We start from the raw sequence: 224,210 nt of genomic DNA on the forward strand, positions 1-224,210 counted from the left end.
GCGAGTCTGAACTCGCACGACTAGCATGGCTAAATCGGACTCCGATAGCAATGACCTCCGGCAGGATCAACCGGAATGTTCCCGGCCCAGAGGGCCGGGGGGTGGCGGGATTTCGCTCTCAGAGAGAGCGGAATCACCAATATTGCTTGGTCCGTTGTGGTATTCGACGACACCGAACGGGTGTCACCGAACTACCAAGGCTAACATCAGATTCCATCTGTACGGCGGACCGCAGGGGTGGAATCCTCATGTCTTTCGGACTTCAGGGTAGGACGTTCGAGGCCTTAAGGGCCTCGGTTCGTCCTGGGTTCCCGGCCGAAGCCGGGAGGGTGGTGAAGTCCGATTGCGGACGGGGTTGAACCGCCCGCGATCGCGGTGTGTCGTTCGCATTATTCCGAAATGCCTTCGACCACTTAAGGCCGTCGTCTCGGATTGTCCGTGAGTGCGAGTCGCACTCGGGAGGCCCGAGTTGGGGCCGTGGTGGGTTGGGCGTTCGGACGGTGGCGGCCCGGGGGCGTCCCGGGCTGCCTCTGCGTATTTCTACGAATGCCCCGGTTACATAAAAGGTCGTTGATTTCGGACGGATTTCGAAAAATCATCCGAGAGAGGTGGGAACTTCTGACAAAGAGGCTGTATCTCGAAACGAGTTGAATATTCGCCCAATATACGTACGACTCCGGAGACGGCTATATCGATAACTCTCGCGTGCGCGCGCAAACAAGAAAGAAATAATTGAGGATGTCACGGCCATCCGGATATAAACACCCCTCCGTCGGTCGGTACCAATTTATAACGGGGCGCTTTATAAGGCAGGAGAGAGGAATTCTGACCGAACTATGAGTGGGCCGGCAGACTCCATCGAAATTCAGAACGTGGTCGCATCGACGGGTATCGGGCAGGAGCTTGATCTCGAAGCACTCGCGGACGACTTGCCCGGTGCGGACTTCAACCCGGACAACTTCCCCGGGTTGGTCTACCGAACGCAGGACCCGAAGGCAGCGGCGCTCATCTTCCGTTCGGGGAAGATAGTCTGCACGGGGGCCAAGAGCATCGACGATGTGCACGAAGCGCTCGGCATCATCTTCGACAAGCTCCGGGGACTCAGCATCCCGGTGGACGAAGCGCCCGAAATCACCGTCCAGAACATCGTCTCCAGCGCCGACTTGGGGCACAACCTCAACCTCAACGCGTTGGCCATCGGACTCGGTCTCGAAGACGTCGAGTACGAGCCCGAACAGTTCCCCGGACTCGTCTACCGGATGGACGAACCGAAGGTCGTCATCCTCCTGTTCGGGTCGGGGAAGATAGTCATCACGGGCGGAAAGCGCACCGACGACGCAGAGACGGCGGTCGAAGAGATCGTAAAGCGCATCGACAATCTCGGTCTCCTGGACTGAGAACCGACGCTCGTTCGACCGGGAGTCGTTCGGTACGAGACGACGCCGTGCGGTCCGTCTCCGAGACCAGAACGGTGATACCGCTTCCGGAAGTAGTGTGCGTCCATGACCGTTCGTGAGGACGTAGCGTTTCTCGTCGGCTCTGAGAGCAGGGTAGCGATACTCCGCTCCCTCCGCGATGCATCGCGACGCCCCACGGAGTTGGCGGACTCCTGTTCCTGCGCGCGAGAGACGGCACAGCGGACCGTCTCGGCGTTCGTCGAGCGAGGGTGGGCCGAGAAGGTGACCGACGACGGCGAGTACGGACTCACGCCCGCGGGGACGATGGTCGCAAACGGCTACGACGACTTCGAGTCCACGGTGGCCGTCGCCGGCGACCTCTCTGTCTTTCTCTCCCACGTCGGCGACGTGGCCGTCGATTTAGGCCCCGACGTACTGCGAGGGCTGAACGCGACGACGGCGACGAAGGGTGACCCCCACGCCGCGGTGAACCGACTGCTGGAGGTGATGGGGACGGAGCCTCCGGAGTCGTTCTACGGCATCGCGCCGATAGTCAGCGGCATCATCAACGAGGGGGCCGAGCGGATAATCGGTCCGGAGTCGACGGTCGAACTGATAATCGACGAGTCGGTTCTCGAGGTTTCGGCGTCGGAGTACCCCGAAGCCCTCGAGGCGGCGTACGAACTGGACCAGTTCGAGTTGTACGTCTCTCCGGAGGAACTCGACTTCGGACTACTCATGGTGGACAACCACGTCATCTTCGGTGCCTACGACGAGATGGGGAACCTCGTCGCCTGCGTCGACGGTACGGACGAACGGTTCGTCTCGTGGGCCGAAGACGTCTACGCTCGCTACCGCGCGGAATCGCGGCGGGCCGCCGAAGAGACGTCCGTGTCCGACTCCGCCGCCGGCGACGACGCCTAATCCGCGAGCGGAGTGATTGACCCGCTCACCAGTGATCGTTTCAGTCACCACCTGGTGGAAAAAAGTATAACCTCCGGTCGCCAACGGAGAGGTGCGGCGGTAACGCCCGAGCGTCGGAGTTCGCGGACGTGTATTTCGACGGTTGGTCCCTCTACCTTCGGCCCCGGGGAGGGGGAACTCGCGGCGGGCCGGGTCGGGACGCGAAGGTGGGTGCCTCGCTCCGTCCCGCCGTTCGCCCGCGGTTCTTCCGCCTCGTACTACGATTCGACCGAGTTCCGCTCGACGTTCTCGGTGAGGACGTCCTTCACGACGGAGGGGTCCTCCAGCAGTTGGTGTTTCGTGTAACTCCCCTCGGCGCTACCGCCGCTGTGTTTCGACTGTTCGATGATGTCGAGGAAGGCGTGCTCCTTCAGGAGATCCCTCACGCGCCGGAGCGACAGGCTATCGGATCCCTGTCCCGCGCAGATGTTCTCGTACACCTCGTAGACGCGACTCGTGCGGAAGCCGTCCTTCCGTTCGTTCGACAGCGAGAGGATAGCCAACGCCTGCAGGACGTATCGGGAGTGCGGCGTGGACCCGCGGATGAGTTCGCGGAAGCGGTCGGTCTCGGCCCGTTGGCGCGCCTGCGTGACGAACTCCTCGCGGACGATGGACGCGCCGGTCGACTGCGCTATCTCGCCGGCGTACCGGAGGATGTCGATGGCCTTCCGGGCGTCCCCGTGTTCGCGGGCGGCGAGTGCGGCGGCCCGCGGGATGGTCGAGGCGTCGAGAACGTCGTCGCGGAAGGCGTCGCTTCGGGCCTCCATGATGTCGCGGAGTTGGTTCGCGTCGTACGGCGGGAAGACGAACTCGCGTTCGCAGAGGCTCGATTTCACGCGTTCGTCCATCCGGTCTTTGTACTGTATCTTGTTGCTGATGCCGATGACGCCGAGTTTACACTTGTCAATCTTCCCCGCCTCTCCGGCGCGGGACAGTTGCATCAGGATGTCGTCGTCGCTCAGCTTGTCTATCTCGTCGAGGATGATGAGGACCACGTCGTACCGCGCGTCGAGGATGCGCCAGAGGCGCTTGTAATACGTCGAAGTGCTGAGTCCCTTGTCGGGCACCTTGATGCCAGTCACTTCGGGTTGGTTCACGCTGTCGGCGATAGTCTGGACGGCCTGCGTCTCGGTGGTGTCCTGTGCGCAGTCGACGTAGGCGAACGTCGCCTTCACATCTTCTTCGCTCGCCGTCTCGACGAGGCGTTGGGAGACGTACTTCGCACAGAGGGACTTCCCGGTCCCGGTCTTCCCGTAGATGAGGACGTTGCTCGGACTCTGTCCGAAGATGGCCGGGTTGACCGCGGTGGCGAGGTCTGATATCTCGTCGTCGCGCCCGACGATTCGGCCCTCGCCCGGGAGGTGGTTGATTTCGAGGAGTTCCTTGTTGGCGAAGATGGGGTCCTCCCGAGTGAAGAGGTCGTCGCTGGCGTTCGGCATAGTACAGCACACCGGGTTTCCGGTGAAATGGCTTGTCATTTGGCTCTCGACACACACACCGCATTTCCGGTGAACCCCCGTTTCGGCGGGGGTCTCGTCCACCCGAAACGGGGGTTCGAGTTCACCGGAAACACGGTGTCCGGGCGTCTGAACGACGCACCGAACCGGTCGGCCGTTCCCGATAGTACCGATTTCGAGACTCGGATTCGGACGAACGAAATCGGGCACAGAGGAGTGAACGGCCTCGAAACGGTCGGTGTCGGAGTACACCCTCGCTCGACTCCTCTGACCCCGCCGAACGTATCGCTCGCGAGAACGACGGATCGTGCGCGGAGAACGTCGAGAGAGGGAGAAGTCGATTTTCCCGGGAGGAACGGTCGGTTTCCCGTCCGACCAGTCCGAGCGTCGGACTACCACTAGCGTGCGAGTGTATCGGTGAACGGTTAAACAGTACCACCGTTTAAATGTTGTTGTTCGGTTCGACGTTGGGCCGCGGTTCGTCCGTCGTCGGTTGGAGTACTCCCGAGTTCGCGGGGCGCAGTGGAACTCGAACGACCCTCGAATCGCGGCCGGAACCGAAACGACCGACAGCTTCGACGGGTATCCGTACCGTTTTCACCGGAAACGTGGTGTGTCTAGGGAACCGTTCGCACGGTACGTCTAACCCCGTGGTGAGGACAGAGACGGGCGAACGAGACGCTCTCTCACCTCACCGACGCGTCGGACGTTCACCGGAAACGCGGTGTGTGGGCCGCAACGCGTCTGCCTCCGGGACTCCCCCGTCTCACCGGAAACGTGGTGTGTCTCAGCGCGCGGAGTCGCCCGGCGTTCGCCCGCGGAGTGGGGGGAGGAACCGACAGCTATCGACGCCGACATTTCACCGGAAACCCGGTGTGATTCGCTCTCTTTCCCGCGTTCGGAAGTACAGTCCCACGCGACGTCGCCACGGAGAACCGGGCGTTTCACCGGAAATCCGGTGTGAAGGGCGTCTCGGGACGAACGCGCGGGAATCGGCGAGAGGGAGGAAAGAACGGATGGTGAATTGGGTGGTGTGACGACTCCTACCGAGATCGAGTCACCCCCGCCGCGGACGTTCGGTCGGGGGGTGCGTTTCGAGCCCGTTCACCGGAAACGTGGTGTGAGCGGGCCTCTCCGTCCCGCCTCGATTCGTCAGACGTCTCGTCGTGCGTTGCGAACGACGCGCACGCCGTCAGTTCAATAACGTCTGCCTGCGAACGGCCGACGATGACGTCCTCGGTGGCCGAACGAGCTGTCCGCGGGGGGAAGAAAATCGCGCGACGCGGACTTGCCCCGGTCGAACGAGCGTTCGCGGCGTCGCGGCGCGCCCTGAAATCCCTCCGGCGGGGCGTGTCGGCGTGGGCGACGGAGTCGGACGACTCCGAGGCGGAGTGGACGCTGGAGCACTCCCGGCGCACCGAGTCGAAGTGGGTACGCGACGACGAGACGGTCCGGTGTTTCCGGTTCGACGACGGGTACGTCTCGACGGTGGAGTACGAGTCGCGGGACGTGACGTGGCAGTTGACGCCCGGGCAGGTGCCGTTGGCGAACGCTCTCGCCATGGCGACGCTGTTTCTCCAACACGAGGTCACCCCGCAGATAGACCCCGAGGGCCGTCCGTTCGTCGGCGTGAGCAACTCGGGCCCGCGACACGTGTTCGAGGAGATCGCGGACGAACCGGTCGAGTACGTCTACCTCGACGAACATCGGACGCTGGAGGAGTTCCCCTCGTTTCTCGACGCGACGGACCAACTCCGACTCGTCTACGACCGGATGTCGCCCGAACGGTACCGGACCCTCGACGACGAACAGGGGTCGGTCGGGTGACCGGCGGAGTCGAAGCCCGCGCCGGGGCCGAGACACCTACCTGACGACGCTCGCCGCCGGGCCGAGTAGTCGGGGCGACCCCTCCCCGCCGTCCGCGTGGCCCTCGTCGGCGACGAGAATCGCCCACTCCCGACGGGCCGACCCCGCCCCCGCGAAGAGGTGTTCGGGGACGAGAGGCATCGGAACGGGGACGTACGCGTCGCGCCGCATCGCGGCGAATCCGGAGTACGCGCCCGCCTCTCGCCCGTCCGCGGTGCGAACGCGGATTCGCTTGTCCGCCTCGCGCGCGTAGGAGTACCGGAACGTCCCGGCGTCCGGCGCGCGGAGTGCATCCACGTTCGGCAGGACGGCGACCACCTCGTCGTCGCCGCCTTCTCCGTCGCCCGTGTCCCCGCCATCTTCTCCGTCGCCGCCGTCCCCGCCGCTTCCTCCCCGGCCCGAATCACGGAGGACGAGACGCTTCTCGTCGTCGGTCCCCTCCTCGGTCCACCGGAGGTTCGGGTCGTCGCTGCGGTGGAGGGCGTACCGCCCGCCGTCGAGTGCGACTCGCCCGGGGCCGTCGTAGAACGTCCGCCGCCCCAGTTCGTCTTCGTCGCGGACGAACGGCGGCGACTCCAAGACGTCCGTGCACGCGCGTGCGCCCGCGTCGTCTTCCACGACGAACAGCGTGAACCGCCCGTTCGAGGCGTCGTTCGACAGGCGCGAGAGGACGAACGTCGGGTCGGCGTCGGCCGTCGGTAACGGTTCGACGCCGACGCGCAGGCCCGTGTCCCCGTCTCCGTTGCCGTCGCCGCCGCCGCCATCGTCACCGTCGCCGCCGCCGCCATCATCACCGTCACCGTTGCTGCCACCCTCGCCACCGTTGCTGCCGCCGCCGTCTCCGTCGCAAACGCCGATTGCGTCCGGGAGCGCACCGCTCATCGGTCGTTCAACCCTGTACCCGGCCCGTTCCAGCGCGGAGACTCCGGATTCGAGGAGTCGCCGCTCGGTTTCTGTGTCCGTCGCCATCCGTGTGGTGTACGGTCCCGAGGACCAATACCGTTGTGCGCCGGTCGGACAGTCGCAACCCGTTTCCGCGGCGGGTTCGTATCGCGCCCAATGACCGAAGACGATGGTCGCGACGCGCCGCCGGCCGACCGCGACGCCGACGGACCCTGTCCGTTGGACCGCCGAGGGAACCTCGGCGACGCCGGTCACGACGCCGCCGAGGACGACCGACCGACCGCGGAGGACCGCGAGGAGTCCGGCGAGGTTCCGACGCCGACGGACGCCGTTCCCAACACCGTCCGCGACGTCCGCGACCGAGACGGTGCCGCCTCGGACGACGAGGAGGACGCCGACGCCGCCGAAAACGCGGACTCTGACCCTTCTGACGACGCTAACGCCGACACCGACGCTGACGCCGACACCGACGACTCTACCGACGAGGACGACATCTCTCTGGACTCCTTCTACGACGCCCTCGAAGCGGAGGGTCGCCCGGTGGTCACCGCCCAACAGGTCGCGCGCCGCCTCCAAACAACGCAGGCCGCGGCGTCCGAGGCCTTAGACGCCCTCGCGGACGCCGGGTCGGTCCAACGGGTGAACGTCGAGACGGACCCGGTCGTCTGGTACCCGACCGAGTGGGGGAAACTGGCGACGCGCGAACGCGTCGTCCTGTTCCCCGAACGGCGCGAAATCGTCGTGGACAGTCCGACGCAGTACACCCGCGCGCGCCTCTCGCAGTTCGCCCACCTCGTGGACACGACCGGTCAGAGGCAGTCGGGCACGCGCGGCTACCTCTACAAGATACGGCAGGAGGACGTCTGGCAGGCCCCGTTCGACGAACTCGGGAACCTCATCGCGATGCTGCGGTCCGTCCTCCCCACCCGGTCGCCACACCTCGAAGAGTGGATAGCGTCCCAGTGGAAGCGCGCCAACCAGTTCCGCCTCTACACCCACGAGGACGGCTACGTCGTCCTCGAAGGCGCGTCCGAGAGCCTCATGGGCAACGTCGCCCGGCAGAAACTCGACGACGAGCAACTCGTCGCGCCCATCTCCGACACGGAGAGTTGGGTGCGCGACGGGGCCGAGGCGCAGATAAAGCGCGTGCTCTACGAGGCGGGCTACCCGGTGAAGGACGACCGGGAGTTAGACGCCGGCGACCCCCTCGACGTGGACCTGCGCGTCGAACTCCGAGACTACCAACGCGATTGGGTCGAGAAGTTCCTAGACCAGAACTCGGGCGTCCTCGTCGGGCCGTCCGGCGCGGGCAAGACCGTCACCGGAATCGGCGCTCTCGCGGAAGTCGGCGGCGAGACGCTGATTCTCGTCCCGAGTCGGGAACTCGCCGCGCAGTGGCGCGAGGAACTCCTGCGGCACACCACCCTCTCGGAGGAACAGATCGGCGAGTACCACGGCGGGCGGAAGGAGGTTCGCCCGGTCACCATCGCCACGTACCAGACGGCGGGGATGGACCGCCACCGGTCGCTGTTCGACTCCCGCGCGTGGGGACTCATCATCTACGACGAGGTCCACCACATCCCCTCGCGCATCTACCGCCGGAGCGCCGACTTGCAGGCCAAGCACCGCCTCGGCCTCTCTGCGACGCCGGTGCGCGAGGACGACAAGGAGAAGGAGATCTTCACGCTCATCGGCCCGCCCATCGGCACCGACTGGTCGAAACTGTTCGACGCCGGCTACGTGCAGGAACCGGAGGTGGAGATTCGGTACGTCCCGTGGGGCGACGACACCGCGCGCAACGAGTGGGCCAGCGCCGACGGGCGCGAACGACACAAACTCGCCGGGATGAACCCCGGCAAGGACGAGGAGGTGCGCCGCCTCCTCCGGGAGCATCCGACCGCGAAAGCCCTCGTGTTCGTCGATTGGTTGGACCAGGGCGAACGCCTCGCCGCGGAACTCGACGCGCCGTTCGTCAGCGGCGAGATGCCGCACTACCGCCGCGAACGCCTGTTCGAGGACTTCCGCGAGGGCGACTTACGGACGCTCGTCATCTCGCGCGTCGGCGACGAGGGAATCGACCTGCCGAACGCCGAGTTGGCCGTCGTCGCGTCCGGTCTCGGCGGGTCCAGACGGCAGGGCGCCCAACGCGCCGGGCGGACGATGCGCCCCGCGGGGAGCGCCCTCGTCTACGTCCTCGCCACCCGCGGCACGAGCGAGGAGGACTTCGCGCAGCGACAGATGCGCCACCTCGCCGAGAAGGGCGTCCGCGTCCGCGAGAATGACCTCGTCTGAGACGCGCCGGGTCGGGCCCGCGCCTCCGTCCCCGTCCGGCCCGTTCTCGCTCCGACCCCGCGAACGGGTACCGTTAAGTCGTTCGTGGCGAATGTCTGTGTCGTATCTCCGTCGTCCCGCCGAGGGACGACTTCGTTCGACTCACTACCATGACAGACGCCGCACGGACGCTCCTCGCCGAGAACGCGGTCCAGCAGTACCGCGCGGCGCTCTCGGACCGCGTTCGGGCGGGCGAGGAGACGGTCGAGGCGACGGCGGCCGACTGGCGGCGGTTCGTCCGGCGGCGGCACGGCGACCTTTTTTCGGCCATCGACGACGAACGACCGGAGGCGGCGGCGCGCGACCTGTTCGTCCAGACGCTCGCCCTCGATTTCCTCCTCGCGGAACTCCTCGACGCCGCCGAACGGACCTTCGACGCGTCCGTGCCGACCCGTCCCGGCGACGGCGCGGCCGTCGAGTTCGACGCCGACTTCGACGCCGTCCACCGCGCCGTCGCCGCCGACCTCTCGGCGACGGACCGCGACCGGTTCCGCGACGCCGCGGAGCGATTCGTGCGGACGGCGGCGTCCGAAGACGTCGCCGCCCTCCACCGGGAGTCGGTCTCGCGTCTCGGTCGGCGGGCGTTCGGCCGGTACGACACCCCGCCGGGACTCGCCGAACTCGCCGTCGAGACCGTTCGCGAGGGCGGTGCGGGCGGGTCCGGCCCGTTCGCGTTCGCCGACGCGACGGTGCTCGACCCCGGGTGCGGCGCGGGGGCGTTCCTCGCCGCGGCGGCCGACCGCAAGCGCGCGGCCATCGCGGACTCCGACTCGGACCGTGACCCCGCGTCGGCGGCGACGCGGATCGCCGAGAGCGTCCGCGGGTTCGACCTCAACCCGGTCGCCGTCCGCGCCTCGCGCCTCTCGGTCCTCCTCGCACTCCGACCGCTTCTGGACGCCGCGGCGGAACCCCTCGATCTGGACCTCCCTATCGTCCTCGGCGACGCACTCGACGCGACGGCCGCGGACCCACCGCTCGCGGGCGCGCGCGCCGACGTCCTCCTCGGGAACCCCCCGTGGCTCACGTGGGACTCGCTCACGGAGCGACTGAAAGACCGGTGGCGCGACGGGCCGATGGCCGACCCGAACCTCGACCTGTTCTGCCACGACGGCCGGAACGCCCGCCTCGGGCACGCCAACGACGACGTGTCCGTCCCGTTCGCGTGGACGTGCCTCCACCGCCTCCTGCGCGACGGCGGCCGCGCGGCGTTCGTCCTCAAGCGCGACCTGTTGACCGGCCCCGCGGGGGAACTCCTCCGCCGCCGCCGCGTCGGCGACCGGCCGATTTCGATGCGTGAAATCCACGACTTCGGAACGCTCGCGCCGTTCGGCGACGAGGTGGACGCCGGGACGGCCCTCTACCGACTCGACGCGGGCGTCGCCGGGGGCGAACCGCCTGCCGTCGATGTGGCCGACGACGACGGTTCGGAGGGCGTCCCGACGACCCGGTGGACGCGGGGAGGAGGCGTGGATGAACGCCCGGCGTTCGACTCCCTCGCGGCGATGCGCCGAACGCTCGACCGCGCGGAGACGACGTACCTCCCGGCGAACCCCGACTCGCCCGCCGGGCCGTGGGTCCACGCCGACGCGGAACGCCGGGCGCTCGGCCCCGCGGACTACCGCATCCGCCACGGCGTGAAAGACGACGCCAAGGCGGTGTACGGACTCGACAGGGACACCGTCGAGTCGCGGAACCTCGAACCCGACCACGTCTACCCGTATCTGAAGTCCAAACACGTCGTGAAGTACGGCCTGTTCGGGTACGACCTCCACCTCGTCCCGCAACGGCGCGCCGGGGAGGAGAACGAGTCGGCCGTCCGCGAGGGGACGCCGAACACGTACGCGTACCTCAACGACCACCGCGAACGCCTCGACGACCGCGGGTCGTCGTGGTTCGACGACGGCCCGTTCTACGGCCTGTTCGGCCTCGGCCCGTACACGTGGGCCGACTACAAGGTGGTCTGGTGCCGCCTCGGGTTCAAGCCGCACTTCGCCGTCGTCTCGACCGTCGAGGACCCGATGCTCGGCGAGAAACCCGTCGTGCCGGGGGACCACTGCATGTTCGTCGCCACCGACGACGGGGCGGAGGCGCACTACCTCTGTGCCCTCCTGAACTCCGCGCCGTACCAGCGGTGTCTCCGGGACGTCTCCTCGGGCGGGAAGTCCAGTCTGTCGAAATCGACCGTCTCGGAGCTCGCACTGCCCGAGTGGGAGGCGACGCCGTACCAGACGGAACTCGCGGAGGCGTCGATGCGGGCGCACGAAATCGTCCCGAACCACGTCGACTGCTCGAAGCGCGCGTACAACGCGAAGACGATTCCCGAACTCGACGCGGTGCAGGCCGGTATCGACCGCGCGGTCGAGCGATTTCTCGCAGACGGCGGCCCCGACGCGAACGCCCGATGAGTAATTCTTAAGTCGGGTGACGGCGGTAGGTGTAACTGGACCGCCCTTAGCTCAGCCTGGTAGAGCAGCCGACTGTAGATCGGCTTGCCCCCCGTTCAAATCGGGGAGGGCGGACTTTTCCTGCGAACGAAGCGAGTAGTGAACAGTCCGTCTCGACTCGATTTTGAGCAGCGAGCGAACGGAGTGAGCGAGTGAGTTCAAATCGGGGAGGGCGGACTCGCTTTCGCGCCGACTGCGACCGAGTGAGTCAGCGGCGAATCTCGATTCATACCCGAGAGTAGCGTCAAAAAAGGCGATACGGCCCGGAACGGCGGATAAAATAGGCGATTCGGGAACGTCCGTTACAGGTTCGTTCTGACCGTGTCGGTCAGGTCGAACGACCCGCCCTGCGTCGTCGACCCAAGTACGGTGACGGCGACCTGATTTCCTTCGATGTCGACGACGTCGCTGATGGAAATCTTGACGACGTTGTCGTTGAGGATGTTCACGTCGCCCACGTCCACGTCGAGGACATCGCCGCCGATGGACACCGTGATGTCGTTCAGCGCCGTGAGGTTGACGTTCTGGACCACCACGGTAATCAACCCGCTCGCCAGAACGCCGCCGCTCTGGCGGGTGAAGTTGAGAGCGTCCCCGATGACTCTCGAACCCTGCCTCTCGCTCCGTTGCGCCGCCGCACCGCCGGCGAACGCCGTCGCACCCGTCGCCGCCGCCCCTACGGCTACAGTCTTTTTCAGCACGTTGCGCCGTGTCTCCTCTGTTTGGTGTTCCCTGGTGACGCACGTCACTAGTGAGAGAGTGTATCACTAAGTGTGCTCCTTGCATTTCCAGCGGGGGAGTTCAGTCACCGTCGTCTGCCCCGAGTCACCCGTCAGAGCGGCGGTCTGAGAGATAGACACCTTTCTCCGAAAGTCACGATACCGGCCGTTTCAGACCATCTGCCCCGAAGCCCTATTCCGTTGTTGTTCGTACGTCCCCTGTGCGACGTATCCAGGTGCTCGTCTCTGACGACCAGTTAGCGGACGTCACCGACGTCTTGGACGACGAGGAGATCGATTACGTTCGGTACCGGGCGCAGATGGGCGACGACGAACAGGAGTGGTTGCTCGAAGTTCCCGTTCCCACCGACGCCATCGGGTACGTGATGGGTCGCCTCGAAGAGGCGGGCCTCGACAGCGACCAGTACACGACCGTCGAGAGCCTCGAAAGCGCGATGTCGCCGCGGTCCGAGCAACTGCAGCAACGCTTCGCGGGCGACTTCGACCCGTTGACGGAGGCGGAACTCCGCTCGAAGGTCCGCGACATGAGCTACGACCCGAAGTCGTTCGTGGCGATGATCTCCCTGAGTGCGGTCATCGCCGCCGGGGGGTTGCTCATCGACTCGCCGGCGGTCATCGTCGGGTCGATGGTCATCGCGCCCATCGTCGGCCCCGTGTTGACGGCGTCCGTCGGCGGGGTGACCGGCGACCGACAGATGCTCGCCAACAGCGTCTGGCTTCAGTCCGCCGGCCTCGTGACCGCCGTCGTCGCGGCGGGCGCGTTCAGCTTCCTCCTCCAGTTTCTCGGGTTCTTTCCGACGACGCTCGACGTCTCGTCCATCGAACTCATCAGCCTCCGCATCTCGCCGGGGTTCGTCACGCTGGTCGTCGGGTTGGCCGCCGGCGCGGCCGGCGCGTTCGGCGTCACGACCAAGGGACCGACGTCGCTCATCGGCGTGATGATAGCGGCCGCCCTCATCCCCGCGGCGGCCACCGTCGGCATCGCCCTCGCGTGGAGCGAGTACCGCGTCGCCGTCGGGGCGGCGCTTCTGCTCCTCGCGACTATCGTCCTCATCAACCTCGGCGCGTTCGTCGTCCTCGTGCAGTTCTACAGTCCCGGCGAGGAGGGCTGGCTCTTCTCCGAGCCTACCAAGCGTGCCGCACTCGTCGCCACGGCAGTCGCCGTCGTCGTCGTCGTCGGCGTCGTCGGCGTCGCCGCCGGCCAGCAGATACTGTTCGAGCGAACGGTCAACGAGGTGGTCGAAGGAACCCTCGCCCAGTCCGAGTACGGGGACGTAAAGCCGGTGTCCGTCACAGTCGAGTACAGCGACGGATTCCTGTCCCGTTCCCCGGAGACGGTGACGGTCGTCGCGAGTCGGACGGCGAACGGGGGTGACCCGCCCTCAGTGGCCGACGAACTCGACGGGCGAATCACCGAGGTGACCGGTCGGCAGGTCCACGTCCGGGTCCGCTTCCAGGAGTACCAACGCTCCGACGCCGGCAACTCCTCGTCGCTCTCGGCCCCCTCGGCCCCGTCGCCGGCGACCCCTCGACCGGCCTGAGGCGTCGGACCGCCGCGAAAGTCCCCCCGACCGTCGAAACTTAACCGCTCGCGGGAGATGGCTCCCCCATGAGCGAACTGCCCTACCGGGCCGAAGTCGACGTTCGGTTTCAGGACTTAGACGCCGTCGGACACGTGAACAACGCCGTCTACGCCACCTACTGCGAACAGGCGCGCGTCGACTTCTTCGAGGACGTCATCGGCCTCCGGAGCACCGACCTCAACATCGTCCTCGCTTCCCTCGAACTCCAGTACCGCCGCCCGATTGAGGGCACCGGCACCGTCTCCGTCGAACTCGACGTGCCCGAGGTGGGCAACTCCTCGTTCACGATGGCGTACGAACTCACGTACGAGGGCGAGGTGGTCGCCACCGGCGAGTCCGTCCAGGTCGTCGTGGACCCCGAGACGCGCGAGTCCGTCCGCGTCCCCGACGCGTGGCGCGAAGCCGTCGGAGCCGAGACGGGTTCCGAGGACTGAACCCTCTCAGGGCTGTTCTCCGCCGCCCGACTCGATGAGTGCCTTTTTCTCTCCCCGACAGGTAATACCGCGAGATGACTGGAAGAACACCCCCGTCTTCTCGGAGCGATACTCGCGGCGGTGACGGAGGCGACGCCGACTCGCCGGTCGCCCGCGCGGGCGAACGCGTCCTCCGCATCGGTTCGGATCGCCCCGTCCGGATCAGCGCGGGTCACAGGCTCCTCCACCACGACGGCAAGTGCAGTCGGCCGCACGGCCACAACTACGAGATTTCGGTCGAACTGGTCGGCGAACTCACCGACGAGGGGTGGGTCGCGGACAAGGGCGACGTGACCGACGTGATAGACGAGTGGGACCACATGTTCCTGTTGGAGTCGGGCGACCCCCTCGTCGAGGCGTTCGACGAGAGCGGCGACGCCGACGCCGCCGTCGTCCTCGACGCGCCCCCGACGGCCGAGGTAATGGCCGTCGTGTTGGAGGGGAAACTCGCCGACGACCTCCCCGACACCGTCTCCGAGGTGTCGGTCGAGGTGCGCGAGACGGGCGAACTCTGCGCGGGGTTCCGCTGATGCCCGTCACCTCGACCGTCGAACGGCCCGACGACGCCCCCGAAGGGCCCGCCCTCCCCGTGAACGAACTGTTCGCCTCCCTGCAGGGCGAGGGGAAACTTGCGGGCGTCCCGAGCACGTTCGTCCGAACCAGCGGCTGTAACCTCCGCTGTTGGTTCTGCGACTCCTACCACACTTCGTGGGACCCGACGCACGCGTGGATGAGCGTCGAGCGAATCGTCGAGGAAGTCGAGGCCCGCGACCCGACCCACGTCGTCCTCACGGGCGGGGAACCCCTGCTCCACGACGCGTCGGCGACGCTCCTCGAACGACTCGCCGACGAGGGCTACCACCTCACCGTGGAGACGAACGGAACGCTCGCGCCCGACGCGCCCATCGACCTCGCCAGCGTCAGCCCGAAACTCTCCACCTCCACCCCGACCCCCGATAACGCGCCGGACGGTACCCCCGGCGAGTGGGAGGCCCGCCACGAGGAGCGACGGATCGACTTCGACGCACTGACGACGCTCCTCGAACGCCACGAGGTGCAACTGAAGTTCGTCGTCACCGGTCCCGACGACATGGACGAGATAGAGTCGCTGGTCGCCGACGTGCGCGAACGCGCCGACGCCGACCTGAACGACGAGGACGTCCTCCTCATGCCGGAGGGGCGGACCCGCGAGGAACTCGACGCGACGCGGAACGTCGTCGCCGACCTTGCCGCGGAGTACGGCTACCGCTACACGCCCCGCCTGCACGTGGACCTGTGGAACGACGCCCCCGAGACGTGACCATCGGTACACCGCTTCCCACGATACCATGACCGGACACGATACCCGAGACTCCGACGGAACCGAATCGACCGCGAACGACTCCCCCGCCGCGGACGACTCCCCCGCCACGGACGAGAGCGACGGCAAGCGCGCCGTCGTCCTCCTCTCCGGCGGGATGGACAGTGCGACGACGGCCTACGAGGCGGCGGCGCGGGGGTACGATCTCTACGTCCTGCACACCTCCTACGGCCAGAATACCGAGACCAAGGAGTACGACTGCGCGACGACGCTCGCCGAGGAACTCGGCGCGGCGGAGTTCCTCCGCGTCGAGACGGACCACCTCTCCCGCATCGGCGCGTCGAGCCTCACGGACGACTCGATGGCCGTCGAGGACGCCGACCCCGAGAGCGAGGAGATACCGACCTCCTACGTCCCGTTCCGGAACGCGAACCTGCTCTCAATGGCCGTCTCCTACGCCGAGGCCAACGACTGCGACGCCGTCTTCGTCGGCGCGCACTCGGAGGATTACGCCGGCTACCCCGACTGCCGTCCCGAGTTCTTCGAGGCGTTCGAGGCAATGGTCGAGACGGGGACGAAACCGGAGACGGACATCGCCATCGAGGTGCCGTTCGTCACCGACTCGAAGACGGACATCGTCCGCCGCGGCGTCGAACTCGGCGTCCCCTTCGAGTCCACGTGGTCCTGCTACCGCGCCGAGGAACCCGCCTGCGGGACGTGCGACTCCTGCGCCTATCGTCTGGAGGCGTTCCGAAACGTCGGCCGCGAAGACCCCCTCCCCTACGCCGAACGACCGACCCGAGCCGACTGACTCTCCCGCTCTTCGAGTACCCGCCGCGGGAGTGGGCGCTGTTTCTCGGCATGGCCGTCGGCCCGGGCGTCGTCGGCCACACCGTCATCAACTGGGCGCTGGCGCACATCGAGTCCAGCGTCGTCTCCGTCTCCCTGCTCGGGGAACCGATCGGGAGCACGCTGTTGGCGCTGATTCTCCTCGGCGAGATCCCGACGCCCGCAACCGTCGCAGGCGGCGCCGTCGTCCTCGGCGGAATCTACGTCGCGGCGGCGCGCCGCCCCGGCGCCGAACCGGAATCCGCCTCCGACGACCGACCCCGTTCGGCGGGCGAGTGACGGGCGAACGGGCGTATCATCTGTGATAACTGGGAGACAACGCTGATAGTCCGCACGCGGCGTGTCGGTGTATGGTCGGCCTCCGCGACGGGGTGACGGTGCTGCACGTGGACGATGAGCCCGGACTCTCGTCGCTCGTGGCGACGTACCTCGAACGCGAGGCCGCGGACGCCGAACTGACGGTCGAGACGACCGAACGCGGTCGGACCCGCCGGAACGAACTAACTACTCCAACACCGCCCTCGCCCGCCGGTGTCGCTCCCGGAACATCGGCTCGAAGCCGACGGAGGCGAACGGCGTCGCGGCGCGTCCGAGAGGCCCGCAGGGGAGTTCGTACTCCACTTCGTCTTCGAGAATCGTCCCCCCGCCGTCGGCGAAGAAGCGGTGGGTGTGGACCCACGACTCGAACGGCCCGCCGACCATGTCGTCGCGGAACATCGCGCTCCCGTCTCCCTCCTCGCGCGCGACGATGCGGGAGGTCCACCGCCGTCTCGGGCCGACGCCGAACGGCCGCGCCGACATCCGAATCTGCGACCCCTGCTCCAGTATCTCCGGGTCGGACTCCCCCTCCGGGCCGCGCACCGCCTCGATTCGGAGGTTCGTCCACTCGGGCGTGAGCGTTTTCAGACCAGAGACTCGCGAGTGAAAGTCCCATACCTCCGAGAGCGGTGCGTCGATGCGCGTTCGACGGGAGTACGTCGCCATGCGCGGGCGTAGGGGCGACCGAAAGAAAAGCCACGCGGGCGGGCCGACGGACGTACGCCGTCGGCGACGCTCTCGGCGATCAGTGTCGAAAGAGAGAGCCGTCCCGGGTGAACGCGCACGCGGACAGGGGTTGGGGTGGCTACGTCGCGCGGAACACCAACTGCGGACGCGACGCGACTGCGCGGGGGGACACCCGGGCGGGCGGCGGCTCGTCCGGCGCTGAACGCGCCGGTCGGGTGTCCACGGCGATCAGAGGGGGGGCTTCTCGCCGCGGGCGGTCTACACGACGGCCGGATGACACTTACGTCTTGTGCCAAATCGGTACCGAACCGCACGACGGGGACCCGCCGTCCGGCCTCAGAGGGTGAACCGGGTGACGTTCGTTCCCGCCGCAGTCAGGTCGCGGTGCGTCGCCGCCGCGACGGTTATCTGGTTCTCGCCGTACTCGATGTCGGGTCGCACCTCGAACCGCCCCTCCTCGGGTTCGAGAAGCACCGTCTCGCTCGGCGTCTTCACCGCGACGACTTCGCCGTCGGTCTGTCCGGAGACGACGAGTTTGTCGCCCATGAATCGGGTGCTGACCTGCAGTTTCGGCGGTTTCGGCCGGTCGGAGTCGAGGTACCGACGGCGGACGAACGCGGGCATCTCGACGGGTTCGCCCGCCTCGACGCCGTGCGCGAGGCGGACGAACTGCGCCATCGACCACGCCAACGGCGTCGCCGCGCCGGTGCCCTCGCCGAACTCCCAGTTGTAGTCGGTCGCGTGTTCGCGGTCCCACACCTGTTCGGCCAACATCCGGCCGGAGTTCGCGAACCCGGCCATCGTCCGGAGGAGGTTCTCGGGGGCCAGCGGTCCGTCCTCGGTCCCGGCGATGAGTTCGTACTCGCCGCGTTCGCCCGTGAAGATGGGCCACAATCTGCCTTTCCCCTTCGACTCGATGGACCACGGCGCGCCCTCGTCGCCGCGTTCGCGTTCGCCGTAGCCGTCGCCGTTGTAGCGGTAGAACGCCGGGCCGTACGGCGTATCGACGCGAATCGTGTCGTCCATCTCGCGGACGGAGTTCTCTATCACCTCGTCGTCCGGGGGCTTGATGCCGAGGCGGGTGAGTTCGAGGAACCCGCCGTCGATAATCTCGCGTTCGTCGAGCGTCGGCCCGTTGTTCGCCAGCGTCCGGAGGTGCCCAGCGTCCGGGTCGCCGTCGCGGGTGACGCGGACGTAGTACGGCGTGTGCTCGTGCCGGTCCGTTCCGGTCGTCGTCGCGCACCACTCCTCGACGCGTTCGGTCCAGTCGTCGGCCAGCGCCAACCAGATGAGGGCGTCGGCGTCGTGCCCCTCGTCGATGGCGATGGAGGCGGCGCAGGCGAGGCCGGCTATCTCCGCGGCGATGGACGAGGGCGAGTAGCCCGCCTCCTCCTCCCAGCGCTCTTGGGCCGTCGGCGGTCCGTTCCGCGCCACGTAGTCGGCGGAGCGCTTGACGTTCACGTAGTCGTAGCCCACGTCGTCCAACTCGACGCCGTTCTCCGCGAGCATGTACGCCATCACCGACGGGAAGGAGATGTTGTCCATCTGCTCGCCGCCCCACCGGGTCCGCCCGTTCAGATAGGTGTTCTGCGGGATGAACCCGCGTTCGTCCTGCTGGAACTCGTAGATGTACTCGAGGGCGTCGACGGCCGTCTGCACGTCGCCGACGGCCTCGAAGACGGTGAACACCTGGTACAGGTCGCGCGACCAGACGAAGTTGTAGCCGTACCCCTTCGCCTCCTCGGCGGTGACCGCCTCGCCCCACGGCACGGACGGCGAGGCGATGCCCGCCCCGAGGAACGTCTTGTCCTCGACGGCGCGGAGCGTCATGAGGCAGGCGCGGTACTGGTTCGCCAACTCCTCGTCGTCGGCGACGGCGGCCGGCAGTTCCTTGTCCGCGAGGAAGTCGGCCCACGAGTCGCAGTACGCCCGGTAGGCCGTCTCGTACCCGCGGGTGAGTGCGCCCGCCGCCTCGCCGAGTGCGGCGGCGGTGTCGGCGTTCTCGGCGAACCCGAGAGCCAGCGTCTCCGACAGTCGGCTTCCGATACCGACGCGGCCGACGAGGACGACGTTCTCGTTGTTCACGCCGTCCTGCGGCGTCGGCAGTTCGCCCTCCCCGAACAGTCCCGTGAGGTGGTCGGACCCGGCGACGCCGACGGTGGCCCAGTCGAACCGGCCGGCGGAGGTCATCGCCACGGCGACGCTGTACTCCTCGCCCTCCCCGTCGATGAGGAGCGGTTCCGTCTCGCCTCGCTGGTCGTACGCGCCGGCGTCGCGGGCGACGAGGTGGTACGTCCCCATCTGGCCGAGGCGGAGTGCGCGGTCGGTCGCGCCCGTGTTCACGAGTGCGGTGTCGGCGACGGAGTACAGTTCGTACTCGTTGTCGTCGCCGGACTCGAAGTTCACGTCCACCAACAGCGCGTCGTGCTCGGGGTCGGTGACGTACTCGACGGTCAGCGTCCACTCGTGGCCGCGCCCGTCGCCCGTCTCGGTGACGGTGTGTCGGAAGCAGAGCGCCTCGTCCTCGACCATCTCGGCGGTGCGTTCGATGGTGTCGGCGTCGTCGTCGCGGCGCGTCTCGTTGTGCGTCCGCGCGGTGTACGTCGAATCCTCGTCGGCGTCCACGACGAGGAAGTCCAGCGTCCGCAGGTTCATCAGGTCGACCCGGGGGAAGCGCACCTCCGTCAACGCCCCCTCGGTCAGCGTGAACCACAGGCGCGAGGGGTCCTCGGACGTGTGGTCCGCGACGGTGCCGACGCCGTACTTCTCGCCGGTCGTCCACCGCGGCCGGTGCTCCGGCCCCGAGGGCGCGGGCTTCGGCGCGGGAAGTGCGTCGTACTCGTGGAGCAACGCCGTCGCGTGCAGGCGGAGGGCGTGCGACCACCCCAACGGTGTCGCGCTATCGAACGTCCCGTCGTCGAACACCTGTTCGGCGAGGTAGCCCGCGGGCGTCGTGAACGGGCCGTCCTCGCGCAGGAGTTCGTACAGGTGGGCGGCCCGTTCGAAGAACTCCCCGGCCGCCGCCTCCCGGTCGTACTCGTCGAGGAGCACTCCGAGGTCGGCGGCGGCGTTCGCCCCCCACGCGGTGGAGACGGACCACAGCTTCTCGTCGTCCTGTTCGGCGCTCCGCCAGTAGTCCTCCTCGAAGCGAATCAGTCCGCGAACCTCGCCGTCGTCGGACTCGCGGTAGAGGTCCTCCAGCGCGATTTCGACGTGCGACGCCAGCCGGTCCAGCGCCTCCTCGGGCACCTCGGCGATTTCGCCGTACTCCGCGACGGCGTCGACCAGCGCGAACGACCCCGAGTCGAGGCGGGAGTCGAGTTCGCCGCCGCGCAGGCGGAGTCCGTACACCCCGTAGCCCTCGTCCCATAGGAGGTCCAGTCCCTCGAACACCGCGTCGGCCTGTTCTCGCGCGTGGGCGGCCAGGTCGTCGTCGACCGGCGCGCGAGCGACGGACGCGTACGCCTGCAGGAAGGTCGCCGCCGTGTGACTGAAGCGGCCGACCATGTTCTCCCACGCGTTCTGGCACTCCTCCGGGAGGCCGTCGTCTTCGAGGGAGTCGTCGAGTCCCTCGACGCCGCGCGCTATCGCCCGTTCCACGTCGCCGGCGAGACTCGCGCCGAGTTCCTCGCGCCGGGAGCGAAGCAGGGAGGCGAGGAAGGCGACGACGCTGGCAGTCTGGTCGGCCTGATACTCCGGCTTCTCGGAGCCTTCGACGCGGGCGTGCGCCCACCCCGGGGCGATGGAGCCATCGACCGCCCACGCCCGCTGGGGCCACGTCCCGTCGTCGAGTTGCGTCTCGCAGAAGAAGCGCGCCGTCGTCGCCAGACTCCCGGTCAGGTCGAGGTCCAACAGGTCGTCCGCGCCGAGGAGGTACCGCGACAGTTCGGCGTCGTCGCGGAACCACGTGTAGCCGTACCCGCCGGTGTGCGAGTAGAAAGGATCGAACTCGGGGGCGGCGATGTGCGACCCCGAGGGAGCCGTCAGGAGCGACAGGGCGCGGAGGTCGGAGCGCACTATCCCCTCGCGCGGGACGTGTTCGGGGACAGACACCTCGGCCCGTTCGCGCGCCGCCGCGCGGATGTCGTCGGCGGTGGAGTGCTGGAGCGCGCAGTTCCGAAGGTCCTCCAACGCCTGTTCGCGCGACAGTTCCCGGTGGTTCGACAGTTGGGTGACGAGCGTGGTCTGTGCGCCCCGCCCGGCCCGTTCGAGGGGGGCGGAGACGACGATGTCGCCGCTCAGGTGGGTGTCCTCGTACTGTTCGAGGACGGCCTCGCGGGGGAACTCGAACACCTCCTCGGAGAGCACCTCCTCGAACCGTTCGGGAACCTGCCCGCGAACGTCGTCGAGACCCGTCGAGGCGGTGACATAGTCGTGTTCGTCGCGGTGGAACACCTCGACTGCCTGCTTGCCCTCCGGACCGCCCCGTTCGTGGATGAGGCGACCGACGCGCGTCTCCCGGCCCTCGGGCGCGAACGTGAGGAACGCCGTCAGGTGGGCGTCGGTCGGAATCGCGCCGCGGAGTTCGACGTGGGTGACGTGCGCCCGTCCGAGCGTCAGGTCGTACTGGTGGACGGTGAACTCGCCGGCGTCGTACTCCGTCTCCACGAGGGTGGACTCACGGTAGTAGTGCTGACGAACCGGTTCGAGGTCGTCGAACCAGCGCGTCTCGCCGTCAGCTTCGATGCCGAACCGAGACCGATCGATGCCGTACAGACCAGAGAGGGAAGACGAGTAGTCGCGGAGGGACCCGTCGTCGCCGACGTAGACGAGTCTGTCCCCGTGACCGGAGAACGCGCCATCGGCGGTGGGACACTCCTCGGGGAAGCGCCGGTCGCCGCGGTCGCGCTTATAATCGTTGAGCGCGGTCCGAAGTCTCATATGATGTGCAGGCGTCCGCCCCGGACATAAGTATTGGCTGGTACTGTACGTTCGGCGAGAGTTTTCGGCGACCCCTCCGACGCCCCCGAAAAATCGGACGGTAACGTTCCGTCACTCTGGCTGTGCAACAATTCTTCGAACGGGAGTAAAGACAAAGGGCCGACGTGTCGTTGGTACTGCTATGCACCACCCAGGTCCGCCGCGGTTCATGGCCGTGGGCGAGACGGTACAACTCGCGCCGCGGGACCCCGACCCGGACGCGTCGTACCGTTGGCGAGTACAGAGCGCGCCGGTCGGCAGCCGACTCGAACTCGGCGACGAACCGGTCCTCGATTTCACCCCCGACGCCGCCGGGAAGTACGTCGTCGAACTCGACGCCCCCGACGGGGCGCACGAACTCACGCTCCGCGTCTTCCAAGGCGACAAAGTCCCCGTCGGCGGCGGCACCGGGTCCTCGGGGATGAGCGGTTCGAGCGGGTTCCAGAGCGGTTCGGCCGCGCCGCCGAACCGAAGCGGCGGCGTCTCGGGGTCCGGTTCGACCGGCGGGTCCGACGGCGGCGGTGGCGGCGGCCGCCCGCGCGTCCAACTCCACGGGTCGGTCGAGGGCGACCACCTCGTCGTCAACGCGGACCCGCAACCGAACCCCGAGAGCGACACCGACCGCGAGGACTTGGTCGTGGAGTTCCTCGTCGACGACAGAGACGACGTGGACGAGTCGGACGTGGAGATATCCGGGTGGGAACTCCGCGTCCCCCTCTCCGCCGTCGGCGACCGCCTCCGCGTCCACGCCGTCGCACTCGCGGACTCCTACAGCGTCCCCGACAGCGTGGAGTTCACGCGCGATGCGATGTCTGACGGGGGTGAGCGCGCAAGCGCGCGAACCTCGTCAGAACTCGCTTCCGACGGCGGTTCCGACTCGGTAGAGTCGGAAGCAGGCCGGGCGAAGCCCGACGGTGGAAGCGAAGTCGAGTCCGTGTCGGCCCCCGACGAGGACGCCGTCACCGTTTCCCGGCCGAACGACCCGCCGGAGTGGGCAAAGGAGGTGACGCTGTACGAGATCTACGTCCGCGGGTTCGCCTCCGACGACGACGAGGCGGAGACCACGTTCGAGGCGTTGGAGAAGCGCCTCGACTACCTCGCCGAACTCGGCGTGGACTGCCTGTGGTTGACGCCCGTCCTCCAGAACGACCACGCGCCGCACGGCTACAACATCGTCGACTTCTACGAGATAGCGGCTGACCTCGGGTCGCGCGAGGACTACGAGGCGTTCGTCGAGGCCGCCCACGACCGGGGGATGAAGGTGCTGTTCGACCTCGTGTTGAACCACTCCGCGCGGGACCACCCGTTCTTCCGGGACGCGTACGAGAACCCCGACTCCGAGTACTACGGCTGGTACGACTGGCAGGAGAACGGCGAACCGGAGACGTACTTCGACTGGGAGTTCATCGCCAACTTCGACTACACCACCTTGGAGGTCCGCCGCCACCTACTGGACGCCGTGGACCGGTGGTTCGAGATCGCGGACGGCTTCCGGTGCGACATGGCGTGGGCCGTCCCCGACACGTTCTGGCAGGAGGTCCGCGACCGGGTGAAGTCCCGGGACCCGGAGTTCCTCCTCCTGGACGAGACCATCCCGTACGTCGCGGACTTCCACAACGGGATGTTCGACATGCACTTCGACACGACGCTGTACTTCACGATGCGGCAGGTCGGCCGGGGCCACGAACCCGCCGAGGCCGTCTTGGACGCCGTGGACCAACGCGCCGAGGTGGGCTTCCCGCCGCACGCGGCGTTCATGCTGTACGTCGAGAACCACGACGAGACGCGCTACATCGTCGAGTGCGGCGACGACGCGGCGATGGCCGCCGCGGGCGCGTTGTTCACCCTCCCGGGCGTCCCGATGCTGTACGGCGGGCAGGAACTCGGCCAACGCGGCCGACGGGACGCCCTCGCGTGGGACCACGCCCGCGAGGACATCCGCGAGCACTACGAACGACTCATCGACGTTCGCAACGAGACGCCCGCCCTCGGGTACGACGGGGCGTTCCGCCGAATCGACTACGACGCCGACACCGAGAAGGCCGTCGCGTTCGCCCGCGAGGGTCCCGAGGAGACGTACGTCTGCGCACTCAACTTCGGCGAGGAGGCGGCCACGGTCACCGTGGACGGCCTCTCGGTCGATTCGACCGACGTCGTCACCGGCGAGGACGTCGCCGCCGCCGACGGCCTGCGCGTCGAGAGCGTCGCCGTCCTCCGCGTGGAATGACCGCCGAACCGCGATCGCCGAACCGCAATCGCCGAACCAAACCCGTCTCCGTCACCGTCGCCGACTCGTTCTCGCCCCGCCCGCGACGCCGTTCGGTCGTAAACGTCGTGTACGTGCGCGTCCCAATACCCTCGTAGTGACCGATACGTACGTGTGCCCGTACTGCGGCGCGACCGAACACCGCGAGTACCGCGTTCGACTCATCCTCCTGACCTGCCCGGAGTGCGGCGAGAACGGGCGGTTCCTCAACGAGGAACTCGTCGAAGTCCTCGACGAGATTCCGGAGGAGGAGGTACCCGAGGAGTGGTCCGAACTCCCCGCCGACCAGCGACTCCACCGCGCGATGGAGCGAGGGTTGGTCGATTCGGACCGCCTCCGACTGCTGTAACTCGCGGCGAGGCGGCGTACGCGACTCCTCGCGGGGACGGCTCAGTCCCCCGTGAGCGCGGCGAGTAACCGCACCGCCTCCGCCTTCGAGAGCGGGTCGTTGGCGTTGCCGCAGTGCGGCGACTGCACGCAGGCGGGACAGCCGTCCTCGCAGTCGCAGTCGGCTATCATCTCCCTCGTCCGCCGCATCAGCGTCTCCACCTCGCCGTACCCGCTCTCAGTCAGGCCGACGCCGCCGGGGTAGCCGTCGTAGACGAATATCGTCGATCGGTCCGTGTGCGGGTGGTGCGGCGTCGAGAGGCCGCCGATGTCCCCCCTATCGCAGAGGAACGACAGCGGAAACAGCGAAATCATCCCGTGTTCCGCGGCGTGGATGCCGCCGTTGAAGCCGTACTCCCCGCCCGATTCGCGCATTTCGATCTCGACGTCCCGCGGGACGGTGAAGTAGAGCGCTTTCGTCCGGAGCGTCGTCTCCGGCAGGTCCAGCGACTCCCGGCCGATGGCCTCGCCGCGCTTGGGGTCTCTGCGCTCGAACCCGGTAATCTGCTTGCGCATCGTCACCTCGGCGAACCGGACTTCGGTGTCGGGCCGGGCGGGCAGTTCCTTCCGGCGTAAATCCTCCTCGACGGTGATGGTCTTGTCGTGGAGGACGCGCGTGTAGTAGTCCGCCCACGTCGGCTGCAGTATCGCCGTGTCGCGGTCCAAATCCAGTTTCGTCACCTCGTAGGACTGTCCCTGGTGGTGGTATATCGCGCCGCGGTGGGCGTCGCGCAGGGCGTCCTCGAACGACAGGGAGGCGATGACCTCGTTCGACCGGCCGTCGAGTAAGTCCACCTCCCGACTCTCGATGGTCCGCAGGCTCATCTCGTGTTGCGGGCTTCCGTCGCCGGAGTGCGTCCAGCGCATCCCCTTCTCCGTCTCCCGCCGGGCGAGTTCGCCCGCCGACTCCAGCGAGGAAACCACGTCGGGGAACGTCTCACCGAAGTGCGCCTCGTCCGCCCGCGAGAGCCAGTTCTCCGCGGCGGCGCTCTTCACGTGGTCCGGCAGGAGTTCCTCGTTCTCGGGGTTCGAAATCGCGCGCTCGGGGTCGCCCTCCCAGAACTCCTCGGGGTGGTTCATCAGGTACTGGTCGAGTTGGTCCTCGCCGCCGACGAGGACGACGAGGGCGTCGTCGTCGCCGCGCCCGGCCCGGCCCGCTTGCTGGAACGCGGACATGCGCGTGCCGGGGTAGCCGTCGACGAGCACGGCGTCCAACCCGCCGACGTCCACGCCGAGTTCGAGTGCGTTCGTGGACCAGACGCCGGTGACGCTCCCGTCGTGGAGGCCGGCCTCTATCTCCCGGCGTTTCTCGTGTTTGAGGGCGGCTTGGTACGCCGAGACGCCGGCGGCGGCCGCGCGTTCACCGCGTTCGCGCAGGTCGTTCGCGCTCTCGGTGGCGTAGCGTTCGGCCGCCTGTCGGGCGCGGGTGAACGCCAGCGTCTGGTGGCCGCGCGAGAGGAGGTCCACGAACAGGTTCTTCGTCTCGACGTGACTGGAGCGCCGCCGTCCGCTTCCGCGGTTCTCGTCGCGGTACTCCGGCGGGTTCCACAGCACCCAGTGCGTCGCGCCCGTTCCGCTGGTGTCCTCGTCCACGAGGCGGAACGACGACTCCTCCTTGCCGGTGACGCGCGCGGCGTGTTCGACGGGGTTGCCGATGGTGGCCGAACAGCAGACGTACTGCGGGTCGCTCCCGAAGCGTTCGCAGACGCGGTTCAACCGCCGGAGCGTGAGGGCGACGTGGCTACCGAAGACGCCGCGGTAGCCGTGCACCTCGTCTATCACCACGGTCTCAAGCGAGGAGAAGAACCACTCCCAGAGGCGGTGGGCGTGCGGCAGAAGCGCGTAGTGGAGCATGTCGGGGTTCGAAAGCACCACCGTCGGGCGGCGCTTCCGAACGTCGCGCTTCTCGGACTTCGAGAGGCGACCGGTGTACTGTTCGACGGAGACGCGACTGCCGAAGCCCAACGCGCGGGCTAAGTCCGAGAGGGTCTCGGCTTGGTCGGCGACGAGGGCGTTCTGCGGGCCGAGATACAGCGTCCGGCCGCCACGGTCCATCGCGCGTTCGAACGCCGGGACGGTGTACGCGAGGCTCTTTCCGCTGGCCGTCTGCGTCGCCAACACGACGTTCTGGCCGTCGCGGACCGCCTCGATAGCCTCGGCTTGGTGGCGGTACAGGCGGTCGATGCCGTCGGCTTCCAGCGCCGACGCGAGGCGCGGTTCGAGGTCGATGTCGGCGAACTCCGGGTCGCGCGCCTCGACCCGTCGGTGGTCGCGTATCTGCCCCTCGTAGTACGGTCGGCCGCGGAGCCACTCGACTAGGTCGTCCACACGCCTCCTCGGACCGAGGCCGCCCTGACGCTTTCGGTCGCGGGGGGCGGAATCGACCGCCTCCGTCGGTCCAGCACGGTTTTGTCCGCGCGGGCCGAACGCGGCCCATGGACGAGTACGACGCCGTGCTGATATACGACGGCGAGTGCGCCTACTGTTCCATCGCGGCGAAGGCGCTCCGACGACTGGACCGCGTCGGCGCGATTTCGTGGTACGACGATGCGTCGCAGGCGTTCTTGGAGGCGCAGTTCGGTGAGACGCCGTTCGCCATGTTCCTCGTGGACCGAAACGAGGGGCAGGTGTACGCCGGCGGGGCCGCAGCGCAGGAACTGGCCGACCGCGCCGGGACGCCGGGCATCGTCGGCGCTCTCGTCCGCGACAACTACGACCGCATCGCCGGCGCGGTCGGCGCGGTCAGCGGTCGGAACCGCGACCCCGACGACTACCACGAGACGTATCCGCTGGAGGAAGAGGCGGAGGACCTGTTCGAGGAACTCGTCGAAGAGGCTGAGGAACGCCCGGAAGCCCTCTCGGGATGACCGGCGCGGCGGACGGGCCGGTCGTCCTCAACCCGGCGGCGATACGCGCGGGCGAGGACGGACTCGGAATCGGCGACGGCGACGCGCCGCCGGGAACCTACTCGCTCGTGTACGAACTGAGAGAAGACGCGCGCGTCGAAGTCGGCGCGTTGGGCGAGTACGAGTTCCCAGCGGGCGCGTACGCCTACGTCGGTAGCGCGCACGGGTCGAACGGACTCGGGCGGGTCGAACGCCACTGCCGCGTCGCGGCGGGCAACCACGGGATCCGTCACTGGCACGTCGATTATCTCGGCGGCCACCCCGGCACCGACCTCGCGGCCGTCGTCGCGTCGCCGGACGACGAACTCCGTTCGTTGGGCCGCCGAGGAAACCTCGGCGATAGCGAATGCCGTCTCGCGCGTCACCTCGGCGGTTCGTCCGACGCCTCCTCGCCTGCGGCCGAACGTCCCCTGTCGACCCCCGTCTCCGGATTCGGGTCGTCGGACTGCGACTGCGACGCCCACCTCGTCTCCGGAGCGGACGTACAGACGATTCTCTCGGTGGTCGTCGAGTTCTTCGAAGGGAAAGAGTAGAGAGTCCCTTCAAACCGACGCCTCAGTCCGGGCAGGCTGAGAGCGTCGGCGTTGCCGGTTGAGTCAGAGGCACCCCGGCACCCGGTATTTACGTTCCGACCGTATTTAATTCATCTGTCGGCGTTATTCGTCAGTATCTGGTTATAGCATATAAAAACTTCGGCCGTTTATATGCTGTATTACCTTCGAACGTTTTTATAAACTCGCTGTCGAATTCGGCCAGTATGCGGTCGGAGGATATCTCGGAGACGCTCAGGTTGCTCTGTCGCCGCGAGGGCGTCCTTCGGCGCGTCGATTCCGAGGGGAGTCGCAAGCGTGACCTCATCGAGGAGCTCGCCGTCTCGCGGTCCACCGTCGACCGTTCGCTCCGCGAACTGGTCGACGCCGGCCTCGTCTCCCGGTCCGGCGGCGTCTACCGCCGAACGCTGGCGGGCGAGTTGGCGTTAGAGGAGTACGACCGCATCTCACGCCGACTCGACGGCCTGATGGGGTCGCCCTCCTTCCTCGACGGACTCCCCGCCGAGAGCGACGCGGACCCCGTTCTGTTCGACGGCGCGACGGTCTCGGAGGCGGAGCGACAGTCGCCGTCCGCGCCGATCCACAGCTTCACCGAGCTCTTGGAGCGGTCGTCGTACGTCGTCGGATTCGCCTCGGCCGTCTTCCCCGCGGAGGTGGAGACGTACCGCGAACAGCTCCGGCGCGGCGAGTTGGTCTCGCGGATGGTCGTCACCGACTCCGTCTGCGAACGACTCGTCTCCCAGTACGGGGACGCGGTCCAGGAGGGACTGGAAACCGGTCGAATCGACGTCAGGCGCGCGCCGGACCTGCCGTCGTACACCCTGGTCGTCGGTTCGACGACCGACTGCGCGGAGGTGGGACTCGTCTCTCACACGTCGAACGGAGTCCGGGGGGTCCTCCGAAACGACGACCCGGAGGCCGTCGAGTGGGCGCGGCGGCGAATCGCGACGTACTGGCGCACCTCGGAAGTGGTCTGCCCGCCCGCTCGCGGCGACGACTGACTGCGCTACCCGAACACCTTACTCCCCCGACGGGGAAGTTCGCCCGATGTTCCCGACGCTCCCCTACCTCGAGTGGATCGACGGCCGCACGGAGGCCGCCGAACACGACTTCGGGTCGAGCGACCTCCGGTCGTCCGCCGACGACGGGGCCGTCGTCCCCGACCCCCTCCGCGGTCGTTCCGCGCCCGACGACGCGTCCCTCCGCGCACAACTGGCCGCCGAGTACGACGTGGACGAGGAGAACGTGCTCGTGACCGCGGGCGCGACGCAGGCGAACTTCCTCGTCGCCGCGGCCGCGATAGACCTCGCGACGACTTCGGAGACGGGCCGCAAGCCGCAGGTCCTCGCCGAGAAGCCGGGCTATCAACCGTTGGTCGTCACGCCGGAGGCGTTGGGCGCGCGCGTTGACCGCTTCCTGCGTCCGGACGAAGAGGGGTTTCGGCTGGAACCGAAGCGCATCTCGAACGCCGTCTCCGACGCCTTCGCACTCGCGGTGGCGGCGAACCGCCACAATCCAAGCGGGAACCTCTCGGACCGCGAAACGCTCGCCGAGGCGGCGCAGGCGTGCGCCGACGCCGACGGCTACCTCCTCGTGGACGAGGTGTACGCGCCGTACGTGCGCGACGCCGACGAGGGGGAGTCGCCCGTCCGCGCGTTCGGCGGACCGACCGCCGCGGGACTGCCGAACACCGTCGTCACGGGGTCGCTGACGAAGTTCTACGGCCTCGGCGGCCTCCGAATCGGGTGGCTGATAGGGCCGACGGAGGTGGTCGAACGCGCCCGCGAGGTGGCGCGCCACCTCGCGTCCGTCGCGGAACCGAGTCGCCGCCTCGCCCGCCGCGCGGTCCACGACGCCGCCGAGTTGACCGCCTCGGCGCGGGATCGCCTCGCGCGGAACCACGAACTCCTCGAATCGTTCGTCGCGGAACGCGACGCCCTCTCCGGGAGCGTCCACCCCGGGGGCTCGTTCGCACTCCTGTCGCACGCGGGGGCCACCGGCGACGCCTTCGCGGAGGCGGCGTGGGACGAGGGCGTCCTCGTCGTCCCCGGCCGCTTCTTCAACCGGCCGGACCACTTCCGACTCGCACTCGGCCGACCGCCCGAGGAGATGGCCGCCGGACTCGACGCCCTCTCCGAGGTGGTGGCGTCGGTTCCGGAGTCCGGAGCGTAGGGGACGCCGGCTCAGACCAACGCGTCGGCCAGCATCTCGACCGGATGCGGCGGGTCCTCGTTCTCGCCGTCGAACTCGCCTATCTGCGACCGGCAGGACGCGCCGGGCGCGACGACCGTATCGCCGTCCGACGCCGCCACCTGCTCCGAGAGCAGTTCGCCGATGGCCTTCGACATCGAGTAGTGCTCGGCCTCGTAGCCGAAACTCCCGGCCATGCCGCAGCACGTCGAGTCCAGCGGGTCCACCCGGTAGCCCGCCTCGTCGAGGACGGCCACCGCGTGGTGGTCCTTCTTCGTTGATTTCTGGTGGCAGTGGCCGTGGTACGTGAGCGTCAGCGAGGGGGCGTTCGGCTCGACGGGGGCGTCCGCCAGGAGGTCGAACGTATCGAAGTACTCCATCACGCCGTAGGTGCTCACCGCCACCCGTTCGACGCTCTCGCCGGAGAGTAGATCGAGGTAGTCGTGCTGGAACATCACGGCGTCGGACGGTTCGACCACGACCACGTCCCACCCCTCGGCGACGAGGGGCGCGAGTGCCTCCACGTTCCGTTCGGCGGCGCGGCGCGCCTTGTCGACGAAGCCCTTCGAGTGGGCCGGGCGGCCGGAGTCGGCGACGCCGTCGGGAATCCGGACGTGGACGCCGACGGCTTCGAGGGCGCGAACCGCCGCCTTGCCCGCATCGGGGTGGTTGTAGTTCGTGTACGTGTCGGGGAACAACAGCACCTTGCGGTCGGCCTGCGCCTCGGAGACGTCCGACCGGCCCCGCTCTGCCCGCGCCTTCCGCGCTCGCTTTTCCGAGGCGGCCGCGCCGCCTCGCTTCTCGAACCACTCGACGAACGTCGCGCGGTGGAACGTCGGCAACTCGCGTTCCTCGGCGATGCCGAGCGTCTTCTCCATCACCGTCCGCGCGCCGGGCACCTTCGAGGCGACGTTCGAGAGGGGCGCGAGGGCGCTTCCCACCTTCGAGAGCGTCTCGATGTTGGCGAACATCCTGTCGCGGAGCGACGCCCCGTTTCGCCGGTGGTGCTCGTGGAGCACCTCCGTCCGCATCTTCGCCATGTCGACTTCGCTCGGGCAGTCCTTCGTACAGCCCTTACAGCCGATACAGAGGTCCAACACCTCGTGGACGAACTCGTCTTCGAACATCTCCTCTTCGGGCAGGCCGCCGCTCATCGCCTGCCGGAGCATGTTCGCCCGGCCGCGCGTGGAGAGAATCTCCTCCTCCTCCGCGCGGAACGTCGGGCACATCACGCCGCCCGTCGTCTCCTGCGGGCCGCGGCACCCGGCGCACCCGTGGCAGAGTTCCGCCATGCCCTGAAAGCCGTTCTCGTTCTCCCAGTTCAGCGAGGGGTCGAACCCCGCGTCGAACTCGTAGTCGGGCGAGAACCGCAGGTTCTCGGTCATGTCGTGGTCGCCGCAGACGTTCCCCGGATTCAGTATCCAGTCGGGGTCGAACGCCGACTTCAGGTCGCGGAACGTCCGCCAGAGGTCGTCGCCGTACAGTTTGCGGTTCCACTGGGTGCGGGCGCGGCCGTCGCCGTGTTCGCCCGAGACCGACCCGCCGTACTTCACCACGAGGTCCGTCATCTCGTCGGCGATGGCCTCGAACTCCGCCAGTCCCTCGACCGTCTTGGTGTTCACGAGGGGGCGGATGTGGAGGACGCCCGGCCCGGCGTGCGCGTAGTAACTGGCGAACGTGTCGTACTCGTCGAGGATGTCCTGCACGTCGGAGACGTACGCCGGGAGGTTCTCCGCCGGGATGGCGGTGTCCTCGATGTACGCGACGTGTTTCTCGTCCGTCGTCCGCGAGAGGAGGATGGGGAGGCCGGACTTGCGCATCTTCCAGAACTTCGCGCGCGTCTCGGCGTCGTGCGCCTCCATCGCCGTCAGCGCCGTCGGCGGCTTCCGCGTCGTCTCCGCCGCGCCCTCCGCGGGGTCCGCGACGGAGTCCGCCGCCGGCGCGCGGTCGGCGACGAGGTTCGCCACCTTCTCCCTCCCGTCGGCGTCGTCCTCGGCGTAGAACTCCACGAGGAGGACGGCGTTCGTCCCGTCGGGGAGCATCCCGACCACGTCTTTGAACTCCGCGGTGTTCCGCGCGAGGTCCAAGAGCACGTCGTCCATCACCTCCACCGCCGCGGGGCCGTGTTCGAGGATGGGTTCGACGTCCTCCATCGCGCTCACGACGTCGGGGTACGTCAGAAGCGCCACCGACGCGGTGTTCGGGATGGGTTCCAGCGACACCGTCGCCTCCGTGACTATCGCGAGGGTGCCCTCGGACCCGGCGAGCAAGCGCGCGAGGTTCACCGTCCCCGGTTCGCTGTCGGGGTCCACGCCGGAGTCGTCCGGCAGTCGTCGTTCGCCCCGCATCTCGTCCACCAGCATGTCGAGGTTGTACCCCGAGACGTTCCGCTTCAGGTCGGGGTACGCCTCCGCTATCTCCTCGGCCTCCTCGTCCAAGACGCGCGCGACTTCGGCGTAGATGCGCGCCTCCAAGTCGCCCTCCGGGTCGCCCTCCTCGTGGAGCGTTTCGACCGACACCTCGCCGAAGGTGGTGACGGTGCCGTCCGCGAGGACGACTTCCGCCTCCTCGAGGTAGTAGTCCGTCTTGCCGTACTTCAGCGAGTGCGACCCAGTGGAGTTGTTCCCGATAGCGCCGCCGAGGGCGGACTTGTCGCCCCACGCGGGGTCGGGCGCAAACTTCAGTCCGTGCGGCTTCAGTTCCGCGTTCAGGTCGCCGAGTCGGACCCCCACCTGCGCCCGCGCCGTCCCGGCGTCGGGGTCTATCGACCGAACCTCGTCCATGTGCTTCATCAGGTCCAGCACCACCGCCTCGTTGACCGTCTGCCCGGCGAGACTCGTGCCGCCGCCGCGCGGGAGGACGGGAATCTCCCGCCTCGCGCAGTACTCCACGACGGCGACCACGTCCTCGGTGGACCTCGGCATCACCACCCCGATGGGCGTCTTCTCGTACGCCGAGGCGTCGGTGGCGTACTGCTGTCGGGTGTAGGAGTCGAACCGGACGTCGCCCGCCACCAGTTCTTCGAGGTCCGAGACGAGGCCCGACCGGTCCACGTCGTCGCTCACGTAGTCGTAGTTCGCCCTCTCGTCGGCCGACGGGTCACCGACGGCGTCGCGCGTGTTCGATGCCATCTCTCTCTACCGGCGTGTTAGTCGGTGTCGTATAAAAACCCGAAGCCGCGCCGCCGGGGCGGACGCCCCGCGACGTTCCCAATTTCCGACGGGTCGATCCCGTCAGAACACGCCCGGGAAGAGGACGTAACTGAACAGCAACGCCAGCAGTCCCGTGAACGTCGCGTAGTACACCAACGGGATGAGTTCCAGTCGGATGACCCGACCCTCGTGGCCGACGAGTCCGACGACGGCGAGGGCCGCGACGACGTTGTGGACGGCGATGAGGTTACCGATGGCGCCGCCGACGGCCTGCGCGCCAAGCATGACCGTCTTCGGCGTGCCGATGCTGTCGGCGACGCCGTACTGGAACGTGCCGAACAGGATGTCGGAGACGGTGTTGGACCCGGCGAGGAACGCGCCGAGTGCGCCCACCCACGGCGCGAGGAACGGGTACAACGCGCCGGTGAAGTCGGCCATCGTGTTCGACAGGACGATGAGCATCCCGTCGGAACCGGTCGCCGTGCCGGACTGCAGCATTATCTGCACCGTGGCGACGGCGAACAGCAACGCGACGACGGCGGGAGCCATCTTCTCGAACGTCTCCATCCACGCGTCCTTGATTCCCTCCCCGTCCATGTCGTGGAGCGGAATCGTCACGAGGTGGACGGCGAGGAACATCGCGCCCGGCAGGTACAGCAGTTGGATGTTGTCGCCGAGACTCGTCCCGAGGATGTCGCCCCACTCCAAGACGAGCGTCGTGGTGAGGAAGCTCGTCAGCGGCTCCCACACCCGCGTGAGGACGAGAAGCGCGGCCAGTAGCGCGTACGGCGTCCACGCCTTCACGAGCGACATCCGCTCTCCGTGGCCGCCCCGAACGACGCCGCCGTCGGCGGCGACGCCGACGTCTCGGTCCTCCTGCGTCTCTCCCGGTTCGATGTCGCCGACCCAGTGGTCGGGCCACGTGTCGCGGGAGCCGAAGTCCCAGTCGTCGTTCGGGTGGAAGTAGCCGGCCTTCAGAGCGCCGACGGTCACCACGAGTCCGACCATCGACCCGAGGAGCCCGGGGAACTCCGGTCCGAGGAAGTAGGCCGTCAACCAGTACGGCACGGCGAACGACGCCCACGCGAACAGCGTCAGCGGAACGACTTCGAGCGCCGGTCGAATCGACCGTTCCTCGCCGAAGAAGCGCGTCATCATCGCCACGCCGATGAACGGGACGGCGATGCCGACGATGACGTGGTAGGTTGCGGCGAAGACGGCGATGTTGCCGACCCACTCGGCGACGGTCATCCCCTGCGCCTGAACCGCCTCGTTGACGAAGCTGACGTCCCCGAAGACGTCTATCATCCCGATGATGAGGGGCGTCCCGACCGCGCCGAACGTGATGGCCATCAGGTTCCCCGTCAACGCGACGACGACGGCGGCCAACGGCGGGAAGCCGAGGCCGACGAGGAGGGGGCCGACGATGGCCGCGGGCGTCCCGAACCCGGCGGCCGCCTCGATGAACGACCCCATCAGGAACACCAGAAGGACGACCTGCACGCGCCTGTCGTCGCTGATGGAGGCGAAGCCGCGGTTGATGGCGTCGAACGCGCCCGTCTGCTTCAGCGTGTACAGGAGCAGTATGGCCCCGAAGACGATGTAGAGGATGTTCGCGGCGGTGATGAAGCCGAGGATGCTCGACGCGGCGATCCACGTCGGCGACATCCCCCACCCGACGAACCCCGCCGCGATGGCGACTATCCACGCCACGGGCATCGCCCGCGTCGCCGGCCAGTAGAACCCGACCATCAGGATGGCGATGGTCGCGAGGGGGAGCACCGCGAGCAGCAACTGCGTCGCCGTCGCCATCAGCGCCCACCTCCGCCGTCTCCTTCGACCGGTTCGGTCGCGCCAACCGAGGTCGGTTCCACTCCGTTCGTGAGTCTAGGTAACATCGATCTATGTAACTGTCGTTAATGATAAATCTCTGTCGTTAACGGTCGCTAATTTGATTGGTAAGCAATGAGAACGAAAGTCGCTCCGGCGACGGCGCTTCTCCCCGAACCGGGGCGTCCGAAGGCGTCCCGTTTTCGAGCCGACCCGAGGAAACGATTATCCGGGTTTGCAAGCCACTCTCACGGTAACAGGCACGGTTGCGACGTTCGAGGAATCGCTCGAACGTCTGGAAGTCGGCTGGACGCGCGCCGCCGCCGGCGGAGAGGGGGTCGCCTACCAGAGTCACTGCCAGCACCGGACGCTCGGACTGGAGGGGTACACGGAGGCGGTGCTCGAACGCCTCGGCTACGACGTGCTCACGTCCGACACCGAGTGCTGCGGGATGGCCGGGTCGTTCGGCTACAAGTCCCAGTACTACGACCTCAGCGTGGACGTGGGCGCGGAACTGAAGCGGCAGTTCCGGACCGAGGAGGCGCGTGACCGGACCGTCGTCGCCTCCGGCCGTCCCGTCTCGACCAACTGGACTCCCTGCTAGGGCGACCCAGCGGACACCCCGTCGAGTTGGTCGCGCCGGACCGCCCGTAACGCCGTCCCGGTGCGACCGACCCTCGTCGGCTTCGTCCCCCGGTCGCCCTCGTCAGGAGTGCGCGTCGCCGTTTGCGGGCGTTCGAGGGTTTCTGAGGGCATTCGGACGGTGTCTGACGAGCGTCTGCCGCAAGTCGTCGCGTCGTCGGCTGACGCGGTCGAAGGCTACGAACTATTAAGTCGGATGACTTCAAGAGAATGCACATGGACGGGACCCCCGAAGAGATAACGACGCTTGTCGGCCGCGAGGTCTACTCCAACAACGGGGTGTTCGTCGGGGAAGTCGAAGACATCCGACTCGACCTCGACCGACAGTCTGTCACGGGACTCGCACTCACGGCACTCAACGACGAACTGTTCAGAAACCGCATCGACCCCGGGAAGGGCGTGCTCATCCCGTATCGCTGGGTGCGCGCCGTCGGCGACGTCATCCTCATCAACGACGTGGTCGAACGCCTGAAGGACCCCGAAGAGGAAGAAGAGAGCTCGGTCGTCGCCTGATTCGGTCTCAGCTTCCGTTACTGCTCTCGGAACTCTCGACGCCCATCGCCTCGAAGAGCTTTCTGCGGACGGCCTCCTCGGTCAGCTTCAGCAGGGTGCCGCGGTTGTCCTCGTTCGTCTCGATGCCGGTGAAGATGCCGAGCGGAATCTCGACGGACCCCTGCGTCGAGTGGCCGCCCGCGTCGCCGATGTCCTCGAAGGCGTCCTGCAGGACCTTCCCGATGTTCATCCGGATGTCCTTCGACCGAGCGGAGAGGTAGATTTTCTCGTCGGCGATGCCGAACACCGCCGTCGTCGTGATGCCTTCGAGCTTCAGGAGGTGTTGGGCGGCCTGCCCCAACGCGTCCCTGTCGCGGATGAACCCCGCGTTCGAGACGAGGTGGCTCCCCTGCACCTCGCGGTTCTGAATCGCCTCCGCCAGCACGTCCAGCGTCTCGGCGGACATCGAGGGCGACTCCACCTGTTCGAGGGTGTCGTGGTTGGCGAACGGGTAGAGGTACGCCGCCGCGGTGAGGTCCGCGGGCGTCGTCTCGCGCTTGAAGTCGAGCGTCTCCGAACGGATGCCGTACAGGAGGGCCGTGGCGACCGCTTCGCTCGGGCTGAGGTCGAACTCCTGGATGTACTTCGTGAGGATGGTCGAGGTGGAGGAGACGTTCGGCCGCACGTCCATGAACGCCGCGCCGATGTCCTCGTCGGGTTCGAAGTGGTCGATGAAGACGTCTATCTCGGCCGTGACCTCCGGTTCGGAGGACTTCATGTGGTCTACGAGGGCCACCGCGCCGTACTTCGAGAGGGGCGGCGCGTCCGCGAGTCGGACGAGTTCGATGCCGAGGAGGTTGACGAAGGCGCGGTTCTCCTGGTGGCCTATCTCGCCGTCGTAGAGGATGTCCGATTCGAGGTTGTACTCCGCCGCGATCGCTTGCAAGGCCACGGCGCTGGCGATGGAGTCGGGGTCGGGGTTGTCGTGTGTGAGGATCGCCAGTCCGTCGTCCGTCCCGTCGAGGAGGTCGGCCAACTGCCGCGCCTTGTACTCCAGTTCGCCCGATTCGAGCGACCGGAGCGCCGAGTCGGCGATGACCTCCGAGGGGTTGATGACGACGTCCGCCCCGAGCCCGGAGAGCTCGTCCTCCGAGACGGGGTCGGAGGCGCGGACGACGATGAACTGCTCGCCGCCGTTCTCCCGAATCGCGGAGACGGCGGCCTTGTTCGCCTCCACGTCCGAGGAGAGGATGAGGACCACGTCGCGGTCCGTGACCACCTCCGCGACCGCGGGGTCGGCGATGTCGGTGGTCTGTGCGTTCAGGTCTTGGTCGCGGAGCGCCTCGACCCGGCTCTCGTCCTTGTCGAGGATGAGCACGCTCTTGCCCTCCTCCGCTAACTCCTCGGCCACCGCGTGCCCCACGCTCCCGCATCCCAAAATGGCGTAGGTGGACATCGAGGAGATAGTGACCCCAGCACTCATGTTACTTGCAATTCTGTCGGACGACACTTAACAGCACTCGTTTCGGCGAGTGCCGTCCGCGCCGTCGGCCGCTCTCGGCGGGCCGAATCGCCGTCCGCGCCGGACCGAAAGGAAACACATTTAGTTACCCCTCCGTTACGAGAAATTGCGAGGGCCGGTAGCTCAGTTAGGTAGAGCGTCTGACTCTTAATCAGACGGTCGGGGGTTCAACTCCCTCCCGGCCCGTTCCAGATCGTTCGCGAGCGAAGCGAGCCGACGGTCGAACCACGAGGGAGGAGCTGAATCGGGGAGCGAACGGAGTTCGCGACCGAGGTTCAACTCCCTCCCAGCCCGTTCCCATCGTTCGCAGGTGACGCCGCGCTCTTCACCTCCTCTCGGTCGGTCGCACGCCGAGCGTCCGCCCCGCGCGATGCACACCGCGTTTCCAGTAAAAATCGCAAGACTGCGGCGCGTACGGAACGACATACCCCGCCGTCGAATCTCCCGCGGGCGGTGCGACTCTCACGCTTCCCGATACCTTCGACTGATCTAGGTGTCCGTCCGGACGATAGGCGGGTAATACCGCCAGAGGATAGAACGGGAGTCGTCCTTCTCGCCGTCGCGGCCGCACTCGTCGCCGTACTCGGCGCGGTAAAGGGCGTCAACGAACGCCTCGTCTCCGCCGCGGCGGCGGAGGCGTCACTCACCCCGTCTCTGAGCGCGGTTCCGTCAGGCTTGGGCAGCTTCGCGCTGCTCGTTTACCTCGTCGTCGGGAGCGTACTTCTGCTCCGCGCGGTACTCCGTCCGTGACGACGCGTCCGTCGTCCGACGGTCGTCTACGAGCTCCACCGCGCGCCACGCGTTGCCGCGCATGCCGACGGACTCCATCTTCAGCGGAAGCGTCGTGCCCGCGGGCAACCGTTCGAGCGTCTTCCGTACCTCCGCAGACTCGCACTCGACCACCTGCCGCACCTCGTTCTCCGACTCGACTCTGACCGTCATCGCGCCGTGGTCGTTCATCGGCCAGACGATGCGAACCGCGCGCACGTCTCCTGTCGCCGGGGTGATGTTTTGGCTCATACTAGTCTCTGTCGGCAGCTACCGCCATAAGCTCTCTTTTGGCCATCGCGGGTTTATTCGAAGAAATTAATAATCGCTGTAACGATCATCATGAAATCTGAGCAACAACTCAGAAAACCGAGAGACGGACGGCGCTACCCCTCATCGTCCAGTAGTTCGTCCAGGAGCGTCTCCAAACTGTAGTTCTGTAGCACCCGGTGACTGTCCCGGAGCGTCGAGATGACGAACGTGGAGTTCGTCCGTTGGACCTCCTCTATCGTCTCGAAGTCGGTGATGAGTCGTTCGACCATCTCCCGCCCCGAGAGGTGCGCGACGACGATGAAGTCCGTCTCCCCCATGGTGAAGTACGCCTGCGTCACGCCCTCGACGTCCAGTATCTTCTCCTCGAAGTCGTGGTGGGACCCGCTGTAGTCGGCGAGAATCTCGACGAGGACGGTCACGCCGAGTCCCACCTCCTCGACGTCGATGTCGTAGAGGTCGTTCTCGATGATACCCGCCTCGCGGAGGTTGTTCAGTCGATAGTGGATGGTCGAGACGGGGATGTCCGTCTCCTCGTGGAGTCTCTCTGGACTCCCCGTCTCCAAGTCGGCGATAGCCTTCAGCAGGCGGATGTCGCGTTCGTCCATAACCGGGTACGCGACGATTCGTCTCCGGTCGCTTAACACCCACCGCTCTGGAACGGCCGACACTCGATTGCGGGTTTCTCTCACGCACGACTATTGTATCGATTTTTCAGTAACCATCTCGGGTTTGATTGTATTCAGATTCAATTCAAAGCAATCTGTTGTAGTCAGGTTTAACAATCGCCGTCTCAGATGGAGAAATAACTCGATGAATCCGCTCTCCCGATTCGGTTCTGCAGGACGCGACGCGGCGTTGTTTCTCACGCTCGCGTGCTTCTGGGGCACCTCGTTCGTCGCTATCGAAGTCGGACTACCGTACTTCCCGCCGATGCTGTTCGCGGGCGTTCGCTACGCGGCGGCGGGGGCGATTATCCTCGCGTACGCCGCCGTCACCGCGGATCGGTTGCTCCCGCGCGGGCGTGACGAGTGGACGAGCGTTCTCGTCGCGGGCGGCCTCATCATCGGCGCGTACCACGGCCTCCTCTATCTCGGACAGATGCACGTTCCGGGTGCCGTCTCGTCGGTGGTCGTCAGTCTCTCTCCCGTGTTGACCGCCGTCTTCGCCGCCGTCGTCCTCAGCGAGTCAATGGACCGCTTCGGCGTCCTCGGCTTTCTCCTCGGCATCGCGGGCGTCGTCGTCGTCGCAGACCCCGACCCGGCGAACCTCCTCTCGGCGGACATCCTCGGCGTCGGTCTCGTCTTCCTCGGGTGCGTGACGTTCGCCCTCGGCGCGGTTCTCACCCGTCCTCTCCGCGTCACTCTCCCGACGGAGTCGATGCAGGGGTGGGCGATGCTCCTCGGAGCGGGCATCCTCTTCGTGGCGTCGTTCGCCCGCGGCGAGTCGCCCGCGAGCATCGAGTGGACGCTCCCCGCCGTCGCCTCACTGGCGTACCTGACGCTCGTCTCCGGCGTCGTCGCCTTCCTCATCTACTTCACGCTGTTGGACCGCGTCGGAGCCACGGAGGTGAATCTCATCGGCTACCTCGAACCGGTCGTCGCCGCGACGGTGAGTTGGGCGGTCCTCGACCACGTCGTCGGCGCGCAGACCCTCGTCGGGTTCGTCGCCGTCTTCGCCGGGTTCGCACTCGTCAAGCGCGACGCACTCCGCGCGCGCCTCGGACTCGGCGACCCCGCCGCCCCCGCGTCGCACGGGTACGACGCCGACTGAGGGGCGAACGGTCGCCGTCTCTTGTCTTCGAACTGTTCTCGAAATGACGATTTCAGCCGTTACCGGGCCTGAATTAGCCGGTTGACCGAGACCACGTCCGGACCGTTCTCACCGTTCGGCGGTAGCGAGTAGTAGACCGTCGCGCCCGATGGCACCGATGTAACTCGGTCGTCTCTGCGCTCGCTAACGTATATGGAACTCACGACCGAAGACCGAGTGTGAAGGTGTAACCGGCAGTGCGGACGCCCTCGCGCATCGTCGGACGACTATCGACGACCCCCACTAACACGATGAACGTACTACTACTCGGTGCAAGCGGACGAATCGGCCAACGAATCGCGAACGAACTCCTCGAACGCGACCACGGGGTCACCGGGGTCTCCCGAAGCGGTGACGTCGGCGGAATCGACGACCCCGACTTCGAGGCGGCCGCCGGCGACGCGACCGACTCCGACGACATCGCCGACCTCGCAGAGGGTCACGACGCCGTCGCGTCCGCCCTCGGTCCGAGCGAGGGTCAGGACCCGGACGTACTCGTGACGATGGCGAAGGCCGTCGTCGAGGGGATGCGGGACGCGGGCGTCGACCGACTCGTCTGGACGGGCGGCGCCGGCGGTCTGAAGGTCGGCCCCGACACGCGACTCGTAGAGACCGAGGACTTCCCCGAGGAGTGGGAGCCGGTGGCTCGCGCCGCTATCGACGCCTACGAGGTGATTCGGGACGCCGACGACCTCGAGTGGACGTACCTCGCGCCCGCCGCACTCATCGAACCCGGCGAACGGACCGGCGAGTACCGGACCGCCGACGGTGAACTCGTCACCGACGAGGGCGGCGATAGCTACATCTCGATGGAGGACTTCGCGGTCGCGTTCGTCGACGAACTCGAATCCGGCGACGCCGTCCACACCTACCTCGGAACCGGTTACTGAGCCGCGCTGACCGCCCACCGCCCGCGGTCTCTCGGAGTTCAGACGGGTCCTTCGAACCGAAACTAACTTTCTCGGGTCGGGTGCATCTCCGGCGTGAACCGGGATACGCTGCAGTTTTACTCGCTCTACCTCACGCGGTTCGCCGGCGGGTTCGGCTTCATCACGCTCGTAACCCTGCTGGGAAAGTACATCAACGTCCTCGACCCCTCGGCGGTGACGATTATGGGAGTCACGCTCGGCGCGGGGTTCGTCATCGGGATGTTCACGACGGGGTTCACACTGGCGCAGACGGTCACCGTCGTGCCCCTCGCGTGGGCGGGCGACCGCTTCGACAAGCGGACCGTCCTCCTCGGAACGCTCCTCCTCGGCGCCGTCGCGTACGGCCTCTTTCCGCTGGTCGATTCGAGCCTCTCTTTCGTCCTCGCGCGGGCGTTGCAGGGCGTCGCCGTCACGGGTGCGAGCCTCATGTCTCTGGCCCTCGTCGGTGAACTCGCGGCGACCGGGACGCGGGCGAACCGCATCGGGAAGGCCAACGCCGCCGCCTTCGCCGCCTCCATCGTCGGCAGCATCTCCGCCGGCCTCCTGTACGACGCCCTCGGCTTCTCGCCCGTCTTCTCGATAATCGTCGCTCTCCTCTCCGTGGCCACGGTCGGCGTCTGGTTCCTCCTCGACCCCGACGAGACGACCATCCGCGGTTTCCCCTTCTCGGACCTCGCCCTCAACCGGCGCATACTCACGATAGCGACGTTCCGGACGCAGTACGCCGTCGCGGTCACCCTCGTCCGGACGTGGGTGCCCATCTACGCGGGCGTCGCCGCCGCAAGCGGCGGACTTGCCTACGGCGGTCTCGCCGTCTCCGTGACCGTCGTCGCCGAGAAGTTCACCAACATGCTGTTCCAACCGACGATGGGCCGATACTCCGACGAGTACGGCCGCGCGGCGTTCGTCTTCGTCGGCGGCGGCTTCTACGGACTCGTCGCCCTCTGCGTCCCGTTCTCGCCCGCCATCGGCGCCCTCGGCCTGCCGGACGCGCTCCCGGTTCTCGGTCCCCTCTCGCCCGCGTTCCTCCCCCTCGTCGGCCTCTCCGGACTCCTCGGCGTCGCCGACAGCCTGCGCGAACCCGCGAGCATGGCGCTGTTCGCCGACGAGGGAACCGAGGACGGCGGCGTCGCCTCCTCGTTCGGCATCCGCGACCTGCTCTGGCGGCCGGGAAGCGTCGCCGCGCCCTTGCTCGGCGGCTACCTCATGGCCGACGTAGGCATGGAGTGGGTGTTCTACGTCGGCGGTCTGTTCGCCCTCACCGGCGTCCTCACCTTCCTCGCCGTCCTCGTCCGCGACTTCGGCGCGGGCGCACTCACCGAGTGGTGACGGTCGGGAGGGTCGCTCCGCCCGCCCCCTCTCGGGCCTAGTGTCAATACGCTCTCAGCCGTAGCGGACGTATGGACCGACTCAGCACTCCCGCGAGGCAGCGACTCCTCGCGTCGCCCCTCGGTGCGGCGGCGGCGACTCGGCCGTTCGAGTCGTTGAAGACCCGTTCGCTCCCCCGCAAGTTCTCCGGGTACCGCGCGCGGGCGGCGGCGGACGTGGCCCTCGGGTCGGGTCCGGCGGCGTACCTCCGCGAGGCGGACGCGCCGCCGGCCCCCCACCTCCACGACAGAATCGAGACGGCCCTCGCGCGGTACGCCGACGTCCGCGAGGCGTACGAGGAACTGCTCGAACGCTGGGAGGCCGTCTTCTGGGGCGACGTGACCGCCGGCCCGGACCAACGGGTCGAACTCGAACGCGAGCGACGGCGAATCTCGGAGGCGCACGCCCGCCCGGACGACGTGTTCGGGTTCCTCGCGCGGGACCACTACGTCCCGCCGGTGAAGTACGACGTGCCGGACCCGGACGCCGCCGCGGAGAAGTGGGCGCGCGAACTCGCCGAACCCGAACGCCTCTACGGCTTCTCCGACGCCACGGTGACGGAGGCGCTTCCGCGCGTCACCCGGTCGGCGACGGTCACCGGCCCGGGGACGACGGAGTTCAGACTGCGCTTCGAGACGCCGGCGCTCCACGTCGGCGACACTGCCACCGCCCGCGTCTACGAACCCGACGACGCCGAGGGCGCACTGCCGACGTTCGTCTTCTACTCCGAACTCGCGTCGCTCGGCGACCTGCTCCGCTACTGGCCCGAGGAGGAGGCCGTCGGCCGCCGCCTCGCCCGCGAGGGGTACCGCGTCGTCCTCCCCGACGCGCCGTGGCACGCCCACCGCGAACCGCGCGGGGGGTACAGCGGCGAACCGTTCCTCGCCCGCGCGCCCGTCGGGATGTTCGAACTCTACGCCGCGGCGTCGAAGGAGGCGGGCGTCCTCGTCGATTGGGCACGGACGGAGGGCGCGCCCCGCGTCGGCGTCGGCGGTATCGGACTCGGTGGCACCGTCGCCCTCCACGTCGCCGGTCGGTGCGACCTGTGGCTCGAGTCGATGCGCCCGGAGTTCGTCGCGCCCGTCGGCGCGCCGGGCGCGGTGGACCAGACCATCACGTCGAGCGATCTATTCGAGGCCCTCGACGTGGGCGATGCCCTCTCGGCCGCCGGGTGGACAGGCCGCCGCCTGCGCGAGTTCGCGCCCCTCCTCAACCCGCCCGCGGAGCCGGCGTTGGACCCCGAGCGGATTCTCGCCTTCTACGGTGCGGCGGACGAAACCGCCCCCGCGGAGACGACGGAGGCCCTCGTCCGACGGTGGCGACTCCCCCGACGGAACGTCACCGAGTGGGACTGCGGCCACGTCGGCGTCCGCACGCGCCTGATCCGAGGCGACTCCTACCGACGAGCGGTGACGCGCGAACTCGACCGACAGACGATGCAGACGGAGACGGGCGCGACGGCCTGAGAGTCGCTGAGAGCGACGGCTACGACCCGATCCGCCCCCCGCTAAGTTCTCCCTTTGAAACTGTTTCACCAGCTAGCGCCGGCGTAATCGCAGGATGGGGGCGGGGACGCCCCGGGCGGGTGACCCCTGCGTTTCGACCGTTTCAATCGTCCAACCGTCGGCGACGTTTATCCGGCTTCTCTCCCATGTGAGGAGTACACAGCCCCGGTACGGATCCGGGAGGTGCCCCGAATGCAAGAACACGAACGACCCACGGAACGTCGGACGGTGACCATGGTCTCGGAAATCAAACGCCACCTCCGGCGAGCGCTCGCGAAGGCGTGCGTCGCGTTGACCGGGTTGACGCTCGCCTTCCTGCTTGCGCCGGTCTGGTGAACGACGCCGGAACGGACCACTCGTCCCTCCGGGTGGGACGAGACGAACGGAGCGACGGGCGGCACGCCTCGAACTGAGGGTGCGGTCCCGTCGAAACGACTTCCGCGGCGAACCGCCGCAAGGACGGTAGCGAACGAGGCGAATCCGACCGCTCGACGGGGTTACTCGTCGAGGAAGTCGGGTTCGATGCGCTTCTCCTCGTACTCCGATTCGAGGTGGCTACGGAACTCCTCGACGGAGACGTCCTGTTCCTCTCGCTCCTTCCGGTCGCGCACGGAGACGGTTCCGGCCTCCTCCTCGTCGCCGCCGACGATTATCATGTAGGGGACGCGGTCCTCCTGCGCCTCGCGAATCTTCCGTCCGAGCGTCCACGACCGGTCCTCGACTTCGACGCGGAAGTCGCCGAGTTCGTTCTTCACGCGGTGGGCGTAGCCGAGTTGGTCGTCGCTGATGGGGAGGATGCGCACCTGTTCGGGCGCGAGCCAGTACGGGAACTTCCCGTTGAAGTGCTCTACCAGCACCATGAAGAAGCGCTCGTAACTGCCGTAGAGCGCGCGGTGGATCATCACCGGGCGGTGTTCCTCGTTGTCCTCGCCCGTGTAGGTGAGGTCGAACCGCTCGGGCATGTTGAAGTCCACCTGCACCGTCGGGCCGTCCCAGTGGCGGCCGAGGGCGTCCTCGAACGAGAAGTCTATCTTCGGCCCGTAGAACGCGCCGTCGCCGGGTTCGAGGTCGTAGTCGATGTTCTGGTTCTCCAGCACCGAGCGCAGTTGCGTCTCCGCCTGCCCCCATATCTCGTCGCTGCCGACGGACTTCTCGGGGCGCGTCGCGAGTGCGACGTGCGCGTCGAGTCCGAACGTCTCCAGCACCTCGAAGATGGAGTCCATCACCTGCCGGATCTCCTGTTCTATCTGCTCGGGGCGGCAGAACAGGTGGCCGTCGTCGATGGTGAACGACCAGACGCGGGAGAGGCCGGAGAGTTCGCCGCGTTGCTCCTTCCGGTACACCTTCCCGTCCTCGAAGTAGCGCACCGGCAGGTCGCGGTACGACCACGAGTGCTGGTCGAAGATGGTCGCGTGGCCCGGGCAGTTCATCGGTTTCAACCCGTACTCCTCGTCGTTGACGTCGAGGAGGAACATGTCGTCCACGTAGTTGTCGTAGTGGCCCGACTGCTTCCACAGTTCCGTCCGGAACAGATGCGGCGTCTCGACCGGTTCGTAGTCGGCGTCGAGGTTCAGCGACTCGGCGTAGTCGGACAGTTCGTTGAGGATGCGCTTGCCGTTCGGGTGGTAGAGCGGAAGCCCCGGCCCCGTCACCTCGGGGATGGAGAAGAGGTCCATCTCGCTCCCTATCTTCCGGTGGTCGCGCTCTTTGGCCTCCTCGCGCCGTTCGAGGAACCGATCGAGGTCCGATTCGGACTCGAACGCCGTCCCGTAGACGCGCGTCAGCGTCTCGTTGTCCTCGTCGCCGCGCCAGTACGCCGAGGAGATGTTGAGCAGTTCGACCGCGCCGATTTCGCCCGTCGATTCGACGTGCGGGCCCTTACAGAGGTCCTCGAACTCGCCCTGCACGAAGAAGGAGACGGGGTCCTCGTCGGCCGCCTCGTTCTCCAAGATGTCGCGCTTGTACGGGTTGTCCTCGTACTTCTCCAGGGCCTCCTCGCGAGAGAGCAGTTCGCGCTCGATTTCGAGGTCCTCCTCCACGATGCTCTCCATCTCGTCTTCTATCTCCGCGAGGTCCTCCTGGTCCAACTCGACGCCCGTCACGTCGTAGTAGAAGCCCTCGTCCGTCGGCGGGCCGATGGCGAGTTTCGCCTCCGGGTACAGTCGCTGAAGCGCCTGCGCGAAGACGTGGGCGGCGGAGTGGCGGAGGACGTCGAGATACTCGTCGCTCTGGTCCGTGACGATGACGACGGTGGCCCCGTCGCGGACCGGCGACGCCTTGTCCACGAGTTCGCCGTCCACGACGCCCGCCACGGTGTCGGCCCCGAGGCCGGGTCCGATCTCGTACGCGACGTCTTCGACCGTCGCCCCCTCCTCGACGGGTAACTCCGTGCCGTCGGGGAGCGTCACAACGATTTCACTCATACCCGGTGGGAGTCGGAGCGGACGAATAAGTGTTTTTGAGTGCCGCTACGGGTTCCCACGGCGCGACCGAGACGCGGACGATGCGGTTCCCGTCGGTCAGTCCTGTCCGGTTTCTATCTCGACTCCCTCGAACGTCGTCTCCACCGTCTCGCCGTACCGGTTCCCGTTCGTCTCGTCGTGGCGCTTGAACGTCGGCGGCGCTATCTCGACGTGGAGGTCGTACGTCCCGTCGCCCGGCAGTTCGACGTTCGCCCCGTAGTGGTGGACGCCGGGGTGCCACAGGAACGGCGTCTCGACCGGTCCGACCGTCTCCCCCTCGCCTTCGAGCGTCACCGTCACGTCGAGGTGGGGGACGAACCGCTTGTCCGCGCCGTCGGTGACGACGATTTCGACGTGGCAGTTCTCCTCGTCGGGTTCGACGAACTCGAACTCGCCCTCGTCGCGGAGTTCCCACATGCCCTCGGCCTCCTCCTGCGCGAACCCGACGTAGTAGTCGCCGACCCGCGTCACGTCGCCCGTATTTGCGACGCTCGTCATCATGTAGGTGGCCGACGAGTGGTACGCCTCGCCCTCGGTGCGGGCCATCTGCAGTTGGTTCCTGTCCACCTCGTCGCTCGGCTCTTTCTCGGGTTTCTGCGGCATCGTGAAATCGCGTCCAAAGTGGTGCGGAACGCGCGTAAGCGTGCTGGCCTCCCGCCGGTTCGAGGCACCGTTCGGTCCGTCGAACCGGTACCCTCGGTCGAAGGTGTGACCCTCCGTACCATCTCCCCGGACTGAGATACTCGCACTCAGCGAGAAGACTTTAGACGGTGAAAAGACACGAACAATCGTTATGGATGTCGAACGAATGTCACGACGCGAAACGCTCGTCGGAGCCGGTGTCGCTGTGGGTGCAGTCGGCGTGCCGGGCCTCGTCGGGAGCGTCTCGGCCGAGGAGACGACGACCGAGGAGGCGGCAGACGAGGAAACGACGGAGTACGAGCAACCGGACGAGGAGGGAACGCTCGCGGCCTGTTCGTTCAACGTTCGGTACGACAACCCGGAGGACGACTATCCGTGGGAGGCGCGCCTGCCGCGAGTCGTCGAGGTGGTGGACCAACTCGACCCCGAACTCCTCGGTATCCAAGAGGCGCAACCGAACCAGTTCGCCGACCTGCGAGAGACGGTCACCGACTACGAGTGGTACGGCGTCGGCCGCGAGGGCGGCGACGAGAGCGAAGCCGTCCCCATCGCATGGGTGTCGGACCAGTTCGAGGAACGGGACAGAGGGGTGTTCTGGCTCTCGCCGACGCCCGATGAACCGAGCATCGGGTGGGGTGCCGAGAACCCGCGAATCTCGACGTGGGCGAGTCTGACCCACGGCGAGACGGGCACCGACCTCTGGTTCTGCAATACGCACTTCTCCCACGTCGACCCTGAGGCCCGCCGCGAATCGGCCAACATCATCCGGGAACGGGCGATGGAACGTTCGGAGAACGGCGAGATGGTCGTCATCACGGGCGATCTCAACTCCATCCCGACGGAACCGCCGTACCACATCATCGCGGGTCGGACGGGCGCCGGTCCGAGTCCCGTCGTCGACGGCCGTCGCGAGGCCGGAACGAATTCGGTGTACGGTCCGTGGGGCACGTTCCACGGCTTCACCGACGAGTTGAAGGACCGAATCGACTACGTCTTCACCCCCGAGGAGGCCAAGGTACTCCAGTACCGGACCCTCGGAATCCGTGAGGGGGCGTACCGGTCGGACCACCTACCGGTCATCGCGCACTTCGAACCCTGACGGGACGGGCGGTCGTCCCCGCGGTCGGGTCTCCGCCGAGTGGCCCGACCACACGCTTAACTGTCGCGCCGCGGAGATTCGGATATGCGATTCGACAGACAGAGCGGCGTCTTCATGCATCTGACATCGCTCCCCGGGCCGCACGGCATCGGCGACTTGGGGGACGGTGCCCGGACGTTCGTCGATTGGCTCGACTCGGCGGAGCAGTCGCTGTGGCAGTTCTGTCCGCTCGGTCCCACGGCGTCGGTCCTCGGCAACTCGCCGTACCAGTCGTACTCGGCGTTCGCCGGGAACCCCCTGTTGGTCAGCCTCGAACGACTCCGAGAGCGGGGGTACCTGACGGACGACGAGTTGGAACCTGTCCCCGACTTCTCCGACCACGAGGTGGAGTACGACCGCGTCGGCGACTACAAGCGCGAGAAACTCCGCGCGGCGTACGACCGATTCGAGGAGGCGGCGACGGGCGACGAACGCGAGGCGTTCGAGGCGTTCCGCGAGCGAGAGTCCGCGTGGTTGGACGGGTACGCCCTGTTCATGTCGCTCCGGACGAAGTACGACGGCGCGTGGGTGGAGTGGCCCGAGGAGATACGCACCCACGACGAGGACGCCATCGAACGCCACCGAGAGGAACTGAGCGAGGAGATACGCTACCGCGAGTTCGTCCAGTTCGTCTTCGACAGGCAGTGGCGCGACCTGAAGGAGTACGCCAACGAACGCGGCGTGCGGTTGGTCGGCGACCTCCCCATCTACGTCGCCCTCGACAGCGCCGACGTGTGGGCCGCCCCCGAGGCGTTCGACCTGACCGAGGAGAACGAACCCGCCGTCGTCGCGGGCGTCCCGCCGAACCCCGGCGACGACGGCCAGTCGTGGGGGAACCCGCTGTACGACTGGGAGTACCTCCGCGAGAACGACTACGACTGGTGGATGGATCGACTGAAACGCCTCTTCGAACTCGTCGATATCACCCGCATCGACCACTTCAAAGGGTTCGACGAGTACTGGGCCATCCCTGCGGGCGAACCGCCGTCCGCGGGCGAGTGGCGGGACGGGCCGGGCGCGGACTTCTTCGAGGCCGTCGAACGCGAACTCGGCGACCTGCCGTTCGTCGTCGAGGACCTCGGCTTCCTCGACCACGGCGTCGTCTCCCTCCGCGACCGGTTCGACTTTCCCGGCATGCGCGTCCCGCAGTACGCGGCGTGGTGCGAACAGGGCCACATGTACCAACCGATGCACTACCCCGAGAACTGCGCGGCGTACACTTCGACGCACGACACGGACACCCTCGCGGGCTACCACGAGGACCTGCCGGACGACCAGCGAGACTGCCTCCACTACAACATCGGCGCGGACGGGTCGGAGATTCACTGGTCGATAATCGACGCCATCTGGCGGTCGAACGCCGTCCTCGCGTTCACGACGATGCAGGACGTCCTCGGACTCGGGTCCGACGCCCGGTTCAACGTCCCCGGCACCGCCGAGGGGAACTGGCGGTGGCGGTGCACCGAGGAGGGGTTCGACGCCGACTGCGCGAACCGCCTCGCCGGTCTGACCGACGAACACATCCGCGACTGACCGCCGAAGCCGTCGGATCTTCGGACGATGCGCGGGATTATCTGACAGACCGCCGTAGGCCGCGGCAGTGACTCGACGTGACCGACCGACGGTGAACGTCGTCCAGACGGAGTCGTGGGTCGAACTCCACCTGCGCTTCCTCTCGCACCCACGCCGCGTGACGAAGACCAGAAACGCCCTCTACGAGCGCATCTTCGAGGAGTTCAACGAGCATCCGGAACGGGTGAAGTTCCCCCTCGGGCGCAACCGCTGAGGCGTCGGCCGCCGCGCCCCCGACTTGCGCATCGAAACCCCGAAACGGGCCGCGGCCCTCTCGCGGCACGATGGAGTTGGAGACAGGTGCCCTCCCCTTGGCGGACGTGGACGGCCCCTTCGACCTGCAGGCGACGGTAGAGAGCGGCCAATCGTACCTCTGGGACCGCGCGGACGGTCGGATGTACGACTCGATAGACGTCCACGGCGGCGACGCGTGGTACGAGACGGTCGTCCCGCCGATAGACGGCGTCTGCGACGAGCGAACGGTCGTCCGCGTCCGACAACTCGGCGACAGGCTGGAGTGGGAGGCGACGGGCGACGCCGTCCCGATTCTCGGACACCTCCTCCGTCTGGACGACGACTTGGACGCGATTCTCGACGCGACGTCCGACGACCCGCTGCTCGAACGGGCTTACGACGCCTACGAGGGGATGCGCATCGTCCGCGACCCGCCGTTTCCCTGCCTGATCTCGTTCATCTGCTCCGCGCAGATGCGCGTCTCCCGCATCCACGGGATGCAGATGGCCCTCGCGGAGGCGTACGGCGACGAAATCGAAGTCGGGGGGCGGACGTTCGACGCGTTCCCCGCGCCGGACCGCCTCGCGGAACGGACGGAGGCGGAACTGCGCGGGTTGGGCCTCGGGTACCGCGCGCCGTACGTCCAGCGAACCGCCGAGATGGTCGCAAGCGGCGAGGACCCCCTCGACGCGACGGAACTGGGGTACGAGGCGGCCCGCGACAGACTCACCCGGTTCGTCGGCGTCGGCGACAAGGTGTCCGACTGCGTCCTCCTGTTCTCGCTCGGGTTCCTCGAAGCCGTCCCACTCGACACGTGGATCAAGTCGGCGATAGCCGACCACTACCCCGACTGCGGCCGGGGAACGTACGCCGAAACCTCGCGGGCGATTCGGCGGCGACTCGGCGGCGAGTACGCCGGATACGCGCAGACGTACCTCTTTCATTACCTCCGCGGAGGCGGCGAGTGAGAGGTCGAGAGCGAGGCGGACGGAGCGAAGCGGACGACCCTCGCGGTGGGTGTGAGCGGCGGAGTTCGCGACGTCTCTCCCCGGCGGTGTCCGGTCGTCCCGCCGTGGATCTCTCACTCTGTACCGGACTCTCTCGGCGTCTAGAGACTCATTTCGCGTGAAGCGCGGGCGAAGTTTCTTGCCGCAGGCAACGCTACGTTCTACTGTCATGGATTGCAGAGTCGTCGTCGAGGCCGCAGTTCCGGTGTACGACGTCGAGACGCCCGACGAAGCCATCCGCATCGGCATCTCGAAGACGGGCGAGATGCTCAATCCGGACCTCAACTACGTCGAGATAAACATGGGGTCGCGGACCTCCCCGTCGGGCGAGGAACTACCGCCCGCGTTCATCGCCGCAGACGAGGCGCTGGTCGCCCTCGAACTGGAGATGACCGTCTTCAACGTCGAACAGGAGGAACACGCCTCTCGAATCGCGCGGAAGGAGATCGGCCAACTCCTCGAGAACGTCCCGTTGAAGATTCTCCGAGTCGAAGAGCTGCCGGACGAGGAGGACGATCACGAGGAGTCCGACACCGCGGACGACGGTGACGACGACCTCATCCCCGAGTTCGAGGACCTCGTAGACGACTCCTGACGCGCCTCCGCGGCGACTCCCTCATCCGCTCTTCTCCCGAACGTGCCGTTAAGAAGGGTATAACGAAGCGCGCTCCGCTCTGCTATCGTATCGGTGCGGCACCGTGCGACTCTCGACGCACGGTCTTTCCGCGCGCCGATAGTAGTCACTCGTAGGTGTAACTGACTGGGAGTAACTGCGTTGGTTGTTCTCTCAGTCGGCCTTCGGAGCAACGGGTTCCTGCGTTGTCTCCTCAAGCGACGAGGTGATTCCTTTCGCCAGTTTGAACACGGCCGCTTTGTGGTCTGTCTTGGACTTGTGGATGGACGTCGGTCGGACCCCAAGTTCGTTATACGCAGTAAGTGGAACGTCGTCTTCTTCCCACTGTTCTACGTGACTGTGGACTTCTGCGAGCAGGCCGTGCAGGTGGATGAGCTCCTGCTTCTTCATGAGCAGCAGTTTGTTACAACCGGAGGATTATATTACTATCTTGACTCGCGTTAACACACGCCTTTCAAAATCGGGTGGATTACCCGGTCAATTCAGGCGTTTTTAACGTCTTCAATAGTGAAGGTTATCATCTGTTATCAGCCACATAACGGCGTGTCGAGCGATTGGCGTGAACGTTTTAGGGACCGCGTCCCCTCACGTCAGGTATGGACTACGAGGATACTCTCGACCGGGCGCTCGAGGAGACGCCGGACGTCGCGGAGGGCGAACACCGCTTCGAAGTCCCCGACCCGACGATTCGGCAGGAGGGTAACGCGACGGTGTACGAGAACTTCGAGGACACGTACGACCGCCTCGCGCGCGACCCGGACCACCTGCTGAAGTTCCTGCAGACGGAACTCGGGACGAGTGCGAACGTCGACGCTCGGGACCGCGCCCGGTTTACGGGGTCGTTCAAACAGCGTCGGGTCGCCGACGCGATAGACGAGTACGTCGATTCGTTCGTTCTCTGTAGCGAGTGCGGGTCGCCGGACACGCGACTCGTCGAAGAACAGGGCGCGACGGTGCTGAAGTGCGACGCCTGCGGGGCGCTCTCGCCGGTCCCCGACCAGTAACGCCGGTCGCGACACGCCGACTCCTTCTCGCCGCATCGCGCGCTACCGAACTCGATAGCGGTCGCTCCGTTACCGAGCGTCTGATTCCCCCGTTTCACCGAGTAACGAGGCTACTGAAACTGTTTCACCGTTTCTAGGTCGCGTTCGGTCCGCATGAACTCCGACAGTCGCCGGGTCGCCCCGCACCCTTCGCACGTAAAGTTCTCCTTCGGGTCGAACAGATCAGTCGGCGCAGACTCCCAGTCCTTCCGACATTCGGGACACAACAGACGGACAAAGGCTTCGACCATGTGGTCAGGTGACATTTGGCACGTCAATAAATGTTTCCGCGAATATAATACGCGCCGGCGGACGGCGACGGTCGGCACGTCTTCGGCCGAAATACGGCGATAAACCGCCGGTTATCGGCTCTCGGCGTTCGAAAAAAGCCCGGAAAGGGAGGTGTGGATAGAGTTACGGGACGCGTCGGAGACGCAGAGACGAGAGGAGAACACGGAGAGAAGACGGAAAGAGAGAGAAGAGAACCGTGGGCGGTTGTCGTCGGCGTCACCAGAGTCCCCGCACCGCTGAGCGATTTACGCGAAGATTCCTCGGTCGTCCGCTTCGAGGAGTTCCTTGTAGCGGTTGCGGATGGTGACCTCCGAGATGCTCGCCACGTCGCTCACCTGACTCTGCGTCACCTTCTCGTTGGTGAGCAGGGCGGCGGCGTAGACGGCGGCGGCCGCGAGGCCGACCGGCGACTTCCCGGAGTGGATGCCGGACTCCTTCGCGTTGCGCAGCAGTCGACGCGCCTCTCTCTCGGCCTCGTCGGAGAGGTCGAGGTCCGAGGCGAACCGCGGGACGTACTGCTCGGGGTCCGCGGGCTCGATTTCGAGCTTCAGTTCGCGGACGACGTAGCGGTACGTCCGGGTCAGTTCCATCTTGTCGACGCGGGAGACGCGCTCTAACTCGTCGAGCGAGCGGGGGGTGCCCGCCTGCCGCGCCGCCGCGTACAGCGACGCCGTCGCGACGCCCTCGATGGAGCGTCCCGGCAGCAGATCGTCGCTGAGCGCGCGGCGGTAGATGACCGAGGCCGTCTCGCGGACGTTCTCCGGCAGACCGAGCGCCGAGGCCATCCGGTCTATCTCGCCGAGCGCCTGCTTCAGGTTGCGCTCCTTCGAGTCGCGGGTGCGGAACCGCTCGTTCCACGTGCGGAGGCGCTGCATCTGTTCGCGCTGGCGCGCGGACAGGGACTTCCCGTAGGCGTCCTTGTTCTGCCACCCGATGTTGGTCGAGAGACCCTTGTCGTGCATCATGTGGGTCGTCGGCGCGCCGACGCGGGACTTCGAGTCGCGCTCGGAGGAGTTGAACGCGCGCCATTCCGGGCCGCGGTCCACGGAGTCCTCCTCGACGACGAGTCCGCAGTCCGTACAGACGGTCTCGCCGTGTTCCTCGTCGGCGACGAGGTCGCCGCCGCACTCGGGACAGGTCTCTTCTCGTTCGGTCTCGTTCGTTCGTTCTTCCGTCTGCTCGTCGGTCGTTCGCTGGCGGTTCGTGCTGACGTACTCTCGGATTGTTGTATCGCTCATGGTGTTGGGTGTTGACGCAGACTCGCCCAGGCCGGTGGAAGAGGGGAGAAAGAAGATGCCCGGACCGGCTGAGTCCTTACCCTTAGTAAGGCGGGAGACTACTTAAACCTTTGCTCGATTTCGGAGCGGCAAAACCGACTCACCACGCCTCAATAATCGTGAAATCAAGCGATTAGGTGAGTCTGGCGTTCGGGCAGAAGGGTGTCTTATACCTTTCGACACGATTATTCGTTACATCCAGCCCTCGCGCTGGAAGTGCACGAGGAGGATGAACGAGACGAGGGCCATCCCGACCATCACCGCGGGGTACCCGAACGCCCACTCCAGTTCGGGCATGTTGTACGGACTGTTCGCGAAGTTCATGCCGTACACGCCGACGACGAACGTGAGGGGGATGAATATCGTCGCCACGACGGTGAGGCGCTTCATCACCTCGTTCGTGGACTGCGAGAGTGCGTTGAGGTAGATGTCGCGGGCCCCGCGCGCCAGGTCGCGGTACGTCTCCGTCAGGTCCACCACCTCCACGAGGTGGTCGTACACGTCGCGGTAGTAGCGTTCTGTCTGTTCGCGGACGTGGACGGCGTCGCCGCGCGAGAGGACGCCGATGGCCTCCCGCGTCGGCCAGACGACCTTCCGGAACGAGAGGAGGTCGCGTCTGACCGCGTTCAACGACTCCAACACGTCGTCGTCCGGGCCGTCGAGGACGCCCTCCTCGACGTCTTCGATGGTGTCCTCCACGTCGTCTAAGAGGTCGAAGTAGTCGTCCACCACGCGGTCGACGACCCGGTAGGCGGCGAAGTCCGGGCCGTACCGGAGCGTCCGCCCGTCGCGGTTCTCCACCGACTGCCACACCTGCGACACCGCGCTGACCGGTCCCTCCTCGTCGGTTATCGTGACCAACCACTCCGGACCGAGGAACAGTCCGACCGGCCGCGTGCGAACCTCCTCGTCGAACGTCGTCTCCCCCCGTCGAAGCATCGCCGTCTTCACGAGGACGAACGTGTGCGCGGGGTACTCCTCGGTCTTCGGCCGCACGTCGTTTTGGATGTCCTCGACCGCGAGGGGGTGGACGCCGAACACGTCGATTATCTGCTCCAGTTCCGCGTCCGTCGGGTCGGCGACGCGCACCCACGTCGTACCGGGCGCGTCGCGCGCCTCCCGGAGGTCCGTCTCCGACTCGACTCTGACCTCGTTGACGTCGCCGGCGTCGTAGACGAGCGACGAAATCATTCCGCGACGTCCCCCTCGATGCTCCGGCCGATAGAGTAGAGCGTAACCCCGACCATCACGCCGATGACCGACGCGGAGCGACCAGGATACGCCTCGACGGTTCCGAGGACGTACCCGACCACTCCCAAGACGGTCAGGGCGATACCCGCGGCCCGCAACCTGTTCATGTCCGATTCTTTCCCGCAGGGGAGAAAAGCGTTGTTCGGTCGGCGGCGGTCCGATTTCCGGACGGAGCGTTCGCGTCCGGGCGTCGTCCGCCGGCTACGCGGGGTGCTGGATGGCCCGCATCATCGAGAGGACGTTCTGCTGTTCGCCGTTCAGCGGTTGCGGGTAGATGCCGATGGCGACCACGAAATCGTCGCCGTCGCGGTACTTCGTGACGTGGACGTACACGTCCACCTGCCGTCCCCGGACGTTCGCCTTTCCGGCGAACTTCGTCACTTCGGTCTCCGTCCCTTGGACGGTGATGGTTCGCGAACTCACCTCTCGAACGTCGGAGAGGCCGCTGTATCGGTTCTGCACGAGTTCAACGAGGCGCGCGTTCGAGTAGTCGCCGATGGGGTTGAGCGTCTGTCCGGCGACTTCGACGGCGGGCGTCGAGACGACGGTGAAGACGCCCACCTTCGCTTCGACGACCGCGAGGTCCAGCGACTTCTCGTACGTCGTCATCTTGTTCTCGGCGACGACCGTTCGCTCCTGCCCGGCGACGCTGAACGTGCGGTTCACCTCGACGGTTCGAGTCCCGTTCGAGGTGTAACCGGCGTTCGACGCCACGGACTCCTCGACGACGGCCGGGTCGGCGGAGACGGTGAGCGGTTTCTCACCGGTGAGGACGCCCACGCATCCGCTCGTCGAGACGAGCATCGCGACTGCGAGAAGGACGGCTACTGTACGGCGGATTTTCATAGTGTGCGACCGTTTCGCGCCGACAGAAATAAACTACGTGGACCGCGCCGGACGGTCGTCGGACGCGCCTCGTCCGTCGTCGGCGTCGTCTGCGTCGCCCACGCCGCGGGACTCGTTCGCCCGCCGGACGACGCGCCCGCTGTACCAGTAGTAGGCGAGTGCGACGAACGGGAGGGTGAAGGCCGCCCCGAACCAGAGGTGCCGGGAGTGCCCCCAATCGACGCCCTGCCGCCGGAGCGACTTGATGTCGGCGCGAATCAACCCGGCGAAGAAGAGGTGGGTGACGAGGACGACGGCCAACGCCCCCCGCAGGTCGAACCAGCCGACGACGAGGAACAGGACCGCGCCGATTCCCCAGATGACCGGGAGGATCGGCCGGTAGACGCCGCTCACCGACGGATCGTCCCGCTCTCGTTCGACGTCGCGTCCCCGCCTGTAGCCGTCGCCGCTCGAACCGCGACTCATCTCGTCCGTTCTACTCGGCGCACACGGTAAAAGGTCGTCGCGGTCAGCCGAGGTACCGAACCTCGACGGTGTGGGGTTCGCCGTCGAGCGAAATCGTAACCGCGTCCGCGAGTGAGTCTCGGACCGACGCGCGCCACCGTTCGACGGCCTCGGCGTGCCGCGCCCTGTGTCGCTCCCGCGTGTACGCCTCCTCGGACGCCCGCAGTTCGTCCCCCGTCCGGTCTACGGTCGGATACGGCAGGTCCTCGGCGAGAAACGCCTCGGGGCCGACGTGAAGCGGCGTCACCTCGCCGTCGTACTCGCCCTCCCCGCCTTCGACGTGCAACCGCGCGCGCATCCGCCCGGCGAACGGCGGCGTCACGCGGAGGACGGCGTCCGTCCCGCGCCGTTCGTTCGCCTCCAACGCCGTCACCACGTCGTCCGTCGTCACCGCGAGCGAACGGACGACGCGGGGGTCGGCGGACCCTCCGGCGTCGGCACTCTCGGACGCATCTCCCGACACGTCGCCGGGCGAATCGCCGGACGCGTCGCTCTCCGCCGCGCCGTCACCGCCCGACCGAGAGCGTTCGCCGTCCGCGCCCATCGGTCAGTCGCCCGCCGTCACCCGCGGTTCGGCGTCCGGCCCGAGTTCGCCGCCGCAGTCCGGACAGTTCGCCCGGAACGAGCCCGGAGAAACCCGTGCGCCACACTCTCGACAGACGAATGACACCCGTTCACTCATTTGTACGACGCCACGTTAGTCGTTCGCATTGTTAAGACTTGCCGTGGTATCGGGGACGGCCGATATCTGCGGCCGGCGAGTCAGAGGGCGGGAAGGAGGGTGCGCCACCCCGATGAACCGCACCTCGCAAGGTCCGCACTGACCCCTACCGAGACCGCGGTACGGCGCGGAGGTCCTCCGCCGGCGACGGTACGACGAGTTCGCTCCCGACCGGTCGCCCGCCACCGTTGCCGGTTTCGACTCCTCCGGGCCTGCATGCGGTGCTCCGTAGACCGGGAGACGGCCGAGGGGCGCGTCGGAACGGAGCGATGCGACGAATGTAGCACCGATTACAATTTCCGGCTACCGTATCACTCAAACTTCCTAAAACTCGGCGAGATGCCGTCTAATGCAACCAAATGGTCTACGGACGTAATGACAATGTAATTATGTGGGCCGCGATGGTCCGAGACCTACTATGGATGGAAACGAGACAGACGGTAGCGGTGATTCGCGCAGAGACTTCATGAAGAAGGGTGCACTGGCCTCGGGGGCGGTCGCGCTCGGCCTCGGAAGCTCCGGGAGCGCTGTCGCGCAGGAAGACGGTGGGGACGACGACGACATCCTCCTGAACGACGAGAAGATGGACTGCATAATGTACCAGAACGACTTCCGCCCGGAGGCGGAGTTCATCATCACGACGCCCGTCGTCGACTGGACGCCGAACGCGCCCGCGAACCTCGGAAGTCCTTTCGAGGGGTACAACACTCGGATGATAAGTTACCGTAACACGGGTGATAAGGTGCTGTTCTTCCAGGCACAGGACGCCCAGATTCCGAACTACAGCGAAGAGGCGGGCTACGTCGTCGACGACGACGAGTCGTTCGGCGAGAACGAGTTCACCCAGCCGGAAGTGTACTCCCTCTGGAACGAGGCGAGCTTCTACGAGGGGACGAACCGGCTCGTGAAGGCCAACTTCAGCCCGGTCGAAGAGGACTACGAGAACAGCCTTTTCGAGGGCGAAGGCTTCGACGAGAACGACGGCTGGCTCTGGTAACGCACCGCGGTCAGCACCGTCAGTCTCCCTTTTTTCGGCCAGTCCAGACGAGAGCCGCTTCGACCGCCGCCCACCCGACGACGACGAGGAGTTGGAACAGCATCCCGACGGCTTCGGCCGCCGAAACCCACCCGGGAAGCGCGAAGAGCGCGCCGTTGAGGATGACGCTCGGGACCAGCGAGGTGACGCGGACGGTCAGCCACGACGCCGGCCCGTCCGCGAGGGTGACTCGGCGGTCGGCGTAGTCGAGTCGCGCGGCGCTCTCGCCGCCGGTGCTCTCGTCGCCCGTCGGAAGCACCTCCGCGTCGTACACCCCGTCGGGAACGTCCGCCCGCCAGACGACGCTCCCCGTCTCGTTCACCGCGAAGATGCGGTTCCCGTGCGAATCGACGAGGACCGTGTTCCCGTTCGGAAGTCTGTCCGCGTCGCGCGGCCAGCGGAGTCGCGCGTCCCGCCACCGCCACGTCCGCGTCCACGTCCCGTTCTCTCGTTGGTACTCCACGATGCGGTTGTTCTCCGAGTCCGCGACGACGACGGCGGGGCCGCCTCGCTCCCTCGGGATGTAGTCGGGGTTGTGCTGTTCGTAGAGGATGCTCCGGTTATCATCCTCGCCGAGCGTCCAGTTGTGGAGCATCCCCTCTCCGGGCTCTATGAACACGACTTCGTCCATGTTCCGGAGGCTTGCCATCACGCGGCCGTCGTCGAGGTACTCCACGTCGTTGAGGTGCGACCAGTCTCCGGGGTACTTCCCGCCGCTCTCCTTCGCGTACGCCTCTCGGACTCGCCACTCCCAGATGACCTCGTCCGTCGTCGTGTTCACCATGTACACCCCGTCTCTGCCCGTCCTGATGTCAGCGACGAGCAGCACCGACTCGTTGACTCGGTCCACGTCGTGAATCTGCGATGACCCGACGCGGGGACTGACGACCGAGTACAGTCGCTCGGACTCGCCCGTGGTGAGGTTCACCCGCCGCACGACGTTCCTGATGCACTCCTCGGCCGCACACCGCGACGGGTCGACGCCCTCGCTGGCGACGTACGTGACCGTCCGCGCCCCCTCGGAACTCGGGTCGACGTCGTGGTAGATGTCGAACGTCCGTTCCCGGTAGATTCGCTCTCCGTCGGGACCGTACGCGACGAGTTGGCTCGGCCCCGTCGCGTCGATGGTGTACGCCGTCACCGCCCCGGGCCCCGACTCCATCGAGGGGTCCGTCGTCCGGTCGGCCTCCGCGGCGGTCGCCGTCAGAACTGGAACCGCACCGACGAGTAGTAACGAGAGCACGACCACCCTGAACCGACGCCGATTCCGTCTCACCGGTCCTAACATCTTCTGTGGTCTCGACCTGATGTCGTAGGTCGGCTCTGAACCTGTTGACTATTGTGGCTAGGGAACCGGTACCGGCGTCACCGCCGACGAAAAACGGGGAGTCTACGGAGGCGGTGCGCCGAGGCGCGGGGCCGACGGCGGTGCGACCGCATCGAGAACGCATATACAAGGCCGACGTGAAGGAGTGCGTATGACCGACGGAACCCCCGCGGAGGCGGGATGGTTCGAAAACGCGGACGCCGGCGACGGCGCGGCGGCGACGGCGATTCGGGAGGGCCGCGCGGAGACGCCCGCCGACTGGCCGACGCGGGCCGTAGACGCCGGGTTCGCCGCCGACGAGGCGGACTACTACGAGAAACTCCGCGCCGCGGCTATCGACGCGGCGCGCAACTCCGCCGCCGAACGCGAACGCGCCGACGACAAGCAACTGGTCCACGCTGTCCGGGCGATGGACGACGCCGAACGCACGGCGAACGAACTCGCCGAACGCCTCGCGGAGTGGGCCGGGACGCTGTACGACGACGCGGGCGTCGGCGTCGACGGCGCGCGCGACATCGCCGAGAGGGAGGCCGAGACGCCGGTCGAGGAGCGAGTCGTCTCCCTCGCGGAACGCGTCGCGGACCTCGCGGACGAACGCGACGACCTGCGGGCGTTCATCGAGACGCGCGCGCCCACCGTCGCGCCGAACCTCTCGGAGATGGCCGGGCCGGTCCTCGCGGCGCGACTCGTCGCCCTTGCGGGCGGCCTCGAATCGCTCGCGAAGAAGCCCTCCGGGACCGTGCAGGTCCTCGGCGCGGAGGACGCCCTCTTCGCGCACCTCCGCGGCCGCGGGTCCTCGCCCAAGCACGGCGTCATCTTCACCCACGAGTACGTCCGCGGGACGCACCCCGAGAATCGGGGATCCGCCGCCCGCGCGTTCGCCGGGAAACTCGCCATCGCCGCCCGAATCGACCACTACGCCGGCGACTTCCGGCCGGAACTCCACGAGGAACTGCGGGAGCGAATCGAGACCATCCGGGCGCGGGAGGCGGGCGAGTGAGCGACTCCCTGCCCGCGGGCGTCGAACGCCGCACGTTCGACGGCCGAGAGAGACTGGCGACGCGGGGGGCGACCGTCTACGGCGAACCGACCGACGAGGGGTGGCGCGCGTGGGACGCGGGCCGGTCGAAACTCGGCGCGATGCTCGAACTCGGCGTCGAGACGCGGTTGGAGGGCGGCGAGACGGTCCTCTACCTTGGCGCGGCCTCCGGAACGACCGTCTCGCACGTCGCGGACTTCGCCGGGCCGACGTACGCCGTCGAGTTCGCGCCGCGCCCCGTCCGCGACTTGGTCGGCGTCGCCGAGGACCGCGAGAACCTCTTCCCCCTGCTGAAGGACGCGCGGAAGCCCGAGACGTACGCGCACGTCGTTGAGGCGAACGTGGACTGCATTGTCCAAGACGTGGCGACGCGGGGGCAGGCGACCGTCGCCCTCCGGAACAGGCGGTTCCTCGCCGAGGGCGGCCACCTCCTCGCGGCGGTCAAGGCCAGAAGCGAGGACGTCCTCGAAGACCCCGATGACGTGTTCGAACGGGTCACCGACGAACTGCGCGAGGGGTACGAGATTCTGGAGACGGTGCGCCTCGACCGGTACCACGACGACCACCTCGGCGTCGTCGCGAAACCGCGTTTTGCGGACCGTAGCATGTAACGCTGCGACGTCGCCCGCCCGAAGTGAGGTCGGACGGCCGCGCGCGTTCGATCGTCCCCCTCGCCGGGGTCCACGACATATTTAATCGACCGTCTCGAACGACGGAGCGATGGAGCTAGGGTCCGCGGACGCGTTCGACCGGATGGGTACGCTCGGCGTCGAAGAGGAGTTCTACATCGTGGACGCCGAGGGCTACCCCACCTCGGGCATCGCGGACTTGATATACGACCACGAACCCTCGGGGATACTCGAAGGCCGTTTGGACCACGAACTGTTTCAGTTCACCATCGAGACGCAGACGCCCCTCATCGAACACCCCGACGAGGCCGAAGAGAACGTCCGCGCCGTCCGCGAGGCACTCGTCGAACACGCCGCCGAGTACGGCTACCGCATCGCCGGGGCGGGTCTGCACCCCGCCGCGAAGTGGCGGGAACTCGACCACGCGACGAAACCGCGGTACAAGGCGCAACTCGACCGCATCCAGTACCCGCAGCACCGAAACACGACCGCCGGCCTCCACGTCCACGTCGGCGTGGACGACGCGGACAAGGCGACGTGGGTGGCGAACGAACTCCGGTGGTACCTCCCGCCGGTGTTGGCCCTCTCCGTGAACTCGCCGTTCTGGAACGGGTTCGACACCGGCCTCTCGTCGGCCCGCGCGAAGGTGTTCGAGAACCTCCCGAACACGGGCATGCCGACGCACTTCGAGGACTTCGAGGCGTACCGGCGGTTCGAACGCCGGATGGTCGAGTCGGGGTCGATAAACGACCGCGGCGAACTGTGGTACGACGTGCGCCCCCACACGGGCCACGGCACCGTCGAGGTCCGGACCCCCGACGGGCAGGCGGACCCCGAAATCACGATGGCGTTCGTCGAGTACGTCCACGCACTCGTCCTCGATTTGGCGGACCGCTACGAGGACGGCGAGTCGGGCGCGGACGTCCGCCGGGAACTCCTCGACGAGAACAAGTGGCGCGCGATGCGCTACGGCCACGACGCGGAGTTCATCACCCGAGACGGCGAAGGGACCGTCTCCCTCGAATCGTTCATCGCCGAGGAGTGCGACAGACTCGGCGTCACCGGCCTCCGCGAGGTGTACGGTCGAGAAAGCGGCGCGGAGAGACAGCGACGAATCCACGAGTCGGAGGGGTTGGACGCCCTCTGTCTCGACCTATGTCTCGACTGACGCCACGGAAAACTTTTCAAGGTCCGGTTTTGTCCCTGTTGATAGAACAGTATGTCTGCGGACGATATCGACGACGACGCCACGGATGCGGGGACTGCCGACATTGACGAGGCGCAGAGCGTCTCGTCAGACAACCAGAACGCTTCGCGTTCTGATGACACCGACGAGGTAGCCGCCGCCGAATCGACCACGGAACGCTCGCCGCGAACGCGTCTCGAAGCGGAGGCCGACCGCGCCGTAGAGGAGTTCGACGAGGGAATCGTCGACCTCTTGGCGTGGCTTCTCGACACGGAGACGCGCGCTCGAATCTACGTGTTCCTCCGACAGCACCCTCACTCGACCAGCGAGGAAGTCGCCGACGGGACGGGACTGTACCCGAGCACGGTGCGCGAGGCGTTGGCGGAACTCCACGAGGAGGAGACGGTCGTCCGCCGGAAGCGGCAGAACTCCGGCGCGGGCAACAACCCCTACGAGTACACGGCCATCCCGCCGAGCGAACTCGTCCACGGGGTCGTCGGGCAGGTGCAGTCGCAGTTGAACACGGTGTTCAACCTCGACCGGCGTCTCGGCGGCGCGGACGCCGCCGGCGACGCGGAACCGGTCACCATCACCGTCGAGCAAGCGACCGAGGAGTGACCGGTTCGCCGCCGAGGCTGCCGACGCGGCGCGGTCTCTCTCTTCCGAGCCGACCTGTTTAAGTCGCGGCGGGCCGACGCCCGGATATGAACGTCGCGCTGGGGGGGACCTTCGACCCGGTCCACGACGGCCACGTCGCACTCTTCGAGCGGGCTTTCGAACTCGGCGACGTGACCGTCGGTCTCACGAGCGACGAACTCGCGCCCGAGACCCGCCACGTGGACCGCTACGTCCGGTCGTTCGAGGAGCGACGCCGCCGCCTGGTCGAGGAACTCGAACCCCTCGCGGAGGAGCACGACCGCTCCTTCGAGGTTCGAGAACTCACCGAACCCACCGGCATCGCCACCGAACCGCAGTTCGACGCCCTCATCGTCTCCCCGGAGACGACCGACGGCGCGGAGCGAGTCAACGAGATTCGAAAGGAGCGCGGTCTGGACCCCCTCGACGTGGAGGTGGTGGACCACGTCGTCGCCGAGGACGGCGAGCGCATCTCCTCGACGCGGATCGTCCAAGGCGAAATCGACCGCCACGGGAACGTGACGCCCGAACGCGAGGGGCGCGACGCGATGGAACCGGTAGACGACGACGGTGACGGCGACGCGGACTCCTAATTCACCACGACGGCGGGCGGAACCCGGCGTCTTCGAGGATGTCTTTCCACCGCTGTTGGATGCTCAGCCGAGTGACGTCGGCGGCGTCCGCGACGTCCGTCTGTGAGCGTTCTTCGCCCGCGATGAGAGCCCCGGCGTAGAGGCTGGCGGCGGCGATGGCCTTCTTCGATCGGTCGGACGCCGGTATCTGCGAGAGGAACATATCCGATGCGTAGGACCGCGCTTCGGAGCCGAGTTCGAGTCTGTCCGCCGCCGTTTCGATGTGCGTCAGCCACTCCTCGTTCTCGACTCGGTCCCTGGCGCTGTACATGCCAGTTCGTTGCGCGCCATCGTACATGAACCCTCCGCGCGGAACGACAGTTTGATTGTCTCGATGGGGCTAGCAGGGAGTGCGCGCGGGTAGCCAAGCCTGGCCAACGGCGCAGCGCTTAGGACGCTGTCCCATAGGGGTCCGCCGGTTCGAATCCGGTCCCGCGCATACGCGGCTCCGCCGCGTCTTGCGATTTTCACTTCGGCAGGAGACCCACAATGGAAGACCTGCCAATCACGCTCTCGCGCTGTAACGTTTTCACCAACAGGAAGTTGGACATCGAACGCCCCATCCCCGTAGTGCCGAAATCGCACGACCGGGCGCTGAACGAGAAGCAACTTGTAGACTACAAAGACAGGAGAGTCCGGTTCCTGTCATGGCTGTTGAAGGTTGGGAAGACCCCCGAGAAGGCCGAAGGGTACTCTCCGTACACCGTTTACTCCACGGCGTACCGAACTGCGCGCTTCGACCTGTGGCTATGGGAGCAGAAGAACGAGTACAGATACCCGCCTCAATCCGATGACGCCGCCGCCTACATGGACTGGTTGGCGTTCTCCGACAAGAGTCAGGTGATGAAGGGTAAGGCGCAGGAAGGACTCCAGCACCTCTCGAAGTGGCTCCACCACGAGTACGGGTACGACGAGTGGGAGTTCGAGTACTCGTTCGACGGGTCCGGCGGCAACCACCAGCCACAGGACTTCCTCACACGCGAAGAACGCCGCGCTATCCGGCAGGCGGCCCTCAACGAGGGAAACATCCCTGCTTACGATTCCCTCTCCGCAGAGGAGTGCAACAGGTGGAAACTCTACATCTCGAACGCACTCGGTAAGCCCTACGACGAGGTGACACGCGATGACTGGGGCGAGGTGAACGGCTGGGAAATCACGTCCCTCGTCTGGACCAGCCTTGATGCCGGTCTTCGGCCCAACGAGGTTCGCAACGCTCGGACGGAGTGGGTAGATACGAAGAACGGGATTCTCCGTATCCCGAAAGACGAGTCCTCGAAGAACGAGGGCAACTGGACCGTCAGCCTCACGGAGCGAACTGCAACTGCGCTATCTCGGCTACTTTTATCATAGCCTATTGAGTTGAGGCCGTTAATGGCAGACGCCTCGGCTCTACATAACTCGCTCCAAGCTATCGCCGGACAGGTCAATGGCGACATGAGCGAGCGTGACGTTGAAAATCTATTCTTAGAACACGAGTTCTATGACGCACTTGACTATGAGGGAACCGGGACAGACATTCGTAGCGAGTTCACGCTTCCGGACGACAGGCGGCCCGATTACATCACTCTCGATTCAAGCGAGGCGGTTACAGCAGTCTACGAGTTCAAGACAACCGGTCGTGACCTGCCGCCTCACGAGTCGCAACTGTTCCACTATATGGACTACCTCCGCGCCGAGTTCGGCGTGTTGACCAACGGAGAACAATTGAGGCTCTATCGTCGTGGAGAATCTTCTCCTATCCTGATTATCCCCCTCGACTCGGCAACCGAAAGCGACGCTCGTGACCTCGTCAGTTCGCTCCGAAAACGGAACTTCGACCTCACGAACCCGGACCACGTGAACCGATTTCTGTCTAACCTCGACCCCATCCCATTAGACGAGCAAGCCGAACTCGGACAGGCTCACTTCTTTGACACCTTCCGACTCGAAGAAGACAGCCCCTTCGCGGACCTCGTCACGGGAATGATGGACCTTCTCTATGAACTCCGTGACGAAGAGGAAGAGAAGTTCGTGAAGGGGGCGTACGACTTTTGGGAAGCAACTTACGCAAGCGAACCAGACGAAGTCCCCGACTCTTGGGACCCGTTCATCGACGGAAAGCAATCACTGCGTGATTTCATGTTCTGCTTGGAGAGCGCTCACGCCATGCTCGCGCGGTTGCTTCTGACGAAGGCGACCGAGGACCACGAATTCTTCGAAGGAACCGGGTACAATGGGATGGAGGACTATTTCCATGGACTTCAGGGCTTTAGTGACTCTATCAACCTTGACGCTTTCCCGGTCGCAGCGGATAACCTCATTGACGATATGCAGGAACAGTTAGTCGAAGGTCTGTTCCAAGACGACATTTTTGTCTGGTGGACCGACGGGTACGTGGAACAACTTTCCCGACAACACGCGACTGGCGCGAATCAGTTCGCTGCTGTCGCAGAGGGTACAGGCAGTGTTGAACGGATTAGTGCGGCTACCCGAGACCGGTTCAGTCGAGCTGTTGCAGAGGTGTTTTTCAATATCCTTCGGTTCGATTTTTCTAACGTCGAAGGCGACCTGCTTGGGGACCTTTACCAACGGTACTTCGACCCGGAGACGCGAAAGGCACTCGGAGAGTTCTACACACCGCAACCAGTCATCGACTACATCATGGATGGCGTCGGCTACGAGCGCGGTGTCTCTAACAAGCGACTCATTGACCCTGCTTGTGGGTCAGGGACGTTCCTCGTGGAGGCTGTAGAGCGGTATATTGAGGACATATATCGCTACGAAGAGAATCCTGATTGGGAGGAGCGTCTCCGTGACCTCTGTACCCGTCCTCGTATCGTCGGCCTCGACATCCATCCGTTCGCCGTCCTCATGGCACAGATTCGCTTCGTCGTCGCAGTGTTACCCGCCTACCGAGAAGCGAAACGAAGTAATCCCAATTTCACCCTGCGTCGGCTGCCCATCTACCGAACTGATTCGCTCCGAAACGAGCGGAAACTCTCCGGGGTGAACTTGGGGACCGGAGACGCCGAGAGTTGGCAGTCGCCGCTCGATGCGTGGGATGAAGACGAGAAGGAGGTCATGGTCCCCGTTCCGCTCCCGGTCGAAGTGGACGAGGAAGACGGGATAGAAACCGAGGCTGGATTCCTCGTCCGTCGAGTCCGTATGCCGCTCTACACGACGATTCGAGCGGAGACGGATGTACAGAACTTCGGGGAGTATTTCGCGGCCCTGCAAGGTGTATTGGACACCGTCAAAGACCACATGGCAGAGTTCGACGATACCGCTGATTGGGATTGGACATACAGCGGTGGACTTGAATCCCGCATCAACCGGTACACTTCTCAAGAGTACGACGGCTTAGAGGACTTCTTCGAGGAGTACGTGAACGATATGCTGGAGAACGTTCGCTACCTCAAAGAAGAACACAACGACGGTCGGCTGTTCAAGATGTTCGAGGACACGGTCTTGGCCTTGGTCGTCAAGAACTACATGGAGTACGACTACGTGGTCGGAAATCCACCGTATGTCCGAATCCAAAACCTGCCGGACAAGCAGAAGGAGATGATGAGTCGCCTATACGACGCGACAACCGGGAACTACGACATCTACTGTCCCTTCTACGAGCGCGGCCTCGACTGGCTAAGAGCGGACACGGGGAAACTCGGATTCATTACCCCAAATCAGTTCATGGTCACGGATTACGGCGAGGGTCTGCGGAAGGTCCTGCTCGAAGACAGCCGTATTCAGGAACTCTACGACTTCCGTGACTCTGGAGTGTTCGAGGACGCGACCAACTACCCCGCCATCGTAATCCTTGAGGATGAATCCGATGAGGCCGCCCGCCAAGAGAACCAGATTCGGTGTGTCCGTGTAAAGGCGAACACGGACGAGGAGAATGACCGGGAAGTAGACGAGGCCGTCATTGAGTCGGTACGCGAGCATCGGGGTGAGTCGGGATACAGTGACGAGTTCATTGACGTGTTCGACTTCCCGCAAAGGAAACTCTCGGAGGAAGGATATTGGCCGTTTATGCCTCCCGAGGAGTTGCAAGTATTCGAGAAATTGGAGTCCCGTAGCACCGACAACTTCGGAGAAATCACCGACGCAATCTTCGCAGGAACACAAACAAGTGCAAACAAGGTTTATTTGGTCAAACCGGTCAATGCTGACCGTATTGAGCCGGATGATGGTGGAGACACTGTCAGGGTCGTTCCCACAGGCGAAAATCAAGAATACGAAATTGAGACAGACCTGCTGTGTCCGTGGTTAAAGGGTAAAGACGTTGAGCGGTGGCGGGGAGAGTGGTCAGGCCTTCATGTTATTCTCCCCCACTATGTCGAAGGAGAGGGAGATGAAGCGACCACAAAGGCATACGATGCCGAGTATCTACAACAAGAACTTCCGCTGACGTGGCAGTATTTTGAGGCTCACCGAGGAAAGTTAGAAAGCCGTGAGAGTGGCCGGATGGACAGTCGAGAAGACTGGTATGCCTTCATCTACCCAAAGAGTCACGAACGGTTCGAGAAGCCGAAAATAATCGGCGCTCATATCTCGAAAAACTCGCGGTTTATGATAGATAGCGATGGGATGTGGTACTTCAAAACTGCCTACGGTATTGAGTTGGACAAGCCGTACCGTGACCTCACCGAGGAGATGGCTTGCCAACTGAACTCGAAGGCTATCGACTTCTATTTCAAACACATCACGACGGTCAAGATGGGTGGCTACTACGAGTACCGGTCCCAATACGTCGAGAAACTTCCCTGCGTCACTGACGACACTGCTGGCGTCTTCGGATTGATGCGCGAGAAGGCCGAGAAAATAGTCGAAACTATCGACCTCGACAGCAAGACCAATCGCTTCCCCGAGGCGTACCTTGGCGAGTATGACGGAGAACTCGATTACATCAACTACGAGTGGCAGACTCGCCGGTATCCGGTGAACGCCGACGTGCAGGGTGATGTAGAGGGGGACTTCACGGTGCAAGCCGGACGGTCCGACACCATTAGCCACCCTGCGATGTATTCCGATGACCGCGAGGCCCGGAAGATGCGAGCGGAGTACGTTCACGCCGCCGTGAACGGTCGGAACGTCAAGAGTGGTGAGGAGACGACTATTCCAATCCCACAGAGCGACAACGGCGTAGAGGAACTACTGACTCGACTGGAAGACGACCGGGTGGAGGTTGAACAGACGGACATTGACGAACTTGAAGCAGAGATTGATGATGCAGTATACCAGTTATTCGACCTCACGGATAACGAGCGCCAAGTCGTAGAGGACTACCTGGAAGTATTCTAATTCTGCTTGTTTGTATATTCGATTATCGCGCTGGGTTCAGCAGTCCGTTGAAGGGGGTCAAAATACAGGATTCCCAACCCAATAATGTGAGCCGACTCTACCTCACACGCTCTCTGTCTCAATTGTCTCCTCGTATGTGGATTTATTCGTGTAGCCATCCCCCTCTCCGAATATAGCATTTCGAAGATATTCTTTACGTGTGTCTGGAAAATCGTAGGTAGAGTACATAAACCCGTAAGCACCAGAAATTGAATCGCCTAAAGAATCTTCTCTTAATGAGGCTGCCTGACCCTGCATCTCCTTTTCTGTATACTGTTTTTCTTCCAGAATATCCGTATATCTAAATGTAACGTATATTGGTAGGTATGCCTCCTCCAGGTTAACCTCACCTGGACGCAAATCCTGAATTAAGTCCCCGTACTTCTTGTCATTTGCCAGTCCTGTAACTGAGGTCTGGAAGTCGCCATTAACAAAGGACCTCACTTTCTCCCATATATCCTTCTTTTCTTCAACTACCTTGACTCTAAATTTAGGAGTGAGAATAACCTTCTCATCTCCAGGAGTTGTTATTGACGATGTTGGACCTACATCAGATTCGAAATTGGCTCTATATCGGTAGAGTGTCTGATTATGTACGATATCAAAATCTAAAGTTAGTGATTTTAGAGGTCCATTCCCAGTATTTTTGATTTCAGCCTCAAGTTTGTCCCCAGAGAAGTTAACTGAGGCATTCAAATTTGGTGCATACGCTGCCTTTGTGGCTTTTACCTGTTCTTGTGTAAGGAGTGTGAGTCTACCAGTAGACCAAGCATACACTATCGTGACGATAACCAATCCTAATGTAGCGATTCCAGAGGCTACTCCCGAAGAGTATCCCTCATTTTGGAATACTTGGAGTAATATATACGCTGAACCCATAACTGCTAAGAGGGCAATAGATATGGCCCCCCGTGAAATTAGTCTGTTAGCCATGTTCCATATTTTACATTCATGGTGAAAATATGTCTGATTGGGCAGCCTCTAAGTTAGCGTGTAGTCCTCTCTAAGAACCCCTGCCGCTTAGCAGACTTGTCTTGCCTAATTCCAACGAGCGAATCATTCCGCTAACCTTAGGAGTAAAACGGTAAAAATCGTAGCCAATTTTATTGAAAATAGGGGAGGCCGATTTACCAAATTTCGCGCCCCCCTTTCCCGTTCGTGTGCTAACCCCCACCTCTTCGTTGAGGTCCCCGTGAGAGATTCTCGTTCGATTGGAGATGGCTTCCATCCGTTCGTGACTAAACACACTCTCAATTCGGTCGGTCGCGACTGTGGCAATTTGCGCGCGCTCTGCGCGTTCTGCTGCCGAGGTCATCGGATAGACTATCGGAGATTCCAGTTAGGTGTGTCACCTGTGTCTCATACATACTCTAAGGTTACTACAGAGGGTATCCCCTCAGGGAACTACTCGTTAGAATACTTCGAGTAGGAATCCGATGACCCTGCTCGTTACTACAGCACGTTCTTCGAACACGGTGTTCCACCAGAAGGATACTGCGTAATATTCGGTCGCCGAAGCAAGCGAGCGATGCAGAATACTCAAAGAATCAAATGTCAGGGTTAAGGCCCTTCACTCGAAGGAATTGCATGGAACTCACCCCGCAAGAGACCGCATTCTTACTGGACGAGATGAACGAGATAGAGGACGACGAAACTCGGTATCCAACTGTTCGAGTAAGGGCAGAGCATCTTCGTGAAAAGGCAGAGGATGCGCTAACCGAGTAGACGTAACGGTGATGGCCTCATCGGGTTACTACGCTTCGATTCTCAGTAGAGGTGCAACCACTGTTCAAAAGAGGTCATCAGTCGTCTCTGCCTCCCTTATTTTCCCGAGGGTTGTGTACCGAAGGGCCTGTGGATACTTCGATTCAAACGGAACCGGGTCTTCGAGTTCACGCAACGTTCCCGGCTTGAACTTCACGACCATTTTCCCGTCCTCAATGCTCTCTCTGTCCCCGTAACCGAGAGGTGAACGCTCTAAGTCCGCTTCAAAGGGGTCCACAAGTTCATCTACTTCGGCAAAATACCGGACTTCTCCGACATCGCCTGATTGATACATTGCAACGTAGTTTATGTCACGTCCAACTCTGACGAATCCCCACGCAGCATTTTCCTTCAAAAAGACCAACCCGGATTCTTGCATTGGAAATACGGCAACTTCGTCATCTGGATTCCCTTCGATTTCTGCCCGAGAAATTTTACCCACGACTTTGTTTGCCCGCGGTTGTAGAGCATCTGATTCACCCGATGAGGTAGTTGGAGGGTCATCGGTTTTCGACGGTGGATTCTCACTCACGAACCGTCGCTGTTCTCGGAGAGCAGAGACCAGGCTCTGAACGAACTCTCGTGCCTGTTCTTCGAGGTCCATCGGGAACTCTCCGACCTCTGATTCAACTGCTTCTGAGACCGCGTCAGCGACTTCGTCTTCCTCCTCGATGAGGTTGCTGATGACTCTGTTAGTCTGGGCGACTTGCTCTGCGATTTCATCTGCCTTTCCCGACCGAATCGACTCTTTTGAGAGCAGTTCTAAGACTCCCGGATTCTCGGTGAGGTCTTGGAGGCTAAAGCGGACGACCGACACCTCCTCTCCGTTGGTCGCATCTCTCCCTTTGGTCAAGACCTCGAACTCCTTCCCATTCGTCAGAATACCCCAATCTACGTCGAGTTCCTGTCGCATATAACTCTTCAACTGACGGACCTCGCTCTCGGTGAGGTCCGAACGCACCGGCTTCGCTTCAACGAATACGACGGGGGATTCTCCGACGAGCAGAGCGTAATCTACATGCGTACTACCGCTGGCCATCGGAATCGTGTATTCCAGTTCGACCTCCGTGGAATAGAGGTCCCACCCAAGGAGTTCGAGAAACGGCTGGACGAGGCGTACCTTTGTATTCTGTTCGTCCATTTGGGGTGAGGCTTCGATGAGTTGGAGAGACCTCTGGACGTACTCATTAACCTCGTCCTGATCCATACCATGGCTGTTTTTCCAGCGTTTACAAATAATGTGGTGGGTTTCGATCCTTTGAACCAACCCTCAGCGCCCCCTTCGGATTAGTAAGGACAGGAATAGCAACTGGCGCTGTCTTGGAGAAGCGATCATAACAGTTACCGGTTATATTGGTGATGCCGAGGTGAAGATGGGAATAGCCACTCCAAGGTGTCGAGTAATGGCCTAGGGTGTTTAGGCCATGGTCCCATCTGGCCCACCAATTCGAATCCGGTCCCGTGACTCTCACGCTTCCGCACGATAGGGTATTACCATCGGGTCTGGTAGTAGTGACCGATGACCACGTACGAAATCGAACGGCCGGACGGGCCGGAACGGGGAATCCGCGTACGGTGCTCCGAACACGGAGAGGAGAAGGAGTTCCAACCCGGCTATCAGGGGGGTGCGTTCTACTGTTCGGGGTGCGGAATCGAAATCGAGGCTCACCTGCACGACACCCACGACTGGCGGGACTGGGGTGAGCGGTGTTGAGTCCGTCCGGCGGCGTCGGGTCGGAGATGAACACCGAGGTTCGAATCCGGTCACACACGCTTCGACGGCTCCGCCGTCCCGGTATTCTCTCGCCTCGTTTGACCGAAAAAGCAGCCGATGCCGGACGAACGCCCGAATACTGAGCACGAGTCCGCCGTACGGACCGCCGTCCCACCAGGGAGGGCGACAAGCCGCCTCGTCGACTTCCCGGACCCGCCCTCTCTCGACGGTGAAGGGACGGCCGCCCGAAGGTCCAATGGTACGGGGTTCGTTTCCGAAGTAGTATGCCCGACGAGGGTTCGTCTCAACCGATTCGGAAAATCGACGATGCCACGTTCGATGCTCCGCCGCGGAACACCGCCAAGCGCCGACTGTTTCGAACGAAGAGATGGTTTCTACTCGATGCGAACCGCTACGCTGTGGCGCTGAGCCTTCTGAGCGCGAGTTTCGTCGCGATCGTTCTTATCGGTTCGTTCGGCCCCGTCCCCGTCCGAGCCTTCTTGACGGAGGGTGTTTCGCCGGGGACCGTTCTGGTCGAACTGTTGAAGGCGATAGTTTCGGTCGTCGTCATCGTCCTCTCGATCAACCAACTCGTTCTCTCGCCCGGACTGGGGCCCGTGGGTGACCAACAGGAACGCTTCGACCAGTCGATCGACCTGCGGCGAGAGGTGGAAGACCGCGTGGGAATGGAGGTGAGCCCCACCTCTCCGGCAGCGTTTCTCGCGGCACTGCTCGACGCCATCGACGACCAAGCGAGGCACCTCGAAGAGGGAGCGTCCCGTACCGGTGACCGAGCCTTCGAACGGCAAACTACCGCGTTCACGCGCAGGGCTATCGACGAAGCGGAGAGCGTCTCTCCGCTCCTCTCCTCCGGTCGGTTCGGGAAGTTCGACGTGATATCGGCAGCGCTGCGGTTTTCGATTTCGGAGAAGATATGGTCCATTCGCCGTATCAGCAAGACCCACGACGATTCGTTCACGGACCCGGTAACGGAGGCGTTCGACGAGATGCGCGAACTCTTGCGACAGTACACGGTCGCCCGTGAGTACCTGAAGACCGTCTACATCCGGGAAGAGTACATCCGCCTCTCCGAGGGACTCCTCTACACCGGCCTGCCGGCGATTATCCTGACGTTTTGTGCGTCCCAGATTTACGGGCCGGGGGTCTTCCCCGGACAGGCCTTCGGAATCGAAAGGCGCCTTCTGTTCGTCAGCGGAGCGGTGTCGGTCGCTCTCGCACCGTTCGTCTTGCTCATCTCCTACGTGTTCCGCCTCGCGGCGATGTCACGATCGACGCTCTTCGTCGGGCCGTTCGACGCGGGGAAAGAGGGGGAACGAACCGAAGACGGCCCTGGTCACGGTCGCTAACTAGCGGACAGCGGTGGTGACCGGCGGCTCCCCTACTCCTCCGCTTTCTGTCGGTGTTGGCGTATCGCTCACCGCTGTCCTCTGGGAGTCGCCTGTCGGACTCCGGTCCCACGCACGACCGACTGGCCGGTAGCAAAGCCGAGTGGATCCCCGAGAACCTGTTCCACCTCGACCGGAGCGTCCGGCCGGCGATGTGACCGCCGAGCGCTCGTCCGCTTCGTCGACTTTCGACGCGGAGAACTCCCGAAACGGCCGATCGGCCGAGCGGAGGCCGCGCTACCGACTTCTCCCTGACTCTCACTGTTGAGAACAGCCCACAACTCTTTTTCACACCGGCGCTGACGTATCAACGATGGCGGCCTTATCGGACCTCCTCGGAGATCTCGTCGAGAACGTGGACGGATTGTTCCTGTTCTCCCCCAGCAGTTCGTTCTACGAACGCTTCGTCGAAGCGGACCCCGACGTCCCGGTGGTGGTCGTCGCGCCGGAGAACGTCGTCGACGCCGAGACGTACGTCCAACTCCCCTTGGAGTTCGACAACGTCCGCGACCGGATCCGCTTCGGCGTCGAGGGCGCGATGGAACACGGACTCGTCGAGGACGGCGACGCCGTCGCCTGTAGCGTCTCGGTGTTCGACGGCGACATCGACTCGGTGATCCGCGTCCGCGTCAGCGAGGGGATGCGGTCGGGTATCTTCGACCTGTTCGCGAACTCCCGCGCGGACCCGAGCGTCATCCGCGACGTGTTCGAGGTGGCGATAGAGCTCGGGAAGAAGGGCCAGAAGGGCAAGCCCGTCGGCGCACTGTTCGTCGTCGGCGACGCCGGCAAGGTGATGAACAAGTCCCGACCGCTCTCGTACAACCCCTTCGAGAAGTCCCACGTCCACGTCGGCGACCCCATCGTGAACGTGATGCTCAAGGAGTTCTCCCGCCTCGACGGCGCGTTCGTCATCTCCGACTCGGGGAAGATAGTCAGCGCGTACCGCTACCTCGAACCGTCCGCCGAGGGCGTCGACATCCCCAAGGGTCTCGGCGCGCGCCACATGTCCGGCGCGGCGATAACCCGCGACACGAACGCGACGTCCATCGTCCTCTCGGAGTCCGACGGCCTCGTTCGGGCGTTCAAGGGCGGGAAGATGATTCTCGAAATCGACCCGGAGGGGCACTGATGGCCGGGGCGACACTCGCACAGGCCGGGACGGGCAACGGCAACGGGTTCGTCCTCGGAGAACTGTTCAACGCCGTCCCGAGGGACGCGTGGTTGGCGCTCGCAGTCCTCTTCGTGGGCGTCGTCATCGCGTTCGTCCTCGGGTCGCTCACCCGGCGCGTCCTCGACGGACTCGGCATCCCCGAGGCCATCGAGGGGACCGCCTTCGAGCGAACCGCGCGCGACTTCGACACGTCGACGGTAGAGCTGTTGGGGTGGCTCGTCCGCTACTTCGTCATCGGCGTCGCGGTGTTGGCCGCCCTCTCCCTGTCCGACGTGGACTACGCCAATCAGTTCTGGAGTCGCGTCGTGGGGTTCCTCCCGATGCTGTTCTTCGCGGTGGTCATCCTCATCATCGGCATCCTCGTCGGCGACAAGGTGGAACTGCTCATCACGGAGCGACTGCGCGGCGTCAAACTCCCGCAGATAGGCATCATCCCGGCTATCGCCAAGTACACCATCTTCTTTCTGGCGACGCTCATCGCCCTCTCGCAGGTCCGGGTGGCCACGGAGGCGTTGGTCGTCGCCCTCGCGGCGTACCTGTTCGCACTCGTCGTGTTCGCCGCGATCGCGTTCGCGGACCTGCTGAAATCGGGGGCCGCCGGGACGTTCCTGCTTTTGAACCAACCGTACGCGATAGGCGACCGGATCCGCGTCGGCGAGACGAAGGGCATCGTCCAAGAGGTGGACCTGTTCGTCACCCGCATCGAGACGGACGACGAGGAGTACATCCTCCCGAACCAGAAGGTGTTCGAGGAAGGAATCGTCCGCGTCCGGTCGTAACGCCGCCTCTCGCGCCTCCGCTCTCGACGCACCGTCCGCCGAAAACCGACGCGCCGCAGCGAGGTATCGGTCGGTACCGAAGTACCCCGGAAAGTGAAATACCCCCACAACGACGTTCCGCCGCGGACAACGGCCCGGGCGTCCCCGAGTCGCAACGCGACCTCGTCTTCGGCCGCAAGGAGTTCGACCAACTCCACCACGGCACCGGAATCAGCCTCTTCTTCGCGGACAGCGTTCTCGGCGGGTACGGCGGCGACATCTGGGTCGGGGACAACGACCCCCGCGGGGCCGTCTTCAACGTCCGACTCGAACGGCCCTGACCGTCGCCGCGGGTCGCCCCGTCAGTCGCTCTCGTCGTCTCCTCCGCCCATCGGCCGCGCCGGGACGCCCGCGACGGTCGTATTCGGCGGCACGTCCCGCGTGACGAGGGAGTTCGCGGCCACCTGTGCGCCCTCGCCGACGTGGACGCCCGGCAGTATCACCGCCTTCGCGCCGATCATCGCCCTGTCGCCGACGACCACCTCGCCCGTCCGGTACTCGTCCTGCAGGAACTCGTGGCAGAGGATCACCGAGTCGTAGCCGACGACGGCGTGGTCGCCGAGGGTGATGAGTTCGGGCCAGAACACGTCCGGGGTGGCCTCCAGACCCCACGAGACGCCGCGGCCGACGGTGACGCCGAGGCGTCTCAGCGCCCAGTTCTTCAGCCAGAAGAACGGCGCGACGCGGGCCACCCACACGAGGAGGTAGTTCAGCGTCACGCGCCAGAGGGGCTTGGCGTCCGTCCAGTGTCGCAGGGAGTTCAGCGGTCCCGGCGTCGGGTGCGTCGTCACCCGGTGGTGCCGCCGCCCGTCGGAGTCCGCGTCCGTCCCGTCGCTCTCGTCGCTCACGCCCTCGGATTCGCGGGGGCGGTACAAAAGCCATGCCCGGCGTCGTCGCCACGCGGCGTTACTCGCCGCGGAGTTCCGCCGCGTGGTCGATGCGCTTCTGGACGAGTTCGGGTCTGCCGATGTCGTGGCGGATGCGGACGCCCTCGCCGGCGGCGGCCAGTCCCTCCTCGGCCCGCTTCTCGGCCTCCTCGATGGAGTCCGCGACGCCGACGACGGCGAACGACCGCGAGGTGGTCGTGTAGACGCCGTCCTCGCGGGCGTCCACGCTGGCGTAAAAGAGGAGTGCGTCGCCGACGTTCTCTTCGTCCACCGTCACCTTCGCGCCCGAGTCGGGGTCCGTCGGGTAACCCTCGGGGACGGCGTACTTACAGACGGTGGCTTTCCCCGCGAACTCCAGTCGGGGAATCTCCTCGCCGTCGCGTGCCGCCGTTACCACGTCGAGGAACGACGTTTCCAACACGGGCAGCGTGTTCATCGCCTCCGGGTCGCCGAACCGGGCGTTGAACTCGATGACCTTCACGCCCTCGGCGGTGAGCATGAACTGGCCGTAGAGGACGCCCTTGTAGTCGGGGAGGGCTTCGACGGTGGCCTCCAGAACGTCCACCGCGTCGGCGTAGTCGTCGGCGGTCATGAACGGCAGTTGCGGCGCGGCGTCGGTGTAACTCCCCATGCCGCCGGTGTTCGGCCCCTCGTCGCCCTCGTAGGCGCGCTTGTGGTCCTGCACGGCGGGCGTCGGGTGCACCTCGCCGTTCGCCACGAACGCCTGCACGGTGAACTCCTCGCCGACGAGGCGTTCTTCGAGGACTATCTCCTCGTACTCCGACTCGCGGAGGTACTCCTTGGCCTCCTCCTTCGTCACCTGGTCGCCCGTGACTTTCACGCCCTTCCCGCCCGTCAGACCCGCGGGCTTGACCGCCACGTCGCCGTCGTACTCGTCGATGTACTCGCACGCCGCCTCGACGTCCTCGAAGACGGCGAAGTCGGGGCATCCGGGGATTTCCTCCTCCTCCATGAACCGCCGTTGGAACGCCTTGTCCGTCTCGATGCGGGCTTCCTCCGCCTTCGGGCCGAAGGTGTAGACGCCGGCGTCGTCCAAGGCGTCCGCGACGCCCGCCTCCAGCGCGGATTCGGGGCCGACGACGGCCACGTCCGCGCCGACGTCCGCCGCGTAGGCGACGATGTCCTCGGCCGCCGTCTCCGAAATCTGCTCGAACCCGGCCGAAAGCGAGGCGATGCCGGGGTTTCGGTTGCTCGCGCAGGCGTACAGTTCGCAGTCCGAATCCGCGGTCAGGGCGCGGGCTATCGCGTGTTCGCGGCCGCCGCCGCCGACGAGGAGCGCAGTCTCGGTCATACGCGGTACCGCGATGCACGAGAGTGTAAAAGTTGCTCTTCGGACAGCGCGAGATGAACACGAACGTGGGTTGCACGGGAGTCGGGCGGCGGCCGCACTCGGGCCGAACGGGGCGGACCGCTCGAACGCCCGAACGAGTCGCCGTCTCCACGCCCCTTTAGTCCCTCACTCCCCTACCCCCACCCATGAGCGACGTTCTGGGGCGAAACAGGCTGGACGACGAAGAGAGTCCGTACCTCCGCCAGCACGCGGACAACCCCGTGAACTGGCAACCGTGGGACGAGGCGGCGTTAGAGGCCGCCCGCGAGGGGGACAAGCCCATCTTCCTCTCGGTGGGCTACTCCGCCTGCCACTGGTGTCACGTGATGGCCGAGGAGAGCTTCGAGGACGACGAGGTGGCGTCCGTCCTCAACGAGGAGTTCGTCCCGATAAAGGTCGATAGGGAGGAGCGACCCGACTTGGACCGCATCTACCAGACCATCTGCCAACTCGTCACCGGCGGCGGCGGGTGGCCCCTCTCCGTCTTCCTGACGCCGGAGGGCAAGCCGTTCTACGTGGGGACGTACTTCCCGAAGGAGCAACGCCCCGACAGGGGGAACGTCCCCGGGTTCATGGACCTCCTACGCTCGTTCGTCGAATCGTGGGAGGCCGACCGCGAGGAGATCGAGAACCGCGCGGACCAGTGGACGAACGCGCTGACGGACAACCTCGAAGCGACGCCCGAGGAGTCGGGCGACGCGCCGGGCGAGGAGATCCTCGGCACCGTCGCGGCGGCGGCGGTTCGCGGCGCGGACCGAGAGTACGGCGGATTCGGCTCCGGCGGCCCGAAGTTTCCGCAGGCCCGCCGCGTCGAATCGCTCCTCCGGACGTACGTCCGCACCGGCGACGAGAACGCGATAGACGTGGCCACCGAAACCCTCGACGCGATGGCCGCGGGCGGTATGTACGACCACGTCGGCGGCGGTTTCCACCGCTACGTCACCGACCGGACGTGGACCGTCCCGCACTTCGAGAAGATGCTGTACGACAACGCGGAACTCCCGCGCGTCTACGTCGCGGCGCACCGACTCACCGGGAGCGACGACTACGCCGAGGTGGCCCGCGAGACGTTCGACTTCGTGGCCCGCGAACTCCGCCACCCCGACGGCGGCTTCTACAGCACCTTAGACGCCAGAAGCGGCGGCGAGGAGGGGACGTTCTACGTCTGGACCCCGGAGCAGGTCCGCGAGGTACTCGACGACGAGACGACGGCGAACCTGTTCTGCGACCGCTACGGCGTCACCGAGTCGGGTAATTTCGAAGACGGGACGACGGTGTTGACGATTTCGGCGACGGCCGACGAACTCGCCGAGTCGTACGGCCTCTCCGAGGAGGAGATGGACGAACGACTCGGCGAAGCGGGCGAAGCGCTGTTCGAGGCGCGCGAAGAACGGGTCCGACCCGCCCGCGACGAGAAGGTGCTCGCGGGCTGGAACGGCCTGATGATATCCTCGCTGGCGCAGGGCGGACTCGTCCTCGGCGACGAGTACGTCGAACTCGCCGAGGACGCCCTCGCGTTCGTCCGCGAACGCCTCTGGGACCGGGAGGAAAGGCGACTCGCCCGCCGCTACAAGGACGGCGACGTGAAGGGCGACGGCTACCTCGAAGACTACGCCTTCCTCGCCCGCGGCGCGTTCGACCTGTACCAAGCGACCGGCGACGCCGAGTACCTCGCGTTCGCCCTCGACCTGACGCGCACGCTGGTGGACCAGTTCTACGACGAGGAGGCGGGGACGCTGTACATGACGCCCGCGGAGGGCGAATCGCTCGTCACCCGCCCGCAGGAACTCCAAGACCAGTCCACGCCGTCGAGCGTCGGCGTCGCGGCGTCGCTTCTCCTCGATTTGGACGCCTTCGTCCCCGAGGCGGACTTTTCGTCCGTCGCCGGCGCGGTCATCGACACCCACGGCGACCGGATTCGCGGCCGACCGCTCGAACACGTCTCGCTCGCCCTCGCGGCCGAGAAGCGCGCCCTCGGCGGGACGGAACTCGTCGTCGCCGCGGAGGGACTCCCCGAGTCGTGGCGCGAGACGCTCGCCGAACGCTACGTGCCCGACGCCGTCCTCTCGGTTCGCCCGCCGACGGACGACGAACTCGGGCCGTGGCTGGATACGCTCGGCCTCTCCGACGCGCCGCCGGTGTGGAAGGGCCGGGAGGCGCGCGACGGCGAACCGACCATCTACGCCTGCGAGGGGCGGACGTGCTCCGCGCCCGCCCACTCCGTCGAGGAGGCGTTGTCGTGGCTCGAAGGCGGCGCGGGCGACGCGGACGTGTCGCTGGACGACGTTGACGACATCGACCTCTGAAGCGGGTTCGAAAAAGCGGGAGACGGCGTTACGAGCCGAGTCGGTCCGCGAGGTGGACGGCGATGGGGGCGTCCTCCTCCTCGACGAACCGCGCGACCTCCTCGCCGTCACGTTCGACGACGACGGTGGGGATGAGTTCGATGCCGTACTCCTCGACCTTCGGTCCGACCTTGCTCCCGTCGTCTTCCTTCTCGACGGGGTAGTGGTGGACGTTCTCCTCGGGGACGCCCGCGGCGTCGAGTGCGGCCCCGAAGTCCGGCAGTTGCCCCCGGCAGTCGCCGCACCAGTCGCCGCCCCACACCTTGAACACCAACCCGTCCTCGGAGAGGCTCTCGACGGCGTCCTCGTAGGACTCCTCGTCCCACATCGGGTTCGGCTCCATCGTCTCTAACGTCTGTGACTCGGCGTCGGCCATACCGCGAGATACCGGGTCGAGGGCTTTAATCGGCGCGGTCGCGGTCAGGTTCGCGCCGTCCCGGTCGGGTTCGGTACCGCCCCTCCCTCGCCGGCCGTCACGGAATCCGGCGCGTCTTGCCCTCGTCCGCCATCGTTTTCGGTCTGAGTCGCCTACGCGTCGGTAATGGACGCGAGTATCCTCGAGACCATCGGGTCGCCGTTGGTCCGAGTGTCGTCGCCGCCGGGGGCCCTCGTGGCGGCGAAGATAGAGTCGAAGAACCCCGGCGGGTCCGCGAAGGACCGACCGGCCCTGGGGATGATAGAGGCCGCCGAACGCGAGGGGGCCATATCGCCGGGCGACGAACTGGTCGAACCGACGAGCGGAAACACCGGCATCGGACTGTCGATGGCCGCCGCGAGCAAGGGGTACGACATCACCATCGTGATGCCCGCCTCGAAGTCGCCCGAGCGACGCGAAATCATGCGCGCCTACGGCGCGGACATCGAACTCGTCGAGGGGGACATCTCCGCCGCGAAGGACCGCGCCGACGAACTGGAGGCCGAGGGGATGACCCAACTCCGCCAGTTCGAGAACCCCGCGAACCCCGACGCCCACTACCGCACCACAGCCGAGGAGATTCTCGAACAGGTGGAAGGGCGGAGCGTGGACGCACTCGTCGCGGGCGTCGGCACCGGCGGCACCCTCTCGGGCATCGGGCGGCGCCTCCGCGAGGAGTTCCCCGAGATGGACATCGTCGCCGTCGAACCCGAGGAGAACGCCGTGCTCTCGACGGGCGAGTCCGGCGACGACGACTTCCAGGGGATGGGACCGGGCTTCGTCAGCCCGAACCTCGACAGGGACCTCTTGGACGGCGTGGAGACCGTCTCGCTCGACGCCGCCGAGGCCGAGTGTCGCCGCCTCGCCCGCGAGGAGGGTATCCTCGTCGGGCAGTCCTCCGGCGCGTCGAACGTCGCCGCGCGGCGCGTCGCCGAACGACTGGCCGACCCCGACGCCGACTGCCGAAGCGAGGCGGGCGGGTCCGTCGTCGCGGACGGGTCCGGCGGGACGAGAGCGGAGACGCTCCCGGACGCCGACTGCCCCCTCGTCGTCACCGTCTTCTGGGACAGCGGCGAGCGCTACATGTCCACCGGCATGTTCGACTGAAGGAACAGTCGAATCAGCGCGTTCACGCGGTTCGGCTTCTCCCGCGGCGGCCAGTGGCCGCAGTTCGGTAAGATGCGCACCTCCGCGTCTGGGACGAGAGACCCCGCGCGGACCGACCACGACTGCGGGACCAGCCTGTCGTCCTCGCCGTGGACGAACAGCGACGGCACCGACACGTCCGGCAGTCGGTCCACGTAGTTCGTCTTCGGCCCGCGCAGGCCGATTTCGGCCCGGAGGAATCGCCGCCACGCGTCGCCGTCGTTCCGCTTGGCCTCCGCGAACACCTCGTCCACGAGCGTCGGCGAGACGTTGCCGTAGGCCACCGCCGCCCGGACGGAGAAGTACGCGACGGTGCGACTCCGCGCGACGGCCCGCCACGAGAGTTCGCTCAGGTACGACACCCGCGAGACGACGGCGGTCAACGCGCCGCCGGGAACCGACCCGCCGAGTCCGTACCCGTCGATTGCGACCAGCGCCGACACGTCGTCGGCGTGTTCGAGTGCGTAGCCGACGGCGACGCCGCCGCCCATCGACACGCCGACCAAGACGGGCCGTTCGACGCCGACTGCGGACAGGAAGCGTTCAAGGACGCGCACGTAGTAGTCCGTCGTCGGCGTCCGTTCCGGCGGGTCGCTCTCGCCGTACCCCGGCAGGTCGGGCGCGACGACGCGGAAGTCCTTCGCGAGGGCGGGCATGACCTCCTTCCAGGAGAGCGACGCGCTGTCGAGGCCGCCGCCGTGCAGGAGGACGATGGTGGGCGCATCGGCGTCGGCGTCATCGCCGTCGCCGTCGCTGTCACCGGCCACCAGATACCGAACGCGGAGGCCGTCGAGTTCGATTTCCCGCGACTCCGCCCCGTATGGAACCGCCATGAACTCGCCTACGACCGCCCGAACAAAAAGGTGCGCCGCCTCACCTGCCGAACTCGTCGTCGCTCACGCGCACGACCACCGTCTCCTCCACGTCGCGGAGGTCGTACGTCGGAACCGTCCCGTCGGGCCGCCGAGTGACGTACATCGGTTCGACGAGGCGGCCGTCTTCGAGGCCGTAGACGGCGAGACGCTCCTTCGTCTCCTCCGGGCGGACCTCGCCGTCGCGCACCCGTTCCGCGAGGCGGCGAGAGAGCCACTCGGTGTCGCTGATGCTCGGTTCGCGGACGAGGACCGTCTCGACGAAGCGGACGAGATACCAGTTGAGGTCGTTGCAGAGAGAGACGGCGGCGCCGACGCTCACCGTATCGACCGCCAAGGAGTTGGCGAACGGTTGGCGTATCTCGTACGTCGAGAGGGCGGCCCGCGCCGTCTCGCGGGAGAGGAGTTCGTACTGGACGTTCACCTCGGGCGCCCCGACGAAGCAAACCCGCGTCACGTTTTGAGCCTGACGACGGGCGGCTAAATCGGTTGCGGTGCGGCGATCTGCGGTCGATTCCGGGCGGCGGTCAGGACGCTCACTCGTCGGCCGAGGGGTGCTCGGCGGCGGTACCGTCGAGCCACGACGTTGCGCACGACTCGTCGCAGAACGACAGCAGTTGTCGCTCGTACGTCAGCTTCGAACCCGCTTCGGGCCGCCTGTCGCGGCCCAGTTCCACCTGATAGTGGTCGCCGTCGAGGTTCACGGTGCCGCCGCACGCCGAACACGTCTCCGTTCCGACCCGCCACGATGAACGGGGGACCACCTGCCTGACGGTCCACGAGGAGTCGATTCGACCGTGGGGTGGGCGGCGCGTCTGTGACATCGCGCGAGGCTACGAACTGAACGCACGTAAATCCATTTTACCCCTATTATTCACGCTATAGGCTGCAGAACGAAGTGAAACGTACATTATAATCGACGTCCGTACGGATCCGGTCAGGGTTCGAGGTCGACGACCGACCGGTCCGCCGCCGCCTCCCGCGCCATCGACAGGAGGTCGTCCGGTTCGGCCGCTTCGACCGCTTCCACCGTCGCGTTCGTCTCGGGGTGCGACGGCGCGACCCGTTCGCATCCCACCGGGAGCGTCGAGTCCGAGAACGTGCCGAGGGCGCGCGCCTCCTCGACGATGTCCGTCTTGTCCGCCGTCAGCAGGGGTCGGTGGACCGGAAGCGAGACGGCGGCGTCGGTGGCAGCGAGGTTCGCGCCCGTCTGCGAGGACTTCTGCCCGAGGGACTCGCCCGTCACGACGGAGTGTGCGCCCACCTCGCGGGCCACCGCCTCGCCGGCCGCGAGCATCGCCCGCCGGAGCGACAGCATCCGCGTGTCGTGCAGTTCGTCCACCACCGCCTGCACCACCTCGCCACCGGGGACGACGTGGAGTCGAACGTCCTCGTCGGGCGCGCGCCGCAAGAGCGTCGTCGCCACTTCCGTCGCGCGGGCGCGGTGGTCCGCGCCGCCGTAGTCGCCTAAATCGACGTACACGGGCGCGACCGAACACCCGCGGCGCATCATCCGCCACGCCGCGACGGGCGAGTCAATGCCGCCGCTGAGGAGGACCACCGCGCGGCCCTGCGTGCCGAGGGGGAGTCCGCCCGGTCCGTCCATCTGAACGGCGGAGACGAACGCCTCGTCGTCGCGCACCTCGACCCTGTACGTCCGGTCGGGGTGGTCTAAGTCCACGGGCGCGTCGGTTCCCGCTTGGACGGCGCTGCCGCCCTCCACCTTCAGGTCCCGACTGGAGAACGGGTGCGCCGAGGGCGGGCCGACGCGGCGACTCTCGACGGCGAACGACTCGTCGGACCCGTGGCCGCGTTCGGTCGAGAGCGTCCGGAGGGCGTCGCGGACGGCGTCCACCGTCGCGTCGGTCAGGACCGCCGGCCGCGCCCAGACGACGCCCGGGAGGGTGGCGATTACCTCCGCGACCGGGTCCGTCTCGTCCGTCTCGACGAGGATGCGCGCCCACCGCCTCTCGACGGTCCCCGGCAGGTCGGCGTCCGCGAGGGCGGCGCGGACGCTCTCGGCGAGTCGCTTCGCCATCTTCGCGCGCACCTCGCTGCTCTTCGTTCCGAAGTCCCCGTACCCGACCGCGACGACGTTCTCGGCGTTCACTACCGTGCCGTACTCCGCGGCCACCAATCAGCGTCTCGGTCCGCGGGTCGCGCCGATTTTGCCCGGAACGGACTCTCTATATATTTAATATGTACGTACCGACAACTACGTTTGACAAACTGTCTACTAATATAAACTTCTTAATATGTGACTGGATTGGTCGTAACTGATCGACGACCTCGCCCGCGGCAACGGCTCCCAGTACCCCTCCACAATGGACGCTAACTCGCACCCCGACCCGTACGACCCGCCGGAACCGGACGTGGACTTGGACGACCCGCGGTACTACCTGAACCGCGAACTGAGCGAGTTGGAGTTTCAGCGGCGGGTGCTCCACGAGGCGTTGGACGACAGGCAACCCCTCCTCGAACGCGTGCGCTTTCTGTCCATCTTCACGAAGAACATGGACGAGCTCTTCATGAAGCGCGTCGGCGGTCTGAAACAGCAGATGGACGCCGGGGTGACCGAATCCACCCCGGACGGCCGAACGCCCGAGGAGCAGTGGCGGGAGGCGGTGGAGACGGCCAGACCGATGTTCCGCGCGCAGGCGGAGTGTTTCCTCGAAGACGTTCGCCCCGCCCTCCGGCGGGAGGGCGTCCACGTCCACGACTACGACGACCTGACGGCCCGTCAGCGCTCGGAGATGCGCGACTACTTCGAGGAGTCCGTCCTGCCGACGCTCACCCCCCTCGCGTTCGACCCGGCTCACCCGTTCCCGTTCATCTCGAATCTGAGCCTCTCGCTCGCGGTGTTGACCGAACGCGACGGCGAGGACGAACCGACGTTCACGCGCGTGAAGATACCGCAGAACCGCCCCCGACTCGTCGAAGTCGGCGAGGAGGAGTACGTCCTCTTAGAGGAGATAATCCGCTCGAACCTCGATCTGCTCTTTCCGAAGGCCGACGTGGCGGACACGACGCTGTTCCGCCTAACCCGGAACGCGGAGGTCCGGCGGAACCAAGAGGTGGCGGAGGACCTCATCGAGATGATTCGGGAGGTGCTCGAACAGCGACGGTTCGCCACCGCCGTCCGCCTCGACGTAGAGGAGGGCGCGTCCGACCGGGTGGTGGACCTCCTCGTTGAACAGCTCGACATCTCCGAGCGCGAGGTGTTCCGACTGCCCGGACCGCTTGACTTCCGCGAACTGATGGACCTGACGGAGCTGGACCGCCCGGACCTGAAACTCGACCCGTGGACACCCCAACCGCACCCGCGGTTCCAACGCGTCGGCACCTCGGCGGACGTAGGCCCCGACGCCTCCGAGGACATCTTCTCTGAGATTCGACGCGGCGACGTCCTCCTGCACCACCCGTACCACTCGTTCGGCGAGACGGTGCAGGAGTTCCTCGACGAGGCGGCGAACGACCCGGACGTGTTGGCCATCAAGGCGGCCATCTACCGCACCGCCTCGGACTCGAAGGTCATCCAGAGCCTCATCGATGCCGCCGACAACGGCAAGCAGGTGGCGGTGATGGTCGAACTGAAGGCCCGGTTCGACGAGCAGAACAACTTAGAGTGGGTCCGCCGCCTCGAAGAGGAGGGCATCCACGTCGCCTACGGGACCATCGGCCTGAAGACGCACACGAAAACCGCCCTCGTCGTCCGCGAGGAGGACGACGGCGTGCAACTGTACTCCCACGTCGCCACCGGCAACTACCACTCCGGCACCGCCAAGGGGTACGTGGACCTCGGACTCCTGACGGCCGACCGCGACATCGGCCGGGACCTGGTGAAGGTGTTCAACTTCTTCACCGGCCCCTCCTTGGACGAGGAGTTCAGGAAGCTCCTCATCGCGCCCGTCACGATGCGCGAGCAGTTCACCCGCCTCGTCCGCCGGGAGGCGCACCACGCCCGGAACGGCGAGGACGCCCGCATCGTCGCCAAGGTGAACTCCCTCGAAGACCCCGAACTCGTCGAGGAACTGTACCGCGCGTCGATGGCGGGCGTCGATATCGACCTCGTGGTGCGCGGCATCTGCCGCCTCCGGCCGGGCCTGGAGGGGATAAGCGAGAACGTCTCCGTCCACAGTATCGTCGATCGGTTCCTCGAACACTCGCGCATCTACTACTTCGAAAACGGCGCGAGGGCGGAGCCCTCGCGAGCAACCGGCGAAGCCGGTGACGCGGGCGACCCGAAGTGGTACGTCGGATCCGCGGACTGGATGACGCGGAACCTCGACAACCGCGTCGAGGCCGTCGCGCCGGTCGAAGACCCGGACATCCGCGCGCAACTCCGCTTCGTCCTCGAACTGGCGATGTCGGACAACCAAAAGCGGTGGACGATGAACGCCGACGGCAGTTACGACCAGCAGTACCCCCGCGACGGCGAACCGGTCGTCAACATGCAGTCGATTCTGATGGAGCAGACGCTCGAATCGCTCCGCCGGCCCGGCGCGGAGCGCGGAGTCCTCCCCGACTCCCCCGCCACGCCGAACGAACTCCTCGTCGGACCCGCCGCCGACGTTGACGACGCCGACGATGCCGACGACGCCGACTCTCCCGGTTCGACGCCCGACTCCGAGGAGACTTCCGTCGGCCCGGGGCAGAGGGGCGCGGAGTCCGCCCCGGCGTCGGGAGGCGGTGCAGTCTTCGCCTCGGGCGCGGAGGGTGGTTCCTCCGGCGCGACGGGTGCGACCGATTCGACGGGCGCGTCCGCCGCCGACGGACCGGACGCCGGGGCGGCGAAGAACGGCCACACCGAGGCGGACGCCGACGCCGACACCGACGCCGACGCGGCGGACTCCGACCTCCCGCGGGCTATGCGCGTCCACGGCGACCGGTGGTACGTCCCCGACAGCGACCGCTACGCGTACGCGGTTCGGACGCCGGACGGCGGGCGCGCCTACCGGAAGACGAAGCGCGCGGCGGTGTCGCTGTTAGAGCGGTACTACGAGTGAAAAGGCGGCGTCGGGCCCTCAGAACGTCGTCAGGTCGCCGTCGATGGCCTGCCGCGTGATGTCGGTGACGTTCGCGAGGCGGTCGTCCACGATGGCCTCGACGTCGGCTTCGATGTCCGAGAGGACGACGCCCTCGTCGGTGACTATCTTCGCGTCCGCAACGTGGGGTTCGTCGATGGGGCGACCGATCTGCGAGAGCAGGCGAATCTGCAGGTCGCGGATGCCGTCCACCTCGTCCACGACGGTTTCGGCGATGTCCGTCGAGAGCAGGTTGTAGATCTTCCCGATGTGGTTGACGGGGTTCTTCCCCGAGGTGGCCTCCATGCTCATCGGCCGGTTCGGCGTGATGAGACCGTTCGCGCGGTTCCCGCGGCCGACGGACCCGTCGTCGCCCTGTTCGGCGCTGGTGCCGGTGACGGTGAGGTAGATGGAGCCCTCGTCGTAGTCGTCGGCCGTGTTGACGGCGACGTTCACCTCGCGGTCGGTGTACCCGCGGGCCACCTCGCCGGCGAACTCCTCGACGGACGCGACTGCCTCCTTGTACTCCTGGATGTCGGCGACGTAGGAATCGATCATCGCGGCGGCGACGGTGATGTCTATCTCGTCGCCCTCGCGCTTGCCCATCACCTTCACGTCGGGGCCGAGGTGCGGGTTCTCGTCGGCGTACGTCGAGTTGAGTTCGCGTTCGACGTTCAGCACTATCTCCTCGGTTTCGGTCAACGGCGCGTGGCCGACGCCGAACGACGTGTCGTTGGCCATCGGAACCTGCACGCTCTCCTCGCCGAAGACGTCCTGCAGGTCGCCGGACCCCTCGCCGAGTTTCACGTCCACGACGATGTCGGTTCCGAACTCCAGTTCGGGGATGTGCTCGTTCAGGTAGTCGCGGGCGGCCTCCAGGGCGACCGAGTCCACGGGGAGTCGTTCGCCGTCGTACTTCTTCGTCGCGCGACCCACGATGAGGAGGTAGATGGGTTCGACGACTTCGCCGCCGCCGAAGGCGGGCGCGGCCTCGCCCGCCACCAGTTGCGTCTCGTCGGTGTTGTAGTGGAGAACCTTCCCCACCCGGTCGAGATAGAGATTCGACAGGGCGCGGGAGACGCTCTCGGCGATTCCGTCGGAGATAGAGTCGGGGTGACCGATACCCTTTCGCTCGACGATTTCGACCTGTTGGTCCTCGACGGCGGTTCTGTCCGCCGCCTCGATGCTGATGTTCCGTTCGGTCATTGTGCAGTCGTTCCTCACCGGTGATGCTATAACTTGCGGAAAAGATTAGCGACACGAGAATTACTATCAAACATCATCCGGTCGAACCGGTCGCCCGCCGCGGGGTCACTCCTCCGAATCGAGGAGCATCCCGAGGTACGACGTCCGAATCTGCTCGTCCGGGTCGAGTCCGAGTTCGCGCGCGACGGCGTACGCTCCCTCCCGGACCGATTCGACGTCCGCCTCGTCCTCGGCCTCGCGTTCGACTTCGACGAACTCCCCGACTCCCTCCACCGCGTCGAGGGTGACGGTGTAGCCGTCCATCCGGTAGAACTCCCGTTCTTTCTCCACCGTCGCCGCCGGTTCGAAGCCGAGGCCGTCGAGGACGGCGTCCATCGTCTCGCCGTCGGCCACCTCGGTTTCGTGTTCGGCCCGCGTCTTCGACTCGTCGTCCACCAACGGCCCCTTGTAGGTGACGCGCGCCGTCGTCTCCGCCCGGTCCTCACCGTCGAGTGGCGTCTCGCGGCGGACGCGGAGGGCCTCGTCGGTCGCCGCGAAGTCGCGGTGCGGCGCGTCGTAGTAGGTGTCTACCTGCCGCACGCGCCCGACGCGTTCGGCGCGCCCCCCGTCGAGTTTCGCCCGCACCCCGTCGCGGTCGGCCCGCACCTTGACCTCGACTTCGTACATGCGTCGGTCGTCGTCCCGGCCGAGCAAAAGCGTGGGTGACTCCGGAATCCGGTCGATCCGGCGTCCGCGACTACCGACTCTGCCGCGCCGAGAGCGTCGTAGCCGTCGCCTGCGCCCTCCGATTTCGCCGGAAAACCGCGGCGAATCGGGCGTTTTCTCCGCGGCGGGCGAAACGTGATTCTTAAGGGTCACACGAGTATTGTTCCGCGTATGAGTGACGAACCGCAGGCGGAGGCGGCCGACGCCGACGCAGCAGACGTCGAAGAAGAGGTCGCCGAAGACGAGGAAGTCGCCGAGGACGGAATCCAAGACGGCGACTTCGTGCGCCTCGCGTACACCGTACGCACGGTCGAAGACGACACCGTCGTCGACACGACCGACGAAGAGGTGGCCGAGGAGGCCGACATCGACACGGAGGAGTACAACTTCGAACCCCGAGTCATCGTGGTCGGCGCGGGACACGTCTTCGAGGCCGTCGACGACGCCCTCGTCGGCGCGGAACCCGGCGACACCGGCAACGTCGAGATTCCCGCCGCGCAGGCGTTCGGCGAGTTCGACGACGACGACGTCCGCACGGTCAGCGCCAACAAGATCGACGAGGACGACCGCTACCCCGGCGCGCAGGTCCAAGTCGACGGCGAACAGGGTCGCGTCGAGACCATCATCGGCGGCCGCGCGCGCGTGAACTTCAACCACCCGCTGGCGGGCGAAGACCTCGAGTACGACTACGAGATTCTCGAACTCGTCGAGGACCGCGAGGAGAAGGCCGAGAGCCTCCTCAGCATGTACCTCCAGCAGGCCCCCGAGGTCTGGATCGAGACCGACGAGGTCGAGGAGGAGACGGTCGTCGAACCCGACGAGGACGACGAGGACGCCGAACCCGAGACCGAGGTCGAGACCGTCGAGAAGGAGACGCTGTACATCGAGGCCACGCCGCAGATGACGATGAACCAGCAGTGGATGTTCTCGAAGCAGCAGATCGCACAGGACGTCATCGACCGCCTCGACTTAGACCGCGTCATCGTCCAGGAGACCATCGACGGGATGGGCGGTATGATGGGCGGCATGGGCGGTATGATGGGCGGCATGGGCGGCGGCGCCGACGCCGAAGACATCGAGGAAGCCATCGAGGACGTCGACGTGGACGCGGACGAACTCGTTGAGGAACTCGAAGGCGAAGAGACCGAAGAGTAACTCCCGCCGCGGCGGCCGCCGCCCCCTCGGGCGACGGAACCGCCGGGTTCTTACTTTCCGTTTCCGCACTCTCGGAGAGATGGCCGACAGAGACGCCGACGAGGTGCCGTCGGAACTCGAACTCCCGGACGACGCCCTCGTCGCCGCAGTCGCGGCGGTTTCGACGATCGCGCTCACGCTCGCGCTCGAATACGGACTCGGAGCCGACCCGCCGATTCTGGCGCGACTCGCACCGCTCGCGCCGTACTTCCTCTCCGTGTTCACGCGCCGAATCGACCTGGGGCCGGTTGATACCGTCCGCGCCTGGTCCGGGCTGACGGTGGCGGTGACGCTCGGCGTCTTCCTGTTCTACGCGACTTGAGCCGCCGAAAATAGTCGCTTACGCGATGTCCCGGCTGGTGTCCACGGTCACCCGTTCGCTCAGGCGGAGTTTGATGGTCTTCTCGGGCGCTTTGCCGCCGCGGAACTTCGGGACGGCGAGTCGGTTCTCTATCTCCGAGCCGTCCACCTCCGTCTGCAGGTCGAACACCACGTCCGACATGTGTTCGGTGTAGCGGCGGTTCCGCGGCGCGTCTCCCGTCTTCAGGCCGTGGAGGACGGCGAGTCCCCCCGTGTTGACCATGTGCGTCTGCAGTTCGTTGAGGAACTCCCGGTACCGGGCGGTGCTCGTCTCCTCCAACACGTCCACCACGTCGATGATGAGGTTCGCCCCCTCCGGGAGTTCCGTGACGAGTTTGTTCGCGGAGTCCAACGGCGCGCCCCCGCCGATGTCTCGGACCGTCGGACTGCCGACGGTGCCGGGCGTTCGGTGCACGGCGTCGAGGACCGCGGCGTCGGAGCGGACGGTCGTGAGGTACAGCGTCCCCCGGACGGCGGTGAGTTCGTAGAGGAACAGCTCGGACTGGCTGGCGGGTTCCGCGCCGAGGAAGACGATGCTCCCCGCCGGAATTCCGCCGTCGAGTTGTCGGTCGAGAACGTCGATGCCGGTCGTGAGCCGTCCAGACACGTCACCTCTTACGACGGTCTCTTATATTATCCCTTCGGCGGCCTGGATCTCAGTCGCCACGTTCTCGTACGCCCGCCTGACCGAGGCGTCTTCGAGGACCGGCGGTTCCGCCTCCGGGACGCGTCCGAGCACGGGACAGCCCAACAGGTCCGAGACGCCGGGCGGCGCGACGCGCGCCCGCGTGAGCACCGCCCCCACGACGGGCGTTCCGAGCGTTCGCGCCATCGACGCCGTCTTGGCGGCGTCGCGGAGTGACGGCGCGCAGAGCGACGAGACGACGACGGCGCCGTCGCAGACGCGGAGGGGGGCCGCGGCGTCCGGCCCCGCGCCCGCCGGGCAGTCCACGAGGACTGCGGCGTCCGTCTCGGCGCGAATCCGCCGCAGTCTCGCCGACGGGTCGTCGCACCCGCCGTCAGCGCGCGCGTCCCGCCTCGGCGGCGCGGGAGAGACCGAGACGTGGTTGTACTCGGGGTGGCGGTACGGCGGCGTTCGCTCGTCGGCGGGGTCGGACGGAACCCGACCGTCTGCCGCAGTTCGTTCGGTCGCGTCCCGGGGGACGCCCGCGAGTGCGTGCAGGTTGGGCATGTCCCGGTCGGCGTCCACGACGCGCGTCTCCGCGTCCATCGCCGCGGCCAGACCGAGCGTCGTCGTCGTCTTCCCGCACCCGCCCTTCCCGCCGGCTATCGCAAGCATGGCGACGCTGGCCCCGTCCTCGTATAAAAAGTCGCGGCGGCGAACGGCCGACCCGTCGCTCTCCGGCGTCTCGCGTCGTTGAAAAAATCGGCCGTGCGGTCGTCGCTCAGTCGTGACAGCAACCGCCCGCCTCGCCGCCGAAGTCCACGGCGAGGGGTTCTGAGATGGCCTCGTTGACGGCTTCGAGGCGCGTCTGCAGTTCCTCTTGGGCTTCGAGGTACTCCGCCATCGCGGGCATCGAGTGGAGTTCCTCTTGGGCGGATTGGACCTTCTGAAGCCCCTCCTGCGTCGCGTTCCCCGTCTGTCGAGCGAACATGAACTCCTCGCGGAGCGACTCGAACTCCGAAATCTTGGCCTGCACCTCGTCGTCGCTCTCGACGGCCGCTTTCGCCTCCTCGAAGGCCTCGTACTCGGGCGTCTCGGTCAGCGCTTCGCCGAGTTCGCGGCCCATCTCTTCGAGGGGGTCCGTCTGCATGCTCATACCCCTCGCTTCGGACGCGAGTCGTTTCAACCTGCCGGATGCGGGGGTCCGCGGGGGAAAGAGTCGTGGTCGCGCGTGCGTTATTAGTTAGCATGCCAGTCGTCTCCGCGCGAACCTTCGAACGGTGGCTCCGCCGCCTCGACGCGGAGCGTCTGCGGGGGTTCGTCTGCGACCTGTACGCCGCCGCCGGCCGGGAGGTTCGGGCGCGCGAGGACGGCACTCTCGCAGTCGGGGAGAACGGTCGAGTCGTCGTCACGCTCGACGCGCGGCGGCGACTCCGGACGCCGCGCGTCCCAGACGACGCCGACGCTGTCGTCGCCGCCAGTCCGTCGCGCCGCCTCGTCCGCCGCGTCGTCTCGTCGGGGGCGACGCTCGTCGGACCGGACGACCTCCGGAACCTGGCGCTGTACGGCGTGGACCGCGACGACTGCGAGCGACTGTTCCGGCGGTACTTCGGCGAGTCGCCGTCCGTCGAACGGTCGGGCGTCGCCGCGGAGGGGGACGACGCGCCCGACGGCGAACGCGGGGAGTCGAACGGTTTCGGCGTCGCGCGAGTCGCGGCGGAACCCGTTTCGAGCCTCGCCGTCCTCCTCCTCGCGGGACTCGTCGTCGCGGCCGTGTTGGGCCCGTTCGGCTTCGGCGTCGTACCCCGGACGGACGACGCGGCCGGGCCGAACGTCGGCCCGGTCGTCGCCGCCTCCTCGGACGGTTCCGCGGACGGTGACGGCGAGGGAGACAGCGACGACGACAGCGACGGTGACGGCGACGCCGACGAACCGTTCCCACCGGGGGTCGGACCCGCGGGCGTCGCGGACGCGGCGACGCTCGCGGCGGCGCACGCGGACGCAGTCGCTGGGCGGTCGTACCAACTCATCGTGCGGCAGTCCGGGACGAACGCGCGGACCGGTCGCGGGTGGACCCGCGCGTACCGGCGGGCTGACGTGGCGGGTCCGACGCGGTACCGCTACTTCGTCACCGGATATCGGGCCACGGGCGAGGGAGGTGCCGAATTCGCGCACTACTCGATGTACGCCGACGGGAGGCACAACTACGTCTACACGGAACACGGCGAGAAGCAATCGTACGCCAGACACGTCGTCGAAGCCGACGAGGACGGACACGGCCCGTTCGAGAACCGCGCCGCCGGCGCCGTCCGACGGTATCTGGACGCGCCGCGGACGAACGTCACCCGGAAGAACTGGAGCGTCCAACCGTACCGCATTGTCGCCACCGGGACGCCGCGGTCGCTCCCGAACTCGGGGAACGTCACCGACTACCGGGCGGAGGCGCACGTCGGCGCGGACGGCTTCGTCTCGCTTCTCGTCGTCTCCTACGAGGTTCGCGCGGGCGGGGAGACGCGGTCAGTCCGGTTCCGGATGGAGTACACGGACGCCGATCCGGAGACGGTCCGCGCGCCGCCGTGGTACGATGAGGCGCGGAACGCCACCGACGACGCCCGACCCGAGACGGTCACGGCGCGCGCCGGAGACGACACGTGAGAACGAGACGCAGACGACACTCGACCCGCACGTCCGACGGGACTGCGGGCGTGCGGTTCCGCCGCCTCGGGGCGGACGATCCGACTCCGCGGCCGTCGCATCGGGGAACGCCGACGTTATACCTCCTGACCGGCAACGAAGGGACAATGAGTCAGGACGCTTCTTCCGAGGGTGACCTCCGGAACACCGGGATGTCGCTCAGACACGACAGAGAGTGGGACTACGAACTCGACCGCATCATCGACGAAATCGAGGAACGGGACGCCACGCGCGTCGGACTGCAGTTCCCCGAGGGACTGAAGCGGCGCGGTCCGGCCGTCGCCGACGACCTGCGGGAACTCTGCGACGACGACGTGACGTTCATGCTGTCGGGGCAACCCTGCTACGGCGCCTGCGACTTAGACACCTACCTGATGCGCCGGACGGACGTGTTCGTCCACTTCGGGCACTCGCCGATGAAGGAGTCCGACAAGATAATCTACGTCCCCCTGTTCTCGAACGTGGACCCGTTCCCCATCCTGGAGGAGTCCCTCGAAGAGTTGGAGGGCGAGGAAGTGGGCCTGGTGACGACGGCCCAGCACATGAACCGCTTCGAGGACATGTGCGACTGGTTGGAGGAACGCGGCTACGACGTCCACACCCGCCGCGGCGACGACCGACTCACCTTCGAAGGGCAGGTTCTCGGCTGTAACTACGCCTCCGCGGACATCGACGCCGACCAAGTGCTGTACGTCGGCGGCGGGAAGTTCCACCCCCTCGGCCTCGCGATGGAACACCCCGAGAAGAAGGTGGTCATCGCCGACCCCGTCAACAACGTCGTCACCATCGCCGACACGGAGAAGTTCATGAAACAGCGCTACGGCGCGGTCCACCGCGCGATGGACGCCGAGAAGTGGGGCGTCATCTTCTGCACCAAGATCGGACAGGGGCGCATGGAGATAGCCGAGAAGATCATCGAGGACAACCCGAACGCCTACCTCATCACCATGGACGAAGTGACGCCGGACAGACTCCGGAACTTCGACATGGACGCGTTCGTCAACACCGGATGTCCCCGAATCACCACCGACGACGGCCCGCGGTTCCACAAGCCAATGCTGACGCCGCAGGAGTACCGCATCGCCGTCGGCGACGAACCCCTCGATTCGCTCTCGTTCGACACGTTCCACGGCACGTGGTGAACTGACGAACGACGGACTCGCCGCCGTCTCGGCGTCTCTCTTCCGCTCTCTCTTCGTCCGCGTCACGATCGCAAGAGATATCAAATCGAGAACTAATCTCCGACTCGATGGTCCCCTTCGACGAGTCGTCCCTCGCTATCGGTACCGCCCCGCTCCAACCGAGTGACCCCTCGGCTCTCGCCCACTTCTTCGGGGCGGGCTCGGGTTGACCCTTGCGGTCGTGTTCAGCGGCGTCGTCGCCGTTATCGTCGCCGTCGTCGCACCGAAACTGACCGAACAGAGCCTGCAGACTATCCGCGACGACGTTGACGAGCGAAGCTCGTCAGCCCACCAGACGTAGTCTGGTGACGGCGGCGTCGCCTTCCTCGTCGGCCTCGGCATCTCGGTCATCGGGGGTATCGTCATCGTCCTCCTCGCGATAACGGGAATCGGGCTGATACTCGCCATCCCCGGCGTCATCGTCCTCGCCGTCCTCGGAATCGCGGGATCGGCCATCGGAACCCTCCTCGTGGGTCGGTTCGTCCTCGACGCCGCCTCCTCCTCCGCCGGCGAACCGGACACCCTCGTGGTCGCGTTCGCCGGGGCCGTCGTCCTCGTCGCCGTCTCGTTGATTCCGATAGTCGGGGGCCTCGTGAACTTCGCCGTCTCGACGACGGGGTTCGGCGCGGTGCTGTTCGTTCTCTGGGAACGCCGCGGCTGAACCTCCTACACCTCACGCTCGACGTACTCGACCGCTTCTTCGGGCGTCTCGCACGCTTCGACGCCCGGCACGTCGTGCGTGCCGAGTCCGGCGACGGGCCTGTCGTAGACGAACGAGAAGCCGATCTCCGAGAGCGTCCCGCCACTTCCGCCGATCGCTATCACCGCGTCGCCGTTCATCGGCACCAACGCGTTCCGGGCGTGCCCGAGTCCCGTGGCGACGGCGACGTCCACGTACTCGTTCGCGTCCGCCCGTCGGTCGGTCGGGAGGATTCCGACGGTCCGCCCGTCCGCCTCCTTCGCGCCGCGACACGCCGCCTCCATCACGCCGCCCAGACCGCCGCAGACGACCGTGTGCCCGCGCCGCGCGAGCGAACGACCCGTCTCGGCGGCGACGTCTATCTTCTCCTCGGTGACGGTTCCGCCGCCGATGATACTCACGCGCATACCGCCGCTTCTCGTCGGAGAGAAAGAGTCGTTTCGTTCTGTGCGGTCCCGGGGGCGTCCCTGCGGCGACGACCGGAGGCGTCAGTTGTAGAGGTCTGCCGCCGGCGGTTCGGGGTCCCACGTACCCAGCGTCCGCATCGTTGCGTCCATCTGACTGAAATGCGCGGTGTTCCGTCGGCGCTCAGACATGGCGTTTCGTAGCACTCCGTTTCGAGGTATATTCCTTCCGTCGGTTATAGCCGGTATAACGTCCCTTTTCGGGTGATTTATCGGACGATCGTCCGGAAGGTGACGTATAACGTATCGTTATTTTGGACGGCCGCCCCATCGGTCGTCCGGCGACGTCCGGCGGCGACCCCGACGGCGCATCCGGTTTTTCCCCCGTCGGCGGTCGGACGAGGGGTCGCGGACTCCGCAACACTTAGTCCCCGTCCGTCCGCACCCGGTCGTATGTCCGTAAGCGACTGGAGCGATTGGCTTCCGCGCGCCGTCGAGGCGGCCGACCCGGAGACGGTGGCCGTCTGGTACCTCGGTTGTAACGGCTTCTTCCTCAAGGGAAGCGACGGGACGACGCTCGCTATCGACCCGTACGTCGGCGTCGGCGACCCGCCGCGGACGGTTCGGATGATCCCCGTCCCGTTCGACCCGGAGGACGTGACGGAACTCGACGGACTCCTCGCGACGCACGAGCACACGGACCACGTCCACGGGCCGAGTCAGGCCCCCATCCTGGAGAACACCGACGCGACGTACTACGCGCCGGACGACTCCGTGGACGTGGCCCTCGAAGACGAGGCGTGGACGGAGAACTACGACGTCTCCGAGGACCGGTTCGAGGTCGTCTCCGAGGGCGACACCCTCGAAATCGGTGAGTTCACGGTTCACGTCAAACCCGCGCACGATCCGGACGCGACCCACCCCGTCTCCTACGTTATCGAACACGAGTCGGGCACGTTCTTCCACGGCGGCGACACGAAACCCGCCGAGGAGTTCGCCGAACTCGGCGAGGAGTACGACATCGACCTGGGCGTCCTCGCGTTCGGCGCGATAGGAAACATCCCGGACAAGGAGACGGGCGAACCCGTGCGCACGAAGTGGTACTCCACCGAGAACGAGATTATCGAAGCCGCCTCCGACCTTCGGTTGGACCGCCTCCTCCCGAGTCACTGGGACATGTGGAAGGGCATGACCGCCGACCCGACGGTCCTCCACGCTCACTCGCGGAGCTTCGAGTACCCCGAACGGTTGGAGATAGCCGAAATCGGCGACCGAGTGGACCTCTAGTCTGTCTGCTGACACGATTCGAGAAAGTGACAGTCTCGCGTTCGAAAATGCCCGGTTATTTTATGTAATGGCTTTCGGAAGGGACGGGCATGAGCCAAGAGTCCGACCTAGGGGGTCCGGTGTACGTCTCCGATGGCGACGTGAAAGTAGAGAAGTCGTTCGTCGCCGAGGAGTTCCCGGTTCCCGCGATAAAGTTCCGCATCTCCTCCGACAGCGAGGAGGCCGTCCACGTCCGAATCGTCGATAGCATCCCGAAGGACTTCCCGATGGAGGGGGTGGGCTTCCACCCAGATTACGAGAGCGAAAACTGGACCGCGTACAAGGACCAACGCGTCGAGTACGAGCGAACGCTGGAGCCCGAGGAGTCGGTGACGACGGTGTACGGCATCCGCCTCAACACCGTCAACGAGGCGTCGAGCTTCCTCGTCGAACCCGTCCTCGAACGCCCGCCCGTTCCGGCGGAGGGCGAGGAGGCCGACCACGCGGACGACGGCGTCGAGGACATCCTCGGCGAGGACCGGAGCCAACTCGTGCGCGACGCGTTGCAGGGCAACGGGTCGCTCGCGGACGAGGGGGCACTCGACGAGGACGCCGAACCGGAGGCCGACGCCGCGGAGTCCGAGCCCATCGAGGACGCGGACGACGCCGGCGCGGACGCCGACGCTGAGACGAACGCGGACGCAGACTCGGACGCGTCCGGCGGTTCCGCCATCGAGGAGGCCGAGGACGCCGTCGAGAAGGCGCTGGAGTCGATTCCGAACCCCGCCGACGAAGACGGCGAGGACGACGCGGCGGCCGAGGACGCCGACGACGCCGCCGAGGCGGAGACGGCCGAACCGCGCGAAATCGCGGACGACTCCACCCCGGCGGTGGTCGATTCGCCCGCAGGGCCTAACGACGACGACGTGGCGGCCGCAATCGGTTCGAGCGGGGTGGAGGCCGACGCGGGCGACGCCGGCGCCGAAACGTCTGCGGACGCCGACGCAGAGACCGACGAGGATGACGCGGAGGAACCGGCCGCGGACGCCGGGGCGAGGGAGTACGTCGAAGTCGAAGGCGCGGTGTCGGACGCCGACGCCGAGGTGTCCGCGGACGCCGGTGGGACGACGCCGACGCGCGTGCGACTCCGGCGGTCGAGGGGTCGCTGGCGGCGACGCTCGCGGCGGAGATTCGCGACGGGAGCGTCTCCGAGGAGGACCTCGACGTGCTTCGGTCGGAACTCGACGTGGGCCTTCCGCAGAGCGCCGACGTGCGCATCCGTCGCCTGCAGTCGCAGATGGGGGACTTAGCGGCGTACAGCGACGCCCTCGCGGAGTTCATCGACGAGGAGGGCACCGGAGCCGAAGTCGTCGAATCGCTGCGCGAGGAGATGCGGGACATCTCCGAGGAACTCGACGCCCTCGAATCGAGTCTCGACGCCGCCGGGGACGACCGCGAGGCCATCCGGTCCGACGTCTCCCGCCTCCGCGGCGACCTCGGCGCCCTCGACGAACGCGTCGAAGACGCCGCGGAGGTGCTCTCGAACGTCGAAGAGACGGCCGACGCGAACGCCTCCGCGGTCGAGGGCCTCCGCTCGAAGTACGACGACGTCTCCGACCGCGTCGAGAGCGTCGAAGCCGACGTCTCCGAGGTGTCCGGTCGGGTCGAGAACGCCGCCGAGGACGCCTCGCGGGCCGAGAGCGCCGTCTCGGAACTCGACGGCGAAATCGGCGACGTTCGGGAGGACATCGCGTCGCTCGACGGCGACATCGTGGCGGCCAGAGAGACCCTCTCGGAGGACATAGAGGAGATCCGCTCGGACCTCGACGACCTCTCGTCGGCGATGGAGCGCATCGAGGACCTCGAAGCGACCGTGGAAGGACTCGAATCGTTCCGCCACCGCCTGAACGACGTGTTCGGCGCGGGCGCGGGCGCGGCCGCGGCCGCGGGCGACGCCGACGGAGACGGCGACGACGGCGGCGACGGCGAGTAACTCCCCGTCTCCCCCGTTCCTGCCCGAAACGCAACCTGTTTAGCGGGCGCGTCCGTGAACTCGACAATGACCGCTACGGTGCGCGTCGCCGTTCCGCGCAAGGGACGCCCCCTCGAAGCCGTGTTGGAGCGCTTCGCTGAGTGTGCCGACGCCGCGGCACTCGCGGACGAAATCACGTCCACGCTTCGCTACGAGAAGTCCGTCACCAAGGGGAACGCCCATCCGGACCGCGACGTGTACGAACGCCTCGCCGACTACAGCGACCTCTCGAACGAGGCGGAACCGGAGTACACCCTGCTTCGCGACGACCGCGATGGGATGCCGCGCCGCGTCGTCTTCGACAGCGTCACCCTCGACATCGACGGCGTCTCCGTCCAACTCGTCGGCCGCGAGGAACCGTTCCGCGCCCTCCGCACCCACGAGTTCGGCCTCGGGTTCGACAGCGCCGACTTGGTCCTCGAAGAAGTCGTCCAACTGCGGGCGGACGGAGTGGGGAGCATCGCCGACATCAACGCCCGCATCGACCCGATGGACACCGACGTTCGGGTCGTTTCCGGCCTCGGAGACACCGTCTACCACACGCTCATGGCCAAACCGGAGGTGCTCCCGCCGGGCGCGGACCTCGACCGCTCGTTCGTCGAGGGGTACGAGGGTCCGCTCTGCATCTCGCCGCGGTACGAACGACTCGTCGAGGCCGTCCTCGGGACGCGGCAGCTCGACGGCGTCACCTTCGCGTACCCCGACGAGTCGGCCGAGGAGGAGGCCGCGATAGCGGAGACGGGCCTCGGCGTCTACCTCACGATGACCGGTTCGACCGCCCGCGAGCACGGACTCGTCCTCGGCGAACACCTCTTCCCGAGCGAGACGGTGCTGATGGAGAACGTCGCCGAGTCCGACGCCGCCGCCGAACGGGTGAAGGCCGCCGTCGCCGACGGGGACGTCGAGACGGAGATTCCGGTCTGACCGGCGGCGAACGTCCCGTTCTCGCCGCTCGCCGCCGTCTCTCGTTTCGCGCAGAGCGTTCTCCAGTCGCTGTAATTCAGAACGTCCAATGGATTTAATACGGATTATATGTCAAATTCCGTAGAGTCTGTAACGGGGGGACATCCACGTTGGCACACAGTGGCGAGATGGTCCGCGAACGCCTCCCAGACCGCGATTACGCGTCGGTCATCGCGTTCGTCGGAGTCCTATACCCTCTCGTTACCGCCCTCGAAACCGCCCTGCGCTCGCTTTTCTCCCTCCCGTCGCTGTCGGCGTTCGAGTTGACCAGCGCCCTGCCGATTCCGCTCGTCCTCGTGGTTGGGCCCGTCGCTCTGTGGGGGGTTCCGGTCGGGTACGTTCTCGGCGACGTGACGAGCAACGCCGTCGGCGCGCACACGCTCGTCGGCGCGTGCGCCCACCTCTACTTGGGCTACTCGGCGAGTCGGCTCGCCGGGCGACTCGGCATCGACGCCCCCGTCTCGGCGTCGTCGCTCGCCGGGCGGACGGTCGTCGGCCGGTTCCTCCTCGTCGTCGGCGTCGCCGCCGCGGGCGCGGCGGCCGTCGTCGGGTGGGGCAGCGAAGTCGTCCACAGGGCCCCGTTCTTCGTCGCCGCGCCGTCGGCGTTCGCGGAGTTCTTCCTCGTGACGCTCGCGTTCGCGCTTCCGTGGGTTCGAATCCTGCGCTCGGCGGCCGCGGCGGGCGTCCCGACGGTCGATGTCCGCCCGAGGGGGGCCGGCGAACTCGACGTGCGCCGGGTGGTCGGCGCGACGCTCGCGTGGGTGCTCCTCGGGACGGCCGGGAGCGTCGGCTACCGGACGTTCGAGAAGATACCCGCTCAGTACTTCGTGAGTCACGGCGCGGAGTACGCCCTCCTCTTGGACCGGCCGGCGCTGTTCGGCGCGGGCGCGGGCCGCGTTCAGGCGGTGTTCGGCGCCGTCTGTCTCTCGCTTCTCCTCTGTCTTCTCTCGGGGATGCTCCGCGGCCGGGGAGGTGCGACGAAGTGAAGCTGACCCGGCGGCGGACGCTCCTCGGGTTGGCGGGCGCGGGTTCGGCGGCGAGTCTGGGCGCGTACGACCTGACCGCGGACGCCGACACCGACGCCGACTCCGCCGAGCGAACGGTGACGCGGCGCGACGTGGACGGACTGCTCACCGTCGCGGACGTCGTCCACCCGGCCGACCCCGAACCGTTCGAGCCGCTGATTCGGGGGTACGTGGGGAGGCTGAGCGACGAGCGCACCCGCGCGCTCCTCGGGACGCTCTCGGAACTCGACGCGCTCTCGTACGACCAGTCGGGGACGCCGTTCCGGTCGCTGTCCGCGGCCGAGGGGAGGCGACTGCTGAAGAGACTCGGCGTGTTCACCGTCCAGTCGCGACCGGAGGGGACGCTCGCCGAACGCGTCCGCTTCCACCTCGTCAACTCGGTACTGTACGCGCTCTTGACGAACCCCGAGGGGACGAAGCAGTTCGGCATCGAGAATCCGGTCGGCTACCCCGGCGGATTCTCGTCGTACACGGAGTAACATGGCAGGAAACAACGAATCACCGACCGACCGCTCGCCGTCGCCGCGGGCGGACGTGTGCATCGTCGGCGCGGGCGTCGCGGGCGGGTTGCTCGCGCACTCGCTGTCGAAGCGGGGGTACGACGTGGTACTCCTCGAAGCGGGGCCGCGCTTCGACTTCGACTCCCGACTCGAACGGATGGAGCGCGCGCTCCGCCCCGATAGTCAGGCGTCCGTCTGGGACGTGGGGGGCGAACGCGACGCGTTCTCCTCGACGGGTCCGGAGGACTACAACCTGAACGCGAAGCGCGTCAAAGGCGTCGGCGGCACGACGCTCCACTGGGTCGGTTTCACCCCCCGCTACCACGAGAAGGACTTCGAGATGAACTCGCGGTACGGCCTCGCCGCCGACTGGCCCATCGACTACGAGACGCTGCGGCCGTACTACGCCGACGCGGAGGAGCGACTGGGGGTCGCGGGTGCGGACGACAACCCGTTCGCCCCGCCGCGCGAGGAGTCGCGCCCCCTCCCTGCGTTCCCGACCGGACCGGTCGATTCCCTCTACGAGGAGGCGTGCTCGGACCTCGGCATCACGCTCCACTCCGCGCCGCAGGCCAGAAACTCCGAGGCGTACGACGGCCGGAGCAAGTGCGTCGGGTACAGCACCTGCCACCCGGTCTGTCCGTCGGGCGCGAAGTACAGCGGCGACGTCCACGTCCGGAGGGCGGAGGAGGAGGGCGCGCGGGTGATAGACCGCGCGCCGGTGCGGTCCCTCGAACACGACGACGAGGGGGAGGCGGTGACGGCGGCCGTGTACGACGCGCCGGAGCAGACCGGACTGCGACAGGAGGCCCGGACGTTCGTGCTGGCCGCCGGCGGCGTCGAGATTCCGCGACTGCTCCTCCTCTCGGCGTCCGAAACCTACCCCGACGGGCTGGCGAACTCCAGCGGACTCGTCGGCAAGTACTTCATGGAGCACCCGGCCGTGAGCGTCTCCGGCCGCATCGAACGGCCGGAGGGGCAGGAACCGCTCTACTGGTGGCCGCTTGAGTCCCACCAGTTCTACGACCACGAGGACCCGCGTCCGGGGAGCATCAAACTGGAGTTCCAACAGGCGAGCGAGGACTCCCCGCTCGACGCTCTCAGGGGGTTCGACGCCGACGCTCGGGGGGACCTGCTGGACCCGGTGGAGGGCGACGAACCGGGCGTCGGCGGCGCGCACTCCGGCGATATGTGGCGGATTCGCGTCAACGGACTCGCCGAGATGCTCCCGAGAGAGCGGAATCAGATCCGGCTGAACCGCGACAAGACGGACGACCGTGGCAACCCGGTCCCCGACGTCGCCCTCGACGTCGGCGACTACGAACGGGAGACGATGAACCGCGTCATCGACATCGGGACGCAGATCCTCGAAGCGATGGGGGCGACGGACGTCCGGACGACCGACCCCGAGAACCCGCGGTACGTCGCCCACCACATGGGGACGACGCGGATGGGCGAGGATTCCGAGGCGAGCGTGGTCGACCCGAACCTCCGGACGCACGACCTGCGGAACCTGTACGTCTCCTCCTCCAGCGTCTTCGTCACGGCCGGCGCGATGAACCCGACGCTGACCATCGCCGCGTTGTCGCTCCGCCTCGCGGAGCATCTCGACGATCGCCTGTAGCGGTGGCCTCTCGTCCTCCCGGCGCACTCACTGCTGCGCCAGCGAGTCGTCCGGGAACCCCGCGCGCCGGCGCGCGTTCCGCCGTTCCGCCTCGGCGAGTCGGAACTTCGGCAACTCCGCTTCGAGGGGGCCGAGCGACGCCCGCCGTTCCTGGTGGGCTTCGAGGAAGTCGGCCACCGTCTCCGCCGCGATCTCCTTGAGTTCCCCGCTGAGAAGCGACCCCTCGCGGTACTCGCGGGCGAGTCGTTCCACCCGTTCGTCGCTCTCCTCGAAGAAGTAGTACAGGAGGAGGTAGGACACGTCCACGTCGGGGTTTCCGCCCCGCCGCCGGTGGGCTTCGACGCTCGATCGCCCGCCGGAGTACGCGCGCGTCCGAACCTTCTCGAACACCGCCTCCCGGTCGTCCGAGAGGAGGATGCCGGGCGCGTCGGCGGACGAACTCATCTTCCCCGGTCCGTCGAGACTGGGGAGGAACTTCGAGAGCAACGCGCCGGGCTTGTCCACGTCGTACCGCCGCTTGGCCGCGACGTCGCGGCAGACGCGGACGTGGGGGTCTTGGTCCACCGCGACGGGGACGAGTGTCGGGTGGCGACCCTCGACGAGTTGCGGCAGGAGGAGGTGCGCCGCTTGGACGGCCGGGTAGAACGAGAGCCCGACGTTCACGGGGTCGCCGTACGTCGCGTTCACGGTGGCCTGCGTCACGTCCTTTGCGAACGTCACCGCGAGGGGGTACACCACGTCGGCGTCGGCGGTGTCAACGACGATGCGGGTTCGCTCCGGGTCGAACCCGACGGCGAGGATATCGAGGAGGTTCTCCCGCGCGTGGTCGCTGATCGCCCCCACCGACTCGTCTTTGAGGAGGTACTTCTCGTCGTCGGAGACGGGGACGTAGACGAGCGCTCCCGTTCGGTCTTGGAGGTACTTGGCGAAGTAAAACGGGAACACGTGCCCGACGTGCATCGGTCCCGAGGGGCCGCGCCCCGTCACGACGGAGTGCGTCTCCCCCGCGTTCGCTGCGTCGAGGAAGGCGTCCACGTCCCGCCCGGCGTAGAACACCTCGCGCCGGACGAGTGGGTGGACGGGGTCCGGGAACGCCGCCCGTTGGTCGTCCGTGAGGGCGTCCGCTCCGAACTGTTCGAGGAGTCGGTCGTAGTCTACGTCGCCTTCGACGGCGTACGGCGTCACTGTGAAGTCGTCTTCTGCTGGCATCTGTGTCTGGTGAGTATCGTCGGTCGGGTGGCAGTGCGGTCGAAAAAGGGAGTGAGCACCGCGGGAGCGTCGCCGGGTGAAGCCCGCCCGACCCTACGCCGCGGTACTGTCCGCTCTCCGTGGGGTGGACCAACGCCAGCAGTCGGGGCGGAGAGCGGACTGCATACCCGAAGGGAGGCCGCCGAGGCGTATATATCCTCCCCCGTCGAAGTCGGGTGATTACCGCCGTCGCTCGCGGCTTCGTACCGCCGAACGCTGTTCGTCCGACCCGCCGAAGGACGTCGCTCGTCCGCCCCGGAGAACTTCGATTCCCTCCGGCTTAATACCCGTCTCCTCCGACACGATGTGGTCGTTTTATCTCCCGATAGTGACAACTGGCTAACGTTATCCCTCTAAGGTCCCCTCCCCCGAACCGGTTCGTCGCCGACTCCCGTCCAACGTCCGCCCGCGAGGCGTGATACCCGACTCGCCCACCCTCGACCGATGCCCTCCCCACTCTCACGACGCCAGTTCCTGTCGCGGTCCGCGGTCGGTGCCGGAACTGCCGTCGCCGTCGGCGGGTTCGCGACCGGCGAGTCCGCCGCGGCGCAGGAAACCGAGTTAGAAGCGCTCGTCGACGACGCGGCCGACCGCGCGTTGACGGAGCACGACGCGGGCGGTTTGACCGTCGCGGTCGTCGACGGCGACGACGTCCTCACGCACGGCTACGGCCACGCCTACCGGAGCGAAGACGTGCCGGTCCGGGCCGACGAGACGCTCTTCGAACGGTTCGCGCCGGTCGAATCGGGCGGAGGCGGCGAACGAGCCGCGTCCTCCGGCAGACCCGAACGCGCGGACGAACTCGGCGGGCGGTACCGGTCGGTGCACGCGGCCGACAACGCCACCGCCGAGAAACTCCTCTTCGCCTTCGTCACCGGCGAACCGATAGACGTCCGCGTCGCCGACGACGGCCGCCTGATAACCGAACAGGGAGTAAGAGAGACGAGTGGGTGGAGGTCGACCCGCTCGTCTTCGAACACGTCGAGGAGGACTCGACGCTGCTGTTCCGAACGGACGGCGGCGAGGTGACGCACCTGGTTGACACTCCCGTCGCCTACGAGAGAATTTCGTTCCGCGAGCGATTGTCGGTCCAAGGGTGGGTGGCGACCGTCGCCGCGGTGACCGCACTCACCGGACTCCTCGGCTGGCCGGCGGCCCGCGGGATGCGTCGATTCCGCGGCGGCGAGTCGCCGCCCTCGCACTGTTCGTCGTCGCCCTCGTCGGCGTTACCGTCGCGGTGGGGGCGATGGACCGGCCGACCCTGTTCAACCGCCCGCCTCCGTGGTTCGGCGCCGTGTTCCTCGCGCCGACGCTAGGGGCTATCGCCACCGTCGGTGCGGTCGGCCACGCGGCGCGGGCGTGGTACCGAGGGGAGTGGTCGCTCGCTTCGCGCCTCCACTACTCCCCGGTCGTCGCCGCGTCGGCCGTCCTCTACTGGCTCCTGCGGTACTGGAACCTGCTGGTCGTCCGAGCGTAGTGCGCTCTCCCCTTCTCGTGGGGGTGGTATTCTCGCGGTTCGACTCCACCGTCGTAGAACGAGACCAGTACCGTGGAGCACCGATTCGTCGCGACGAACTTGTCGGCGACTGCGCCGGTATTCCCTCGTCACCCTTTCAGGTGACGAGACGGGCGTAGGTGAGCGAGAGAAACCCGACTGCCATGAGGAGTCTGTACAGCCGTGTCGCTGTCCGTTCGTCGTCGATAACGCTGGCCGCGAGACACCCCAGGGCTACCGAGAGTATCAGCACGCCGGTTTCCAAGCGGGGCCCATCGTTCTCCCCTAACGACCCTCCCGAACAGGCTTGTTCGCATCTGTTGCACCCGACGGACGCTTACGATTCGCCCTCGATTCTGTATAGCGAGATAAAGTTTACAAGTCCGATATCGGACGCCGAAGAAACGTCAGAAAACCGAATAGATGTGCTCCTCGTACGTCTCTCGCACCCTGTCGCCCCAATTGTGGGTGTAGGTGTCGATGATGTCGCCGCCGACGTCGCCGCGGAGGTACTTGACGATGCCGCGGTCCCCGGTTCGGTCTCGGAGGTGGGTGGTGAAGAAGTGCCGGAAGTAGTGCGGCGTGACGTTCTCCTCGGCGTCGCCGCCGGCGCGGTGCCACCCGACGTCGCCGGCGTGGCGTTCGACGATGTGGTGGACCATGTCGGGGGTGAGCCTGCGACCCCAACTTCCCGAGGTGCTGACGAACAGGGGGTCCGCGGGCGACTGCACGTCTGGACGGACGGCCAACCACCGGGCGAGGACGGATTCCAGTTCCGCGTCCACGGGTACGACGGTGGAGCGTTTCCGCTTGTTCGAGGCGGTGCGTTCCTCGCCGTTCGTCACCTCGCCCGCACTCGGTTCCGCGGAGACGTACACCGAGGGGCCGCGGCCGTCCAACTGTGCGCGACTGGATACAGCGCCGAGGGGTGTATCGTCCGCGAGCGAAACGTCCCGGAGGTCAAGGTTGCAGAGCTCGCCGACGCGCATCCCCGTCTTGAGCAACGTGACGAGGACGGCGTGGTCGAGGGGGTGGTGGACGCCGCGGAGGAAGCGCCGCATCTCCGAGAGGGATATCTCCCGCCGAGAGGGGTTGGTGTCGATTCGCTCGTCCATCTCCTCCATGACGAGCGTCATCGGGTTGGCGTCGAACGCGCCGACCTGCGTCATGTAGGCGTAGAACCGGTGGAGGTAGGAGGCGTACGTCGCGACGGTGCTGTCGGCGACGTCCGACCGGCGCAACGAGTGAATCCACGCCATGCAGTCGCGGTGAGACGCCGACTCGACGCGCTTTCGGGCGTCCATGGGATTTACCTCGGGGTCTCGGAGAAACGCCTCGAAGCGCCGCAGAACGCGTTCGTACGCCTCCCGGGTTCGATCGGTCTTCCCGTGGTACGTCATGTCCTGCAGGAAGTACGCGACGGGGTCCTCGACGGACTCGCCGTCGGCCGTCTCAACGGCCATCGTCCGCCTCCTCGAGTGCGCCGGGGGCGATGGTGTACCCGCCGTGGCGACCGCTGTACTGGACGAGGTTCTCCGCCTGCAACTCCTGTAGCGTCTCGTCTAAGCGGTCCTCAATGTCCTCGGTGAGGGTTTCGAGGAGCTCGTCCCACGACCGGTGTTCGGCCACCGAGAGGGCGTCGAGGACGCTCTCCTCGAACCCGTCCGCCCGCCCCTCGTCGGGCGACTCCTCGGCTGCGGACTCCGTCCTGCCGTAGGGCCGTTCGGGCACGTCGAAGTCCCGCCGACCCGCCTGCACCATCGTCCGGACGAACTCGCTTTGACTCATCCCCAGTCTGTCGGCGTGGTCGGTCCACTCCTCCTTCTGGTAGGCGGGGACGTAGGTCATCACCGTCTTTCGCTCTCCGTCGGACCCCTCACTCGACATCTCTCTTCACCCGTCCTCGGCCCGCTTCGATTTCACCGTCGGTGCGCCCCGTCGTTCCCGCCGCGATTCCGAATCGACGTTCGCCCCTCCGGGGGTGGCCTCGTCGATTGGAGGCACACTTCGTCGGCGGCCCCGCGACCACCGACGTTCGGTTCGAACTCTCCGGAACCTCCGACGGGCCGAAGTACCGCCGAGTCTCACATCGACTCGACGCACCGCCGACCCGTCCGCGCCCGTCGCCGTCTTCGTTCATCGGTTGACTGCACATTTCAGTATAACCCTACTTATACTGTTCTATGGTGGCGTCCGGACTCAGTTTATTTGTGTCTCTAATAGCAATTTATCGCCTTCAACAAGCAGAGACACAAATAATATTCCTGTGATCGTGTTGCTTTCGAAAGGACTAATTTCGCGACGAAGGGGACGTTCGAGATTTTACTGCCGACCGCTAACCGAGTACTGGCGGAGATTCTATTCTCTGAAATCTCGGGCGAAAACATGGGGTGCTGGAGGGGTCTGTTCACCCCTTCTACCCTGGGGGTAGCGCGCGGAAAACTGCCCTCCAAAAACAGACAAAAGTATCTCCATTTCCAGTTCTGTATCGGTACGACGAGAGGTTCTCGCCTCGTTAGATCTCGATTCATTAATTGTATCTCGTCCGACCGACACTCCGTTTTCACGACGACGATTCCTCCGACAGTCTCCCCGGTCAACGTCTCCGATATCCATCCAGTATATCCTACACCTCGCCTTTACCGAGCGTTTTCGGGGGTTTCAGAGCGTCGGCAGCCGAATATAGTTAGATAATAACATATTAACTAAAAATAAACATTCTCTATTCGTCTGTTAGTTTTCAATACATATGTCTGTTTTTAAATGGAAAAACAGGAAAAAGTATATATCGCTCACGGTTGATTCGTCATTGGAATGTCAGATAAAACGGTCGGTTCCGAGAAGGAGCGTGGGGATCCAGAAAACCGCGATCGAACGGTTGACGGAGACGGATTTGGCCTCAACCGTCGTGACGCGCTAAAGATGAGCGCGACTGCGGCCGCGGTCGGACTGACCGGTCTGAGCGCGATGACCGGTTCGGCCGCCGCGGACGCCAATCGACACGGAATCTCGTTCGAGCGCGTTGTCAACGCCGTCGACGACTTGGGCCTCGACCCGAACGGGAACGAGCCTATCGACTCGGCGATAGACGAGACCATCGAGGAGGGAGACGTCCTCATCGAGTTCCCGCCGGGCACGTACTTCTGGGAGGACACCGTCGCCGAGAGCAACGTCAACAACTGGGGCATTCGCGGCCTCGGCGACGACCCGACCGACGTTCGGTTCGTCTCGGAGAAAGGTACCGCGAAGTTCCTCCTGAAGACGAACGGCGGGGACGGTATCCTCATCGAGAATCTCGCCATCGACTACGGATTCGACCACAGCGGGAATCTCGGACTGATGTTGAAGGCGGACGACAACCTCCGCGTGCAGGACGTTCGCTTCGTCGGTTTCAATCCGACTCAAAGTAACGGCACTGTCGACAACCTGAGCCCGCAGGCGCTCGACCCCGACGGTCAGGCCATCGTAGACGGACTCGTTCGTATCGGCCCCACCGAAATCGCCTCGCATGGCCACCTCGGCGGCGACGTCAACGAGGGCTGCGTCTGGGTCGGTGACAAGCACGTCGGCGAGTTGATCATCCGTAACTCCCGCATCGAGAACACCGGAACGAACGCCATCTACGCTCGCAAACCGACGGGTAGTGTGAAGGTCGAGGACAGCCTGTTCGTCAACAACAACCAAACCTCGATCCGCATCGGTGGTAAACACTCTTACGTCAGGGGGTGCCGGTTCGTCGTGGATACGGACAACGCGAAGGAGACGAACGTCGGCGAGTTCATCAACCCCCACGCGATCATCTGGGAAACCGACAACAGAGGCGAAGCGGGCGGCTACATCGGGGACTGTGAGTTCATCTACAGGTCCGCGCCCGCGAAGACGGCGGCCGCCGTCCGGATCGATGGCTCCGCGGGCAGGATGGCTATCTACAACAGCCAGTTCCGGATGGACGCCGACGGCGTGGCCGCTATCCGCGCCGACGACCCGAAGGACCCGCGCCTCGGAATCACGCCGGAGGAACCGTGGGCCGTCACGCTCGGTAACGTGAGCGTCACCGGGTCGTCCTCGGGCCCCTACCCAGCTATTTCCATCGAGAACCGTAACGGGTCGACCATTCGGAATAGCTGTCTCCACCTGACGGGGGACCGCGACGGTATCCTCATACGCAACTGCGACAACAGCGTCATTCGGAACACGAACATCAACGTCGACGGGGAGGCGACCATCTTCGAGGGGTCGGACGTCTCCACCTCGGGCATCACGAACTCCGGCAGTTGCCCGGCTCCGGGCGACTCGTCCTCCGGCGGAGACGGGACGGACTCCGACGACGGTGAGGAAGAGGAGTGCTCCTGCTCGAACTGAGTACGCCACTGAAGCGAGTGCGACTCGATAGAAAGTGCGTCCTCACCGGTTGAGCGGCGAACTACACCGACGCCGTGTCGTTCCCCGACGAGGTGATCACCCTCTCGCTCACCGCAGTGAGCGTAGACCTACACCTCGGCGATCATCTCCTTAGAAGTGTTGACCGAGACTCGGTCTTCCACCGTTCGGATCATTTCTGAGGCCCCCGCGAAGGACGCGATACTCGTCAGCATACCGCCCGTCGCGTGCGTTCTCCTCTTCTTTCCTTTCGACCGAGATCGAACCACCTCTCGTCTCGTTCCGATAGTCCGTCGTCTCGCCGTCGGCACACTCTTCACGACGGTATCGACGCGGGGGTTTTCCCTGATTCGACCGCATTTCTTCGATACGCGGTACCATCTCTGATCGAGTAGGGACGTCTGACGTCGAACGCATACACCGTATTTCGATATACACAATTTGAGTGCGGAAGTCACGGACTCGCTGAGGAACTGTTCCGAGTACCGCGGAGGAAAGCCACGCGCTACCCTTCTCTCGGGAGAACCGTGATATCGGACCCGGTCGATAGGTAGATACGGCTGGAACTCCCGGCAGTATCGATGCCACCCAACCGCCGTGAATCGTGGTTTCGGGGGTACACCAACTGGTACGTTCGCGCCACCGTCCTGTTCGTCCAAGTGGTGGTCGTCGCTGGCGTCCTCCACTCGCTCCTCGGTACGGTCGGAGTAGTTATCAGCGGGTTCGCAGCTACGCTCCTCCTCTTCCGACAGATAACGCTCTGCATCCGCCAAGAACTCCGACGAGCGTCGGACTGAACGGACTCCGAGAGAAGTGAACTCACTTCCGAGTATCCGGCTAGGTGAGCGCCGGCTCCGCCGTCTCGGCGAGCCGAACTAGATAGGTTCGAATACATTCAGGATATATTCACAAACGTCTATCGTTTGATGTTCTCTCTTACACTTGTTTTCCTTTCTGAGAGTTAAACGGAAAGGAATATACCTGGATACTCAAATTATTATTTGGAATGGCAGAAAACACGGACTGTATTGAGAAGGAGAGCGGGGGAAACCGAAGTCAGACGTCTGAGGGGACTGAATCCGAACTTAGCCGTCGCGACGCGCTAAAGATGAGTGCGACTGCGGCCGCCGTGGGGCTGGCGGGCGTGGGCGCGATGACCGGTTCAGCCGCCGCGGACGCCGATCAACACGGAATCTCGTTCGACCGCGTGGTCGACGCCGTCGACGACTTGGGCCTCGACCCCGACGGAGACGAGCCTATCGACTCGGCGCTAGACGAGACCATCGAGGAGGGGAACGTCCTCATCGAGTTCCCGCCGGGAACGTACTACTGGGAGGACACCGTCGCCGAGAGCAACGTCAACAACTGGGGCATTCGCGGACTGGGCGACCATCCGACCGACGTTCGGTTCGTCTCGGATGACGGTGCCTCGAAGTTCCTCTTAAAGACGCGCGGCGGAGAGGGTATCCTCGTTGAGAACCTCGCTATCGACTACGGCTTCGACCGGAGCGGAAGCCTCGGACTGATGCTGAAGGCGCACGACAATCTCCTCGTGCGGGACGTCCACTTCGTCGGCTTCAAACCGACCCAAGACGACGGAGCCGTCGAGAATCTGAGCCCGCAGGCGCTCGACCCCGACGGTCGGGTCGTCGTCGATGGGCTCGTCTGTACCGGCCCCACCGACATCGCCCCGCACGGCCACCTCGAAGGCGACGTGAACACCAGCCGCGTCTGGCTCGGAAGCAAGCACGTCGGCGAGCTACTCGTTCGGAACTCCCACATCGAGAACGCCGGGACGAACGCCATCTACGCCCGCGAATCGGCGGGCGACGTGAAGATAGAGGACAGCCTGTTCGTCAACAACAACCAGACGTCGCTCCGCATCGGCGGCAGCGGTTCCTACGTCCAGGGCTGCCGGTTCGTCGTCGACACGGACAACGCGACGGAGGAGAACGTCGGCGAGTTCATCAACCCCCACGCCATCACGTGGGAGACGGGCGAAAGAGGCGAGACGGGCGGATACATCGCGGACTGCGACTTCATCTACAAGTCCGCTCCCGCGAAGACGGCAGCCGCCGTCTGGGTGGACGGCTCCGCCGGCGAGATGGCCATCCGCGATAGCCGATTCCGGATAGACGCCGACGGCGTGGCAGCCATCCGCGTCGACGACCCGCGCGACCCCCGCCTCGGAGAGACGGCGTCGAAGCCCTGGGGCGTCACCCTCGAGAACGTGAGCATCACCGGGTCCTCGTCGGGGTCCCACCCTGCCGTGTTCATCAACAACCGTGACGGCTCGACTATCCGGGACAGCTGTCTCCAGTTGACGGGGAACCGCGAGGGCATCTACCTCCGCAACTCCGACGACAGCGTCATCGAGAACACGAACCTCAACGTCGACGGCGCGACGACCATCTTCGCCGGGTCCGACGTGTCCACCTCGGGCATCACGAACTCCGAGAGTTGTCCGGTGCCGGACGACTCGTTCTCCATCGACGACGAGGCTGAGACGGACGATGAGACTGAGACGGAGACGGACGACGAGACAGAGACGGAGACGGACGACGAGACAGAGACGGAGACGGACGACGAGACAGAGACGGAGACGGACGACGAGGCTGAGACGGAAACGCCGACGGACGACGAGGCTGAGATAGAAACGCCGGCGGACGACGAGACGGAGACGGAAACGCCGGCGGACGACGAGGCGGAGACGGAAACGCCGGCGGACGACGAGGCGGAGACGGAAACGCCGGCGGACGACGAGTAGCGATTCGGCACGTCGGTCGCTCCGTTCGTCGAGGTATCGCCGTCGCGGACGGTCTGCGGCCGGCGGAGTCGCTTCCGTCTATCCTTCGACCGGTTCTATCAGGTCCGGTGCGTCGTTAGCCGGGTCGTTCACCCGCGCGGAGACGGGGTACGCGCGCATCTCGTCTGCGGGGTGAGCGTCGAGGAGAGCGGCCGCCTCCGCTCCGTCGCCGCGAAGCCACGTCTCCTCCTCGTCGGGCGCTAAGACGACGGCCATCCGGTCGTGGAGTTCCGCGACCACCTCGTTGGGCTCCGCCGTGACGACGGTGAACGTCTCCAGTACGTCCGGGTCCGGGTCCGCCGGGGTTCCCTCGGCGAAGTCGTCCAGCCCGGTCTGCGTCCGTTCGGGTCGCCACCGCTCCCAGAGACCGGCCATCGCGAACGGTCGGTCGTCCTCGAACGCGACCCGGTAGGGGCGTCTCTCGCCGTCGCGGGCGGTCCACTCGTAGAACCCGTCCGCGACGACGAGACACCGCCGACGCTCGAACGCCTCCCGGAAGCTCGGCTTCTCGCGCACCGTCTCCGCGCGCGCGTTGATGAGGGTACTCCCCACCGACCGGTCGTCGGCCCACCCGGGCATGAGCCCCCACTTCAGGAAGCGCATCTCCTCGGGCGCGTCGTCGGTCACGACGGGGAGTTCCTGCCCGGGCGCGCAGTTGTACCGCCGTTCGAGGGGCCGCGCCGGTTCGGCGTCGAAGCGGGAGACGAGTTCCTCCGTCGGGGTGAACAGACTGTACCTGCCGCACATGGCCGACCGTTGGCGCGACGGGCACAAAAACTCGCCCGACGCGTCGGAGGCGTCCGACCCCCCTGCGTCCCCGCCCGCACTCGAAGGGTTTAGGCCCGATGACGCCTCCTGTGCGCACATGCGAATCGAGAACAGTTTCATCCCCGTCCGCGGCGTCGGCGAGCGGACGGAACAGAACTTGTGGACCGGAGGGGTGCTCACGTGGGACGACTTCGACCCCGCGGCGGCCCCCGTCGGGACCAAGACGGGCGAGCGAATCGAGTCGTTCATCGCCGACTCCTTGGAGCGACTCGACGACGGCGACGCGCGCTACTTCGGCGACGTGTTCCCCTCCGGCGAGCGGTGGCGACTGTACGAGAACTTCCGCGAGGAGGCCTGCTTCTTCGACATCGAGACGACCGGGCTCGACTCCTCGCGCCACGACGTGACGACCGTCTCCTTCCACCGCGGCGGCGAGACAACGACGCTCGTCCGCGGCGACACGCTCACCGCCGACGCCCTGCGCGAACAGTTCCGCGACGTCTCGCTCGTCGTCTCCTTCAACGGAAAACGCTTCGACGTGCCGTTCCTCGAGGAGTCGTTCGACGTCTCCGTGGACCTGCCGCACGTGGACCTGATGTACCCGTGTCGCAGGCTCGACCTGACCGGCGGCCTCAAACGGATAGAGAAGGACGTCGGCATCGACCGGGACCGCCCGGACCTCTCGGGCCGCGACGCGGTCAGACTCTGGCACCGGTACGAACGCGACGGCGACGACGACGCCCTCGACACCTTGGTGTCGTACAACCGCGACGACACGGTCAACCTCAAGCGTCTCATGGACCTCGTCGCCGGCACCCTCCACGAGGAATCGCTCGGCGGAATCGACGGCGCGACGTGCGACCTTCCGGCGCGCGAACTCGTCTGAGATCCGACCGCGGCGACGGCACGGCGTCGTCTCCGACGCCCACTCGGTAGTCGGCGGCGGCGCGACGCGGACGAAGAAGGAGGTACTCGCGCGGGGCGCGAGGGCGGACGGCGACGGTCAGTGCAGGATGTCCTTCACGCGGCGGGGTTCGCCGCTGAGGGTGGGGTTCTTCTCGACGATTTTGAGGACCTCGTGGTCCGTCACGTCCGGGTACGCCTTCTCGGTGGCGTCTTCGATGAGGTCCTTGTCGAGGCGGAACTCGGTGCCCTCGTACTCGACATCGACCCCTTTGTCGTCGAAGGAAAGGACGGTCATGCCTGACCGTAGCTTACGGGAGAATAAAAACGCACGCCTCGTCCGTCAGACGCGCGTCGTACGGTCGGTTTATTACCCAGCATGTGTTGGTCCGAGTTGTGTCACTCGGTTCGGACCCGCTCGACGCGCTCGAGATACCCGACGGGACGACCGTCGAGGAGCACGATTTAGTGACGGAGAGCGACGTCGTCGTCGGCGGACAGAGCACCATCGAGTTCGGCGTCCGCGGACGGAACGTCGTCGCCGGCGAGCGAGTTCGGTTCGGCGGCGACATCGAAGCGGAGGGCGACTGCCGGTTGGACACGTGGTGCGACGTGGCCGGGAACGTCCTCGTCGGCGAGAACGCCTACCTCGGCGAACGCGTCCACGTCGGCGGCCGCCTGATGGTCTCCGGCGATTTGGACATCGGCGACGACGTGGACATAGAGGAGGGGTTCGAGGCCAACGGCTGGATAGTCATCCGCAACCCCGTCCCGACGCTCGTGTTCTACTTCATCGTCCTCTCGCAACTGCTCCGCCTCGGCGAGAACGACGCCGCGGGCGAACTCGCGGACTCGCTGAAGGGCGAGAGCGAACACCAACCGCTGACGGTTCCGCGCGGTTCGACCGTCTCGGACGACGCGTGGCGCGCCTCCACCCCCGCCACCGTCGGCGACGACTGCCGCCTCCACGGCAACATCCGCGCGGAGTCCATCGAAGTCGGCGAGGACAACAACATCTTCGGCAGTCTCCGCGCCCGCGAGGACATCGTCGTCCGGTCGGGGACGCGCATCCACGGCGACGTGACCACCCGCAACGGGACGGTCACCATCGAGGAGGGCGCGCGCGTCCTCGGCGACGTCTCCTGCCGCGAACTCGAACTCCACGAGGGCGCACTCGTCGACGGGACGATGCGCGCCCGCGGCGAGATGCGCATCCACAGCTCCGACTCCACGCGCGATATCGAGTGAGTCGCGGTCACCTCCGCCCGGAATCATCGGCCCGCTGAGATGACTCAAACGGTCGTTTGTGTCTACGGTACTCCTTTCTGACGAGTCGCGGTAGTCGCTGGCAGTATGCCAGCGAAACGAACGCTTGCCGCCGTCGCACTCGCCGCCGTCCTCGTCCTCGCGGGGTGCGGGGGCGCATCGACCGGTGCCGGCGGAAGCGGGGAGATTGCCGCCGACAGGGGCGCGAACACCGGCGGTAGCGGCGGCGCGGAAGCGACGGCATCCGGCGGCGACGGCGCAAGCGGCGGTGGCGGCGGCTCGACGGCCTCCGAGGCGGCCCTGCGGGAACGCGCGCTGATAAAGACCGGTACCGTCGTCGTCGAGGTGGACGACTTCGAGTCCTCGCGGGCGAACCTCACCGACGCCGTCGAGGGGTACGGCGGGTTCGTCAGCGAGACGCGAACCCAACGCCGCGGACCGGAGAACCACACGTACGTCCACGGAACGCTCGTCCTGCGCGTCCCCTCCGAGGAGTACGAATCGCTGCGCTCGGACGCCGAAGCCGAAGGCGACGTCGTCTCCTCGGAGACGAACACGCGGGACGTGACCGACCGGTTGGTCGATTTGGAGGCCAGACTGGAGAACCTCCGGGCGGAACGCGACAGACTCCGGACGCTGTACGACCGGGCGAACTCCACGGAGGACGTCCTCGCGGTGCAGCGAGAGTTGTCGGACGTGCAGGGCGAAATCGAGCGACTGGAGGCGAAGAAGCAGTCGCTCGAACGGCGTGTCGCCTACTCCACGCTGACGGTCGAACTGCGCGAACCCGACCCGACGCCGACGTACACCCGCGAGGCGTGGTACGACACGCCCGTGGTCTCGGCGTTCCTCCAGTCTGTCGAGGGCGTCCTCGTCGTCGGCCGGGCGATAGTCGTCGGAACTGCGTACGCGCTTCCGTACGTCCTGGCGTTCGTCGCGCCCGTCGCCGTCCTCGGTGGGGTTGCGTGGCGCCTCCGCGACCGACTCCCGCGCTGACCCGCGCCGTTCGCTCTCCTCCGCGGCGCTTCGACTCCTCGATTCGCGCGTTCGGGGACCGAAAGGAAATTCGGTCTGTCGGCCCTCCTCTCCCTCATGCTCTCTATCGCGCTAGCGGGCAAGCCCAACGCGGGCAAGTCCACGTTCTACAAGGCGGCCACGCAGGCGGACGTGGACGTCGGCAACTACCCCTTCACGACCATCGACCCGAACCGCGGGGTGACGCACGCCCGCACCCGGTGTCCGTGTCTCGACAGGGAGGAACGGTGCGGCAACTGCGAGGACGGCACGCGCTACGTCCCCGTGGAACTCCTCGACGTGGCCGGACTCGTCCCCGGCGCGCACGAGGGCCGCGGACTCGGCAACCAGTTCCTCGACGCCCTCACGAACGCGGACGTCATCCTCAACGTCGTGGACGCCTCCGGCGGCACGAACGAGGAGGGCGAACCCGTCGAGGTGGGGACGTACGACCCGCTAGAGGAGGTCGATTTCGTCGAGGAGGAGCTAGAGCAGTGGCTGACGGGCATCATCGACCGAAACTGGGAGTCCGTCGAGCGAAAGTCCCGGTCGCCCGACTTCGACATCGACGACGCCCTCACGGAGATGCTCACGGGGTTCGGCGCGACGGAACACGACGTGGCCGCCTCCCTTCGGTCCCTCGACTACCCGACGGACCCGATGCAGTGGGAAGACGAAGACAGGGAGAAACTGGCCCGCGACATCCGCGCGCGGACGAAGCCCATCGTCCTCGTGGCGAACAAGGCGGACATCGCGCCCGAGGAGAACCTCGAACGACTCCGCGAGACGGACAAGCCGGTGGTGCCGACCACCGCCGACGGCGAACTCGCCCTCCGGAAGGCGGCGGAGGCGGGCGTCGTCGAGTACCTCCCCGGCGACGAGGAGTTCGAGATCGTCGGCGATATCTCCGACGCCCAAGCGGAGGGGTTAGAGAAGATACGCGAGGTGATGGCCGAGTACGGCGGCACGGGCGTCCAGCAGTCGATAAACCGCGCCGTCTACGACGTCCTCGACGTGCTGACCGCCTACCCCGTCCAAAACGAGACGAAGTGGACCGACGGGACGGGCGAGATGCTCCCGGACGCGTTTCTCCTCCCGCGGGGGTCGACGCCGAAGGACCTCGCGTACGCCGTCCACTCCGACATCGGCGAGGGGTACCTCCACGCCGTGAACGCGCGGTCGAACCGCCGCATCGCCGAGGACTACGAACTCGACGAGGGCGACGTCGTCAAAATCGTGAGTACGGCGTCGTAACCTCGCGCGCGGCGCGCGAAGGCGTCGTTACTCGCCGAAGTAGGGACCCCGGGCAGGAGGACGGGCGTGTCCATGGCAAGTCCTGCCGAGCCCGGGTAGGAGAGCCTTAGAGTTCAGTCGTTATGAAAGGGTCGACTCTTGGAGGATCTGGACTGTCTGCTCCGCGACGCCGCCGGTCGTCCGGGAGACGGTTCGCTCCTCGGGGTCGAAGGAGACGAGTCCCGCCTCGTCGAGTTTCGGGAGATGGACGTGGTACAGCTTCACCGCGGCGGTGCGACGTTCGTCGTCGCCGACCTCCGAGGGGCAGATCCCCTCGCGTTCGGCGACGACTTCGGCGGCCAACGTCTCGAGAGACACGGGGGAGTCGCTGTCCTCGAGACAGGAGAACGTGATCCGTCTGTTCCGGTCGGACAGGGCCTGAAAGGGGGATTGGTGGTCCATCATAGGGGGTTAGGGGGGACTTCGGACGACGGGGGGTCCTCCGCCGTCATCTTCATGTACGGCTCTCTTCCCCTGAACCCTCGGCCTAACCAGTTAGGACCGGTCGCAGGCGGTGAGTGCAGCGGCGATTCGCGAAGCGAGGTGAGTCGAAAACGGGATCCGCCGAATCGGGCGCGAACTGCCGGAAAAGGGCGACGTTCGACCGGCGGTCGGGTCCGGTCAGTCGGCGTCCGAGGAGAACACCCGCGGGAGGGCGAACCCGGTCCGTTCCGAGAACGTGTACGCCGCGACGACGACGACGACGACGCCCGCGGCGAGCAACGGAAGCGGCGAGACGCCGTACCCGCTGGCGAGGAAGAGAAGCGTCGCCGTCCCGCCGGCGACGAGGGCGTACGGAATCTGCGTGTTCACGTGGTCCACGTGGTCCGCCCCGGCGAACATCGACGACAGCACCGTGGTGTCGCTGATGGGCGAACAGTGGTCGCCGAACAGCGATCCGGTGAGAATCGCGCCGATCGCACTCGAGAGGGGCGCGCCGAGGTTGAACGCCAACGGCACCGCGACGGGGAACATGATCCCCATCGTCCCCCACGAGGTGCCGATGCTGAACGAGATGATGGCCGCGGTGACGAACACGACGGCCGGCAGGATGTTCGCCGTGATGATGCCCTGTGCGACGGAGACGACGTAGGGACCGACACCGAGCGCCTCGCTGACGGCCCCGATGGTCCACGCCAGAGAGAGGACGGCGACGGGGAACATCACCATCTTGAACCCCTCGAAGATGGAGTCGCTCACGTCGTCGAGTGCGACCCGCGCGTGGCCGACGAGGATGGCCAAGAGCAGACCGCAGGCCGAGAAGACGCCCCAAAGGATGGCGTCGGCGGTGGCGGCGTTCTTCAGGGCGTTGACGGGCGTGCGTCCGGGCCACCCGCCGGAGTAGAGGAGGCCGAACCCGGTCACCGCGACGAGGGCGACGATGGGCGCGGCGAAGTACCACCAGCGAGCGTCCACGTGGTCGGGCGTGACGATGTCCTCCTCGCGCGTTTCGAGGAGGGGGTCGGCGTCGTCGCGCAGGACTTTCCCCGTCTCCTTCGCGCGCGTCTCGGCGCGCTTCATCGGGCCGAAGTCCCACCCGGTGAAGACGACGACGAACACGAGTGCGATGGCGAGGAGGCTGTAGAACCGGTAGGGGATGCTCTGGAGGAACACGACGAACGGACTCATCTGGATACCGAGTTCGTTGAACTGCTGGGAGATGAGCCCCACCTCGAAACCGACCCACGTCGAGACGACGGCGATGCTGACGACCGGCGAGGTGGTCGAATCGAGCAGGTAGGCGAGTTTCTCGCGGCTGATGTCGAACTGGTCGGTGATGGGTCGCATCACCGACCCCGTTATCATCGTACTCGCGTACGAGTCCACGAAGATGAGCATCCCGAGGACGCTCGTGCCGATTTCGGCCTGCCGACGCGTCTTGATCCGGGAGATGATGCGCCCCGCGAGGGCGTTCATCCCGCCCGAGAGGAATATCATCCCGAGCATCGCCCCCGAGAGGAACGTGAACAAGAGCAGCTTGATGTTGAACGCCGGGGTGATGTTGTCGATGACCAGTTGGAGGGCGTGCGCCGCCCCCGCGATGGGGTTCCATCCGACGAGTATCGTCGCGCCTATCCAGATTCCCGCGAACAACGAGAGCAGCACCTGTCTGCTCGCCAGCGTCAGTACGATGGCGAAGAGCGCCGGGAGCAGACTGATGATGCCGTAGTTCTCTGCTGGCATACCACCGCGTCGTTCACGACTCGTGGGTTAAAAAATGCACTATATAATGTGACGAAATTCGACATTATGCCAACGAATCCCCGAAGAATGGATTATACCTTGTGGCCTACGCCACCGCGTCGTACGCCTCGGCCATGACGTCTAGCGCCTCCCGAAGCGACTCCTCGTCCGTCGCGTAGGAGAGGCGCGCGTACCCCTCGCCGTGTTCGCCGAAGGCGTCGCCCGGGACGACGATGACGCCGCGTTCGAGACACTCGTCTACGAACCCCTCGGGCACTTCCGGCATGCAGTAGAACGCGCCGCCGGGCGTCGGCACGTCGAGGCCGATGTCTTCGAGTCCAGAGACGACGATGTCGCGGCGGCGGCGGAACGACTCGGTCATCTCCGAAACTTGGTCCTGCGGCCCCGTCAACGCCGCTTCGGCGGCGAACTGCGCCGGGGCGGACGCGCACGCTTGGATGTACTGGTGGACGCGGAGCATGCGTTCGATTCGGCGGGGGGAGGCGTGGACCCACCCGAGTCGCCACCCGGTCATCGAGTAGAGCTTCGAAGCGGAGTTGACGACGACGACGTTGTCCGTCTCGGCGAACTCCGCGGGCGACCGGAACTCGCCGTCGAAGACGGTGTACTCGTACACCTCGTCGGAGAGACAGAGCACGTCGTGTTCGTCGGCGATGCGGGCGAACTCCCGGATATCCTCCGGCGGCGACACCGCGCCAGTCGGGTTGCCGGGACTGTTGACGATGAACGCCGCCGTGTCCTCGGTGATGGCCGCTTCGACCGCCTCGGGGTCGAGGGTCAGGTCGTCGCGGAGGGGGACCGGCGTGGGTTCGCCGCCCGCGAGTTTCGTCAACGCGTCGTAGGAGACGAATCCGGGGTCGGGGAAGACGACCTCCTCGCCGGGGTCCACGTGCGCCTCCAACGCGATGTGGAGGGCTTCGCTCCCGCCGGCCGTGGCGATGATATCGTCGGGCGAGACGTCGATGCCCTGGTCGCGTTCGTGCTTCGCGGCGATGGCCTCCCGGAGGGGGCGCATCCCCTTGTTCCCGGTGTACCCGTCCGCGCGGCCGTCGCGTATCGCCTCCACCGCCGCCTCTCTGGCGTGCGCGGGCGCGGAGAAGTCCGGTTGTCCGAGTCCGAGGTTGATGGCGCCGTCGCCGGCCGCCTCGAACACCTCGCGGATGCCGCTTATCGAAACCGCCTCCACTCGTTCGGAGAACTCCGTCATACTCCTCTGGCCGTGGTCCGCCGGGATAGTTCTTCCCTCACACGCTCACGGACCCTACTCCGTGACGATTCGACATATTCCGGCAAAAGTTTCTGCAAACTGCGACGATACGCATCCGTCGAAAACGGTACTCACCGGGTGCAGGCATACGTCCGACGCCGCTAGCGGTGGTTTCACCGCGTCGGGCCTGCGAGCAGTATCTACCGTGTGCGCGCCCCAGATACCCGTGGGGACCGTAACGCTTGCATGACGGCTTCTCCGGGCTCCGAGTCGAACAGACTGACGCGCAGGCGATTCGTACAAGCGACGGGGGCGGCCTCCGCCGCGGGTCTCACGAGCGTCTCCGGGTGCCTCGGCGGGGGCGGCGGGGGCGGTGGGGGCGGCCTCGACGAGATTCGCGTCGCCTACATGCCAATCTACCCCGACATGCAGTACTTCATCATGCAGGAGGAGGACTACTTCTCGGAACTCGACGTCGGGGTGTCGAGCGAGAAGTTCTCCGACGGGCCGAGCATCGTGCAGGCGTCGGCGAAGGGTGACTTCGACGTGATGATGTTCGGCGTCGTCCCCGCGATGATAGTGATGGACAAGGGTATCCCCTCGAAGATAACCGCCGCGAACATCCAGAACGCGATGGAGATTCTGGCCCACGACGACTTCGCCGCCCTCTGGGAGAAACACGGGAACGACGCGTTCGCGAAGTTCGAGGAACGCGAGGGCCGGAAGTTCCAGTTCGGAACCTTCCCGCCGGGGTCCGTCCCGGACATCCTGCTCCGCTACTGGCTGACAGAGGAGGTGGGCGTCGAACCCGGACGCGACGTGGAGATAACGCCGCTCGGTGGCGCGGGGCCGGTCCGACAGTCCCTCCTCGCGGGGAAGATAGACGGAACGTCCATCATGGAACCCGTCCCGACGGTCATCGAGGTGAAGGACGCGCCGTACCAGTCGATAGCGTGGGCGGGCGACTTCATGCCCGGCCAACCCGCCGCGGTGACGCTGATGCACGACCGACTCCGGAAGGAGAACCGCGAGGTGGCGAAGGCGTTCGTCGAACAGCACCAGCGTGCGACGGACTTCACGAAGTCGAACCCCGACGCTGCGGCGGCGGACGCCAGCGCGGTCATCGGCGAGTCGTCGCTCCCCGTCGAGACGGCCCGGAAGGCGATGGATGCGCGCGCCTCCGACTTCATCACCGACCCCCACAAGATAACCGACGGCGCGAAGATATTCTCCCGGTACGCCGCCGACGCGGGCAAGATAAGCGAACCGCTCTCGAACGACGCGATGTTCGACTTCGGCGTCTACGACAACCTCTGAGACGACCATGAGCGTCGAGACAAACACCGAGTCCGAGGCGGCCTCGCCGTCGGAGTCCGCGATACGGGACGTCGACTTCCGGAGCCTCGCTCTCGGATTCGTCGGCACGGCGGCGTTTCTGCTGGCGTGGCAGGGGGCGGCGATGGCCGTCGGCCGAACGTACCTGCTCCCCTCCCCGGTCGCGGTGGCGATGGCGTTCGTCGTCGAACTGGTCGCACCGACTACCTTCGTCGTCCCCTTCACGGGTGTCGAGGTTCCGGCGACGAGACTGCTCGCGAACCTCCTCCAGAGTCTCATGCACTACGTCCCCGGCCTCGTCGTCGGGAGCGTCCTCGGTATCGCCCTCGGCGTCGCGATGGGGTGGAACGAGTCGCTCGACGCTGCACTGACCCCCGTGACGCGCTTCCTGCGACCGATTCCGCCGCTGGCGTGGATCGTGTTCGCCATCGTGTGGATCGGCATCGGTCACGGCGGCGCGGCGTTCATCGTCGGCATCGGCGCGTTCTGGATAAACTTCTACAACGCCTACGCGGGCGTCGAAGGCGTCTCGTCGCACCTGAAGGAGGTTGCCGCGAGTCTCGGCGTGGACGACGACGTGACGATGATTCGCAAGGTCATCGTCCCCGCGGCGAGTCCGTCCATCATGACCGGCCTGCGGACGAGTATCGGACAGTGTTGGATGATAGTCGTCGCCGCCGAACTGTTCGGCGCGCCCGGCGTCGGGTTCCAGATAATCAACGCCGCGCAGAACCTCGCGACGGACGTGAGCGTGGCGTACATGGTGGTCATCAGCCTCGTCTTCCTCGCGAGCGACGGCTTGTTCCGCCGCGTCGAACGGAGGGTCCTCGAATGGCGGGCGTAGCGAAAGTCGTCGTCGACGGCGTCGGCAAGACGTACGAGTCCGAACGACAGACGGTGCGGGCGCTCTCGGACGTGAACTTCGCCGTCGAGGACGGCGAGTTCGTCTGCATCGTCGGCCCTTCGGGGTGCGGAAAGACTACGCTGTTTCGGACCATCGCGGGTCTGGAAACGCCGACCGAGGGCGAGGTTCGCCTCGGCGGGTCCGTCGTCGAAGGCCCCGGAACCGACCGCGGCATGGTGTTCCAAGAGTACGGCCTGTTCCCGTGGCGGACCGTCCGCGGGAACGTCGCGTTCGGCCTCGAAGAGCAGGGCGTCCCGGCGGGCGAACGCCGACGCCGCATCTCGGAGATGCTCGAACTCGTCGGGTTGGAGGAGTTCGCCGACGCCTACCCGAAGGAACTCTCCGGCGGGATGAAACAACGCGTCGGCATCGCCCGCGCCCTCGCCGTCGACCCCGACATCCTCCTCATGGACGAACCGTTCGGGAGCGTCGACGCGCAGACGCGCGACATGCTCCACGACGAACTCCTCCGCATCTGGGCTGAGACGGAGAAAACAGTGCTCTTCGTCACCCACGACGTGGAGGAGTCGGTCACCCTCGCGGACCGCGTGGTCGTCATGGCCGCGAACCCCGGTCGGGTGAGGGATATCGTCGAGGTGGACCTCGACCGACCGAGAGATCGGGCGAATCCGGCGTTCGGGGAGTACGTCTCGGTGGTTCGCGGTCTCATCGGCGAGTAGTCGTCGGAACTGCGCCCGCCGCCCCTCGCCCGCGGTCCGCCTACGCCGACTCGTGCGCCTCGCGGAGTTCTTCGAGGTGCGTCTCCAACACGTCCAACGTGGCGTCGGCGTCCACGTACCCCTTCTCGTACTCGCCGTACGCCTTCTCCGCACCCTTCAGGAACTTCGCGACCGCCTCGTCGAGGTCGTCGTCGCTCATAGGCGATGGTTCCCGCGCGGCGTGAAAAACGCCCCGACGCGGAGCGTTCGCGCCGCCGGGACTTCCCGTCCGACGCGCGTCCGTCGGTTTATAGGTGATGCCGACCCACCTACGACCGTGCTCACGCTGACGTTCGAGGACGGAACCGTCCGCCTCGACGGCCTCTCGGAGTCCGGCCTCTCGGCGGCCGACCTGCCGGGCGTCGAGACGGACGACAGGAGTCTCGTCGCCCGCGCGCCCGCCCACCGCTACCCGGCGGTCTGCGACGCCCTCGACGAACGCGGCGTCGAATACGAGGACCGCGTCCTCCCCGCCGAACGCCTCGATCTGACGCACTCGTACGACCTGCGCGACTACCAACGGGAGGCCCTCGACGCGTGGCGGGCGAACGGCGACAGGGGCGTCCTCGAACTCCCCACCGGAAGCGGAAAGACGGTCATCGCCGTCGCCGCGATGGCCGCCCTCGGGGTTCCCACGCTGGTCGTCGTCCCGACGGTGGACCTCCTCGAACAGTGGCGACGCGAGTTGGAGACGGAGTTCGACGTTCCGGTCGGGCAGTTCGGCGGCGGCGAACAGGTGCGGGAGGCGATAACCGTCTCGACGTACGACTCGGCGTACCTCCGCGCGGAGGATGTCGGCGGCGACTTCGGGTTCGTCGTCTTCGACGAGGTGCACCACCTCGGCGGCGAGGGGTACAGGGACGTGGGGCGGTTGCTCGCCGCGCCCGCGCGCCTCGGCCTGACCGCGACGTTCGAACGGCCCGACGGCGCGCACGAGGTGGTCGAGGAACTCGTCGGTCCGAAGGTTCACGAACTCTCCGTGGACGAGTTGGCGGGCGACCACCTCGCGGAGTACGAGGTGCGCCGCGTCGAAGTCGAACTCACGCCCGAGGAACGCGAGGCGTACGAGGAGGCGCAGGGGACGTTCGTGGACTACCTCAAGCGCTCGAACCTCTCGCTGAACAGCGGGTCCGACTACCGGAAACTCGTGATGCGGTCCGGCTCCGACCCGCGGGCGCGGGAGGCCTTGCTGGCGAAGCAACGCGCCCGGCGCATCATGATGAACTCCGACGCGAAGGTGGCGAAACTGGCGTCCGTCCTCGACCGCCACCGCGAGGACAGGGTCATCGTCTTCACCGCCCACACGGACCTCGTCTACCGCCTCTCGGAGCGGTTTCTCCTCCCGGCGGTGACGAGCGAAACCGGGGCGACCGAACGCCGGGAGATTCTCGACCGGTTCCGAGAGGGGACGTACTCGCGGGTCGTCACCGCGAATGTCCTAGACGAGGGCGTTGACGTGCCCGACGCCAACGTCGCGGTACTCCTCGCCGGAAGCGGGTCGGAACGCGAGTTCACCCAGCGACTCGGGCGCATCCTCCGCCCGAAGCGAGACGGCGGAAGCGCCACGCTGTACGAACTCGTCAGCGTCGAAACCGCCGAAGAACGGGTGGCGGACCGGAGACGGTGAGGCCTACCCTCCCCCGAGCGTGGGGAGAGGGACCTCGACTTACGAACCGACGAACCCCGAACGCGGCGTCAGACCGCCGTCTCCTTGTCGAGCTGTGCGAAGAACTCGGTCATGAAGTCCCACCGAGACTTTCCGTGGCGACGCCCGGGCGGCGTGTACAACGCGTTCAGACGCTCCTCGGACCACTCTCGAAGGAAGGAGATGTCCGGAAGGTCTGTCTCGACCGCTCCGGGGGCCGACGCGTCGCCGATTATCCCGTACTTCTGGCCCGCCTCGCCCGACCGTTCGCCGACGATACAGGCCATCCGGACGATTCCGACCGCTCCGATCGCTTCCAACTTGTCCGCGTCGAACAGCAGTTTCGCCTCGGCCGTCTCCGGTTTCGGGGAACTGGCCCGGATGCTGTGCGCTCGGATGCAGTGTTGGACGGCGTCTATCCGGTCGGTCGCCACCCCCTCGGCTTCGAGGAGCGTCCGCGCCTCCGCCGCGCCCCACTGGCCGTGGTCGTCTATCTCCCCCGTCCGCTCTAACGGGCGGCCGATGTCGTGTAACCACGCCGCCGCGGCGAGAACCTCTCTATCGACGGGTCGCTCCCACTCGTCCGCCAGCCGAGCGGACAGGTTGCAGACCCGATTTGCGTGAAAACTATCGTGTCCCGGGAGGGCGTCTTCGTAGTAGGGCAGCGCCAGTCGGCGAGCGAGGGGGCCTAACTCCTGGGTCATGGGTCGTGGATAACTATTTCACAGATGACATAACGCTTGGGGCTCTCGCCGCGGCACGAACCGAAGACCGACGTTCAGACCACGCTGACGTCGATTCCGCCGCCGTCGAGGAACTCCGACTCCGTCACCTCGAAGTCAACCTCGAACGACGCCGAACTCTCCGGCGGGACGGTCACGTTCGTCTCGCGCGTCCTCGTCTCGCCGTCCACCGTCACCCTGACGCGGACGCGGGCGATTCGCTCCGCGGTCCCGCGGTTGCCGACTTCGCCGAACACCCGTAGCGTCCCGTCGTCGTTCGCGCCGAAGTCGAACGTCTTCACGTACAGGTCGGGTCGAGTCGGCGTCGTTCGCGGTTGCCCCTCCGGTGCGGTCGGCGGACGGCGGGGCCCGGTGGCGCCGGGTGCCGACCCGAGACACCCCGCCGAGAGGCCGACCGCCAGTACCTGCAGCACGTTCCGGCGCGTCGGGGGCCGCGACTCCATACTCGCCCGTGGATAGACTCGGCTATGAGTCTTTCCGACGGATATCTCGGCGATACGGCGAAAAAAGTTCATTCCGGCGACGACGATTCGGCCTTACGCAGTCGTCCTGTTCTTCGACTTCCGGCCGTCGTACCAGAACAGCAACGCTCCGATGGCCGCGAGGATCGCGATGGCCAGCGTCATCGTCCGACTCATGACGGCCCAATCGAGACCGAACAGGCCGGTGATGTCGATGAGCCACAGCGTTCCCATGATTATCGCGCCGGCGACGGAGAACCACAACAGACCGGGGTGGGTGTCGTCGTCGCCGGCGTGGGTGTCCGTTCGGTTCTCGTCGTACCGTTCGGCCCGCGTGTCGTCGTAATCGTCGTCGAGGTCGGTGCCGGACGTGTCTTTGGTGTACCGCTGTTCGGTGTGCACTCCGTCCTCGTCGCGGGTCACCTCCTCGGACTCCTTCGTGAACGTACCCTCCTCTCGCCGTCTGTCGTCGTCTCCGGGATTGTTAACCATGCAACCGATAGTTGGCCCGTCGCACGGGAGTAATTTACGGCACACTGTCAGGCGATATTAATTTGTGGCGAAGTGACCTGACCGTTTTCACGGAGTACCGGGACGCGCGACTTTTGTCCGCCCGGGACGAATCGGCGTCCGTGCTGACCAAAGACCTCCTCCGCGTCTCCCGGGCCGGCGGCGGGTACCACCCACAGTTCGTCGGTCGGGAGGCCAGACCGCTCGCAGCCCGCGTCATCGGCGCGTTTCGGGGACACGTCGGCGAACCGCGCCACCGCCTCGACGGGGCCCTCTCGGAGTTGGAGGACGACGCCGACGACTTCAAACTCGTCCGCGGGTTCGCGGCGTTGGCCGACCGCGAGGCGACGTTCGAGACGCACGCGGAACTGCCGCCGGAGCGCGTCCGACGGGCGGCGTTCGAGGAGGCGGAGGCCGTCGGCGTCGTCACGGAAGCGGAACGCGAGGCGGCACTCGAACGCGCCGCCGACCGCCTCGCCGCCGACCGGTCGGCGGTCGAATCGTCGCTGTACGCCGACCGCGAGGTGAACGAGGTGCTCGCGTCGTTCGACTCGCGGTGGGGGCCGGACGAACTCCTCGAACAGTACAACCTCTCGCTCGCGCAAACCGCGCTGTTCGACGCCACGGAGGTCCGAATCCGCAGTTCCGACCCGCGGAACCTCGTCTCGGCGGTGAAGCGACTCGGACTCATGTACGAGATTCGGCGGACCGACGGCGAGAGGGAGGTGGTCGTCACCGGCCCGGACGCCCTCTTCCGCCGGACGCGGCGCTACGGCACCGCCTTCGCCCGCCTCCTCAGAAGCGTCGCGGCGGCGTCGGAGTGGACGCTGACGGCGACTATCGACGACCGGGGGACGGAGCGAGAACTCCGCCTCTCGGGGGCGGACGTCTCCGTCCCGAACGTCGAACCCGTGGCCGAACCGACGTACGACAGCGGCGTCGAGGCGGACTTCGCCGCCCGGTTCGAGGGGTTGGACCTCGATTGGTCGCTCGTCCGCGAACCCGAGGCCCTCGCCGCGGGCGCGCGGGCAATGATTCCGGACTTCGCGTTCGACTACCACCACGCCGACTTCCGCGTCTTCTTCGAGGTGATGGGCTTCTGGACGCCCGAGTACGTCGAGAAGAAACTCGACCAGTTCGCGACGGTGGCCGACGACGTGGAGTTGGTCGTCGCCGTGGACGAGTCCCTCGCGGTGAGCGAGGACGTGGCCGCACTCGACCACCGCGCCGTCACCTACTCCGGGTCCGTCCGCGTCAAGGACATGGTGGACGTCCTCCGGGAGTACGAGTCCGAACTCGTCGCCGAGGCGGCCGAACATCTGCCCCCGGAACTCGTCCCCGAGGCGGACGCGGTGTCGCTCTCGGACCTCGCCGCCGAACGCGGCGTGAGCGAGGACGCCCTCGAAGGCGTCGCCTTCCCCGACCACGAACTCGTGGGCCGAACGCTCGTCCGCCCCGCCGTCCTCGATTCGCTCCGGGACGAACTCGCGGCCGGGATGTCGCTGTCGGACGCCGAGGCGGTCCTCGAAGAACGGGGCCTCGCGGACGCGTCGGCGGCCCTCTCCCGACTCGGCTACCGCGTCGAGTGGGAGGGACTCGGCGGCGGAACGCTCCGCGAGAAGGAGTGAGACGGACTCAGTCGCTGCCGGCCTCGCCGCCTTTCGTCCGCCCTCCGCCCGCGCGTCCGTCCATCTCCGCGGGACTGCCCATCCCCTCCTTGACGCCGAATCCGATGAGGAGGGCGTTGACCGGGTAGGCGGCGGCGAACCCGACGGTCAGAGAGAAGAACAGCGCGGTCCAAAACAGCGGTTCGGTCCACCGCGCGCCGCCGGCCAACAGCAGGTCCGTCCCGATGGCCGTCACCTCCATGACGGTGATGCTGGGCGTCTCGCTGTAGAAGGCGTCCCTCGCCGCCGTCGGGAGCGACACGCCCTCCTGCATCAGGGGACCGACCGTCAGGGCGTAGCCGAACGCGTACGCCAATGCGAACATGACGACGGTCACCCACAGCGTCGAGAACCCGAGGATGATGGTCGCCGCCGTGATGCCGACGACTTCGCCCAGTCCGCACCCCGAGTAACAGTGCGAGGTGGAGCGAAAGCCCTTCTTTCAGAGGGAGTCGTCGTCGAGTTGCGTCCGTCCGGAGTACCAGTAGACGGCCAGTCCGACCGGTCCGGAGTACGCCACCACGAGCGTCCAGACCAGTTTCATCAGCGACGGCAGGTTCCGGTTCCGCGCCCGGATGTCCCGCTAGAGGACGCCGAGGGAGACGACGTTGAGCGTCGCCCACGCGCCGAGCGTCCACCAACTCGACAGAACGGGCGTGACGACGCTCCGCACCGGTGCGAGCGCGTGTTCGATCTGTTTCGCGAACTCCACCACCTCCGGCGGGAGTGGCGACCCCGCGAGGACGAGTTCGCCGAGGAACTCCGTCATCTCCTCCGGCAGTAAGGCGGCCGCGCTTCCCAAGCGTTGCGGCCGATGCGGCCGGACCCGCTGACGCGCCGCCGATGGTCACCTATCTCGACAGTCCGTAAATCGCTCAGAACGCCCATCAGTGCCGCGGACGTACCTCGAAGTGAATGAGGCATGGACGACCATCACCACTCCGACGAACGTGAGCGAACCGACGACCGAGAGGACCCTCGGGTAGAGCAGTCGCTCATCGAGGACGAAGCCGAGGCGGACGCCGACGACGCCGCGGCGAAGGTCGAACACCCGAGCGGTCACGGCGGGGGAGGACACGGCCGCGGAGGCGGGCACGGCGGCGGACACGAGGGCGGCGGGCACGGCGACCACGGCGGCATGCACGAGGGCCACGAGCAGATGTTCCGCCGCCGCTTCTTCGTCTGCCTCGCGCTCTCGATTCCGGTGTTGCTCTACAGCGAGGCGCTGCAGCGGTGGCTCGGATTCTCGGTCCCCGCCTTCCCGGGGAGCGAGTGGATAAACCCGGTGTTCGCCGTCGTCGTCTTCGCGTACGGCGGCGTCCCGTTCCTGCGGATGGCCGTCCCCGAACTCCGGGACCGTTCGCCGGGCATGATGACGCTCATCTCGATGGCCATCTCCGTCGCGTTCGTCTACAGTCTTGCGGGCGTCGTCTACCCGACCACGTCGGCGTTCTTCTGGGAACTCGTGACGCTCATCGACATCATGCTCCTCGGCCACTGGATAGAGATGCGGAGCGTCCGCCGGGCGTCGAGCGCCCTCGACGAACTCGCCAAACTGATCCCCGACACCGCGGAGCGAATCACCGAGGGCGGTAATACCGAGGAAGTCCGCGTGAGCGACCTCTCGGCGGGCGATCTGGTCCTCGTCCGCCCCGGCGCGAACGTGCCTGCCGACGGCGTGGTCGAGTCGGGCGACTCCGAGGTGAACGAGGCGATGATCACGGGCGAGTCGCGGCCGGTGTCGAAAGAGCCCGGCGACGAGGTCATCGGCGGGACGATAAACGGCGACGGGAGCCTCCGCGTCCGAATCACCGCCACCGGCGACGAGACGGCCCTCGCCGGAATCGTGCGCATGGTCGAGGAGGCCCAACGGAGCAAATCGAAGACGCAGATGCTCGCGGACCGCGCGGCGGGGTGGCTGTTCTACGTCGCGGTGGCGTCCGCCGCCGTCACCGCCGTCGCGTGGACCGTCGCCACCTCGTTCGGCGCGCCCGTCATCGAACGCGCGGTCACCGTCCTCGTCATCGCCTGCCCGCACGCGCTCGGACTCGCCATCCCGCTGGTCGTCGCCATCAACACGTCGCTCGCGGCGCGAAACGGGATACTCGTCCGCGACCGAATCGCCATGGAACGGGCGCGCGAACTCGACACGGTGATATTCGACAAGACGGGGACGCTCACCGAGGGCGAACAGGGCGTCGTGGACGCCGCGACGGTGGGCGACCTGAGCGAGGACGAGGCGTTCGCGCTCGCCGCGGCCGTCGAGGGCGACTCCGAGCACATGATAGCCGAGGCCATCCGCGAGGCGGCGGCCGAACGCGGCGTCGAACCGCGGCGCGCCGCGGAGTTCGAGGCGCTGAAGGGCCGCGGCGTCCGGGCGACGGTCGACGGGGAGGCGGCGTACGTCGGCGGTCCGAACCTCCTCTCGCACCTCGACAGCGACGTGCCGCCGGAGCTCGCCGCGTTCGCCGACAGGGCGGGCGAGAACGCGCGGACGGTCGTCTACCTGATGCGCGAGGGCGAGCGTAGCGGAACTCCCGAACCGGTCGCCGCCTTCGCACTCGCGGACGTCGTGCGCGAGGAGAGCTACAGGGTCGTGGAGGCGCTTCACGAACTCGGTATCGAGGTGGCGATGCTCACCGGCGACTCCGAGGACGTCGCCCGCGCCGTCGCGGACGAACTCGGTATCGACACCGTCTTCGCCGAGGTGCTTCCCGAGGACAAAGACGAGAAGGTGCAGGAGCTCCAATCGGAGGGGAATCTCGTCGCGATGGTCGGCGACGGCGTCAACGACGCGCCCGCGCTCACCCGCGCGGACGTCGGCATCGCCATCGGGAGCGGAACCGACGTCGCGGTCCAGTCGGCGGACATCGTCCTCGTGCGGAACAACCCGCTCGACGTGGTCCGGTTCGTCAAACTCAGCGGGGCGAGCTACCGGAAGATGCGGGAGAACCTCGTCTGGGCCGCGGGCTACAACGTGTTCGCGATTCCGCTCGCGGCGGGCGTCCTCGCCCCGGTCGGCATCGTCCTCTCGCCCGCGGTGGGAGCGCTCTTGATGTCCCTCAGCACGGTCATCGTCGCGATAAACGCCCAGTTCCTCCGCCGGGTGGACTTGGACCTCCCCTCCCTCCCCGGCGTCCCGGACTCCAGCGCTCCCCGCCCCGCGGACTGACGGGGCATCCGCCCCTCGGTGGCACCCACTCGACGCCGAACGGGGCAGAGAGCCGAATCCGACCGGACGGACCCAGCACCGACCGCAGGGTGAGACCGTTCTCCCGCGACGACATACGTCCTTAACGCACCGTGGAGTAAGAGAGTAGCCGGAGGCGCGCGTATTGTGGGTATGGATAACAACCATCACAACACCAGTTCGTCCGAATCGACGGCGCACGGACACGGCCGTCCCGCGGGACACGCCGACGCAGGGAGTCACGCGCTTCCCGGCGGTCTAACCGTCGCCGCGAACGGACTTCGGTTCGACGCGTCCGAAACTCGACTCGACGCGGGCGTTCGCCGAGAGTGGACGTATCGGATACGCGACGAAGACGGGGACGCGGTCACCGAGTTCGAGGAGACACACGACAGACTCGCGCACCTCGTCCTCGTCCGCCGGGACCTGACGCGCTTCCAGCACCTCCATCCGGAACTGAGAGCGGACGGGACGTGGTCGGTCGAGTTCTCCCTTCCCGACCCGGGCGTCTATCGGGGGTTCGTCGACGTCCTCGTGGGCGGGCGGCCGACGACGCTCGGCGCGGACCTTCTCGTCTCCGGGGCCGCCGACTACGACGCGCCGCCCGAACCGACGCGCGAGGTGACGGTCGACGGGTACGACCTGACGATGACCCCGGGGGACGTCGCACCGAACGAGAACGTCACGCTCGAATTCGAGGTGCGGACGGACGGAAGCGCCGCGCGACTCGACCCGTACCTCGGAGCGCTCGGCCACCTCGTCGCTCTCAGGGACGGCGACCTTGCGTACCTCCACGTCCACCCCGAGGAGACGGACCCCGAGGACGGACTCGTCCGGTTCGCCGTGCGCTTCCCCACCGCGGGGCGATACCGACTGTTCCTCCAAGCGAAACCGCGCGGAGAACTGATAACCGCGTCGTTCGACGTGGTCGTCGAGACTCCGTGAGCGCCCCGCTTCACCCTCTCTCACCGCCGCGCCCCACGTGTCAGTCCCCTGTGCCAAACAGTCAGGAGAGGACCGAGAAGCGGACTCGTTCAAGTAATCGTCTCATTCAGAACTGTCAGCCAAAAGAAGGATGCGGTGCTCGGGCGAAACGGGTAGTGAAATGTCCCTAGCAGACACCGCATCCGAAATCGAGCATCTGAACGACGAGCAACGCGAGTGCCTGGAGAACTGCTTCGAGGCGGCCGAGGCGTGCGAGTGGTGCGCCGACGCCTGCGCCGGCGAAGGTGAGGGGATGGAGAAGTGTCTCCGCCTCTGCCGGGACGTGGCCGACCTCACGACGCTCCACGCGCGCTTCATGGCGCGAAACTCCAACTATAGTAGCGAACTCGCCCAGGTCTGCGCCGGGGCCTGCGAGGAGTGCGCTTCGGAGTGTGAGCAACACGACGCCGATCACTGTCAGCTCTGCGCGGAAGTTCTGCGTGAGTGCGCCGAGACGTGCCGGAACATGGCGTCGGCGTAATCGGAGCGACTTCGACGCGACGAGGAACCGCCCCCGAGTACCTACTTATTTCGATACATGTCATCAGATACAGAGACGGTCGAAGGGTTCGTCATCGACATCGCCTGCGTCCGGAAGAACCCCCGCGAGGGGTTGCCGGAGGACGCTCGCACGCACACGAAGGAGTGCGCCCTCGAAGGCCACTGCGTCGAGAGCGGATACGCCGTCGTCACCGACGAGGACCGACTCGTCCTCCTCGACTCCGACGCCACAACGCAGGTCGTGGAGACGATAGAGCGGAGCGAGACCGAACGGGGTCACCGCGTGCGCGTGAAGCGCGAACGCACCGACGGCGGCACGATGGAGACGACGGCGGTGGAGGAGTTGTAGCGCGCCTCCGCGCGGCGGGGGCGCGGAGGGTGACGGGAAGGTACTTGTCGGTCGCTCGTCGTCCTGCGCACGGTGTCCACCCGCCGGTCGGTCCTCCGAACGCTCGGTTCCCTCGGCGTCGTCGGTAGCGCCGGGTGCGCCGCCCTCCCGGGCGTAGGGGACGCCCCGCGACCGATGCTCGAACGCGACGCGACGCCGCCCGACGTCCGCGACGGGCCGTGGCGCGCCCCTCGGTGCGACGCGCGGAACTCGGGCGTGCCCGGCGCCGTCGGCCCCGGCAACGCGCCCGGCCTCGCGTGGAGGCGTTCCCTCGGCGACGAAAGCCGAATTACCGCGCCGCCGGTCGCGGACGCCGGCGACGTGTTCGTTCACGACGACGCGAGTCGGTCGCTGTTCTGTCTCGACGCCTCGGACGCGAGCGAACGCTGGCGCGTCGAGGGCGTCACCGCCGCGCCCGGCGCGCCGCCCACCGTCACCGACGACGCCGTCTACATTCTGGCGACCGGTCGCCGCGTCCGTTCGTTCGGCCGCGACGGCTCCGAAACGTGGCGGAGCGACCGACTGCCAGCGATGCCTCGCGCGGTGACAGTCGGCGACGGCAGACTGTACGTCGCCTGCGCGTCTGCCGACGGCGAGTCCGCTCTCGTAGCCCTCGACACCGCCGGAAGCGTCGTCTGGACGCGGGAGACGGGACGCATCCTCGCGCCGCCTGCCGTCGCCGAGATAGACGGAACGTCCGGCGGAGAGAACAGCGTCGTCGTCGGCGACGACGCCGGAACGGTCACCTGCGTCGGGGCCGGAGACGGGCGAGTCCGGTGGCGCGACTCGCCCGTCGGCGACTGGGTGCGCGCGGCGCCGGTCGTGGACGGTCGATACGCGTACGTCGGAAGCGGAACGGGCGGCTTCGACGGGGGAACCTCGTCGGGCCACCGGACGCAGTCCGGCGACTTCGGCGGCGGCGCGGTGACGGCGTACGACGTTCGGACCGGCGAGACGCGGTGGTCCCGGACGTCGGACGCGGTTTCGGTCCACTCGGCGCCGGCGAACGGGGGCGGACGGTTGTTCGTCGCGGACTCGCGCGGGACGCTCAGGCGGTTGGACGCCGAGACGGGCGAGGTGGTGTGGCGGTTCTCCGCCTCGCGTCCCCCCGGTCCGGAGTCGGCGCGAGGGCGGGATTACGCGCCCGCCGTCTCGAACGGTCTGGTCTTCTACGCCGGGCCGGACCGCCGCCTGTACGTCGTGGAGACCGACGCGGGCGAGGGCGGCGCGCACGTCTCCGCTCGTTTCCGGGCGGACGCGGAGGCGACCACCGCTCCGGTCGTGGCGGGCGATTCGCTGTTCGTCGGCGCCGAGAACGAGGTGGTCGCCGTGGGGCGCGTCGACCCCCGGCCGTAGTCAGTCGAGGTTCGGCAGGTCCTCTTGGCGGCCCTTCGGGACCGTCGAGCGGAGTTCGCCGTGGAGGAACAGACCGACGCCGATGGGTTCGCGTTCGCCGACGAGTTCGTGCGCGGCGATGAGGTAGCCCCAGTCGCCGTCCCAGTCTATCTCCTGGTCCTCGCCGGCGACGAACCGGGCCGCCTCTTCGGCGTCGAGTTCGACGACGTTCTCCGTCGCCGCGCGGCCGAATCGCTGGACGGCGTTCGTGGACGGCTTCCAGTGCTCCTGCCGCGCGCGGAGGATGCGCAGGCCGAGTCCCTCTACGTCGGACGGACTCACCACGTCGTCGGCGAACGCCCAAATCTTGCCCGCGCCCTTCTCCCAGAACGTGTGGCCGTCCCACGTCTCCGGCGGGATTCCGTAGCGGTCCCGCCACCACGTGACGACTTCCTCGCGGGTGGGGCGGCCGGCGACGACGCGTTCCTCGGACGTCTCGGGCAGGCGGTCGAACCGCTGACCGTCGTTCGTCGGTCGCTCCTCCGCCTCCGTCGCCTCCTCGGTGTCGCTCATGCGGTCACCTCCAGTTTCGCGCAGAAGAACCCGCCCGTGTCGTTGTGGTGCGGGTAGACGCGGTGGGCGAGTTCGACGCTCGGGTCGTACTCCTCGTCCTCCCACTCGGCGACGCCGGGGGCCGTCTCAAACCCGTCGGGGGCGTCCCACTCGACGAGTTCGCAGTCCTCCTCGTCGAGAACGTGGTCGAGGACGGCTTCGTTCTCCTCGGGCGCGAACGTGCAGGTGGAGTAGACGACGGTGCCGCCCTCGCGCGTCGCCTGCACCGCGCGGCGGAGGATGCCCTTCTGGATGCCCGCGACGCTGTGGACGTGGTCCATCGTCCACCTGTCGAGGGCGTCGGGGTTCTTCCGAATCGTCCCCTCGCAGGAGCAGGGGGCGTCCACCAACGCTCTATCGAACGCCTCGAACGCCGCCGGGTCGTCCGTCCCCTCGCCGAACGGCTTCAAGGAGAAGTTGCGCGCGTCCTGATTCGTCACCACGAGGTTCGAGACGCCGAGTCGTTCGGCGTTGTGTCGCAACGCGGAGAGGCGGCCGAGGTTGTTGTCGTTGCCGACGAGGATGCCCTCGTCGTCCATCAGGGCGGCCAGTTGCGTCGTCTTGCTCCCGGGCGCGGCGCAGGCGTCCCAGACCACGTCGCCGGGTCGGGGGTCCAACGCGATGGCCGGGAGCGAGGACACCTCCTCCTGCCCGTGGAGCCACCCGTGGTAGTACGGCCACGACGTGCCCGGCCCGCGTTCGTCGAGTTCGAGGATGCCCGGGTGCCAGTCCGTCGGTTCGTAGGCGACGCCCTCGGCGTCGAGGGCCGCCCGCGCGCGTTCCACCGTCGTCTCGATGGTGTTGACGCGAACGACCGACGGGAGCGGCCGCTCGCAGGCGGCCAAGAAGGCCTCCTCGTCGTCTACGAGCGGCGCGTACCGCTTGAGCGGGTTCATCGACCGACTCTACCCGACGACTCCGCTTGTGGGTTTCGGATACCGTCCGCCGCCCGCGGCGGGAGCGCGGCACCGCGCCCGCACCGACGTTTCGGGACGCGTGAAAGCGGGCCACGCTTTTACAACCTGAACGGCCGAACGTGACGTATGGCCCACATCAACGTGCTCGCGGAGGACGTGTCGCTCTCGGAACCGACGCTGATAGAGGGGCTCCCCGGCGTCGGCTTGGTCGGGAAGATCGCGGCCGACCACGCCGTAGAGGAGTTCGAGATGACCCACTACGCGAACGTCCACTGCGACGGCGTGCCGCGAGTCGCGGTGTACCAAGAGGGCGACGCGACCCTCCGGTCGCCGGTCAGACTGTACGCCGACGAGGAGCGGAACCTCCTCGTCCTGCAGAGCGACGTGCCCATCCGGCCGGACTCGGCGGCCGAACTCGCCGACTGCCTCTCGAACTGGTTCGACGACGAGGCGATTCTGCCCGTCTTCCTCTCCGGCATCCCGAAAGAACAGGCCGGCGACGTGCCGGAACTGTACGGCGTCGGCGTCGGCGACGGGACGCAGATGCTCGCGGACGCGGACATCGGCGAACCCGCCGAGGCGGGACTCGTCTCGGGGCCGACCGGCGCGTTGCTCAACGACGCGGTCGAACGCGGGCGGACCGCGGTGGGTCTGATCGTGGAGTCGGACCCCCAGTTCCCGGACCCCGCAGCGGCCCGCGTCATCCTCGAGAACGGAATCGAACCGCTCACGGGCGTCGAGATACCGTCTGACGACTTGGTGGACCACGCCGAGGACATCCGCGACGCGAAGGAGCGACTGGCGAAGCGCATGCAGAGCGCCGACGAGGAGAGCACGCAGGCCCGACCGCTCGGGATGTACCAGTAAGCCGCCGCGACGCGTCCGAAATCCGGGACTTCCGCCGGTTCGCCCGGCGCTTCGGGGGCCGGTCGTCCCCTCGACCGCCCGACCGCAGTCTACACTCTTAAGCCGAGGCAACTACTTCACCCACTCATGAGTGAGGACTCCGTCGACCCGGACCGCGAAGCCGAATCCGACGCAGACCCCGCCGAAGAGACGGCCGACGCCCGCGACGGGACGGCCGAAGCGACGACCGCGAACGCCCGAGCGACGGCCGCGGACGACGACGAGAACGCGGCCGCGGAGGGGGGAGCGGACGAGGCCCAGTCCGACGACGACGCCCTCGCGGCCCGCGTCGCGGCCTACGACGAGGAACTCGCGGCGGAGGTCGAGTCGCTCCAACGCCGCGTCTCGGAACTGGAATCCGAACTCGACTCCTCGAACGAACGGGTCGAGGACCTCTCTTCGCGCCTGAAGCGCACGCAGGCGGACTTCCAGAACTACAAGAAACGCGCGAAGAAGAAACAGGAGCAGATTCGGGAACGCGCCACGGAGGACTTCGTCGAACGCGTCGTGAAGGTGCGCGACAACCTCATCCGCGCGCTCGAACAGGACGAGGACACCGACATCCGGCCGGGCGTCGAATCGACGCTCGAAGAGTTCGACCGCATCCTCGATTCGGAGAACGTGACGACCATCGACCCCGAACCCGGAACCGAGGTGGACCCGACGCGCCACGAGGTGATGATGCGCGTCGACAGCGACCAACCCGAGGGCACCGTCGCCGACGTCTACCAACCCGGCTACGAGATGGCCGAGAAGGTCATCCGCGAGGCGCAGATAACCGTCAGCACCGGCGACGGCGACGAGTAGAACCCGAAACGACGCGAGACGCGCGGCGTCCCGTTCGCACACGCTTTTGTGCGTCGCACGACACGTCCGGCGCGTGCGATTTCCCTTTCGTAACCGCTTCCGAGCGGTGCCGAGAATCGGGTTCTCCGTCCGCAGCGATATCGCGGAGGGAACCTCGGCGGGCCGCCGGACGAACTCCGGCGACGCGGGCGACGACCTCCTCGTCGTCCTCGGGTGGGGGAACCGCCCGGAACACGAACACGTCTCGTGGCTCCTGGACTCCCTCGTCGAGGCGGGCTACCGCGTCCACGCGGTGACGCTCCCGACGAACCCGTGGGACTTCGAGGACCAACTCCTCGCGCCCGTCAGGGCGTACGCGCGCGAACGCGACATCGACCTCGTTCTGAGTCACAGCACCGGCGGACTCGTCGCCGCGCACCTCGCCGCCGACGCGGACGTGCGAAACGTCTTCCTGAGTCCGTGGTGGGGGACGGCACCCGTCGAAGGAGTCGCCTCGGTCGCCCTCCCCCTCCTCCTTCGGATTCCGACCGCGAGGCGACTGCTCCGGTTCGACCGCGACCCCTCCGTCATCGGCGACTTGGTGACCGAAGCGCAGTTCGAGGAGGCCGTCCCCGAGGCCGCCTCGCCCGCGTTCCTGCGGACGGTTCTGGACGCGCAGTCGCGCCTCCCGCCGTTCGACGAGGGGGACGCGGTGTTCTGTTCGCTCTCGGACCGCGTGGTGAGCGTCCGCGCCATCGGCGACCGGACGCCCGCGGCGAACCTCCGCCCGTATGACGGCGGCCACGAGTTCTTCGCCTCCTCCGGCCGGGAGGCCGTCCTCGAAGACGTCCTCGCGGCGCTGGAGGCGGGCCCAGAGGCGATCCGACGGGCCCGATAGGTCGGACCGTCGCCGGCGCGGGATGGCGCGGTCTGCGGTTCCATAAAACGGTGGCGGACGCGCTCGTCCGCCGGGCGCGGAAATCGCAAGACCGCGGAGACCCGAACTCTCACCGCCGACGCTACCGTCTAGTAACCTTTAACCGATTTAGACCGGTATGTGCGAACAAGATGGCGAGTAACAAGATTCTCGGTATCGACCTCGGTACCACGAACAGTGCGTTCGCGGTGATGGAGGGCGGCGATCCCGAAATCATCGTGAACTCCGAGGGCGACCGGACCACACCCTCTGTGGTCGCATTCACCGAGGACGACGAGCGTCTCGTGGGGAAACCGGCGAAGAATCAGGCCATCCAGAACCCGGAGCGCACTATCCGCTCTATCAAGCGCCACATGGGTGAGGACGACTACACCGTCGATATCGACGGTGAGGACTACACGCCGGAGCAGATCTCGGCGATGATTCTCCAGAAGATAAAGCGCGACGCCGAGGACTACCTCGGCGACGAAGTGGAGAAGGCCGTCATCACGGTTCCGGCGTACTTCAACGACCGCCAGCGTCAGGCGACGAAGGACGCGGGCGAAATCGCCGGATTCGAGGTCGAACGCATCATCAACGAACCGACCGCCGCGTCGATGGCGTACGGGCTGGACGACGACTCCGACCAGACGGTCCTCGTGTACGACCTCGGCGGCGGGACGTTCGACGTGAGCGTCTTGGACCTCGGCGGCGGCGTCTACGAAGTCGTCGCGACGAACGGGGACAACGACCTCGGGGGCGACGACTGGGACGAGGCCATCATCGACTGGTTGGCCGAGGAGTTCGAGAACAACCACGGCATCGACCTCCGCGAGGACCGACAGGCCCTCCAGCGCCTGAAGGACGCCGCGGAGGAGGCGAAGATAGAGCTCTCCTCGCGGAAGGAGACGACCATCAACCTCCCGTTCATCACGGCGACGGACTCCGGCCCGGTCCACCTCGAGGAGAAACTGACGCGCGCGAAGTTCGAGTCGCTCACCGCCGACCTCATCGACCGGACGGTCGGCCCGACGGAGCAGGCACTCGAAGACGCGGGCTACTCGAAAGAGGACATCGACGAGGTCATCCTCGTCGGCGGTTCGACCCGGATGCCGCAGGTCCACGAGAAGGTCGAGGAGATGCTCGGGTCGGAACCGAAGAAGAACGTCAACCCCGACGAGGCTGTCGCCCTCGGCGCGGCCATCCAAGGCGGCGTCCTCGGCGGCGAGGTGGACGACATCGTCCTGCTGGACGTGACGCCGCTTTCCCTCGGTATCGAGGTGAAGGGCGGCCTCTTCGAGCGTCTCATCGAGAAGAACACCACCATCCCGACCGAGGAGTCGAAGATATTCACCACGGCCGCGGACAACCAGACGTCCGTGCAGGTCCGCGTCTTCCAGGGTGAGCGCGAAATCGCCGAGGAGAACGAACTGCTCGGCGAGTTCCAACTGACGGGCATCCCGCCCGCGCCGGCCGGGACGCCGCAGATAGAGGTCGGCTTCAACATCGACGAGAACGGCATCGTCAACGTCGAAGCCGAGGACAAAGGCTCCGGCAACGCCGAGTCCATCACCATTGAGGGCGGTGCGGGCCTCTCCGACGAGCAGATAGAGCAGATGCAGCAGGAGGCCGAACAGCACGCCGAAGAGGACAAAGATCGACGCGAGCGCATCGAGGCCCGCAACGAGGCCGAGAGCGCCATCCAGCGCGCCGACACCCTCCTCGAAGAGAACGAGGAGAACGTCTCCGAGGACGTCGTCGCGGACGTCGAGGACGCGATGGACGAGGTTGAGGCGGTCCTCGAAGACGAGGACGCCACGAAGGAGGAACTCGAAGACGCGACGGAAGCGCTCTCGAAGGAACTCCAGGAGATCGGCAAGCAGATGTACCAAGAGCAGGCTCAAGCGGGCGCCGGCGGTGCGGGTGCCGGCGGCGCGGGCATGGGCGGTATGGGCGGCGCAGGCCCCGGCGGTGCGGGCCCCGGCCCGGACGCGGGCGCCGCCGACGGCGACGAGTACGTCGACGCCGACTTCGAAGACGTGGACGATTCCGACGAGTAGTCGGAATCGTCCGCCAGCGAGGCGGCGTAGCCGTCTCGCGCGGTGGACGACGACGAACAGTAAGCGAGACGGCGAGTAACTCGCTGCACCTCTCTTCGTTTCTCCCTTCGCTCTCCCGAGGAGCGGGTTCTATCTCCGAAACCTGTCGTCCGCGAGGCGCGATTTTGAAGTGGCCCGCCGGATTATGCACGTACAACCGATGAGCGAGGACTTCTACGACGTGCTCGGGGTCTCGCGGGACGCCGGCGAGGACGAGATAAAGAAGGCGTATCGCAAGAAAGCCGCAGAGTACCATCCGGACGTCTCCGAGGAACCCGACGCCGAGGAGAAGTTCAAGAAGGTCAAGAAGGCCAAGGAGGTGCTGACCGACGACGAGAAGCGGCAGATGTACGACCAGATGGGTCACGACCGCTTCGAGCAAGCCGAGAAGCGCGGCGGCGGTGCGGGCGGTATGGGCGGCATGGGGGGTATGGGCGGTATGGGCGGCGGCGGCCAGAACCCCTTCGAGGACATCTTCAGCCAGTTCTTCGGCGGCGGTGGCGGCGGCCGAGGCCAACGCCGCAACCAACCGCGACAGGGGCGGGACCTCCGCACCCGCGTCTCCTTGGACCTCGACGAGGCCTACGAGGGCGTCGAGAAGCAGTTCACCGTCACGCGCCCGGAACGCTGTCCGGAGTGCGACGGCGAGGGCCACCCCCCGGACGCCGACGTGACCACCTGCCCGCAGTGTAACGGCCGCGGGCAACAGACCACCGTCCGCGACACCGCACTCGGGCGCGTCCAACAGACGCAGACGTGTCCCCACTGCGGCGGCGAGGGGCAGACGTACAGCGAGACGTGTCCCGAGTGTAACGGCGACGGGACCGTCCGCAACGAGGCGACCCTGTCGGTCGACATCCCCGCGGGCATCCGCGACGGGCAGACCCTGCGGATGGAACGCGAGGGCGCGCCCGGCGAGAACGGCGGGCCGAACGGCGACCTCCTCATCGAGGTGTCCGTCCGCGACCACGAGGAGTTCGACCGCGAGGGCGACGACCTGCACCACCACCACCCCATCTCCTTCCCGCAGGCCGTCTTCGGCGACACCGTCAGGGTGCCGACGGTTGACGGCGAGGCGGAACTGGAGGTCCCCGAGGGGACCCAAAGCGGCGAGACGTTCCGCCTGAAGGGCAAGGGGATGCCGCACCTCCGCGGCCGCGGACGCGGCGACCTGTACGTGCAGGTGCAGGTCGTCACGCCCGAGGAACTCAACGAGGAGCAACGCGAGGCCCTCGAAGCGTTCGCCGAGGCCGGCGGCGAGGAAGTCGAGGTCAAGCAGGGCTTCTTCGAGAAGATAAAGAACTCCTTCTGAGGCGTCCGCCCCGCCCGTCGTCTCCCGTCCCCCTCGCCTCGCTCTTTCCCGTTCGGACCCCCTTTCCGCCGCCCCTAATTTGATTCGCGTCCCGCCCGACGGAGACCGTATGTCGCACACGACTGCCGATTACGAGGACGTGGACCCGGTCGGCGGGGGACTGCACTTCCTCCGGGACGAACTTGACTGCGAGAGCCTCGGCTTCTCCGTCTTGGAGGCGGACCCCGGGTGGGTCGGCAAGGAACACGACCACGCCGAGGACGGCCAAGAGGAGGTGTACTTCCTCGTGGAGGGCGAGGCGACGCTGACCGTAGACGGAGTCGAGGGAACCTCGACAAGCAGCCGGACTTCGTCCGGCGACGGCGAGGAGATTCGCATGGAGGCAGGCGACGCGGTGCGCATCTCCCCCGACGCGACGCGCCGGTTGGAGAACGGACCGCTCGAAAGCACGTTCGTCCTCGCCGGCGCGCCCTGACCGCCGGGCGTCGCCGTCCGCGCGGGTCGTTCGGGAAATCCGACCGTTCGCAGACGTTATCCTGCGCGGGTGAGTACGGTAACCGATGGCACGGATGGAGGACGACCGAATCCCGGTGACCCTCGTCGGCGGAACTCTCGGCGCGGGGAAGACGACGCTCGTGAACAACGTCCTCCGGAACGCCGGAGCGTACGACGTGGCGGTCCTCGTCAACGACATGGGCGAGGTGAACATCGACGCTGAACTCATCGCGGGATCGGCCGACGACGACGTGATAGACCTCACGAACGGCTGTATCTGCTGTCGGTTGCGGGACGACTTGGTGACGGAGGTGAACCGCTTGGCGAGAGAGCGGTCGTTCGACGTCCTCCTCGTGGAGGCGTCGGGAATCAGCGACCCCGTCCCCGTCGCGCGGACGTTCCTCGGCGACACCGAGGGCGACGAGGACCCGACCGACCACTACCGGTTGGATACGGTCGTCAGCGTCGTGGACGCCTACGGCTTCTGGAAGGAGTTCGACCCCGAGGCCGAACGGCCCGACGAGTCGGACGCGCCGGGTCGGACGCTCGCGGACGTCCTCGTGGACCAAGTGGAGTTCTGCGACGTGTTGGTGCTGAACAAGTGCGATCTGGTCCCCGACGACGAACTCGACGAGGTGGAACGGGTCGTCCGGGAACTCCAACCGCGCGCGACCGTCTACCGGGAGACGTACGCCGACGTGAATCCGGAGGCCGTCCTCGACACCGGCCTGTTCAACTACGAGGAGGTGAGTCGGGCCGCCGGGTGGAAGCGCCGCCTGAGGGAGGGCGACGGCGGAGAGGGGCACGGCGGCGACGCGGCGGGACACGGCGACGGACACGAGGGACACGACCACGCCGCCGTCCACGGCGTCACCTCGTTCCTCTACGAGTCGGACCGCCCGTTCCACCCCGAACGCCTCAACGACTACCTCGAAGCGTGGCCCGACGGCGTCGTCAGGGCGAAGGGGTTCTTCCGCCTCGCCACCCGCCCCGAGACGGTGATGGGGTTGAACCGGGCCGGGCCGTCGGTCACCGCCGGCCCCATCGGTCGGTGGGACGAGGACGACGACAGGCGGACGCGACTCGTCTTCATCGGCACCGACGTGCCCGAGGCGTCGGTGCGGAGCGCACTCGACGACTGTCTGGCGACGGACGCGGAACTCGAAGACCCGGAGGGACTCAGCGACCCGTTCCCGTCTCCGTCGGAGTGACCTGCTCTTTCAACTCGTCCCACGATTCGTCGAACCCGTAGTTCGACCGTTCGGCCTCCGCCTCCGCGAGAGCGTCCTGGTACACGTCGTCGTACTCCAACAGTTGCTCCCACCCCGACTCGCGTATGCTGCAGTAGATGCACATGGGTACGGAATCCTGTTCGCGGAGCCGCATAATCGTTTCGAGCGGATTACATACAGTTCAGAAAGAGTATAGTCAATGGGTCTAAGGCGGTAGCGATGGTAAGAAAGATGATGTCAGGGTATCGAGCAACCGTCTCCGGTCATTGCGATTACTGCGAGTGGGAAGCGCTCTCTACCTCGTACACGGAGATGGTGAAGATGTACCAGGACCACCTCCGGGCGGAACACCCGAAGGCGTGGATGCGGTCCTGAGACGGGTCGTCTCCGTTACGGTTCGAGGACGACCTTCGTCACGCCTTCGTCGCGGTTGTCGAACCTCTCGTACATCTCCGGCGCTTCGTCGAGGCCGACGCGGTGGGAGACGACCCAACTCGGGTCGGCGCGCCCCTCGATGATGAGGTCGCGCAGTTGTCGGTTGTACTGCTTCACGTTGGCCTGACCCGTTCCGAACTTGTGGCCCTTCTCGAACAGTTTCCCGAAGTCGATGCCGATGCGGCCCTGCGCGGACATCTCGTCCGGCGCGCCGGGGTCCACGGGGAGGTACAGACCCACGACGCCTATCTGGCCGGTCGGTCGGACCGTCCGGACGAGTTGGTTGAGGACGATGGCCGGGTTCTCCTTCGCCGGGTCGTACGGTTCGTCCGGGTTATCGCGCACCTCCTCGGGGTCTATGGCCTGATAGCCGACGGCGTCGACGCCCTTGTCGACTTGGTCGCCGTGTTCGTCGATTATCTGTTCGACTGGGTCGCTCTCCTGGAAGTTGATGGCCTTCGCGTCGGTGTTCTCCTCCACCATGTCGAGGCGGCTATCCACGCGGTCCACGACGTAGATCTCCGAGGCGCCCTTGATGTCGGCGCTGTAGGCGGCCATCATGCCGACCGGGCCCGCGCCGTAGATGGCGATGGACTCCCCGGGTTGGAGGTTCGCCAGTTCGGTGCCGTGCCACCCCGTCGGGAAGATGTCCGCCAGCATGGCGAAGGCGTCCTCGTGTTCGTCGCCTTCGGGGAGTTTCAGGGCGTTGAAGTCCGCGTACGGGATGCGGAGTTGTTCGGCCTGTCCGCCCTGATACGGTCCCATCGCCACGTACCCGTACGCCCCGCCGGCGAACCCGGGATTGACGTTGGTACAGAACCCGGTGTAGCCGTTCTCGCAGTTCCGACAGAACCCGCAGGCCACGTTGAACGGGGCGACGACCCTGTCGCCCTCTTCGAGGGTGCTGACGCCTTCGCCCACCTCGGTGACGACGCCCATGTTCTCGTGCCCGAACACCAGACCCGGGTCCGCGTCGGTCCGCCCCTCGTACATGTGTAGGTCGGACCCGCAGATGGCCGTCGTCGTGATGTCGATGACCACGTCGCTCGGGTGTTGAATCTCCGGTTCGTCCACGTCCTCGATGGCCACGTCCTTCGGCCCCTGATAGACTACTGCGCGCATTGTGGTGCTTGTTACCTCCACCCATTGCTGAGGGCGGTCGGCAAATATATCATTTTAAAGACAAGAGAGACTGTCGCCGGCACTGTTCGCAATTTACGCCGACGCTTTCACAGCCGCCGCGTCCCGGAAATATTTGCCTCTTCCCGGCGGAGAGCGACGACGACGGCATTTTGACGGCGGGGGCCGTCGCCCCGGTATGACCGCAGGAGACGGACCGGACCCGGTGACCGACCCCGCCGTCCTCGGCGACGCGGTGGCGCGCGACCGGCGCGCGTCGGCGACCGCACTCCGGGCGGACGCGCCAGGGCGGTCGTACAGTTACCACCACTTCGTCACCTCCTCGTACAAAGCCGGGAACGTCCTCCGGTATCTCGGCGTCCGCGAGGGCGACCGGGTGGACGTCGAACCCGACCGCCTCCCCGAACCGGTGCTGACGTTCTACGGCGCGGCGCAGTTGGGGGCCGTCGTCTCGTTCGACCCCGACCCCGACGCGTCGGACCCGCCGCGCGCCGCCGTCGTCCCCGTCGGACGGGAGTCCGAGTTCGCCCCCGAACCGGGGAGCAAGCTCGCCGTCTACGGCGGCCCGCCGGAACGCCCGACGACGACCCACTGGGAGAAGGAGGTCTGGAGCGAGAACCCGGCGGTCCACCCCGCGTCGGTGGCGGCGGACGACCCACTCCTCGCGGCGGACCGGACGTACTCCCACGCCGACGTTCTCTCCGCCGCGGCGGCCGTCGTCGAGGACGCCGACCTGCGACCGGGCGAGGAAGTCGCCGTCCGGGCCCCCCTCTCGACCCCCGGCGTCGTCGCCGCCGGACTCGTCGCGCCCGTTCTCGTCGGCGCGACGGTGCTGTTCCCCGACGAGGGGACCGAGGGAGACGTCCGCGTCGGTCCGGGGTCCGAACCGCGGACTATCGACCCCGAAGCGGTTTTCGGCGGCGAGTGAGGCCGCCGGGACCGAAGCCCGTTACCGCGCCTCGCGCAGTTCGTCGAGGGCGGCGGGGTTCTCGATGCTGCTCATGTCGCCCAGTTCGTCGCCTTGGTGGATCGCCGAGATGGCGCGCCGGATTATCTTCCCGGACTGCGTCTTCGGGAACTCCGAGACGAACAGGAGTTCCCGCGGGCGGAACGGCTTCCCCTGCTCCTCGCCGACGAGTTCGCGGAGTTCCTCGCGGAGGTCCTCCGACGGCTCGAATCCGTCTTCGAGGACGACATAGGCGACGACGGCCGTCCCCGTCGTCTCGTCGTCCACGCCGACGGCCGCGGCCTGATTCACGGCGTCGTGTTCGATGAGGACGCCCTCTATCTCGGCGGGGCCGACCTTCCGCCCGGCGACGTTGAGGGCGTCGTCGGCGCGCCCGTGGAGGAACCAGAAGCCGTCCTCGTCCTTCTGGGCCCAGTCGCCGTGGTTCCAGAGCGGCGGCTCTTCGAACCGACTCCAGTAGGCGTCGAGGTAGCGGTCGTCGCCGGACCACAGCGACTTCGTCATCGACGGGCAGGAGTCCCGCGCGACGAGGTAGCCGCGTTCGTGGTCGTCGGCGATGCTCTCGCCCTCGGCGTCCACGATGTCGACGTCCATCCCGAGTCCGGGGCCGCCCAGACTGCACGGTTTCAGCGGTTGGTCCGGCATCGGCATGAGGAAACAGCCGCATATCTCGGTGCCGCCGGAGATGTTCATGATGGGCGCCTCCCGGTTCCCGATTCGGTCGTAGAACCACATCCACGACTCGGGGTCCCACGGTTCGCCCGTCGAACCCAGCAGACGGAGCGACGACAGGTCGTGCTTCTCGACCCACTCGTCGCCGTGCTTCCTGAGCGCTCTGATGGCCGTCGGCGAGATGCCGAACACCGTCAGGCCGTGGCGGTCTATCATCTCCCAGAAGCGGTCGGGTTCCGGGTGGTCGGGCGCCCCCTCGTACATGAAGACGGTGCCGCCGAACGTGTGGTTCCCGATCAGCGTCCACGGCCCCATCATCCACCCGATGTCCGACACCCAGAAGAAGCGGTCCTCGGGCTTGTGGTCGAAGCCGAAGTAGATCTCCTTGGCCGTCTGCATCTGGATGCCCGCGTGGGTGTGGACGATGCCCTTCGGCTTCCCCGTCGTCCCCGAGGAGTACAGCAGCATCGACTCCTGATTCGCGTCGAGTTCCTTCGTCTCGTACTCCGGGGACTGTGACTCGACCGCCCTCTCCCACCACTCGTCGCGGGCGGTCCACGCGATGGTCGCGTCGTCCCTGTCGGCGACTCCCAGACGGTCGTAGACGACGGTGTGTTCGACGCTTCCGGCCTCCTCGATCGCTTCGTCGGCGGCGTCCTTCAGTGTGACTTCGCCGCCCCGCCGGTAGAAGCCGTCCGCGGTGAACAGCACCGAACACCCCGAGTCCTCGATTCGCGTCGCCGTCGCGTCCACGCCGAACCCCGAGAAGATGGGCACCGCTATCGCGCCGACTTTGAAACAGCCGTAGAGGATGGAGATGACCTCCGGCACCATCGGCATGTAGAGACCGACCGTATCGCCCGTCTCGACGCCGTACGACTCCAGCAGGTTCGCCACCCGGTTCGACTCGCGGTGCAGGTCGTGGTAGGTGACCTGCCGCACGTCGCCGGGTTCGCCCTCCCAGATGCACGCCACGCGGTTCCGGTCGGGGCTATCGACGGCGGCGTGCCTGTCGAGGACGTTGTGCGCGATGTTCAGTTTCCCGCCGGGGTACCACTCCGTGAACTGCGGTCCCTCGCTGTCGTCGCGCACCGAGTCGTACCCCTCGTAGAACTCGATTCCGAGGTACTCGACGAGTTCGTCCCAGAACCACTCCACGTCCGAACAGGTCCGGTCTATCAGTTCGTCGTAGTCGTCGATGCCGTACTCCCGCATGAACGCCCGGACGTTCGTCGCCTCCGCGAACTCCGGGGAGGGCCGGTGGACCACCTCGTCGGTGTCGGGTACCTGCATATCGTCCGTCTCTTTCTCGGCCCTCACGAAGTAACTTACCCGGACGATAGTGCAGGACGTTCGCGCGAGCCGACGGTTCCCGTCTCGCCTCGCAAATCCTTTTTCGCGCGCGGGCCCTACGTGGTCCTATGTACGTCCGGGACGCTAAAAACCGAGACGAGGTCTGGTTGCTTGACCGAATCGAGGAGATGGACCTCACAGACCCCGCGTTCCGCTCTCGCGACTACGTCATCGCCCTCGACGAGGAGACGAACGAACGGGCGGGATTCGGTCGCATCCGCGTCCACCGGGACGGCGACGAGGGGGACGAGGAGTTCTGCGAACTCGCCCTCGTGGCGACGCTCGAACGCTGGCGGGGCCAGGGCGTCGGCGCGCACGTGGTCGAACGACTGCTGACGAAGGCGGGCGACGAGGGGTTCGACGACGTGTACGGGTTCACGGCGCAACCCGGCTACCTCCTCCAGTTCGGCTTCTCGCCCGTGGACGGAGAGGACCTCCCCCCGACCCTCGCGGACCGACTCGACGCCGTCCGCGAGGAACGCGGCGACGACGCCATCGCCGTCCGAATCGCCGTCGAGGAGTTCGAGATGCCGACGCGACTCAGAGAGCGGTTCAAGGAGGCCGCGCCCGGCGACGACGACGGCGAGGTCACAGTCGAGGAGACGGCCGAGGACTTCGGCATCGACCCCGAGGAGGTCACCTACAAGTACGATACGGGGTAGCGCGCGGAGACGACGGAGTCGCGCGGCGCGGTCACGTCCGGTCGTCGAGGAAGTCGGTGCTGAAGACGATGTACGCGAGCACCGTACAGAACAGGATGGGCGGGAGGATGGCGAACCCCCAGAGGGGTTCGGTGCCCATGCCGACGATGAGGACGACGTTGGCGAGACCGATGAAGAGGAACGGGAGCACCGCGAGCACCGCCCGCCGTCGGTTCCTACCGCCGGTTTCGGGCTGAAGCGGTTCCTCGAACTCGTCCGCGTTCGCGTCCGGGCCTGCGCCGGCGTCCGCCTCCGACTCGTCGTCGGCGGACGTAGAGGAGGTGGCCATACCGAAACTGGGGACTCCCAGCGACAAAAACGACGCGCCTGTGCCCCGCCCGCGGACCGACCCGCGGACTCTCCGGTTACCTCAGTCCGCGTCTTCGTACCGCGACGCGACGGCGACGAGGCCGAACAGGGCGGCGAGGACGGCCGTCGTGACGAAGACGGCGTACAGAGACATCGAGAGCGGCGTCGTCGGGATGGTGACCAGACCGCCGAGAACCGCCGCCCGCGGGACGGTTTCGGCCCCGTTGCTCCCGACGAAGAAGCCGACGATGCCGGCGAGTGCGACGACGACGGCACCCACCCCCAGTAGGATGCGCCTGCCGAGTCCCGGCGTCCCGGACGCCGGTTCGCCGCGGTTCGTCGAATCGGATTCTGCTGACACGTCGTCGCCTACGGCGGCCGGCCGTTTGGCACTTGCCTTTCTCGCCCCGCCGCGGTCCGTCGCCCGGGAGACCCCCGGGACGGCAAAGTACAAACGGCTCCCCCGGAAACTCGGTGTCGATGCCAGAGGAACTCGTCACCCGCGCCCGCGACGCCCTCGAAAACGCCTACGTCCCGTACTCTGAGTACTCGGTCGGCGCCGCGCTTCGAACCGCCGACGGCGAGGTGTACGTCGGATGCAACATCGAGAACGCGAACTACTCGAACAGCCTCCACGCCGAGGAAGTCGCCGTCGCGGAGGCGGTGAAGAACGGTCACACGGCGTTCGAACGCGTCGCCGTCACCTCGGGCGCGAAGGACGGCGTCACGCCCTGCGGGATGTGCCGACAGACCCTCGCGGAGTTCGCCGACGAGAGCCTCGTCGTCGTCTGCGACGAGGGCGGCGAGGAGACGACGGAGTACGCCCTCGGCGAACTCCTGCCCGACACCATCTCCCTGGACACGCTGAACGCGGCGGCGGCGGCGCGCGAGGGCGAGTGACCGGTCCTGCGCCGAACCGTCCCCCCGGCGGAAGGAGTGGTTATTTTTGCCGGGGGACCGCACACCCGGCATGAGCGACAGCGAGGACCCGAACGACGAGGTCCAGTACCACATCGAAGTCGGCCCCGAAGACGTCGCGGACGCCGTTCTCCTCCCCGGGAACCCCGAACGGGTGGACAAGATAACCGCCCTGTGGGACGAGTTCGAGGAACGCGCCTCCCACCGCGAGTACCGCACCGCGACGGGGACGTACGAGGGAACGCCCATCTCCGTCACCTCGACGGGCATCGGCGGTCCCTCCGCGGCCATCGCCGTCGAGGAACTCGCCCGCGTCGGCGCGGACACTTTCGTCCGCGTCGGGTCCTGTGGCGCCATCCAACCCGAGATGGACGTGGGCGATCTGGTCATCACCTCCGGGGCCGTCCGGCAGGAGGGCACCTCCAAGGAGTACGTCCGCGAGGACTACCCGGCCACGGCGGACCACGAAGTCGTCTGCGCACTCGTCGCGGCCGCCGAACGCCTCGGCTACGACTACCACGTCGGCCTGACGATGAGCGCCGATTCCTTCTACGCGGGACAGGGTCGCCCCGGGTTCGAGGGGTTCGAGGCCGCGGGGTCGGAGTCGCTGGTCGGGGACCTCCGCGAGGCGAACGTGAAGAACATCGAGATGGAGGCGGCGACGCTTCTGACCCTCGCGAACGTGTACGGCCTCCGCGCGGGCGCGGTCTGCACCGTCTACGCGAACCGCGTCACCGGGGAGTTCCGGACGGAGGGGGAGTCGCGCGCGGCGAAGACGGCGAGTCTCGCGGTCCACCTCCTCGCGCGCATGGACGAGGTCAAGCGCGCGGCGGGCGTCGACCGCTGGCACGCCGGACTCTCCGTCGACTGACTTCCGCTTTCCGAGAACTGTTCGCCCTCGCACTGCACTGTTTGCAACTAGATGGCAATCCCCGACGCTCTCCGGCGGTCTCGCTCTCGTACGTTTCAAAGGTCCTTTATCTAATGCCTACGAGGGCCTTCCTATGAGCACGCAGGTCGTCGTCCTCGGCTCCGGCTACGCAGGCACGGGTGCCGTCAAACGCCTCGAAGATGAACTCGGCTCGGACGCTGAACTGACGTGGGTCTCGGAGAACGACTACCACCTCGTCCTCCACGAGGCGCACCGCTGCATCCGCGACCCGAGCGTCGAGTCGAAGATAGCCCTCCCCGTAGACGACATCAAAGCCCCCGAGACGAAGTTCGTGAAGGGCCGCGTCGAGAACATCGACGTGGACGACCGCGTCGTCGAACTCGACGGCGACGAAGTCGAGTACGACTACCTCCTCGTCTGTCTCGGCTCTGCGACCGCGTTCTACGGCATCGAGGGCCTCGAAGAGTACTCCCACGAACTCAAGAGCCTCGACGACGCGCGCGAGATTCACAGCGCCATCAAGTCGGCCGCCGAAGACGCCTCCCGGGACGACCCCGCGAAGGTCATCGTCGGCGGCGCGGGTCTCTCCGGCATCCAGTCCGCCGGCGAGATAGCGGAGTACCGCGACACCCACCGCGCGCCCATCGACATCACCATCGTCGAGGGCCTCGACGAGGTGTTCCCCGGTAACGACCCCGAACTGCAGGGTGCGCTCCGCAAGCGCCTCGTCGAGAAGGACGTCGAGATCCTCACGGGCGACTTCATCTCGAAGGTCGACGAGGAGAACATCTACCTCGGCGGCGGCGAGGACGAGGAACCCGACACGCTGGAGTACGACGTTCTCCTCTGGACCGGCGGCATCACGGGCCAAGAGGAGGTCGCGGACGCCGAGGTGGACAAAGACGAGCGTTCGAACCGCATCTACGCGGACGCGGACTTCCAGACGAGCGACGACCGGGTGTTCGCCCTCGGCGACTCCGCCCTCGTCGAACAGGGGTCCGACTCCGTCGCGCCGCCCACCGCGCAGGCCGCGTGGCAGGCCGCCGACGTGGCGGGCGAGAACGTCGCCCGCGCCGTCAAGGGCCAACCGCTGAAGACGTGGAGCCACGAGGACAAGGGGACGCTCATCTCCATCGGCGACGACGCCGTCGCACACGGCGTGAAGCTGCCGATGCTCGGGAAGGTTCCCGTCAACGTGTTCGGCGGCCCCGCCGCGCGAACGCTGAAGAAGAGCGTCGCCACCCGGTGGATCGCGGACATCACCTCCCCGCGCCGCGCGTACGAGGCGTGGGGGGACATGTAAGCCGGGGACGAACGCGCGGGAACCGACTCGTTTTTTCGGAGCGACCGACGCCGCGGAGCAACGCCGTTACGGTACGTCCGGCGGTCCGACTGTCGTCACTACCGACCGCGACGGCAGAGAGAAAAGATGCCGACGTCCGGTCGGCATCGACGTGTCCGCAGAGAGCCTCAGTGGTTCGGCTCGCCGACGGGCGCGCGCATGTCGTCGATACGGAGTATGAGGATGTTGCTCGTGTCGTCCTTTCCGTCGACGATACCCTCGACGACGAGCTTCGAAAGCGGCGTCGGACCGACTTTCACTTCGTCGCCCTCGTGGAAGTCTCGGACGGAGCCTTGGACGTGAATCTCGGCGCGGCACAGCTCCGGGTGGTGGACCGACGAGAGGTCGATCCCGTCCACGTTCACGCCGGTGACCGTCTCCCCGTTGTGCTGGAGGGGAACCGAGGCGGGTTCGTCCATCTGGTCGACGTCGAGCGCTTCGTACGCATTCGCCGTCGGCTTGTAGCCGCCCTTCGGCCCCGGAACGCCCTCGACCAACTGCAGCGCCTTCAGACTCTGCATCTGGTTGCGGATCGTCCCCGGATTCCGGTTTACCTCTTCTGCGATGTCCTCGCCCTTCACTGCGTCCTCACTCTGCCGATAGAGGTTTATCAGCGCCGTGAGGATGGTTTTCTGACTCGACGTCAGCTCGATTGATGACATGGTGATTCGTTCGAAGTATACGTCCTTAAATGCGATGGATGAACGGGAGAAACCCGGAGCCGTCTGACAATTACCGGGTAGATACGTGCGCTATTTTCACAAACGAAGCCCGTGTCCGGGCCGGGTAATCCCGTGCCGGTAGTAATTTACTTGCAGGTCGTTGTGTGCTACCCATGAAGGAGAAACGGGTCCTCGTCACCGGGGGTGCCGGATTTATCGGTTCGAATCTCGCGAACCATCTCGCGGACGACAACGACGTTATCGCCGTCGACGACCTCCACCTCGGGACGCCGGAGAACGTAGACGAAGACGTGGAGTTCGTAGACGCCAGCGTCCTCGACGACGACTTGCCCACCGAGGGCGTCGACGTCCTGTTCCACCTCGCGGCGTACTCCTCGTACACGATGGCCGAGGAGAACAAGCGCGAGGCGACGCGCGTGAACGTCGAGGGGTTCGTCAACGCGGTCGAACAGGCGCGGGAAGACGGATGCGACACCGTCGCCTATGCGACCACCTCGTCCATCTACGGGTCGCGCACCGAACCGTCCCCGGAGGACATGCCCGTGGAAGCGCGAACGTGCTACGAGGCGTCGAAGCTCGCGCGCGAACAGTACGGCGAGTACTTCCACCACCACTACGACATGACGCTCGCGGGCCTCCGCTTCTTCTCGGTGTACCAGGGCTACGGCGGGGCCGAAGAGCACAAAGGCGAGTACGCGAACACCGTCGCCCAGTTCGCGCACAAGATCGCCAACGGCGAACGGCCGGAGCTGTTCGGCGACGGCACCCAGACCCGCGATTTCACGCACGTCGACGACATCGTCCGCGGCATCGAACTCGCCGCCGACCACGAACTGCAGGGCGTCTACAACCTCGGCACGGGCGAGAGTTACGACTTCAACACGATGGTCGAGATGATAAACGAGGAACTCGGCACCGATATCGAACCGAAGTACATCGAGAACCCCCTCGACGTCTACGTCCACGACACGAAGGCCGATCCGACGAAGATGCGGGAGGCGACCGGGTGGGAGCCGCAGATACCCTTCGAGGAGGGCGTCGCGCGCGTCTGCGCGCCCTACCGCGAGGACTGACCGACGACCGGAAGCCGATACCGCGGGCGCGCCGTACCGACTTCCCACCGCCCGACTACGGCGAATCTTTCTGCTGTTCGACGAACTCGACGGTGACGGTCACTCGCTCGTCGGTTTCGGCGGTGATGGCTCGACGCAACACCCCCGCCAGCGACGGGTACGACCGGTCCACCGGGCGTCTGACGGTGACGGTCACCTCCCGCCTGTCCTCGGAAACGCCGAGGTCCGAGAACTCGATCTCGACGGCGCTCAGTTCGAGGTCCTCGTACCCCGGTCCCTCGATGACGTCCTGGACGGCGGTCGTCGCCTGATTCTCGAAGGCTATCTGCTGGGCGAGGAGCACCCCCGGACCGATGGCCGTCGTCACGAACAGGCCGAGGACGACGTACGTCGTCGGGCGTCCGAGCAGGGTGCGCACCTTCGCCGTCGCACTCGCGGCCTCCGACCAGTGTTGGGGCCGGTACCCGAGGTACCACAGCGTCGCCGCCCCGGCCAACACGATGCCGGTGACGTTGACCGCGAGGAGGACGAACGCGCCCAGCGCCACCGTCGGTATCACCCACGCCATGCCGATTCCCACCGCCGCGGCGGCGGGGAGGATGGCCGCGGCGACGGCGACGCCGACGATGGAGACGGGAAGCTCGGTCGCCAGTCCGAACCCGCCTGCGGACCCCGCACAGAGGGCGACCAGGAGCGTCAGCAGGCCCGGCGACGTCCGACTCGATATCTGCTGGACGGTCGTCACGCTGAGAGAGGGCGCGACGAACTGCGCCGTCTTCAACCCCCACCCGAGGACGGCGGCGGCGACGATGGCGACGACGAGGCCGGCGAGCGTCGATTTGATGCCCTCCACGAACAGCGACCGTTCGTCGAGGGCCGTGCCGACGCTCGCGGTGAGCGCGGCCCCTATCTGGGGGGCGATGACCATCGACCCGACGACGAGTGCGGGCGAGTCCAACAGCAACCCCGCTGTCGCGACGAACGCGCTCAGGACGGTCATGCTGTAGTACGTCGTCGGCCGCGGGTTGAGGTTGCGCACCTTCGTCCGAATCTCCTCGTTGGAGATGCGCTCTTCCTCCTCGGTGCCCTCCATGTACCGGTCTACGAGCGCCGAGTAGTGCGGCGTCGCCGCCGTCTCCGCGTTGACGATGACGAGGTACTCCTCCTTGATTCCGATGTCGGTCATCGCGTCGCGGACGCGGTCGACCGCCTCCGTCGGCACCGGGAACTGGACCATCTTCCGACCGGGGCCGCTCTCGGGGGCGTCGGCGTCGGCGTCACTGTCGCTGTTGCTGCCGGCGCCTCGGACGAAGTCTCCGCCGTCGTCCACCGAGAACACCACCGGGTCGATGTCCTCCTCGCGGAGTGTGTCCAACACGTCGTCGAGGTGTTCGGTCTCGACCAACACCTGCAGCAGTCGCATCGAGCGTGGAGAGTGGGGCCGCGAAGAAAGCCGCTCTCCCGGGTCGCACGGGGCGAAAGTCCTTCTCGCCGCCTCGAAACCTCCTCTCGTCCCGTTTCGATGACCATAAGCGCGCGAGCGGTGCAGATACGACCATGACGCGACCAACCCGAATCATCGGCGCGCCCATCGACTACGGGGCGAATCGACGCGGCGTGGACATGGGCCCGTCGGCCATCCGCTACGGCGGCCTCGCGGCGCAACTGGAGGACGCGGGGGCCACCGTCGCCGACGACGGCGACGTCTCCGCGCCCCGGGCCGAGGAACGCGACCCAGAGGCGGAGACGCCGAGCGAAGGCCGGGCGAAGTTCCTCCGCGAGACGAAGGCGGTCTGTACGGCGCTCTCAGACCGCGTGGCCGAGACGCTCGATTCGGGGGAGTTACCCCTCGTCCTCGGCGGCGACCACTCCATCGCCATCGGGTCCGTCACCGGAAGCGCCCGGGACGCCGACGTCGGCGTCGTCTGGTTCGACGCCCACGGCGACTTCAACACCCCCGCCACGTCGCCGTCGGGGAACGTCCACGGGATGCCCCTCGCGGCACTGCTCGGGATCGGCGACTTCGCGGGCGTCGAGTGGGCCAACGCCGACGGCCTCCGCGAGGAGAACGTCGCCATCGTCGGCCTCCGGTCCGTCGACGAGGCCGAACGCGAGGCCATCCGAGAGAGCGAGGTGACCGCCTTCACGATGTCCGACATCGACGAGGAGGGCATCACCGCCGTCGTCGAGGGGGCCCTCGAAATCGCCACGGCGGGCACCGACGGCATCCACGTCAGCCTCGATTTGGACTGGCTCGACCCCCGGGAGGCGCCGGGCGTCGGGACGCCCGTCCGCGGCGGGGTGAACTACCGCGAGGCCCACTCCGCGCTCGAAACCGTCGCCGAGACGGGCGCGCTCCGCTCTCTGGAACTCGTCGAGGTGAACCCCATCCTCGACGAACAGAACGAGACGGCGTCGCTTGCGACCGAACTCGCCGCCAGCGCACTCGGAAAGCGCATCCTGTGAGGTTCGCCCCTGCGTCTCCCGCGGCGCGCGCCCGATGCGCCCCGGGAGACGGCCCCACACCTCGTTTCCGGTGAACTGACGGGGTATCGGGCGGCGTCGCTCCCGGAATCGGGGGCGCGGCGAAAAGAAAAACGGTCGTCAGAGGGGCGTTACTCGGAGTCGAGGGCGCCGTCTTCGAGACCCTCGGACGCGAACTCGCTGTCGGTCGCCTCGCGGAGTTCCTCGGCGTCGAGTTCGCCGTTGGTCCCCGCGTCGGCGTCAGGGTCGGATTCCGCGTCCGTGTCGGCGTCGACCGCGGTCGAACGCTCCTCGTTGTACACGTCCACGGACGCGACGGCGTCGCCGCCGGCTAAGTCCATCACAATGACGCCCATCGTGTTCCGCCCGACGGTGGAGACGTCCTCGACGGGCGTGCGGACGATTTGCCCCTCGGAACTCATGACGAACAGGTGGTCGCCGTCGCCGACGGTCTCCATCGCGCAGACGGGGCCGTTCCGCTCGTTCGTCTTGATGTCTATCAGGCCCTTCCCGTTGCGGGACTGCGGCCGGTAGTTCTCGATGTCCGTCCGCTTGCCGTACCCGTTCTCGGTGACGGTGAGCACCCAGTTGTGGACGTCCTCGTCCACGGCGGCGACGCCCGCCACCCTGTCCTCGCCTTCGAGTTTGATGCCGCGGACGCCGCGGGCGGACCGGCCCATCGGGCGAACCTCGTCCTCGTGGAAGCGGATGGACATCCCCTCGCGGGTGGCGATGACGATGTCGCGTTCGCCGTCGGTCACCTCCACGTCGGCGAGTTCGTCGCCGTCGTCCAACGTGGTGGCGATGATGCCCGTCGAGAGGATGTTCTGGAAGTTCTCGACGTGCGTCCGCTTGATGTACCCGTCGCGGGTGACCATCGTGAGGTACTTGTCCGTCTCGTCCGCGATGTCGGCGCAGTTGACGACGGCGGTAATCTGCTCGCCGTCGTCCAAGTCGAGCAGGTTCACCGCGGACTTCCCGCGGGCGGTCCTCCCCATCTCGGGTATCTGGTACGTCTTCAGCTGGTACACCTGCCCATGGTTCGTGAAGTACAGCAGGTAGTCGTGGGTGCTGGCGACGAACACCGACGACACCCGGTCGCCCTCCTTCAGTTCGGTGCCGATGATGCCCTTCCCGCCGCGGCGTTGCGCGCGGAAACTGTCGAGGGACATCCGCTTGATGTAGTCCTCCTCGGTGACGACGACGACGACGTCCTCCTCGGCGATGAGGTCCTCGTGGGTGACGCTGCCGGTGTCCTCGATGAACGAGGTGCGACGCTCGTCGGCGTACTCCTCTCTGATGTTGAGGAGTTCCTCCTCGATGACCGCGTCGAGCTCCGACGTGTCCGAGAGGATTTCGTTCAGGCGGTCGATGCGCGCCTGCACCTCCTCGTACTCGGACTCTATCTCCTCGGCCTCCATCGAGGTGAGCGAACCGAGCTGCATCGCGACGATGTGGTTCGCCTGATCCTCCGAGAAGTCGAACGACGGCAGTTCCTCGCCGTCCACCTCGACGGTCTGTTCGCCGCGGAGTGCGGCCTTCGCGTCGTCGCGGCTCTCGGAGTTGCGGATGGTTTCGACCACCGCGTCGATGTTGTCGAGCGCGGTCAGTCGGCCCTCGAGGATGTGCGCTCTGTTCTCCGCCTCGTCGAGTTCGTACTGGGAGCGCCGACGCACGACCTCTCGCCGGTGGTCGAGGTACTCCTCTAAGGTCTCCTTCAGCGTGAGAACCCGGGGCTGGCCGTCCACGAGAGCGAGGTTGATGACGCCGAACGTGGATTCGAGGTGGTGTTCCAACAGTTGGTTCTTCACCACCTCGGCGTTCGCGCCGCGCTTGAGTTCGACGACGACGCGGATGCCGTCGCGGTCGGACTCGTCGCGCAGGTCGCGGATGCCCTCTATCTTCCCCTCGTTGACGTCGTCGGCGATGCGTTCGATGAGGCGCGCCTTGTTCTCCTGGTAGGGCAGTTCCGTGATGACGATGCGGTCGTCGTCTTCGACTTCGAACTCGGCGCGGACGCGGATGCGCCCGCGGCCGGTCTTGTACGCCTTGTGGACGGCGTTTCGGCCGACGATGTTCGCGCCGGTCGGGAAGTCGGGCCCCTTGACGTGTTCCATCAGGTCCTCGACCGTACAGTCGGGGTCCTCGATGAGGTGGACCGTCGCGTCGATGACCTCGCCGAGGTTGTGCGGCGGGATGTTGGTGGACATCCCGACGGCGATGCCGGACGACCCGTTGACGAGCAGGTTCGGGAACGCGGAGGGGAGCACCGCCGGTTCCTGCTTCCGGTCGTCGTAGTTCGCCTGGAAGTCGACGGTGTCTTTGTCGATATCGGCGAGTAACTCCTCTGCGATGGAGTCCATCCGGGCTTCCGTGTACCGCATGGCGGCCGGCGGGTCGCCGTCGACGGACCCGAAGTTCCCCTGCCCGTCGACGAGGGGGTAGCGCATCGAGAAGTCCTGCGCCATGCGCGCGAGGGCATCGTAGATGGCGGAGTCGCCGTGCGGGTGGTAGTCACCCATCGTCTCGCCCACGATGGACGAGGACTTCCGGTGCGAGGTTCGGGAGGTGACGCCCGCCTCGTGCATCGCATAGAGGATGCGCCGGTGGACGGGCTTCAGTCCGTCGCGGACGTCCGGGAGGGCCCGGCCCGCGATGACGGACATCGCGTAGTCGATGTACGACTGTTCCATCTCCTGTTCGATGCGGGCCGTCTCCACGCTGGCGGCGATGCCCGCACCCGGTTCAAATTTGTCTGGTGCGTCGGAACTCATTGGTGATTTTCGGGGGGTGAGTTAGGTTAGATGTCCACCCACTCGGCGTCGGTGGCGTGTTCTTTGATGAACTGTTTCCGCGGTTCGACGGCGTCGCCCATCAGGATGTTGAACATCCGGTCGGCGGCCGCGGCGTCTTCGATGCTTATCTGCTTGAGAACCCTGTTCTCGGGGTTCATCGTCGTGTCCCACAGCTGGTCGGGGTTCATCTCGCCGAGACCCTTGAACCGCTGGACCTGCGTCGGGTTGCCGTTACACTTCTCCTCGACGATCCGGTCGCGTTCGGCCTCGGTCATCGCGTCGTACGTCTCGCCGCGGTAGCGAACCCGGTACAGCGGCGGTTTCGCCGCGTAGACGTACCCCGCTTCCAGAAGCGGGCGCATGTGGCGATAGAGGAGGGTCAAAAGCAACGTTCGGATGTGCGCGCCGTCGACGTCGGCGTCCGTCATCAGGATGATGCGGTGGTAGCGCGCGTCCTCGATGTCGAACTCCTCGCCGACGCCCGCCCCGATGGCGGTGATGAGCGACCGGACCTCGTTGTTCTCCAGCACGCGGTCCAGCCGGTGCTTCTCGACGTTCAGAATCTTCCCCTTCAGGGGGAGGATGGCCTGGAACCGCCGGTCGCGGCCCTGCTTCGCGGACCCGCCCGCGGAGTCGCCCTCGACGACGAACAGTTCGGACTCGCCGGGGTCTTTCGACTGGCAGTCGGCCAGCTTCCCCGGAAGCGCCGTCGATTCGAGCGCGGACTTCCGGCGCGTCAGTTCCTCGGCCTTCTTCGCGGCCTTGCGCGCCTTCGCCGCCTCGACGGCCTTCATGATTATCGACTGGGCCGTGCCCGGATTCTCCTCGAAGTACGTCCCGAGCTGTTCGTGGGTGACGGACTCGACGATGCCCCGGACTTCGCTGTTGCCGAGTTTCGTCTTCGTCTGCCCCTCGAACTGCGGGTCGGGGTGCTTCACGGAGATGACCGCCGTCAGACCCTCGCGGACGTCTTCTCCCTTCAGGGAATCGAGGTCGTCGAGCAGGTTGTTGCTCTTCGCGTAGTCGTTGACGACGCGCGTGAGGGCCGTCTTGAAGCCCGTGAGGTGGGTGCCGCCCTCGCGGGTGTTGATGTTGTTGGCGAAGGCGTGGATGGAGCCCTGCAGCTCCTCGGTGGCCTGCATCGCCACCTCGACTTCGATGTTCTGGTCCTCGTCGTCGTAGTAGATAGTGTCGTCGTGGAGGACCGTCTTCGTCTCGTTGAGGTAGCCGACGAACTCCCGGATGCCGCCGTCGAAGCGGAAACTGCTCTCCTCGTCGGCCACTTCGTCCCGGAGGGAGATCTGGACGCCGGAGTTGAGGAACGCGAGCTCCCGGAGGCGGTTCTCCAGCGTCGAGAAGTCGAAGTCGGTCGTCTCGAAGATGTCGTCGTCGGGCCAGAACTGGATCGTCGTCCCCGTGTCCTCGCCGGATTCGAGGTCGCGGACGCGTTCGAAGGCGTCGGCCACGGGTTCGCCGTGGTCGAACTCGTGTTTCCACACCGCGCCGTCGCGCTTTATCTCGACTTCCAACCGCTGAGAGAGGGCGTTGACGACGGAGACGCCGACGCCGTGGAGGCCGCCGGACACTTGATACGACTTGTTGTCGAACTTCCCGCCCGCGTGGAGGACGGTCATGATGACCTCGACCGCGGGCCGATCGTACTGTTCGTGGGTGTCGACCGGGATGCCGCGGCCGTTGTCGGTGACAGAGACGGACCCGTCGTCGTTGACTGCGACCTCTATCTCGTCGCAGTATCCCGCGAGGGCCTCGTCGATGGAGTTGTCCACGACCTCGTACACGAGGTGGTGTAATCCCCGTGAGTCCGTGGACCCGATGTACATCGCCGGACGTTTTCGGACGGCTTCTAGGCCTTCGAGGACCTGAATTTGCCCGGCCCCGTACTCGCTTTCTCGTGACATAGAACCTGTTACCGACTAGGCTAGCTCCTCCCTTAAACCCCTCGTACGCGCGCCCGCGTGAGAGAACATAAAACAAGTTCAGGACGGAGTGAATCGCTCGGGTGACGCGATTTCGCTTTTGCCGCGCGCGCCGTCGGTCGCCCCTCCGTCGGTCGGTCGTCCCGTTCACTTTCACTCCGCTCCCGAACACGTTTTAACCGTCCATCGGGAACTTCTCGGCACAGAATGACCTCGTTCCAGTCGACGCTCGGCGAGGAGTCGGGGATCGCCGAGGAGCTGGCGGAGAGCCAGCGGGCCATCTCCATCGCCGAGTTCTTCGAGAAGAACAAGCACATGCTCGGCTTCGACTCGGGCGCTCGGGGGATGGTCACCGCCGTCAAGGAGGCGGTCGACAACGCCCTCGACGCGACCGAAGAAGCGGGAATCATGCCCGACATCTCCATCGAGATACGGGAGTCGGGCGACTACTACACGCTCGTCGTCGAAGACAACGGGCCGGGTATCACCAGAGAGCAGATCCCGAAGGTCTTCGGGAAGCTCCTCTACGGCTCTCGCTTCCACGCGCGCGAACAGTCCCGCGGTCAGCAGGGTATCGGTATCTCCGCGTCCGTCCTCTACTCGCAGCTCACCTCGGGCAAACCCGCGAAGATTACGAGTCGGACGCAGGGGTCGGAGACGGCGCAGTACTTCGAGCTCATCATCGACACCGACACGAACGAACCCGAGATTCAGGTCGAAAAGGAGCTCTCGCCCGCGGAGTCCGACCTCTCGCCGACCCACGGCACCCGAATCGAAGTCGAGATGGAGGCGAACATGCGCGCCCGCCAACAGCTCCACAACTACGTGAAGCACACGGCGGTCGTCAACCCCCACGCGCGACTCGTCCTCGACGAACCGGGACTCGACGAACCGCGACAGTACGAACGCGTCGAGGGCGCGAGCCTCCCCGCCGAGACCGAGGAGATCCGACCCCACCCCCACGGGGTCGAACTCGGGACGCTCATCAAGATGCTCGGCGTGACGGAGTCGTACTCCGTCTCCGGGTTCCTGCAGGAGGAGTTCACCCGCGTCGGCGCGAAGACGGCCGAGAAGGTGCTGGACAACTTCCGCGACCGGCACTTCGGACGGGAGATGGCGTGGCGCGCGCCCGAACCGGGCACCGAACCCGAGACGGACCTCGAAACCGCCATCGAGGACGCCGTCGTCAACAAGGGCGCCGAGGCCACCTCGGCGCTCGCCTCCCAGGTCGCCGACACCCTCCGAAACCGCGACCGGACCGCCTACCATGAACTCGAATCCATCGTCTCCACCGTCGCCGACGACGTGGGCGGGGAACGCGGCGTCAGCTTCGGCGCGACGGTCCAGGAGAACGCCGTCGAAGCGGCGTGGGAGGTTCTCACCGCCGACGTGACGCCCGACCTCTACGGCCTCGTTGACGGCGCGACCAGCACCCGGAAGGACGACCTGACGGTCGAGGGCCTCGCCGACCGCCTCGGCGAGAAGTTCACGGGCGGCCCCGCCCGACACCGCGCGACGCGGAAGCAGGTCCGCGAGTACGTCGACCGGTCGGCGGACGTCCTCGTCTCCACGAACGAGGACATCACCATCGGCGAGACGGCCCGCGAGAACGTCGCGGAGGCCGTCTGGAAGGTGATGCGGACCGTCCCCGACGACGTGCCGAAGGTCTCGGAGGTGGCCGACGACAGGGACACCGCCTCCGAACTGCTGGAGGCGATGCGCGAGACGGACATCCTCGCGCCGCCGACGAACTGCCTGTCGCCCATCACCGCCGAACTCGTCGAGGCCGGCCTCCGGAAGGAGTACGACGCCGACTTCTACGCCGCGGCGACGCGCGACGCGGAAGTCCACGGCGGCGACCCCTTCATCGTCGAGGCGGGCATCGCCTACGGCGGCGACCTGCCGGACGGCGGGTCGGTCGACCTGCTTCGCTTCGCCAACCGCGTCCCCCTCGTCTACCAGCGAGGGGCCTGCGCCACGACGGACGTGGTCAAGCGCATCGGCTGGCGGAACTACGGCCTCGACCAACCCGGCGGATCCGGGATGCCGAACGGCCCGGCGGTCATCATGGTCCACGTCGCCTCCACGAACGTCCCGTTCACGAGCGAGTCGAAGGACGCCCTCGCCAACATCCCGGAGATAGAAGACGAGATAGAACTCGCCATCCGGGAGGCCGCCCGCGACCTGAAGTCCTACCTCAACAAGCGGCGGTCGATGCAGAAGCGCCGGAAGAAACAGGACGTCCTCGGGAAGATCCTGCCCGATATGGCCGACAAGCTCTCGGAGGTGACGGGCCGGGAACGGCCGAACATCGACGGCGCGTTGGCGCGCATCATGAACAACGTCGGCGTCGAACGCGTCGTCGAGGGCGACACCGTCACCCTGAGCGTCGAGAACCACTCCGACCGCACGGAGGAACCGGACATCACCGAAATCGTCTCCACCGAACCGGCGGACGTGCCCGACGAGGCCACGGTCGTGGACTTAGACGGCGAGTGGTTCGTCAAGTGGAACCCCTCCGTCTCCGCCGGGGAGACGGTCGAACTCACCTACACCGTCGCATCGGACGCGTCGTTCGACATCAACGTCGACGGCGTCGAGACGGAGAAACTGACCGTTAACACGTAAGACAATGAGCACGAAACTAGACGACGACCTCGCGCGCGAACGTCTCATCGACCTCGCCATTGAGTTCTACGACCAGTTCGACCAGGGGGACATCCCCCACATGGACATCCCCACGCGGACGAAGAGCAACATCGTCTTCGACGAGGACTCGAAGGTGTGGGTGTACGGCGACCGCAAATCGACCCGTTCCGCCAACAGCGTCCGCGGGGCGCGGAAACTGCTGAAGGCGACGTACGCCATCGAGTTCCTCGTCCGCCAACTCGAAGAGGACCGCTCTTCGACCCTGCGTGAACTCTACTACCTCTCGGAGTCGTGGGACGCCGAAGAGGCGCACTTCAACGACCAAGACGAGTCGAACCAGCTGATAGAGGACCTCGAAATCGTCTCGAAGGTCACCCGCGAGGACTTCCACATGCGCCCGGAGGAGTCCGGCGCGACGCTCATGGGTCCGCTCGAACTCCGCGAGCAGACCCGCCGCGGGGAACGCGAGATTCACTGCCAAGAGGACGTGGGCGAAGGTGGCTACCAGATTCCGAACAACCCCGACACCATCGAGTTCCTCGACCACGACATCGACTTCATCCTCTGCGTGGAGACCGGCGGTATGCGCGACCGCCTCATCGAGAACGGCTTCGACGCGGACTACAACGCCCTCATCGTCCACCTGAAGGGGCAACCCGCCCGCGCGACGCGCCGCATCACCAAGCGCCTGCACGACGAACTCGACCTGCCCGTCGTGGTCTTCACCGACGGCGACCCGTGGTCGTACCGCATCTACGGGTCGGTCGCCTACGGGTCGATCAAGTCCGCGCACCTCTCTGAGTACCTCGCGACGCCCGAAGCGCAGTTCGTCGGCATCCAACCCCGCGACATCGTGGAGTACGACCTGCCGACGGACCCCCTCTCGGACTCGGACGTGAACGCCCTGCAGTCGGAGCTTGACGACCCGCGCTTCCAGTCCGACTACTGGACCGAGCAGATAGAGCTCCAACTCGACATCGAGAAGAAGGCCGAACAGCAGGCGCTGGCCTCCCGCGGTCTGGACTTCGTGACCGACGAGTACCTGCCCACTCGTCTCGACGAGATGGGCGTCATCTGAGCGGTCACGACAACTCCGCCACCGCGTCTCCCCTCGCGCGGAGGAACGCCGTCAGGTGGTCGCCGTCGTACGCGTCGCTTTTCGCGTCCGGAATCCGCTCGGCCAGCCACCGCGCCGCCGTCGCCGTCGCGTTTCTGTCCGCCCGCCCGTAGCGCACCGCCGTCTCGACGGTCACCTCGCCCGGGTCGAACCCCCACGGACGCTCGAACAGACGCGTCTCTCGGGCGACTCCCGCCGCCCCGCACCGGAACGCCGCCTCGAAGTCGGCCGCCAGCGTCTCGAAGACGCCCTCGGGGTCGGAGACGACCGCTCGAACGCCGTCGGGGTCGCCGTACAGCGACGCCACCGTCTCCGGCGGGGCGTCTCCGAGCGTCCTGGCCTGCGCGGCCAACAGGGGTCGTAAGAGGAACGGCGCGTACCGGCCGAGAGCGGAGAGAACGCGCAACTCCGCGGCGGTGTCGCCCGTCGGCGCGTCCGGCGGCGACGGCGGGCAGACGAGCGACAGCTTCGAGACGCGACTCGGGTGCGTCGCCGCGAGGGCGAGGGCGTGCGGCGCGCCGCCGGAGAACCCGAGTACGGGGACCGAACCGACCCCCGCACCGTCGGCGACGGCGAGAGCGTCCGCCGCCCGTTCCGCCAGCGAAGCCTCCGGAAGGGGGTCCGTCCCCCCGATGCCCGGGCGGTCCGGACAGAGGAGGCGGACGCCGCGTTCGCGGGCCGCCTCGGCGAGGAGACTCCCCGAGAGACGCGACCCGGGCGTCCCGTGGAAGAAGAAGGCGGGGTCGCCGCCCGCGTCGCCGAACTCGGCGTACGCGACGGTTCGACCGTCCGCCGCCGTCGTCCGCGTTCGTCGCACCGATTCCGCGTCCGCACTCGCGTCCTCGCGTTCGCTCACGGTCGTTCCCTCGCGGACTCGCCCTCGGCGTCGGGAGCGTCCCGTTCGCCGACGTACAGTATCTCGGCTATCTCGCGCCGCGGGTTCTCGTCGTCGTCGCCCTCGTACTCGTACACCGTCCCCTCGTCTTCGTCGCGGGTCGCTCGGTGCGACCCGTCGCAGAACGGCCGGTCAGCCGAGAGTCCGCACAGACAGATGGCGACGTCGCCGTACTCCTCGTCGATGTCGTCCCCGTCGATTTTCAGCGGCCCGGTCGCGTCGTGCCGCACCTCTCGTGCCATACGTTCGACTGCCGGGCGGTCGGACTTAGGTTTTCCCGGCCCGTCAGAGGGATTCGCCCCGGAGGAACCGCCGCACGACGCCGGTGAACTGGTCGTGGTTCTCGTCCATCGCGGCGTGGCCCGCCCCGCGGAGGAGGGCGAGTTTCGCGCCGGGGATTCCCTCCTTCGTCGCCCGCAGGCGCGACTCCGGAAACAGTCGGTCCTCCGTCCCGCCGACGACCAGCGTCGGCACGTCGACGTCGCCGAGGCGGTCGCCGGTATCGTGTTCGAGACACGCGTCGCAGGAGACGACCACGTCGGAGGGAACCGGCGGGGAGAACACCCCGCCGAAGGCGCGAACCACCCGCGGATAGACGCTCTGTCGCCACCCCACGTACCCCTCCCGGGTGACGGAGTCGTAGAGCCGACTCCACTCGCCGTTCTCGGCCAGTTCGCGCCACTCTTCGACGATAGAGACGCCCTTCTCGCCGAGTCTGTCGGCCGACGCGCCGACGACGAGGCGGTCCACGAGGTCCGGGTAGTCCGCGGCGAGGTGCTGGGCGACGAACCCGCCCATCGAGTAGCCGAGAACGTCCGCGCCGCCGAGTTCGTCGAGGACCGTCGCGTACGACCCCGCGAGGTCGCGCGTCGTCGTCCCCGAGTCGAGGCCGCGGGGCCGACTCACCGTCCAGACGGTGTACTCGTCGGTGAACCCGCGGTACGCCTGTCCCAACACCTGCGCGATTCGCCAGTCCGCGCGCCCGCCGAACGCGTCGTTCAGCCCGGGAACGAAGAGGAGCGTCTTCGGACCGTCGCCCACGCGGTAGTAGGGGAGACGCCCGTCGATCCACCCGTGGTCGGTGGGATCGGTCGCCGGTTGTATCATCTATCGGTCACGACGGTCCGCCGGCGCAAAATCCTTTCCGCGGTTCGCGGGTTCGGGGAACGGCTCAGACCGGACGTTCCTCGGGGTCGTCGATGACGACGGGGACGCCGCGGGAGGCGACGTCAGCGGCGAACGCCTTCGGGTCGGCGGTGAGGATGTCGATGGTGTTGTAGTGAATCGGGAGGACGAGTTCGGGGTCGAGCGCCTCCGCGAGGTCGGCGGCCTCGTGGCGGTCCATCACGCCGGTCCCGCCGATGTTGGCGAGGAACACGTCCACCGAGAGGCGTTCGAAGCCGTCGAGGGCGTCGGAGTCGCCGGGCCAGAAGAAGGAGGTTCCGTCCACGGAGAGGCGGTAGCCGCACCCGAACCCCTCGGGGTGGGTGACGCTCCCGTCGTCGTTCACGTGGGGGCCGTCGGGTTCGTTGTACGCCGGGACGCTCCAGACGTCCGCCGGACCGACCGCGAGGTGGTCCTCCTGACCCACGCGCACCGTCTCGTAGGGGAGGTCTTCGACGGGCGTCACGTCGCGGTCGATGTTCGCGGCGTCCACGGCCTCGAACGCGACGACGGTGGCGTCCTCGTCGGCCACCCGTTCGACCGCGTCGGAGTCGTAGTGGTGGTCGTGGGTGATGCAGACCAGGTCGCCGTCCCGGGCGTAGTAGTCGTCTAAGACGCCGTACCGGCCGGGGTCGAGGTAGGCGACGAAGCCGTCGGGCGTCTCGATGCGGGTGGTGGCGTACCCGAGCCACGAAACCGAGAGGTCGCGGTGTCGAACGGTCATGCCTCCCTCTACAGACCGCGGGTAATAACCCGTTGTGGAAGCGTCATCGAGGCGTCACCCGGGGGGTCGCCCCGTCACTGCCCGTCGGCGAGGCGTTCGACGCGTTCGAGCGAATCGGCGTCCTCGGGGTCTTTGTCCTCGCGGACGGAGACGAACCGCGGGAACCGGAGGGCGTACCCCGAGGTGTACGTCGGCGAGCGCTGTATCTCCTCGTAGCCCACCTCGAAGACGACCGAGGGCCGGAGGTCCACCTCTTGGCCCTCCTCCGCCCGTATCTCGGGTTCGAGCAGTTCCGTCAGTTCCGCGAGTTTCTCGTCGGTGATGCCCGTCGCCACCTTCCCGATGGTCTCGTAGCCGTCGTCGGCGCGGGCGGACAGCAGGAACGTCCCGAGGAACTTCGCGCGCCGGCCTTCGCCCCACTCCGCGCCCGTGACCACGAGGTCCAACGTCTCCACGTCGGGCTTTCGCTTCAGCCAGTTCTTCCCCCGGTTGCCGGGCGAGTACGCCGAGTCGGGGTTCTTCAGCATGATTCCCTCGTGGCCCGCCTCCAACGCTCGCTCCTCGAAGGCGGCTATCTCGTCGGCGTCCGCGGAGACGAGCAGTTCCGACACCGCGCCCGTCCCGCCGAGAACGTCGGTCAGACGCTCGTGCCGGACGGTCAACGGCGCGTCTAGCAGGTCCTCGCCGTCGGCGTGGAGGCAGTCGAACGCGCGGAGTTCGACGCGAACCTCCTCGCGCATCCGACTCACGTCGTGCTTGCGGCGGAACCGGCGGAGAATCTCCTGAAACGGCAGGGGGTCGCCCTCCTCGTCGATGGCGACGACTTCCCCGTCTAGGATGACCGACTCCTCGACGTGCGCCTCCACGAACTCGACGACTTCCGGCAACGGGTCCGTCACGTCGTCCATGTTCCGGGAGTACAGCGACACCTCGTCGGCCGCCTCGTCGTAGTGGACCTGCACCCGCGCGCCGTCGAACTTCGTCTCCACGGCGGCCGCCTCCCACTCGTCTAAGGCGTCCGTGACGGTGCCCGCCTGCGCCAGCATCGCCTGCACCGGGCGGCCCACGTCGAGGCGCACCTCGGCGAGACCCGACTCGCCCCCGTCGCGCGCCACCGTCGCCACCATCCCGTAGTCGTTCGACACCTGCAGGGCCCGCTCGACGGCGGCGAGTTCGTCGTCCGTCGCCCGCATCGTCGGCCCCTCGTCTTCGTCCTCGTCGCTCTCGTCCGCCTCCTCGTCGGCGCTCGCTTCCTCTTCGTCCGCCTCGGCGGCCGAATCCGCGCCGCCGTCCTCCGAGTCCGCCTCGGCGAGGAACGCCTCGGCGATGGCGTCTCTGACCGTCCCCTCGCCGACGCCGATGCGCATCTCCGAGAGGACGAGGCGGGCGAGGAACTTCGCCTCCTCGGGCGAACAGCGGTTGAACAGGCCGAACAGCGCGCTCAGCTTGCGGTCTTCGCTCCCCTCGCCGTCGGCGGCGGCCACCTCCCGGAGCGTCTCGTCCACCTCCGCGACGGTGAGGCCGTCCGTCCCGCCGGCGAACGCGGCCAGCCCCCGCTGTCCGCCGAACTCGTAGCTCTCCGCGACGGACCCGATCTCCCCGATGTCCGCGAGTTCGTCTTCTACGTCGTCTGCGGTCACGTTCGTCCCCGCCGCGCGGGCGATGGCCTCGTGGAGGAGGCGCGGGCCGATGTCGAGCGTGGTCGAATCCCACGCCGGGAACACCCGGCCCTGCGCGAAGCGGACGACGACGGGCAGGTCGTCGCCGGCGTCGCGGAACAGGTCGCGGACCAGCGCCACGGTGGCGAGGTCCGCCGGCTCTCCTTCCATCTCCGACGCGCGGGCGGCGAACTCGGCGAACTCCATCGATCCGGTGTAGCCGTCGGGAGCGAAAAAGTCCGCCGACTCGCTCCGACCGCGGGACGGCGCGGGCGCGAACCCGCGACCGGCGGGGTGTGGTCGTCGTTGACACTGCGCCGCGTAGCCACCGGATTCATACGACTTCCCTTCAGACGGGAGGGTATGAGCGACGACCTCGCGGCGCGCGTAGAGGACGCACTCACCGTGGATCCCGAGGAGTACGAGGCGCAGGCGCGGGCGGACGCGGACGTGGTGAAGTCGGAACTCGCCGACGGGACGTTCGACAACCACCAGTCCATCGTCGGATTCGAGTACGAGTTCTACGCCGTCGCAGACGGTCGGTGGTCCGCGAGCGGCGAGGACGACGAGGGCGTCCACGCCCTGATGCGCGTTCCGCGACGACTCCTCGAACTCATGGGGTTCGAAAAGGAGTTGGGCCTCCACAACGCCGAGATGACGACGAGTCCGCAACCGCTGAACCCCCACGGACTCCGCGCGCAGGAGGCGGAGGTTCGCTCCCGCCTCTCGGCGGCGCTGGACTGCACGGGTTCGGAGGGGATACGCCTCGTCAGCGACGGCCTCTGGACCATCCCTCCGGCGGGGGAGACGGCCCGCGGGTACCTCACCGACAGCGTCAGCTTCGAGGACGTGCGCGTCGCGACGAACATGAGCGACTCCGTCCGGTACCACGCGATGGCGAACGGGCCGAACGTGCCGGACACGATGAGCGTCGACGCGCCGCACGTCCACCTCGAAGCGGACACGGTGATGCCCGAGTCGCTCATCACCTCCGTCCAACCGCACTACCAGGTGGCGCACGCCGCCGACCTGCCGACGTACTTCAACTACGCACTCCGAATCGCCGGACCGCTCTTGGCTCTCGGCGTGAACTCGCCGTTCTTCCCGCCGGACCTCTACGACGACGTGGGCGCACAGAAGATTCTCGAAGACGGCTACATGGAGAACCGAATCGTCGTCTTCGAGTCCGTCCTCAACACCGGCGACACGGAGAAGGTGCGCTTCCCGAAGGACCTCTCGGACATCGAGGAGGCGGTGGACCGCGTCGCGCAGGACGCGACGACGGTGCCGATGCCCGTCCCCCGCGGCGACCGGTTCGACGACTCCTTCGCCACCCTGCGGCGGAAACACGGCACGTTCTGGCGGTGGGTTCGCCCGGTGTTCGAGGGCGCGACGAAGTCCTCGGCGAACGCCCGCATCGAGTTCCGCCCCGTCGCGGCCCAACCGACGGTGCGCGACTCCATCGCGTTCCAAGCGGCGTTCGCGGGGTTGATGGAGAGTCTCCCGACGCGCCAACACCCGGTCATCGACCAGAACTGGGCCACCGCGCGGGAGAACTTCTACTCGGCGATGCGCGACGGGCTAGAGAGCGGCCAACGCTGGATAACGAACGCCGGCGAGGAGACGATCGACAGAGAGAGCGTCTACGAGGACCTATTGGCCCACGCCGCCGACGGACTCCGCTCTGCGGGGTGTTCGGACGAGGAGGCGGACTACTACCTCGAACCGTTGCGCGCGCGCCTCGATTCGGGGTGTACGCCCGCGACGTGGAAGGTGACCCGGGTTCGGGAGGCACTCGCCGACGGCGCGTCGTTCGAGGACGCCGTCACGTCGATGCAACGGGAGTACATCCGACGGCAGAGCGAGACGCTCGTCGACGGATCGTTCGTAGACTGGTTGTGAAAGGGAGCGACTGCGACTGTTCTCCGCGGCCGGGCCGACTTACAGGAGGTCCGTGAAGTCCTTGTGCCGCGTGATATCGACGCCCTCCTCGGTGACGACGGCGACGTTGATGCCGTTCCCGGAGGCGAGGTCGCGTTCGACGGCGCTCTGGATGGCGCGGGCGGCCACCGTCTTCGCCTCGTCGATGCTCAGGCCTTCGTCGTACTCCTGTTCGAGCACACCGAGGGCGTACTGGCTGCCCGACCCGGTGACGGTGTACTCCTCTTCGAGGATGGAGCCCGCGGGGTCGATGCTGTAGATGTGCGCGCCCTCGTCGTCGATGCCGCCGAGGATGGGTTGGACGATGTAGAACGCCCCGGAGCGCAGGAAGTTACCGAGGAGCGTCGAGAGCGCCTTCATGCTCATGTCCTCGCCGCGGCGCGACTCGTAGAGGCGCACCTCCGCGCGGATGGACCGGATGAGCGACTGCGCCGCCGAGACGGACCCGGCGATGGTCAACGCGCCCGTCGGGTGAATCTCCTCGACCTTCTGGACGTCCTTCGAGGAGACCATGTGACCGAGGCTCGCGCGCATGTCGGTGGCGAGGACGACGCCCTCGTCCGTCTTCAGGCCGACGGTCGTCGTCCCGGTCTTCGTCTCTTTGTCGCCCATCTGATTCGCTCGTTCGTTCGCGTTGGGGAACTCGCCGAGTTCCGGCGCGAACACGTTGGAGTGGTCGCCGTTCAGCGGGTCGAGGCGGCCAGAGATGTCGTCGCTCGGAGTTCGCATTACCCGACCTTGCAGCCCTGCGCTGATAAATGCAACCCTTACAACCTCTGTTGCCCGTATCGTCTGACGGTCGAAAACCGGGGGACGAGAGGCCGGAGAGAGCGCGGCCGCTCGCCGTGTTCGAGTGTCGCTGCAGAACGACGCGGCGTTCAGTTCACCTGCGCCCGCTTCGGGAGTCCGCACGCTCGTACGCCGTCCCAGCGGCTTCGACGAGTCGGCCGACCGGGAGGCTGACGCCGAGTCGCCGCGCGAACAGCGCGACGGGCATCATGAGGATTCCGAGCATCAGGGTGAGCTGATAGAGGACGAACGTGACGCCCCTGTGCATTGCGTTTAACATCGCAGTATCGATCGAGCGGCGACGGTAGCATATAAATCTTCCCCGTCGAGCGTCGCAGCCACCCCGACGCCGTACGGCGATTAAAGCGCACTTGTTCCTCGGACAAATCTATTGGCCTTCGACGGCCTCACTCGGTAGGGACGCCATTAGCAGTGGGGTTCGTCTGCATAAGTTATCGGGATGATTTCGGTCGCATCCGCGTTCTCGGCCACGCTCGCGCGTGTTTCTGTCTATCGCGGTCCGTATCCGCATCCGAATTCGGCCGCGTCGAACCGTCTCCGCCGCGCGGGCGTGGGACGTGAAGGCACGCCTGCCGGACAGCCGAACCACAAGACACGAAACCCCGCGGCGTGAGAACGTAGTATGAGCAATTATCTCGTAGCGATGGAAGCCGCGTGGCTCGTCCGCGACGTCGAGGGTATCGACGACGCCATCGGCGTCGCCGTCAGCGAGGCGGGCAAGCGCCTGAACGACAAGAACAAGGAGTACGTCGAGGTGGAAGTCGGCGCGACGCCGTGTCCCGCCTGCGGCGAACCGTTCGACTCGGCGTTCATCGCCGCCAACACGGCGCTCGTCGGTCTCCTCCTCGAAATCGACGTGTTCAACGCCGACGGCGAGAAGCACGCCTCCCGCATCGCGAAGAGCGAAGTCGGCGGCGCACTCCGCGACGTTCCCCTCGACATCATCGACGTCGTCGAAACCGAAGCGGACGACGACGAGTAGGGCACCGCGGTCCCCGAAACCTTTTCGTATAACCTCTGGTAATCAGAAGATATGGAACTTCCGACCCCGCAGGACTTACGCGAACGACGGAAGACGTTGGACCTGACGCAGAGCAGTCTCGCCGAGATGGCCGGGGTGTCCCAACCGCTCATCGCCCGCATCGAGGGCGGCGACGTGGACCCTCGACTGTCGACGCTCCGCCGAATCGTCAACGCCTTAGACGAGGCGGAGGGGAGCGTCGTCCGCGCGCGGGACCTGATGAACGAGTCCGTCGTCAGCATCTCGCCGGACGACTCGGTCCGCCACGCCCGAGACAGGATGCTCGACGAGGGGTTCTCCCAACTCCCGGTCATCCGGGACGGGTCGCCGGTCGGCATCATCTCCAACAGCGACATCCGCCACGTCCAAGAGGAGAACGTCGGCGAACTCCCCGTCGCCGAGGTGATGCGGGAGTCGTACACAACGGTCGAACCGACCGCGACGCTCGAAGAGATAGACGCCTACCTCGACCACAACGCCGCCATCCTCGTCGTCGAGGGGGGCCGAACCGTCGGCATCGTCACCGAGGCGGACGTGGCCGCCCACCTCTAACACCGCGACGAACTGCGGGGTTGCGCCGCCAGCGTCTCTGTTCTCCGGTCGGTCGTCAGCGTTCTCTCACCCGCATCGGTACGTCGCCGACCGGTTGGACCGTCATCTGCGGGCGGACCGATAGTTCGCCCTCGCCCGCCCACTCCAACCGATAGCGGCGCGCCACCTCCGCGATGACGAGTTTCGCCTCGACGGTGGCGAACGCGCGCCCCATGCACCGGCGCGGCCCCGCCCCGAACGGCGCGTAGGCGTACTCTGGCCGCGCGGCGGCGCGTTCCTCCGCCCACCGGTCCGGGTCGAACGCCGCCGGGTCGTCGTAGAACCGACTGTCGCGGTGGACGTTCACCACCGTGAGGAGAACCTCCGACCCCGCCGGAATCCGGTAGTCGCCCGCCGCTACCTCGCGCGTCGTCCGGCGGGGGAGCGTGTGGATGGGCGGGTAGAGTCGAAGCGCCTCCTTGAACACGCGTTCGGTGTACGTCAGGTCCGCCACGTGCGACATCTCCACCGGCCCGTCGCCGACGACGGCGTCCACCTCCTCGTGGAGTCGGTCCCGCGCGTCCGGGTTGCGCGCGAGGAGGTACCAGACGAACGTCAGCGCCAAAGCGGTGGTCTCGTGGCCGGCGAACACCATCCCGACGAGTTGGTCCGACACGTCGTCGTCGCTTCGGGGGTAGCCGTCCGCATCGCGCGCCGCCGCGAGCACCGAGAGCAGGTCGGGTTCCTCCGCGTCGGCGTCCGACCCCGCCGCGTCCGCCTCCCGGAGGAGTCGCTCTACTTCCCCCCGGAGCGTCGAGACGGCGTCGTCGAACCGCCGGCGGTTGCGGGTCGGCACCCACTCCGGAAGCGCCCACGTCCCGGGCGAAAAGCGCGCGTTGAGGTTGTCGGCGGCGGCGCGGAGTTCCGCGTCGTCGCCCTCGCCGTCCCCGGCGGGGTCGCGGCCGAGGAGCGTCGAAGCGAGGACGTCGAACGTGAGTCCCTTCATCTCATCGACCATGGAGTACGTCTCCCCGGGCGTCCACGACTCGACCCGCCGCGTCGCCTGCGCGCGCATCCGCGGCGCGTACGAGCGGATTCGGCGGAAGAAGAAGAACGGGTCCAGTAACGCTCGCTGTTCTCGCCACGCCTCCCCCTCGACGGCGAGGACGCTCTCGCCGAAGGCGAGGCGGAAGTCGTCGGTCTTCGCGAAGGCGTCTCGGTCGGTCACCAACGCCCGTTCGATGTGTTCGGGGTGCGCCAGCAGGTACCGGTCTTCGCCGGGGAGGGAGAGTCGGACCGCGTCGCCGTGTTCGGCCACGGCGGCGGCGATGAACCCGAACGGGTCGCGGGCGAACCCGACGGCGTTGCCGAGGAGGGGGAGGCCGTCGGGCGCGGGCGGTCTGCGGTCGGTCACGGGTGTCGGTACCGCGGTATCGGATATGAACCTTCGGTGCGGTGATAGATGACGGCGCGACTCGGCAGAGGAGAGAGGCGGTTCCGCGTTACAGTTCCAGACCGCGGACGGAGACGCCCTCGCCCTCCTCGATGCGCCCGATGACGCGGCCGTCCGTCTCGGCGGCGAGTGCTTCGGCGTCCTCCGGCGGGAGGGCGGCGACGAACCCGGTCCCCATGTTGAACGTGCGGTGCATCTCCTCGTCCGTGACGTTCCCCTCCGACTGGACGAACTCGAACACGGGGTGGGGGTCGAAGGCGTCCTCGACGACGTACCGGAACTCGCCCATCCGTTCGAGGTTCGTCCACCCGCCGCCGGTGACGTGCGCGGCGGCGCGGACGCCGCGTTCGCGCATCGGGTCCAGGAGGTGCGCGTAGATGCGCGTCGGTTCCAAGAGGGCCTCGCCGACCGTCTCGTACCCCTCGAACGGGCAGGGGTCGGTGTACTCGTGGTTCCGCGTCGCCGCCTTCCGCGCGAGGGTGAGGCCGTTCGAGTGGATACCCGACGATCGGAACCCGACGAGGGCGTCGCCCGCCTCCGCCTCGCCGGGGAAGATGGCGTCCTTCCGCGCGAGTCCGGCGCAGGTGCCCGCGAGGTCCAACCCCTTGATGACCTCGGGCATCACCGCCGTCTCGCCGCCGACGAGTTCCATGTCGGCCTCCTCGGCACCGGCGGAGAGGCCCTCGCCGACCTGCTGGGCGAACCCCTCGTCCGGTCGGTCCACGGCGAGGTAGTCCACGAACGCGACGGGGCGGACGCCCGCGGCCACCAGGTCGTTGACGTTCATGGCGATGCAGTCGATGCCGACCGTCGAGTAGTCCGAGAGGGCCTCCGCGACGATGAGTTTCGTCCCCACGCCGTCCGTCGCCAGCGCCAGATACCGGTCGCCGATGTCGAGCAGTCCGGCGTAGTCGCCCTCGCTCTCGCCGACGGCCCCGATGAGGGCCGCCGTCGCCGCCTCGCTGGCGTCGATATCGACACCCGCGTCGGCGTAGGTCAGTTCCGCGGTCTCCTCGTCGTCGACGGGGTCTCCACCCGCGCCGGTGCCAGTCATGTGCGAACCCGCGCGGTGCCGGTGCAAAAGATGCTCGGTCCGCTTTCGGTCGGTCCGAGGTTCGGCCCCGCCTACCCCGGTCCGCGACCCCCTCTAGAGAGTGACTTACTGCCCAGCGGAACCTACCGATAGTGTGAACGATTAGACTGTCTCAGAACGCTCCGTGAAACTTCTAAACGTCTCTCGTCAATTCGTGAAAGGTCGGTGAAACGTCGCGTTTCGGTGAACGATCAGAAATTCAGGCCAACGCTCGTACCCCTATATGTGGATGCCGACCTATCGGATTATACGACGGTCCCAACTATGTCAAGCGTCTCTTCCCCCCACAACGAAACCCCCCTTCGCCGAAGCATCGGCGTCGCGAGCACCGCCGCCAAGATGGGTCTCCGGTCGATGGAGGCCGTCACCTTCTGGGCGGCAGTCCTGCTCCCCTTCGCCTATCTCCCGCTCCTCGTCGGCGGCCTCGGCGAGAGCGAACAGCTCGTGTTCGCCGCGCTCGTGGCGGCGAACGTCTTCGCGCTCGTCGTCGGTCACGACCACGGCCGCTGAAGACGCTCCGCGAACCCGGTGACGACAGCCCTCCCGACGCCCCGCCCGCCGAACCCGCTTCGGCGTCTCCGCCCCCTCTCCGTCTCCGACTCTCCGCCTCCGCTTCTCTCGCTTTCCCTCTGCCTCTCGTTCCGTCTTCCCCTCCGTTCTCCTCTCGTTCCATCTCGTCCGTCCTCCCGTCGAGTCGGCGCGAACCGCGAAAGAGGGGAGTCGGGTCGTCAGAAGCCGAGTCCGAAGAGGAACGCCCCGGCAGTCAGGAGAACCGAGGGCACGAAGACGGCGAGGAACGCCAGTTTGCTCCAGCCAAACACCGTCTTCCCGTCGAGGGAGCCGAACGGGAGCATGTTGAACGCCGCCAGAAAGAGGTTGATGACGACTCCGCGACTCCCCAGAAGCGAGAGGAACGACGACCCGAGGGTGACGCCGCCGACGAAGACGGGGACGAAGACGGCGGCCAAAAGCAGGTTCGTCACCGGTCCGGCGAGGGCGATGAGGCCGTGCTGACGGTCGGTGAGTCGCCCGCGGTGGTACACCGCGCCCGGCGCGGCGAAGATGAAGCCGACCATCGCGCTCATTATCGCCAGAAACAGCATGCCGTAGTCGGCGCGGAACTCCGCTACCTGGCCGTACCGGACGGCGACGACTTTGTGCGCGAGTTCGTGGAGCAGAAAGCCCACGCCCGCGGTGAGCAGGCTGACGAGGAACGGCCCGGCGACGCCGCCGCCCACGACGTTCGCCAGCGCTCGCTGGCCGCCCCCGGCGAAGAAGATGGCGAACGCCAGACCGAGCGCCACCCACGCGACCAACAGGTCGCGGAGCTCGCGGGAGCTGAATCTGAGTGTCGAGTTCGTACTCATGAGTGTGGTGTCTCGTGAAGCGTTGGAGGGGGAGGGAATTGGGCCTTGCGGGTCAGGAACCGCCGACGAGCGCGCTCCAGACGATGTCCCAGCCGTTCCGCGCGCCTTCGAGCATCAGCCGCGTGATGCCCTCCGCGCCGCCCAAATCGAGCGCGAACAGGGGCAGGACGTACGCGAGGAACAGCAAGGAGGCGATGATGCTGCCGACGTTCGTCGCCGCGACGACCATGATGAGGCGGAACAGCGGCACGTCGAACATCTCCGAGACGAGTTCGCCGAGCGGTCTCTCCTCGTCGCTCAGCAGCTCGTTGAGCCTGCCGATGTCGCTGACGTTCACCGGCGTGTGGCGCAGCTCCATGTAGCCCGTGAACCACCCCGGAGCGAGCAGGGGGTTGATGGACGTCATCCACGCGACGGCGCCGCCGACGAGGGCGGAGAGCCACCGCGACCCGGCGGCCTTCGCGAGTCCGGCGGCGAAGACGCCGTTGATGAGGAACCACGCGAGGAACAGCCGGATCAGCGCGCTGTTGCCCACCGTCGAGAGCGCCAACAGGACGAACGACCCCACCGCGACGAGCGAGATGAGCGTCCCGACTATCTTGCCCCACGGAAAGCGTCCCGCCGTCGTCCCCGTCAGAGACGCCATCGGCGGCAGTTCCTTGGGGTGTTCGAGGTAGCGTTCGATACCCTCGCGGTGGCCCGCGCCGACGACGGCGACGACGTTCGCGCCCGACTGCCGGAGGCCGACGAGCCGGTGGGCGATGTACGCGTCGCGTTCGTCGATGAGGGCCTCCGCGCCGCCGGGGGAGAACGCGCGGAACTCCTCCATCATCGCGCTCACCACGTCCGTGTCGGTCATCCTCGACATGTCGATGTCCTCCACGTCGTCGCCCGCGCCGCCCCCGAACGCGCCGACGACGACGCCCGCGGCGGTTCCGAGCGTCACGCCGGTCAGGAGTCCGAGCGCCATGCTGCCGACGATGCGGACGAGGAACGGGCTCAGCGACGCGACGAGCGGATCTGCGACGCCGAGTCCGAACCCGACGACGCCGCCGAGGGCGACGCCGACGCCGACTGCGGCGAGGGCGCGGTCCTCGGCGTCCAACGCCGCCGCGCCGAGGATCCAGACGAGAGCGCCCGCGGCGACGGCGACGACGACGCCGCCGGTGACGCGGGCGAGAATCGGCATCCCGATGCCGAGACCGCCGCCGAAGACGGCGACCACGGGCCCGATGAAGAAGCCGAGAAGGAGGCCGAGGACGACGCCGACGCCCCGCACGTCGCCGAGTCCGAAGGCGAGGCCGCCGACCATCTGCAGCTTCTCTATCAGGCTCATCCGCGACCAGAAGCGCTGCATCGTCTCCTGGATGTCCCGGTCCACGAGGGCGACGTCGATGCCGAGCTCTTCGGCCGTCTCGACGGCGGCGAGCATGTCCGCGCCGGGTTCGACGTCGAACCGTTCGCCGAGCTGCGCTTGGACGTACGAGAGCATCCAGTAGGCGATGAACTGGAAGACGGTGTTACCGCGGAGCAGGTCCCCTGGCTCGATGTCGTCGGGGGTCCCGCCCTTCATCGACCGGTAGCGGCCCTCGTCCAGTTCGACGGCGACCACGTCGGGTCGGTCCTCCTCTATCGCGTCTTCGACCTCTCGGATGCTGTCGGCGGAGACGTGGGCGGTGCCCACGACCCGGACGCGACCCTCTCCGGCCGCTTCCTCACTCATTGTACTCCGCTTTCGGGGCACGCTTTTTACCCTTGTCGGAGCGTGTCGCACGTATGCGCGATGTCACGTTAGACGCCGACGCACCCACGCCGGCGCACGAGACTGCGTTGGCCTGCCTGCGAGACGCCGTCGAAGCGGTGCTCCCGTACCGCGTCGTCCGCGACTCCGTGTCGCTCGACGGCGAGACGCTCACGGTCGCCGATGAGTCGTACGACCTCGGCGGCTTCGACCGCATCGTCGTCGTCGGCGGCGGGAAGGCCGCGAACGGAGTCGCGGACGCCCTCGAGGCCGTCCTCGGGGAGAGGATCGACGCGGGGGCCGTCGTCACGCCGAATCCCGAGGACTCCGGCGAGTCGAGCGAGTCGGGGGAGTCGAGCGACGACGGCGGGAGAATCGAGCGACTGCCGGGCGACCACCCCGTCCCCTCCCAACGCGGCGTCGAGAGTTCCCGCCGACTCGTCGAGATTCTCGACGCCGCGGACGAGAGAACGCTCGTCCTCGCGGCGATAACCGGCGGCGGGAGCGCCGTGATTCCGACGCCCGCCGAGGGTATCTCGCTGTCGGACCTGCGGACGACCACCGACGAACTCCTCCGGTCGGGCGCGGACATCTCGGAACTCAACGCCGTCCGCAAGCACCTCTCGACGCTCAAGGGCGGGGGACTCGCCGAACGCGCCGCGCCCGCGACGGTGGTCGGACTGATGCTCAGCGACGTGGTGGGCAACGACCTGGGCGTCATCGCCTCCGGGCCGACGGCCCCCGACGAGACGACGTACGACGACGCCCTGTCCGTCCTCGACCGCTACGACCTCTCGGTCCCCGAGTCGGTGCGCGACAGACTCGAACGCGGGGCCGCCGGGGAGGTGCCCGAGACGCCCACCCGCGGCGACGCCGTCTTCGAACGGGTCCACAACCACATCCTCGCGGACGGGCACACGGCGCTCTCGGCCGCCCGGGACGCCGCCCGCGAACGGGGGTACGACGCCCTCGTCCTCTCCTCGCGCGTCCGCGGCGAGGCGCGCGAAGCGGCGAAGACGCACGCCGCCGTCGCGGAGGAGGCGGCGGCGACGGGCGACCCCCTCTCGCCGCCCGCCGTCGTCCTCTCCGGCGGCGAGTGCACCGTCACCGTCCGCGGCGACGGCGAGGGCGGTCCGAACTTGGAGTTCTGCCTCTCGGCGGCCCGGGAACTGGACGCCCGCGCCGTCGTCGCCGCCCTCGACAGCGACGGCGAGGACGGCGGAACGACCGTCGCGGGTGCGATAGTGGACGACGAGACGGTCGAATCCGGAGACGAGGCGGCGGCGGCACTCGCCGAGAACGACGCCCTCCCCTACCTCCGGGACCGTGGGGCGCTGATTCGGACCGGCCCGACGGGGACGAACGTCAACGACCTGCGGGTGGTCGTCGTCGGGGGCGGGGCGGACGACGCCGGCGGCGACTGACGGGCGACGCCGATAGCACAACGGCGCAGAGGGGAATCGTGACGGCCGGCGTGACAACAAGTTTGTATCCCAGTACGTCGTAGTCGCTGTCATGGCCCCCCTGTTGCGTACCGCATCGGACACCGAGGTAGACGCCGGTCCCCGCGTCATCGGATTAGACGACGACGACGCTGACGAGATACTGTCGGTGCTCTCCTCCGCGACGGCGCGTCGCCTCCTCGCGACGCTTCACGAAGACCCGGCGAACGCCGCCGCCCTCGCGGAGGCGGTGGACACCTCCCTCCAGAACGTCCAGTACCACCTCGGCCGATTGGAGGACGCCGGTGCGGTCGAAGTCGTGGACACCGTCTACTCCGAGAAGGGCAGGGAGATGAAGGTGTACGCCCCCTCGGACAAACCCCTCGTCGTCGTCGCCGCCGACTCCGAGGAGACGACCGGACTCGTCGCGTCGCTTCGCCGCCTGCTTGCGGGTATCGGACTCGTCGGACTGGCGAGTCTCCTCGTCCAGTGGGTCGCCACCCGCGGGACGGCGGCGGGCGGCACCATCGCCACCTCGGCGGGCGGCGACGGCGCGGCCGCAGAAGCGACGCGGGTCGGGTCCGCGGCCGCCGCATCCGGTCTGCCGCCGGGACTGCTCTTCTTCCTCGGCGGCCTGACGGTCCTGCTCGTATTGTACGGAATCTGGTACGTCAGAACCGAGTAACCGCGGCGTATTCGCTCCTAACCCCTCGCTGCTGGGGTAGGTATTCATACCCGGACGACCAACGTTGAACCATGAATCACCGGGCCGAGGTGAAAGGTATCGGCGTCGGAATGGACTCCGAGGGCGGAAACGTCCCGGCGGTCATCTTGCGGGCGCGAGACGAGTACCTCCCCATCATCATCACCACCGACCAGGCGCAGGCCATCCAACTGTCGCTGTCGGGCGAACCGTTCGAGCGACCGTTGACGCACGACTTGCTCGTGGAGATGATAACGGAGTTCGGCGGCGCGATAGACACCATCAGAATCGACGACCTCTCCGACGGGACGTTCTACGCGAAGATAGACGCCGAACGCTACGAGGACGGCGAACCGCGGAAGTTCGTGTTCGACGCCCGACCCAGCGACGCGGTGGCCCTCGCGGTCAGGGTGGACTGCCCCATCCTCGTCTCCGACGAGGTGATGGACGACGCGGGGCAACCGCCGGAGCGATTCGACCTCGGCGAGTCGCCCGGTGACGACGACTTCGAGTTCTGAACGACGTCAGTTACTCTCCGCGGCCTGTTTCCCCTTCTCGCCGGCGAGCGCTTCGTCCCGGAGGCGTTCGCCCTGCTCGGAACTCACCGTGAGTTCCGGGACGGGCGTCGGTTCCCGCGCGTCGTCGATGGCGACGTAGACGAAGTACGACTCCGTGGTCGGTTCGCGTTCGCCGGTCTGCGGGTCCTCGCGGAACGCCTTCAGTCGCACCTTGACGCTCGTCCGCCCGGCGTCGTAGACGTACGACTGGATGAACACCGTGTCGCCGCGGGGGATCGGCCGGACGAAATCGACCTGATTCATCCGGGCGGTGACGCACGTCTCGCCCGCGAACCGCATCGCCGAGAGTGCGCCGACGATGTCCATCCACTTCATCACGTTGCCCCCGTGGGCCATGTCGTAGTTGTTCGTGTGGTTCGGTTGGACCAACTGGCGGTTCTCGATGTAGGTGTCCATCAGGTCCGTCATGTGGAACCGGGTTCTCGCGCCGGAGGGATGAGCGTACCGCCTGTCACGGCGTCGAGGGGTCGTCGCCCGCGGCCCGCCGTCGGCGGACGGACGACGGCGAGTGCGCCGGGGAAGTGCGCCGGTGCTTATACCTCGCGACGACCAACACCCGCCCATGACGCTCGACGTGGAGACGCCCTCGCCACCGACGCTGAAGTCCGCGGTGGACCCCAACGAGTACGACGACACGACCGTCTCGGCCGACGACGACTACAGGCGGGACCAACTCTCGACCCTCCTCCGGGAGGGCGCGTGGGAGGACGCCTTCGAGGAGTGGGCCGCCGACGCGTCGATGACCGAGGACGAGTGGAACATCGTCACAGACCTCGATCTGGTCTCGCGGTTCGACTTCTTCTGGGACGACTTCGCGGACCGGGTGGGCTACCACGCGCCGGGCATCCCCGAGGACTGGAAGGAACGGGAGGTCCACCCCGAACTCTCCTCGTGGAAGGAGGTGTCGAGCATCAACGCCGGACTCACCGAGTTCGGGCAACTCGTCTGCGAGGTGCTGAAAGAGGAGTACATCACGTGGGAGTCGGAGTACGAAGCGCCGGACGACCTGCCCGACTTCTGACCGTCGGCGTCCGACGGCCCGACTGCCGCGCCCGTCCGCCGACGCTCACTCGTAGTGGAGTTCGAGGTAGCCGACGATTTCGTCCGCCTCGTACACCGCCTCCTCGCGTTCCCTGTCGAGGAGGAACGGAATCTGGTCCTCGCCGCCGATGGCGGTCAGTTCGCCGTGCGTCTGTTCGTTCTTCACGTCGCCGCCCTCGTGACCCGGCAGTCGGGGGTTGTGAATCACGTAGGAGACGCCCAAGTCGGTGAGTTTGCTCCGAACGTCCTCGCTGTACGGACAGCCCTCCGCCTGATACAGTTCGAGCATTACGCCCCGTCGTTGGCCCTCGCGTCACTCAAGTGTCGTCGCCGGAGTCGAGAACGACCGGCGCGGTGGACAGTCCGCTCCGGGCGTCTACCCTACACGGGAGAATTACCATTCTATACGGACTTAAGACTCTGCGGGCGACAGTACCGACGATGCGCCGCAGAGCCCTCCTCTCCGCAACCGCCGTCGCCGGAACTGCCGCCCTCTCGGGATGTCTCGGGGACGTCCGCCGCGAACTGAGCGGGCAGATACTCGCCCGCCACGCGAGTGCGACGCTTCGCCCCGCCGAAGAGCAGTGGGTCGTCGGCGGTCTGTCGGCCGAGACGAACGAGTACGCTCGCGCCGTCCTCTTCACCGAATCTCCGCCGCGCGACGCCGACCTGTTCACCGACGACTACCCCCGGAAGGAGGAGTCGTTCGACAACGAGGTGCTGAACGGGGACTACGAGAACGGCTTTACGCTCCTCTACGAGGTGAAGATGCCGGCCGAGGACGCGTTCGTCGCACTTCCGCGGAGTACCTCGGGCGCGGAGTGGACCGGGTGGTCCGCGGCGACGCTTCCGATGGAGATGTCCCGGTACGAGGAGTCCCGCCTCACCGAGGCCGAACGCGAGGCGGACGAACTCGTCGCCATCTCGGTGATGTACTACGAGGCCGACCGCGCGCCCTCGCGCGCCGAGGTGACCCTCTCCGACGAGAGGGGGAACCGGCGAGGCGGGAGTGCGACCGCGACTCCGTGGTCGTCGGCCTGAGGCGCGCGGTTCCACGGATTTGATATACGTTCGCGGTTCAGTTCCTGTATGGACGAAGTCGAAGACCAGTACGCGCCCGAGGACGTCGAGTCCGCGGTCGGGGAGTACTGGGACGAGAACGACGCCTACGAGGCGACGAAGGAGGCCCACGCCGACGACCCGGCCTTCTTCTTCGTCGACGGCCCGCCGTACACGTCGGGGCAGATGCACCTCGGGACGGCGTGGAACAAGACGCTGAAAGACGCCGTCATCCGGCACAAGCGCATGACGGGCCACCGGGTCACGGACCGCCCCGGGTACGACATGCACGGCCTCCCCATCGAGGTCAAAGTCGAGGAGGAACTCGGCTTCGAGACCAAGCGGGACATCGAGGAGTACGGGATGGAGCCGTTCATCGACCGCTGTAAGGAGTTCGCGGTCCGCAACCGCGAGGCGATGGACGACGACTTCCAGTCCATCGGCGTGTGGATGGACTGGGAGAACCCCTACCAGACGCTCTCGCCGGAGTACATGGAGGCCGCGTGGTGGGCGTTCCGGCAGGTGAACGAGCGCGGACTGGTCGAACAGGGCAAGCGGTCGGTCAACTACTGCCCGCGGTGTCAGACCGCCATCGCCGCGAACGAGGTGGAGTACGACCAGATAGAGTCGCCCTCCATCTACGTGAAGTTCCCCCTCCGGGACCGAGAGGGGAGCCTCGTCATCTGGACGACGACGCCGTGGACCATCCCCGCGAACACGTTCGTCGCCGTCGACGGCGAGATGACCTACCAAGCGGTCCGCGCGTGGAAGGGCGGCGACAGCGAGGCGCAGAGCGCCTCGGACGGTTCGAGCGGCGATGAGCCGCGAGAAAGCGAGGTGCTGTACCTCGCGGAACCGTGCGTCGAGGAGGCCCTGAAGAAGGGCCGCTACGAGGACTACGAGGTCATCGAGGAACTCTCCGGCGAGGAGATGGTGGGCTGGGAGTACGACCACCCCCTCGCCGACGAACTGAACGCCTACGCCGACTTCGAGGGCGCGGGACAGGTGTACACCGCAGAGTACGTCGAGGCCGACCGGACGGGCCTCGTCCACTCCGCGCCCGGCCACGGCCAGGAGGACTTCGCCCGCGGGCAGGAACTCGGACTTGACGTGTACGTCCCCGTGGACCAACGCGGCGAGTTCACGGACGCCGCCGGGACGTACGCCGGCGAGTTCGTCCGCGACGCGAACCCCGCCATCGTCGAGGACTTGGAGGACGCCGGGTATCTGCTCTACTCCGGCGAACACGAACACCGCTACGGCCACTGTTGGCGGTGCGACACGGACATCATCTTCCTCGCCACCGACCAGTGGTTCATCACGGTCACCGACATCAAAGACGAACTCCTCGACAACATCGAGGAGTCCGAGTGGCACCCGCAGTGGGCGCGCGACAACCGCTTCCGCGACTTCGTCTCCGACGCGCCCGATTGGAACATCTCCCGGCAGCGCTACTGGGGCATCCCGCTTCCCATCTGGCAGGCCGACGACGGCGACTTCGTCGTCGTGGGGACGCGCGAGGAACTCGCCGAACGCGCCGACCAGGACGTGGACCCCGAGGAACTCGACTTACACCGCCCGTCGGTGGACCCCATCACCATCACCGAGGACGGCAAGACGTACGAACGCGTCCCCGACGTGTTCGACGTCTGGATAGACTCCTCCGTCGCGACGTGGGGCACCCTCGACTACCCGAGCGAGGAGGAGGCGTACGAGGAACTGTGGCCCGCGGACCTCATCGTCGAGGCGCACGACCAGACCCGCGGGTGGTTCTGGTCGCAACTCGGCATGTCCACCGCGGCGACGGGCGAGAGTCCGTACGACGAGGTGGTCATGCACGGGTTCGCCAACGACGAGAACGGGCGGAAGATGTCGAAGTCGCTCGGGAACATCGTCACGCCCGAGGAGGCCATCGAACGCGCCGGGCGCGACCCCCTCCGCGCGTACCTCCTCAGCCACGACCAACAGGGGACGGACCTCTCGTTCGAGTGGGACGGCCTCGCGGACATGCAGTCCTCGCTCAACATCTTCTGGAACGTCTTCCGCTTCCCGCTCCCGTACATGGACTTAGACGGCTACGACCCCGCGGAGGCCGACCTGTCCGCGGGCGAACTCTCCGTCGTCGACGAGTGGGTGCTGTCGCGCCTGCAGACCGTGAAAGCGGACGTCGCCGACGCGTGGGACGACTACGAGGTCCACGACGCCCTGAACGCCGTCTTGGACTTCGTGACGCAGGACGTCTCGCGCTTCTACGTGAAGGCCATCCGCGAGCGGATGTGGGAGGAGGAGGACTCCGACTCCAAGCGCGGCGCGTACGCGACGCTCTCGACGGTGTTGCAGGAGACGGTGCGCCTCGTCGCGCCCTTCACCCCCTACGTCGCCGAGCGGATGTACCAGATTCTCGACGGCACCGAGACGACGGTGCACGCCTTGGACTACCCGACGGTGGACGAGGAGTGGCGCGACGAGGAACTTGAACGCCACATGGCCGTCCTCCGGAGCGTCGAGGAGGCCGCCGCCAACGCCCGCCAACAGGGCGGCCGAAAACTGCGGTGGCCCGTCCCGCGCGTCGTCGTCGCCACCGAGGACGACGAGGTGGCCGAGGCCGTCGAGGCCCTCTCGGACCTCCTCGGGGAACGGGTGAACGCCCGCGAACTCCGCGTCGTCGAGGCGTTCGACGAACTGGTCGAACGCGCCGAACCGCAGATGGGCGTCATCGGCCCCGAGTTCGGCGCGGACGCCCAGAAGGTGATGGAGGCCGTGAAGGGCCGCACCCGCGAGGAAGTCGAGTCCGGCGTCGAAGTCGACGGCGAGACGTACGACCTCACCGACGAGATGGTCGAGTACGCCGCCGAACCGCCGGAGAACATCTCCGAGGCGGAGTTCGAAGGGGGGGCCGTCTACGTCGATACCTCCCTCACCGAGGACATCGAAGCCGAGGGGTACGCCCGCGACGTCATCCGCCGCGTGCAGGAGATGCGCAAGCAACTCGACTTAGACGTCGAGGAGGAGATCCACGCGAGCATCGACGTGGCCGACGACCGAATCGCCGAACTCGTAGACCGCCACCGGGAGTTCATCGCCGAGGAGACGCGGACCGCCGCGTACGTCGAGGAGGACGCCGACATGGACCTCGTAGAGGAGTGGGACGTCGAGGGCGTCGCCGTCACCATCGGCATCGAACGACTCGAAACCGAACAGACCGCGCAGTAACTCTCTTCCGCCTCGTCGGCGTTCGGGCGGTATCCGCTCGGCGTCCGGTCGGTTCGACCGAGCGATTCGTCGCCGTGCGGCCGTCAGACGCGAAGCGGTCCCCAGTTTTCGCGGCCGACGCCGACGTCCCTCTCACGAACACTTTTGCCGTCTTCGGACATCTATCACGATGCACTATGAAGAAACTCATCAACGACCCGTCCGACTACGTGGACGAGATGTTGGACGGCATGGTGGCGGCGTACCCCGATAGGCTCCGGCGGTTGGAGGGGACGAAGGTGCTGGTACGCGCCGACGGCCCCGTCGAGGGGAAGGTGGCCGTCGTCTCCGGCGGCGGGAGCGGTCACGAACCGACGCACGCCGGATTCATCGGCGACGGGATGCTCGACGGGGCGGCGTCCGGCGAGGTGTTCACCTCCCCGACGGCGAACGAACTCGACGAGATGGTGCAGGCCGCCGACGCCGGCGAGGGCGTCCTCTGCGTCGTCAAGAACTACGAGGGCGACGTGATGAACTTCGACACGGCGGCCGAGATGGCCGACATGGAGGGCGTCGAGGTCGAACAGGTCGTCGTCAACGACGACGTGGCCGTCGAGGACTCCCTGTACACCTCCGGTCGCCGCGGCGTTGCGGGCACCATCTTCGTCCACAAGGTCGCCGGCGCGAAGGCTGCCGAGGGCGGCAGTTTAGAGGAGGTAAAGGAGGTCGCGGAGAAGGCCATCGACAACGTGCGGACGATGGGGATGGCGCTCACGTCGTGTATCACCCCCGAGAAGGGCGAGGAGACGTTCGACCTCGGCGAGGACGAGATCGAACTCGGCATCGGCATCCACGGCGAACCCGGCACCGAGCGCACCGACCTGATGAGCGCCGACGAGGTGGCCGAACACCTCACGACGAACGTCCTCGACGACCTGGAGGTCGAAGACGGAGAGGAAGTCGTCGTCATGGTCAACGGGATGGGCGGGACGCCCCTCTCGGAACTGTTCATCGTCAACCGGAAAGTGCAGGAAATCGTCTCGGACCGCGGACTCGACGTGTGGGACACGTGGGTCGGCGACTACATGACCTCCCTCGACATGGAGGGCTGTTCGGTGACCGTCCTCCGCGTGGACGACGAACTGAAAGAGCTGCTGGAAGCGAGCGTCGATACGCCCGCCCTGAAGCGCTGATCCGATTCGTCACGAACCGCGGACTTTTTCGGAGACTGACCGACAGCGTAGTTTCAAGCCGCCGGCGTCCGTCTATCGGTGTATGGCTGACGAATCCGTTCAACGCGAGGCACTCATCGCGGCCGTCGAGAACGTCGCGGCGCGCATCGAGGAGGAGAAATCGTACCTCACAGACCTCGACTCCGCCATCGGCGACGCCGACCACGGGAACAACATGCACCGCGGGTTTCAGGCCGTCGCCGAGAAGACCGAGGACTTCGAGGACATGTCGCCCGGCGACATCGTGAAGACGGTGGGGACGACCATCATCGGCAACGTCGGCGGCGCGGCGGGTCCGCTGTACGGCGGGTCGCTCATGACCGCGAGTCAGGAACTCGAAGACGGCATCACCGCCGAGACGTCCGTGGCGTTCGCGGAGGCGTACCTCGACAAGGTGAAGGACAGGGGCGACGCCCCCGTCGGCGCGAAGACGATGGTGGACGCGCTCACCCCGGCGGTCCACACGTACAAGAAGTCCGTCGAACAGGACGACTTAGCGCCGCTGACGGCGTTCGCCAAGGCCGTGGACGCCGCCGAACGCGGCGTCGAGTTCACCGTCCCCATCAAGGCGCTGAAGGGCCGCGCCTCCTTCCTCGATTGGCGGTCCGTCGGCCACCAGGACCCCGGCGCGACGAGCACGCTCATCATCATGGAGGAGATTCTGAAGACCGCAGAGGAGTACCTCGACGGCGACACCGACGCGGAAGCGGTCGCCGAGACGGTACCGGACGAGACGCCGGGTGACGACGAATGATAGGGCTGGTCGTCGTCTCCCACAGTTCGAAGGCGGCGGAGGGCATCCGCGACATCGCCGGGCAGATGGGCGGCGGGAAGGCGCGCATCGAAGTCGCCGGCGGCGACGTGGACGGCGGCATCGGAACCGACGCGAACGCCATCAAGGAGGCCATCGAGGCGGCCGACGACGGCGACGGCGTCGTCGTCCTCGTCGATCTGGGGAGCGCCGTGATGAACACCGAACTCGCGTTCGAGATGACCGACGTGGAGGCGGAGATAGCCGACGCGCCCGTGTTGGAGGGTGCGCTCAACGCGGCCGTCGAATCCACGAGCAAGAAGGCGACGCTCGACTCGGTCGTCTCCTCGGCGGAGGACGCGCGCGACTACCGCAAAACCGACTGAGCGGTTTTCGACTCTACTCGCCGTCTTCGGGCGTCGTGAGCACTTCTTCGAGGGCGTCCAGCGCCGCCTCGGCGTCCTCGCCCTCGGCGGTGAGAACCACCTCGTCGCCGTGTCCCGCGCCGAGACCGGTGACCGCGAGCATGCTCCGGGCGTCCACTCTGTCGCCGTCCGGGGGACCGACCGTCACGTCCGCGTCGAACTCGTTTGCCGTCTCGACGAACTTCGAGGCCGGGCGCGCGTGCAGACCCGCCTCCGGGACGATTGTGACCGTTCGTTCCATACTCCCCGTTCAGAGCCTGCGACTAAACGGTTACCGATGCGTACAAAAATAGATGGGAATCCGGCTCAGATTCCGAGCGTCGGGACGTACGACGCGCCGGGGAAGACCCCGAGGACGTACATCACGAACACCAGGAACGACCCGAAGACGATGGCCGCGGCGGGCGGGTCCCAGTGGGTGTCGCCGTGCGCGTAGAAGACGCGCTGGAACAACTCGCCGAACAGCCCGGACACCAGACCGAACGCGCCCGCCCACAGCAGAGCCACGAGGAGCGACCCGTCGCCGCCGCCGGTGACCGCGATGGCCGCGGCGCTCGCGGGCAGCGTCATGTGGTGGGTGACGGGAATCCGCTCGACGCCGAGGTTCAAGAACAGCAGCGACGCCGCGCTGATGCCGAACGCGAGGAATGTGCTTCCGGTCACCATGGCGATGTACCCGCCGAACAGGCCCGCGACGAGGCTTATCGCGGCGACGCCACCCCACTCGTACTGGTGGGGGAGCCACGGTTCGACCGCCAGACGCGTCTCCTGTCCGCCGTCGGTCGGCGTCCGACTCTCCTCCGTCGCCGTCGCCGACTGGTCGCCGACCGGGCGGAGTTCCTCCCGCTCGAACGGCGACATATCGAGGATGCCGTCGCCGCGAACTTCCCCGATTATCGGGTAGCCGAAGGCGATTCGGTGGAGCAACGCCGAGAGCGTGACGCCCATCGCGATGGCGTCGTACGGCAAGGCGAACGTGCTCGAGAGCACCGTCAGCCAGTAGCCGAGGATGCCGAAGACGCCGCCGACCGCCAACACGTCGGGTTTCGTCCCGAGCGCGAACGTGATGTCCTTGGCGTTGTGATAGTCGAAGCCCGACTGCATGTAGCCGCGCTTGGCGGCGTACGCCGCGGCGGCCGCGCCGCCCGCGAAGCTGATGGCTGGCGAGAACGGCGCGCCGAACGCGACGGAGCCTGTGATGGCTCCGGCGTCGGCGTTGGCGATGCTCGCCGCCTCGCCGGCGATGACCATGAAACCGGTGAAGACGAACGCCGGAAGCGCGCCGAGTGCGGCCCCGAACGCCCCGCCCGCGAAGGCGGCGATTATCACCTCGATGGCCCATAGGTCCGCGAGCGCCACGCTCACTCACCTCCGTCGCGCGCCCAGTCGAGCGACCGTTCGACCGCGTCCTTCCAGCGACCGTAGCGCTGTTCGACGTTCTGGGGGTCCTCGGGAGCGAACTCCCTGTCTATCTGCCAGTTGTCGCGGAGTTCGTCCACCGTCTCCCAGTAGCCGACGGCCAGGCCCGCGGCGTACGCCGACCCCAGCGCCGTCGTCTCGTCGACGACCGGACGGACGATGTCTGTGCCGACGATGTTCGCCTGGAGCTGACAGAGGAAGTTGTTCTTCACCGCGCCGCCGTCGACGCGGAGGTCGGTCAGTTCGATGCCCGAGTCGGACTCCATCGCCTCGGCCACGTCGCGCGTCTGGAACGCGATGGACTCCAACGCCGCGCGGACGACGTGTTCGCGGCGGGTGCCGCGCGTCATGCCGATGATGGTGCCGCGAGCGCGCTGGTCCCAGTGGGGCGCGCCGAGCCCGGTGAACGCCGGGACGAAGTAGACGCCGTCCGTCGAGTCCACGGAGCGCGCGAGGTTCTCCGTCTCGGCGGCGTCCTCGATGAGCGTCATGTCCTCGAGCCACTCGATGGCCGCGCCCGTGATGAAAATCGCCCCCTCGAGGGCGTACTTCACGGGTTCGCCAGAGCGCTGGAAGCCGACGGTCGTCAGTAGACCGTGCTCGCTCTCGACGGCCTCGTCGCCGGTGTTCATCAGCATGAACGACCCCGTGCCGTAGGTGTTCTTCGCGTCGCCCTCGTCGAAACAGGTCTGGCCGAACAGCGCCGCCTGCTGGTCGCCGAGTGCGCCCGCGACCGGAATCTCCTCGCCGAGGAAGCCGTCGGCGTCCGTCGTTCCGTAGTGGTTCTCGTCGGAGGAGGGTCGTACTTCGGGAAGGGTCGCCTCGGGGACGTTGAACTCTTCGAGGAGTTCTTCGTCCCAGTCCATCTCGTGGATGTTGAACAGCATCGTCCGCGAGGCGTTCGTCACGTCCGTGATGTGGTTCCCCGTCAGCTTGTAGATGAGCCACGAGTCGATGGTGCCGAACATCAACTCGCCCTGCTCGGCTCTCTCGCGGACGTCGTCGGGGCGCATCCGCTGGAGCTTGATCTGGTCGGTGTTGTCCAGCAGCCACTCGGCCTTCGTCGCCGAGAAGTACGCGTCCGGTTCGAGACCGGTCTTCTCGCGGATCCACCCTTCCTTGCCCTCCTCTTGGAGTTTCTCGACGCGGTCGGTGGTGCGTCGGTCCTGCCAGACGATGGCGTTGTTGAGCGGTCGACCGCTCTCTCGATCCCAGATGAGCGTCGTCTCGCGCTGGTTCGTGATGCCGATGGCTTCCAACTGGTCGGCGCTCAGGTCGGCGTTCCCCAGCGCTTCCTGGATTACGTCCTGCGTGTTCTCCCAGATCTCCTCGGGGTCGTGTTCGACCCACCCCGGTTCCGGGTATATCTGTTCGTGCTTCTGGTAGGCGTTCGCGACCACCTTGCCGCTGTGGTCGAACACCATGAATCTCGTTCCCGTCGTTCCCTGGTCAACTGCCCCGATGTAGGTATCTTGTGCCATTGTGTCACCAACTCCGTACCGCGACGGGCGGAACCCGCCGCCGGCGTCAGGATAGACGCCGAACGTGCTAACAAATAACTAGGCGATCCATTAAATGTTTCCACGAAAACGAGGGTGAAATTCCAACGGATCTTGAACTATATGGAAATACATAACGAAGTTATTCGAATCTAACCCGTCCGCCGTCAGTTCCAAACCGCGCAGTGCCCAACGTCTTCCAATGGTGGATACGACCGAGGTTCTCGTCGTCGGCGGCGGCGCGACCGGGACGGGCATCGCCCGCGACCTCGCACTCCGCGGCCTCGACGTCACCCTCGCGGAGCGACGCGGACTCGCGGGCGGGACGTCGGGTCGGTCGCACAGTCTGCTTCACAGCGGTGCACGCTACGCCGAGGCCGACCCGGTCGGCGCGGAGGAGTGCATCGAGGAGAACCGCATCCTGCGACGCATCGCGGGCGAGTGCATCCGCGAGAGCGGCGGTCTGTTCGTCCAACTCGAAGACGACGACCCGGCGTACTTCGAGGAGAAGCGCGAGGCCTGCGAGGAACTGGGCATCCCCGCGGAGGTGATAGACGGCGACGAGGCGCGGCGTCGCGTCCCTGGCCTCTCGGAGGACGCGGTTCGCGCGATGGCCGTCCCGGACGGCGTCGTCTACCCCTCCCGCCTCGCCGCCGCCAACGCCGCCGACGCCCGCGACAACGGGGCGACGATACTCACCCACGCCCCCGTCGAGGGGATGACGGTCGAGGGCGGCCGCATCGTCCGCGTCGAACTCGGCGGCGCGGAGGACGTCGAACCCGACTACGTCGTCAACGCCACCGGGACGTGGGCGGGCCAAGTCGCCGCGATGGCGGGCGTCGAGTTGGAGATGCGGCCGACGAAGGGCGTGATGGTATCCGTCTACTACGACGGCCTCGACCCCGTGTTGAACCGGTGTCGCCCGCCCGCCGACGGGGACATCGTCGTCCCGCACGACCACGAGGTGGTCCTCGGGACGACGAGCGTCGAGGTGGACGACCCCGACGACTTCGAGGAGGAAGAGTGGGAGGTGGAGGCGATGTTCGACGAGTGCTCGAAGATGCTTCCGCCCGTCGCGGACGCCGAGGTGTCCCGGCGGTGGTGGGGCGTTCGCCCCCTCTACGCGCCCGACGAGGCGAGTCGCGGCGGCCGCGGCATCTCGCGCGGGTTCTTCGTCGTCGACCACGCCGCGGACCCCGACGACGAAACCGCGGCGGGCCGTTCGGCGTCGCCCGGCGAGAACGTCGAGAACTTCGCGAGCATCGTCGGCGGGAAACTGACGACGTACCGCGTGATGGCCGAGCAGATGTCTGACCTCGTCGCCGACCGACTCGGCGCGGACGAAGCGTGCGTCACCGACGAACGCCGCCTGCCGGGGGCGGACGACCCCGAACGACTCGACGCGTTCGTGGAGGCGTTCGACGCCCGGTCGCCGAGCGACGAGGACGTTCTCAGTCCGTCGGTGCGCAGAGAGGACTGAAAAGAGAACCGCACCGCGCCGACCCGACGGCGCTCAGACCAGCGCTTCTTCGAGCAGTTGGAGGGGGTGTTTGATGTCGTAGCCGGTACCGTGCTCCATCTGCATCGAGCAGGTGGGACACTCCGTCATGCCGACGTTCCCCTCGGCGTGGTGCATGTGGTCGAACATCTCCTCGCCTATCTTCATCGACGTCTCGTACTTCTCCTCCTTCCAGCCGTAGGTGCCGGAGATGCCGGAACAGGAGTCGCCGACGTCCTCGATGGTGACGCCGTCCAACTCGCGGAACAGTTCGACCGACTGTCGGTTGAGTCCCTGATTCCGGGCGTGGCACGGCGCGTGGTAGGCGAACGCCTGGTCCGGGACGGAGGCGTCCGCGACTGCGCCCTCCACGTCCTCGTGGATGCGGAGGTACTCTATCGCCTCGTAGGTGTGCGACGAGAGGTCCTGAATCCCGTCGATGTCGAACAGTTCGGGGTACTCCTGTTTGAGCGACAGCGAACAGGAGGTACAGGAGGCGATGATGTCGTAGCCCTCCGGGATGAGGCCGGAGAAGTTCTCGACGTTGATGCCCGCCGCGCGCTTGGCGTCGTCGAGCATCCCGTTCGCGAACATGGGCGTGCCCGAACAGCGCTGTTGGGGGACGACGACTTCGTAGCCGAACTCCTCGAAGACGCGGACCATCGCCTTGCCGACTTCTGGCGTGTTGTAGTTCGAGTAACAGCCGTGGAAGTAGGCGACGCGTTTCTCCTCGGAGCGAACCTGCGGGCCGCCGCGTTCCTCCCACCACTCGCGGAACGTCTGCCGGGCGAACTCGGGGAACTCCCGTTCGGCGGTGACGCCGAGCGTCTTCTCCATCACCCACCGCGCGGGGCCGAAGTTCATCGCGATGTTCGCCAGTCGCGGCACCTTCGACGCTATCTCCGCCGACGTGCGGTAGTTCGAGAGGATGCGGTTGCGGATGTACTCCGCGGAGAGTTTGTCCATGTGGTTCTCGACGTACTCCCCGCGGGCGGTGTTGTGCATCTGGCTGAGGGGGACGCCCGACGGGCAGGCGTCGTCACAGCGCATGCAGTTCGAACACTTCATGACGGAGCCGTCGATGTCGGTGTCCTCCTTGCGCTTGAGACGCCACTGCTCTGGGCCTTGGAACTTCGGCCCCGGGAAGTCGTCGTCCACCTCCGCCACCGGGCAGGAGGTGTCGCAGGAGGTGCATTTGTAGCAGTTGTCCGCGCCGGGGCGGAGGTCCATCCCCGTCCCGTCGTCGAACACCTGCACCGGTTCGAAGTCGTCCTGTTCCGTCGTTCCGAAGTCTGCGTCTATCTGTGATTCTGCGTCGCTCATCTGCGTACCTCCTCGCCCGCGCGGGTGCCGGCGACGGCCGCCGTCGCGAGGGAGACGCCGCCCGCGGAGTTCTCGCGGGCCACGTTCGCCCCGCCGACGACGCCGCCGGCCGCGCGGAGATTCTCGAACTGCGGTTCTCCCGTCTCCGTCGTCGGTCGCATCTCGCCGTCCGGGACGACGCCGAACCGGGCGAAGGCGTGGTCGCCGAACGCCTCCGACTCGGACCACTCGTAGCGGTCCTCCGGGTGCGGCACGCGGAGGCCGAACACGGGCTCTTCGACCCGTTCGCGGTTCGACCGGACGCCCTTGCCGACGAGTCCGCCCGTCGCGAGGACGAACTCCTCGGCGTGGTAGGGGACGCGCTTGTGCTTCTGGTCCACGTACACGGCCTCGATTCGGCCGTTCTCGGCCTCGTAGTCCAAGACGGGGTTGCCCACCGACATGCGGACGCCCGCCTCGTTGAGGGCGTCGAACAGCAGGTCTTCGAGGCTGAGACCGAGCAGACTCGGCGGCCCCGTCGGCACCTCGAACACCGTCGCGCCGATGCGTTCGGAGAGGTCTTGGCGCACCTCCTCGGCGTTGTCGTCGCCGAGCATCGCCGGGAACCCGACGCGCGCCTCGCCGTCGAGTTCGTCGGCGACGGCTTCCGCGACGGCGCGGCGCACGCCCGTTCCGTCGTTGAGCCGTTCGTCCTCGTCTAAGGCCTGCGCGTACCGCGTCACCTTCGCGTCGGCGCGGAACTCCATCGGGAAGCGGAGCGTCGCGCCGCGGACGTCGAAGGGGACGCCCGAGGCGTCGATGTGCTCCGCCGCGAGGGGTGCCTCGAAGTCGGTGAGCGTCTCGAAGCCGACCAGCAGGGCGTCCTCCTCGACGCTGGCGAGGCCGGGAGCGACGGACTCGGGGTAGCGAGCCGTCGGTTTCACCGTCCCGGCGTGGGTCGGCACGAGGGCGTTCGCGTCGGTGTGGCCGCCGCGGTAGGCGTCGCCCACCGCCTCGTCGAAGAGGCGCAGTCCCTCGCGGACCGCATCCTCGCCGACGACGCTGTAGGGGTGTTCGTCGGGCAACTCGGCCATCGCCGCGAACGGGTCGGCGTGCGGTCCCTCGCCGTCCACGTAGCCGAGCACGTCTATCAGGCCGCTCGCCTGCCGGAGCGTGCTCTTCTTGTGGGAGACGAGTCTGACGCTCGCGCCGGACTCGGCGGCCGCGAGTGCCGCGATGCTCCCGGCGAGGCCGCCGCCGATGACCACCACGTCCTCACGAATTGGCATCGTCGCCCCCTTTTCTCCCACCGCCGGACCGAAGGTCCGACGTGCTCCCGACGTGGTCGGGACCGCCGTCGGTCGCCGCCCTGTCCGCTCCCGTCCCCGCCGCGTCCGAGGCGGCGTCCGGTCCGGCGTCGAACGCGCCGAAGTCGACCGGTTCGTCTCGGGACGCCGCGTCGCCGTCGCGGTTCATCGTCGTCGCGTGGAGCATGTGCTTCAGCATCGCCTGCGACAACTGCTCGCCCCAGAGGGCGTGGCGTTCGCCCTTCCAGCGCTCCTGGTACAGGTCGTCCAGCGAATCGCGGACGACGAGTTCGTCGTACTGCGGGAACAGTTCGTTCGCCATGCGGTGACAGCACATCGCGCCCTGACAGTTGCCCATCGAGGCGCGCGTGCGGATGCGGACGGCGTTGAGGTCCGTCCCCGAGGAGTCGATGGCGTCCTGAATCTCCGCGCGGGTGACCGCCTCGCAGTCGCAGACGACGGGGTTGGGGCCCTCCCACCCGCCGAGTACCTCGTCCGCGCGCGACCCGAGGCGCTGGGCGCTCCGCCGCCCGATGGGCGACCGGATGCCGAAGTCCTCCATGTAGTCGCGCAGGACGGTGAAGTCCTCCGACCCCGGAAGCGGAACCTCCGCGGTGCGGCACTCCGCCTCGACGCCGAGTTTCCCGCAGACGTGGTCGGAAATCTGCTCGGCCATCATGCGGTAGGTGGTGAACTTCCCGCCGACGATGGAGGACATCCCCGGCAGGTCGTCCCTCTCGTCGTGGTCCAAGAGGAAGAAATCGCGCGTGATGTCCGTCGAGTCGGTCGTTCCCGTCCCCGGCGGTTCGTACAGGGGGCGGACGCCCCAGAACGACCGGATGGTGCGGGCCTCCGAGAGGATGGGCACCAACTCCGAGAGGGTGTCTATCATCAGGTCCACCTCCCACCCCTCCTCGGGGTAGTCCTCGGGGTCCTCGACTTCCTCGTCGGTCGTCCCGAGGATGCACGTCGTCTCGTGGGGGACGACGATGTCGGCGTCGCCCTTCGGTCGGCACCGGTTGACGACGGTGTCGACCTGCCGGACGTTCATGATGGTCATGACGCCCTTCGAGGGGCGGACTTCCACGTCCACGCCGGCCATGTCGCCGATTCGGCCGGCCCACGCGCCCGTCGCGTTCACGACGTAGTCGGCGCGAATCTCCTCGGTCGTTCCGGGTCGGCCGTGGACGTGCACGCCCTCTCCGGACTGGTGTTCCACTTCGACGCCGACGACTTCGCCGCCCTTGACGAGGACGTCGGTGACTTCGGCGTGCGTCTCGATGCGCGCGCCGTGTTCGACGGCGCTGGCGGCGTTGGCGACGCAGAGGCGGAACGGGTCCACCGCCCCGTCGGGGACGCGGATGGCCCGCTTGATGTCGTCCGCGAGGTACGGTTCCATCTCGCGGGCCTCCTCGGCGGAGAGCACCTCCGCGGGAATCCCGCACTCGCGGCAGCCCTCCAGTTTCTCCTCGAAGTACTCGTCGTCGTCCTCGGGTCGCTGGACGAACAGCCCCCCGGTCATCTCGACGCAGTGGCTCGCTATACGGCGCAGGACGCGGTTCTCCTCGATGCACTCCTTCGCTGACGCCTGGTCCGAGACGGCGTACCGACCGCCGCTGTGGAGCAGGCCGTGCATCCGACCCGTCGTCCCGTGGGTCAGGTTCCCCTTCTCGACGAGGGTGACGTCGAGCCCGCGCATCGCTAAGTCCCGCGCGATGCCGCACCCGGTCGAACCCCCGCCGATGACGAGGACGCTCGGCGTTTCAGTCATCTCACTTCCGGATGGTTGGTCGCACCCTACTTTATTTTACCTCTCGCTCCGACCAATCCGTAAATTATCCGCGAGGTTCCGCCTCGACGACTCGATTCGCATTTCAACCCGGTCTACAGCCCGTTTTTCGCCGCTTCGTCGGAAGGAGGTCGCCCTGTTCGCCGATTTGTAACTGAACGATTGCAATAGTTACGGACGGTCACTCGACGCGAATAGTTCGACGGCGGATCCCGTCGCGGTTATTCGAAGAAAAGCCGGTTTCGAGCGGTGAATCACCCGTTTCGGGCGAGGCGGCGGGACACCCTCAATTTTTATTCCCGGGAGGTGAACCGGGGGAATGACCGAGGACTCGCGCATGCGATTAGACGAGCGAATCGAACGGCGGAGGCGACGTGAGAGCGGGGCGAACCGGCTGGTTCGGGACATCTCGGCGTTGGACCCGACCGCACACCCCGCCGAACCGACCGGGCGGGGGCCGACGCTCGAACGACTGCTCGACCGCCTCGATCCGGCGTTCGCGGGCGAACTGCCGGACGACACCTACGTGTACGGTCCGAAGGGGGCCGGGAAGTCGGCCCTCGTCGCCGCCCTGTTCGACCGCCTCGCCGAAACCGCGCGGAACCACCCGCGGGCCATCCACACGACCACCCGCGCGTCGTCGCCGCCGCCGGTGGAGTTCGCCTACGTGGACGCGCGCGCCGCGACCAGCGAGTTCGCCCTGCTCCGCGCCGTCCTCGACGCAGTCGTCGAGGAGTCCGTCCCGTCCGGCGGCGTCGGCACCGCCGCGGTGAGAGAGCGACTCGGAGACGAACTCGGGCACGCCCGCCGCGTCGTCGTCGCCGTGGACCACGTGGGTGAACCCGAGACGCTCCCCGTCGAACGCCTCGGCGACGTGTTCGCCCCCGTCTCGGAGTCGCTCTCCCACGTCGCCGTCGGCCGCGCCGACCCGCCGAGCACGGACCTCGCGACGGTCGAAGTGCCGCCTTACGAGCGACACGCCCTCGCCGACGTGCTCACGAGTCGGACCTCGGACGGACTCGCCCGCCACGCCCTCGGCCACGACGCCGTCAGCGACGTGGCGGCGTGGGCCGACGGCGACGCCCACGACGCACTCGCCGCACTCTACGGGGCGGCCGTCGAGGCGGCCGACGCGGCGACGGGCAGGATTGAACCCCGCCACGTCGAGGCGGGGATGGCGGGCGTCCCCGCCGACTGCTGTTCGCTCGGGCGCGTCGGGTCGCTCTCGGCCAGTCGTCGCCGCGTCCTCCTCGAACTCGTCGGACTCGACGGCGACGACCGGGGGTCCGTCACCCGCGCCGCCGCCGCCATCGCCGACGCGCCGACCGTGGACCTCTCGGCGGCCACCGTCAAGCGCCTCCTCTACGAACTCTCGGAGGTCGGCGTGGTTCGCCGCGTCGCGGGGGACGCCGAGGGCGACGGCGGCCCCGGCCGACCGCCGAGCAGACCGGAACCGAACTTCCCGATGCGGGTGTTCGAGCGACTCGGCGACCCCGAAGCCGAACGGCGGGGCGCCGACTCCGCGGCGACGTAGGGTTCTCGGTCGCGACTTCCGAGAGCGGAGCACCTTTCCTTGCGGTCCCCGATGCGTCCCCATGGAAACCGCGGTTCCGCCCATCGTGTTGGACATCGACGGGACGCTGACGGACGCCCCGGGACGACTCGACCCGCGCGTGTTCGACGTGCTTCCGACGTGGGACGCGCCGGTCGTCCTCGCGACGGGGAAGGCGTTCCCCTACCCGGTGAGCCTCTGTCACTACATCGGCATCGAACAGACCGTCGTCGCGGAGAACGGCGGCGTCGTCCTCGCCGCCGGCGAGGTGTCGTACAACGCCGACAGGGACGCCGCGCAGGCCGCCGCCGAGGAGTTCGAGGCCCGCGGCGGCGACATCGGGTGGGGGGAGTTCGACGCCGTCAACAAGTGGCGCGAGACGGAGGTGGCGGTGAACCTCTCGGCGGACGAAGACCTGTTGCGCGAGGTGGCCGCAGAGTACGACCTCGACGTGTTGGACACGGGCTACGCCTACCACGTGAAGACGCCCGGCATCGAGAAGGGAGACGGCTTGCGGGCGATATGCGAGACGCTGGACCTCGACCCCGCCGACTTCGTCGCAATCGGCGACAGCGAGAACGACGCCTCGACGTTCGAAGTCGCCGGACGGTCCTACGCCGTCGCCAACGCCGACGACGTGGCGAAAGCCGCCGCCGACGAGGTTCTCGAAGAGTCGTACATGGACGGGACGCTCTCGGTGCTCGATTCGCTCCGGGAGCGATAGTCGCGGCGCGAGGCGGGGCGGCGTCAGTCGTCCGCGCTGTTTACGCCGTCCGCGTCGTCTTCGCCGCCGTCCGCGGTCTCCGGTCCGGTCGACTCCTCGACCCACGACGCGTAGGCGGGAAGCGCGTCCGCCCGGTCGAACCGTTCGACGCACGGCACGTCGTAGGGGTGTAACTCCTCGATTCTATCGCGGAGCGCGGTGTAGCCGTCCTCCGTCGTCTTCGCTAAGAGAACGACTTCGGACTCCTCGTACACCTCTCCCTCCCAGCGATAGACGGACTCGCAGTCGAGGCGGTTCACGCAGGCGGCCAGTCGTTCCTCCACGAGGGTTCGCGCGAGTTCCGGCGCGGCGTCGGGGGGTGCCGTGACGAATGCGGTCGGCATACTCCCTCTCGGCGCGCCGAGCGTTTCCTCGTTTCGACCGGTCCGTCGGCCCCGTCAGACCTCGGCGGCGTCGGTGTCGTCTCCGAAGGGGGCGAACGCGCCGTTTATGTCCCACTCGTGGATGCAGTAGGGGTTCCCGACGCGCGGCGTCCCCTCCTCTCTGACGACGCGCCACGTCTCCTCGCTCTGGTCCCATCGTTCGACCCGTCCGCACCGCTCGCAGGTCCGTTTCGTCGGCGTGCGCAGTTTCCCGTCGGACATCGTTCCTACTCCAACGAGGGGGCGTGCAACTAATTAACGTTGACTCCCGCGGCAGCGGTGACCACCGACCCGCGGGGTGCGTATTTGAGTCCCGCCCGAGTAGTCCGACCATGGGATTTCACACGTTCGACGTCGCCCGCGCGGAGTCGCTCGACGACGAGGGGCGGTACCGGTACTGTTCGCGGGAGGAACTCCTCGCGCTCTTGGCCCCCTCGCCGGGGGAGGCGGTCGCCGACCTCGGGAGCGGAACCGGCTTCTACACGGACGACGTCGCGCCCGCCGTCGGAACGCTGTACGCCGTGGACGTGCAGGCGGCGATGCACGAGTTCTACCGGGAGAAGGGCGTCCCCCCGAACGTGGAACTGGTCACGGCGGACGTCGAATCGCTCCCCTTCGCGGACGGCGAACTCGACGCCGCCCTCTCGACGATGGTGTACCACGAGTTCGCATCCGACGACGCCGTCACCGAACTCGGGCGCGTCCTCCGCCCGGACGGACGCCTCGTCACCGTCGATTGGTCGAAGGCCGGGCCGGGCGAGGCGGGGCCGCCGACCGACGAGCGATTCGGACTCGGAGACGCCGTCTCCACGCTGGAGGACGGGGGGTTCGTCGTGACGGAGGCCGCCTCGCGCCGCGAGACGTTCGTCTGCGTTGCGAGACGAACGGAGTAACCCGGCCGCGATCCCGTCTCTCCCGCCGTCGCCTGCGCGAACTGCGGCGGCGACGGCGTGCGGAACATCTCGGTTCCGCGAGCGTAGTCGTCAATCGAGGCCGCCGGAGGCGGCCGTCTCTTCCCGTTCGTCCGCCCCGCGCGGCGGTTCGTCCTCGACGTCGCCCAGTCCGGCGTAGCGGTCCACGACGAGGACGGCGACGGCGCCGACGATGGCCGTGAGGGCGAACACGCCGACGAGTTCGGCGGTCCACGTCCGGCCCATCTCCGCGAGTTGGCTCCCGGTGCTCTCGACGGGCGCTCTGAGCGCTCCGACGATGAGTGCGACGAGGAACGCGAGCGTCGGCTTTCGGTGGTGTTCGAGCGCCCACCGGACGGCGTGCGCGACGGTGAACAGACCGACGAAGGCGCCGAGGACGAACGCGACGACGATCGCGCCGTTCTCGACGACGGGCACGACGCTCCCGCCGAGGACGACGGCCAACAGGCCGTCAACGAACGCCTTCAGCGCCCCGGTCATGAACTCGTACTGCCCGAGGAGAATGAGGAGCAACGACCCCGAGAGCCCCGGCAGTATCATCGCGCTGACGGCTATCGCTCCCGCGACGAACGTCACGACGGGACCCGTCCCCAGGGCGGCTTCGGCGCTCCCGGAGACGACGAACGCGACGACGAACCCGGCGACGGCGGCGCCGACGCGTCCGGGCGTGTCGAGCGACAGTTCGCTCAAGAGCACCCACGCCGAGGCGGCGATGAGACCGAAGAAGAACCCGAACGTCGGGACAGGAAACTCCGTGATGCCCGTGTGGACGAGTCGGGTCACCGTGACGACGGCCGTCATTATGCCCGCGCCGAGGACGACGAGGAACGCGGCGTCAACCGCGCGGAGGGCTTCGACCGCGCGTTCGCGGCGGCCGGGGAGGACGCCGCCGACCACGTCGAGTATCCGGCCGGGGGAGACGTTCGTCACGGCGTCGATGAGTCGTTCGTAGATGCCGGTCAGGAGGGCGATGGTCCCGCCGGAGACGCCGGGGACGGCGTCGGCGGTGCCCATACAGAGGCCCTTCAGGTAGATCACGAGCCACGCGGTGCGGTCGGCGCGCGACTCGTCGGGGTCGGGGGACATGCGACTCCCTTCGACACCCCGCTACTCCGTTGTTTCGCTTCTCGCACGCGTTCGGACTCGGACGCGCTCCGATGCGGCCGTTTCGCCGACTGGGAGCGAGGAGAACGTTGAAAGTGACGGGGACTGACTACTCGCCCAATGAAGATCAGCATCATCGGTAGCGGGTACGTCGGCACGACTATCGCCGCGTGCTTCGCGGAGGTGGGTCACGACGTCGTGAACGTCGATATCGACGAGGACATCGTGGCGTCGCTGAACGACGGCGAGGCGCCCATCCACGAACCCGGCCTCGACGAACTCGTCGAGAAACACGCGGGCGACCGACTGCGGGCGACGACCGACTACGACGCCATCGTAGAGACGGACGCGACGTTCCTCGCGCTTCCGACCCCCTCCGAGGACGACGGCCACATCGACCTCTCCATCATGGAGGCGGGCGCGCGGTCCGTCGGCCGAACGCTCGCCGACAAGGACGGCTACCACCTCGTCGTCACCAAGAGCACCGTCGTCCCGACGACGACGGAGGAGGTCATCGCGCCCATCCTCGAAGCGGAGTCGGGCCTCGAACTCGGGAGCGACTTCGACGTCGGCATGAACCCCGAGTTCCTCCGCGAGGGGAGCGCCGTCTCCGACTTTCTCGACCCCGACAAGGTCGTCCTCGGGTCCGAGACGGACCGCGCGGCGACGCTCCTCCGGGACGTGTTCGACCCCCTCGTCGAACAGGCGGACTCGCCGCCGGTCGTCGAAACGGGCGTCCGCGAGGCGGAGATGATAAAGTACGCCAACAACGCCTTCCTCGCCTCGAAGATATCGCTCGCGAACGACCTCGCGAACATCTGCAAGGAGTACGACATCGACTCCGAGGAGGTGTTGGACGCCGTCGGTCTGGACTCCCGCATCGGGTCGGCGTTCCTCGGTGCGGGCGTCGGGTGGGGGGGCAGTTGCTTCCCGAAGGACGTCGCCGCCATCGTCGCCGCGGCGCGGGACGCGGGGTACGAGGCCAAGATGCTCGAAGCGGCGGTCGAGGTCAACGACAGACAGCCCGTCCGGATGCTCGACATCCTCCGCGACCACGCGGACCCCTCGGGCGCCCGCGTCGCCGTGTTGGGTCTGGCGTTCAAACCCGGCACCGACGACGTGCGTAACTCCCGCGCCATCCCCCTCATCGACGCTCTCCTCGATTCGGGCGCGGACGTGGTGGGCTACGACCCGGTGGCGACGGCGAACATGCGCGAGCACTTCCCGGACATCGACTACGCCGACTCCGCGGCGGACGCGTTGGCCGGGGCCGACGCCGCACTCGTCGTCACCGACTGGGACGAGTTCGCCGCCCTGGACGACGAGTTCGACGCGATGACCGACGCCGTCGTCGTGGACGGCCGCCGAATCGTCTCCCGCCGCGACGGCATCGTCTACGAGTCGCTGGTCTAACTCCGCGCTCGGATCGCGCGGCCGCATCTACGCTACTCCTCTATTCGCCGTCTACTCTACTCCCCTTCTCGCCGGTACGTCCGGGAGTCGCAGCAGTCGCTACGAGAAGCGATACCGGAAGCGTCGGTACTGGACGCGTCGAAGCCGAAAGCGACAGCGGACGGAGAGAAAGAAACCGAGCGTCGGAGTCGAACGGCGGTTACGCGGCGCGGGCCGCGGCCGTCTCCGCCGTCACGTCCGCGTCGGACGCCGTGAGCGACGACTGGCTGCTCGACCCGGCGTCCGAGGAACCGGAGTCGGACGACCCGGCGCTCGAAGAGCCGGAGTTGACCTGAAGTTTCTGCGCGTTGCGCTGCAGTTCGACGGAGAGGTTACCGTCCTCCGCGCCGTTGACCTGCCCCTCCTCGACGGAGAGGTTCGCCTGCTGGCTGACGACGTAGCCGCTCTCGTTGAGCGACGCGCCCGCGGAGATGGTGTACGGGCCGTTCGCGCGGACGCTGACGTTCGTGTAGCCGTTCTGGGGGCCGTACTCGTCGTAGCCCGTCGTGGCGTACGGCAGCGTCATGGTGAACTCGCCGTTCTCGTCGGCCTGCGCTTGCTGCGTGTAGGTGAACGTGGAGTTCGTCGTCGGCACCTTCATCTCGACGCTCGCGGTGACGGTGGCGTTCGCGGGCGCGCCGCTTCCCTGCACCGTCGCGCCGGGCACGCGTTCGAAGGACTTCACCCACGCGGGGTTACTGGGGAACGTGGCCTGCGGGTTGATGCCCGCCATCTGCCCGTCGCTGTACGCCTGTCGGAGGTAATCGCCCGACTGCGTCGCGGAGGCGTTCGACACCTTCACGAGGCGGTAGTGCTGGAGCGCCGGAACGCGCTCGGAGGGGAACGACCCGATACCGCCTATCTGCGACGTGCCGTCCTGTTGGACGTACTGCCGCGCGGCGCTCATGTTGTCGAACGTCTTGACGGTGGTCTCGTTGCCCTGCGGAACCGCCTTCACCGTCGTCTGGCCGGAACTGGTGCTGACGGCCTGGGGTTCCCAGTCTGTGACGACCGGACTCGGCTCCTGGGCGCTCCCGTGGTAGAGGTAGAGTCGCGTCATCAGGCTGTCGTAGTAGCGCTGGTGACGGACGAGGTAGTTACCCTGGTACTGTCCCTCCTGGTTGAACCGGTATATCGGCTCGTAGAACTGGCTCTGCGAGATGTTACCGGCGTCGTAGAACACCGTCGGTGCGCCGAACTTCGAGCCGGGGGTCGCCATCTTCCAGTCGATCATCACGTACCGGGTCTGGTTACCCTCGGTGCTCTGCGAGGCGAGGACGTCCTGCGCCTGCGTCTCGTTGGGCGCGAGCAGGAAGTTCGCGGCCGTGTTGGCCCCCTGCTGGAACGGGTTGGCGTTCGGGATGCGCTCGCCCTCGACGGTTATCCAGTGGCCGTAGTCCCACCACGACATCACGCCGTAGGAGCCTTCGCCGTACTGGTAGTCGTCCGTTCTCTCGTACTTCCCGTAGTACTCCATATCGTTCGACGCGCCGCCGAACGTGCCCTCAGAGGGCGTCTGTCGGCTCATCCACTCGAGGCTTCCTTCCCACTGCATGACGTCGCCCGGACCGGCGAACTCGGCGGTCTGCCACGCCGTGTTCGTCTTGTCGGCGGCGGCGTTGCCGGTGTTCCGAACGTTGAGGGGGACGACGAGAACCGGCGCGGCGACGAGGATGAGGACCGCACCGATGGCCGCCATCTGGTACGTTTCGAGGTCGGAGACCTTCGTGGCCGCCGTCCTGACGTTCAGCAACCGGAGCACCTCCACGAGGAAGTACGCGTTCAGCACTACCACGACGACGGCGAGGTAGTAGTTGAAGCGAACCTGCGTGAACGCGGCCGAGGTGATGAACGCCCCCCAGACGACGACGAACAGCCGTTCGGGGTCGCGGTAGGTGAGGAGTGCGGCGCCGACGATGATGGCGCTGACGATTCCGAGCGAGACGAGTTGGCCGTCGAGACCGACGAGTTCCCCGATTCCGGCCGGAATCGACGGCACGAGAAAGAGGAGACCGACGACGGCGAGGCTGCCGACGACGTAGCCGATGTCGCGGGTCTCTCCACCTTTCAGAAGCGGCTTCGCGAGCATCCACACGACTGCCGCGACGGCGGTGAAGAACGTGAAGCCGTAGTCGGAGACGATCCGGTTGACGGCCGTCATCTGGAGCTGATTGAGCGTGCTCTGTGAGAGGTACGGTTGGGCCTCACCGATGGTCCGAGTCGCGGCGTTCGCGCTAAACCCGAGGATGCGGAAGAAGTTCGAGGAGATGAGATTGCCGACGCTCGGCAGAACGAGGAAGACGAGTCCGAGGCCGACGACGACGAGTCCGAAGACGGCCGCGGGGTACGCCACGGTGTCTACGTCGCGCGCCTCCCACTCGCGGGCGAGCCACGCGAGGAAGACCGTTCCCGCAGCGACGGCGAACGAGAGTCCGGGCTGAACGAGAGAGAAGTGGGTGGACGAGAACCCGAACTCGTCTATCTGGACGAGCATCAGAACGCCCGTGACTATCATCGACGTGGCGGCGACGAACGCCGTCGCCTCGGGAGAACGACCGTTGACGACGTCGCTCGACATCTTCAGGACGACGAACGTGCCCACGATGGCGACGAGGAGGACCCCCGGCGGCCAGACCCACATGTACAGCGCAATCGCGACGCCCGCGAGAACCGACCACAGGAGGGGCGACCGGAGGGCGTCGACGTCGCGGTCGGTGACGAGTTCCCAGACGGGCATCTCGCGCTCGGCGACGCCCAAGGCGACCATCAACGCGGCGACGGCCATGGACATGAAGAACGGCTCGGCGGCGTTGTGGTCCGCGAACCCGACGAGGGTGCGCTGGAGGAACGTCCCCGGCATCAGGCCGAGGAGGAGAGCGCCGAACAGCGCCGGTCCGCGACCGGCGAGGCGTTTCCCGATGAGATACGCCGGAATCGCCGTGAGCGCACCGAAAACGGCCGGTGCGACGAGAAGCGTCTTCCCGACGAGCGCCTCACTCGGACTTCCGAGTCCGATTATCAGGGCGGCCGTCGCGATAATCTGGTCGTACAGCGTCCCGAACTGCCCGACACTCGTCCCGTAGGGGAAGTTCGTCCACGGGTCGAACGGCATCGTGAACGGCCAGTTCCTGACAGTGTAGCTCACCTCTCGGAGGTGATACCATGCGTCGTTTCCGGAGAAGAACACCTCTCCGTTTCGTATGAATCTACCGTACGACTGGAGTCGGATGGCCAGCATCACGGCCATCACCACGAGGAGGGCGGGGACGTGGTACCAGTCTGCGAAGCGTTCGAGGACCGACGGTGATTCGTAGTCCTCGCGACGCTCGTTGTCTACGCTCATCGCTTGGAGGGAGTGCCAAACCGTGTATAAGCCTTATGATGCAGTCAGGCGGATTTCTCTCCCGGCGGTGAACGTCCCTCGATACGACGCTAGGTGCCGCCCTCTGCCGACCGGAGGGTGACTTCCACCGTCGCTGAGAACCGCGGCGAATCGGAACACGTGTCAAATCCGTCATCAATGGATTTAACCCGAGTCACCGGGAATCGGCTGGCCAGCCAACGATCATGACGGGCGTCATCCGCGAGTTGAGTCGGGGAGCACGGCTCTCACCGCTCCCCGACGGTAACACGAACGGCTCCGTCGAGGTGGCCTCGGAGTCGCTTCTCGTGTGCTGTTTCGACGAACGCGGCGAACGGCGAGTCGGCGTCGGCCACCCCGAAGATGGCACACAGACGGAACAATCGCTCACGGACAACTAACTTACACGAATGCATTTCATTGGATACTTTCCGGGTTCGGACTTCGCGTCCGAGTCACAGTACGGCCGCCGGACACACGTCTTCAAACTCACTCAGGAGATAGGCGAGCGAACCGACGTACGAAGCACGTTCTACTTCGGGAACCCAGCAGGAGAGTTCGCAAATCTCGACGTTCGGTCGGTCGACGCTTCTGGGTCCTTCGCAGTGAAACTGAAGAAGGAACTCGAACTAGCGCGAACTCTCGTCACGGAGGTTCGTTCGTCGCCGGAACCGACGGTCATCTACTGCCGCGAAGCGCCAGACCTCGCCCCGACGATTGCCGCACGGTTCACCGACGCAGCCCTCGTCGTCGAGGCGAACAGCGGCCACGTGGAAGAGCTAGAGGATCACGACTCTGTGTTCGAGTCCTACCGACACAGACTCCTCCGAGAGATGAAGTGGCGGACGGCCGACCGCGTCATCGCCGTCTCCGCTGACATCGCGGAACAACTCTCCGAGCGAGGAGTGACCGACGTAACGGTCGTTGAGAACGGTGTCGACGTCGATCTCTTCTCCGTTCGGCGGCCCGTCTCCACCGAACCGCCGTACACGATCGGGTACGTCGGCGGTCTCCAACCGCAGCAGAACGTCGAGTTCATGTTCGATGTCGTCGCGGCCCTCGACACACCCGTTCAGTTCAACGTCGTCGGAGGAAGCGAGTCCGAGGTGAGCCGACTCGAAGCCATCGTGACGGATCTCGAACTCGAAGACAAGGTGGAGTTCTTCGGGCGCGTTCCCCACGAGGACGTCCCCGAGTACATGAACGACGCAGACCTGTGTTTCGGTCCGTTCGAGAGGATTAGACCGTCGTCGCCGCTGAAAATTTACGAGTACCTCGCGTGCGGCCGAACGGTTGTCGTGGTCAACGACGAGGGCCTCCAGTACTTCACCGACTATCCGGGGGTCCACGTGTTCCCCCACGGCGACGCCGCCGATATCGCGTCGAAGGTAGACGCCGTACTTGACACCGTGGAGACCAACGAGGCGGGCGCGGCGTACGTCCGCGAAAACCGGTCGTGGCAGGCTATCGCGGACCGCACGGTGGATATCTGTCGAGAGGCGGTTCGAGATAACCGATAGTCCTCCGATACTCCGATACTCCGTCCGTTCTCGTCACGCCCGTCACTCGGTGGCGTTCTGGTACACCGCCCTGAGCGTCACGCGGAAGGAGTGACTGGCGACGACCAACACCCCGAAGTATACGGCTCCCCCGATGGCGAGGAGCACTCCGAGGTGAACCCACGATTTCACCGCGATGGCGAACTCGAAGGCTGCCTTCACCACCGCGAACATCAGCGCACCGGCGAGCAACTGTTCTTTCAGCGGCCGGGGCAGGAGTTCCGCTCCCGTCTCCCGACGGACGAGGCGGAAGAACAGGAGGTATCGGATGGACTCCGCGACGATGGTCGCGAGGACGGCTCCCAGCGCGCCGAACTCGAGGATGAGTGGTACGCCGATAACGACGTTGAGGCCCAACGTGAACGCCGACACCTTGACGATGAGGTTCGGGAGATCAAGTCCGTTGACGACGCTCTCCATCGGGTTCGACTGCGACCGGAAGACGGAGAACAGCGTGAGGCCGACGAGGAGTGTCGCCGCCTCGACGTACTCTGAGCCGTACACGGTGACGATGAGGGGGCGCGCGATGGCGAGTGCGCCGAAGAACAACGGTATTGAGATGATACTCGCGTACGACATCGTGTTGGTGATGTCCATCGTGGAGGACTCGCCTCTGCTCGACGAACTACTCACTTTGTTCATCAACCCCGTACCGGCGAGACCAGAGACGAACATCGCGGGAACCGTGAACTTCAGCGCCACCTCGTAGTACCCCACCGCCGCGGGTGTCACGAGGAACCCGATGAGAAGGATGTCCAACCGGTCGTACGCGTGGCCGACGATTCGATTGAAGACGCTGTAACGGGCGAATCGCCACACCGAGGCGAGCGTCTCACGCGACGGAGCCTTCGGGATCGTCCGAAGGTAGTAGTGGGTGATCGGTATCGTCAGGTACGTCGCGGCAGAGAGGCCGTACACCATCCCGGCGGCGCCGAACCCGACGAAGACGAAGAGTACCTGCAACCCCGTCGTGAAGACGGACCTGAGCGTGTCGTTCCACACCTCCACCCCGATACGCCCGCGCGCCGGGAGGAGTTGCTGGAACGACGCGAAGAAGACGAGGGCGACGAGGAGGACGGCGTAGAGCGGAGCCGACCCCTCGATGCCGGTGTAGGCGTCAAAGCGGCCCTTGAGGAGGAACGCCACCGGTACAAGGAGACCGACGAGCACCACGTTGAACAGCAGTTGGGTACCGACTATCTCCCGGCGGTCCGTCCCGGACTCCGAGAACCGCTTCATCGAGGCGTTCGCGACGCCCATCACCGGACGGAGCGACATCTGTACTACCGTATGCAGGAGGTAGAACCCCCCGAACGATGCCGGCCCGAGAACGCGCGCGAACAGGATAGTCCCCGCGAAGCCGAGAACCGCCTGTATCAACTTGCCTGAAAACCCCTTTGCGACTTCGAGGCTGAGGCTCGTATCGTCTATCTCTGACTTCTCTCCGCCTTCGTCGGGAGATCGATTCTCGGACATTCTCGGTGCTACGGACGAGCCGCCTTTAGGAAGACTGTTCCCTCGCGTCGGAATATCTCCGAGGTGCTCAGGCCGAACTCGTTGAAACGGCGCGTCACGTCGTCGATCGTCACCGTGTCTAGGTGGACTTCACAGTAGATAACGCGCGCCTCGGCGAGCGTGTCTCGGAGACCGTCGATGACCCCTAACTCGGCTCCTTCGACGTCGATCTTCACGACGTCCGGTTCGTCGATGTCGGCTGAGTCGACGTATTTGTCCCCGACGACGAGCGATACGTCCCACGTCCTGGCCGTCGAGGACGAATCGGTGATCGTGAACGTTCCGACGCCGACCTCGTCGTTGTCTCCAACGGGGAGGCCCAACTCCGCCGTGCCCTCCGAGTCGGAGAGGGCCACCTCGTGGACGGTGAACTCCCCTCCGTTTTGGCTGAGGTTCGCCCTGAGTCGGCGCGCGGTCTCGGGATGCGGCTCGAAGGCGTGGACCGTCGCCGCGACTTGCCCGGCGAAACAACTGTGGGTCCCGATGTTCGCGCCGATGTCGTAGAACACGTCGCCCGGCCGGAGTTCGGAGACGATGTCCGAAATCACGTCTTCCTCATCAGTCAGCGTCCGGACGCGTCGGTACTCGTGGAACGTCGAGGGAACGAACTCGGCTGTGACGCCACTGACGGTTCGAGACTGAACGTCCGAGCTCAGTTCGTACAGCGCCCGAAGGTACCACCAGCGTAGATTGATGTCGAGACCGAACACAGTAGAGAGGGTCGCCATTGCTCACCTCTCTTAGTGCTGGCTATTTGAAAACCACGGGTTTCACTCTGTCCAGTAGACCGAACGTACGGACAGGGCGACGCAGACACGGACGGTCGCCTTCGCGTTCACTCCAAGTACCCCAGGTCGGCCAGTCGCTCTTCGACCTCTCCATCGTCCGTCTGCACTCGGTCCGCCACCTCGAACTCGGGGTAAGATATCGGCTCGACGGCGTCCACCACGGCGAGCGTCTCGCCGTCCATCTCTTCGTCGGGCGCGACGCCGAACGTCGAGAGGACGGTCGGCGCGATATCGAACAGGTGCGCTCCCGAGAGGTCGGCGTCGGCGTCGACATCTTCACCCGCCACGGCCACGACGCCGTCGGGTTTGTGGTTCCACGGTTCGGGCGAATCGAAGGTGTCACCGACGTGCACCGACAGCGAGTTCTCGAAGTCCCGCGGGACGCAGAGCACGTCGACCGCCTCGTCCGCGTAGGGGCCGTAGATGTGCGTCTCGCGCGGAACCACCTCGTCGAACACGGGGCGTCCCTCGGGGTCGGTCAGCGATTCGAGGACCGAAATCACGTCGTCGCGGGCGGACTCGTACTTGGACGCGGGGACGACGCCCGACGGATCGCGACCCTCGACGTTGAGCCTGACGCCGAGTTCCGACCCCGAACGGAGGTACGCCCGGGAGGACTCGAAGGAGACGCTCTCGCTGGCGGCGAAGACGGCCCCAATGGGGACGTGCTTCCCGACGAACTCCGCCAAGCCGAGACGTTCGAGCACCGCCTTTCCGCGCTGGTAGGTCAGTCCGCCCTTCGCGGCGAACGCGGCGAGTCGTTCGACCGCGGTCGGTCCGTCGTCGGCGTCGGTGTCGGCGTCGGCGTCGCCTCCAACGAGTTGCTCGTCTTTGACTTGGAACCATGACGGCACGCCCCGGCCGTCGGTGGCCGTGTCCAGCAGTCCCTCCCGACGCAAGAACTCGTTGACCTGAACCTCGTACCCGTCGTACTCACCGATTCCGTGGTCCGAGGCGACGACGACCACGTCGGGGTCGCACGCCGACAGCGTCTCGCCGAGTTCCTCGTCTACCGCCTCGTACACCGCTCGAACCTTCTCCGAGTCGCCGGGGAAGTCGTGGAAGACGGCGTCTGTCTTCTGAAACTGGACGAAGCCGAAGTCGGGGTCGAAGCGGTCCGCGAGGTAGCGGAACGCCTCGCCGCGAAGGTGGGTGAGCGCGAGGTACTCGTCGAACTTCGCCTCGTCGTCCACCCGGTCGTCGGTCTCTCGTTCGGCGTAGACGCGGTACTCGCCGACGGCGTCGCGAACGTCGTCGAGGATGCCCTCGGGATGACAGTCGGGTTCGTCGGGTGCGAGATAGCCCGGAATCACCGCCCCGTCGATGTCGCGCGGCGGGTGGGTGACCGGGGCGTTGACGACGACGCTCGACAGACCGTTCTCGTCGAGGTAGTCCCACATCGTCCGCGCCTTCACGTCGGACCCGTTGACGACGTCCCAGTCGTAGCCGTCGAACGCGAGGAAGTCGAAGACGCCGTGTTTGCCGGGGTTCTTCCCGGTGTAGAGAGACGGCCACGCGCTCGCCGTCCACGGCGGAATCTGCGAGCGCAGGGGGCCGGTCGCTCCGTCTTCGAATACCTCTTCTAAGTTCGGCAGAGCGCCCTCCTCCAACAGGGGGTCGAGGATAGGGCCGCAGGCGGCGTCGAGACCGACGAGTAACGTACGCATGTTCGGGCAAACGACGATACCGACTAAAAATCCTCCCGTCCTGTGTCACCCGAGGTAGCCGAGGTCACGAAGATTTCGCTGCACGGCGTCGCTGTACTCGCGTTCGTCGCCGTCGCCGTCACCGCGGTTGAACTCGTCGTCGACCTCCGCCGTCAGTCGGTCGCGGAGGTCGGACACCACGTCGGGATCGGGATCCACCACCTCCTCTTGGGACGGCAGGCGGTAGAGAGACGAGGATCCGTCGGACCGGAGTTCGAGGCGGTAATCCTCGGTTCGGATGCTCTTTCGTCCGACCCGCATCCACGCGAGCGTTTCCTCGGACACTTCTGACTCGGCTTCGGGGTTGCCGTGTTCGGTGTACGCTCGCTCGGCGACGACGTGGTCGCGTCGCTCCGGTCCGAAGAGGTCGATGCCGTCTGTCTCGGGTGCCTCCACGTCCGAGAGCGCACAGACCGTCGCGAACACGTCTGCGAGCGACGCCAGGTCCTCCCGTCGGCTCCCGGTCGGAACGCCCGGCCCGGCGAAGATGAGCGGAACGCGGAGGACTTCGTCGTAGAGACCGACACTGTGGTAGAGCAGGCCGTGTTCGCCAAAGTACTCTCCGTGGTCGGAGGTGAGGACGAACACGGTGTCGTCGGTCAAGTTACGTTCGTCGAACCACCCGAGGATGCGACCCACCTGGTCGTCGAGGTACTCGACGCTCGCGCGGTACCACTCTCTGACGATAGCGAGTTCCTCGTCGGAGACGTACGAATCGTCGTCGTAGTATCGAAAGCGGATGTTGTTCGAGCGTTTTCCGTCAGCGACCGCGAACACCCGCTCGTCCCTGACCGAGTCGTCCTCGATTCGACCGGGCGTGAGCAACTCCTCGAACACATGAAGCGGCGGTCGGGACAGCGACGGCGTTCGGTCCGTCTTGTACGGCCGCGGCGGGTCGTACGGCGCGTGCACCGTCGTCAGATTCATCATGCCGAAGAACGGCGACTCCGCGCCCCCGAGTGCGTCGAGGAACTTCTCTATCCGTAGTTCGTTATAGTAGTCGTTTCCCCGCGTGAATAGCCGGAACGTGTCACGTCGGACGGAATCGTCGGTCAGCAGTTGTTCGAACCACTCGACGGACGGTCGCTCGGCGACGTGATCCCACGGTTCGTAGTACCAATCGAATCCGCGGTCGAGGTTCGTCGGCGACGCCATCTTCGAGGGCCCCGACACGCCGTAGGTGTCGTACCCGGCGTCGCGGAGGCGGTCCGCCAGAAGCGGGACATCATCGTCCATCGTCGGCATGTTCCCTTGAAACCCCGAGTTCGAGGGCCACAACCCGGAGAAGAGCGTTCCGTGGGCGGGCGGCGTCCACGCCCCCGCGGAGAACGCGCTCTCGAAGCGGGTTCCGGACTCGGCGATCCGGTCGAGGTTCGGCGTCTCCACCGCGTCGTCGTCGTAGCACGAGAGGGCGTCGGCCCGAAGCGTGTCGAATACGAGGAGAACGACGTTCGGACGAGGGGTCATACCCCGTGTATTCGACCGAATCGGATAAATCGTAGACGCCGTTCGCACCCGGTGGCGGACGACTGCAGGCGTTGCGCTATCTCCGCTTCACTTTTCTGGGATGACCGGGCACCTGTTCGAAAGATGAACCCCGACTCTGCTCGCGTCGCCATGCTGTATCAGGATCCGCACCCCGCCCACCGAGGGTTCGCGGAGGCCATCGGCGCCGACCTGGTGGACTTTCGGGGCTTCTCTCCCGACGCCCTCGGCGACGGCCTGCCGGCCGACGTCGTGAACGGACTCCGCGCGCCACCGTACGACGTCTACCTCGTAGAGGGTTCTCGACCGCTCTACGCCGCCCTCGTCAACCGCGTCGTTCGCGGCTCTCGGCTCGTCTACCTCTGTGCGGACCACGGGCTCTACAGCCTCGGCCGAGACGACTTCGAGGGGAGTTCGGGACTGAAGTCGCTCGTCGGACGGTTCGGCGGGCCGGCGGTCAGCGCCGTCGGTCGTCGATACGTCGACGGCGTGGTCGCCGTCTCCGAGTTCGCCGCGGACTTCACCCGTCCTATCGTGGGCGCGGACACGCCGATGGCCGTCGCGCACCCGTACGTCCAACCCGACGTGTACGACTCTCTCGGCGGTGTCGCGCCGTCGCTCGACGGGAAGGTCGCGGTGACCGTCGGTCGGCCGAGCGAGTACAAGGGCGTGGACTTGCTCGTCGAGGCGTGGCCGCGCGTCCGGGAGCGACATCCCGAGGCGGAACTCCACGTCGTCGGCGGCGGCCACCCTGAGTCGTACGCCGACACGCCCGGCGTTCGGGTTCGCGGATACGTCGAGGACCTCGCGGACGCGTTCGTGCCCGCATCGTTGTACGTCCAGCCGTCGCGGATGGACACCTTCCCGGTGAGCGTCTTAGAGGCGATGCGTGCGGGGCTTCCGCCCCTCGTCACCGACACCACGGGGACGCGGTCCGAAGCGCGCGAGGTGGACCCCTCGCTCGTCGTCTCAGCGGACCCCGAGTCGCTCGCGGGAGGTGTCTCGACGTACTTCGACCGAGTGTCGGAAGAGCGCCGTCGCCTCTCCGACCTCGCCCGGAAACGAGGGTCGACGTTCGACGCGGAGTCGCGGAAGGCGGCGTTCGCCGAGGCGTTCCGCGGCGTACTCGAAGAACTTTAACGACGCTGCTTCGATGGTACCGCTATGACCGTCTACGTCGTCGGCCTCGACGGAGCCGACTGGTCGCTCCTCCGACGTTGGATGGACGAGGGCGCGCTTCCGGCGTTCGAGCGTCTCTGCGCGGAGGGCGTCACCGGCGACCTGCGGAGTACGCTCCCGCCCATCACGTTCCCCGCGTGGAAGTGCTACTCCACCGGGAAGACGCCCGGGAAACTCGGCGTCTACGAGTGGTTCTCGTTCGACCGGGAGCGCTGCGAGATAGCGACAAACGACTCCTCGGACTTCAGGTCCCGCGAGTACTGGGACGTCCTCGCGGACGCCGACCGCGACGCCGCGGTCGTCAACATGCCGACGACGCACCCGCCGCGGACCGCCGACGGCGTCCTGACCGTCGCGGGGAGTCCGGCGTCCGAGCGGGGGGAGTTCACCTCTCCGGAGTCGCTGAAACCCGACCTCCTCGACGCCGTTCCGTCTTACCGGGTGAAGCCGAACCTCGTCCTCGGTGAAGCGTCGCCAGACGAACTGGTAACCGAGGCGCGAACGCTCGTCGACCAGCGCTTCGACGCGGCGGAGTGGTTCGCCGCGGAGCGCGACCGCGACCTCGTCCACCTCACCGTCTTCATCACGGACACGGTTCAGCACCGCCTGTGGGACCGCCCGGGGCACATCCGCCGGTTGTACGAACGCATCGACGACCGACTGGGAGAACTGCTCGACGACGAGGGGACGGAGGCCGTCTTCCTCATGAGCGATCACGGCTTCGTCGAGATAGACGAGACGTTCCTCGTCAACCAGTGGTTGGCGAACCGCGGCGATCTGGTGGTGGGCGAGGACTCCTCGCGGACCGTCCTCTCGTCGCTGGGGCTCACCGAGGAGCGACTCAAGCGATTGGTCGACAGGCTCGGCCTCGTGAACCTCGCGCAGGCCGTCGTCCCCGAGTCGATTCAGCGGCGCGTCCCGAACGAAAGCGGACGCCTGTCGGTACAGGATGCGCCGGTTGATTGGGAGCAGACGAAGGCCATCTCGCTCGGTCGGGGGCCCGTGTACGTCAACGACCGCGCGTTCGACTCGGACTCGTCGAAGGCGGCGTACGTCGAGGAACTCGCAACGGCGTTCGAGTCGCTGGAGACGCCCGACGGGACGCCCGTCGCGGCGGCGGTTCACGACCCCGGGGACATCTACACCGGGGAGATGGCTCTCGCGCCCGACCTCGTCGTCGAGTACACCACGGGCGTCGACGCGCCCGAATCGCTCGGCGGCGAGGTGTTCGGCGAGCGGTTGGAGTGGCTCGCCACTCACCGGCACACCGGCGTTTTCGCCGCGTGGGGGGAGGACGTCGCCGAACGCGACGAGGCGGCGGAACTGTCGCTGTACGACCTCGCACCGACCATCCTCCACCGCCTCGGCGTCGCCGTCCCGGAGGACGTCGACGGGGACGTCGCGTTCGACGTCCTCGCCGGCGACGCCGCCGCGCGCGACGTCGAAGTGGGTCCCGCGACGGCGACCGGAACGGGAGACCGTAGAGCGGACCAGCGAGACGTCGAGGAGACGCTGAAGGATCTCGGGTACGTGGAGTAGGCAAGTCCGGTCTTTCTTGCTATGCACTTACCAAAGGCGCTGTGCGGTCCGACGGAGCGCTGAGACGGGGCAGTGCATAGACGATCACTGGTCCTCTGCGGAGTACGGTAACGGACGTAGGGACGACGGAAGGAACGTTCCGAGCAGGTACCCCGCGGTGGTCGAACGCTACGCTCCGACCGACGACGTCAGAGGTACCCGAGCGCGGATAGCTTCTCCTCTACGGTCCCTTCGTCTCGCGCGCTCCGTTCCGTGTCCTGTTTCGGATCGTACTCGCCCGTATCTTCGGCGCTCGTCTCGTACCAGGGGACCCGACGGATCGACGGTATCGGAACCTTCGGATGTCCGTACACGCCCAGTTCACCGGCGGCGTTCCCGTGGTCGGCGGTGACGACGACCCGTTCGGCGTCCACGCTGCCGAGCAACAGTTCGACCTCTCCGAGGATGTACCGGAGGTTGTCGCGGTAGCTGCGCCACACTCTCTCGCGAGTTAGCTCCCCCTTCCGCAGTCTGTCCCACGGGTCTTCCCACCCCGCGCCTTCCCCCAACGTCTCGGCGTTCATCCCCCCTCCCAACGGGTCGGGAATCGACGGGAAGTGCGGTTGCATGTAGTGGACGATGAGTCGGTCCGGGTCGAGTTCACGCTTCGTGCTGATAGCGCGGTCGGTTATCGGTCGCCCCGGAATCGTGCCCGCCTCGTCGTCCCACTCGTACCGCCACACTTCGTCGAGTTTGCGCAACGAATCGTCGTCGAGCACGCGGTGGCTGAACGGATTTCCGGTGACGTACGCTGTCCGCTTCATCTCGTCCCGCCGACGCTCGGTGAACGTGTTCTCGAGCCATTCGATGGAAGAACTCCCGACCGAGACGAGTTCGTCCGGCCGGTTGAGGAAGGGGTACTCGTCCGCGACTTCGTCGATGACGTCGACCCGGCACGCATCGAGGACGAGGAGCACGTCCCACTCCCGGTCGTAGACGTTCGTCGTTCCCGGATAGAACTTGTTGAGCCGTCGCAGCCCTCCGATGTACAACTCGTAGCCGCCCTCTCGTAGTCCGTCTACCGGGCCCCGCTCTCGAACGCTCGTCCTCGTCTTGCGGATCCAATCGCTGAATGTCATTGTAGGTATCCAAGTTCTCGCAGGTGGTCTTCGACCATCTCGTCGTCCTCGTCGACGCCGCGTTCCCCGCGCCGCATCTCCGCCATTCGGCGCTGGTGGTCGTCGAGGGCGGCGGCGAGTTCGTCGTACACCTCGCTCTCCTCGCCGGAGCGGTCGTCCCCCGGTTGTTCGTCGGGCGTCTCGCTCACGTCGAAGAGGAACTCGCCGTCGTCGGCGTGGCGGAGGAGTTTCCACCCGTCGCTCCGGCGCGCGAAGCTCCGGCTGTAATCTATCTGCCGACCCACGTCGCCGAAGGCGAACTCCCGCGCCTCGACGTCACCGCGGGCGACATCGAGGGCGGAGGCGCCCTGCCACTCGTCCGGCGGGGCGACGCCGGCGGCGTCCGCGAGCGTCGGGGCGGTGTCGAGGAGTCGGACCTGCCCGTCGACGGTTCCCGTCTCGCCGACGCCGTCGACGAGGAAGGGGACGCGCACGACGCCCTCCCAGAACTCCGGCGGGTGGCCCGCGTGGCCGTGTTCGCCCACGAGTTCGCCGTGGTCCGCGGTGAAGCAGACGACGGTGTCGTCTCGGACTCCGCGGGCGTCGAGTTCGGATACGAGCGAGGCGAACTGGTCGTCCGCGTAGGCGCACTCGGCGTCGTACAGGTTCTTGATCAGGTCCCACTCCTCGTCGGTGACGTCCTCGGGGTGGTGCGTCCCCTTTCGCGAGAGGCGGCGACACTCGGCGACGCCCATCTGTTCGTCGAGGAACCGTCGCTGGTACTCCTCGGGCGCCTCGTAGGGGTGGTG

205 protein-coding genes, 3 tRNA genes, 1 rRNA gene and 5 pseudogenes (1 of these 214 running past the window's edge) are annotated in these 224,210 nt (G+C 66.6%); 120 read left to right on the top strand and 94 right to left on the bottom strand.

Translation table 11 applies throughout. The annotated features are described in order from the left end of the window. Positions 1-77 (bottom strand): 16S ribosomal RNA (locus ACFQEV_RS09920); the annotation flags it as partial. 759 nt (positions 78-836) lie between these two features. Here ACFQEV_RS09920 and ACFQEV_RS09925 point away from each other — a divergent pair. Both ACFQEV_RS09925 and ACFQEV_RS09930 read left to right on the top strand, forming a co-directional pair. Then, complete coding sequence (locus ACFQEV_RS09925; RefSeq protein ID WP_092534543.1) at positions 837-1,397, top strand: TATA-box-binding protein; 561 nt, start codon at positions 837-839, stop codon at positions 1,395-1,397. Positions 1,398-1,502: 105 nt separating this feature from the next. Beyond that, a complete protein-coding gene (locus ACFQEV_RS09930) occupies positions 1,503-2,321 on the top strand; it encodes a helix-turn-helix transcriptional regulator (RefSeq protein WP_379695405.1) in 819 nt (272 codons plus the stop codon). Positions 2,322-2,578: 257 nt separating this feature from the next. Here the strand turns inward: ACFQEV_RS09930 and ACFQEV_RS09935 are convergent, their stop codons facing one another. Beyond that, positions 2,579-3,799, bottom strand: a complete 1,221-nt coding sequence (locus tag ACFQEV_RS09935) for an orc1/cdc6 family replication initiation protein (protein ID WP_092534549.1) — start codon at positions 3,797-3,799, stop codon at positions 2,579-2,581. A 1,257-nt stretch (positions 3,800-5,056) separates the two neighbouring features. Here ACFQEV_RS09935 and ACFQEV_RS09940 point away from each other — a divergent pair. Continuing rightward, complete coding sequence (locus tag ACFQEV_RS09940; RefSeq protein ID WP_379695407.1) at positions 5,057-5,644, top strand: hypothetical protein; 588 nt, start codon at positions 5,057-5,059, stop codon at positions 5,642-5,644. 36 nt (positions 5,645-5,680) lie between these two features. Here ACFQEV_RS09940 and ACFQEV_RS09945 read toward each other — a convergent pair whose 3' ends face one another. After that, a complete protein-coding gene (locus tag ACFQEV_RS09945; RefSeq protein WP_379695409.1) occupies positions 5,681-6,652 on the bottom strand; it encodes a hypothetical protein in 972 nt (323 codons plus the stop codon). Between the two features lie 90 nt (positions 6,653-6,742). Between ACFQEV_RS09945 and ACFQEV_RS09950 the strand changes: the two genes are divergently transcribed. From ACFQEV_RS09950 to ACFQEV_RS09960, 3 genes are all read left to right on the top strand, one after another. Next, positions 6,743-8,878 carry a DEAD/DEAH box helicase gene (locus tag ACFQEV_RS09950; protein ID WP_379695411.1) on the top strand — a complete coding sequence of 712 codons (2,136 nt, stop codon included), beginning with the start codon at positions 6,743-6,745 and terminating at the stop codon, positions 8,876-8,878. Between the two features lie 149 nt (positions 8,879-9,027). Further along, complete coding sequence (locus ACFQEV_RS09955) at positions 9,028-11,322, top strand: DNA methyltransferase family protein (protein ID WP_379695413.1); 2,295 nt, start codon at positions 9,028-9,030, stop codon at positions 11,320-11,322. A gap of 40 nt (positions 11,323-11,362) precedes the next feature. After that, positions 11,363-11,436: transfer RNA gene (locus ACFQEV_RS09960), tRNA-Tyr, on the top strand. Between the two features lie 227 nt (positions 11,437-11,663). On the opposite strand, the gene ACFQEV_RS09965 is transcribed toward ACFQEV_RS09960, so the two are convergent. Next, positions 11,664-12,062 carry a hypothetical protein gene (locus ACFQEV_RS09965; protein WP_379695415.1) on the bottom strand — a complete coding sequence of 133 codons (399 nt, stop codon included), beginning with the start codon at positions 12,060-12,062 and terminating at the stop codon, positions 11,664-11,666. 239 nt (positions 12,063-12,301) lie between these two features. Between ACFQEV_RS09965 and ACFQEV_RS09970 the strand changes: the two genes are divergently transcribed. From ACFQEV_RS09970 to ACFQEV_RS09995, 6 genes and pseudogenes are all read left to right on the top strand, one after another. Next, positions 12,302-13,642, top strand: a complete 1,341-nt coding sequence (locus tag ACFQEV_RS09970) for a DUF389 domain-containing protein (protein WP_379695417.1) — start codon at positions 12,302-12,304, stop codon at positions 13,640-13,642. Positions 13,643-13,719: 77 nt separating this feature from the next. Then, entirely contained in the window at positions 13,720-14,118 is a 399-nt protein-coding gene (locus ACFQEV_RS09975) for an acyl-CoA thioesterase (RefSeq protein WP_379699822.1), read from the top strand. 74 nt (positions 14,119-14,192) lie between these two features. Continuing rightward, positions 14,193-14,687 (top strand): 6-pyruvoyl trahydropterin synthase family protein, encoded by a 495-nt coding sequence (locus tag ACFQEV_RS09980; RefSeq protein ID WP_379695419.1) that lies wholly within the window; start codon positions 14,193-14,195, stop codon positions 14,685-14,687. Beyond that, positions 14,687-15,457: a 7-carboxy-7-deazaguanine synthase QueE gene (locus ACFQEV_RS09985; RefSeq protein ID WP_379695422.1), complete on the top strand. Its 771-nt coding sequence runs from the start codon at positions 14,687-14,689 to the stop codon at positions 15,455-15,457. The genes ACFQEV_RS09980 and ACFQEV_RS09985 overlap by 1 nt, the downstream gene beginning before the upstream one ends. A gap of 28 nt (positions 15,458-15,485) precedes the next feature. Continuing rightward, positions 15,486-16,268, top strand: a complete 783-nt coding sequence (gene queC, locus ACFQEV_RS09990; RefSeq protein ID WP_379695424.1) for a 7-cyano-7-deazaguanine synthase QueC — start codon at positions 15,486-15,488, stop codon at positions 16,266-16,268. A gap of 5 nt (positions 16,269-16,273) precedes the next feature. Continuing rightward, positions 16,274-16,585 (top strand): annotated as a pseudogene (locus ACFQEV_RS09995) (DMT family transporter); the annotation flags it as partial. Positions 16,586-16,810: 225 nt separating this feature from the next. Here ACFQEV_RS09995 and ACFQEV_RS10000 read toward each other — a convergent pair. Next, complete coding sequence (locus ACFQEV_RS10000; RefSeq protein WP_379695426.1) at positions 16,811-17,290, bottom strand: SRPBCC family protein; 480 nt, start codon at positions 17,288-17,290, stop codon at positions 16,811-16,813. Between the two features lie 357 nt (positions 17,291-17,647). After that, positions 17,648-22,192 (bottom strand): DUF7997 domain-containing protein, encoded by a 4,545-nt coding sequence (locus tag ACFQEV_RS10005; RefSeq protein WP_379695428.1) that lies wholly within the window; start codon positions 22,190-22,192, stop codon positions 17,648-17,650. Positions 22,193-22,400: 208 nt separating this feature from the next. Between ACFQEV_RS10005 and malA the strand changes: the two genes are divergently transcribed. Both malA and ACFQEV_RS10015 read left to right on the top strand, forming a co-directional pair. Next, positions 22,401-24,458 (top strand): alpha-amylase MalA, encoded by a 2,058-nt coding sequence (malA, locus tag ACFQEV_RS10010; protein WP_379699824.1) that lies wholly within the window; start codon positions 22,401-22,403, stop codon positions 24,456-24,458. A 136-nt stretch (positions 24,459-24,594) separates the two neighbouring features. Further along, the gene (locus ACFQEV_RS10015; RefSeq protein WP_379695430.1) at positions 24,595-24,846 is read left to right on the top strand and encodes a hypothetical protein; all 252 of its coding nucleotides are present in this window, start codon (positions 24,595-24,597) and stop codon (positions 24,844-24,846) included. Between the two features lie 41 nt (positions 24,847-24,887). Here the strand turns inward: ACFQEV_RS10015 and ACFQEV_RS10020 are convergent, their stop codons facing one another. Beyond that, positions 24,888-27,212, bottom strand: coding sequence for a DEAD/DEAH box helicase (locus ACFQEV_RS10020; protein WP_379695432.1), 2,325 nt, complete (start codon positions 27,210-27,212; stop codon positions 24,888-24,890). Positions 27,213-27,319: 107 nt separating this feature from the next. Between ACFQEV_RS10020 and ACFQEV_RS10025 the strand changes: the two genes are divergently transcribed. The 4 genes from ACFQEV_RS10025 to ACFQEV_RS10040 all read left to right on the top strand — a co-directional run bounded on the left by ACFQEV_RS10025 (position 27,320) and on the right by ACFQEV_RS10040 (position 30,513). Continuing rightward, positions 27,320-27,751, top strand: a complete 432-nt coding sequence (locus ACFQEV_RS10025; RefSeq protein WP_379695434.1) for a DCC1-like thiol-disulfide oxidoreductase family protein — start codon at positions 27,320-27,322, stop codon at positions 27,749-27,751. Continuing rightward, entirely contained in the window at positions 27,748-28,323 is a 576-nt protein-coding gene (locus ACFQEV_RS10030; protein WP_379695436.1) for a GIY-YIG nuclease family protein, read from the top strand. Before ACFQEV_RS10025 ends, ACFQEV_RS10030 begins: the two co-directional genes overlap by 4 nt. A 224-nt stretch (positions 28,324-28,547) precedes the next feature. Further along, positions 28,548-29,342 carry a helix-turn-helix transcriptional regulator gene (locus ACFQEV_RS10035; RefSeq protein ID WP_379695438.1) on the top strand — a complete coding sequence of 265 codons (795 nt, stop codon included), beginning with the start codon at positions 28,548-28,550 and terminating at the stop codon, positions 29,340-29,342. 46 nt (positions 29,343-29,388) lie between these two features. Next, positions 29,389-30,513, top strand: coding sequence for a pyridoxal phosphate-dependent aminotransferase (locus ACFQEV_RS10040; protein WP_379695440.1), 1,125 nt, complete (start codon positions 29,389-29,391; stop codon positions 30,511-30,513). Between the two features lie 11 nt (positions 30,514-30,524). On the opposite strand, the gene ACFQEV_RS10045 is transcribed toward ACFQEV_RS10040, so the two are convergent. Both ACFQEV_RS10045 and ACFQEV_RS10050 read right to left on the bottom strand, forming a co-directional pair. Further along, positions 30,525-33,662, bottom strand: a complete 3,138-nt coding sequence (locus tag ACFQEV_RS10045) for an FAD-binding and (Fe-S)-binding domain-containing protein (RefSeq protein WP_379695442.1) — start codon at positions 33,660-33,662, stop codon at positions 30,525-30,527. Positions 33,663-33,764: 102 nt separating this feature from the next. After that, complete coding sequence (locus ACFQEV_RS10050; protein WP_379695444.1) at positions 33,765-35,495, bottom strand: L-lactate permease; 1,731 nt, start codon at positions 35,493-35,495, stop codon at positions 33,765-33,767. 334 nt (positions 35,496-35,829) lie between these two features. On the opposite strand from ACFQEV_RS10050, the pseudogene ACFQEV_RS10055 reads away from it, so the two are divergent. Both ACFQEV_RS10055 and ACFQEV_RS10060 read left to right on the top strand, forming a co-directional pair. Then, a pseudogene (locus tag ACFQEV_RS10055) lies at positions 35,830-36,167 on the top strand (LUD domain-containing protein); the annotation flags it as partial. Between the two features lie 204 nt (positions 36,168-36,371). Then, positions 36,372-36,668, top strand: a complete 297-nt coding sequence (locus ACFQEV_RS10060; protein WP_379695446.1) for a PRC-barrel domain-containing protein — start codon at positions 36,372-36,374, stop codon at positions 36,666-36,668. 7 nt (positions 36,669-36,675) lie between these two features. On the opposite strand, the gene ACFQEV_RS10065 is transcribed toward ACFQEV_RS10060, so the two are convergent. After that, positions 36,676-38,130, bottom strand: a complete 1,455-nt coding sequence (locus tag ACFQEV_RS10065) for a DHH family phosphoesterase (RefSeq protein WP_379695448.1) — start codon at positions 38,128-38,130, stop codon at positions 36,676-36,678. Positions 38,131-38,281: 151 nt separating this feature from the next. On the opposite strand from ACFQEV_RS10065, the gene ACFQEV_RS10070 reads away from it, so the two are divergent. Further along, a tRNA-Lys gene (locus ACFQEV_RS10070) sits at positions 38,282-38,355 on the top strand. A 483-nt stretch (positions 38,356-38,838) separates the two neighbouring features. Here the strand turns inward: ACFQEV_RS10070 and ACFQEV_RS10075 are convergent. Both ACFQEV_RS10075 and ACFQEV_RS10080 read right to left on the bottom strand, forming a co-directional pair. Continuing rightward, entirely contained in the window at positions 38,839-39,189 is a 351-nt protein-coding gene (locus ACFQEV_RS10075) for a hypothetical protein (RefSeq protein ID WP_379695451.1), read from the bottom strand. Positions 39,190-39,323: 134 nt separating this feature from the next. Further along, positions 39,324-39,815, bottom strand: coding sequence for an Lrp/AsnC family transcriptional regulator (locus ACFQEV_RS10080; protein ID WP_379695453.1), 492 nt, complete (start codon positions 39,813-39,815; stop codon positions 39,324-39,326). A 205-nt stretch (positions 39,816-40,020) separates the two neighbouring features. On the opposite strand from ACFQEV_RS10080, the gene ACFQEV_RS10085 reads away from it, so the two are divergent. The 5 genes from ACFQEV_RS10085 (at position 40,021) to ACFQEV_RS10105 (ending at position 45,157) form a co-directional block, all read left to right on the top strand. After that, complete coding sequence (locus ACFQEV_RS10085) at positions 40,021-40,980, top strand: DMT family transporter (RefSeq protein ID WP_379695455.1); 960 nt, start codon at positions 40,021-40,023, stop codon at positions 40,978-40,980. A 290-nt stretch (positions 40,981-41,270) separates the two neighbouring features. Beyond that, positions 41,271-41,909, top strand: coding sequence for an NAD(P)-dependent oxidoreductase (locus ACFQEV_RS10090; RefSeq protein ID WP_379695457.1), 639 nt, complete (start codon positions 41,271-41,273; stop codon positions 41,907-41,909). Positions 41,910-42,002: 93 nt separating this feature from the next. Further along, positions 42,003-43,277, top strand: coding sequence for an MFS transporter (locus ACFQEV_RS10095; RefSeq protein ID WP_379695459.1), 1,275 nt, complete (start codon positions 42,003-42,005; stop codon positions 43,275-43,277). Between the two features lie 71 nt (positions 43,278-43,348). Continuing rightward, positions 43,349-44,782, top strand: a complete 1,434-nt coding sequence (locus ACFQEV_RS10100) for an alpha/beta hydrolase (RefSeq protein WP_379695462.1) — start codon at positions 43,349-43,351, stop codon at positions 44,780-44,782. A 231-nt stretch (positions 44,783-45,013) separates the two neighbouring features. Further along, complete coding sequence (locus ACFQEV_RS10105; protein ID WP_379695465.1) at positions 45,014-45,157, top strand: hypothetical protein; 144 nt, start codon at positions 45,014-45,016, stop codon at positions 45,155-45,157. 161 nt (positions 45,158-45,318) lie between these two features. Here ACFQEV_RS10105 and thrS read toward each other — a convergent pair whose 3' ends face one another. Together thrS and ACFQEV_RS10115 are read right to left on the bottom strand one after the other, a co-directional pair. Further along, positions 45,319-47,244, bottom strand: coding sequence for a threonine--tRNA ligase (gene thrS, locus ACFQEV_RS10110; RefSeq protein WP_379695467.1), 1,926 nt, complete (start codon positions 47,242-47,244; stop codon positions 45,319-45,321). Positions 47,245-47,340: 96 nt separating this feature from the next. Then, the gene (locus ACFQEV_RS10115) at positions 47,341-47,886 is read right to left on the bottom strand and encodes an iron transporter (RefSeq protein ID WP_379695469.1); all 546 of its coding nucleotides are present in this window, start codon (positions 47,884-47,886) and stop codon (positions 47,341-47,343) included. 205 nt (positions 47,887-48,091) lie between these two features. Between ACFQEV_RS10115 and ACFQEV_RS10120 the strand changes: the two genes are divergently transcribed. The 5 genes and pseudogenes from ACFQEV_RS10120 (at position 48,092) to ACFQEV_RS10140 (ending at position 52,471) form a co-directional block, all read left to right on the top strand. Beyond that, complete coding sequence (locus tag ACFQEV_RS10120; RefSeq protein WP_379695471.1) at positions 48,092-49,024, top strand: endonuclease/exonuclease/phosphatase family protein; 933 nt, start codon at positions 48,092-48,094, stop codon at positions 49,022-49,024. A gap of 84 nt (positions 49,025-49,108) precedes the next feature. After that, on the top strand, positions 49,109-50,596 hold the full coding sequence (malQ, locus tag ACFQEV_RS10125) for a 4-alpha-glucanotransferase (RefSeq protein WP_379695473.1): 1,488 nt from the start codon (positions 49,109-49,111) through the stop codon (positions 50,594-50,596). Positions 50,597-50,675: 79 nt separating this feature from the next. Then, positions 50,676-50,849: pseudogene (locus ACFQEV_RS10130) on the top strand (mechanosensitive ion channel family protein); the annotation flags it as partial. A 76-nt stretch (positions 50,850-50,925) separates the two neighbouring features. Then, positions 50,926-51,837 carry a DNA-3-methyladenine glycosylase family protein gene (locus ACFQEV_RS10135; protein ID WP_379699826.1) on the top strand — a complete coding sequence of 304 codons (912 nt, stop codon included), beginning with the start codon at positions 50,926-50,928 and terminating at the stop codon, positions 51,835-51,837. Positions 51,838-52,045: 208 nt separating this feature from the next. After that, positions 52,046-52,471 carry a DUF555 domain-containing protein gene (locus ACFQEV_RS10140; protein ID WP_379695475.1) on the top strand — a complete coding sequence of 142 codons (426 nt, stop codon included), beginning with the start codon at positions 52,046-52,048 and terminating at the stop codon, positions 52,469-52,471. Between the two features lie 192 nt (positions 52,472-52,663). On the opposite strand, the gene ACFQEV_RS10145 is transcribed toward ACFQEV_RS10140, so the two are convergent. Continuing rightward, a complete protein-coding gene (locus tag ACFQEV_RS10145; RefSeq protein ID WP_379695477.1) occupies positions 52,664-52,900 on the bottom strand; it encodes a UPF0058 family protein in 237 nt (78 codons plus the stop codon). 206 nt (positions 52,901-53,106) lie between these two features. On the opposite strand from ACFQEV_RS10145, the gene ACFQEV_RS10150 reads away from it, so the two are divergent. Beyond that, entirely contained in the window at positions 53,107-53,514 is a 408-nt protein-coding gene (locus tag ACFQEV_RS10150) for a translation initiation factor IF-2 subunit beta (protein ID WP_379695479.1), read from the top strand. A 110-nt stretch (positions 53,515-53,624) separates the two neighbouring features. On the opposite strand, the gene ACFQEV_RS10155 is transcribed toward ACFQEV_RS10150, so the two are convergent. The 7 genes from ACFQEV_RS10155 to ACFQEV_RS10185 form a co-directional block, all read right to left on the bottom strand. Further along, the gene (locus tag ACFQEV_RS10155; RefSeq protein ID WP_379695481.1) at positions 53,625-53,804 is read right to left on the bottom strand and encodes a DUF7836 family putative zinc-binding protein; all 180 of its coding nucleotides are present in this window, start codon (positions 53,802-53,804) and stop codon (positions 53,625-53,627) included. Between the two features lie 285 nt (positions 53,805-54,089). After that, complete coding sequence (locus ACFQEV_RS10160) at positions 54,090-55,082, bottom strand: transcription initiation factor IIB (protein ID WP_379695483.1); 993 nt, start codon at positions 55,080-55,082, stop codon at positions 54,090-54,092. Positions 55,083-55,313: 231 nt separating this feature from the next. Next, a complete protein-coding gene (gene corA / locus ACFQEV_RS10165) occupies positions 55,314-56,312 on the bottom strand; it encodes a magnesium/cobalt transporter CorA (protein ID WP_379695485.1) in 999 nt (332 codons plus the stop codon). Then, complete coding sequence (locus ACFQEV_RS10170) at positions 56,309-56,479, bottom strand: hypothetical protein (RefSeq protein ID WP_379695487.1); 171 nt, start codon at positions 56,477-56,479, stop codon at positions 56,309-56,311. The genes corA and ACFQEV_RS10170 overlap by 4 nt, the downstream gene beginning before the upstream one ends. 94 nt (positions 56,480-56,573) lie before the next feature. After that, positions 56,574-57,218: a DUF6517 family protein gene (locus ACFQEV_RS10175; protein ID WP_379695489.1), complete on the bottom strand. Its 645-nt coding sequence runs from the start codon at positions 57,216-57,218 to the stop codon at positions 56,574-56,576. A 33-nt stretch (positions 57,219-57,251) separates the two neighbouring features. Next, positions 57,252-57,683: a hypothetical protein gene (locus ACFQEV_RS10180; protein ID WP_379695491.1), complete on the bottom strand. Its 432-nt coding sequence runs from the start codon at positions 57,681-57,683 to the stop codon at positions 57,252-57,254. Between the two features lie 43 nt (positions 57,684-57,726). Next, entirely contained in the window at positions 57,727-58,266 is a 540-nt protein-coding gene (locus ACFQEV_RS10185; RefSeq protein WP_379695493.1) for a DUF8009 family protein, read from the bottom strand. Between the two features lie 595 nt (positions 58,267-58,861). On the opposite strand from ACFQEV_RS10185, the gene ACFQEV_RS10190 reads away from it, so the two are divergent. After that, on the top strand, positions 58,862-59,440 hold the full coding sequence (locus ACFQEV_RS10190; protein ID WP_379695495.1) for a twin-arginine translocation signal domain-containing protein: 579 nt from the start codon (positions 58,862-58,864) through the stop codon (positions 59,438-59,440). 19 nt (positions 59,441-59,459) lie between these two features. On the opposite strand, the gene ACFQEV_RS10195 is transcribed toward ACFQEV_RS10190, so the two are convergent. Then, a complete protein-coding gene (locus ACFQEV_RS10195; protein WP_379695497.1) occupies positions 59,460-60,722 on the bottom strand; it encodes an arylsulfotransferase family protein in 1,263 nt (420 codons plus the stop codon). A gap of 235 nt (positions 60,723-60,957) precedes the next feature. Here ACFQEV_RS10195 and ACFQEV_RS10200 point away from each other — a divergent pair, with 235 nt between their 5' ends. The 5 genes from ACFQEV_RS10200 (at position 60,958) to ACFQEV_RS10220 (ending at position 64,889) form a co-directional block, all read left to right on the top strand. Next, the gene (locus ACFQEV_RS10200) at positions 60,958-61,806 is read left to right on the top strand and encodes an NOP5/NOP56 family protein (RefSeq protein WP_379695500.1); all 849 of its coding nucleotides are present in this window, start codon (positions 60,958-60,960) and stop codon (positions 61,804-61,806) included. Beyond that, the gene (locus tag ACFQEV_RS10205; protein ID WP_379695502.1) at positions 61,803-62,456 is read left to right on the top strand and encodes a fibrillarin-like rRNA/tRNA 2'-O-methyltransferase; all 654 of its coding nucleotides are present in this window, start codon (positions 61,803-61,805) and stop codon (positions 62,454-62,456) included. The genes ACFQEV_RS10200 and ACFQEV_RS10205 overlap by 4 nt, the downstream gene beginning before the upstream one ends. 109 nt (positions 62,457-62,565) lie before the next feature. Beyond that, positions 62,566-63,642, top strand: a complete 1,077-nt coding sequence (locus tag ACFQEV_RS10210) for a glutamate--cysteine ligase (protein WP_379695504.1) — start codon at positions 62,566-62,568, stop codon at positions 63,640-63,642. A gap of 51 nt (positions 63,643-63,693) precedes the next feature. After that, positions 63,694-64,278, top strand: a complete 585-nt coding sequence (locus ACFQEV_RS10215; protein WP_379695506.1) for an ArsR family transcriptional regulator — start codon at positions 63,694-63,696, stop codon at positions 64,276-64,278. An 86-nt stretch (positions 64,279-64,364) separates the two neighbouring features. Continuing rightward, positions 64,365-64,889, top strand: a complete 525-nt coding sequence (locus ACFQEV_RS10220; RefSeq protein WP_379695508.1) for a phosphopantetheine adenylyltransferase — start codon at positions 64,365-64,367, stop codon at positions 64,887-64,889. 1 nt (position 64,890) lies between these two features. Here ACFQEV_RS10220 and ACFQEV_RS10225 read toward each other — a convergent pair whose 3' ends face one another. Beyond that, positions 64,891-65,199, bottom strand: a complete 309-nt coding sequence (locus tag ACFQEV_RS10225; RefSeq protein ID WP_379695510.1) for a cyclin family protein — start codon at positions 65,197-65,199, stop codon at positions 64,891-64,893. An 83-nt stretch (positions 65,200-65,282) separates the two neighbouring features. On the opposite strand from ACFQEV_RS10225, the gene ACFQEV_RS10230 reads away from it, so the two are divergent. The 3 genes from ACFQEV_RS10230 (at position 65,283) to ACFQEV_RS10240 (ending at position 70,211) form a co-directional block, all read left to right on the top strand. Further along, positions 65,283-65,367 (top strand) — tRNA-Leu (locus tag ACFQEV_RS10230). A gap of 50 nt (positions 65,368-65,417) precedes the next feature. After that, positions 65,418-66,278, top strand: coding sequence for a site-specific integrase (locus ACFQEV_RS10235; protein WP_379695512.1), 861 nt, complete (start codon positions 65,418-65,420; stop codon positions 66,276-66,278). A gap of 21 nt (positions 66,279-66,299) precedes the next feature. Then, complete coding sequence (locus ACFQEV_RS10240; RefSeq protein WP_379695514.1) at positions 66,300-70,211, top strand: Eco57I restriction-modification methylase domain-containing protein; 3,912 nt, start codon at positions 66,300-66,302, stop codon at positions 70,209-70,211. 102 nt (positions 70,212-70,313) lie between these two features. Here ACFQEV_RS10240 and ACFQEV_RS10245 read toward each other — a convergent pair whose 3' ends face one another. Both ACFQEV_RS10245 and ACFQEV_RS10250 read right to left on the bottom strand, forming a co-directional pair. Then, positions 70,314-71,183: a hypothetical protein gene (locus ACFQEV_RS10245; RefSeq protein ID WP_379695516.1), complete on the bottom strand. Its 870-nt coding sequence runs from the start codon at positions 71,181-71,183 to the stop codon at positions 70,314-70,316. Positions 71,184-72,039: 856 nt separating this feature from the next. Then, positions 72,040-73,221 (bottom strand): type I restriction enzyme HsdR N-terminal domain-containing protein, encoded by a 1,182-nt coding sequence (locus ACFQEV_RS10250; RefSeq protein ID WP_379695518.1) that lies wholly within the window; start codon positions 73,219-73,221, stop codon positions 72,040-72,042. Between the two features lie 312 nt (positions 73,222-73,533). On the opposite strand from ACFQEV_RS10250, the gene ACFQEV_RS10255 reads away from it, so the two are divergent. The 5 genes and pseudogenes from ACFQEV_RS10255 to ACFQEV_RS10275 form a co-directional block, all read left to right on the top strand. Beyond that, the gene (locus ACFQEV_RS10255; RefSeq protein WP_379695520.1) at positions 73,534-73,728 is read left to right on the top strand and encodes a hypothetical protein; all 195 of its coding nucleotides are present in this window, start codon (positions 73,534-73,536) and stop codon (positions 73,726-73,728) included. 284 nt (positions 73,729-74,012) lie between these two features. Further along, positions 74,013-75,095, top strand: a complete 1,083-nt coding sequence (locus ACFQEV_RS10260) for a DUF7972 family membrane protein (RefSeq protein ID WP_379695522.1) — start codon at positions 74,013-74,015, stop codon at positions 75,093-75,095. Between the two features lie 352 nt (positions 75,096-75,447). After that, a complete protein-coding gene (dacZ, locus tag ACFQEV_RS10265; RefSeq protein ID WP_379695524.1) occupies positions 75,448-76,263 on the top strand; it encodes a diadenylate cyclase in 816 nt (271 codons plus the stop codon). Continuing rightward, positions 76,263-77,084 carry a mechanosensitive ion channel domain-containing protein gene (locus tag ACFQEV_RS10270; RefSeq protein ID WP_379695526.1) on the top strand — a complete coding sequence of 274 codons (822 nt, stop codon included), beginning with the start codon at positions 76,263-76,265 and terminating at the stop codon, positions 77,082-77,084. Before dacZ ends, ACFQEV_RS10270 begins: the two co-directional genes overlap by 1 nt. Before the next feature lie 122 nt (positions 77,085-77,206). Beyond that, positions 77,207-77,404: pseudogene (locus ACFQEV_RS10275) on the top strand (ATP-binding protein); the annotation flags it as partial. Between the two features lie 21 nt (positions 77,405-77,425). Here ACFQEV_RS10275 and ACFQEV_RS10280 read toward each other — a convergent pair. Next, a complete protein-coding gene (locus ACFQEV_RS10280; RefSeq protein ID WP_379695528.1) occupies positions 77,426-77,971 on the bottom strand; it encodes an acyltransferase in 546 nt (181 codons plus the stop codon). Between the two features lie 58 nt (positions 77,972-78,029). Further along, complete coding sequence (gene purD / locus ACFQEV_RS10285) at positions 78,030-79,322, bottom strand: phosphoribosylamine--glycine ligase (RefSeq protein WP_379695530.1); 1,293 nt, start codon at positions 79,320-79,322, stop codon at positions 78,030-78,032. 185 nt (positions 79,323-79,507) lie between these two features. Here purD and ACFQEV_RS10290 point away from each other — a divergent pair, with 185 nt between their 5' ends. Continuing rightward, a complete protein-coding gene (locus tag ACFQEV_RS10290) occupies positions 79,508-81,667 on the top strand; it encodes a thioredoxin domain-containing protein (protein WP_379695532.1) in 2,160 nt (719 codons plus the stop codon). 28 nt (positions 81,668-81,695) lie between these two features. Here the strand turns inward: ACFQEV_RS10290 and ACFQEV_RS10295 are convergent, their stop codons facing one another. Then, positions 81,696-82,082: a thioredoxin domain-containing protein gene (locus ACFQEV_RS10295; RefSeq protein ID WP_379695534.1), complete on the bottom strand. Its 387-nt coding sequence runs from the start codon at positions 82,080-82,082 to the stop codon at positions 81,696-81,698. Positions 82,083-82,247: 165 nt separating this feature from the next. On the opposite strand from ACFQEV_RS10295, the gene ACFQEV_RS10300 reads away from it, so the two are divergent. Beyond that, positions 82,248-83,228 carry a PLP-dependent cysteine synthase family protein gene (locus tag ACFQEV_RS10300; RefSeq protein ID WP_379695536.1) on the top strand — a complete coding sequence of 327 codons (981 nt, stop codon included), beginning with the start codon at positions 82,248-82,250 and terminating at the stop codon, positions 83,226-83,228. Here ACFQEV_RS10300 and ACFQEV_RS10305 read toward each other — a convergent pair. The 4 genes from ACFQEV_RS10305 to ACFQEV_RS10320 form a co-directional block, all read right to left on the bottom strand. After that, positions 83,201-84,100, bottom strand: a complete 900-nt coding sequence (locus tag ACFQEV_RS10305) for an alpha/beta fold hydrolase (protein WP_379695538.1) — start codon at positions 84,098-84,100, stop codon at positions 83,201-83,203. The two genes, ACFQEV_RS10300 and ACFQEV_RS10305, sit on opposite strands and share 28 nt — an antisense overlap. Positions 84,101-84,140: 40 nt before the next feature. Then, positions 84,141-84,596: a DUF5804 family protein gene (locus tag ACFQEV_RS10310; protein ID WP_379695540.1), complete on the bottom strand. Its 456-nt coding sequence runs from the start codon at positions 84,594-84,596 to the stop codon at positions 84,141-84,143. Positions 84,597-84,675: 79 nt separating this feature from the next. Then, the gene (locus ACFQEV_RS10315) at positions 84,676-84,963 is read right to left on the bottom strand and encodes a hypothetical protein (protein WP_379695542.1); all 288 of its coding nucleotides are present in this window, start codon (positions 84,961-84,963) and stop codon (positions 84,676-84,678) included. 113 nt (positions 84,964-85,076) lie between these two features. Continuing rightward, on the bottom strand, positions 85,077-86,273 hold the full coding sequence (locus ACFQEV_RS10320; protein WP_379695544.1) for a tRNA sulfurtransferase: 1,197 nt from the start codon (positions 86,271-86,273) through the stop codon (positions 85,077-85,079). A gap of 190 nt (positions 86,274-86,463) precedes the next feature. Between ACFQEV_RS10320 and ppk1 the strand changes: the two genes are divergently transcribed. Then, positions 86,464-89,145 carry a polyphosphate kinase 1 gene (gene ppk1 / locus ACFQEV_RS10325; RefSeq protein ID WP_379695546.1) on the top strand — a complete coding sequence of 894 codons (2,682 nt, stop codon included), beginning with the start codon at positions 86,464-86,466 and terminating at the stop codon, positions 89,143-89,145. 18 nt (positions 89,146-89,163) lie between these two features. On the opposite strand, the gene ACFQEV_RS10330 is transcribed toward ppk1, so the two are convergent. Both ACFQEV_RS10330 and cyaB read right to left on the bottom strand, forming a co-directional pair. Continuing rightward, positions 89,164-90,369, bottom strand: coding sequence for a methionine adenosyltransferase (locus ACFQEV_RS10330; protein WP_379695548.1), 1,206 nt, complete (start codon positions 90,367-90,369; stop codon positions 89,164-89,166). A 105-nt stretch (positions 90,370-90,474) separates the two neighbouring features. Continuing rightward, positions 90,475-91,035, bottom strand: coding sequence for a class IV adenylate cyclase (cyaB, locus tag ACFQEV_RS10335; RefSeq protein ID WP_379695550.1), 561 nt, complete (start codon positions 91,033-91,035; stop codon positions 90,475-90,477). 210 nt (positions 91,036-91,245) lie between these two features. On the opposite strand from cyaB, the gene ACFQEV_RS10340 reads away from it, so the two are divergent. Beyond that, positions 91,246-92,229 (top strand): FKBP-type peptidyl-prolyl cis-trans isomerase, encoded by a 984-nt coding sequence (locus tag ACFQEV_RS10340; RefSeq protein WP_379695553.1) that lies wholly within the window; start codon positions 91,246-91,248, stop codon positions 92,227-92,229. Between the two features lie 79 nt (positions 92,230-92,308). Beyond that, positions 92,309-92,590 (top strand): hypothetical protein, encoded by a 282-nt coding sequence (locus tag ACFQEV_RS10345; RefSeq protein ID WP_379695555.1) that lies wholly within the window; start codon positions 92,309-92,311, stop codon positions 92,588-92,590. An 18-nt stretch (positions 92,591-92,608) separates the two neighbouring features. Here ACFQEV_RS10345 and ACFQEV_RS10350 read toward each other — a convergent pair whose 3' ends face one another. The 3 genes from ACFQEV_RS10350 to ACFQEV_RS10360 form a co-directional block, all read right to left on the bottom strand. After that, complete coding sequence (locus ACFQEV_RS10350) at positions 92,609-93,235, bottom strand: RAD55 family ATPase (protein ID WP_379695557.1); 627 nt, start codon at positions 93,233-93,235, stop codon at positions 92,609-92,611. 21 nt (positions 93,236-93,256) lie between these two features. Next, a complete protein-coding gene (locus ACFQEV_RS10355; RefSeq protein ID WP_379695559.1) occupies positions 93,257-93,928 on the bottom strand; it encodes a MinD/ParA family ATP-binding protein in 672 nt (223 codons plus the stop codon). A gap of 106 nt (positions 93,929-94,034) precedes the next feature. Next, positions 94,035-94,409 (bottom strand): YlbF/YmcA family competence regulator, encoded by a 375-nt coding sequence (locus ACFQEV_RS10360; RefSeq protein WP_379695561.1) that lies wholly within the window; start codon positions 94,407-94,409, stop codon positions 94,035-94,037. 92 nt (positions 94,410-94,501) lie between these two features. Between ACFQEV_RS10360 and ACFQEV_RS10365 the strand changes: the two genes are divergently transcribed. The 4 genes and pseudogenes from ACFQEV_RS10365 to ACFQEV_RS19925 form a co-directional block, all read left to right on the top strand. Beyond that, the gene (locus ACFQEV_RS10365) at positions 94,502-95,908 is read left to right on the top strand and encodes a hypothetical protein (protein ID WP_379695563.1); all 1,407 of its coding nucleotides are present in this window, start codon (positions 94,502-94,504) and stop codon (positions 95,906-95,908) included. Positions 95,909-96,054: 146 nt separating this feature from the next. Then, positions 96,055-97,089 carry a diphthamide biosynthesis enzyme Dph2 gene (gene dph2, locus ACFQEV_RS10370; RefSeq protein WP_379695565.1) on the top strand — a complete coding sequence of 345 codons (1,035 nt, stop codon included), beginning with the start codon at positions 96,055-96,057 and terminating at the stop codon, positions 97,087-97,089. A gap of 205 nt (positions 97,090-97,294) precedes the next feature. Further along, positions 97,295-97,429, top strand: a complete 135-nt coding sequence (locus tag ACFQEV_RS10375) for a hypothetical protein (protein WP_379695567.1) — start codon at positions 97,295-97,297, stop codon at positions 97,427-97,429. 18 nt (positions 97,430-97,447) lie between these two features. Beyond that, a pseudogene (locus ACFQEV_RS19925) lies at positions 97,448-97,789 on the top strand (DUF8173 domain-containing protein); the annotation flags it as partial. 5 nt (positions 97,790-97,794) lie between these two features. Here ACFQEV_RS19925 and ACFQEV_RS10385 read toward each other — a convergent pair. Beyond that, the gene (locus ACFQEV_RS10385; protein WP_379695569.1) at positions 97,795-98,235 is read right to left on the bottom strand and encodes a TIGR00725 family protein; all 441 of its coding nucleotides are present in this window, start codon (positions 98,233-98,235) and stop codon (positions 97,795-97,797) included. A gap of 450 nt (positions 98,236-98,685) precedes the next feature. Here ACFQEV_RS10385 and ACFQEV_RS10390 point away from each other — a divergent pair, with 450 nt between their 5' ends. The 7 genes from ACFQEV_RS10390 (at position 98,686) to ACFQEV_RS10420 (ending at position 105,642) form a co-directional block, all read left to right on the top strand. Further along, the gene (locus ACFQEV_RS10390; RefSeq protein ID WP_379695571.1) at positions 98,686-99,519 is read left to right on the top strand and encodes an MBL fold metallo-hydrolase; all 834 of its coding nucleotides are present in this window, start codon (positions 98,686-98,688) and stop codon (positions 99,517-99,519) included. Between the two features lie 89 nt (positions 99,520-99,608). Then, positions 99,609-100,808, top strand: a complete 1,200-nt coding sequence (locus tag ACFQEV_RS10395; RefSeq protein WP_379695573.1) for a hypothetical protein — start codon at positions 99,609-99,611, stop codon at positions 100,806-100,808. After that, on the top strand, positions 100,724-101,491 hold the full coding sequence (locus ACFQEV_RS10400; RefSeq protein ID WP_379695575.1) for a hypothetical protein: 768 nt from the start codon (positions 100,724-100,726) through the stop codon (positions 101,489-101,491). The genes ACFQEV_RS10395 and ACFQEV_RS10400 overlap by 85 nt, the downstream gene beginning before the upstream one ends. Positions 101,492-101,557: 66 nt before the next feature. Next, positions 101,558-102,454, top strand: a complete 897-nt coding sequence (locus ACFQEV_RS10405; protein ID WP_379695576.1) for a hypothetical protein — start codon at positions 101,558-101,560, stop codon at positions 102,452-102,454. A 149-nt stretch (positions 102,455-102,603) separates the two neighbouring features. Continuing rightward, a complete protein-coding gene (locus ACFQEV_RS10410) occupies positions 102,604-103,479 on the top strand; it encodes a hypothetical protein (protein WP_379695578.1) in 876 nt (291 codons plus the stop codon). Beyond that, positions 103,476-103,997 (top strand): gluconate 2-dehydrogenase subunit 3 family protein, encoded by a 522-nt coding sequence (locus ACFQEV_RS10415; protein WP_379695580.1) that lies wholly within the window; start codon positions 103,476-103,478, stop codon positions 103,995-103,997. Before ACFQEV_RS10410 ends, ACFQEV_RS10415 begins: the two co-directional genes overlap by 4 nt. A gap of 1 nt (position 103,998) precedes the next feature. Next, on the top strand, positions 103,999-105,642 hold the full coding sequence (locus ACFQEV_RS10420; RefSeq protein ID WP_379695582.1) for a GMC family oxidoreductase: 1,644 nt from the start codon (positions 103,999-104,001) through the stop codon (positions 105,640-105,642). Positions 105,643-105,669: 27 nt separating this feature from the next. On the opposite strand, the gene ACFQEV_RS10425 is transcribed toward ACFQEV_RS10420, so the two are convergent. Beyond that, entirely contained in the window at positions 105,670-106,851 is a 1,182-nt protein-coding gene (locus ACFQEV_RS10425) for a tryptophan--tRNA ligase (RefSeq protein WP_379695584.1), read from the bottom strand. Positions 106,852-107,334: 483 nt separating this feature from the next. On the opposite strand from ACFQEV_RS10425, the gene ACFQEV_RS10430 reads away from it, so the two are divergent. Continuing rightward, positions 107,335-107,919: a serine hydrolase family protein gene (locus tag ACFQEV_RS10430; RefSeq protein WP_379695586.1), complete on the top strand. Its 585-nt coding sequence runs from the start codon at positions 107,335-107,337 to the stop codon at positions 107,917-107,919. A 67-nt stretch (positions 107,920-107,986) separates the two neighbouring features. Continuing rightward, positions 107,987-108,367, top strand: a complete 381-nt coding sequence (locus tag ACFQEV_RS10435; protein ID WP_379695588.1) for a hypothetical protein — start codon at positions 107,987-107,989, stop codon at positions 108,365-108,367. 136 nt (positions 108,368-108,503) lie between these two features. Here the strand turns inward: ACFQEV_RS10435 and ACFQEV_RS10440 are convergent, their stop codons facing one another. The 3 genes from ACFQEV_RS10440 to ACFQEV_RS10450 all read right to left on the bottom strand — a co-directional run bounded on the left by ACFQEV_RS10440 (position 108,504) and on the right by ACFQEV_RS10450 (position 110,272). After that, complete coding sequence (locus ACFQEV_RS10440; protein WP_379695590.1) at positions 108,504-108,650, bottom strand: hypothetical protein; 147 nt, start codon at positions 108,648-108,650, stop codon at positions 108,504-108,506. Between the two features lie 142 nt (positions 108,651-108,792). Next, positions 108,793-109,848, bottom strand: coding sequence for a tyrosine-type recombinase/integrase (locus tag ACFQEV_RS10445; protein WP_379695592.1), 1,056 nt, complete (start codon positions 109,846-109,848; stop codon positions 108,793-108,795). Beyond that, positions 109,838-110,272, bottom strand: a complete 435-nt coding sequence (locus ACFQEV_RS10450; RefSeq protein ID WP_379695595.1) for a DUF5805 domain-containing protein — start codon at positions 110,270-110,272, stop codon at positions 109,838-109,840. Before ACFQEV_RS10450 ends, ACFQEV_RS10445 begins: the two co-directional genes overlap by 11 nt. Before the next feature lie 927 nt (positions 110,273-111,199). Here ACFQEV_RS10450 and ACFQEV_RS10455 point away from each other — a divergent pair. The 3 genes from ACFQEV_RS10455 to ACFQEV_RS10465 all read left to right on the top strand — a co-directional run bounded on the left by ACFQEV_RS10455 (position 111,200) and on the right by ACFQEV_RS10465 (position 115,532). Further along, complete coding sequence (locus tag ACFQEV_RS10455) at positions 111,200-112,747, top strand: twin-arginine translocation signal domain-containing protein (protein ID WP_379695597.1); 1,548 nt, start codon at positions 111,200-111,202, stop codon at positions 112,745-112,747. A 599-nt stretch (positions 112,748-113,346) separates the two neighbouring features. Then, positions 113,347-113,562 carry a hypothetical protein gene (locus tag ACFQEV_RS10460; RefSeq protein ID WP_379695599.1) on the top strand — a complete coding sequence of 72 codons (216 nt, stop codon included), beginning with the start codon at positions 113,347-113,349 and terminating at the stop codon, positions 113,560-113,562. Positions 113,563-113,873: 311 nt separating this feature from the next. Further along, entirely contained in the window at positions 113,874-115,532 is a 1,659-nt protein-coding gene (locus ACFQEV_RS10465; RefSeq protein ID WP_379695601.1) for a hypothetical protein, read from the top strand. Positions 115,533-115,610: 78 nt separating this feature from the next. On the opposite strand, the gene ACFQEV_RS10470 is transcribed toward ACFQEV_RS10465, so the two are convergent. Continuing rightward, on the bottom strand, positions 115,611-116,300 hold the full coding sequence (locus tag ACFQEV_RS10470) for an SOS response-associated peptidase (protein ID WP_379699830.1): 690 nt from the start codon (positions 116,298-116,300) through the stop codon (positions 115,611-115,613). 136 nt (positions 116,301-116,436) lie between these two features. Here ACFQEV_RS10470 and ACFQEV_RS10475 point away from each other — a divergent pair, with 136 nt between their 5' ends. After that, positions 116,437-117,225 (top strand): ribonuclease H-like domain-containing protein, encoded by a 789-nt coding sequence (locus tag ACFQEV_RS10475; RefSeq protein ID WP_379695603.1) that lies wholly within the window; start codon positions 116,437-116,439, stop codon positions 117,223-117,225. A gap of 117 nt (positions 117,226-117,342) precedes the next feature. On the opposite strand, the gene ACFQEV_RS10480 is transcribed toward ACFQEV_RS10475, so the two are convergent. Continuing rightward, complete coding sequence (locus tag ACFQEV_RS10480) at positions 117,343-117,540, bottom strand: DUF5800 family protein (protein WP_379695605.1); 198 nt, start codon at positions 117,538-117,540, stop codon at positions 117,343-117,345. Between the two features lie 98 nt (positions 117,541-117,638). Here ACFQEV_RS10480 and ACFQEV_RS10485 point away from each other — a divergent pair, with 98 nt between their 5' ends. The 3 genes from ACFQEV_RS10485 to ACFQEV_RS10495 all read left to right on the top strand — a co-directional run bounded on the left by ACFQEV_RS10485 (position 117,639) and on the right by ACFQEV_RS10495 (position 120,776). Continuing rightward, positions 117,639-118,490, top strand: coding sequence for a polymer-forming cytoskeletal protein (locus ACFQEV_RS10485; protein ID WP_379695608.1), 852 nt, complete (start codon positions 117,639-117,641; stop codon positions 118,488-118,490). Between the two features lie 105 nt (positions 118,491-118,595). Beyond that, on the top strand, positions 118,596-119,504 hold the full coding sequence (locus tag ACFQEV_RS10490; RefSeq protein WP_379695610.1) for a DUF4349 domain-containing protein: 909 nt from the start codon (positions 118,596-118,598) through the stop codon (positions 119,502-119,504). Positions 119,505-119,600: 96 nt separating this feature from the next. Then, a complete protein-coding gene (locus ACFQEV_RS10495) occupies positions 119,601-120,776 on the top strand; it encodes a redox-regulated ATPase YchF (RefSeq protein ID WP_379695612.1) in 1,176 nt (391 codons plus the stop codon). 120 nt (positions 120,777-120,896) lie between these two features. On the opposite strand, the gene ACFQEV_RS10500 is transcribed toward ACFQEV_RS10495, so the two are convergent. From ACFQEV_RS10500 to ACFQEV_RS10510, 3 genes are all read right to left on the bottom strand, one after another. Then, the gene (locus ACFQEV_RS10500; protein WP_465261209.1) at positions 120,897-121,220 is read right to left on the bottom strand and encodes a DUF7344 domain-containing protein; all 324 of its coding nucleotides are present in this window, start codon (positions 121,218-121,220) and stop codon (positions 120,897-120,899) included. 216 nt (positions 121,221-121,436) lie between these two features. Next, positions 121,437-122,999: a Na+/H+ antiporter NhaC family protein gene (locus ACFQEV_RS10505; protein WP_379695616.1), complete on the bottom strand. Its 1,563-nt coding sequence runs from the start codon at positions 122,997-122,999 to the stop codon at positions 121,437-121,439. Positions 123,000-123,105: 106 nt separating this feature from the next. Then, positions 123,106-124,227, bottom strand: coding sequence for a pyridoxal phosphate-dependent aminotransferase (locus ACFQEV_RS10510; RefSeq protein WP_379695618.1), 1,122 nt, complete (start codon positions 124,225-124,227; stop codon positions 123,106-123,108). Positions 124,228-124,473: 246 nt separating this feature from the next. Here ACFQEV_RS10510 and ACFQEV_RS10515 point away from each other — a divergent pair, with 246 nt between their 5' ends. The 3 genes from ACFQEV_RS10515 to ACFQEV_RS10525 are packed head-to-tail and all read left to right on the top strand — an operon-like array spanning position 124,474 to position 127,146. Further along, a complete protein-coding gene (locus ACFQEV_RS10515) occupies positions 124,474-125,544 on the top strand; it encodes an ABC transporter substrate-binding protein (RefSeq protein ID WP_379695620.1) in 1,071 nt (356 codons plus the stop codon). A gap of 7 nt (positions 125,545-125,551) precedes the next feature. After that, positions 125,552-126,406, top strand: coding sequence for an ABC transporter permease (locus tag ACFQEV_RS10520; protein WP_379695622.1), 855 nt, complete (start codon positions 125,552-125,554; stop codon positions 126,404-126,406). Next, entirely contained in the window at positions 126,394-127,146 is a 753-nt protein-coding gene (locus tag ACFQEV_RS10525; protein ID WP_379695625.1) for an ABC transporter ATP-binding protein, read from the top strand. The genes ACFQEV_RS10520 and ACFQEV_RS10525 overlap by 13 nt, the downstream gene beginning before the upstream one ends. A 40-nt stretch (positions 127,147-127,186) precedes the next feature. Here ACFQEV_RS10525 and ACFQEV_RS10530 read toward each other — a convergent pair whose 3' ends face one another. Next, positions 127,187-127,345 carry a hypothetical protein gene (locus tag ACFQEV_RS10530; RefSeq protein WP_379695627.1) on the bottom strand — a complete coding sequence of 53 codons (159 nt, stop codon included), beginning with the start codon at positions 127,343-127,345 and terminating at the stop codon, positions 127,187-127,189. A gap of 117 nt (positions 127,346-127,462) precedes the next feature. On the opposite strand from ACFQEV_RS10530, the gene ACFQEV_RS10535 reads away from it, so the two are divergent. Continuing rightward, entirely contained in the window at positions 127,463-128,812 is a 1,350-nt protein-coding gene (locus ACFQEV_RS10535; RefSeq protein ID WP_379695629.1) for a DEAD/DEAH box helicase, read from the top strand. Between the two features lie 68 nt (positions 128,813-128,880). Here ACFQEV_RS10535 and ACFQEV_RS10540 read toward each other — a convergent pair whose 3' ends face one another. The 3 genes from ACFQEV_RS10540 to ACFQEV_RS10550 all read right to left on the bottom strand — a co-directional run bounded on the left by ACFQEV_RS10540 (position 128,881) and on the right by ACFQEV_RS10550 (position 130,526). Further along, positions 128,881-129,534 carry an HD domain-containing protein gene (locus tag ACFQEV_RS10540; RefSeq protein WP_379695631.1) on the bottom strand — a complete coding sequence of 218 codons (654 nt, stop codon included), beginning with the start codon at positions 129,532-129,534 and terminating at the stop codon, positions 128,881-128,883. Between the two features lie 74 nt (positions 129,535-129,608). Next, positions 129,609-130,016: a DUF7064 domain-containing protein gene (locus ACFQEV_RS10545; protein WP_379695633.1), complete on the bottom strand. Its 408-nt coding sequence runs from the start codon at positions 130,014-130,016 to the stop codon at positions 129,609-129,611. 93 nt (positions 130,017-130,109) lie between these two features. Next, positions 130,110-130,526: a hypothetical protein gene (locus ACFQEV_RS10550; protein ID WP_379695635.1), complete on the bottom strand. Its 417-nt coding sequence runs from the start codon at positions 130,524-130,526 to the stop codon at positions 130,110-130,112. Between the two features lie 140 nt (positions 130,527-130,666). Here ACFQEV_RS10550 and ACFQEV_RS10555 point away from each other — a divergent pair, with 140 nt between their 5' ends. Beyond that, positions 130,667-132,172 carry a DUF790 family protein gene (locus ACFQEV_RS10555; RefSeq protein WP_379695637.1) on the top strand — a complete coding sequence of 502 codons (1,506 nt, stop codon included), beginning with the start codon at positions 130,667-130,669 and terminating at the stop codon, positions 132,170-132,172. Between the two features lie 7 nt (positions 132,173-132,179). Here the strand turns inward: ACFQEV_RS10555 and ACFQEV_RS10560 are convergent, their stop codons facing one another. Together ACFQEV_RS10560 and ACFQEV_RS10565 are read right to left on the bottom strand one after the other, a co-directional pair. Beyond that, positions 132,180-132,608, bottom strand: a complete 429-nt coding sequence (locus tag ACFQEV_RS10560) for a DUF4396 domain-containing protein (protein WP_379699832.1) — start codon at positions 132,606-132,608, stop codon at positions 132,180-132,182. A 186-nt stretch (positions 132,609-132,794) separates the two neighbouring features. Continuing rightward, entirely contained in the window at positions 132,795-132,980 is a 186-nt protein-coding gene (locus ACFQEV_RS10565) for a hypothetical protein (RefSeq protein ID WP_379695639.1), read from the bottom strand. 153 nt (positions 132,981-133,133) lie between these two features. Between ACFQEV_RS10565 and ACFQEV_RS10570 the strand changes: the two genes are divergently transcribed. The 5 genes from ACFQEV_RS10570 (at position 133,134) to ACFQEV_RS10590 (ending at position 138,630) form a co-directional block, all read left to right on the top strand. Further along, positions 133,134-135,383: a copper-translocating P-type ATPase gene (locus ACFQEV_RS10570; protein ID WP_379695641.1), complete on the top strand. Its 2,250-nt coding sequence runs from the start codon at positions 133,134-133,136 to the stop codon at positions 135,381-135,383. Positions 135,384-135,554: 171 nt separating this feature from the next. Further along, positions 135,555-136,346 carry a hypothetical protein gene (locus ACFQEV_RS10575; protein ID WP_379695643.1) on the top strand — a complete coding sequence of 264 codons (792 nt, stop codon included), beginning with the start codon at positions 135,555-135,557 and terminating at the stop codon, positions 136,344-136,346. Between the two features lie 160 nt (positions 136,347-136,506). Beyond that, complete coding sequence (locus tag ACFQEV_RS10580) at positions 136,507-136,866, top strand: four-helix bundle copper-binding protein (protein WP_379695644.1); 360 nt, start codon at positions 136,507-136,509, stop codon at positions 136,864-136,866. A gap of 57 nt (positions 136,867-136,923) precedes the next feature. Continuing rightward, positions 136,924-137,235: a hypothetical protein gene (locus ACFQEV_RS10585; RefSeq protein ID WP_379695646.1), complete on the top strand. Its 312-nt coding sequence runs from the start codon at positions 136,924-136,926 to the stop codon at positions 137,233-137,235. Positions 137,236-137,307: 72 nt separating this feature from the next. Continuing rightward, a complete protein-coding gene (locus ACFQEV_RS10590) occupies positions 137,308-138,630 on the top strand; it encodes an outer membrane protein assembly factor BamB family protein (protein WP_379695648.1) in 1,323 nt (440 codons plus the stop codon). Here the strand turns inward: ACFQEV_RS10590 and ACFQEV_RS10595 are convergent, their stop codons facing one another. Together ACFQEV_RS10595 and ACFQEV_RS10600 are read right to left on the bottom strand one after the other, a co-directional pair. Beyond that, positions 138,631-139,182: a DUF7122 family protein gene (locus tag ACFQEV_RS10595; protein ID WP_379695650.1), complete on the bottom strand. Its 552-nt coding sequence runs from the start codon at positions 139,180-139,182 to the stop codon at positions 138,631-138,633. It lies immediately after the preceding gene. Continuing rightward, positions 139,179-140,117, bottom strand: coding sequence for an RsmB/NOP family class I SAM-dependent RNA methyltransferase (locus ACFQEV_RS10600; RefSeq protein WP_379695652.1), 939 nt, complete (start codon positions 140,115-140,117; stop codon positions 139,179-139,181). Before ACFQEV_RS10600 ends, ACFQEV_RS10595 begins: the two co-directional genes overlap by 4 nt. Positions 140,118-140,264: 147 nt before the next feature. Between ACFQEV_RS10600 and ACFQEV_RS10605 the strand changes: the two genes are divergently transcribed. The 7 genes from ACFQEV_RS10605 to ACFQEV_RS10635 all read left to right on the top strand — a co-directional run bounded on the left by ACFQEV_RS10605 (position 140,265) and on the right by ACFQEV_RS10635 (position 147,863). After that, positions 140,265-141,005: a proteasome assembly chaperone family protein gene (locus ACFQEV_RS10605; protein WP_379695654.1), complete on the top strand. Its 741-nt coding sequence runs from the start codon at positions 140,265-140,267 to the stop codon at positions 141,003-141,005. A gap of 126 nt (positions 141,006-141,131) precedes the next feature. After that, on the top strand, positions 141,132-141,851 hold the full coding sequence (locus ACFQEV_RS10610; RefSeq protein ID WP_379695656.1) for a nucleotide exchange factor GrpE: 720 nt from the start codon (positions 141,132-141,134) through the stop codon (positions 141,849-141,851). Positions 141,852-141,990: 139 nt separating this feature from the next. Next, on the top strand, positions 141,991-142,728 hold the full coding sequence (locus ACFQEV_RS10615; protein ID WP_379699834.1) for an esterase/lipase family protein: 738 nt from the start codon (positions 141,991-141,993) through the stop codon (positions 142,726-142,728). Between the two features lie 170 nt (positions 142,729-142,898). After that, positions 142,899-144,806, top strand: a complete 1,908-nt coding sequence (gene dnaK / locus ACFQEV_RS10620) for a molecular chaperone DnaK (RefSeq protein ID WP_379695658.1) — start codon at positions 142,899-142,901, stop codon at positions 144,804-144,806. Positions 144,807-145,005: 199 nt separating this feature from the next. Further along, positions 145,006-146,157, top strand: coding sequence for a molecular chaperone DnaJ (gene dnaJ / locus ACFQEV_RS10625; RefSeq protein WP_379695660.1), 1,152 nt, complete (start codon positions 145,006-145,008; stop codon positions 146,155-146,157). A gap of 109 nt (positions 146,158-146,266) precedes the next feature. After that, positions 146,267-146,632, top strand: coding sequence for a cupin domain-containing protein (locus tag ACFQEV_RS10630; RefSeq protein ID WP_379695662.1), 366 nt, complete (start codon positions 146,267-146,269; stop codon positions 146,630-146,632). A gap of 94 nt (positions 146,633-146,726) precedes the next feature. After that, positions 146,727-147,863, top strand: coding sequence for a CobW family GTP-binding protein (locus ACFQEV_RS10635; protein ID WP_379699836.1), 1,137 nt, complete (start codon positions 146,727-146,729; stop codon positions 147,861-147,863). On the opposite strand, the gene ACFQEV_RS10640 is transcribed toward ACFQEV_RS10635, so the two are convergent. Beyond that, positions 147,832-148,008: a hypothetical protein gene (locus tag ACFQEV_RS10640; RefSeq protein WP_379695664.1), complete on the bottom strand. Its 177-nt coding sequence runs from the start codon at positions 148,006-148,008 to the stop codon at positions 147,832-147,834. The genes ACFQEV_RS10635 and ACFQEV_RS10640 overlap by 32 nt on opposite strands. Before the next feature lie 110 nt (positions 148,009-148,118). On the opposite strand from ACFQEV_RS10640, the gene ACFQEV_RS10645 reads away from it, so the two are divergent. Beyond that, positions 148,119-148,259: a hypothetical protein gene (locus ACFQEV_RS10645; RefSeq protein WP_379695667.1), complete on the top strand. Its 141-nt coding sequence runs from the start codon at positions 148,119-148,121 to the stop codon at positions 148,257-148,259. 15 nt (positions 148,260-148,274) lie between these two features. Here ACFQEV_RS10645 and ACFQEV_RS10650 read toward each other — a convergent pair whose 3' ends face one another. Next, a complete protein-coding gene (locus ACFQEV_RS10650) occupies positions 148,275-149,441 on the bottom strand; it encodes a glutathione-independent formaldehyde dehydrogenase (RefSeq protein ID WP_379695669.1) in 1,167 nt (388 codons plus the stop codon). A gap of 196 nt (positions 149,442-149,637) precedes the next feature. Here ACFQEV_RS10650 and ACFQEV_RS10655 point away from each other — a divergent pair, with 196 nt between their 5' ends. Then, a complete protein-coding gene (locus ACFQEV_RS10655) occupies positions 149,638-150,387 on the top strand; it encodes an acyl-CoA synthetase family protein (RefSeq protein ID WP_379695671.1) in 750 nt (249 codons plus the stop codon). A 21-nt stretch (positions 150,388-150,408) separates the two neighbouring features. On the opposite strand, the gene ACFQEV_RS10660 is transcribed toward ACFQEV_RS10655, so the two are convergent. Beyond that, positions 150,409-152,391: an AMP-binding protein gene (locus ACFQEV_RS10660; protein WP_379695673.1), complete on the bottom strand. Its 1,983-nt coding sequence runs from the start codon at positions 152,389-152,391 to the stop codon at positions 150,409-150,411. A 128-nt stretch (positions 152,392-152,519) separates the two neighbouring features. Between ACFQEV_RS10660 and ACFQEV_RS10665 the strand changes: the two genes are divergently transcribed. Further along, positions 152,520-153,113: a GNAT family N-acetyltransferase gene (locus ACFQEV_RS10665; RefSeq protein ID WP_379695675.1), complete on the top strand. Its 594-nt coding sequence runs from the start codon at positions 152,520-152,522 to the stop codon at positions 153,111-153,113. A gap of 31 nt (positions 153,114-153,144) precedes the next feature. Here ACFQEV_RS10665 and ACFQEV_RS10670 read toward each other — a convergent pair whose 3' ends face one another. Both ACFQEV_RS10670 and ACFQEV_RS10675 read right to left on the bottom strand, forming a co-directional pair. Continuing rightward, positions 153,145-153,441, bottom strand: a complete 297-nt coding sequence (locus ACFQEV_RS10670) for a hypothetical protein (RefSeq protein WP_379695677.1) — start codon at positions 153,439-153,441, stop codon at positions 153,145-153,147. 81 nt (positions 153,442-153,522) lie between these two features. Continuing rightward, positions 153,523-153,822 (bottom strand): DUF7520 family protein, encoded by a 300-nt coding sequence (locus tag ACFQEV_RS10675; protein WP_379695679.1) that lies wholly within the window; start codon positions 153,820-153,822, stop codon positions 153,523-153,525. Positions 153,823-153,941: 119 nt separating this feature from the next. Between ACFQEV_RS10675 and cdd the strand changes: the two genes are divergently transcribed. The 3 genes from cdd (at position 153,942) to ACFQEV_RS10690 (ending at position 156,574) form a co-directional block, all read left to right on the top strand. After that, the gene (gene cdd, locus ACFQEV_RS10680) at positions 153,942-154,361 is read left to right on the top strand and encodes a cytidine deaminase (RefSeq protein WP_379695681.1); all 420 of its coding nucleotides are present in this window, start codon (positions 153,942-153,944) and stop codon (positions 154,359-154,361) included. Positions 154,362-154,431: 70 nt separating this feature from the next. Continuing rightward, entirely contained in the window at positions 154,432-155,250 is an 819-nt protein-coding gene (locus ACFQEV_RS10685; RefSeq protein ID WP_379695683.1) for a nucleoside phosphorylase, read from the top strand. Positions 155,251-155,383: 133 nt separating this feature from the next. After that, positions 155,384-156,574: an NAD(P)/FAD-dependent oxidoreductase gene (locus tag ACFQEV_RS10690; RefSeq protein ID WP_379695685.1), complete on the top strand. Its 1,191-nt coding sequence runs from the start codon at positions 155,384-155,386 to the stop codon at positions 156,572-156,574. Positions 156,575-156,741: 167 nt separating this feature from the next. Here ACFQEV_RS10690 and ACFQEV_RS10695 read toward each other — a convergent pair whose 3' ends face one another. Further along, complete coding sequence (locus ACFQEV_RS10695) at positions 156,742-157,275, bottom strand: Rrf2 family transcriptional regulator (protein ID WP_092534916.1); 534 nt, start codon at positions 157,273-157,275, stop codon at positions 156,742-156,744. A gap of 173 nt (positions 157,276-157,448) precedes the next feature. Here ACFQEV_RS10695 and ACFQEV_RS10700 point away from each other — a divergent pair, with 173 nt between their 5' ends. Then, positions 157,449-158,369, top strand: a complete 921-nt coding sequence (locus tag ACFQEV_RS10700; protein ID WP_379695687.1) for an NAD-dependent epimerase/dehydratase family protein — start codon at positions 157,449-157,451, stop codon at positions 158,367-158,369. A gap of 55 nt (positions 158,370-158,424) precedes the next feature. Here ACFQEV_RS10700 and ACFQEV_RS10705 read toward each other — a convergent pair whose 3' ends face one another. Beyond that, positions 158,425-159,792 carry a TIGR00341 family protein gene (locus tag ACFQEV_RS10705; RefSeq protein ID WP_379695689.1) on the bottom strand — a complete coding sequence of 456 codons (1,368 nt, stop codon included), beginning with the start codon at positions 159,790-159,792 and terminating at the stop codon, positions 158,425-158,427. Between the two features lie 134 nt (positions 159,793-159,926). Between ACFQEV_RS10705 and rocF the strand changes: the two genes are divergently transcribed. Then, on the top strand, positions 159,927-160,835 hold the full coding sequence (rocF, locus tag ACFQEV_RS10710; RefSeq protein WP_379695691.1) for an arginase: 909 nt from the start codon (positions 159,927-159,929) through the stop codon (positions 160,833-160,835). A gap of 149 nt (positions 160,836-160,984) precedes the next feature. Here the strand turns inward: rocF and gyrA are convergent, their stop codons facing one another. Further along, a complete protein-coding gene (gyrA, locus tag ACFQEV_RS10715) occupies positions 160,985-163,627 on the bottom strand; it encodes a DNA gyrase subunit A (protein WP_379695693.1) in 2,643 nt (880 codons plus the stop codon). Between the two features lie 26 nt (positions 163,628-163,653). Then, positions 163,654-165,567 (bottom strand): DNA topoisomerase (ATP-hydrolyzing) subunit B, encoded by a 1,914-nt coding sequence (gyrB, locus tag ACFQEV_RS10720; RefSeq protein WP_379695695.1) that lies wholly within the window; start codon positions 165,565-165,567, stop codon positions 163,654-163,656. A 225-nt stretch (positions 165,568-165,792) separates the two neighbouring features. Here gyrB and ACFQEV_RS10725 point away from each other — a divergent pair, with 225 nt between their 5' ends. Further along, positions 165,793-168,213 carry a DNA topoisomerase VI subunit B gene (locus ACFQEV_RS10725; RefSeq protein ID WP_379695697.1) on the top strand — a complete coding sequence of 807 codons (2,421 nt, stop codon included), beginning with the start codon at positions 165,793-165,795 and terminating at the stop codon, positions 168,211-168,213. A gap of 4 nt (positions 168,214-168,217) precedes the next feature. Next, positions 168,218-169,312 carry a DNA topoisomerase IV subunit A gene (locus ACFQEV_RS10730; protein WP_379695699.1) on the top strand — a complete coding sequence of 365 codons (1,095 nt, stop codon included), beginning with the start codon at positions 168,218-168,220 and terminating at the stop codon, positions 169,310-169,312. 4 nt (positions 169,313-169,316) lie between these two features. Here ACFQEV_RS10730 and ACFQEV_RS10735 read toward each other — a convergent pair whose 3' ends face one another. From ACFQEV_RS10735 to ligA, 5 genes are all read right to left on the bottom strand, one after another. Beyond that, positions 169,317-170,207 (bottom strand): alpha/beta fold hydrolase, encoded by an 891-nt coding sequence (locus tag ACFQEV_RS10735; RefSeq protein ID WP_379695701.1) that lies wholly within the window; start codon positions 170,205-170,207, stop codon positions 169,317-169,319. Continuing rightward, complete coding sequence (locus tag ACFQEV_RS10740) at positions 170,204-170,488, bottom strand: CDGSH iron-sulfur domain-containing protein (RefSeq protein ID WP_379695703.1); 285 nt, start codon at positions 170,486-170,488, stop codon at positions 170,204-170,206. Before ACFQEV_RS10740 ends, ACFQEV_RS10735 begins: the two co-directional genes overlap by 4 nt. Positions 170,489-170,531: 43 nt before the next feature. Next, a complete protein-coding gene (locus ACFQEV_RS10745; RefSeq protein WP_379695705.1) occupies positions 170,532-171,353 on the bottom strand; it encodes an alpha/beta fold hydrolase in 822 nt (273 codons plus the stop codon). Between the two features lie 64 nt (positions 171,354-171,417). Next, a complete protein-coding gene (locus ACFQEV_RS10750) occupies positions 171,418-172,134 on the bottom strand; it encodes an MBL fold metallo-hydrolase (protein ID WP_379695707.1) in 717 nt (238 codons plus the stop codon). A gap of 74 nt (positions 172,135-172,208) precedes the next feature. Next, the gene (gene ligA, locus ACFQEV_RS10755) at positions 172,209-173,999 is read right to left on the bottom strand and encodes an ATP-dependent DNA ligase LigA (protein WP_379695709.1); all 1,791 of its coding nucleotides are present in this window, start codon (positions 173,997-173,999) and stop codon (positions 172,209-172,211) included. A 156-nt stretch (positions 174,000-174,155) separates the two neighbouring features. Here ligA and ACFQEV_RS10760 point away from each other — a divergent pair, with 156 nt between their 5' ends. Continuing rightward, a complete protein-coding gene (locus tag ACFQEV_RS10760; protein ID WP_379695711.1) occupies positions 174,156-175,694 on the top strand; it encodes a glutamate-cysteine ligase family protein in 1,539 nt (512 codons plus the stop codon). 39 nt (positions 175,695-175,733) lie between these two features. Here ACFQEV_RS10760 and psmB read toward each other — a convergent pair whose 3' ends face one another. Beyond that, a complete protein-coding gene (psmB, locus tag ACFQEV_RS10765) occupies positions 175,734-176,462 on the bottom strand; it encodes an archaeal proteasome endopeptidase complex subunit beta (protein WP_379695713.1) in 729 nt (242 codons plus the stop codon). A gap of 154 nt (positions 176,463-176,616) precedes the next feature. After that, entirely contained in the window at positions 176,617-176,802 is a 186-nt protein-coding gene (locus ACFQEV_RS10770; RefSeq protein WP_379695715.1) for a hypothetical protein, read from the bottom strand. A 363-nt stretch (positions 176,803-177,165) separates the two neighbouring features. Here ACFQEV_RS10770 and ACFQEV_RS10775 point away from each other — a divergent pair, with 363 nt between their 5' ends. Both ACFQEV_RS10775 and ACFQEV_RS10780 read left to right on the top strand, forming a co-directional pair. After that, positions 177,166-177,525, top strand: a complete 360-nt coding sequence (locus ACFQEV_RS10775; protein WP_379695717.1) for a DUF555 domain-containing protein — start codon at positions 177,166-177,168, stop codon at positions 177,523-177,525. A gap of 51 nt (positions 177,526-177,576) precedes the next feature. Further along, positions 177,577-178,116, top strand: a complete 540-nt coding sequence (locus tag ACFQEV_RS10780) for a CBS domain-containing protein (RefSeq protein ID WP_379695719.1) — start codon at positions 177,577-177,579, stop codon at positions 178,114-178,116. 55 nt (positions 178,117-178,171) lie between these two features. Here the strand turns inward: ACFQEV_RS10780 and ACFQEV_RS10785 are convergent, their stop codons facing one another. Together ACFQEV_RS10785 and purM are read right to left on the bottom strand one after the other, a co-directional pair. Further along, complete coding sequence (locus tag ACFQEV_RS10785; RefSeq protein ID WP_379695721.1) at positions 178,172-179,509, bottom strand: cytochrome P450; 1,338 nt, start codon at positions 179,507-179,509, stop codon at positions 178,172-178,174. An 88-nt stretch (positions 179,510-179,597) separates the two neighbouring features. After that, entirely contained in the window at positions 179,598-180,602 is a 1,005-nt protein-coding gene (purM, locus tag ACFQEV_RS10790) for a phosphoribosylformylglycinamidine cyclo-ligase (protein ID WP_379695723.1), read from the bottom strand. 303 nt (positions 180,603-180,905) lie between these two features. On the opposite strand from purM, the gene ACFQEV_RS10795 reads away from it, so the two are divergent. Beyond that, entirely contained in the window at positions 180,906-181,151 is a 246-nt protein-coding gene (locus ACFQEV_RS10795; RefSeq protein WP_379695725.1) for a DUF8028 family protein, read from the top strand. Positions 181,152-181,369: 218 nt separating this feature from the next. Here ACFQEV_RS10795 and ACFQEV_RS10800 read toward each other — a convergent pair whose 3' ends face one another. Together ACFQEV_RS10800 and ACFQEV_RS10805 are read right to left on the bottom strand one after the other, a co-directional pair. Beyond that, the gene (locus ACFQEV_RS10800) at positions 181,370-182,008 is read right to left on the bottom strand and encodes a zinc metalloprotease (protein ID WP_379695727.1); all 639 of its coding nucleotides are present in this window, start codon (positions 182,006-182,008) and stop codon (positions 181,370-181,372) included. Between the two features lie 52 nt (positions 182,009-182,060). Then, positions 182,061-183,731, bottom strand: a complete 1,671-nt coding sequence (locus tag ACFQEV_RS10805) for a TraB/GumN family protein (protein ID WP_379695729.1) — start codon at positions 183,729-183,731, stop codon at positions 182,061-182,063. A 53-nt stretch (positions 183,732-183,784) separates the two neighbouring features. On the opposite strand from ACFQEV_RS10805, the gene ACFQEV_RS10810 reads away from it, so the two are divergent. From ACFQEV_RS10810 to ACFQEV_RS10820, 3 genes are all read left to right on the top strand, one after another. Next, positions 183,785-185,173, top strand: coding sequence for a glycerate kinase type-2 family protein (locus tag ACFQEV_RS10810; RefSeq protein ID WP_379695730.1), 1,389 nt, complete (start codon positions 183,785-183,787; stop codon positions 185,171-185,173). A 91-nt stretch (positions 185,174-185,264) separates the two neighbouring features. After that, positions 185,265-185,876 carry an ArsR/SmtB family transcription factor gene (locus ACFQEV_RS10815; RefSeq protein WP_379695732.1) on the top strand — a complete coding sequence of 204 codons (612 nt, stop codon included), beginning with the start codon at positions 185,265-185,267 and terminating at the stop codon, positions 185,874-185,876. Positions 185,877-185,947: 71 nt separating this feature from the next. Continuing rightward, complete coding sequence (locus ACFQEV_RS10820) at positions 185,948-186,412, top strand: bifunctional nuclease family protein (protein ID WP_092534988.1); 465 nt, start codon at positions 185,948-185,950, stop codon at positions 186,410-186,412. A gap of 6 nt (positions 186,413-186,418) precedes the next feature. Here the strand turns inward: ACFQEV_RS10820 and ACFQEV_RS10825 are convergent, their stop codons facing one another. Further along, a complete protein-coding gene (locus tag ACFQEV_RS10825) occupies positions 186,419-186,880 on the bottom strand; it encodes an acyl-CoA thioesterase (protein WP_379695734.1) in 462 nt (153 codons plus the stop codon). Positions 186,881-187,034: 154 nt separating this feature from the next. Between ACFQEV_RS10825 and ACFQEV_RS10830 the strand changes: the two genes are divergently transcribed. Further along, positions 187,035-187,493: a hypothetical protein gene (locus ACFQEV_RS10830; RefSeq protein ID WP_379695737.1), complete on the top strand. Its 459-nt coding sequence runs from the start codon at positions 187,035-187,037 to the stop codon at positions 187,491-187,493. A 45-nt stretch (positions 187,494-187,538) separates the two neighbouring features. Here the strand turns inward: ACFQEV_RS10830 and ACFQEV_RS10835 are convergent, their stop codons facing one another. Continuing rightward, the gene (locus ACFQEV_RS10835; protein WP_379695739.1) at positions 187,539-187,802 is read right to left on the bottom strand and encodes a glutathione S-transferase N-terminal domain-containing protein; all 264 of its coding nucleotides are present in this window, start codon (positions 187,800-187,802) and stop codon (positions 187,539-187,541) included. A gap of 152 nt (positions 187,803-187,954) precedes the next feature. Here ACFQEV_RS10835 and ACFQEV_RS10840 point away from each other — a divergent pair, with 152 nt between their 5' ends. The 5 genes from ACFQEV_RS10840 to dhaM all read left to right on the top strand — a co-directional run bounded on the left by ACFQEV_RS10840 (position 187,955) and on the right by dhaM (position 194,133). Further along, positions 187,955-188,554, top strand: coding sequence for a hypothetical protein (locus ACFQEV_RS10840; RefSeq protein ID WP_379695741.1), 600 nt, complete (start codon positions 187,955-187,957; stop codon positions 188,552-188,554). A 48-nt stretch (positions 188,555-188,602) separates the two neighbouring features. After that, positions 188,603-191,785 (top strand): isoleucine--tRNA ligase, encoded by a 3,183-nt coding sequence (gene ileS / locus ACFQEV_RS10845; RefSeq protein WP_379695743.1) that lies wholly within the window; start codon positions 188,603-188,605, stop codon positions 191,783-191,785. Positions 191,786-191,961: 176 nt separating this feature from the next. Then, positions 191,962-192,957, top strand: coding sequence for a dihydroxyacetone kinase subunit DhaK (dhaK, locus tag ACFQEV_RS10850; RefSeq protein WP_379695745.1), 996 nt, complete (start codon positions 191,962-191,964; stop codon positions 192,955-192,957). 82 nt (positions 192,958-193,039) lie between these two features. Next, positions 193,040-193,750 (top strand): dihydroxyacetone kinase subunit DhaL, encoded by a 711-nt coding sequence (dhaL, locus tag ACFQEV_RS10855; RefSeq protein WP_379695747.1) that lies wholly within the window; start codon positions 193,040-193,042, stop codon positions 193,748-193,750. Next, complete coding sequence (gene dhaM / locus ACFQEV_RS10860; protein ID WP_379695749.1) at positions 193,747-194,133, top strand: dihydroxyacetone kinase phosphoryl donor subunit DhaM; 387 nt, start codon at positions 193,747-193,749, stop codon at positions 194,131-194,133. The genes dhaL and dhaM overlap by 4 nt, the downstream gene beginning before the upstream one ends. A gap of 13 nt (positions 194,134-194,146) precedes the next feature. On the opposite strand, the gene ptsH1 is transcribed toward dhaM, so the two are convergent. The 3 genes from ptsH1 to glpK form a co-directional block, all read right to left on the bottom strand. Next, a complete protein-coding gene (ptsH1, locus tag ACFQEV_RS10865) occupies positions 194,147-194,413 on the bottom strand; it encodes a phosphocarrier protein HPr (protein ID WP_379695751.1) in 267 nt (88 codons plus the stop codon). Positions 194,414-194,478: 65 nt separating this feature from the next. Beyond that, the gene (locus ACFQEV_RS10870) at positions 194,479-195,531 is read right to left on the bottom strand and encodes a DUF7973 family transport facilitator (protein ID WP_379695753.1); all 1,053 of its coding nucleotides are present in this window, start codon (positions 195,529-195,531) and stop codon (positions 194,479-194,481) included. 2 nt (positions 195,532-195,533) lie between these two features. After that, on the bottom strand, positions 195,534-197,072 hold the full coding sequence (gene glpK / locus ACFQEV_RS10875) for a glycerol kinase GlpK (RefSeq protein WP_379695755.1): 1,539 nt from the start codon (positions 197,070-197,072) through the stop codon (positions 195,534-195,536). A 220-nt stretch (positions 197,073-197,292) separates the two neighbouring features. Here glpK and ACFQEV_RS10880 point away from each other — a divergent pair, with 220 nt between their 5' ends. Continuing rightward, positions 197,293-198,570: an FAD-dependent oxidoreductase gene (locus tag ACFQEV_RS10880; protein WP_379695757.1), complete on the top strand. Its 1,278-nt coding sequence runs from the start codon at positions 197,293-197,295 to the stop codon at positions 198,568-198,570. A gap of 33 nt (positions 198,571-198,603) precedes the next feature. On the opposite strand, the gene ACFQEV_RS10885 is transcribed toward ACFQEV_RS10880, so the two are convergent. The 3 genes from ACFQEV_RS10885 to glpA are packed head-to-tail and all read right to left on the bottom strand — an operon-like array spanning position 198,604 to position 202,968. Continuing rightward, complete coding sequence (locus ACFQEV_RS10885; RefSeq protein WP_379695759.1) at positions 198,604-199,911, bottom strand: anaerobic glycerol-3-phosphate dehydrogenase subunit C; 1,308 nt, start codon at positions 199,909-199,911, stop codon at positions 198,604-198,606. Further along, entirely contained in the window at positions 199,908-201,179 is a 1,272-nt protein-coding gene (gene glpB, locus ACFQEV_RS10890) for a glycerol-3-phosphate dehydrogenase subunit GlpB (protein ID WP_379695761.1), read from the bottom strand. Before glpB ends, ACFQEV_RS10885 begins: the two co-directional genes overlap by 4 nt. Beyond that, on the bottom strand, positions 201,166-202,968 hold the full coding sequence (gene glpA, locus ACFQEV_RS10895) for an anaerobic glycerol-3-phosphate dehydrogenase subunit GlpA (protein ID WP_379695763.1): 1,803 nt from the start codon (positions 202,966-202,968) through the stop codon (positions 201,166-201,168). Before glpA ends, glpB begins: the two co-directional genes overlap by 14 nt. 355 nt (positions 202,969-203,323) lie before the next feature. Here glpA and ACFQEV_RS10900 point away from each other — a divergent pair, with 355 nt between their 5' ends. Beyond that, positions 203,324-204,520 (top strand): Cdc6/Cdc18 family protein, encoded by a 1,197-nt coding sequence (locus tag ACFQEV_RS10900; protein WP_379699839.1) that lies wholly within the window; start codon positions 203,324-203,326, stop codon positions 204,518-204,520. A 61-nt stretch (positions 204,521-204,581) separates the two neighbouring features. Beyond that, a complete protein-coding gene (locus tag ACFQEV_RS10905; protein WP_379695765.1) occupies positions 204,582-205,262 on the top strand; it encodes a phosphoglycolate phosphatase in 681 nt (226 codons plus the stop codon). A gap of 23 nt (positions 205,263-205,285) precedes the next feature. On the opposite strand, the gene cutA is transcribed toward ACFQEV_RS10905, so the two are convergent. Beyond that, the gene (cutA, locus tag ACFQEV_RS10910) at positions 205,286-205,645 is read right to left on the bottom strand and encodes a divalent-cation tolerance protein CutA (RefSeq protein ID WP_379695767.1); all 360 of its coding nucleotides are present in this window, start codon (positions 205,643-205,645) and stop codon (positions 205,286-205,288) included. A 54-nt stretch (positions 205,646-205,699) separates the two neighbouring features. Continuing rightward, positions 205,700-205,906 (bottom strand): HEWD family protein, encoded by a 207-nt coding sequence (locus tag ACFQEV_RS10915; protein ID WP_379695769.1) that lies wholly within the window; start codon positions 205,904-205,906, stop codon positions 205,700-205,702. 110 nt (positions 205,907-206,016) lie between these two features. Here ACFQEV_RS10915 and ACFQEV_RS10920 point away from each other — a divergent pair, with 110 nt between their 5' ends. Beyond that, entirely contained in the window at positions 206,017-206,577 is a 561-nt protein-coding gene (locus ACFQEV_RS10920; RefSeq protein WP_379695771.1) for a class I SAM-dependent methyltransferase, read from the top strand. A 90-nt stretch (positions 206,578-206,667) separates the two neighbouring features. Here the strand turns inward: ACFQEV_RS10920 and ACFQEV_RS10925 are convergent, their stop codons facing one another. Then, positions 206,668-207,702 (bottom strand): DUF368 domain-containing protein, encoded by a 1,035-nt coding sequence (locus ACFQEV_RS10925; RefSeq protein ID WP_379695773.1) that lies wholly within the window; start codon positions 207,700-207,702, stop codon positions 206,668-206,670. A 138-nt stretch (positions 207,703-207,840) separates the two neighbouring features. Between ACFQEV_RS10925 and aglM the strand changes: the two genes are divergently transcribed. Further along, positions 207,841-209,133 carry a UDP-glucose 6-dehydrogenase AglM gene (gene aglM / locus ACFQEV_RS10930; RefSeq protein WP_379695775.1) on the top strand — a complete coding sequence of 431 codons (1,293 nt, stop codon included), beginning with the start codon at positions 207,841-207,843 and terminating at the stop codon, positions 209,131-209,133. 199 nt (positions 209,134-209,332) lie between these two features. Here the strand turns inward: aglM and ACFQEV_RS10935 are convergent, their stop codons facing one another. Beyond that, positions 209,333-212,515 carry an oligosaccharyl transferase, archaeosortase A system-associated gene (locus ACFQEV_RS10935; protein ID WP_379695777.1) on the bottom strand — a complete coding sequence of 1,061 codons (3,183 nt, stop codon included), beginning with the start codon at positions 212,513-212,515 and terminating at the stop codon, positions 209,333-209,335. A gap of 224 nt (positions 212,516-212,739) precedes the next feature. Between ACFQEV_RS10935 and ACFQEV_RS10940 the strand changes: the two genes are divergently transcribed. Together ACFQEV_RS10940 and ACFQEV_RS10945 are read left to right on the top strand one after the other, a co-directional pair. Then, positions 212,740-212,934, top strand: a complete 195-nt coding sequence (locus ACFQEV_RS10940) for a hypothetical protein (protein ID WP_379695779.1) — start codon at positions 212,740-212,742, stop codon at positions 212,932-212,934. A 9-nt stretch (positions 212,935-212,943) separates the two neighbouring features. Beyond that, a complete protein-coding gene (locus tag ACFQEV_RS10945) occupies positions 212,944-214,053 on the top strand; it encodes a glycosyltransferase family 4 protein (protein WP_379695781.1) in 1,110 nt (369 codons plus the stop codon). A 42-nt stretch (positions 214,054-214,095) separates the two neighbouring features. Here the strand turns inward: ACFQEV_RS10945 and ACFQEV_RS10950 are convergent, their stop codons facing one another. The 4 genes from ACFQEV_RS10950 to ACFQEV_RS10965 all read right to left on the bottom strand — a co-directional run bounded on the left by ACFQEV_RS10950 (position 214,096) and on the right by ACFQEV_RS10965 (position 219,568). Continuing rightward, on the bottom strand, positions 214,096-215,568 hold the full coding sequence (locus tag ACFQEV_RS10950) for a lipopolysaccharide biosynthesis protein (RefSeq protein ID WP_379695783.1): 1,473 nt from the start codon (positions 215,566-215,568) through the stop codon (positions 214,096-214,098). A gap of 8 nt (positions 215,569-215,576) precedes the next feature. After that, entirely contained in the window at positions 215,577-216,335 is a 759-nt protein-coding gene (locus ACFQEV_RS10955) for an FkbM family methyltransferase (protein ID WP_379695785.1), read from the bottom strand. Between the two features lie 107 nt (positions 216,336-216,442). Then, positions 216,443-218,062 carry an alkaline phosphatase family protein gene (locus ACFQEV_RS10960; RefSeq protein ID WP_379695787.1) on the bottom strand — a complete coding sequence of 540 codons (1,620 nt, stop codon included), beginning with the start codon at positions 218,060-218,062 and terminating at the stop codon, positions 216,443-216,445. Between the two features lie 45 nt (positions 218,063-218,107). Beyond that, positions 218,108-219,568 carry a sulfatase gene (locus ACFQEV_RS10965; RefSeq protein ID WP_379695789.1) on the bottom strand — a complete coding sequence of 487 codons (1,461 nt, stop codon included), beginning with the start codon at positions 219,566-219,568 and terminating at the stop codon, positions 218,108-218,110. Between the two features lie 123 nt (positions 219,569-219,691). On the opposite strand from ACFQEV_RS10965, the gene ACFQEV_RS10970 reads away from it, so the two are divergent. After that, positions 219,692-220,726 carry a glycosyltransferase family 4 protein gene (locus ACFQEV_RS10970; RefSeq protein ID WP_379695791.1) on the top strand — a complete coding sequence of 345 codons (1,035 nt, stop codon included), beginning with the start codon at positions 219,692-219,694 and terminating at the stop codon, positions 220,724-220,726. A 24-nt stretch (positions 220,727-220,750) separates the two neighbouring features. Next, positions 220,751-222,304, top strand: a complete 1,554-nt coding sequence (locus ACFQEV_RS10975) for an alkaline phosphatase family protein (RefSeq protein WP_379695793.1) — start codon at positions 220,751-220,753, stop codon at positions 222,302-222,304. A gap of 188 nt (positions 222,305-222,492) precedes the next feature. On the opposite strand, the gene ACFQEV_RS10980 is transcribed toward ACFQEV_RS10975, so the two are convergent. Together ACFQEV_RS10980 and ACFQEV_RS10985 are read right to left on the bottom strand one after the other, a co-directional pair. Further along, positions 222,493-223,422 (bottom strand): hydrolase, encoded by a 930-nt coding sequence (locus ACFQEV_RS10980; protein WP_379695795.1) that lies wholly within the window; start codon positions 223,420-223,422, stop codon positions 222,493-222,495. Continuing rightward, a protein-coding gene (locus ACFQEV_RS10985) for a sulfatase (RefSeq protein ID WP_379695797.1) crosses the window boundary here: on the bottom strand, positions 223,419-224,210 show its 3' portion. Its footprint extends 570 nt past the window's final position; only the last 792 of its 1,362 coding nucleotides appear in the window; its start codon lies beyond the right edge, outside the window — the gene reads right to left on this strand; it ends in the stop codon at positions 223,419-223,421. Before ACFQEV_RS10985 ends, ACFQEV_RS10980 begins: the two co-directional genes overlap by 4 nt.

This window comes from Halopelagius fulvigenes, from assembly GCF_042662625.1.
Classification (GTDB): domain Archaea; phylum Halobacteriota; class Halobacteria; order Halobacteriales; family Haloferacaceae; genus Halopelagius; species Halopelagius fulvigenes.

What these genes read in the sequence shown, in the direction of transcription:
- ileS (WP_379695743.1), top strand. Translation starts at nt 188,603, where the DNA reads ATGGACGAAGTCGAAGACCAGTACGCGCCCGAGGACGTCGAGTCCGCG.
- ACFQEV_RS10770 (WP_379695715.1), bottom strand. Translation starts at nt 176,802, where the DNA reads ATGTTAAACGCAATGCACAGGGGCGTCACGTTCGTCCTCTATCAGCTC.
- ACFQEV_RS10000 (WP_379695426.1), bottom strand. Translation starts at nt 17,290, where the DNA reads ATGGCGACGTACTCCCGTCGAACGCGCATCGACGCACCGCTCTCGGAG.
- ACFQEV_RS10215 (WP_379695506.1), top strand. Translation starts at nt 63,694, where the DNA reads ATGTCTGCGGACGATATCGACGACGACGCCACGGATGCGGGGACTGCC.
- ACFQEV_RS10800 (WP_379695727.1), bottom strand. Translation starts at nt 182,008, where the DNA reads ATGAGTACGAACTCGACACTCAGATTCAGCTCCCGCGAGCTCCGCGAC.
- ACFQEV_RS10610 (WP_379695656.1), top strand. Translation starts at nt 141,132, where the DNA reads ATGAGTGAGGACTCCGTCGACCCGGACCGCGAAGCCGAATCCGACGCA.
- ACFQEV_RS10145 (WP_379695477.1), bottom strand. Translation starts at nt 52,900, where the DNA reads ATGAAGAAGCAGGAGCTCATCCACCTGCACGGCCTGCTCGCAGAAGTC.
- ACFQEV_RS10185 (WP_379695493.1), bottom strand. Translation starts at nt 58,266, where the DNA reads ATGGGCGCGGACGGCGAACGCTCTCGGTCGGGCGGTGACGGCGCGGCG.
- ACFQEV_RS10825 (WP_379695734.1), bottom strand. Translation starts at nt 186,880, where the DNA reads ATGACGGACCTGATGGACACCTACATCGAGAACCGCCAGTTGGTCCAA.
- malA (WP_379699824.1), top strand. Translation starts at nt 22,401, where the DNA reads ATGGCCGTGGGCGAGACGGTACAACTCGCGCCGCGGGACCCCGACCCG.
- ACFQEV_RS10115 (WP_379695469.1), bottom strand. Translation starts at nt 47,886, where the DNA reads ATGCCGCAGAAACCCGAGAAAGAGCCGAGCGACGAGGTGGACAGGAAC.
- ACFQEV_RS10565 (WP_379695639.1), bottom strand. Translation starts at nt 132,980, where the DNA reads ATGACGGAGTTCCTCGGCGAACTCGTCCTCGCGGGGTCGCCACTCCCG.
- ACFQEV_RS10200 (WP_379695500.1), top strand. Translation starts at nt 60,958, where the DNA reads ATGACCGACGGAACCCCCGCGGAGGCGGGATGGTTCGAAAACGCGGAC.
- ACFQEV_RS10045 (WP_379695442.1), bottom strand. Translation starts at nt 33,662, where the DNA reads ATGGCATCGAACACGCGCGACGCCGTCGGTGACCCGTCGGCCGACGAG.
- ACFQEV_RS10190 (WP_379695495.1), top strand. Translation starts at nt 58,862, where the DNA reads ATGGATGGAAACGAGACAGACGGTAGCGGTGATTCGCGCAGAGACTTC.
- ACFQEV_RS10465 (WP_379695601.1), top strand. Translation starts at nt 113,874, where the DNA reads ATGAGTGCGACTGCGGCCGCCGTGGGGCTGGCGGGCGTGGGCGCGATG.
- ACFQEV_RS10025 (WP_379695434.1), top strand. Translation starts at nt 27,320, where the DNA reads ATGGACGAGTACGACGCCGTGCTGATATACGACGGCGAGTGCGCCTAC.
- ACFQEV_RS10745 (WP_379695705.1), bottom strand. Translation starts at nt 171,353, where the DNA reads ATGATACAACCGGCGACCGATCCCACCGACCACGGGTGGATCGACGGG.
- ACFQEV_RS10635 (WP_379699836.1), top strand. Translation starts at nt 146,727, where the DNA reads ATGGAGGACGACCGAATCCCGGTGACCCTCGTCGGCGGAACTCTCGGC.
- ACFQEV_RS10065 (WP_379695448.1), bottom strand. Translation starts at nt 38,130, where the DNA reads ATGAGTGCTGGGGTCACTATCTCCTCGATGTCCACCTACGCCATTTTG.
- ACFQEV_RS10840 (WP_379695741.1), top strand. Translation starts at nt 187,955, where the DNA reads ATGCGCCGCAGAGCCCTCCTCTCCGCAACCGCCGTCGCCGGAACTGCC.
- ACFQEV_RS10430 (WP_379695586.1), top strand. Translation starts at nt 107,335, where the DNA reads ATGCCCTCCCCACTCTCACGACGCCAGTTCCTGTCGCGGTCCGCGGTC.
- ACFQEV_RS10805 (WP_379695729.1), bottom strand. Translation starts at nt 183,731, where the DNA reads ATGAGTGAGGAAGCGGCCGGAGAGGGTCGCGTCCGGGTCGTGGGCACC.
- ACFQEV_RS10750 (WP_379695707.1), bottom strand. Translation starts at nt 172,134, where the DNA reads ATGACCGTTCGACACCGCGACCTCTCGGTTTCGTGGCTCGGGTACGCC.
- ACFQEV_RS10695 (WP_092534916.1), bottom strand. Translation starts at nt 157,275, where the DNA reads ATGTCATCAATCGAGCTGACGTCGAGTCAGAAAACCATCCTCACGGCG.
- ACFQEV_RS10005 (WP_379695428.1), bottom strand. Translation starts at nt 22,192, where the DNA reads ATGAGACTTCGGACCGCGCTCAACGATTATAAGCGCGACCGCGGCGAC.
- dph2 (WP_379695565.1), top strand. Translation starts at nt 96,055, where the DNA reads ATGAGTCAGGACGCTTCTTCCGAGGGTGACCTCCGGAACACCGGGATG.
- glpB (WP_379695761.1), bottom strand. Translation starts at nt 201,179, where the DNA reads ATGCCAATTCGTGAGGACGTGGTGGTCATCGGCGGCGGCCTCGCCGGG.
- ACFQEV_RS10100 (WP_379695462.1), top strand. Translation starts at nt 43,349, where the DNA reads ATGGACCGACTCAGCACTCCCGCGAGGCAGCGACTCCTCGCGTCGCCC.
- ACFQEV_RS10210 (WP_379695504.1), top strand. Translation starts at nt 62,566, where the DNA reads ATGGAGCTAGGGTCCGCGGACGCGTTCGACCGGATGGGTACGCTCGGC.
- ACFQEV_RS10820 (WP_092534988.1), top strand. Translation starts at nt 185,948, where the DNA reads ATGAATCACCGGGCCGAGGTGAAAGGTATCGGCGTCGGAATGGACTCC.
- ACFQEV_RS10050 (WP_379695444.1), bottom strand. Translation starts at nt 35,495, where the DNA reads ATGGCGACGGCGACGCAGTTGCTGCTCGCGGTGCTCCCCCTCGCGACC.
- ACFQEV_RS10935 (WP_379695777.1), bottom strand. Translation starts at nt 212,515, where the DNA reads ATGAGCGTAGACAACGAGCGTCGCGAGGACTACGAATCACCGTCGGTC.
- ACFQEV_RS10585 (WP_379695646.1), top strand. Translation starts at nt 136,924, where the DNA reads ATGTCATCAGATACAGAGACGGTCGAAGGGTTCGTCATCGACATCGCC.
- ACFQEV_RS10950 (WP_379695783.1), bottom strand. Translation starts at nt 215,568, where the DNA reads ATGTCCGAGAATCGATCTCCCGACGAAGGCGGAGAGAAGTCAGAGATA.
- ACFQEV_RS10815 (WP_379695732.1), top strand. Translation starts at nt 185,265, where the DNA reads ATGGCCCCCCTGTTGCGTACCGCATCGGACACCGAGGTAGACGCCGGT.
- ACFQEV_RS10340 (WP_379695553.1), top strand. Translation starts at nt 91,246, where the DNA reads ATGAGTGACGAACCGCAGGCGGAGGCGGCCGACGCCGACGCAGCAGAC.
- ACFQEV_RS10365 (WP_379695563.1), top strand. Translation starts at nt 94,502, where the DNA reads ATGCCAGTCGTCTCCGCGCGAACCTTCGAACGGTGGCTCCGCCGCCTC.
- ACFQEV_RS09980 (WP_379695419.1), top strand. Translation starts at nt 14,193, where the DNA reads ATGACTGGAAGAACACCCCCGTCTTCTCGGAGCGATACTCGCGGCGGT.
- queC (WP_379695424.1), top strand. Translation starts at nt 15,486, where the DNA reads ATGACCGGACACGATACCCGAGACTCCGACGGAACCGAATCGACCGCG.
- purM (WP_379695723.1), bottom strand. Translation starts at nt 180,602, where the DNA reads ATGACTGGCACCGGCGCGGGTGGAGACCCCGTCGACGACGAGGAGACC.
- ACFQEV_RS10455 (WP_379695597.1), top strand. Translation starts at nt 111,200, where the DNA reads ATGTCAGATAAAACGGTCGGTTCCGAGAAGGAGCGTGGGGATCCAGAA.
- ACFQEV_RS09955 (WP_379695413.1), top strand. Translation starts at nt 9,028, where the DNA reads ATGACAGACGCCGCACGGACGCTCCTCGCCGAGAACGCGGTCCAGCAG.
- aglM (WP_379695775.1), top strand. Translation starts at nt 207,841, where the DNA reads ATGAAGATCAGCATCATCGGTAGCGGGTACGTCGGCACGACTATCGCC.
- ptsH1 (WP_379695751.1), bottom strand. Translation starts at nt 194,413, where the DNA reads ATGGAACGAACGGTCACAATCGTCCCGGAGGCGGGTCTGCACGCGCGC.
- ACFQEV_RS10580 (WP_379695644.1), top strand. Translation starts at nt 136,507, where the DNA reads ATGTCCCTAGCAGACACCGCATCCGAAATCGAGCATCTGAACGACGAG.
- ACFQEV_RS10525 (WP_379695625.1), top strand. Translation starts at nt 126,394, where the DNA reads ATGGCGGGCGTAGCGAAAGTCGTCGTCGACGGCGTCGGCAAGACGTAC.
- ACFQEV_RS10960 (WP_379695787.1), bottom strand. Translation starts at nt 218,062, where the DNA reads ATGCGTACGTTACTCGTCGGTCTCGACGCCGCCTGCGGCCCTATCCTC.
- ACFQEV_RS10975 (WP_379695793.1), top strand. Translation starts at nt 220,751, where the DNA reads ATGACCGTCTACGTCGTCGGCCTCGACGGAGCCGACTGGTCGCTCCTC.
- dhaL (WP_379695747.1), top strand. Translation starts at nt 193,040, where the DNA reads ATGGCTGACGAATCCGTTCAACGCGAGGCACTCATCGCGGCCGTCGAG.
- dnaJ (WP_379695660.1), top strand. Translation starts at nt 145,006, where the DNA reads ATGAGCGAGGACTTCTACGACGTGCTCGGGGTCTCGCGGGACGCCGGC.
- ACFQEV_RS10390 (WP_379695571.1), top strand. Translation starts at nt 98,686, where the DNA reads ATGTCCGTAAGCGACTGGAGCGATTGGCTTCCGCGCGCCGTCGAGGCG.
- dhaK (WP_379695745.1), top strand. Translation starts at nt 191,962, where the DNA reads ATGAAGAAACTCATCAACGACCCGTCCGACTACGTGGACGAGATGTTG.
- ACFQEV_RS10355 (WP_379695559.1), bottom strand. Translation starts at nt 93,928, where the DNA reads ATGCTTGCGATAGCCGGCGGGAAGGGCGGGTGCGGGAAGACGACGACG.
- ACFQEV_RS10795 (WP_379695725.1), top strand. Translation starts at nt 180,906, where the DNA reads ATGTCAAGCGTCTCTTCCCCCCACAACGAAACCCCCCTTCGCCGAAGC.
- cdd (WP_379695681.1), top strand. Translation starts at nt 153,942, where the DNA reads ATGCCAGAGGAACTCGTCACCCGCGCCCGCGACGCCCTCGAAAACGCC.
- ACFQEV_RS10315 (WP_379695542.1), bottom strand. Translation starts at nt 84,963, where the DNA reads ATGTCACAGACGCGCCGCCCACCCCACGGTCGAATCGACTCCTCGTGG.
- ACFQEV_RS10515 (WP_379695620.1), top strand. Translation starts at nt 124,474, where the DNA reads ATGACGGCTTCTCCGGGCTCCGAGTCGAACAGACTGACGCGCAGGCGA.
- ACFQEV_RS10495 (WP_379695612.1), top strand. Translation starts at nt 119,601, where the DNA reads ATGCTCTCTATCGCGCTAGCGGGCAAGCCCAACGCGGGCAAGTCCACG.
- ACFQEV_RS10105 (WP_379695465.1), top strand. Translation starts at nt 45,014, where the DNA reads ATGCAAGAACACGAACGACCCACGGAACGTCGGACGGTGACCATGGTC.
- ACFQEV_RS10240 (WP_379695514.1), top strand. Translation starts at nt 66,300, where the DNA reads ATGGCAGACGCCTCGGCTCTACATAACTCGCTCCAAGCTATCGCCGGA.
- ACFQEV_RS10040 (WP_379695440.1), top strand. Translation starts at nt 29,389, where the DNA reads ATGTTCCCGACGCTCCCCTACCTCGAGTGGATCGACGGCCGCACGGAG.
- ACFQEV_RS10245 (WP_379695516.1), bottom strand. Translation starts at nt 71,183, where the DNA reads ATGGCTAACAGACTAATTTCACGGGGGGCCATATCTATTGCCCTCTTA.
- ACFQEV_RS10425 (WP_379695584.1), bottom strand. Translation starts at nt 106,851, where the DNA reads ATGCCAGCAGAAGACGACTTCACAGTGACGCCGTACGCCGTCGAAGGC.
- ACFQEV_RS10225 (WP_379695510.1), bottom strand. Translation starts at nt 65,199, where the DNA reads ATGTACAGCGCCAGGGACCGAGTCGAGAACGAGGAGTGGCTGACGCAC.
- ACFQEV_RS10690 (WP_379695685.1), top strand. Translation starts at nt 155,384, where the DNA reads ATGAGCACGCAGGTCGTCGTCCTCGGCTCCGGCTACGCAGGCACGGGT.
- ACFQEV_RS10490 (WP_379695610.1), top strand. Translation starts at nt 118,596, where the DNA reads ATGCCAGCGAAACGAACGCTTGCCGCCGTCGCACTCGCCGCCGTCCTC.
- ACFQEV_RS10905 (WP_379695765.1), top strand. Translation starts at nt 204,582, where the DNA reads ATGGAAACCGCGGTTCCGCCCATCGTGTTGGACATCGACGGGACGCTG.
- ACFQEV_RS10940 (WP_379695779.1), top strand. Translation starts at nt 212,740, where the DNA reads ATGACGGGCGTCATCCGCGAGTTGAGTCGGGGAGCACGGCTCTCACCG.
- ACFQEV_RS09925 (WP_092534543.1), top strand. Translation starts at nt 837, where the DNA reads ATGAGTGGGCCGGCAGACTCCATCGAAATTCAGAACGTGGTCGCATCG.
- ACFQEV_RS10505 (WP_379695616.1), bottom strand. Translation starts at nt 122,999, where the DNA reads ATGCCAGCAGAGAACTACGGCATCATCAGTCTGCTCCCGGCGCTCTTC.
- ACFQEV_RS09985 (WP_379695422.1), top strand. Translation starts at nt 14,687, where the DNA reads ATGCCCGTCACCTCGACCGTCGAACGGCCCGACGACGCCCCCGAAGGG.
- ACFQEV_RS10160 (WP_379695483.1), bottom strand. Translation starts at nt 55,082, where the DNA reads ATGAGCGATACAACAATCCGAGAGTACGTCAGCACGAACCGCCAGCGA.
- ACFQEV_RS10085 (WP_379695455.1), top strand. Translation starts at nt 40,021, where the DNA reads ATGAATCCGCTCTCCCGATTCGGTTCTGCAGGACGCGACGCGGCGTTG.
- ACFQEV_RS10480 (WP_379695605.1), bottom strand. Translation starts at nt 117,540, where the DNA reads ATGACCGTCCTTTCCTTCGACGACAAAGGGGTCGATGTCGAGTACGAG.
- ACFQEV_RS10180 (WP_379695491.1), bottom strand. Translation starts at nt 57,683, where the DNA reads ATGAGTCGCGGTTCGAGCGGCGACGGCTACAGGCGGGGACGCGACGTC.
- ACFQEV_RS10235 (WP_379695512.1), top strand. Translation starts at nt 65,418, where the DNA reads ATGGAAGACCTGCCAATCACGCTCTCGCGCTGTAACGTTTTCACCAAC.
- purD (WP_379695530.1), bottom strand. Translation starts at nt 79,322, where the DNA reads ATGACCGAGACTGCGCTCCTCGTCGGCGGCGGCGGCCGCGAACACGCG.
- dhaM (WP_379695749.1), top strand. Translation starts at nt 193,747, where the DNA reads ATGATAGGGCTGGTCGTCGTCTCCCACAGTTCGAAGGCGGCGGAGGGC.
- ACFQEV_RS10445 (WP_379695592.1), bottom strand. Translation starts at nt 109,848, where the DNA reads ATGGCCGTTGAGACGGCCGACGGCGAGTCCGTCGAGGACCCCGTCGCG.
- cutA (WP_379695767.1), bottom strand. Translation starts at nt 205,645, where the DNA reads ATGCCGACCGCATTCGTCACGGCACCCCCCGACGCCGCGCCGGAACTC.
- ACFQEV_RS10665 (WP_379695675.1), top strand. Translation starts at nt 152,520, where the DNA reads ATGTACGTCCGGGACGCTAAAAACCGAGACGAGGTCTGGTTGCTTGAC.
- ACFQEV_RS10600 (WP_379695652.1), bottom strand. Translation starts at nt 140,117, where the DNA reads ATGAACCCGCTCAAGCGGTACGCGCCGCTCGTAGACGACGAGGAGGCC.
- ACFQEV_RS10520 (WP_379695622.1), top strand. Translation starts at nt 125,552, where the DNA reads ATGAGCGTCGAGACAAACACCGAGTCCGAGGCGGCCTCGCCGTCGGAG.
- ACFQEV_RS10150 (WP_379695479.1), top strand. Translation starts at nt 53,107, where the DNA reads ATGGACTACGAGGATACTCTCGACCGGGCGCTCGAGGAGACGCCGGAC.
- ACFQEV_RS10255 (WP_379695520.1), top strand. Translation starts at nt 73,534, where the DNA reads ATGACCACGTACGAAATCGAACGGCCGGACGGGCCGGAACGGGGAATC.
- ACFQEV_RS10550 (WP_379695635.1), bottom strand. Translation starts at nt 130,526, where the DNA reads ATGGTTAACAATCCCGGAGACGACGACAGACGGCGAGAGGAGGGTACG.
- psmB (WP_379695713.1), bottom strand. Translation starts at nt 176,462, where the DNA reads ATGCGAACTCCGAGCGACGACATCTCTGGCCGCCTCGACCCGCTGAAC.
- ACFQEV_RS10920 (WP_379695771.1), top strand. Translation starts at nt 206,017, where the DNA reads ATGGGATTTCACACGTTCGACGTCGCCCGCGCGGAGTCGCTCGACGAC.
- ACFQEV_RS10250 (WP_379695518.1), bottom strand. Translation starts at nt 73,221, where the DNA reads ATGGATCAGGACGAGGTTAATGAGTACGTCCAGAGGTCTCTCCAACTC.
- dnaK (WP_379695658.1), top strand. Translation starts at nt 142,899, where the DNA reads ATGGCGAGTAACAAGATTCTCGGTATCGACCTCGGTACCACGAACAGT.
- ACFQEV_RS10725 (WP_379695697.1), top strand. Translation starts at nt 165,793, where the DNA reads ATGACCTCGTTCCAGTCGACGCTCGGCGAGGAGTCGGGGATCGCCGAG.
- ACFQEV_RS10645 (WP_379695667.1), top strand. Translation starts at nt 148,119, where the DNA reads ATGTCAGGGTATCGAGCAACCGTCTCCGGTCATTGCGATTACTGCGAG.
- ACFQEV_RS10660 (WP_379695673.1), bottom strand. Translation starts at nt 152,391, where the DNA reads ATGCAGGTACCCGACACCGACGAGGTGGTCCACCGGCCCTCCCCGGAG.
- ACFQEV_RS10035 (WP_379695438.1), top strand. Translation starts at nt 28,548, where the DNA reads ATGCGGTCGGAGGATATCTCGGAGACGCTCAGGTTGCTCTGTCGCCGC.
- ACFQEV_RS10345 (WP_379695555.1), top strand. Translation starts at nt 92,309, where the DNA reads ATGGCCGACAGAGACGCCGACGAGGTGCCGTCGGAACTCGAACTCCCG.
- gyrA (WP_379695693.1), bottom strand. Translation starts at nt 163,627, where the DNA reads ATGAGTTCCGACGCACCAGACAAATTTGAACCGGGTGCGGGCATCGCC.
- rocF (WP_379695691.1), top strand. Translation starts at nt 159,927, where the DNA reads ATGACGCGACCAACCCGAATCATCGGCGCGCCCATCGACTACGGGGCG.
- ACFQEV_RS10155 (WP_379695481.1), bottom strand. Translation starts at nt 53,804, where the DNA reads ATGGTCGAAGCCTTTGTCCGTCTGTTGTGTCCCGAATGTCGGAAGGAC.
- ACFQEV_RS10780 (WP_379695719.1), top strand. Translation starts at nt 177,577, where the DNA reads ATGGAACTTCCGACCCCGCAGGACTTACGCGAACGACGGAAGACGTTG.
- ACFQEV_RS10460 (WP_379695599.1), top strand. Translation starts at nt 113,347, where the DNA reads ATGCCACCCAACCGCCGTGAATCGTGGTTTCGGGGGTACACCAACTGG.
- ACFQEV_RS10705 (WP_379695689.1), bottom strand. Translation starts at nt 159,792, where the DNA reads ATGCGACTGCTGCAGGTGTTGGTCGAGACCGAACACCTCGACGACGTG.
- ACFQEV_RS10170 (WP_379695487.1), bottom strand. Translation starts at nt 56,479, where the DNA reads ATGAACAGGTTGCGGGCCGCGGGTATCGCCCTGACCGTCTTGGGAGTG.
- ACFQEV_RS10965 (WP_379695789.1), bottom strand. Translation starts at nt 219,568, where the DNA reads ATGACCCCTCGTCCGAACGTCGTTCTCCTCGTATTCGACACGCTTCGG.
- ACFQEV_RS10730 (WP_379695699.1), top strand. Translation starts at nt 168,218, where the DNA reads ATGAGCACGAAACTAGACGACGACCTCGCGCGCGAACGTCTCATCGAC.
- ACFQEV_RS10295 (WP_379695534.1), bottom strand. Translation starts at nt 82,082, where the DNA reads ATGGCCGACGCCGAGTCACAGACGTTAGAGACGATGGAGCCGAACCCG.
- ACFQEV_RS10575 (WP_379695643.1), top strand. Translation starts at nt 135,555, where the DNA reads ATGGATAACAACCATCACAACACCAGTTCGTCCGAATCGACGGCGCAC.
- ACFQEV_RS10395 (WP_379695573.1), top strand. Translation starts at nt 99,609, where the DNA reads ATGAGCCAAGAGTCCGACCTAGGGGGTCCGGTGTACGTCTCCGATGGC.
- ACFQEV_RS10405 (WP_379695576.1), top strand. Translation starts at nt 101,558, where the DNA reads ATGACCGCTACGGTGCGCGTCGCCGTTCCGCGCAAGGGACGCCCCCTC.
- ACFQEV_RS10540 (WP_379695631.1), bottom strand. Translation starts at nt 129,534, where the DNA reads ATGACCCAGGAGTTAGGCCCCCTCGCTCGCCGACTGGCGCTGCCCTAC.
- ACFQEV_RS10305 (WP_379695538.1), bottom strand. Translation starts at nt 84,100, where the DNA reads ATGGCGGTTCCATACGGGGCGGAGTCGCGGGAAATCGAACTCGACGGC.
- ACFQEV_RS10655 (WP_379695671.1), top strand. Translation starts at nt 149,638, where the DNA reads ATGACCGCAGGAGACGGACCGGACCCGGTGACCGACCCCGCCGTCCTC.
- ACFQEV_RS10760 (WP_379695711.1), top strand. Translation starts at nt 174,156, where the DNA reads ATGAGCGACGACCTCGCGGCGCGCGTAGAGGACGCACTCACCGTGGAT.
- ACFQEV_RS10595 (WP_379695650.1), bottom strand. Translation starts at nt 139,182, where the DNA reads ATGAGCGACACCGAGGAGGCGACGGAGGCGGAGGAGCGACCGACGAAC.
- ligA (WP_379695709.1), bottom strand. Translation starts at nt 173,999, where the DNA reads ATGGAGTTCGCCGAGTTCGCCGCCCGCGCGTCGGAGATGGAAGGAGAG.
- ACFQEV_RS10220 (WP_379695508.1), top strand. Translation starts at nt 64,365, where the DNA reads ATGAACGTCGCGCTGGGGGGGACCTTCGACCCGGTCCACGACGGCCAC.
- ACFQEV_RS10385 (WP_379695569.1), bottom strand. Translation starts at nt 98,235, where the DNA reads ATGCGCGTGAGTATCATCGGCGGCGGAACCGTCACCGAGGAGAAGATA.
- ACFQEV_RS10650 (WP_379695669.1), bottom strand. Translation starts at nt 149,441, where the DNA reads ATGCGCGCAGTAGTCTATCAGGGGCCGAAGGACGTGGCCATCGAGGAC.
- ACFQEV_RS10700 (WP_379695687.1), top strand. Translation starts at nt 157,449, where the DNA reads ATGAAGGAGAAACGGGTCCTCGTCACCGGGGGTGCCGGATTTATCGGT.
- ACFQEV_RS10980 (WP_379695795.1), bottom strand. Translation starts at nt 223,422, where the DNA reads ATGACATTCAGCGATTGGATCCGCAAGACGAGGACGAGCGTTCGAGAG.
- ACFQEV_RS10260 (WP_379695522.1), top strand. Translation starts at nt 74,013, where the DNA reads ATGCCCGACGAGGGTTCGTCTCAACCGATTCGGAAAATCGACGATGCC.
- ACFQEV_RS10640 (WP_379695664.1), bottom strand. Translation starts at nt 148,008, where the DNA reads ATGTGCATCTACTGCAGCATACGCGAGTCGGGGTGGGAGCAACTGTTG.
- cyaB (WP_379695550.1), bottom strand. Translation starts at nt 91,035, where the DNA reads ATGTACGAAGTCGAGGTCAAGGTGCGGGCCGACCGCGACGGGGTGCGG.
- ACFQEV_RS10500 (WP_465261209.1), bottom strand. Translation starts at nt 121,220, where the DNA reads ATGATGGACCACCAATCCCCCTTTCAGGCCCTGTCCGACCGGAACAGA.
- ACFQEV_RS10925 (WP_379695773.1), bottom strand. Translation starts at nt 207,702, where the DNA reads ATGTCCCCCGACCCCGACGAGTCGCGCGCCGACCGCACCGCGTGGCTC.
- ACFQEV_RS10670 (WP_379695677.1), bottom strand. Translation starts at nt 153,441, where the DNA reads ATGGCCACCTCCTCTACGTCCGCCGACGACGAGTCGGAGGCGGACGCC.
- dacZ (WP_379695524.1), top strand. Translation starts at nt 75,448, where the DNA reads ATGGCGGCCTTATCGGACCTCCTCGGAGATCTCGTCGAGAACGTGGAC.
- ACFQEV_RS10830 (WP_379695737.1), top strand. Translation starts at nt 187,035, where the DNA reads ATGACGCTCGACGTGGAGACGCCCTCGCCACCGACGCTGAAGTCCGCG.
- ACFQEV_RS10630 (WP_379695662.1), top strand. Translation starts at nt 146,267, where the DNA reads ATGTCGCACACGACTGCCGATTACGAGGACGTGGACCCGGTCGGCGGG.
- corA (WP_379695485.1), bottom strand. Translation starts at nt 56,312, where the DNA reads ATGATTTCGTCGCTCGTCTACGACGCCGGCGACGTCAACGAGGTCAGA.
- ACFQEV_RS10970 (WP_379695791.1), top strand. Translation starts at nt 219,692, where the DNA reads ATGAACCCCGACTCTGCTCGCGTCGCCATGCTGTATCAGGATCCGCAC.
- ACFQEV_RS09945 (WP_379695409.1), bottom strand. Translation starts at nt 6,652, where the DNA reads ATGGCGACGGACACAGAAACCGAGCGGCGACTCCTCGAATCCGGAGTC.
- ACFQEV_RS10545 (WP_379695633.1), bottom strand. Translation starts at nt 130,016, where the DNA reads ATGGAGTCGCGGCCCCCGACGCGCCGGAACGTGCTGCAGGTACTGGCG.
- ACFQEV_RS09935 (WP_092534549.1), bottom strand. Translation starts at nt 3,799, where the DNA reads ATGCCGAACGCCAGCGACGACCTCTTCACTCGGGAGGACCCCATCTTC.
- ACFQEV_RS10080 (WP_379695453.1), bottom strand. Translation starts at nt 39,815, where the DNA reads ATGGACGAACGCGACATCCGCCTGCTGAAGGCTATCGCCGACTTGGAG.
- ACFQEV_RS09950 (WP_379695411.1), top strand. Translation starts at nt 6,743, where the DNA reads ATGACCGAAGACGATGGTCGCGACGCGCCGCCGGCCGACCGCGACGCC.
- ACFQEV_RS10030 (WP_379695436.1), top strand. Translation starts at nt 27,748, where the DNA reads ATGACCGGCGCGGCGGACGGGCCGGTCGTCCTCAACCCGGCGGCGATA.
- ACFQEV_RS10075 (WP_379695451.1), bottom strand. Translation starts at nt 39,189, where the DNA reads ATGAGCCAAAACATCACCCCGGCGACAGGAGACGTGCGCGCGGTTCGC.
- ACFQEV_RS10475 (WP_379695603.1), top strand. Translation starts at nt 116,437, where the DNA reads ATGCGAATCGAGAACAGTTTCATCCCCGTCCGCGGCGTCGGCGAGCGG.
- ACFQEV_RS10510 (WP_379695618.1), bottom strand. Translation starts at nt 124,227, where the DNA reads ATGACGGAGTTCTCCGAACGAGTGGAGGCGGTTTCGATAAGCGGCATC.
- ACFQEV_RS10900 (WP_379699839.1), top strand. Translation starts at nt 203,324, where the DNA reads ATGCGATTAGACGAGCGAATCGAACGGCGGAGGCGACGTGAGAGCGGG.
- ACFQEV_RS10775 (WP_379695717.1), top strand. Translation starts at nt 177,166, where the DNA reads ATGAGCAATTATCTCGTAGCGATGGAAGCCGCGTGGCTCGTCCGCGAC.
- gyrB (WP_379695695.1), bottom strand. Translation starts at nt 165,567, where the DNA reads ATGTCACGAGAAAGCGAGTACGGGGCCGGGCAAATTCAGGTCCTCGAA.
- ppk1 (WP_379695546.1), top strand. Translation starts at nt 86,464, where the DNA reads ATGGACGCTAACTCGCACCCCGACCCGTACGACCCGCCGGAACCGGAC.
- thrS (WP_379695467.1), bottom strand. Translation starts at nt 47,244, where the DNA reads ATGAGTGAAATCGTTGTGACGCTCCCCGACGGCACGGAGTTACCCGTC.
- ACFQEV_RS10290 (WP_379695532.1), top strand. Translation starts at nt 79,508, where the DNA reads ATGAGCGACGTTCTGGGGCGAAACAGGCTGGACGACGAAGAGAGTCCG.
- ACFQEV_RS10330 (WP_379695548.1), bottom strand. Translation starts at nt 90,369, where the DNA reads ATGACCGAACGGAACATCAGCATCGAGGCGGCGGACAGAACCGCCGTC.
- ACFQEV_RS10120 (WP_379695471.1), top strand. Translation starts at nt 48,092, where the DNA reads ATGTCACGACGCGAAACGCTCGTCGGAGCCGGTGTCGCTGTGGGTGCA.
- ACFQEV_RS10300 (WP_379695536.1), top strand. Translation starts at nt 82,248, where the DNA reads ATGGACGCGAGTATCCTCGAGACCATCGGGTCGCCGTTGGTCCGAGTG.
- ACFQEV_RS10450 (WP_379695595.1), bottom strand. Translation starts at nt 110,272, where the DNA reads ATGTCGAGTGAGGGGTCCGACGGAGAGCGAAAGACGGTGATGACCTAC.
- ACFQEV_RS10270 (WP_379695526.1), top strand. Translation starts at nt 76,263, where the DNA reads ATGGCCGGGGCGACACTCGCACAGGCCGGGACGGGCAACGGCAACGGG.
- malQ (WP_379695473.1), top strand. Translation starts at nt 49,109, where the DNA reads ATGCGATTCGACAGACAGAGCGGCGTCTTCATGCATCTGACATCGCTC.
- ACFQEV_RS10810 (WP_379695730.1), top strand. Translation starts at nt 183,785, where the DNA reads ATGCGCGATGTCACGTTAGACGCCGACGCACCCACGCCGGCGCACGAG.
- ACFQEV_RS10530 (WP_379695627.1), bottom strand. Translation starts at nt 127,345, where the DNA reads ATGAGCGACGACGACCTCGACGAGGCGGTCGCGAAGTTCCTGAAGGGT.
- glpA (WP_379695763.1), bottom strand. Translation starts at nt 202,968, where the DNA reads ATGACTGAAACGCCGAGCGTCCTCGTCATCGGCGGGGGTTCGACCGGG.
- ACFQEV_RS09930 (WP_379695405.1), top strand. Translation starts at nt 1,503, where the DNA reads ATGACCGTTCGTGAGGACGTAGCGTTTCTCGTCGGCTCTGAGAGCAGG.
- ACFQEV_RS10835 (WP_379695739.1), bottom strand. Translation starts at nt 187,802, where the DNA reads ATGCTCGAACTGTATCAGGCGGAGGGCTGTCCGTACAGCGAGGACGTT.
- ACFQEV_RS10880 (WP_379695757.1), top strand. Translation starts at nt 197,293, where the DNA reads ATGGTGGATACGACCGAGGTTCTCGTCGTCGGCGGCGGCGCGACCGGG.
- ACFQEV_RS10360 (WP_379695561.1), bottom strand. Translation starts at nt 94,409, where the DNA reads ATGAGCATGCAGACGGACCCCCTCGAAGAGATGGGCCGCGAACTCGGC.
- ACFQEV_RS10175 (WP_379695489.1), bottom strand. Translation starts at nt 57,218, where the DNA reads ATGAAAATCCGCCGTACAGTAGCCGTCCTTCTCGCAGTCGCGATGCTC.
- ACFQEV_RS10605 (WP_379695654.1), top strand. Translation starts at nt 140,265, where the DNA reads ATGGCCCACATCAACGTGCTCGCGGAGGACGTGTCGCTCTCGGAACCG.
- ACFQEV_RS10945 (WP_379695781.1), top strand. Translation starts at nt 212,944, where the DNA reads ATGCATTTCATTGGATACTTTCCGGGTTCGGACTTCGCGTCCGAGTCA.
- ACFQEV_RS10915 (WP_379695769.1), bottom strand. Translation starts at nt 205,906, where the DNA reads ATGTCCGACGGGAAACTGCGCACGCCGACGAAACGGACCTGCGAGCGG.
- ACFQEV_RS10955 (WP_379695785.1), bottom strand. Translation starts at nt 216,335, where the DNA reads ATGGCGACCCTCTCTACTGTGTTCGGTCTCGACATCAATCTACGCTGG.
- glpK (WP_379695755.1), bottom strand. Translation starts at nt 197,072, where the DNA reads ATGGCACAAGATACCTACATCGGGGCAGTTGACCAGGGAACGACGGGA.
- ACFQEV_RS10090 (WP_379695457.1), top strand. Translation starts at nt 41,271, where the DNA reads ATGAACGTACTACTACTCGGTGCAAGCGGACGAATCGGCCAACGAATC.
- ACFQEV_RS10420 (WP_379695582.1), top strand. Translation starts at nt 103,999, where the DNA reads ATGGCAGGAAACAACGAATCACCGACCGACCGCTCGCCGTCGCCGCGG.
- ACFQEV_RS10685 (WP_379695683.1), top strand. Translation starts at nt 154,432, where the DNA reads ATGAGCGACAGCGAGGACCCGAACGACGAGGTCCAGTACCACATCGAA.
- ACFQEV_RS10740 (WP_379695703.1), bottom strand. Translation starts at nt 170,488, where the DNA reads ATGGCACGAGAGGTGCGGCACGACGCGACCGGGCCGCTGAAAATCGAC.
- ACFQEV_RS10060 (WP_379695446.1), top strand. Translation starts at nt 36,372, where the DNA reads ATGGACGGGACCCCCGAAGAGATAACGACGCTTGTCGGCCGCGAGGTC.
- ACFQEV_RS10570 (WP_379695641.1), top strand. Translation starts at nt 133,134, where the DNA reads ATGGACGACCATCACCACTCCGACGAACGTGAGCGAACCGACGACCGA.
- ACFQEV_RS10140 (WP_379695475.1), top strand. Translation starts at nt 52,046, where the DNA reads ATGGATTGCAGAGTCGTCGTCGAGGCCGCAGTTCCGGTGTACGACGTC.
- ACFQEV_RS10885 (WP_379695759.1), bottom strand. Translation starts at nt 199,911, where the DNA reads ATGAGCGACGCAGAATCACAGATAGACGCAGACTTCGGAACGACGGAA.